The following is a 208,030-nucleotide window of genomic DNA, read 5'->3' as shown; positions in this document are numbered from 1 at the left end:
TCGGCAAACAACTCCGCATTCAATTCTCCCCCTTTAGTGAAAACTAATTCATCCGACCTACTTAGCCGCAGAAATTACCTGATTGACCGTAACGGGTGTGCCGCTTAGCGACAGCACCCCGGCACCGGACGCCGGAAGCGACTTAATGCGGTAGTTACTGATGGTGCGCCCTGCATCGGGGGTGCCAGTCAGGGGCAGCGACAACGCCGTCGCGCCAAACGAACTCAGCAGAATCTGCGACGTCTGGGAGCGGGCCACGAGGTTGCTGACGTTGATGGTGTAGGTAGCCGAATTCGACACTTCCCCCAGGTTATTTGTCAGCGTATAGGTGAAGGTGTACGTGCCAATAAAACCAGCCGCCGGCTGAAAAGCCAGGCCTGGATACGTCCCAAAATTCAGCGACGATGTTCCAACGGCAACCGCAGCCGAAATCGAATTATTGGCCGGGTTGTAGCCATACAGGGTACCGTTGGCACTGTTGGCAGCAGTCAGCGTGAAAGTAATGGTAGAGATGGGATTGCTCGACGTAAACTGCACACTGGGAATTACGGCGTTGCCTGCTCCCACCGCAACCACTGTAGTCACGTTGCTGGCCACGGCTGCTACCGTGGGCCGTTGTACTCGGCGGACCGACGCAACAGGTTTGGAGATGGGGGCATTGGAGGCACTATGACCGAATGGTGCCATGTTGGCCGGTAGTCCGTCCTGGCTCCAGCCGGGCAACGCCAGCAGCAAAAGCAGCACCAGCGTTTGTAAGAGTAATTTCATTAGGGCTGAATGAAGAAAAAATTAATAAGCTTGAGCAATGAAGGGGAGGTGAATACTACGAGCACGACCCGTGGAAAAGCAGCGAAACAAGCCAGCATGCCGGCTGGAATACCAGCTCCCGGCTCCCGGCTTCGGGATGTTTGCTTTTGATATGAATCCAGCTAAATGGCCGGACTAAACGCATTAAAACCGAAAGCTTCTGGGTTCAACTAACCCGCACTCTTGATAACTACTTATATACCTTGTATACAGTATCACAAAACTAGGATGGGTGTTTGCAGAAGAGACATAATTTTCGACAAACTCCCCCTTTCGCGCGGTCAAACAGCAATCGCTCACTTTGCCGCGCATGTAGTAGGCTGCCAACAACTTAAGCGGCCCTTGCTGAGCTTAGAGGCTACCTACGAAACCATAACTTATATGGATTGAGTGCTATCGACAAATTTTGGCCCTTGCTATAATCCAATAATTTCACCTCATCGATACAGCTACCATCCTAATAATCTACGCCCCACCCAATGCCTGCGCGTTGGCTGATGCTACTAGAAGAATAGTTATAGTTATGTGCTGATTGATAGCAACTTTACAGTAAGCCTGGGCGTAACGAGGCAGCGGGCGACGTTTGCCTCGCATGCCGTGCTCGAAAACGCAAAAGCCCCTTTCCTAGCGGAAAGGGGCTTTTGCGTTTTCGATAGGTAGGGTAAGAACCTAGCCGCGCCCGCTGGCTGCTACCAGTGCCCGCAACGGCTCGTTGAAACCAACGGCGTCCACCAACTCTTCCAACGGCAGGTGCACCCGGTACTTCCAGAAGTGCGTGGGGTTGCTGGGCACGTTGATTTGCTCTTCGTGCGGGTTGGCGCGGCGCAGGTGGCTGTCGATGGCCAGCAAATCCTGGAGCGGGAAAATGGCCCACATGGCCGGCGAGTGCAGGTGCTGCACCAAAATTTCGCGCGCCACCCAGGGCTCGCAGAAGAACGGGGCAATCTCGCGCCAGTGGCCCATTATGGTCTCAAAGAAGCGCTGGGTGCGTACCCGGTCTTCTTCCCACCAGCCGCGAACGGTGCTCATGTCGTGGCTGCTGGTTGTAACCACGCTTAGGTACGGAGCTGTATTGGGGTGGCCAAACTCGGTTTCGGGGTTCGAGGGCATGCGCTGGATGTGAAGGCCCAGCATGCCGAGCTCCTTCATCACGCCGGGCACCGAGGCGGGCACCATGCCCAGGTCTTCGCCGCAGATGAGCATGTCGGTGGCGTAGCGCACGGGCGGCAGCTTGGTGAGGCCCTGCTGGCGCCAGAACTCCTCGTGGCGACGGAAGAAGAAGTCGACGTAAATGTCGTCGTACAAGCGGCTGCGGTCCTGTTCCGATTCGAGCTCCCGGAAGGAATAGCTCTTGTTCAGGGTGATGCGCGGGTGGTAGAAGTCGTCGCCGGCGGGCACGAACAGCACCTCGTTCACTAGCCGGAAGAGGCCTTTTTGCAGCCAGGCAAAATAGTCGGCGTACTCGGGCTGGGCTGCCAGCTTCTGGGTGATGTAAGCTTCGATTTTGCGCTGGTTGTCGACGTGTGGCTTCAGATGAATGCGGCCGTAGCTGGCATCGTCCAGGTATTCATCGAACACGGCCTCGGCCTCGCCTTGGAAAATATCCTGCAGCATGTGCCAGCGGATGTAGGGCTCGCACAGGCGGGAGTAGTCGAACCAGCCCAGGCGGCGTTCAATTTCGTGGCGGTGCAGCGGCAGCGCCGGCGAGAAGTGGCCCAGCAGACCTTCCACCGACTCGATGGGCATTTCCCAGATGCGGAAGAAGCCCAGGATGTGGTCGATGCGCAAAGCATCGAAGTAGCGGGCCAGGTGACCCATGCGCTGCTTCCACCACTTGTAGCCGTCTTCGGCCATGCGCGGCCAGTTATAGGTTGGAAAGCGCCAGTTCTGGCCGGTGGTCGAGAAATCGTCGGGCGGGGCACCGGCCTGGGCGTTCATGTGATAGAGCTCGGGCTGCGTCCAGGCATCCACCGAGTGGCGGTAGATGCCGATGGGCAGGTCGCCCTTCAGCACCACGCCTTTGGAGCGGGCGTAGGCCACGGCCGCGCGCAGCTGCTTGTCGAGGTGGAACTGGGTGAAGAAAAACAGGCCGAAGTCGTCGTAGTCGGCGGCCGTTTCGGCGGTAAGCTCGGCCAGGTTCTGCGGGGTGCGGAACTCGGCGGGCCACTGCTGGAAATCGGCGGTACCGAACCGGTCGCGCAGGGCCGAGAAGGCGGCGTACGGCACCAGCCAGCTGCCCTGACCGTCCAGAAACTCGCGGTACTCGGCATCGGCCAGGAAAGCCTTCTTCTCCTGCTGATACAGCAGCTTCAGAAACTTCCACTTAGCGTTCATCACCGGCTCGTAATCCACGAAATCCTTGGCGTTGAACTGCTCTTTCAGCTGGGCCAGCTCCTTGGCGGCTTTCTTATCCTTGAGGGCGGCGATGCCTTCGAGGTGCACAAACTGCGGGTGCAGGGCAAACACCGAAATGGCGGCGTAGGGATAAGAGTCGACCCAAGTATGAGTAGCAGTAGTGTCGTTGATGGGCAGAATCTGCACCAGCTTCATCCCGGTTTGCACCGCCCAGTCGGTCAGCAGCTGCAAATCGCTGAATTCCCCTACCCCAAAGCCCTGGGCGCTGCGCATGGCAAACACGGGCAGGGCCACGCCGGCCCCGCGCCAGGCATCAGCGTAGCGGTAGCTTTCGTCGTTGAAAACGCGGGCGGCGGGGCGGCCCTGCGTCACGGGCACCACGCGGTTTTCGCCGCCTTCCATGTCGAGGGCGTGCCCGGCAGCCGCATCCCACATCGCGTACTTGTACAAGCATTCCTGGCCGGGCTGCTGCAGCTTCACGGTACCGGTCCAGGTGGGGTACTCGGCGTCCGACAGCACCAGGGCTTTGGTGTTGTCCCAGGCGCCCAGCGCCGGGTCGGAACCCAGAATGCACAGGCCCAGGTGCGAATCGACGCGCGGGGCCAGCAGGCGGAACATGGTTTCGCCGGTGGCGGGGGCGGTAGTAGGTGTTAGCTGGTTGTCGGTTGCCGGCGCGGCTGCGGCAGGAGCGGCCGTTTTGGCCGCTTTGGTTTTGGCGGCAGCTGCTTTTTTGGCTGCAGGAGCCGGCGCGGCGGCGCGGGCCGGGTTGTTCCCGGCTGGGCGGCGGAACAGGCCTTTGGTGAAAGCGGCAGTCAGCAGTTCGTTTTCGGGCTGGGCGGGGGCCCGCCAATAGTCGCTCAGGTGCAGGCGCGGCGTGCGGGCAGGATTGTAGGCGATGCAACGGTTGGGGCCGAACTCCCACTGCTGCGCACCGGTGTTGTCGTCGCGCAGCACATACTTATAGGTAAGCTCGCCGGGCGCATCGGGCAGGTCGACTTCGAGGCTCCAGCACGTCGTGGCTTCGTCGTAGAGCAAATCGACAGCCGCCGCGGGCTGCCAGTTGCCGAGGCTGGAGTGCGAGCCACAAACGGCCAGACGCTGGCCAAAGATGGTGCGGTAGGGCAGAGAGAAACGTAGTATCATGGGCAAGCTGGTGGGGGTTGGACGCGCAAGATAGGTACTTGTCGGAAGAGGATTTACGAAGCCAGAACCGAGGCCGGATGCTGAAACGGTTGCGCACCGGCAGGCCGCTTGGGCCCGGGCTTACGCACGCCGGGCAGGCGGTGTTTTGTCGGGCGGGGCGGCAGGGTAGTTTCTAACCCCCGATGCTCTTTTTGCGTTGGGAAGAATTGCCCTGTTTTGTGTTGTAGCTAATTCCTCCCTGCTTTGTCCACCTTTCTGCGTCGAACTCTTTACGGAATCCTGGGGCTTTTAGCCTTTATCCTGCTGCTGGTTATAGCGGTAGTTGTTGTGCTTCAATTCCCGGCCGGACAAGATTTTGTGGCGCGCCGGGCCGAAAGCTACCTGCGCGGCAAGCTGAAAACGGAGGTGCGAATCGGGAAATTCCGCACCGATTTCCGCCACGCCATCAACCTCGATGGGGTTTATCTGGAGGACCAGAAACGCGACACTTTGCTGTCCGTTGGTCACCTCGGCGTCGACCTCGACATCTGGGCGCTGCTCCACAGCCAAGTCAACGTTTCCAATATCGAGTTGAACGATGGCCGGGTACGCCTCACCCGCACCGAGCCCGACTCGGTGAACAACTATGACTTCATCATTGACGCCTTTGTCGACCCCAACGCGCCGGTCGACACCACTTCCTCGGCACTGAAGTACGACATTGGCAAGGCGCGCCTTACCAACATCAACTTCACGCAGCTCGACCAAGTGACGGGCTCCGACATTCGGGCGCGCATCGGCGAGTTCACGGCCAACATGGACGAGGTGGATGTGGACAAGTCTATCTATAAGGTGGATAACGCGGCGCTGCGGCGCTCGGCCATCAGCATCGTGCAAACCAAAACGGCTCCCGAGGTGGAAAACCCGGGCCCCACCGAGCCGCTCACGCTGCAACTGGGGCTGAACCACGCGACGCTCGACAGCGTGGCTTTTGTGTACAAGAACAGTCCGGCGGCGCAGTTTATCAGCACCAACATCGGGCTGGCCGACATCACCGCGAAGGACATTGACCTGCAAAAACAGCGCGTCACGCTGGGCAAGCTCACCCTCAAAAACACCGCTTTTGCTTACGCCCAGAACGAGGCCGTACCCGTGGAACAGCGCGTGGTGAACCCCGCCGAAGCCGTCCGCAAGCTGGATGAAGCCACCGACAAAGTGAAAGTCGCCACCGGCCAAGCGGCCGCATCGCCGGGCTGGCGCGTGCTGCTCGACGAGTCTGACATCAGCGGCCTGGCCGTGAAGTTCGACAACTTCAACCAGCCCAAGCAGCGCACCCGCCTGCCCGCGCTCGACTACAACCACCTCGACTTCACGAACCTTGTACTGAACACGCACAACCTACGCTACTCGGAAAACAGCACCACCGGCCGCGTCGACAACCTCGCCGGCCAGGAGAAAAGCGGCTTCAAAGTAGACTCGTGGAAAGCCAATGTGGTGTACGACTCCGTGCAGATTCGGCTCGACAGCCTTGATTTGGTGACGCCGCACACCCGCATCCGCCGCACGCTGGCTATTGGCTACAAGGATTTTGCCGCGCTGGGCGACGTGAAGCAATTGGCAAACCTGAAGATTGAAGGCGACCTCCGCAATGTGCGCCTCGGCTTCCGCGACATTCTGTACCTGGCCCCTGATTTGGCCGGCACCGCGCCCTTCAACACCGGCCCCAACCAGAGCGTGTTGCTGAACGGGCAGATTGCGGGCCGGGTGGGCGACTTCTCGGTGCGCAACTTTGAGTTTGTGGGGCTGCGCAATACCGCGCTCAAAGCCCGGCGCGGCCGCATTCAGGGCCTGCCCAATACGGATGCGCGCCTGTACGCTGACCTCGATATTCAGGATTTCCACACCACGCGGGCCGACATTCTCAGCCTCGCGCCCAAGGGCAGCATCCCGAACAACATCAGTATTCCGCCCACAGTGGCGGTGAGCGGCACGTTCAAAGGCCGGCCAACTACGCTGGCGTTCGACACCAACCTAAAGCTGCGCTCGACTTATGGCAACCTTGCGTTCAGCGGGCGGCTGGGAGCGAAGCAAGCCAACGGGCGGCAACCGGTGGTGGGCACCTTCGCGGTGGGCGGCTTCGACTTCGGTAAGCTACTAAAGGACCCGACCATTGGACGCGTAACGGCCACGGGCCGCATCAATGCCACCGGCAACCTGCAGGACCCCGGCACGCTGGTGGGCCAGGTGAAGGCCAACGTACAGAGCGCCCGCTACAACGGCTACACTTATAAAGGTGTGGCCGCGACGGTCGACCTCGACCGCAACCGCTACGTCATCAACGCGAGCAGCAAAAACGACCCCAACCTGAACCTCGACCTGAGCGCCGTGGTGAACCTGCGCGACCCGCGCAACCCCACCTACGAGGTAACCAAGCTAAACCTGCGCGGGGCCAACCTCACGGCGCTGGGCTTCTATACCGGTGGCGACCTGCGCGTGCAGGGCAACCTGGTAGCTAACCTGCGCGGCTCGAACCTGAATACGCTCAACGGCACGTTCAGCGGCACCAAGATTGTGATTGTGCGCGATAATCAGGCCTTCCCGCTCGACTCGCTCAACGGCCGCATTGTGCAGAACGACCGCCGCACGCTGGCCACCATCACCTCCGACATAGCCAACGTGAACCTCGATGGCAACGTGCACCTCGGCGACATCGCCACGGAGCTGCAGCAGCACCTCGACCGCTACTTCGACGTGCCCGGCGTGAAGTACGTGCCCAGCGGAGTTGACCGTCACTTCACCTACTCCCTTAAGCTGAAAGACCCCACGCTGGCCACCAAGCTGGTGAAGGGCCTGAAGAAAATTTCGCCCTTCACGCTGGCCGGCGACTACTCGCGGCAGGCGGCCCGCCTCACGGCTAACACCAGCATTCCCATCATCCGCTACGAGAACTACAAGCTCGATTCGCTTAAGCTGGATGTAAACTCCGACCCGCAGAAGCTGGACTACGGCCTGCGGCTGGCCCAGGCCGCCCAGGATACCACCCTGAAGCTGCGCCGACCCAGCCTCATCGGCAGCGTGGCCAATAATAAGCTGTCGGCCCGCGCGGCCATTCTGGGCGACTCGGCCAACCGCGAGCGGCTGGCGGTGGCCGGCACCCTGCAGGCGCTGGCGCAGAGCGGCGGCCGGGGCAGCAGCGTGGTATATGAGTTTGTGGCCGCGCCCGAGCAGGTGATTAACTATGAAAACTGGACGGCGGGGGCCAACAACTTCGTGCGCTACTACCCCACCGGCGAAGTAGTGGCCAACGGCCTCAACCTAACCAACGGCCGTAGCACGCTGGCCCTGCAAAGCCAGAACCCGCAGGTGCGCACCTCGCCGCTGGGCGTCACGTTCAGCAACTTCGAGTTGGCCGAGCTGGCTAAAATTGTGCAGCAGCAGGACTCGCTGGTGGCCGGGCAGCTGAACGGCACGGCCCGCATCGACAACCTGGGCAAGAAAACCCAGGCCTTCACGGCCGATGCCACCATCAAAAACCTGGTTTTCCAGAAGGCTCAGATTGGTGACATTGCCGTGAAGGCGACCAACCCCGCTCCCAGCCGCTACGATATTGATGCGCGCCTAACCGGTGGCGCAGCCGGTACGGTGGGCGGCGCGGGCAACGATGTACGCGTAACCGGCACCTACTTGGCCAACAGCGCCACCCCGCTCGACTTGGTAGTAGATGCCACTCGCCTCAACCTGAAACTCATCGAGCCCTTCTCCGTCGGCCAGGTGCGGCGGGCCAGCGGCTACGTGCGCGGCCAGCTTACGGTGAAGGGCGCCACCAGCGCGCCAGTGGTACGCGGCACGCTGAACACCTCCGACGATGCCGCTTTTGTAGTGCCGCAGCTGGGGTCACTCTACCGCCTGCCCAACCAAGCCATTGCGTTTGACGACCGGGGCCTGGCCTTCAACAACTTCACCATACTCGATTCGACGTCGAACAAGGCCGTTATCAACGGCTACCTGCTCACGAAGAACTTCGTCGACTACGCCTTCGATATGCGGGCCACGACCAACAACTTCATGGCCGTGAACAGCACCCGCAAGAACAACACGCTCTTCTACGGCAAACTGGTGGTGGACTCGGAAACCCGCCTGACAGGCCCGCTGGAACTGATTAAAGTGAACACCAACGTAACCGTCGTCACGCCCTCGGACCTCACGGTGGAGTCGCCGCTGGCCGACCCGAGCAAGGTCGACACCGAAGGCGTTGTGCAGTGGATTGACAAGAGCGTGCCCCTTGATACCATGCTGGCCCGCAAGCTGGCCGCGGCCGATACGCTGCGCATGACCGCCTCCGGCTACGACGTGACGGCCGTGGTAACGGTAACCGACAAAACTCCTTTCACCCTTGTCATCGACCCGGTGAGTGGCGACAACCTGCGCGTGCAGGCCAATGGCACGCTCAACACCAACATCGACCCCACGGGCAACATCACGCTCAGTGGCCGGCTCGAAGTGGCACGCGGGCAGTACCATTTGTCGCTCTACGACCTGGCATCGCGCGATTTTATGCTGCGGCGTGGCTCGAGCATCACCTGGAGCGGCGACCCGTTCAACGCCGACCTCGACCTGACAGCCATATATAAGGTACTAGCCGCCCCGGCCGACTTGCTGGCCGGCCAGGGCAGCAACGACCCCACGGCCAACACCATTTCGCGCAACCGCCTGCCTTTTGAGGTACTGCTGAATGTGACCGAGAACCTGACCAAGCCGCTTATTGGGTTCGACATTACCTTGCCCGAAAACCAGCGCGGAGCTCTTGGCGGCGAAGTGGAAGCCAAGCTAGCCCAACTGCGCCAGCCCACTCAGACTTCACAACTCAGCAAGCAGGTTTTCTCACTCTTGATTCTGGGCCGCTTCCTGCAGGAAAACCCGTTCCAGAGCAGCGCCAGCGAAGGCTTCGTGGCTACGCAGCTGCGCGGCTCGGTTAGCTCAGTGCTCACCGACCAGCTTCAGAACCTGACCGGCAAATACCTGGCCGGCCTGGGCGTTGACCTGGGCGTAACCAACCAGGCCGACTATAGCTCGGGCAACGCCAAAAGCCGCACCGACCTGAACGTGGCCGTGCGCCGCCAGTTCCTCAACAACCGCCTCTCGGTACGCCTCGGCACTGATGTGCCGCTGAGTGGCAACCAAGGCACCCAGGCCACGCAAGGAGCCAATGCCGCCAGCAACTTCGCCGGCGACGTAAGCATCGAGTACACGGTACTGCGCGACGGCCGCCTGCGCCTGCGGGCCTTCCGGCAGAATGCCTACGAGGACATCGACGGCCAGCTTGTCAAAACTGGTGCGGCCCTAGTGTTCCAGCGCGAATACCGCGACCTGAAGGAGCTGTTCTCAAAAGTACCGAAGGAGGTAAAAGCCGAGCGCAAGGAGCAGCGTAAGCAGGAAAAGGTCGAAAAGAAGGCCGAAAAAGACTCCACTCAAACCGCCCCCGTTGCCCGGGCCGATAGCAGCAAAACAAAATGAAAAAGCTGCTTCCCACTGTCCGCTCGTTCGGGCTGCGCCGATTGACGGCCGCAGCCACTACTGCCGAAACTCTTGTGTTGAATTCAATTAATAACCAACTCTGTTCTGTTCGGGCCGCTAAGCGCGCCACCGTGCCCTTCGCACTGCTTCTGCTGGCTTCGTGCTCCGGCTTGCAATACATTCCCAAGGGCGAAAAGCTGTACACGGGCAGCAAGGTCACCATTAAGGCCCCCGAGAAGCTGCCCAAGCAGTCGGCGTTGCAAACCGAGCTGGAATCGGTTATTCGGCCCAAACCCAATGCGTCCATTCTCGGGTTGCGGCCCAAGCTGTACTTCTGGCACCTGGGCGTGGGCAAGAAAAAGGGCATTGGCAAAACGCTGGCCGACAAATTTGGCGAAGCGCCGGTGCTGCTCTCGCAGGTGAAGGCCACCGCCACGCGCGACCTTATCAGCAACCGGCTGCACAACAACGGCTACTTCCGGGGCACGACCACGTCGGAAGTGAAGGAGCAGGAAAAAACGGCTCAGGTGAACTACACGGCCAATACTGGCCCGCTCTACCACTTCGCCGAGGTCAACTTCCCCAAGCGCGACACCCTGATTGACGACGCCATCCGCCGTACCCAGGGTGAAAGCCTGCTGAAGGTGGGCGACGCCTACAACCTGAACACGCTCACGGCTGAGCGCGTGCGCATCGATGCAGCGCTGAAAAACCAGGGGTATTATTACTTCTCGCCCGATTTGCTGATTTTCCAGGTCGACAGTACGCTGGACAAAAAGGCTACCATCGATTTGCGCGTGAAGCCCACCGCGCCCGACAAAACCCTGCAGCCTTACTGGCTCGACCAGGTGAAGCTCAACACGAATTATGTGCTGACGGATACCGTACGCCGCCAGCCCATTCGCTACAAGGGCTACAATTATTACCCCGATGAGAAGGTGTTCAAAGCGGTCGCCATCACCCGCGCCACCTTCCTGTATCCGGACAGCGTGTACCGCCGCCGCCGCCGCGACCAGACCCTGAGCCGCCTGATGAACCTGGGCACGTTCCGCTTCGTCGAAATTCGCTTTGCCCCCGCCGCGGCCGGCGATACCACTGTGCAGCTTCCCGGTGGCCGGCCTTACCAGCGCGCCCGCCTCGATGCGGAGGTGCTGATGACCCAGCTCAAGAAGAAAAGCCTGCGGGCCGAAGTGCAGCTGGCCACCAAAACCAACGGCTTCACCGGCCCGGCCCTAATCGTAGCCTTCCGCAACCGCTCGGCCCTGCGCGGCGGCGAGCAGCTGCTCGTGAACGCCACGGCCAGCACCGAAACCCAGACCAACAGCAGCAACACCAGCGTGGGCCTCACCAGCTACGAGCTGGGCCTGAACGCGCAGCTGCTCATTCCGCGGCTGGTGGTGCCGAATTTGCCGTTGCTCGATGTGCGTCTGACCAACTCGGACTTTCAGCCCCGCACTTCTATCGCGGCCGGCTACAAAACCGTGACGCGCGCCGGCTATTTCCGCGAAGACCTGCTGAACTTCAATTACGGGTATTCCTGGAAAACCAAAATCACCAACGAGCAGGAAATTCGGCCTATTGACATCACGTATGTGCGCCTGGGCAGCCAGGAAGAGGCTTTTACGAAGCTCTTAGAAAGCCGCGCCTACCTGCGCAGCGCCTTCCAGCAGCAGTTCATTCTGGCCAGCTCCTACCGCTACACCTACAACCAGCAGGTGCTGGAGCAGCGCCGTCAGCAGATTTACTTCAGCGGCCAGATTGAGGGCAGTGGCAACCTAGCCCAGGGCATTGCCAGCAGCTTCAGCTTCCCCAAAACCGACGGCAAGTACACCATTGGCAGCCAGCAGTACAGCCAGTACCTGAAGTTCGATTTGGAGGTGCGCGAATACTACCGCATCAACCCCAACCCCGCCTCCGGCAACCGCATCGTGGCCCGCCTGCAGGCCGGCATTGGCCAGCCCTACGGCAATTCCGACGTGCTGCCCTACCCCAAGCAGTACGGCATTGGGGGCCCCAACTCGGTGCGGGCCTTCCCGGCGCGCGGTGCGGGGCCGGGCACGTACAAGCCCGCCGCCGGCGACCAAACCCTCAACCAGTTTTACGACCAGGTAGGCGACATTCGCCTCGAAGGCAACGTGGAATACCGCCAGGACCTGTTTCCCTACGTGAAAGGGGCCGTGTTCCTCGATGCCGGCAACATCTGGCTGGCCAATCCCGACCTTGACCGCCCCGGCGTAAATGCCGACGGGCAGCCTGATGGCACGAACGGCCAGTTTAAGCTTAGTTCATTCGCCAAGCAGCTGGCGGTGGGTGGCGGCGTTGGCATTCGAATTGACGTAAACTTCTTCGTCATCCGCTTCGACTACGCCATGCCCCTGCGTGAGCCTTCTGGCAAAACCGGTGGTCCCGGCCGCCTCAATCTGGCCATTGGTTATCCTTTCTAAGCCGGCTCTCCTACCGCGAGGAAACACGTTTTTCGCCTAGCAAGCGGCGGCAATTCTTTCCCAATGCGTCGCCTCCCTTCAAAAGCAAAAGGCCCCGACACCGTGCTGTGTTGGGGCCTTTTGCGCTTAAACGGCACGCGCTGGCGGGCGAGGCCCGACGAGTTGAGCTGCGAGCAATTCCACTCCCCGCTCAAGCAGGACTTTGGCGTCAACCACTCCACCCCCGCCGGCCGCCTCTGCGTGGCCGACTGCATCGCGCGGCGCCCGTTGCTTCGAATTCAACGGCCCAACCATGCTGCGCGACGCGCGCCTGCAACCCTACCTAAAGCAGCGGCTGTTGCAGGGAAGCGCTTTTGGCTGTGGGAGCGGCACCCGGCGGCTGGCCAGCGGCAGGCTTTTAGAGCCGTTTCGAGATTTATCTACAGTCAAGAACGAGTAGGGGCGGGGTCGTTCCTGTGTACACCTAACACGAAATGGCTGTAATGACATCAATTGGTAGGGGAGTTGTATGCCTCCGACGCGCCGATGGGCCTACCCGACGTTCTGCCTGGTCATAGGTTTTTGGTTGTTGGGCCCAGCAAGGCGGGCGTTGGTCCAACTCGCGGGGGCGGTAGTTAGGATGTAATCGGGCAGTAGCTCAACTTGCTCCTACTTCCCACCAACTCTGCCCGGCAGTCCGGGCCCATTCCTTCACCTTCTAACTCCCTGTTGCTATGAACATTCGTTATGCCGTTGCTTTGCTCGGCTTTTCCCTGCCTGCGCTCGTAAGCTGCCAGAAAGAGCAGCCCGCTCCGGCCCAGTCCGTCGCCGTTACCGCCCTGGCCGATGCCACCACCTCAAGCGTCACCGTCAATTGCGCCTCGTCGTTCGTGGTGGGCCAAAGCAGCCCGTTCTCCGGCACAGCCGGCGCGGGCGTCACCAAGATTATTGCCTCCGTCGATGGCTACATCATTAAGGACATGCCCGTGACCAACGGGACGTATTCCTTTCGCTACGCCTTCAGCCAGGCGGGCACCAACCGCCGCCTCAACATCAACGCCTTCAGCAGCAACGGCACCTCGCTCGCGCAGGTGGCTAAGTTGGTAAATGTGACCACCGTAAGCACACCCTATGTGCAGAACGTGCCCTACTTTTACCAGTACTACAACGCGCTGAACCCGGAAGGCTCCTGCCAGAACACCTCCCTGGCAATGGCACTCAAATACTACGGGGCACCCGTAACGCCAGACCAGCTTTCTTACCGCTACGGTGTGGGCGCGGCGGCCGCGGGTGGGCTGACCACCATCCGGGACAACTTCAACAGCGAAGCCTCGCGCTATGGTATCCGGATGCGCGACCGTACCTATGCCAATGGCAGCGTTGCGCAGTTGCGGCAGTTGGCTGCCTCGGGCAAGCCGGTTATCGTGCAAGGTTACTTCACCAATTTTGGCCACGTCGTCGTCGTCATTGGCTACGATGGCACCAACTACTACGTGCATGACCCGGCCGGCCTCTGGAACCAGCAGTTGAGCCCCTATGCCAGCCACAGCAGCCGCACGCCCACCAACGGCATGACGGTGCGCTACGGCAAGGCAGTTTTCGAGGCGGCGGCTACTGGCAGCGACGGCTACATCTGGTTGCACGAGTTCTATTCCATTTAACCTGGGTTCCCGAGGCCCTGCGGCGGAGCACTTGGCCGCCCAGAGTCTGGCCACAAATGCCAGATTCCGGGCGGCTTTTCGTTTGAGGTCAACCCTTCGACGCCACCTGCTACCACGCCGTTTAGGAGAGCATCAAAAAGGTGGGGCAAACCGATTGATTGTTCGGTCCAAACGGAAACGGAGCAGATAGCCGCTTCACCCAGCGGTGGCTTGCCCCACCCTTTTTGATGCGCTCCTCACCTGTGAGCGCAACGCCGATGCCGACAAGCTCAGCCTGACGACCGTGGCCCCCTGCCAGCGACTACCTGCTGGTGAGCTTACCCCGCCCCAACCCTTACTCACTTCCATCTACTCCTTTCCTATGAAAACAAGCCTCCTCCTTCTACTGCTGCTGCTGGCCAATGTATTGTCCCCAGCGTGGGCCCAGACCACCGTCCAGCTCAGCAATACGGTAACCAATGCCAACCCGCTAGGCTTCGGCCTGAACTGGGCGGAAGGCAACGCGGCCCGCAACCTCAATGCGCTGAACAACCACACCGGCGACCCCGGCTTCGGGCGGCAAATTATTCGCATCAAGGGCACCTGCGACGGCGGCAGCACCACCTACGCCGAACACAGCCAGGGCACCACCTCCGACTACTACGAAACGCTCTATACCGGCATGTTTGACGGGGGGGAGATTCGCGTGTACCGCGAAACGCCCACCGGCATCTCGCTGGTGCGCACCAGCCCCATCCTGAAATTCTATGCCGACGGGCTGGCGCCCGACCACCACCGCATCACGTTTGCGGCGGGCCCGGCCGTGCAGGCCGGCGACATCTACGTGCTCACGCGCGAGGCCAACGCCGACCTCAACCAGTTCGCGCACCCGCGCCTGCCGTGGATTCGCAACGGCAGCAACACCTGGGACAAGAGAGTGGAAGACCAGAATGGCCTGGGCAACGCCGCCGACGTGACCAAGGAACTGGTAACCGACGTGCCCCCCAACGGCGGCACCACCAGCTGCCGCATTGCCAACACCAACCCCAACAACGTGGAGGTGGGCATTGGGCAGTATTTCAGCAACAGCCCCGAGAGCGGCGAATTTGCCTTTGAGCCCAGCAAAACCTACCGCGTGACGGTGTGGCTGAAGCAGACCGGCATTGCTGGCGGCACCGTGCGCCTGCACACCACCAGCACCAACATCACCCACGACTTTGTGGTGGGCAGCACCTGGCAGGCCTACACCTACGACATTGTGGGGCAGAACCCGATTACCGACGGCGCACCCGTCGATTTCCTGGAGCTGACCTTCAACGGCACGGGCACACTGTGGATTGACAACTTCACGATGCACGACGCCTCGTACCCGCTGTTCGCCCTGTCGCCAGCCATCGAGCAGCAGATGCAGACCTACCACCCCCAAAACATCCGGGTGTGGAGCGGGCAGACCAATCAAGAGCTGGGCACCACCATCAGCGACTGGACCGATACCGAGCTGCAAAGCGCGCGGCAATGGAACGTGAACCAGGGCCCGGTGACGGGCGGGGCCCTGAAGCTGCCCACCTTTCTGCCCTTGTGCGAAGCCAACGGCATCGCGCCCTACCTCATCTGCAACAACTCGTTCAGCGAGGCCGATTTTCTGGGGCTAATGGAGTACCTGGGCGGACCAGCCTCCTCGGGCTACGGGGCCAAGCGGGCGGCCCAGGGCCACGCCGCGCCCTACACGGCGAACATCGGCAAAATCTACATCGAGCTGGGCAACGAAACCTGGAACGACCTGTTCAGCCCCTGGACCTACGATTTCAATGGCGCGCGCTATGGCAAGTTCGCGCAGTATTTTTTCAACGTCATCAAATCGAGTCCCTACTACGATGCCAGCAAGTTTGAGCTGATGATTGGGGGTTTTCTGGTCACGTCTGACGAGAACGGCTACGGCCAGCAGGCCGTGCTCAAAGCCCCCGACGCGACCCACCTGATGGTAGCCAACTACGTGGGCGGCTTCGACGGCCTGCCCATCCCGGCTTCGCCCACCTTCACCGATTCGGTGCAGCAAACGGCCTTTTACGCCCGCTGGATTACCCGCGGCATCATCGACGAGCACATTGCCACCCGCAACCTGCTCGCCAGCCAAGGGCGGTCCTACCGCCTGGGCATCTACGAGGCTGGGCCCGGCTACGCCCTGCCTAACCCCGGCTCGCCCTTTAACCCCCAGGCCGAGCGCATCGGCAAGTCGCTGGGGTCGGCCCTGGCCAACCTCGACGCCTTTCTCTACCAGAGCCAGCAGGGCTTCGGGGTGCAGAACCTGTTTCTGTTTGCCCGGGGCTTCAACTGGAGCTCGCACACGGCCGAGTCGCAGGGCCTGCGCCCGCACAACCATTTCCTGGCGTTGCAGATGCGCAACCGCTTCGTCTCCGGGGCCATGGTGACGGCTGCCGTAACGGGCTCGCCCACCACGTTCCTGCCCGCAATCGACGGCAACGGCAACGGCACCTACGACGGCGGGTACGGCGAGGCGGCCGCGGGCGACTACGAAAACATTGCGGCCTACGCCTTCCGCGACGGCAACCGCTACTCCACCTTCGTGCTCAATCGCAGCGTGCGGGTCGCCACGCCGGTCACGCTTCAACTGCCCGCGGGGGCTAGCATGGACAGCCTGCGCCTCTACCAACTCAGCGGCGACCCCACGGGCAGCAACATCGCGGGGCTGAACTACCAGTTGGTACGCCAGCACTTACCGGTACCGGCGGGGGCCACCAGCTACTCGTTTACCATACCGGCGGGCAGCATTTACCTGCTGGTGAGCAGCAAAAAAGAAGCGCCCCTGCCCGTGTCGCTGCTCTCGCTGAATGTGACCTCTGCGGGCCGCGCCGGCCTGCGGGTGCAGTGGGCTACCGCCAGTGAAACCAACTGCCGACGCTTCGACGTGGAACGTTCCGCCACGGGCACCAACTTTGTAAAAATTGGCGCCGTACCGGGCCACGGCAACAGCAGCACCCGCCAGCACTACCAGCTGCTTGACTCTCACCCCTCGCTCGGCCTCAATTACTACCGCCTGCGGCAAGTAGATACCGACGGCACCGCAACGTACAGCTCGGTAGTGGTGGGCCTGTTCGACCCCGGCGCCGAGTCCGACGGCCTCCTGGTATCGCCCAACCCCGCCACCACCTACCTTACCCTGCACACGGCGCCCGGTCCCGGCGGCCCCCTCGAGGTGCTGAACAGCGCCGGCCAGCGAGTGCTTAGCCAAACGCTTTACCAGCCGGAGCAGCGCCTCTACGTGGGCGACCTACAGCCCGGCACATACTTCGTGCGCTTCAGCGGGGCAGTGGCCCGATTCGTGGTTCACTAATGACAGCTACGAGGCTACTACCCGGTTTATCATCCGATAGCCCATGGGGAGCTTTTTGTTTCGCGGCAATTACCGCGGATGTGTAAGGCAATAGCCCCAAGGCGTGGTGGTGTGATTTTCGGGCCGAAAGTTCGCCAGAAAATAGGGGGTTCTTCTTAATTAAACCCATAGTCGCAACAAACGACCGTGAGCAAATAAAATTTGCGGACTGGCTTTTCAGAGCTCAAGTACCCTACGGACGGCCCCAAAATTTCGCCTTGCCCGACTGCCTTTCTTCCGGTAGACATTCTTTGTTTTTTCGTCCTAACCCCGTTTCTTATGAATCCAATCTTATCGTTCCGCCCCCGCTCCGTACTGGCCCTCCCAACGGCCTTGCATCGGGCCTCCCGCGCGCTTGCCGCCCGCGCCGGGCGTTTCAGCCGCGCGCAACGTTGGCCGTTCGGGGCCGGCCTCGTGCTGGTGGCCAGCCTTTTTGTGGCCACGTTCCCCGCCCAGGCTCAAACCTTCAAGGCCATCCCGCTTGACTGCGGCGGCTGGTTCAGCGGCTTCGCCCAGGCCGACAACGGCCGCCTCTACGGCTACGGCGACGTGTTCGGGGCCTGGCGCAGCGATGACGGCGGCACGAGTTGGCGCTACCTGAACTGGGGCATCCCCGGCGGCGACATCTACGGCACGGGCATGGCCGTGCAGAAGGACAACCCCGACGTGGTGTACTACGGCGCCAGCAACGCCCTCTCCAAGTCCACCAACGGCGGCGACAGCTGGACAAGGGTGCTCGAAATGGGCGACGACGCCCCGCGCTTCCGCGGCAGCTCCCCCATCCTGATTCGGTCGAACAACCCCAACGAAATCTGGTTTGCCGGCTCCCGCAAGGGCCAGACGGGCTGGCTCTGGAAGTCGAGTAACGGCGGCACCGACTGGGTGAAAGCCGGCGGCAGTGCCTTCGACAACAACCGTACCCGCACCCTGCACAACGTGGCCGCCTTTCCCAACCAGATTTGGGTCGGCTCGGATAATGGCCTCTACGTCTCGACTGACGGGGGCACGAACTTTAGCCTAGTCGGCGGCTCGGGCCGCCTGACCAACGTGGGCATGATTGCGCGCTTCACCACCGGCTCCTTCGCCGGCGTGGGCCTGGTCACCCGCAGCGACGGGGGCTACGCTGGGGGCATTTCGCGCATCACGGCCACCAACTACAACGACGCCAGCACCTATTCGGTGAGCAACGCGGCCACCGGCAACTTCTTCCTGGGCTACCCCAGCGGCCTGCAAATCTTCTCCGACGGCTCGTCCAGCGCTTGGAACACCGCGGCCGACATCCACGCCTTCAGCCCCGCCGGCAACGGGGGGCAGACTTTCACCAAGCGTGCCACCACGGTCAACACCAGCGTCGTGCCCATCTGGGCCACGGCCGCAGGGCTGGCCGCCCGCAACACGCCCGACTACGGCACGGACCAAGTCATTGAAGCAGTGGGCAACCCCAACAAGTGGCTTATCACCGGCGGCGGGGCCCCGATGTACAGCTTGGATAAGGGCTTGTCCTGGCAGTACTTCCCCAACGGCAACGGCCTGGCCGCTGCCAAGACCTACTGGGCCAACCCCAGCCGCTTCGACGCCAACCGCGTCTACGTCCCCGCCGGCGACATCGGCTCGGTCACGATAACCGACGGCGGCAGCAGCGGCCAAGCCACTCAGAGCTCGTTCAAGAGCTACTACGGCCTGCACAGCACCTTCCGCGTGCTGGAAGGACCCGACACGCAAAACCTGGTGCTGGCCGGCGTTGACCAAAGCAACAGCGCGACCGTGATTCTGAAGACGGCCAACGGCGGTTCATCGTGGAACACGCTCAGCCAGACCGGCAACGGCCTGCCGCGCTCCCTCGACGGCATCACCAAGTCGGTCATGTCCCTGACCGACGCCAACGACTTTCTGGTGGTGTTGGCCTCCGGCACGGCCAACAGCGGGCCCATTCCCCCCGGCTCCATCAACCCCGGCGTGTGGCGCACCACCAACGGCGGCACCACCTTCAATCAGGTGGCCGATTTGCCCACCACCGGTTTGCAGACGGGCCACCGCTACGACCCGCAAAGCTGCTTTATTGAGCGCGACGCCGTGCAGGCCAACGTGCGCTACTTCGTCTCCCGCAGCACGCCTTTTTACCGCTCCACTAACGGCGGCACCAACTGGACGGCCCGCACGCACCCATACAACCAGCAAGCCTGGGCCTGGGACCTGCACGCCGACCCCGTCCGCGGGGAAAACATCTGGGCCGCCGGCGACTACGCCGGGGTAAAAGTCTCGCGTGACGGGGGGCAGAGCTGGACCCCAACGGCCAAGTACCTGAACGCCCGCGTCCTGGCCTCCTACGACGGCAAGATTGCCGTATTCGGCAAGGCCAGCGGCGACGCCGAGCCCCTGCTCTACTACTCGGAGGACGACGGGGCCACGTTCCGTGCCCTCACCACCCCGGCCCGCAACTTCCACGGCGTCCAAGGCCTGGCCGTGGACCGCAACGGCAAGGTGTGGGTGAGCTGGAACTCGGTCACTGTCGTGAATCCGAACCCGGTGACCAGCGTGGCGGTGACCCCTAACACGGCGACCCTGGCCGTTGGCGCCACGCGCACACTGAGCGCGAGCGTGGCCCCGTCCACGGCCAATCAGGCCGTGACCTGGACCAGCAGCGCCCCGGGCATCGCCACCGTGACCAGCGGCGGGCTCGTGACCGGCGTATCCGCCGGCTCGGCCACCATCACGGCCACCTCTGCGGCCGACAACACCACCACCCAAACGGCCACCATCACCGTGACCGGCGCCGCCACGGCGTACCCCATCATCACCAGCCGCGGCGAGAACCTGCCCAACGAGGGCAAAGCCCAAGCCTTCGACCTGAACAACGGCACGAAGTGGCTCGATTTTAACGCCACCAGCTACCTGCAGATTCAGTACCAGAACGCGGCGGCCTTCAACCAGTACGTGCTGGTGTCGGGCAACGACTCCCCCGAACGTGACCCGACCACCTGGACGGTGCAAGGGTCCAACGACGGCAGCAAATGGACCGTGCTCGACAGCCAAAGCGGCCAGTCGTGGCCCAGCCGCAACCTGCCCCGGTCCTTTGGCTTTGCCAACAGCACCGCCTACAGCTACTACAAGCTCGACATCACGGCCAACGGCGGCGGCAATATTATTCAACTGGCCGAGGTGACCTTTGGCACGCTGTCCCGCAGCGTAACCTTGGAAACGTGGTCGAACGTGGGTGGCACCACCCTGGCCGCCATCCCGACCACCGCGGCTACGTCCACGGCTACGTTAACCTCGCTGGAGAGCCCTACCAACAGCTCCGACAACTACGGGCTCCGCATGCGGGGCTACATCGTGCCGAGCACCACGGGCGCGTACACCTTCTACATCGCCAGCGACGACAACGGCGAGTTCTGCCTGAGCGCTGACAGCCAGCCCACCACTGCCCCCATCTGCAGCGTCGGCGACTGGACCAACTCCAAGCAATGGGACAAATACGGCAGCCAGCGGTCCGCACCCCAGACCCTGGTGGCCGGGCGTAAGTACTACTTCCGGGCCCTGATGAAAGAAGGCGGCGGCGGGGACAACCTGGCCATCGGCTGGACGGGCCCGGGCTTCCCGGCCATTACGGTCATCGGCGCGGCCAACCTGGACCAGTACGTGCCCACGGGTGCGGCCGGCCGGCCTGGCCTGGGCGAGGGCGCGGCCGCGGAGCAAAGCTCTGCGGTGCACGTGTACCCCAACCCGGCCGCGGGCAGCTTCCGCGTGAGCACAGGCAGCGCCGACGGGGCCAAGATTACGGTGACGACCATGGACGGGCGGGTGATACGGCGCGTGCAGGCGACGGGCCCGGTAACCAATATAGAGTCGGGCACCTGGCAGCCGGGCCTGTACCTGGTGCGGGTGCAGACGGGCGCGACCACCACTGTCAAGAAGCTGGTTATTGCCAACTAACGCAGCGCTCGCCACAAAAAAAGGGTCACCCAATCCGTTGGGTGACCCTTTTTTTGTGGCGAGCGCTACCTAGGTTTGACTTACCAGAGGGCCGTATACAGGGGCCAGGAGCGGAAAACAACGGGAGAACCATTGGCAGCTTGGGCAGCCCCTGGCGCCTGGCCGCGACGAGGCGGGACAAGCACAACCGTTGCTGGGGTTCTTGTTGCAAAAGGATACCGTTGGAGCGCATCAAAAAGGGTGGGGCAAGCCACCGCTGGGTGAAGCGGCTATCTGCTCCGTTTCCGTTTGGACCGAACAATCAATCGGTTTGCCCCACCTTTTTTGATGCGCTCCGTTTACTGTTTTTCAGGATTTCACCTATTTGAGTCTCCCACTTCCGAGCAGCCGGTTGCACGACCGCGGCCCTCAAGCGCCAGTTATGCCCCTACTTCGTTGCCCTGTGCACGCACTCCGAAACCGCGCTAAAAAACCAAGTGCCGTATTTGTCGTTTCTTTCACCACGCTTCCCAACGGTGCCCAACTAACCGATAAGCTGGTTTTTGCTTCGCATCTACCTACGCAAATCCATTCTCACCCCGAATTCTGCTGCGCATGGCAAAGGTTCTTATCGTTGAAGACGAATTTATCATCGCCGCGCATCTGCGGACCATAGTAGAGGGCCTGGGCCACGAAGTAATCGGCGTGGCCGACCGCGCCACCGAGGCCCTAGCGTTGCTGCGCGGCGCGGCCGAGCTACCTGCCCTGGCGCTACTCGATATTACGCTACGCGGCGAACTGGACGGCATCGATTTGGCTAGCCGGCTCCGGGCAGAGTTTGGCCTGCCTTTCGTCTTCGTCACGTCGCTGGCCGACGCGGTTACCGTGGCCCGCGCCAAGCAGGCCCGTCCGCTGGGCTACCTGGTGAAGCCCTTCGACGAACAAGAAGTATTCGTGGCCCTGGAAATGGCCCTGGCTGCCACCGAAACACCTTCGACCAATCCGGCCCCCACGCTCGACGCCACCCCCACTAGCCTGTTCGTACGCGACCGGAAGCAACTGGTTCGGGTAGATTTTGCCGACATCTGCTGGCTGGAGGCCGATGGTAACTACACCACGATGCATACGTGCTTGGGTTTTCGCTACACGGCGGTGGCTGCCCTCAAACAAGTGGAAGAGCGCCTACCCCCCGCCGATTTTCTGCGCATTCACAAGTCATACATCGTGGCGCTGAACAAGATTACGGCCCTCAGCGGTCAGACGGTGGTAGTGGAGGGACAGCACATTCCGGTGGGCCGGGCCTACCACCCGGCCCTGCTGAGCCGGCTCAATTTGCTCAGCAATTCGCCCAACTAGCCAGGGTTGATACCGACCGCAGTTTCCAGGTTGGTGCACCTGAACAAGTAGGGGCGGGGCTTGCCCCCGCCCGTCGTTCGCGCCAAACTAACGATGATTGTCCAACAACGGGCGGGGGCAAGCCCCGCCCCTACTCGTTCAAGGAATAAAGCAACAAGCCCCACCCTGGTTGGGGTGAGGCTTATTGGTCGTTTATTCTTTCGCAGAAAAAGGATTAAGGATTTACGTTGATGAGCTGGGCTACCTGGGCCAGCGAAGTGCCGTTGCTGCTGAAGGCGTTGATGTTGAGGCGCCTTCCCGTGCCGGCCTGGCTGAAGGTGTAGCTAAAGGAATACGCTCCGTTGGTCACGGGCATGTCCTTGATGACGTAGCCATCGACGGAGGCAATAACTTTGACCACCCCGGCGCTGGCCGTGCCGCTAAACGTAGCCGGCTGGCCCACCCGGATGTAGCTGGGGGCGCTCACCGTTACCGGAGCGCCGGTGCTGGGCGTGCCGCCCAGCGAAACCGTCCAATCGACGGCCTGCAGCGTGTTCCAGATGCTGAGCGGAGTGCCGCCGCCAGGGACGCGCCAGATGGAAGTTTCGGCACCCGAGGCCCGGATGGCCTCGTTGAGCTGGGCCGAGGTAATGATGTTTTTCTCGGCGCTGAGGATGTGGTTAATCGGCTTGCGGCAGCCCAGGCTGCGGTATTCCTGCGTGCCGGCAGTCACCCACTTCGTCGCCGCGCTCATGTATGACTGCCCCCACACTTCGAGGTAGGTCTGGGGCATGTGGGCATCCACGTACTGGTCGATGATGTCGACGCGCATTTTGTGGTCGCGCGGGTTGCCCCAAGTGGTGCAGTACAGCTTAAAGCCGGGCGTGGCCTGGGCCCGGGCATTGCTGAAGGCCTGAAACAGGGATTGCAGCTCCGTGGTCTTGCCATCGAATTCGATTTCGATATCGGATACAAAGCCCTGGTAGCCCGCAGCCGACGCGGCCGTTAGGGCTTGGGCCTGGGCGGCTTTGTTGCCCGGGTAGTTGTAAGCCCACGCCCACACTTCCAGGCCGGCATTCTTGTAGGCGGCCACCAGGCTGCGGTCGTTTACTTCGGGCCACGCCGTGGGGTTGTAGCCGCCATCGGCCACTTTCACATAGATGCGCTTCACGCCGGTGGCGGCCAGCTTCTGGGCCAGGGCAGTGTGCGAGCTGTAGCCCGTGCTGCCCAGGTACCACAGCCACATGCCCAGCGAGTTGTTGCCAGCCGGGCGGGCCACCGCGCCGGGTACTAGCGCTTTTGCCGATGATGCCAGGGCGGGCGGCGTCTGGTTTTCGAAGGCATTGCGAGTATGGTCTTTGGCCGCTACCGGGTTGCGGTCGGGGGTATTCTGCTGCGGAGCTTCGAGCTGGTCGTGGCAGCCCGGCAGCAGGGCCAAGGCCAGCAGCCCCGCCAATGCCGAATAAAGTTGCTTTTTCATAACTTTTGGGAAGGGAAGGAGAAAGAGGGAATTACAGGCGAACAAAGCAGTCAGGCCGTGGGAGCCACTTGCTGGCTTCCACGGCCTGACTGCCCGGCAAATCTTCGTGATTAGCTCAGCCCGTCCTAGCCCGCCTTGCGCCGACTATGACCAACGACAGCCGCCGTTGGCCCAACGACCTAAAACCTTGGCCACACCTTGCCCGATAGTGGCGTACTTGCCTCAAATTCGCCGAATCCCTTTCCATGAACTTTTGCCGCCAATTGTTGCGGGTAGGGGCTGCGGCACTGCTGCTGTGCCTCGCCCCAACTGCTCGGGCCCAGCCCTCGCCCCGGGTGCGGGTGCTGGCCCTGCTGGCCACTGGCCGCGCCACCGTCGACACCGACACAGCCGCTAGCCGCCGGGCAGCGCAGCAGGCCTATGCGCTGGCCCGCGCCGCCGGGCTCGATACGCTGGCCGTACGGGCGCAGGTCTGCATCGGCATGAGTGCCACCAAAGCCCCGGGACGCGAAGCCTGGGCCATGGTGCACCTGCAGGCCGCCCGCGTAGAGGCCCGCCGCCTGGGCCTGACCGACGAGCTGGCCCGCACCTACTACGGCCAGGGCTGCGTCGAAGGAAACCGGCACCAGTTCGCCGCATCGGAATCGGCCTTGCTAACCGGGCTGGGCCTGTGGCGCCAGCTGGGCAATGCGCAAGGAATGATAAACGTATACAACGAATTGGGGATGAGCAGCCGCAGCGCCGGCCGCTACCCCGAGGCCATGCGGGCCCACTTCAAAGCGTTGCGGCTAGCCGACAGCACGCACGACGAACGTAGCCAGATTATGGCGCTGCGCAACATGGGCTCCTTGAGCCAGATGCTTGACGACATGCCCAGCGCCGTGACTTACACCGACCGGGCCCTGAAGCTCCTGCTGGCCCAGCCCCGCCGCGATACGATAGCCCTGGTCGGCACGGAGGCGGCGCTGGGCCTGTTTCTGCAGGAGCAAAATCGCTACCCGCTGGCTCGCCAGCACTTGCTGGCCGGCATCCGGCTTGGTGAACATCTGCGTTCGCCGGCCGCCCGCGTCCAGCTGGGCTACTTGGTGTACGGCTTGGGAGAAATAGCATACGAGCAGCACGACTATCCCGCCTCCCTCACCTATTACCAACGGGCGGAGCGGCTGTTTGGGCAAACCGCCCAGCCAACCTCCCAGGTTTCGGCGCTAAATGGCCTGGCCCTGGCCCAGCAGCGTCTGGGGCAGTCGGGGGCGGCACTGCGCTCGGCCCGGCAGGCGCTGGCCATCAGCATCGGCCTCAAGTCACCTTACAACCTGGCGGGAACCTACGGCGATTTCGCCGCCCTGAGTGCCATGCAGCACGATTATGCGGCCGCCTACCGCTACCAGCTGCGCAACCAGGAGCTCAACGACTCCCTCCTAATGGCCGATAAAGCGCGGGAACTGACGGCGCTAAACGCCCGCTACCAAGCCGAGCAAAAGGAAACCCAGATTAAACTGCTGCGCGGCCAGGCCGCCTTGCAGCAGGCCGATGCACGCTGGCAGCACGGCACCCGCAACCTGTTTGGGCTGGCCCTGCTGCTGGCGCTGGCGGCTGGCGGCACCTTTTACCACCGCTACCGCCTGCAGCGGCGCACCAGCGAGCAGCTGACCCTGGCTCAGCAGCAGGCCCAGGCCCGCAACCAAGAGCTGGAGCTGGTGCAGCAGCAACTGCGCCGCAGCTTGGGCGACAAGGAAGTGTTGCTCAAAGAAGTCCATCACCGCGTTAAGAACAACCTGCAGATTGTGAGTAGCCTGCTGGCTTTGCAGGCCCATGCCCAGGCGAAGCTGCCCGATGTGGTCGGCGCGCTGCGCGAAGGGCAAAACTGGGTGAAGTCCATTGCCCTGGCCCACGAGTTACTGTACCAAGCGGAGGACCTGGCGCAAGTCGATTTCCAACAGTTTGCCGAGCAGCTGGCCAAGCACCTGCGCTCGGCCTTTGCCGTGCCTACCGCGCGCGTCGTGGTGCAAGCCACCGGCATCCGGCTGGGCACCGATACGGCCGTGCCGCTGGGCCTGATTGTAAATGAGCTGCTCAGCAATTCCTTTAAGTATGCCTGTGCTGGCGGCCGGGCCTGCACCGTAACCGTGACGCTGATTGAGGTTCCGGTTACGGGCTATTACCGCCTCACGATGGCCGACGACGGCCCCGGCCTGCCGACTGGCTTTGTGTTAGCTCAAGCCTCGTCGCTGGGGCTGCGGCTGGTGCAGAGCCTGGCCCAGCAGCTGGGAGGAGAAGCCTACTTGTCGGCGCCGGGCAGGTCAGGCACGGAAGTCGTCATTACGTTTCCGGTGCTGCAGTAGCCGCGGCTACCGGATAATAGGCATGCGTTCAAACGGCCGCTTCCGGTCGAACAAGTAGCGGTAGGTCGCGTGCGTTTTCACAATGCTGGCCCCGATGGAGCGAATGGTGACCAGCATGCGCGGGTTGAAGTCGCCAATCCAGTTCATTTCGATATCGGCGTAACCCGCGTCGACAAACTGCTGGCGCGCATACACGAGCATGGCCGCATCCACGCCTTTGCCCTGGTACTCGGGCACCACGCCGTAGATGATGCCGAACAGACGTTTGTCGGGCCGCCGCATAAAGCGCCAGCGCGCCAGCAGAAAGCGCAGCTTGCCCCACAAGTTCAGCCGCCGGCCCACGTGCCGGAAAATCTGGTTTAGCTCGGGCAGGCTGATGAAAAACGCCACCGGCTCGGAGCCGTGGTAAGCAAACCACAGCAGGCGCTCGTCCACTACCGGCTTCATTTCCTTCACAATGCTGCGGGCCTGGTCCAGCGTCATCGGTTTCACGCCACCGTGCTTGGCCCAAGCCAGGTTATACACGTGGTGGAAATCGTAGGCCAGTTTTTCGGCGTCGGCCTTGCGGGCGTGCTCAAAGCGAAACTCCCCGGCGTGCGTGGCGGCCTGCTGGGCAAAGCGGGCGTGCAGCGGGGCCGCCGTGGTGCGGTAGCAGGTGTATTGCTTGAAGTAGAGTTGGAAGCCGTACTGCTCGAACAGCGCCTGGTAGTACGGCGGGTGCCAGAACATGCCGTAGTTGGGCGGCCGCTCAAACCCGTCAATCAGCAGCCCCCAGAACCGGTCGCGCTCACCGAAGTTGATGGGCCCGTCCATGGCCTGCATGCCCCGCGCCGCCAGCCATTGCCGGCCCGCTTCGAAGAGCTGGGTGGCGGCTACCTGGTCATCAATGCACTCGAAAAAGCCCAGGCCGCCGGTGGGCAGGTCGGCATTCTGCACGTCGGGCGCGTCACGATTAATAAAAGCAGCCACGCGCCCAATGGTCAGGCCGGCCGCATTGGTCAGCACCCAGCGAATGGCCTCGCCATGGGCAAATTTCGGGTTTTTGTAGGGGTCGAACACCACCTCTACTTCGTTTTCGAGCGGGCCGATGTATTGGGGTACCCCCGCGTGCAGGCGGGCGGGCAGGGCAATGAATTCCCGCGCCAAGCGGGCAGTGGTTACTTCGAGCAGCGGCATACGTGCAACAGGAACAGCGGCCGCGCAAAACGGCAGCGGCCGGGCTGCAAAGAAAAGCCCTGGCGCCGGCCCGGCAGAGAAGCCTGCAATTTCAAGCCAACCCATTAGCTATATCGAAACATAGTAGTACTTTGGTGGGCTACTCGCCCGCGGTGCTTTCGCAGTGCCCGGCGGGCTCGTTCGTTACGCGTACCGGCCACGGGGCCTGGTTGTCGGCTGTTCTTTTTATCCTCTGCCCTCCCTGTATCCCGATGAAATCAGTTATTCTTCTGGTGCTACTGGGGCTGGCAATGCGCTGCTCGGCTGTTGCGCCCGCTTCCCCCATCGACAGTCTGCGCCACGAACTGGATACGGCCCCGGCCGATACCACCCGCGTGCTGCTGCTAAGCCAGCTGGCGGCCGAGCTCACGCACATCGACCCACTGGCTACCATTGCCTATTGCCGGCAGGCCCTGCAGCTGGCCCAGAAAATCGGTTTCCGCCGGGGCCAGGCGCTGGCGCTGATACGGCTGGGCTCGGGTTTTCGCGAAGCGGGCAACTACCCCGCAGCCCTGTACTTTGGCCTCAAAGGCCTGCACCTGGCCGAAGAAGTGAGCAATGCGCCACTTGTGGCGCGCGGCCTCAACGCGCTGGGCTACCTCAACTGGGAGCAGGGCAACAGCCGGGCGGCGCTGTTCTACCTACGCCGGGCCAAAGCCGTAGCCGAGCGCAGCCACGCCGATGCCGTGCTCACCCGCGTGCTGGGCAACATCGGCAACGTGTACCTGCAGCTGCACCAGCCCGATTCGGCCCTGTTCTACTCGCGCCAGGGCCTGGCCCTCGACCTCCGCAACCACGACCTGAGCAGCGAAGTGGGCGATGCCGCCATGCTGGGCAACATCTACGCCAGCCTCGGCGACGTCCGGCAGGCGCAGCACTACTACCGCTACAGCCTGCGCCGTTCTATGGGCGACGGCTTCACGTTTGCCCTTTGCCGGGCTTATCTGGGGCAGGCCCGCTTGTTTTACCCATCCACGGGCCCGCCCACCGACTCGGCCCTGTACTTTGCGCAGGAGGCCCTGAACACTGCCCAGCGTGGCAACTACCCGCGCGGCGAGTACGAAGCCGCCCAGTTTCTGGCCACGGCCCAGGCCGCGCGCCACGACACCGCCGCCGCTTTCCGCTTTCAGCAACTGGCCAATATTACCCGCGACACCCTTTTCAGTACCACCAAGCTTGCCCACATGCAAGCCCTCGACGTAGGCGAGCGGTTGCGTCTGGGCGAGCTCGATGTGCAGCGGGTGCAGGCGGCCACGCACCGGCGCCAAATCTGGCTGATGGTTACACTGGCCGCCACCTTGCCCGCGCTGCTGCTGCTGTGGCGCTACGGCCGCCTGCGCCAGCGGGCCAACCAGCAACTCAACGCCCAAAATGCCCAGCTCGAAGCCCAGCGCGACGAGTTGCGCGCTACCCTGGTCCGCCTCGAAGCAACCCAGGCCCAGTTGGTACAAAGCGAAAAAATGGCGTTTTTGGGTGAGCTCACCGCTGGCATTGCCCACGAATTGCAAAACCCCCTGGCCTTTGTAAAAAACTTTGCCGATGTCAGCACCCTGCTCGTTGATGACATGGCTGGCGAGCCTACCGCTGCCGGCGACGGGGGACAGGAGTTGCTGCTGGCCGGCCTGCGGCGCAACCTGCGCGAAATCAGTCAGCACGGCCAGCGCGCTACATCCATTATCTCCAGCATGCTGGCCCGCTCGCACGGCGGCCCGCCCCCGCCCCACCTGCCCACCAACCTTAATGCCCTGGCCCTCGAATACCTGCGCCTGGCCTACCAGGGCATGCGCGCCAAAAACAAAACCTTTGTGGCGGCCCGCAGCACTCATTTAGCGGCGCACTTGCCCCTGGTGCCCGTGGTAGCGCCCGACCTGGGCCGCGTTTTCCTTAACCTGTTCTGCAATGCTTTCTACGCCGTGCGCCAGCGCCAGCAGTGCGGTGAGGCCGGTTATGCACCCGCGGTACACCTCAGCTCCCGCCTGCTCCCTTCGGGCCACATCGAAATTTCGGTTCGTGACAATGGCCCGGGTATTCCAGCGGCCGTCCGCGCCTGCATCTTTCAACCTTTCTTCACCACCAAAGCAACTGGCGAAGGCACCGGCCTGGGCCTCGCGCTGGCGCACGACATTGTGGTGCGCGACCACGGCGGCACCCTCACCGTGGACTCGTGCGAAAATGAATTCACTGAATTCATCATCTGCCTGCCGGTTCCCGATGTGTTGCCTAACGGTGCAGCGATGGGGCACGCAATGGCCGCGACGTAGCATCAACACTACCTGAACTGATGTTTGGAGGAGGGTCGGCTGGCGAATGCCCGCGCAACCCGCGGTTGGCTTGAAACTGCGCCAGCAAAAAACAAAACGGGCACTCGCCCCGGCTCTCTCCGGTGCCCAGCACCCGGGCCTCTGCCGGTATTTGGTGTGCTACCCGGCAGCGTGGATGCGTGTGGTAAATGGCAGACCCAGCTTCATCGGGGGAGTTACTAAAAAAGGGGAAGACCGTTTCCATAACAATTCGAATTTTTTCTATAAATGTAATTGCTTTTACTACAATTTACAGCACTTTATCAAAAAATAAATCTGATTAATTCTTTATTTCTATTATCTATATTCAATGCAATATCGGATTTCCGCTACTACAGCGCTGGGCAGGGGCTGAATAACATGTACAGCACCAGATTTTTACGCTTGCGACAACCGCAGCTCAACCACAGCAATCAGCGGTGCCTTGCCGATATCGTGCAATCGTAGCTAGTCGTACTACTTCAAGCGACTAACGCGCGCAAATTGGTCAAAAAAGGCATCCGTCCGTTGTGTTACTGGCTCTGAGACGTCGCTTGCAATTTCATTCGCTGCGGTCTGAACAGCATTTTTGCGGCTCATGAGCAAAGAGTTTTGGGCTCGCAGTCACAGTACCGAAAATCGCAGCTTCTTGCGAACTTCTGATGCAAGTTGTGGCGCCTCTGCCAACACACTGGCAGGCTTGGCACAGCCGTATCAAACAATGCCCTGATATTGCCCAATCCGCGAGGAGCTATTGAAAGGCCCGAAAAGCCAAACAGCCGCTCCGCAGTGAAGCGAAGCGGCTGTTGTGGAGTGGTGGGAAGTAAAGGATTCGAACCTTCGACCTCTTGCGTGTGAAGCAAGCGCTCTAAACCAACTGAGCTAACCTCCCAGGCTACTTGTTTAAACCAAGGTTTAAACCAACATAAATACAGCCACTTAGTCTATAAGCTAAGTGGCTGTATTTCAGTGTGGGGGATACTGGGTTCGAACCAGTGACCCTCTGCTTGTAAGGCAGATGCTCTGAACCAGCTGAGCTAATCCCCCGTGTGGCGTTGCTGCCGTTTGGGATTGCAAAGATGGGAGGTGTTTTTGGAAATGCCAAACCCGGCAAACTCATTTCTGCTTCGGAAGCGGCAATTTCGGTGTTCAAAGGGGCCCAACAATTTCATTTTCAGGGATAGAAATTTTTCGAAAATAATTCTGATAACTGCCGCTAGTCAACACAAAGCCCGTGCAAGCAACGGAATTGGCAGGGAGCCGTTAACGAAATCCCAATCATTCTTCACCCCCTCTTGTTTTTCTTTTTATGAACACGCAACTGCTCCAGAACTACTCAGAAAACGAAAAAACAGCTTACCTGAGCGCCATTGCCAGCCTTGCAACGGCCGACCGCCAAGCTTCGACCGAAGAAGGTCAGTTTTTGCAGGCTTTGTGCCAACAGGCCGGCATGTCGGCCGAATCGACGCAGCAGGTATCGGCCGCCGCCAACGACCCAAGCAACGAAACCATTCAACAGCAGCTCGATGTGCTCAAGGGCAGCGACCTGCGCTACTCGCTCATCACCGACCTCATCAGCTTCTCCCGCGCCGATGGTGCTTATTCGAACGATGAGGAAGCCATGGTAAACAAAATGTCGCAGTACTTGGGCATCAACCCGCAGCAGCAGCAAACCCTGGAAACTGTAGTCGACGAGGCTGCCACGGTGAGCCATGACCCGCAGGACCCCGCCAAGGAAGGCTTCTTCAGCAGCATTGGCGACAAGCTTTCGAGCGTGGGCATTCCCAAAGGAGCCCTCATGGCTGGCTTGCTTGGGGTGGTAGCGCCCATGGTGCTGTCGAAAGTAATGAGCGGCGGAAGCTCGAACGCTAGCTACGGCAACCAAAGCAACTCGGGCGGCGGCTTGGGTGGCTTGCTTAGCGGCGGCATGGGCGGCCTGCTTGGTGGTGCGGCCCAAAGCGGCATGGGCGGCATGCTCGGTGGCCTGCTTGGCAACGTAATGGGCGGCGGTGCCGGGGCCGGCGTGCCGCAGCAGCAGTCGGCCATTGGCGGCGGCGGCTTGGGTTCTATCATGTCGGTACTGGGCGGCCTGGGCGGCCAGCCAAATCAGCGTTCGGCTAGTTCGGGCGGTGGCGGCCTGGGCGGCCTGCTTGGCGGCGGCATGGGCTCGTTGCTCGGCGGCATCTTTGGCGGCCGCTAGGCCGCTACATTATTCAAATTCCGACTAACAAAAAAGCCCCTCCGCATGCGGAGGGGCTTTTTTGTTAGTCGGAATTTGCCTTCGCACCCAGGCAACCGTGTCGTGTTCAACTTTTGGGAGCGGCAACCTGCGCCGGAGCGCCGGCCAGGCTGCCACCTTCGCGCTCAATTACCTCTACAATACGGTAGTTGAGTTCTTCTTTCACGTCGAGGTATTCGTCGTAGCTGGTTGTTTCGACGAAATACTGCACCGTAACTTCCTTGCCCGCAGATGTGAGGGCACTGAACTTCATCTGCACGTCCTGCGTGACGAGCGCATGTGTCTTGATGCCCGCCACCGCTCCGGCAATAATGGCGTGGAGTTGCACACTAGTGGTTTTCTGGTCGAAAACAAGCGTGAACCCTACCCGGCGCGAGGTGCGCAGCGAGAGGTTGTCGAGGGGCTTGTCTATCATGCTTTTGTTGGGTACCGTTACGTAGCTTTTTTCGGCCGTGCGCAGGCGGGTGCTGCGGAAACCGATTTTCTCAACGGTACCGCTCACGTCGCCGGCTGTCACGAGGTCGCCCACGCCAAAGGGCTGGTCGAGGAAGATGGTGAACGAGGCAATGAGGTTTTCGAGGCTTTCCTTGGCCGCGAACGCTACGGCCAGCCCACCAATGCCCAGGCCACCGATAAGGGCCGTTACGTTTACCCCAAATACCTGCCCCAATGCCACCAATATGGCAATAATGATGAATAATACCTTCAGCAAGTCTTTGGCGAAAGGCAGGAATTGATTGTCGAGCCGCGTAGGGCCGGTTACGGGGCGCAGAGCGGCCCGGCGATGCAGCACCAGCAGGGCAAAATCGACCAGCCGCAGGGCTACGTGCGCGGCGGCGACAATGAAGGCCAGTGCCAGCAACCGCCCCAGCAGCACCTCGTGCCACGGAATCTGGCCGGGCATGGCCAGGGGACTGTGCGGATAGGTGAGCGTGGCGCCGGCAATTGCCAGGGTGAGCAGCAGCAGCAGCGTCGAGAGGGGTTGGATGAGTAGGTTGTACAGTTCTTCCTCGCTTACCCCGGCCGCGTAGTGCTTGGTGAGCGAAAAGAACAACTTGCTAAGCAGCCGTGACAGTAGCCGGCGGAAAAGGCTGCCAACCAGAATAATTAAAGCAGCAATCAGGTATTGGCCCAGGGTGTTGCCCAGGATTGTATAGCTAAAGAAGGGAGGTAGCGTCATGCGGTAGCGCCGAGGTCAAAGAAAATGGAATTTGAAAAATAAGCGTTGTGCACAACGCAGCAGTGCACAACGTGCTTTTTACCCGGGCAGCGTCGGGTGCACCCGTTGCGCTACTTGGCCCGAATGGCAATTACGGGGTCGAGGTTGGCAGCCAGTACGGCGGGCACGATGCCGGCCACAATGCCAATTCCCACCGAGATAAGCAGCCCCAGCACCACCCGCGCCGCCGACATGGTGAGCGGCAGCGAGTCTTGCGGCACCAGCGTCACGAGCCACACCAGCAGCAGGCCGCCCAGCCCGCCAATGAGGCACAGGAACACGGCTTCGAACAGAAACTGGAAGAGAATGAAGAAATTTTTGGCCCCCAACGACTTCTGAATTCCAATGATGTTGGTGCGCTCGCGCACGCTCACAAACATGATGTTGGCAATGCCGAAACCGCCTACCAGAATAGCAAAGGAGCCGATGATGCCGCCCACCACGCCAATTACCCCAAAGAACTCGCCGATGGCCGAGGCAATCATTTCGGGGCGGTTCAGGGCGAAGTTGTCTTCCTGCCGAGGCTTCAGGCCCCGGATGTTGCGCATTGCGCCGCGCATTTCGTATTCCAAATCGAGCAGGCCCGGGTCCTCGTTGCGGCCCTTCACGGCGAGCGAAGCTGTGGGGCCGCCCCCGAAGCCGGTGATGCCCAAAGCAAAAAGCTTGGTGAACATTGGAAAGGGAATAAGGCAGTTGGCGTCGTTGCTGGAGATGGTAAGGAGCTTTTTGCCCTCCTTTTCGAGCACGGCAATGACGGTAAAGGTCTGGCCCTTCGCTTTGAACTGGCGCCCCAGCGCGCTGGCCCCCGGGAATAGGTTCTCGGCGATGGTGGCCCCGATGATGGCCACCGGGCGGGCACCGTCCATTTCCTGCTGCGTAAAGTAGCGGCCTTCTTTGATGGGCACGTTGCTCACGGCGCGGTAGTCGTAGCTCACCCCCTGCAACACGCAGTCGGCCACCGAGTTGGAACCTGCTTTGAATGTGTTCCCGCTTTTGGCTGCGAAAATGGCCACGCCCTTGTTGTTGGCGCCCAGTTGCCGGCGGAGCTGCTGGAATTCGCGCGGCGACGGGTTCGGGCGGTTAAAATATTTCCACCAGGCAAAATCGGCCCCGAAAGCAAAGGGCCACTTCTGCACGTAAATTACCTTATCGCCCACAAAGTCGAGGCTGCTCCGGATGTTGGCCTCCAGGGAGTCGACGATGGTGAAGACGGCAATGATGGAAAAGATGCCCACCGTGACGCCAAGCAGCGACAGCACCGTGCGCAAAATGTTGGATTTGAGGGCATCCCAGGCAAAGCGGAAGCTTTCGAAAGTAAGGCGAAGGGCGAGCATAGCAGCCGGATGCCGCGCGTAAGGGCTGCATCCAAAGGGTAAAAGACGGGATTCGGCCGCGAAGTTGCGGCTGGCTGGCAATGATTTGCTACTCGCCGGGCTGCTTGCCACCCGGCAACTCTTGGCCCAGACGCCGCTTTTTTCATTGTTTTACTGCCGTATAGCTTTGGAAGGAAACAATCTCAAATAAAAGCCGTACTTTTGCCTCCCCAAATTCTCGTATATTCCCTAAATACAGCCCTATGGCAATGAAATTGCACGAGTTCAAATTTGAACTCCCTGAAGAGCTGGTGGCCCTGCACCCCGCCCGCAACCGCGACGAAAGCCGCCTGATGGTGGTACACCGCGCGACCGGCCAGATTGAGCACCGCAACTTCAAGGATATCCTCGATTATTTTGCCGAGGGTGACGTGCTGGTGTTCAACGACACGAAGGTTTTTCCGGCCCGCCTGTACGGCAACAAGGAGAAAACCGGTGCTAAAATCGAAGTTTTCCTGCTGCGCGAGCTGAATAAGGAATTGCGCCTGTGGGACGTGCTGGTAGACCCCGCCCGCAAAATTCGCGTCGGCAACAAGCTCTATTTCGGCGAGTCGGACATGGTGGCCGAAGTAATTGACAACACGACTTCGCGCGGCCGAACCATCAAATTCCTGTTTGATGGCACCGACGAGGAGTTCCGCAAAGCCCTGTATGAGCTGGGCGAAACCCCGCTGCCGAAGGAAGTCATTAACCGCGAAACCGAGCCTGCTGATAAAGAGCGTTACCAGACCATTTACGCCGAGCACATTGGCGCAGTGGCGGCTCCCTCGGCGGGCCTGCACTTCACCCGCGAGGTAATGAAGCGCATGGAAATTAAAGGGGTGGAGCCAGCATTCGTGACGCTGCACGTGGGCCTGGGCACCTTCCGCACGGTAGACGTAGAAGACCTGACCAAGCACAAGATGGACTCGGAGAACTTCATTGTGACGGCGCCGGCCTGCGAAATAGTGAACAAGGCCCTTGATACCAAGAAGAAGGTGTGCGCCGTAGGCACCACCACCGTTCGCGCCATGGAGGCGTCGGTGTCGGCCAATGCCCGCATGAAGCCCACGCAGGGATGGATTGACCGGTTCATCTTCCCGCCCCACGATTTCAAAATCGCCAACTGCATGCTCACCAACTTCCACATGCCGGAGAGCACGCTCATCATGCTGGCCTCGGCCTTTGCCGGCTACCCGCTGATGATGGAAGCCTACAAGCAGGCCATCAAGGAGAAGTATAAGTTCTTCAGCTACGGCGACGCGATGCTGATTCTGTAAGCATTCGCAATGCCAACGGTGAGAATGCCGGAATTTCCTGACAGGGAATTCCGGCATTTTTTTTTAGCAGAACTTCGTGCCAATGAAAACCCCTCCCCTTCCACGTCAGGCACCCGGGCTTCCCAGCCTCAACGCCCCCAGATTAGCCATTCTGGTAGCTGGCGGTAGCGGCACGCGCATGGGTGCCGACCGTCCCAAGCAGTTTCTGCTGCTGCGCGGCGAACCAGTACTGCTGCATACGCTGCGCCGTTTTGCCGACCCGGCGCTGCGCGTGGCCGAGATGGTGGTGGTACTGCCCAAAGACCAGCTCACTACCTGGCAGGCACTGTGCGCCGAGTTTGCCGTGACGATTCCGCACCGGCTGGTGGCGGGCGGGGGCACGCGCTGGGCTTCGGTGAAAGCAGGGCTGGCGGCGCTGGTTGCATACCCCGAAGGGCTGGTGGCGGTGCACGACGGCGTGCGCCCGCTCGTAAGCCGTGCGGTAGTGGAGCGCACTTACGCCGCCGCCGCTACCCATGCCGCGGCGGCGGCGGCAGTGCTGCCGAAGGATTCGGTGCGGCTGGTATCGCCACACGGCTCGGCGGCCCAGAACCGCAGCCGCCTGCGCCTGATGCAAACGCCCCAAACCTTTGAAATAGACCTGCTGCGCCGCGCCTACGCCATGCCCGAACTGGCCAATTTCACCGACGACGCCACGGTAGTGGACGACCTGTGCCGCGTGCAGCTGGTGGAGGGCGACTACCGCAATTTAAAAATCACAACGCCGGAAGACCTACTGGTGGCCGAAGCCCTGCTGAGTAGCGGGTCGGCGGGTTAGTGCCTTGGGGAAATTATGCCCGGGCTACATTCGCCTGCGTTATTTGCACCTGCATACACTGCCCTCACCCGCCCAATAATTTACTAACCCGCCAATTCACCAGATGGAATATACCTGCCTGCTTTACGATGTACGCCCCGACGGCGTGGCCACCATTACCCTGAACCGCCCGGAGGTGTTCAACGCCTTCAACGACCCGCTGAGCTACGAGCTGCAGGACGCTTTGAAGCAGGTAGCGCGCGATGCCAGCGTGCGGGCAGTGGTGCTCACGGGAGCAGGCCGCGCGTTCTGCTCGGGCCAGGATTTGAAGGCGGCGCAGGGCGCCGAGAAACGCTCCTTTTACGACTCGCTGCACAAGCGCTACAACCCCATCATTCGGGCCATGCGGGCGCTCCCAAAACCCATCATCGGGCGCATTAATGGCGTGGCAGCGGGTGCGGGCTGCTCGCTGGCGCTGGCCTGCGACGCGCTGGTGGCCAGCACCGAGGCTTCATTGATTGAGGTGTTCATCAACATCGGCTTGGTGCCCGATTCGGGCTCGTCGTGGTTTCTGCCGCGGCTGGTGGGTACGCTCAAGGCATTCGAGCTGTGCAGCCTGGGCTCGAAGGTGCCCGCCGAGGAAGCGTTGCGTCTGGGCCTGGTGAACCAGGTAGTAGCGCCCGAGCAGCTCGACGAGGCTACTTATGCCCTGGCCGGCCGCTACGCCGCCGCGCCCACCAAGTCCATCGGCCTCATCAAGCAAATGCTGAACAAGGCCGGTGCCGCCACGCTCGACGAAATGCTCGACTACGAAGCCCACTGCCAGCAGATTGCCGGCGAGTCGGCCGATTATTTTGAAGGCGTGAAGGCCTTTAGCGAAAAGCGCAAGCCGGCTTTCAAGGGCGAATAAGCTTTTCTGTTTTGTTGTCGACCCCCACCCGGCAGCCGTTCATACTGGCATAAACAAAAAGAGCCGCCCCTGCCGGGGCGGCTCTTTTTGTTTTCTAAGCCGAAGCGGTTATCGCAGTGAAATCGTGCGCGTGCGGCCATTCACGGTAGCAGTGGCCACGTTGTCGCAGGTGCCGTTACCGTAGTCCAACGTCATGGCCTTGCTGTTGGTGTTGGTGATAGCCATCGTGCCCTGCACGAAGTATTTGGGGCAGTCGGCGCGCTTGATGAGCGGGCTCTGGATGGTGGAGGTGTAGCCCACACTCTTACGATTGGTGCCGGTAGCCGAACCGGTTACGCTGTACACGTCATCGGCAACCTGGGGGGTGCCGAAGCCGGCGGTGCGGTTAAAGGTCCAGTTGGCCGTCCAGGAATGGGTACCGCCGTTGTTGGCGCGGATGATGCTGGCGTTGGTAACGTCGACGGTGAACGAGCCGTTGCCGATGTCGGTGAAGGTGCGGGTCGCGGTGTGCTGGTTGTCGTTCACAAAGTAATCGACGCGGGTAACCACGGAGCCGGCACGGCGCGTCAGCACATCGGTGGTGAAACGCACAACGATTTTACCGCGGCGGTAGCGGCCATCGGCGCACAGGCAGTTAGTGGTGCCGAAATCGATGGTGAGGGTTTTGGTGCTGGCGTCGTAGCTACGGGTGGCGCAACCGCCAAAACGGGCACGGAATTCGGCGTCGGTGATGAGGTTGGGTGAGCCGGGGGTGTTGGGGTCAGCGGGGCCAGCCATCTGGGCAGCTTCCGAGCTCATGGCCGTTTCGGAGTTGTCGTCGGTGCGGTCTTCAGCCGTGGTGATGTCGTCGGTGGGCGTGGCGTCGTTGTTGCGGTTGCAGCCGGTGGTGAGCAGCGCGGCGCTGGCGAAGCATGCTAAAGCAAAGGAACGGAGAGTGGCGGTACGCATAACGGGATGTGAAAAATAAGTGGGAATGAAGTGAGAAATGAAATGAAGTACTGCGTTTGTGGCCGGTTGGAAGCGGAAGGTAGCCCCTGGTTTAATCAGCATAAAAAAATTTGCCCCGGTCTCGGCCAAACCCCGGTTTCTGCCGCCCGTATAGCGTGCACGCCCGGCCAAAGGAGTCGGGCGGTTACAGTTCGCTCATGCCTATTTCTCTGAATTCCACGCCCCTCCCCCGCCACCTGTTCTGGCGTTTGGTAGTGGCGCTGCCCCTGCTCGGTAGCTGCTCGGGCAATGGTTCCAACACAGATGCCGTGGACGCCGCTACGGCCCAGAACGAGAAGAAAATCGACACGGCCGACATTACCAAAAAGCAGGAAGCGGACGCCGAATTTCTGGTAAAAAGCACCAGCAATGCCCTGCTCGAAGTAGAACTGGGCAAGCTGGCTCAGGCCCGTGCCACCGCGCCCGATGTGCGCAGCTACGGTGCCCAGCTGGTTCCACAACGCCTCGAACTGTTGGCTACGCTACGGTCTCTGGCCGCCGCCAAAGGCCTGACCGTGCCTGCTGCCCTGGGCGGCGACGAACAGGAAGCCTACCACGAAGCCAGCACCCAAACCGGTGCGCAACTCGACAAGCGCCTGATGGCGCTGCTGGTCAAGACTCAAAAGCAGGACGAGGACGCCTTTGATGACATGAGCGGTGACGCCTACGACGGCGACATTCGCGGCTTCGCAGCCAAGTACCACGGCCCGGTAGAAGAGCAGCTTGATGCCGCCAAAGAAGCGGCCGATGCGGCGGATAAGCTCCCGTAGCCAAAGGAGCCCGGTGCTATTTCGCCTGGTGGCTTCGTCTTAATGCTTTGATTTCTGGAACTGGTAATGGACCAGAAATAGCCCCAGGAAATACTCGAGGACCACAAGGGAGGCATCCCGGCGCCTCTGCCAAAGCTTCAGCACTCTACATCAAAGCCTTTGCTGCCAAAACCGTTCTGGTGTTGAAAAAGCACCTCGACATATTCACCAAGATGGAACCGACCGTGGACACGGCGAAGTAGCCGGCGCTGGTGCACACAAAAAATCCCCGCTTCCCAGGCCATTACAGCCAATAGGGAAAGCGGGGATTTTTGCATCGGCCGCGGCCGGTAGTTGGTGTTAGCGCAGTTTCACCACGCGTTGCGTCAGACTCAGGCCAGCACTTTGCACGTGCACCAGGTAGAGGCCGGCCGGCAGGTCGGTTAGGTTCAATGCCTGCGGCTGGTCGGCCCGCAGCTGGGTTGTGCTCAGCACTTGGCCTGTGAGGCTAAGCACCTGCACGGCATACGTGCCGATGGGCAGCAACGCCAGGCTACACGTGACGTCGGTGGCTGTTGGGTTGGGGTAGAGCAGAATGGTGGCAGACGCTTCGCTACCGGCAAACCGAACCGTTCGTACAGGCGAGTAAGCGGTACTGCCATCTTGGTCGACTTGGCGCAAACGGTAGTAGAGCTGGCGGCCCAAGCGAGCAGCGCCGGCATCGCGGAACGAGTAAACGTGTTGTTGCGTGCTCGTACCCTGGCCGCTAACCTCGCCAACGGGCGCAAATCTTTCGCCATCGATGGAACGCTCAATTGCGAAATAGGCGCTGTTTTTTTCTGAAGCAGTTGTCCAGGTCAATACCGCATCGCCGTAGCTGACGCTGGCGTCAAAAGCCGAAAGCTCGACGGGCAGTGGTCCCGTGTAGTTAACGGTTGCCGTGCCCACTTGCTGGGTACAGCCGGTTGTCGAGTTGGTACCCTTCACGGCGTATGTAGTGCTGGTGGCCGTAGTATTCAGGCGGCCGGTGGGCAGGTTCAGGTTGCCGCCGTTGCCGGGCTGAGGCGAACCGACGTTGGCGTTGGTGCTGGCATTGGTGAGCTGATACGACACGCCAGATTCCGAACTCTGCACCACCACATTGGTGCCTTGCACAGCTGCCGTGTTGGTCGAAACCGTGCTGGCCTGCGGCGTAACGGTGCGCGTGAGCGGCAATGGGTTCACTGTTAGGCTCACCGAACCCGAAGTCTGCTGGCAGTTCACGGCCCCGACGCTGAACGTGTTCAATTGCAACGGGTAGGTGCCGGCAGTGCTGTAGACGGGAGTTGTGAGCACAAGGTCGGTCCCGGTTCCTACTTTCGACGCGCCCACGTTGGTGGTGTTGCTGGTGTTTTGCAAGGTGTAAATGATGCCCGCCTCGGCATTGGTCACCGTGAATGACGTGGCGTTGTTCTGGCAAATGGCAGTGGGCGCAATGGATTTAGCGGCCAGGGTGGCGCACCCTACCGGCACGGCGTTCGATAGGCCCCCTTCGGCCTGCCCTGCCAGCGTGGCCGTGGCCGTTAGCACACCGCCGGCGTACAGGTCGGGATACGCGGTGTTGGGCGCGACACCGCTGCCGCTGCTCAGGTTGCTCAACGTCCAAACGTTGCCGGCCTGCACGGTGGTGGTCACGGGGTTGCCGTTGGCATCGAGGAGCGGGTAGCCGTCTTCGTAAATAGTGATGACAGTCCCCACCGCTGTACCAGCCGGCACCGTACCCGTGACCGAGGTGCCACCCTGCACGTAGGTGCCCGTGATGGTAGGCACTATGGCGGTGCGGGTGAGCACGGGCACGACGTTCGAGAAGCCGCTGCTACCGTAGTCGGTAGGCGTTACCGTCGCTTTCACGCTGCTGTTGGCAACCAAAGCAGTCGTGGTGAGCGACCAGGTGCCGTCGGCCTGCACCGTGGTGGTGTAGGTGGCGGTAGCGGTGCCAGTGCCGTCGAGGCTGCTGTAGGTCGTGAGCGTAATGGTGGAGCCGGGAGCTTCCACCGACGTACCCTTCACGGTGGTGCCGCCGGTGTAGAGTGGGCCGGCCACAACGGGCGGCACTACGGTGCGGGCCGTTACCACGTTTAAGGTAACATTGGCCGAAACGCAGGTGGTAGAGTTGGCGGTAGCCGAGATGGTAAGCACGCGGCCGGTGGTGAGTGTGGGCAAAGTTGCCCCCGTAAAGTTGAAGGTGCCAGTTGTTGCTGTTATGTTGCTAAAGCGGTTGCCATCGATGGAAAGCGTTACAATGGCTCCGGTCACGGCCGTGCCGGCAATGCTGGTGGTGGTGGGGGTAATGGGCTTGGGCGTTGTCACGACCGGAGTGGCCGTAGCTACTGCGTTGATACACACAATGGCCGGCTTCGATTCGCAGGTGGTGCTGGGAGCTTGCTGCGATACCAAGTAAGTACCTTGCAGCGCGTCGGGCTGTCCGTTGGTGCAAGTTGAGTTGCCGCCCCCAGAGGTAAAGAAATAGACGCCTGCAGCATCTGCAATAACAGGGTTGGCGTTCAGGTTTTTGGTGCGGTCGGCAAGGCCCACTAGGCTACCATCGGGGTAGCGCAGGTATACCGTAGCCCCAGGGATTGCAGTTCCGTAAATGCCCCGGTCGCCGGAGCAAGTAATGCCGGGCGTTGCCGTGGCACACGCCGGAGCGCCGCCTACCTGCACTTCGTTGGAGAAGGTCGAAACCGACTTGCCCGGGGCCGTAGCCGTCGCTTTCACCAGATTGGTGGCTGCCAGCGGGCCAATGCCCGTCAGCGTCCAGGTGCCTCCGGCTTGCACCGTGGTGGTCGTGCCGAGCGCTGTGCCGTTCACGTACACGGTAATCACGGTACCCACGGCCTCGGTTGAGGTGCCCGATACCGAGGTGGCTCCCTGCTGAATGGGTGAGCTCACTACCGGCGGCGCGGTGCGGGCCGAAATGCTGCCTCCGGGCGGCAGCGAGCCCCCGGAAGTGGGCGTGAACCCGCCAATAAGTTCGAGAAAGCCGTTGTCGGTGTTGGGGGTAGCGGTATCGTTGATGCCCCCAATGTCGGAGATGTTCTGGGTGTGCGTCACACTATGCGGGGCGATGATGGTGTTGGCCACCATGCGTAGCGAAGTGCTCAGCGAAAACGGCACGGCCGTGCCGCCGGTGCTGTTGAAGAACGTGCGGCTGCCGAACTGCGCCTGAATGACGGACAGCGGCATGTAGAAATCGTAGAACACGTCGAGGGTGCCGTCGTTGGTGGTGGCGGCGATGGCTTTCTGCGCGTAGCTGGCGTAGGGTAGCTCAATCATGCTGCCGTCGGGCCCGGCCAGGTTGTCAAGGCCCTTATCGGTGGGGTTGGTGGTGCCGTCGATGTTGTAGAGGCGCACGCCAAAGTTCGAGGCCAGCAGAATTTCCATCTCAAAACCGGGGTTGCCCGCCACGGCATTAGGGTCGGCATTGGGCCCCGTAAATCCAAACTTGTTGTCGGTGTCGATGGCAATGCTGTAGCCCTTCGAGTTGGGCGCGGCTCCGCCCAGCCGGAAGCGAAACATGTAGTTGCTGTTGGCATCGACGTAGAAGCCCACCGTGCCGCCGCCGCCGGGCACATCGGCGAAATCGGTAAACTTGGTGCTCGGCCCCACCCGTAGGTCCGACATCGGCTCGTTGGTGATGCGCTGAGGCAGGTAGCGGTAGGGCAGCTCGCTGGCAGTACCAAGGTCGTTGGTGCCCGAAAAGCCGGCCGAGGTAGCCGACACATAGCCGTCGTTGTTGGGGTCGAGCACGGCCGCCCCGGGTGTACCAACGGTTGCCGCCTTAAAAATGAGGCCCGTGGTAGGAGTCTGGGCCCAGGTGGTAGTGGCTACCATTGCCAGCAATACCACCAGCCAATACGTGCCGTGTGGCATGCGGCAACCAGCAAAAAGGGGAGTAAAAATTCTTTTCATACAGGCAATTGGTTGAAAAAATGACATTAAGCAGAAAGCACAACTAGTTCTTTAATATTTACACAAACCACTGGTTATCTGGGTTTTCACTATCCGACAAATGTATAAATAATGTATGTTTATTGACAAGCTTACTTGTCGAAATATTGTTATTATTTCACGAGGCCCTAAGTGAGCAGCACCGCCCTGCGCTATCGGGCTCTTGCGCATTCTGATAGGGGTCCAGCGGTGTGTGCTAACCACTCTACTGCACTAATTGTTAAGCTGCTTGCTTAAACCCGCACCCCGCGCGGAAAAGGCTTTTCATTTGGTGCACTACCGCTCAGCTTATACATATTACCCCTGTCGGAATGTAACATATTCCCTAAACCATTGCGTACTACCACTAAAAACACGCCTTGCGCGCCTCTTTCCATCACTCCCATTCCAACCTTATGAAACGCACCCTCCTTCCCCTCCTGGCTTCAGGCTTGCTCGCCCTCACCTCCTGCGGCGACGGCAGCAAAACCGCAGAAAACGGCGCTGCGACCGACAGCAACATGGCGAATACTCCCGCTGCTGGGGCCGATACTGCCTCCACTTCTGATGCCATGTCTGGCAGCGGCACTGCCATGGGCGACGCCAACGGCCCCACCGGCCCCCACAAAGACGACAACGAATTCATGATGACGGCCGCCCACAGCGACCAGAACGAGATTCAGCAAAGCAAGATGGCGCTGGCCAAAGGCGTGACTGGCATGGCCAAGGAAATGGCTAACAAGATGATTGCCGACCACAGCAAATCGACGGCTGATTTGAAGAAAATTGCCGACAAGAAAGGCGTAAAGCTGCCCACTGACATGGACGCCGAGCACAAAGCCATGGCTCCTGCCATGGAAAAGCTCTCGGGCAAGGATTTCGAAGCCAAGTACCTGGCCCAGATGCAGGCCGACCACCAGAAAACGGCCAACACCATGATGGCCCACGAAAAGATGACTCAGGATGCCGACCTGAAAGCTTTCATCGGCAAAACACTACCCGTGGTGCAAATGCACCTGGGCATGGCCCAGAAAGGCAACGACATGAAGATGTAATCTTCGGTTGAGCAACGCAAAAGGCCGCTTCAGGAGACTGAAGCGGCCTTTTGCATTTTATTACCTGTTGTGTAATTACCCAGCCGCATACTTGCTCGTCCGCAGTTCCTCGGCCAGGAATCGGGCCGTGTGGCCCTTGCCCGATTTGGCCACCTGCTCGGGCGTGCCCTGGGCCACAATGAAACCGCCGCCCGCGCCGCCCTCGGGACCAATGTCGATGACGTAGTCGGCCACTTTAATCAGGTCGAGGTTGTGCTCGATGATAAGAACGGTGTTGCCTTTGTCGGCCAGCTTCTGGAGTACGTCGGCGAGGTGGTTGATATCCTCGAAGTGCAGGCCGGTGGTGGGCTCGTCGAGGATGTAGAAGGTCTTGCCGGTGTCCTTTTTGCTGAGTTCGGTGGCCAGCTTCACGCGCTGGGCCTCGCCGCCCGAAAGTGTGGTAGCCTGCTGGCCCAGCGTGAGGTAGCCAAGGCCGACCTCGTTCAGGGTCTTGATTTTGCGCAGGATGCGGGGCTGATACTCAAAGAACTCCACAGCCTTCTCCACCGTCATGTCGAGAATGTCGGTGATGGACTTGCCTTTGAAGCGTACTTCCAGCGTTTCGCGGTTGTAGCGGCGGCCTTTGCAGGTTTCGCAGGGCACGTGCACGTCGGGCAGGAAATTCATCTCGATGGTGCGGATGCCGGCACCCTCGCAGGTTTCACAACGCCCGCCCTTCACGTTGAAGGAGAAGCGCCCAGGGCCATAGCCGCGGATTTTGGCTTCCGCCATCTCCCCAAATAGCTGCCGGATTTCGGTGAACACGCCGGTGTACGTAGCCGGGTTCGAGCGCGGCGTGCGCCCAATCGGCGACTGGTCCACCTCAATCACCTTGTCTACCAAATCCAGCCCCTCAATGCTGCCATAAGCCAAGGGCTCGCGCTTGGCGTTGAAGAAATACTGGTTCAGAATCGGGTACAGCGTGTCGTGGATGAGCGTGCTCTTGCCCGAGCCCGACACACCCGTTACGGCCACGAGCTTGCCTAGCGGCACCTTCAGGGTCACGTTTTTGAGGTTGTTGCCCTTCGCGCCCTTCAGCACCAGCTCGGTGCCTTCGCCCTTGCGCTTCTTGCGCTGCATCTCGATGTGCTTCTGCCCGCTGAGGTATTGCGAGGTGAGCGAGCCGGAATTGAAAATCTCCTGCGGCGTGCCCGAGGCCACAATGTGGCCGCCGTGGATGCCCGCGCCGGGGCCAATGTCGAGCACGTGGTCGGCGTGCAGTATCATGTCCTTGTCGTGCTCCACCACAATCACCGAGTTGCCGATGTCGCGCAGGTGCTGCAGGGCCTTGATGAGCCGCTCGTTGTCGCGCTGGTGAAGGCCAATGCTGGGCTCGTCCATGATGTAGAGCACACCCACGAGCTGGGTGCCAATCTGGGTGGCGAGGCGGATGCGCTGGCTTTCGCCGCCGCTGAGCGTGCGCACCGGGCGGTGCAGGTTGAGGTAGTCCAACCCTACTTCGAGCAGGAAGCCGATGCGCTTGCGGATTTCCTTCAGCAACTCGCGGGCAATTACGTTCTGACGGTCGGTTAGGCGGCTTTCCAGGTCCTCAAACCAGGCTGCCAAGTCGTTCAAGTCCATCACCGACAGCTCGCCGATGTGCTTGCCGTCCATCTTGAAGTGCAGGCTTTCCTTCTTAAGGCGGTAGCCCTGGCACTCGGGGCAGGGCTGGGCCTGCGCGTACTGCGCAATCCACTCCCGAATGTTGTCCGACTCGGAATCCATCTGCCGCCGCAGGAAGGGGATAATGCCCTCGAACACCTCGTTGTACATGCCTTTGCCGCTATCGGCTTCGTCTTCCGAAATGCCGTGGAGCAGGCGCTTCAGCAGCTCCTCAGGCAGCTTGTCGAGGGGCGTATTCAGGGTGGCCTTGTTCTTCTTGAGGATGAGCGACAGTTGCTGGAAAATCCAGATGTCACGGTACTCGCCCAGTGGCGCGATGCCACCCCGGCTAATGCTCAGCTTGCGGTCGGGCAACACGGCTTCTTCCGTGATTTCCTGCACGTCGCCCAAGCCGTTGCAGGTGGGGCAGGCGCCGTAGGGCGAGTTAAACGAGAAGGTGTTCGGTGCCGGGTCATCGTAGGCGATGCCGGTGGCGGGGTCCATCAAAAAGCGCGAGAAGAACTGCGGCTGGCCTTTTTTGGCATCAGGGTCGAGCACCAGCATAGTGCCTTTGCCGTGCGTTAGCGCGTTCTGCACCGAGCCCGAGAGGCGAAACCGGTCTTCCTCCTTCACCAGCAGCCGGTCAATCACGATTTCGATATCGTGGATTTTGTAGCGGTCCACCTGCATCTTGGGCGTGATGTCGAGGATTTCGCCATCGACGCGCACCTTGGTGAAGCCCAGCTTGGCAATCTTCTGAAAATCCTCGCGGTAATGGCCTTTGCGGCCTTTTACCACCGGCGCCAGCACCACCAGCTTCTTGCCATCGAAGTGCTTAATGATGTAGTTGATAATCTGGTCGTCGCTCTGCCGAATCATCTTCTTGCCCGTGGCGTAGCTGAAAGCTTCGGCTGTACGCGCGTAGAGCAAGCGCAGGAAATCGTAGATTTCGGTGATGGTGCCCACCGTGGAGCGCGGGTTGCGCGAGGTGGTTTTCTGCTCGATGCTGATAACCGGCGACAGGCCCTCAATCTTGTCCACGTCGGGCCGCTCCAGCCCGCCCATGAAACTGCGAGCATAGGCCGAAAACGTCTCCATGTAGCGCCGCTGCCCCTCGGCGTAGATGGTATCGAAGGCCAGGCTCGACTTGCCCGAGCCCGAAATGCCCGTGAACACCACCAACCGGTTGCGCGGAATTTTCACCGACACGTTTTTCAGGTTGTGCTCGCGTGCGCCGTACACCTCGATGTACTGCGCCTCCAGATGCTTGGATGCGGGGCTATGGCCGTTGAGTTGGCCGTGCACGTGCCCGGTCGTGGGCCCGGCAGCCGGCATTTCGGCGAGGTCGCGCACGGCGGCAGCCGTTTCGGCAGCGGCCGAAGCACCGTTTTTAGCAGAAGTCTTCTTGACGGTTTTCGGAGCTTTGGCTTGCGCCATTGGGGCTTCGGTAACCGGAGTTGCGGTGGATTTTTTGGCCATTCAGGAACGCAGCGAATAAGTGCGTAAAGGTACGGAAGAAGGGAGCCCGAAGACTACGAAAACGAGCAAATTGCCAGCCGCGTTAGCCAACCCATTGGGCCGGGCGTTGGTGCATAACACGGCAGCCGGGTGGTTTGTGCCCGCAGTTGGCCCCGATGAGCAAGCTGCAAGCAAGCGGACTTCCATTTTAAGTAGTTAAAGCCTCGTACAACACCAACCCCAGCTCCGCATAACCATCACACCTTCAGCACAGATTCGTTTCTGTACCCTTCCTGTGATAGGTCTGGTAATAATATTCATCGTTCACTCCCATTCACCCGTCATCTTGGCACTTGCCTTGCACCTATAGCTGCGGCGGTAGCCTTGGTGCCGCGCCTCATTCCTTACCTCAATCGTCATGAAATCCCTCGCTACACTTATCGGCGCCGCTTTGGTGGGCGCGCTTGCCTTGTTTGCCGCTCCTACCGCTCAGGCGCAAGTGGGGGTAAACATCAACATTGGCGCACCGGCTTGGGGGCCGCAGGTTTCCTACGGCACGCAGTACTACTACATCCCCGAGATTGATGGCTACTACGACCTGTACTCGCAGCAATACATCGTGTTCGATGACGGCTACTGGGTGCCCCTGCCGGAGTTGTATGGCTACGACCCCTACCAATTCCACCCGGTGGTTATCCAGTACCGGGGCCGTGAGCCCTGGTGCCAGCGCGACTACTATCACCAGCGCTACGCCTACCAGCCTTACTGCAACTACAGCCGCGGCTATGGCAACGGCTACTACAGCAATGGCTATGGCCGCAGCAACTACCCCAGCGGCGGCTACTATGGCGGCGGCCGGGGCCACTACGGTGGCGGCCGATACAACAACGGTAGCGGGTACGGCAACGGCGGGTACGGTAACAGCCCACGTGGCGGCCAGGGCCAATACCCCAGTGGCGGCGGTAGCTACGGTGCCAACCCTCGTGGTGGGTACGGTAGCCAGCCACAACAGCCGCAGTCGGGCGGCAATGGTAGCTACGGTGGCGGCCATGCCCATGGCAGTACCGGCAATAGCCCTAGTAATAACGGGCAAGGCACCAGCGGCCACAGCCAAGGGAGCGGCCGCCATGGCCGTGACTAGCTCGGCAGTACTCAACTTGCCGCCCAGAAACTTAGTATAAAGCCTGTGCCCGGCCGGACACGCGTCCGACCGGGCTTTTTTATTCACCTCTTGAATTCCTGCTGATGAAACGTCTTCCCACCCTGCTTTGCGCGGCCCTGCTGGGTAGTGCAGCCCTTGTGGCGGCCCCGGCCGCCCACGCCCAGATTAACATCAGCATGGCCCCACCCAGCTGGGGGCCGGCCGTGCCCGCTGGTGCGCAGTACTACTACATCCCCGAGACCAACGGGTTCTACGATGTGGCGGCCCGCCAGTACGTAGTGCGCCGCGATGGCAACTGGATTCGCACTGCTACCCTAGCGGGTTATAATCCCACCAATTTCCACCCGGTAGTGGTCGACTACGTGGGCGCGCAGCCTTGGTCGCGCTACGACGAGTACCGTACCCGCTACCCCCGCGGCGGCAATCCCAGCAACGGCGCGTTGCCCCCCGGCCAGGCCAAAAAGCAAGGCTACCGCAGCAACCCCAGCAACGGGGGCCTGCCGCCCGGGCAAGCCAAAAAGCAATACCGCAACCGCGACGCCGATAACCGCGACCGGAACCACGACGGCGGAATTTATATTCCCCTCCCCGGCGTACGCCAGCCCGATGGCCGCCGCGACGACGACCGTGACGATGATGACCGCGGTAAAGGTCGTGGAAACGGCAAAAACAAAGGTAAAGGCCGCGACTAACGTCTCATTCCAACCAAAAAAGGCAGCCCTTCGCGGGGCTGCCTTTTTTGCTGCGCTTTGTCAACCCAGGCCAGCGAGCTAAAGGAAGCACATTAAAACCCGGTCCTGCGCTGGAGACTTAAAACGCTGCGTTTTTGGGGTAGCGCGGGAAGGGAATTACGTCGCGGATGTTGCTCATGCCGGTCACGAACAGCACGAGGCGCTCGAAGCCCAGGCCGAAGCCCGCGTGCGGCGCGCTGCCGAAACGGCGGGTATCGAGGTACCAGTCGAGGTCTTCGGTGGGCACGTGCATCTCGGCCATGCGGGTGGTGAGCTTGGTGTAGTCCTCCTCGCGCTGCGAGCTGCCGATGATTTCGCCGATGCCGGGAAATAGCGCGTCCATAGCGCGCACCTCGGCAGCAGTTTTCCGGCTCTGAACTTGGCCACTCACAGTAGTGTACACCCACCGTCCTGGCTTGGCACTGTCCTTGCCAAGGCCAGCTCACAGTTCATCTTCTCAACTAAATTTGTCCCATGAACACGCTTCAGAAAACGCTTTGCGTGGCCGTACTCGGCTTGCTGTCCCTTGCCATCGCGCCCACTGCCCAAGCCCAAACGGCGGTGGTCAACCCCACCCAACCCAACTGGGGCCCTCCTACGCCGTTGGGTGTGCAATATTATTACGTACCTGAGATTGCGGGCTACTACGAACTTGCTACCCGGCAGTACATAGTGCAGCGCAACGGCCAGTGGATACGCACGGAGACCTTGCCTGGCTACGACTCAGCGAACTTCCACCCTGTTATCCTTGACTACAACGGTACACAACCTTGGGTGCGTTATAATGAATACAGCAACAAGTACCCGAAGAAAGGGCACCCACACGGTATGCCTCCTGGCCAGGCTAAAAAGATGCAAGACGGCGGCAACGGCGGCTACAAACGCGATGAAGGCGACCGAGACGGTGGCAAGTACAAAAACAAGGGCAAGAACAAAGACAAAAACTAGTGGCTCACTAGACCTCTGAACTCACAAAAAAGGCGGCCCGATGGCCGCCTTTTTTATTTAAAACGCTGTTTTCTTCATTTAAAACGCTGCGTTTTTGGGGTAGCGCGGGAAGGGAATCACGTCGCGGATGTTGCTCATGCCGGTCACGAAGAGCACGAGGCGCTCGAAGCCCAGGCCGAAGCCCGCGTGTGGCGCGCTGCCGAAGCGGCGGGTGTCGAGGTACCAGTCGAGGTCTTCGGTGGGCACGTGCATTTCGGCCATGCGGGTGGTGAGCTTGGTGTAGTCCTCCTCGCGCTGCGAGCCGCCGATGATTTCGCCGATGCCGGGAAATAGCACGTCCATAGCGCGCACGGTGCGGCCGTCATCGTCCAGCTTCATGTAGAAGGCTTTGATTTCCTTCGGGTAGTTGGTGAGGATAACGGGCTTCTTGAAATGCTTCTCGACCAGGTACCGCTCGTGCTCCGACTGCAGGTCGGTGCCCCAATCCACGGGGAATTCAAACTTCTGCTTCGCCGATTTCAGGATATCGACGGCCTCGGTGTAGGTGAGGCGCTGGAAGGCGTTCTCGACCACAAAGTTGAGGCGGCCGAGCAGTTCCTTATCATACTGCTCATTGAGGAAAGCCAGGTCGTCGGCGCAGTGCTGCAGGGCATAGCGCACCAGGCTCTGGAGAAAGTCCTCCGCGAGGTCCATGTTTTCTTCGAGCTCGTTAAAGGCCACTTCGGGCTCAATCATCCAGAACTCGGCCAGGTGGCGGGCCGTGTTGGAGTTCTCGGCCCGGAAGGTGGGACCGAACGTGTAAATACTGCCCAGCGCCATGGCCGCCAATTCACCCTCGAGTTGGCCCGACACGGTGAGGTTGGTTTGCTTACCGAAGAAGTCCTGGGTGTAGTCGACCGAACCGTCCTCGGCCAGCGGTGGCTTGTCGGCCGATAGCGTGGTGACGCGGAACATCTGGCCCGCGCCCTCGGCATCGGAGCCGGTGATGATGGGCGTGTGGACGTAGAAAAAACCGTGGTCGTTGAAATACTGGTGCACGGCGAAGGCCAGCGCGTGCCGGATGCGCAGCACCGCGCCAAACGTGTTGGTGCGGGGGCGCAGGTGGGCGATGTCGCGCAGGTGCTCGAGCGAAGTGGCTTTCTTTTGCAGCGGGTAAGCTTCGGCATCGGCCGCGCCCAGCACCGTAATTTCAGTAGCCTGAATCTCGACCGCCTGGCCTTTGCCCTGCGACGCTACCAGCATGCCCCGAATGGCCACAGCCGCGCCATTGCCCACGTCTTTGAGGCTTTCCTCGGGGAAATTCTCGGCGGCGGCCACGGCCTGAATGGTGTGGATGGTGGAGCCGTCGTTCACGATGATGAACTGCACGTACTTGTTGCCGCGGCGGGAGCGAACCCAGCCTTTAACCAGGACTTCGCGGTCGAGGTCCTGGCTGGCCAGGAGTTCTTTGACGGTGGACCGTTTGAGGGACATAACTTGCGGGGAAGCGGATGAATGAGCAAAGGTAGGGCGCAGCCTTTGCTGCGCCATGCCCAGCCATGCAAGCGAACAACGCCGGCACCGACGCAGCAAAGGCTGCGCCTTGCGTCAACTTTTCAGGCTCAAGCGCAGTAAAATTGACCTCCGCCTCCTCCTTTCCGTACTTTCGTCATTATGCAACGCCTCGACCTCAAACAGCTCCTCTCCCAAAAGCTTAGTCCGCAGCAGATTCAGTTTATCAAGCTGCTGCAAATCCCGACGGCGGAGCTGGAGACGCGCATCAAGGAGGAAATGGAGGTGAACCCGGCGCTAGAAGAGGACGAGCCGGACGACACCGAGGAGCTGGAGCGCGACGAGGACGACTCGGACGACGATGACCCGGATGCCAGCCTCGACAACGACGAAAACACGCTGGATGAGGACTTTGAAGACCGCAGCAGCGGCAACGACGCGGAAACGGCCGACGAGATGCCGGAGCCCGAAATCCAGCCCAAGGACGAAGGCCCGGCCGACAGCGAAACCGCCGCAGACAACACCGACCTCGACCTGAGCGACTACCTCAACGACGACGAAATTGCGGGCTACAAGATGCAGGGCGACGGCCCCGGCGAGGAAGAAGAGCGCGACACCCCGCTGGCCGACACCAGCGGTTCGCTGCTCGATTCGCTGCTCGACCAGCTGCATTTCGCCAGCCTCGACGAGCGCCAGGAGGCCATCGGTCAGCAGCTCATCGGCTCGATTGACGGCGACGGCTACATCCGGCGCGACCTCTCGGCCATTGCCAACGACCTCGCTTTTTCGCAGAACCTGGAGGTAACCGTGGCCGAAATTGAGGCCGTGTTGCGCGTGGTGCAGCAGTTCGACCCGCCCGGCATTGCCGCCCGCGACCTGCCCGAGTGCCTGCTGCTGCAACTGGAGCGCCGGCCCCAGGACGAGAACACGGTGAACGCCGAGCGCATCCTCACCGAAACCTTCGACGAGTTCAGCAAGAAGCACTACCCGCGCATTCAGCAGAAGCTGGATTTGGAGGACGACGAGCTGAAAGAGGCCATTGGCGTGATTCTCAAGCTAAACCCCAAGCCCGGCGGCAGCGGCCCCAGCGGCCTGGGCAAAACGCAGTACCTGATGCCCGACTTCATTCTGACGAATGACAATGGCGTATTCAACCTCACCCTGAACGCCCGCAATGCCCCCGAGCTGCGCGTGAGCCCGGCCTACACCGAGATGTTCCGGACCTACGACAAGGCGGCCAAGAAGGACCAGAAAATGAAGGAGGCCGTGACCTTCGTGAAGCAAAAGCTGGACTCGGCCAAGTGGTTTATCGACGCCATTCGGCAGCGCCAGAACACGCTGCTGCGCACCATGAATGCCATTGTGGAGCTGCAGCGCGACTTCTTTGCCGAAGGCGACGAGGGCAAGCTGAAGCCCATGATTCTGAAGGACATTGCCCTGCGCATCAGCATGGACATTTCGACAGTGAGCCGGGTGGCCAACTCCAAATCCATCCAGACGGAATTCGGCATCTATCCCCTCAAATACTTTTTCTCGGAAGGCATCGCCACCGACTCGGGCGAAGATGCCAGCAGCCGCGAGGTGAAGAGCATTCTGAAGGAGCTCATCGGCAAGGAAAGCAAAGAGCGCCCCCTAAGTGACGACAAACTGGAGAAGATGCTCAATGCCCGCGGCTACAACATTGCCCGCCGCACCGTGGCCAAGTACCGCGAGCAGCTCAACATTCCGGTAGCCCGGCTGCGCAAGGAGCTGTAGGACTTTTTGAGTGCAATTGGCCGTCATGCAGAGCGCAGCGAAGCATCTTTACCGCCGAAGTAATTGATTTTACAATTGCGGTAAAGATGCTTCGCTGCGCTCTGCATGACGGGCTTTTATAACGTTCTTTATCCTTTCCCTGGCTATCCCCCTTCTCGTATCCCACCCGCTTTGATGCAACCTGACCACCTTCCTTCCGACCCGGCGGCGCTGCGCGACCTCTACCTGGCCGAGCGTGCCCGCCGTGTGCAGGCCGAAGAAGCAACGGCACAGCTGCAAGCCCGCGCCCAGGTACCCGAGTTGAACCCCAACCCCGTGCTGCGGCTCGATGCCAGCGGCACGCTACGCTACGCCAACGCCGCTGCCACGCCTATTGTGGCCGAATTGATGGCGGCCGGCCCCTCGCGGTTGCGCTCGCAGCTGTTGCAGGCGATGGGCCAGGCCCTGCGCCAGCAGCAACTCGAGCAGCAGAGCATCACGGCAAACGGCCTGTTTTACGTACTCTCGGCCGTACCGATTGCGGAGGACAACTCGGTACTGTTGTTCCTGACCGACGTGACCGCCCAGCGGCAGGCCGAGCAGGCCGTGGCCGACCAGCGCGAGTTCTACGAAACCATTATGGCCTACCTGCCAGCGGTGGTGACCGTGCTGGGCCCCGATGAGCACTACCGCTACGTGAACCCCTACGCCGAGCCCGACCCAGTAAGGCGGCGCGCGCGCATCGGCCGCACCTTTGCTGAACACTGCGCCGTGCGCGGCCTGCCCCCGGAAGTAGCCCTGCGCCGCCACCGCCTGTTCGAACGGGCCGTGAGCACCCGTGCGCTCGTGAGCTGGGAGGAGCGCTGGCCCGGCCCCGACGGTACGCCCATGCTGTACTGGCTGTGCTACTACCAGCCCGTGTTTGGGCCGGGTGGGGTGCTGCGCCAGGTAGTGTGCTACGGCTTCGATATTACGACCCGGCGGCTGGCCGAGGCGCGCACCCGCCAGAGCGAGGCCCAGGTGAAAGCCCAGCAAACCTTTACCGAGCAGGTGCTCGACCTGGCGCCCAACCTCATTTACGTGCGCGAGCAGTACCGTACGGGCCACCTGAGCCGCATCATCTTCCAGAACCGCACCATGGCCCTCATGCGCGAGCGCCTGCTGAATCTCACCGGTTCCGACTCGCTCGATGAGGCCCTGCGGCCCGACGACATCCAGGCCATTGCCAAAGCCGATGAAGAGGCCCTGCGCACGGGCTCGTCGGTAACCAGCGAAGACCGGGTGGTGCTGCCCAACGGCGACGAACACTGGTTTCAGAGCGTGCGCCGCCCCATTACCATGGCCGATGGCACCGTGTGCATACTGGGCGTGAGCACCAACGTTACCGACTTAAAAGCCGCGCAGCACGTAGCCGAGGCGGCCGCCGTGGCCCGCGAAAACTTCCTGGCCAACATGAGCCACGAAATACGTACGCCGCTAAACGGGGTGCTGGGCATGACCGGCCTATTGGCCAAAACCTCGCTCAGCGAGCAGCAGCGCAATTACACCGACATCATTCAGTACTCGGGGCGCCACCTGCTGAACGTGGTGAACGATGTGCTCGACATGGCCAAAATCACGTCAGGCAAGCTGGAGCTGGAGCAGCGCGTATTCAACCTGTGTGAAACGACGGCCCACGCCACCGAACCGCTGGTGCTGCAGGCCGCCGAAAAAGGCATTCGGGTGTTGAGCACCCGCCTGAGCGAGTCCTGCTCCCTGCCCTGGGTAGTCGGCGACTCGCACCGCATCAACCAGATTCTGCTCAACCTGCTGGCCAATGCCGTGAAGTTCACGCCCGCCGGCGGCACCATCACGGTAGGCAGTTACCTAGTGAGCGACTTGGATGAGACACTTACCGTCGAGTTTCGGGTGACCGATACGGGCATTGGCATTGCGCCCAACAAGCTCGAGACCATCTTCCAGGAGTTTGCCCAGGCCTATGCTGACACTACCCGGCAATTTGGCGGCACGGGACTGGGGCTGAGCATTAGCCGGGCGCTGGTAACGCGCATGGGCGGCCGCCTCACGGTGCAGAGCGAGTTGGGCCAGGGCAGCTCCTTTGCCTTCACCCTCACGCTGCCCAAGGCCTCGGCCCAGCAATTGGCTCCGTCGGCCCCCGCCCAGCCGCTGCCCGAAGCCGCCGTGCGCGGCCGCCGCGTGCTGCTGGTCGAGGACAATCCTGTGAACCGCGAAGTGGCCCTGTTGCTGCTCGAAAGCCACGGCGTGCTCGTGGACGAAGCTGGCAGCGGCCTGGAGGCCCTGGACTTGTTCGAGCTGCACCACTACGACGCCATCCTGATGGATATTCAGATGCCGGGCATTAATGGCCTGGACGCCACGGCCCGCATCCGGGCGCACGCCGACGCCCGGCGGGCGGCAACGCCCATCCTGGCCCTCACGGCCAACGCTTTTCCGGCCGATGCGGAAAAGTACCTGGCAGCCGGCCTGAACGACACCCTGCCTAAGCCCTTCGACGAGGCCGAGCTCCTGCTGAAACTGGCTGGCCTCATTGCCGGTACGCCGGCGCTGTTGTCGGCGCCGGCCGGACCGGTGGCACCGCCCCCGCGCCGCCGACGCAATGCGCGCACCGCCACGTTGCCCACAGCGGTGGCGGTGTCGGTGGCCCGTCCCCGTCCAGTCCTCCCCGTTCCAACCACCGGTCCGCTTCCGGTATTCGACCTCGGCTTGCTGCGCCAGACGGCTCACGGCAACACCACGTTCATGAACCGGGTGCTGACCTCCTTCCATACCAACACCCCCGCCAGCGTAGTCGAGTTGCGTGCTGCCGCTATCGCTGCCCAATGGCCAGCCGTGGCAGCGGTAGCGCACAAGCTGCGCCCCTCCCTGCGCCTACTGGGCGCCGCCAGCCTAACCCCGCTGCTCGACACCGTGGAAACCCTGGGCCTCCCCGCACCTGAACTCACCGCTGCCGCCGAAGCCTTGCAACAGGGCTTGGAAGAGCTACTGGCGGCGCTTCCGAGACAAGTAGAAGCATAAGCGCCGCTGACAAATTGCTCGTGGTAGCTCACGCAGTAGGCCGCCTTCAGCTCCAGCGTTTCGAGCACGCTGCCCCCGTCGCCGTCGCGGAAAAACACCTGAGCTGGCTGGCGCTTCTGCGCCTCGTTGGCCCAGCCAAACAGCGTGTCGCCCTCGGGCACCGACAGCACCAACTGCACCGGGCCGTAGCGCACTTTCGTGCTCACCCGCCCCCGCTGGTGTGTGGCTTGCGTATTTTGGTTGAGAAAAGCTTAGTCGAACTTCGCCACTCGGTTAGAAAGTGGCTTTATACCTCACTAACCACGAAAACGGGTTCCGTCCAGGGACCTACCGCTAGCAGTGATTGTTCGCTGGCCGGAAACGGGTCGATGTAATAAGCGGTACCAGATGAAGTACGAACGGAAGTAATAAAGTCTTCTGTATGCGGTGAAGCCAGGAAGTAACCCAATTCAAACACAAGCTTGCGCGACACAGGTTTTCCTGTTGACGGAGAGTAGTCGTACACAGTATAGGGCATTAGCGGTAACGACAAATCGAAAGTTTCCTCCCACTCCTCGCCGGGAAGTATGCGGCTGAGGCAAGGTATCTGGTGAGATTCCACAAACATCCACTCCGGTACATCCACTACTGTTTTACCCACTACCACATGCTCCGATTCCAAGCGCACATTCGCAAGGTTTGGCTGAACTGCATAGACCAGTTCACCCGTAGTGTGGTCGCGGGTAATTACCTTATAAAGCTGATTACACAGGTACAGTGGCAGGTCCGAATGGTTGTGTACCCAATAGTGTAGCCGCAGTACGTTAGGCACCGGGCAAGCTATGGCTACTTTTAGCGTACAGTCGCTTCCCATCACCGTCAGAGTTTTGTCTAACGACATGGCTTGTTCTAAGGTATTCATTGCGTTGATAATCGAAAAACAAAGAAAATAACCCGGATTAATACCTAGGTCGTATCGGTTGGGGGGCTGCCCATTCCGCACGTATTTTATTTTCAGTAACGTGGTAATCGTCATGAGGTGGCACGCCCACCGTTTCCAACTCAAGTATGGAAGTCAGGGTCGGTTTAGTTGCATCCATTTTGTTGACTACGCCCGGATTAACGGCCTGTCCTCTACGCATCCTGCCATAAGCTGCCTGCTCCGCGTGAATCAACTCGTGCGCGAGTCCAATTGCTGGTGGCCGGCTCTGCCATTCTTCTTGTCCGCCAAGAAATTCTCGGGCTGGGGAATAGTTCACCGTCAGTCCCTGTCCTGCACCCGGGGTAATGCCGTCTGCTTGGTAAAAGCAATTATTGATGCTGGTGGCGTCTTTGGGTATAAGAGCCCGGTTTAGGCCATCCTGCAATGGATATTGAATGGTCATCTGCTTACCGGATGCGTGTAACGACTCTAATAGCTTACGCCCCGTCGAAGTATTGTAAATCTCCTGAAGATGCGATTTTACGATTTCTTGAAATGCATCGGGGCCATCCTCTCCTCCAGCACGCTCAACCACAATCGACTGACCTAACATTGCTGCCAGTTCTGGACTCAAAGCCAAGTCAGTTACCCCTGATGAGGGAAGTAGGTTTCCCCCTAGTGGCGAAGCATCAGACTCATTTAAAGTCAAATGTGCTGCTAGTGTATTCACCACCGCCCCCGGTAGCCTATGATTCCGCGCGGCCGGGGCCACAAAGGCCGCGGCCGGGCCGCCCGCCGTCAGGGTCCAGCCGCCTGGGTCCGACAGGGTCAGCCGGCACTGGTAGGCCCGCTTCTATAGCAGGGTTTCACGCCTCTTTATTACTACAGCAAGACCTCAATACTTGGCAGTAAAGGGCCCGCACCAACGAGTAGTTGGTCCTCTGGCTCGGTAGCCCAGAAATATGCCGGTTCCTGCGAAGTGGCGACCTGCGTGATTATTGCCTCTCGCTCGGGGCTAACAACTAGGTAACCCAGTTCGAAATACAATGGACGAAGCGCTAACTGTTCTGTTCCGGCAGCTGGTATGTTCCAAGGGGCTTGGTACCATGTAAATGGCACCAGTGGGACAGGGATTTCCAACGTCTCTTCGTACGTATCATGAGGCCCCAACCTGCTCAAACATGGCGTATAGTGCTTTTCCACCTCCATATCCTCCGGTACTGCTACCACTGCCTTGCTTACGACAACGCGGGCAGAACTCGCTTGTACGTTTACCATATTGGGCTGTACTTGATACTCGCCATTGGCATTGATAGAAGTCCAGAAACGGTTAAACAAGAACAGGATTTGGTCCGTGTTATTCCGCACCCGGTAATGTAACTTCACGGAAGCTGGCGAGTTTAATAACGCGGTGACCTCTAGGGTGCAATGGTGAGATTGCTGTTCGATAGGGAAAGCCATGAGCGGAAAAAAGGAAGAAGGGATTAAGAATAACAACCTAATTAGCTACTTGCTAATACCAGTCGCGCGGTGGTTGCTTCGGGTCCCATTCAGCACGGATTTTATTTTCTGAAAACGGATATTTATCATGCGGTGGTACTCCCACTGCTTCAAGCTCTCGAATATCCGCTAATTTTTCAGCCTTTGAATCGGGGTGTTTTAGTAGCGGTCCATTGGGTGCTTTTCCGGTCGGCATACGGCCATAAGCCGCTTGCTCGGCATGTATTAACTCGTGTGCCAAACCAATAGCAGGAGGCCGCGTCTCCCAAACATCTTCTTTTCCTACACTCTCTACCGAGGGGTTGTAGGCAATATTGCTGTCGGTACCGATACCAGGACCATCAACTTGCAGAAAACGGCCTTCGGGCACCCGATAACCACCGATGGCATTACCATTTATTGAGTGATGAATGGTGACCTTCTTACCCGAATCAGCCAAAGACTCAAGCATCTTTTTGCCTGTGTGTGTTGCATAGATTTTCTCTAAATCTGTGATTACTTGATTGCGAAACAGATTAGGGTCAATTTCAGGGTCGAAAACCTGGGGTTGCTTGATACTTAAGCAACTTGCTAATACTACTGCCAGCCCTTGACTAGGCTCAACTAATGATGCAAAATGGGGAGTGGGTACAACACCCATTTCTTCATCGTTACTCGTTTCTCGCTCTAGTGCGTCTGCCGCTGCCCCCGGCAGGCCGTGGTTGCGGGCGGCCGGGGCCACGAAGGCCGAGGCCGGGCCACCGGCCGTCAGGGTCCAGCCGCCGGGGTCGGACAGGGTCAGGTAGCACTGGTAGGCCCCGCCCCGCGCGTCGCCGCTGACAAACTGCTCGTGGTAGCTCACGCAGTAGGCGGCTTTCAGCTCCAGCGTTTCGAGCACGCTGCCGCCGTCGCTGCCGCCGTCGCTGTCGCGGAAGAAGACCTGGGCCGGCTGCCGTTTTTGGGCGTCGTTGGCCCAACCGAACAGGGTGTCGTCCTCGGGCACGGAAAGCACGAGCTGCACCGGGCCGTAGCGCACTTTCGTGCTCACCCGCCCCCGCTGGTGCGTGGCTTGTTCGACTCCAAAAGCGCACTGCAACACCGGGAAGGACTGCCCGGATACGCGTAATTCAGCAGAAAATGAAGTCATCGGGGCTGGGTAAAGCCGTGGAAAGGAGGTGCGAATATAGGGGTTTGACCCTGAGAGACCGGGCAGGATTCCAAAGTCAGCAGTTGCCCGAGATGGAATTTTACGACTTCCCCGCTCCCACCGCTGGCCTACGCGTCACTCGGCCGCTACCTCGAAATACAGTAGCAACTGGCGCGTCTTGCAATTCAAATCGGCTACTGGATGACGGCTAACCTCGCCGCATGGGCAGGGAATGGGACGGTATGGCCACGGGGCATGGCTTTCGGCAAGGACCCAACAACCGTTTCTAGAGGCAGCCGTACTTTTCACGGATTGGCCCCGACGACTTGGTAAGTCCGTGGCCTCCTGTATCTCTCCTCCTCTTCCCCATCGCTATGAACTTCAATTTCGCGCCCCTTCATTTCAAACTTGCTTGTTCTGCGGCCCTGCTGAGTGCGGCCCTGGGCCTCGGCAGCTGCGCCGGCGTGAACCGCCAGAAAGAAGAAGGCCAGAACTTCCGCAACTGCACGTTTCGGCTGCAATCCATCGAGCAGGCCACCTTGGGCGGCATCGACGTAACCAATGTGCGCACGGCGGCCGACCTGAGCGGCACCGACCGCGCCCGCCTGCTAGCCGCCTACGCCACCGGCTCGCTGCCCCTGGCCATGCGCGTGAACCTGCAGGTAACCAACCCCAACAACGCCGTGGCGGCCCTCAACGCCCTCGACTATAAAATCCTGCTCGACGGCAACGAGGTAGCCAGCGGCGCCACTACCGAACGCATCGAGGTAGGCCCCAACAGCACGGCCGTGGCCTCGGTGCCCGTGACCGCCGACGTGCGCCGGGCCCTGACCAACGGCGGCGGCGAGGCCCTCGGCAACTTCGCGCTGGGCCTGGCCGACCGCAACCGCCAGCCCAGCCGCGTCAGCATTGCCATCCGGCCCAGCGTGCGGTTTTTGGGCAGCACCATCAAGAGCCCCGATTACATCACCATCGACAAAGACGTCAGCGCCCAGCAATTGCTAAACCGCCGCGATTCGCTGGCCGCCCCGCGGCCGTAACCGGCCCTCCCTCCTACCGCCGGCCCACGCGCCATTCGGCGGCCACCTCGAAATACGGCAGCACCCGGCGCGTCTCGCGGGCCAAATCGGCCGCCGCGTAGCTCGTGCCGTTGAAGCCGCCCTTGCCGGTTTGGTAGGCGTAATAGGTACGCAGCCACTGCAGCCACAGGCTGGCTGTGAGGGTAAGCCCCCCGGCGCGGCGCTCGATGCCCACCTCGGGCCCCTGCTGGCGGGTGATGTTGTGTAGGTAGATGAGCGAGGTAGCCGGGCCGGTGGGCTGGTCGAGCAGCAGGGCGGCGCGGCCGTAGTTGCGCTGCTCGAGCAGGCGGTACCCTAGGCGCAGGCTGGTGCTGCCGCGCGGCCCGGCCCAACTCTGCCGCGCCCCCACGCTCAGGTCGTGCGTCACGCTGGTGTCGAGCGGGCTCTCCCGAAACCGCGCCCAGTTGAGCTGGCCCACGCGGTTCTCGCGGCGCTGGTAGTCGGCCAGCAGCAGCAGGCGCGGCCGCAGCTGGTAGCTCAGGCTCTGGCTTTGCTCGAGCACACGACTGGCGCGGCTGCGGGCCTGCTCGGTGGCCTGGTCGCGCACCTGGTAGCTCACCCACAAGTGGTAGGTCGAGCGGATGCTCCAGCGCCCGGGGGCCCACGTGAAGCCCGGCTCCCAGTGTAGCAGGTGGTCGGCGTAGTTCTCGGCACTCAGCCCGGCCCTGATGAACACCGTCTGGCGGTACTCGCCCGCCACGGCCAGCGTGGTGCGGAAAGCCCCGGCCCAGCGCCCGGTCCAGGTCAGGCGCAGCAGGTGCTGGGCTTCGTCGCGGGTTTGCTGGTTGTCCTTGCTGGGGGCATCCACGCGCAGCAGCTGGGCCGTGCCTAATAAGGCCAGCGCGTGGCGAGGCGTGGGCAGCCAAGTCAGCGAGCCCTGCCAGAGCGTGGTTTGCTCGGTGATGTCCTTCACCTGCTCGCGGGCCAGCGCAGTGGCCAGCCGGGCCGCATTCAGGTAGCGCGAGTTGTCGAGGTAGTACCCCCGCTTGCGTTCGCGGTAGGCAAAGCTGAAGCTGGTTTGCAGCCGGGGCCGGGCAAAGCGCAGCTCCTGCCGGGTGTCGAGTTCTCGCTGGCGGTAGCCCACGTCCTGCAAGGTGTCGGCCTCCTCGCTCAGCCGCCGGTAGCGGAAGGCGCGGGTGGGCAGCAGCACACTGTTGTCGGAGCGCAGGGTGGTGTAGGAATTCAGCCGGTAGCTGGCCCCCGCCTGCGCCAGCACCGTGTCGGACTGAATGCGCTGCACCGAGCCCCCCAGGTAGTCCTCAGCGCGGTTGGTGCGGTAGCCCACCCGCCCCTGCACGGTCAGGGCCGCGTTTTCCAGAAAAGCCTGCTCGCCGGTGGCCTCGGCTACCAGCCGCTGCATGGTGCGCGGCCCCAGCGCGGCGCGGGTACCCAGCACGCGCGACACCAGCGGCGCGGCGGTGGCCCCGTTCAAGAAGTAGATAGCCGCCGCATCGAAGCCGTAGGCCAGGCCGGCATCCTGGCGGCTGTTGCGGCGGTCGGTGGCCAGGCCGCCCAGCACCGTGAGGCGCAGTTGGCTGAGCGAGTCGGTGGCCAGGCCGGGGCGCAGGCGGGCCTGGTAGCCCACGCGGCCCAGCCACAGGCCGGTGCGGGTGTTGTTGGCGCGGCTCTGGTCGTAGTGCAGCTGCTGGCCCACCTGCCAGTGTTGAGATGCCCCCAAACTGATGATGTGCGCCAGGTCGGCGCCGTAGTCTTCGCGCACAAAGGGTGGCAGCCCGCGCGAGTCGTACACCCACTCGGTGCCCACGCGGTAGCGCAGCTGCTGGCGCGGGCCCAGCAGCAGGTAGCCGCGGGCGCCGCTGGTTTGCACAAAGGTGCTCACGCCCACCCGGCGGGCCCGGGCCAGCAGCAGCAGCGAGGTATCGGCCCCGGCTGGCCGCAGCTTTCGAAACACCGGCCCGAACGGCGTGGCTCCTACCAGCACCTGCGCCCGCCCGGGGTGCGGCAGCCCGGCGGCCAGCAGCAGCAGCAGCCCCAGCAACAGGCGGGCTTTGGTGCGTGAGGCATCGGTTGCGCTTTGGCCAAACGGGTGCGCCCGCGCCGCCCGCCGCTGCGCCGCTGCCCGCCCACCCGCCAAAGGCCACCGAATATTCACATTGCTTGCCCGGGCGCGTTAGGCGGCCCGCGGGTTGTAGCGGGAAGGTACTACAGCGGAACCACTGGCTGGAAAAATACTTTTTCGTTAGGTTAGGTGTCTGTTAACCCATCGAAACAACCCGGCAATTTTGTACATTTGCTGGACAACGCCCGGCTAGTACTACTTTTTGCCATTTTAGCTATGAATAATCGTCGTTTGAATTATCTGCTGGCGACTGTGCCGGCGGTCCTGGGCCTGCTGGCGGCGGCCCCGGCCCAGGCCCAGCACGTGCAGTGGGCCGCTCGCCTGGTCGAAGCATCGTCGCAAAAAGCCGAGGGCAAAGAGGCCTTCTCTCCCTCGCAGGTGCTGGGTGCCCCCAACGCCCTGCCGCTGGGCGAAATCAGCAACAACGCTTGGATTCCGCGCAAGGAGGGAGCCGGCGAATTCATCGAAGTGAAGTTCCTCCGCTCGGTGGCTGCTCAGCAGGTGACGGTCGTCGAAAGCTTCAACCCCGGCTCCATCACCAAAATCGAGCTGATTGACACCAAAGGCGTGCACCACGAAGTGTATGCCAACGCCAACCCCGGCCCCCTGCCCGAGCCCTCGCGCTCGCTCGAAGTGAAGTTCCCGGCCGCCGAGTACCGCACCCTGGGCGTGAAAGTGTACATGAACACGGGCAAGGTCGAAGGCATCAATCAGATTGACGCCATTGGCATCGCCGACGTGGCCTCGACCATGGTGAAGCAGGCATTCGCCGGCGAGAAAGGCCCCGAGGCCGTGAAATCGACGCAATTCGACTCGTCGCTGGTGAACCTGGGCCCCACCGTGAACACGCGCTACGTAGACACCCACCCGGTTATCTCGCCCGACGGCCGCACCCTGTATTTTGCCCGTCAGAGTGCCCCTACCAACGTGGGCGGCGCCCGCGACCCGCAGGACATCTATGTTTCCAGGCTGGTGTCGGGTCGCAACAAAACCTGGGGCACTGCCAAGAACATGGGCGAGCCCAGCAACACCCCGGAAGACCCCAACGGCCTGGCCTCGGTATCGGCCGACGGCCGCACGGCACTGCTCATCGGCGTGTACGAAGACGGCCTGATGGAGCCCAAAGGCTTCAGCATGAGCAAGCGCGGTGCTGGCGGCTGGACCAAGCCGGTGAAGGTGGACATCGAAGACTACTACAACAAAGACCCGATGAACATCGATGCCTACTTGTCGACTTCGGGCAAAGCCCTGCTCATGGCAGTGGAGCGCAACGACGGCCTGGGCGGTCAGGACATTTTCGTGAGCTTCCCGAAGGACGACAACCTGCCCGGCGTAATGCACGACACCAAAAGTCAGAAGAAGTGGACCAAGCCCAAAAGCCTGGGCCCGAACGTGAACACGGCGGGTGCCGACTTCGCCCCCTTCCTGGCAGCCGATGAAAAGACCCTGTACTTTGCCAGCGACGGCCGGGGCGGCTACGGCAAGTCTGACATCTTTTACACCAAGCGCCTCGACGATACCTGGACCAACTGGAGCCCGCCGCGCAACCTGGGCCCGGTGGTAAACTCGCCCGACTTCGACGCCTACTACACCATTTCGGCCGCCGGCCAGGATGCTTACCTGGTATCGTCGCGCAACGGCACGGGCGGCTCGAAGGACATCTTCCGCATCTCGCTGGCCCCCGCCTTCCAGCCCGAAGTGGTGACGCTGGTAACCGGCAAGGTACTCGACCAGGCCACCGGCAAGCCCATCAAGGCCATTATTCACTACGAAAACCTGCTGACCGGCGAGGAAATCGGCTCGACGGAAACCGACCCCGCCACCGGCGAATACACCATTGTGCTGCCCAGCGGCGTGCAGTACGGCTACCGCGCCGAAGCCAAGGGCTACCTGGCCGAAAGCGCCAACCTCGATGTGACGGCCAAGGACAAGTATACCGAGCAGAAGCAGGACCTGTACCTCGTGCCCTTCAACGTGGGCCAGACGGTGAAGATGAACAACATCTTCTTCCAGCAGAGCCGCTACTACCTTACCACCAGTTCCTACCCCGAACTGCTGCGCCTCATCCGCATCATGAAGGATTACCCGACGGTGGAAATCAAGCTCTCGGGCCACACCGACAACCAGGGCGACCCCGCCCTGAACCTGAAGCTCAGCCTCGACCGCGTGAACGAGGTGAAGAAGTACCTCAGCAGCCACGGCATCAACGGTGGCCGCATCACCACGGAGGGCTTTGGCGATACCAAGCCACTTTCCAGCAACGACCAGGAAGAAACGCGCATGAAAAACCGCCGCGTCGAATTCACTATTACCAAGAAATAACCGCTTAGTTTTGCCAGCAAAAAGCCCCGGCTCAGTACTGAGTCGGGGCTTTTTGCTGGGCTGGCAGCCGTGCTAGTTAGAGGCCTTGAGCGGGGAGGCTGGCTGCCTGGCCGCGAATGCATCGAGCCGCCCATCGGAACTATCGATGCCAACAATATCCATCAGGTCGATGTAGAAGTTTGCTATTTCGCGGCGGTCGCCCGGCGTCATCATGAGGGCGTCGAGGCGTGCCAGGCCGCGGTCCATGGCGTCCAAGTAAGCCTCACGGCTGGGCGCGGTGCGCGTTATCTGCACGAAGTCGAAGGCTGCAATTACCAGCAGTCGGTTTAGCTCGGGCCGGGCTTCAACCTGGCTTTTGAGGGAAGCGTTGGGCTCGGCTACATGCTTGGTAGCTTCAATAAAATCTTCGAGTCGGCCCACGACCAGGCTCGAGCCCGGCCGGGTAGGGGCTTGCGCATGCGAAAGAAAAGCCAGGCAGCTCAAGAGCAAGCTGCAGCAAAAGCGCTTCATAAAGTATAAGTATAACTATCCGACTACTTTAAAGTGATTAATAGCTGGAAAAGCACAAAGGTGAAGACTATTTTACAAATATGGCAACAACAAGGCCAAGCATGGGATGTGCCGTCCCTATTATCCCAAGGGCCTACTTTGCATCAAGCTGATGCCCTTGGCGGGTACCCGGCGAATTCCAATTTCTTTCCAGACGCAAAAAAGCCCGGGCTCATGACGAGGCCGGGCTCTTTGCCTGTAAAGGAGCGGCTGGTTACCGACTTGCCTGCACCTGCGCCACAAACCCATTCAGTCGTCCCTCAGAAGTTTCGAGGCCAACAATATTCATCAGGTCCAGATAGAATTCGGCCACGACCTGGCGGTCTTGTGCCGTTCTGGTGTACGGTGATAGTCGGGCCAGGCCTTCATCAATGCAACGCAGGTAGGCTTCGCGCGTGGGCCGGCCGGCGGCTACCCAGGCAAATTCGTCGGCCGACTGCACCAGCAGCCGATTGATTTCGGGGCGCACCTCGCTATGGCTACGAGTAGCGCTGCCCGAGGCTGTCGCATCATGCTTGGTTAGGTCTTTGTAGCGCTCGAGCTGCGCTAATACTTTGGCCGGCGTTGCCAAGCGGTTGGCCGATTGTGCATTGCCCGCGAGTGCCGCGCAGCTTAAAAGGCCGAACAGTAAGATTTTTTTCATAGGTAAGCAAGAAGTGTATGTGGGAATTGGGAGAAAATGAAAAAGGAAGCGGGCAGTTATAGGCGGCGGGGTTCCGTCTCCAGCCGCAAGGGCCATTCAACCTAAGCAAGGCCCTTAGGGGCGGGGACTGTTTCCTTCTACGAAGGCGGTCAAGCGGCCTTCGGAGCTATCGAGCCCAACTATGTCGAGTATATCCTGGAAGTACTCGGCTACTTGCTGGCGCTCCTGTACCTCGGGCACCAGCGGTTTGAGACGAGCCAGCCCGGTATCCAGGCTTTTATAAAAGTCCTTGCGCGTGGGTTTGCGGCCAGCCAGTGTCATAAACTCCGATGCGGTTTGCACCAGCATCTTGTTGAGCATGGGCCGGGTTTCCGGTGGCAGGGCACTGCGGCGGCTCCCTATTATTACTTCCGCCTGCGTTTGGCGCACCAAGCGCTCCAGTTGCGAAATGGCCGTGGGAGGAATTGCCACCGGCGTTTGCGCATGGCTGGTGCCAATTGCTGCCACCAACAGGCCGGTCAAGAGAATGTGCCGCATAAAAAGCTAGTAAAGAACCATAACACGCTCCGTCTCTTCTGCACGACTTCCTACATTCCGCGATGCAAGATAATTATTAATGGGAATAATGATGATAAAAAAGAAAATTTTTTCTTCAATAAATAATGGCAGGTATCGTTCCCTTGCTTTTGGTTTATGGCCAGCAGCATAAAAAAAGGCCGGGCAGCAATGCTGCCCGGCCGGACCGGTGCGGGTTCAATGGCGGCGCAACGCAGCGAGTAGCCGGGCTGCGGTAAGCTATTCTAGTAGGCGCGGGCGAAATAGGCGCGGCGCGGACTCGGCTTGCCTGTTACCATGCAGATGCCTTCTTCATCGGCCTCGTTTAGGGGCAGGCAGCGCACGGTGGCTTTCGTTTCATCCTTGATGCGCTCTTCGGTTTCGGAAGTGCCGTCGTAGTGGGCCAGCAGGAAGCCGGGCTCCTCGTCCAGCATCCGCTTGAATTCGTCGTAGCTGTCGACGCGCGTAGTGTGGGCAGCACGGAAGCTTTTGGCACGCTCGTAAATATTGGTTTGGATATCGGTGAGGAGCTGGTCGACGCTGGCCACGATATCGGCCAGGGGCAGGCTCATCTTCTGCTTGGTGTCGCGGCGCACCACTTCCACCATGCCGGCGTCGAGGTCGCGCGCGCCAATGGCCAGGCGCACCGGCACACCTTTCAGTTCCCACTCGGCAAACTTGAAGCCGGGACGCTCGGTGTCGCGGGCGTCCAGCTTCACCGAAATACCGCGGGCAATCAGGCCCATCTGAATGGGTTTGATGCGTTCGAGCAGGGCATCGAGCTCGCCGGTTTTGTAAATGGGTATGATGACCACCTGAATGGGGGCCAGCTTGGGCGGCAGCACGAGGCCTTCGTCGTCGGAGTGGGCCATCACAAGGGCGCCCATCAGGCGGGTACTTACGCCCCAGCTGGTGCCCCACACATGTTCGCGCACGCCGTCTTTATTTGCAAACTGCACATCAAAGGCTTTGGCAAAGTTCTGGCCCAGAAAGTGGCTGGTGCCGGCCTGCAGGGCTTTGCCGTCCTGCATCAATGCTTCAATGCAATAGGTGTCTTCGGCTCCGGCAAACCGCTCGTTGGGGGTTTTCACGCCCTTCACCACGGGCAGGGCCATGTGCTCTTCGGCAAACTCGGCGTACACGTCGAGCATCTGGCGGGTTTCAGCTACGGCTTCTTCGGCGGTAGCATGGGCCGTGTGGCCTTCCTGCCACAGGAACTCAGCGGTGCGCAGAAACAAGCGGGTGCGCATTTCCCAGCGCACCACGTTGGCCCACTGGTTGATGAGCAGGGGCAGGTCGCGGTAGCTCTGCACCCAGTTTTTGTAGGTGCTCCAAATAATGGCTTCCGAGGTAGGACGCACCACCAGCTCTTCTTCGAGTTTGGCGTTGGGGTCGACGCGCAGCTTGCCGGGCCGGTCGGGGTCAGTCTGGAGGCGGTAGTGGGTAACCACGGCGCACTCTTTAGCGAAGCCTTCGGCGTTTTTTTCCTCGGCTTCGAACAGGCTTTTGGGTACGAAAAGCGGAAAGTAGGCGTTTTCGTGGCCGGTGCGCTTGAACATATCGTCCAGTTGGCGCTGCATTTTTTCCCAGATGGCGTAGCCGTAGGGTTTAATAACCATACAGCCGCGCACAGCGGAGTTTTCGGCCAGGCCGGCTCGTTTCACCAACTCGTTGTACCACAACGAGTAATCTTCCTGGCGGGTAGGCAACTTTTTGCTCATGGGAGGCATCTAAGAAGTAATTGAAAAAGTTCCTGAATCTGGTACAAGAATTGAGTAGATACCAGGGCACGGTTTCGGGCCCAAATTACGTTACTAAAGCCCGGACCACGCCACAAATTCCTAATTCGCCGAATGACTGCCGGGCCTACCTGCTTTCCAGTATTTTTAGCCATTATAGCCCTTATTAGTAGCTTCTTCACCTCGTTTCCAGCGTATAGGTCGTTACTTTACAACAAGCTACCCACCCTCATTTTTTTTCAGCCATGAGAAACCTACTCACCGCCTGTTTGCCCGCATTGGCCCTGTTTGCGCTGGGTGGTTGTGCCGGCACGTCGGCCCTGACGTCGTCGGAAGATGACGGCGTGTACTATTCGTCGAAAGACCGCACCACCGCCGTGGTACGGGCCGCGCCCACGCCAGCCAGCACCAACGAAGAGGCCAACCCCGACTACAACGGCAATACGTCCTCGTCGAGGGCCCAGCAGGGCAGTGGCGCTACGCAGTACTACGACAACACCTACTCCTACATGCAGGGCGTACCTGGCTACGGCGTCAGCGGTTATGCGCCTTACAGCCCGTACACCACGCTTAGCTACGCGCCCTTCGGCAGCGTTTGCACCGGTTTCGGCTACGGTTGGGGTGGTGGGGCCTGCGGGTATTCGCCCTATGCTTACGGCGGCTACGACCCGTTCTACAGCTCTTTCTATAGCCCCTATGGCTATGGCTACAGCCCTTATTACGGCTACGGTTCGGGGGTAAGTATCAGCTTCGGATTTGGTCGTCCTTATTACGGTGGGTATGGCTATAGCCCGTACGGTTATGGCTACGGCTATTCGCCTTACTACTATGGCAGCTCTTACTATGGGGGTTACTATGGCCGCGGTGGCTATTACGGCAACGGCTACGGGGGCAACAACGGCGGCTACTATGGCAGCAACAACGGCGACAGTCGCAACAACGGCCGCACCCGCGGCCACCGCACCGACCGCGCCTCGGAGAGCAGCTACAGCGCAACTCCCGGCGGTAGCGGAGGTGGCACCTCGACCGGAGGCCACGTACGCAGCGAGCGGGTGACTGGCAATGGCGGCCAAATGGTCGAGGTTGCGCCTGACGGTGCAGAACGCACCCGTCGTAATGGCGTAACGCCTATTGCAGGCTTCGACAACCAGCCCCGACCCATTGATGACGCCGTGCGCCCCCGCTACCGCAGTGCGGAAGCACCCATAGCGGCCGACCCCAACAACGGCCGGAACCGTGCCGATGACCTGCAGCCCCAGAGCCAGCCGGCTACCGCTCCGCAGGAAGGCCGCCGCCGGGGTGGCTTCATCCAGCACGTATTGGGTGAGCCCGTTGGCAATGGTGGCCAGGCAGCCGGACAACCCACCTACGAGCAGCCCCGTCAGCGTAGCTACGACCAACCTCGCCAGCAAACGTACGAGCAGCCCCGCCAGCAGACGTATGAGCAGCCGCAGCGCAGCAGCCAGCCGTCGTACTCATCTCCAGCTTCGGCCCCGTCGTACGGCGGTGGCGGCGGTAACAGTGGTGGCGAGGGCCGCCGGGGCCGTGATTAAGTAAATAGTGTTACTCTCTGCAAGAAATTACCCAGCGAGCCGGCCCAACGGCCGGCTCCTTTTCTTTCCTCCTTCCTATGAAAAAACGGATTTTATGGCTTAGCCTGGCCCTCGTTGCGGGGCAGGCCAGCCACGCCTATGCCCAGGGCGCCAACGATGCTTTGCGCTACTCGCGCCTGCAATTTGGCGGCCCGGCCCGCACCCAGGGCATTGCCGGGGCCAATGTGGCCCTCGGCGCCGATTTTGGTAACCTCACCAGTAATCCGGCCGGATTGGGCTTGTTTCAGAAATCGGAGCTGCACCTAGCGCCCGGCGTTGGCATTGGCCAGAGCGACAGCCGCATTGATGGCGGCACGGGTGCGGCGACCAATGAGAGCAAGAACAGCTTTCACATTGCCAGCGCGGGAGTGGTATTCGCCACGCGCAAGGCTGACACCGAAGAAGGCGACTGGCGCGGCGGGGCACTGGCCCTGGGCTTTACCCGGCAGGCCGACTTTAACATGAGCACAAACTACCAGGGTACCTTTGGCCTGGAAAAGGGTTCCTTTCTGGAGCGGCTGCAGCCGTATGCCGGCGTGCGCAATCAGAGTTATTACGATGCCCTCGACGCGCAGGCTGTTGCTAACCGTTACACTTCCGACCTCGGCCTGGCTTACGGCGCTTACCTAGCCAATATTTCTTCTTACCGCAGGGCGGGCACTCAATTCGGGAAAGATTCGGCCGTGGTGCTACGCAAGCAGGGCAGCCAGATAACCCAGGGCGAGCTGGTAACGAATTCTGGTTCGCTGTCGCAATTCGATATCGGCTACGGGGCTAGCTACCGCGACCGGCTGTACATCGGGGGAGCCATCGGGTTCGTTAGCTCGAACTTTAACCAGGACCGCACGCTCACCGAATCGGACAACGACCCGAACACCCACTTCCAGAGCCTAACCAGCAGCACGCAGCTGCGCACCAAAGGCAGTGGCTTTAATGCCCGTTTGGGGGTAATTGTGCGTGCTCTGGACAACCTGCGCCTCGGAGCGTCGGTGCAAACGCCAACCTATATGCACCTGAGCGACACGTACAGCGAGAGTCTGGTAGGCACCTTCAGCGCAAATGGTACTGACCGCGTGCCCAGGGACCTACCCGTGGGCACCGGCCCGAAGGTATCGATGCCAACCAACGACTACGACTATACCCTTACCACGCCCTTCCGGGCCAACGGAGGCGCGGCTCTCACGCTGGGCAAGCACGGATTTGTGACGGGCGATGCGGAGTACGTGGGCTACCGGCAGTCCCGCCTGCACAACGACCCCAACGCCGCCAACGGCGACGATTACACCTTCACCAACGAGAACGCCGACGTACAGCGCTTGTACCGGAACACCGTGAACCTGCGCTTCGGGGCTGAAGGCCGCTTCGACGTGTTCCGGGTGCGAGCTGGCTACGCCCGCTACGGCGACCCCTACCAGGCCGATACCAACAACGAGCGCGCCCAGAACTTCTACACGGCCGGCCTGGGCCTGCGCCAGGGCAACTTTTTCCTCGATGCGGCGGCTGTTTACACCACCTTTGGCCAGAGCTATAGCCCCTACCACGTCTACGATGCCAAAGGGACGGATATAGCGCCAGTTATCAAAAGCACTGCTACCCGCTACACCACCACCGTAACGGCAGGCATCACTTTTTAGGACTTGTCCAAGTGTATTGAAGTGCTGAGAACTGTTTTCGGTGCTCACTACGAAAACAAAGAAGGGCTTCCCAACTGGGAAGCCCTCCTTTGTTGTGTACTCTCAGGTTAATACTTCTGCAACTTGACCTGACAGGTGAGCAGAGGATTGGTGCCGCCGGTGAAAGCCGTTACCTGAAGCAGGCCGTAATATGGTTTGTCATTAACGTCGAATGCTTTGAAGGCGATAACCTGCCCTGCGGCCAGTGGGCCGGTGGTTTTGTCGCTGGTGGAGCCAGCAGGGGACTCGTAGGGTTTGCTAGCGTCGAAAGCGGCCTGGAAGCTAGCCGCGTTGGCAGCATTGGTAAACTGCGTAGGGGTGAGCCCAACGGCATGCACAACAGTAAGCTGGCGATTGGCGGTAGGCCAGTTGGCGCTATTGGCAGGGGTTGCCAAGCTCACGGCAGTACCGGCTTGGTTGGCTACCGCTACCAAATCAATCAGCTTCTGGTTGCCCTGCAGCGAATTTTGATTTGCCCCTACATTGGTTTTGTTAAGCAGCGCATACTTAGGCAGTAGCAAACCGTAGCGCAGATTCAGGAACACGCGGCGACTGTCGCGCACGCTGGCGGGCCGGGCGGCAAGGTTTGGCAACGGGCGCAGTATGAGTGGGTAGCTGTGAAAAACAGCTGCCGAATCGGACTTGTGTACCGTGAGGTGGTAGCCGCGCGCAGCCGTCTGGCCACTGGCATCGGTGGCAGTATAGGTCCAGGTTTCTTTGCCTGAAGTAGTGCGCGCCATCAGTCCGTTTGCGAACAGGGCCTCGGTTCCACGGCCGCTTCCGGTGCTGCTGGCGGGCAACAACGAATCGAGATAAGTAATGGTAAGAGGCTGGGGAGCCTTGTTCGCATCGAAACTGCTGGTGGGAATGGGGTAGAGAATTGGTGCAGGGCCGGGCTCGTAGGTAACCTCGATGCGCAGGTTTTTGAGGGGCTGGTCGTTGCCCACAGCATAGGCATGCGTAACAAGGGTGTCGCCGGCGCCCAACGTGCGATTGCCGGAGGTAAGGCCCGTGGCGCCCACGAAATCGATTCGTACGGGCGCATCGGTTTTGGAGCAGGCAGCCAATAGGGCCAACGCCGGCAGGCAAGCAAAAAGAGAGCGAATACGCATAGGGCAAAGATACTGGGACTGGCCGCGCAACGCTGCAGCGGCCAATAGTACCTTTAACGTCTTAATCCCGCCCAACTGTATTTTGAAGTCGTTTCTTTTTATTCCGCCTATGCGTTTTCGCTATTTTGCCCTGGCTGTGCTGCTGGCCGCCAACGGCCCAGCCCTGCTGCCGGGCTTCACCCCTACCGTGGCCCTGGCCCAGCAGAAGCAGGCGCTCACCTTGGAAGATATCTGGACCAAGCCCACCTTCCGCGCCGCCAGCGTGCCGGGCTTCAATTGGATGAATGACGGCCGCTACTACTCGGCCCTGGAAAACGGGAGCCTGGTGCAGCACGAGGTAACGACCGGCAAAGCGGTGCAAACCCTCGTTACGCCCGCCGAACTGCAACTGCCCGGCGAGGCCAAGCCCCTGGCCGTAGATGGCTACAGCTTCAACGCCAACGAGCAGAAAATCCTGTTCACGACCGGGACCGAGCCCATTTACCGACGCAGCGCCCGCGCCAGCTACTACGTGTTCGACCGCGGCAGCAAGAAGCTGACGCCGCTGAGCGCTGGCGGCAAGCAGGGCTATGGCACCTTCTCGCCCGATGGCCGCTACGTGGCTTTCACCCGCGACAACAACGTGTTTGTAACGGACTTGACCACGATGAAGGAAGCGACCGTGACAACCAACGGCCTTAAAAACAGCATCATCAACGGCTCGGCCGACTGGGTGTACGAGGAGGAGTTCAGCTTTGCTCAGGGCTTTTTCTGGTCGCCCGACAGCCGGCAGATTGCCTTTTACACCTTCGATGAAAGCCAGGTCCCCGAGTACGACATGCAGGAATGGGGCGGCCTTTACCCCAAGGAATACCGCTTCAAATACCCCAAGGCCGGCGAAAAAAACTCGGTGGTATCGGTGAGCAGCTACGACGTGGCCAGCGCCCGCACCACGAAGATGGACGTGGGCCCCAACCCCGACCAATACCTGCCGCGCCTGACGTGGACGCAGGCTCCCAACACACTCAGCATTCAGCGCCTGAACCGCCTGCAGAACAAGCTCGAAATTCTGCACGGCGACGTTACCACCGGCAAAACCCAGGTAGTGCTCACCGATGCCAGCCCGGCTTATGTCGACATCAGCGACGACCTGCGCTACCTGCCCGGCGGCACGCAATTTTTGTTCACCAGCGAGAAGGACGGCTACCAGCACCTCTACCTGTACGATATGAGCGGCAAGCAGCTACGCCAGCTCACAAAGGGCAGTTGGGAGATTACGGCCGTGAATGGCTTCGACCCCAAAACCGGCTTCGTGTACTTCACCAGCACCGAAGCCTCGCCTCTGCAGCGCCACCTCTACCGCGTGAACCTGAGCGGCAGCGGCAAGCAGCGCCTCAGCGCAGCCGGCTCCGGCACCGACGCCGTGAACATGAGCCCCGACACTCAGTATTTCCTGAACACGCACTCCTCGGTTGGGCAGCCGGCGGTGGTGAGCCTGCACGAGGGCAGCACCGGCAAGCTGGCGAAGACCCTGGAAGACAACGCCAAGCTGCGCGAAACACTGGGCCAATACGACCTGGGCAAGCTGGAGTTCTTCACCTTCAAAACCAGCGAAGGCAGCGAGTTGAATGCCTCGATGCTGAAACCCAGCAACTTCGACCCCAGCAAAAAATACCCCGTGCTGATGTACGTGTACGGCGGCCCCGGCTCACAGACGGTTGCCGACAACACCGGCGGCGGCATTTCGGCTACCAACTACCTCTGGCACCAGCTGCTGGCGCAGAAGGGCTACATTGTGGTGTCGGTAGATAACCGGGGCACCGGGGCGCGGGGCAGCAACTTCCGCAAGCTCACCTATGCCAACCTAGGTAAGCTCGAAACCATCGACCAGGGGGAGGGGGCCAAATACCTGGCCAAGTTGCCCTACGTTGACAAAAGCCGCATTGGCATTTGGGGCTGGAGCTTCGGCGGCTACATGACGGCCCTGGCCATGACCAAAAACGCCGACCTGTTCAAGATGGGTATTTCGGTGGCTCCGGTCACGAACTGGCGCTACTACGACACCGTGTACACCGAACGCTACCTAAAAACGCCCCAGGAGAACCCCGGCGGCTACGACGACAACTCGCCGGTGCAGTTCGCCCAGAACCTGCGCGGCAAGTTCCTGCTCGTGCACGGCACCGGCGACGACAACGTGCATTTCCAGAATTCCATTGCCTTCGTTGATGCCATGATTAAGGCCAACAAGGACTACCAGACGCTGTACTATCCCAACCGCAACCACGGCATCCGGGGCGGCAACACCTCGCTGCACCTCTACCGCCAGATGACCAACTTCGTGCTGCAAAACTTGTAAGTAAGGGGTTAGGGCGCATGGCGCATTTGGGCAAGAGCCCGTCCTGCTGGATACTTCGGCAAGACGGGCTTTTTGCGGCGACTTCATTCCAGTTCTTCGGCCCGATGCGTCGGTTCATCGGCAGGCTTCTACGCTTGGGCAACGTCGGTTTTCGCCTCGTGGCTCTCCTATGCAGGTTTGGGGCATGAAAACGCTCCTCCTTCTCCGTCAGGCCTTGCTGCCGCTTCTTGTTGTATTGCTGGCAGCCAGCACCTCTCCCGGCCGCTCCATCGCCAACGGCACACCCACCGTCACCACCTCCGATGGGGTGCGGCTGTACGTGCGGGTAGCGGGCCAGGGCCGCCCCTGCGTGTTTGTGCACGGCGGACCGGGCGCGGGCGCCGCCGTGCAGGAGGCCCTGGCTGGCCCCATGCTGGAGCAACAGTTCCAGATGATTTATCTCGACCAGCGCGGCAGCGGCCGCTCGGCCAGCGCGCCGGCCGGAGCGTATGGGCTTGCGCGCCTGGTGCAGGATTTGGAAGAGCTACGCCAGCAGCTGCACATCGATAAATGGGTGCTGCTTTCGCACTCCTTCGGCGGAATCATTGCCACAGCCTACGCCCGGCAGTATCCGCAGCACACGCTGGGGTTGGTGCTCAGCAACAGCATCCTGAATTTGCCGGCCTCGATGGAAAGCCTGGCCACCCACGGCTACGCCCTGCTGCCGGCTGCTACCCGCCCGCCCCTCGACCCGGCAGCTCCCCTACCCCAGCGCTTCGGCATGGTGATGGCGCTGCTCAACCAGCAGCGCCTCATGAACCAGATGATGTACACCCACGACTCGACGGCCGCGCGGGTAGCTCGGGTGCAGCGCGCTCAGACCGCAGGAAACCACGATTTTGCGGCCTCTCTGTACCAGCCCGGCGTTATCGGCGGCTACCTGGAGGATTTCAGCGCCGCAACTGCGAGCATGACGATGCCCGTGCTGGTGCTGCCCGGCCAGGCTGATGATGTCACCGGCCCTCAATACCAATCCTTACACTTTCCTCATCAGCAGGTGGTGATAATGCCCGGCAAACACAATGCCCTGCTTGAAAGCCCGCTGGAAATGCGCGGGGCCCTGGCTGCTTTCAGCCGCAAACTGCCGCGCTAAGGGTTACTAACATCCCTTTTCTTAGACCCGAGCCGCGCGTACCATGCGCGGCTTGCCAAACATGTCTTCGACCACCCGCACGTCGGCAAAGCCCTGGGCAGTGAACAGCGCAGCCGTTTCTGCACCCAGCGCCTCGTTTATTTCGAGGTAAGCCACGCCATCTGCCGCCAATAGCAGAGCGCCGATTTCGGCCAGCCGACGGTAGAACAGCAATGGGTCCTCGTCCGGCACGAACAAGGCCGTGGCAGGCTCCCAGGCCAATACGTTTTCGCGCATCTCGGCACGCTCACTTTCGCGTACGTAGGGCGGGTTGCTCACCAGCACATCGAGTTGACCGGGGGCCAGGCCAGCAGGAATTTCCTGCAAAATATCAACTTGCTGAAACGCTACTGTCGGCGCCCAAACCTTGGCGTTGCGACGGGCTACGGCCAGCGCTTCGGCCGAAATATCCACGGCCAGCACCTCGGCGCTAGGTAGCACGCGGGCCAGCGCCAGCGCCAGGCAGCCCGAACCGGTGCCCACGTCGAGCACGCGGCAGCCGGGCCGGTGGGCCTGCTCCTGCTCGATGAGGCGCACCAACTCCTCGGTTTCGGGGCGGGGAATGAGGGTGGCGGGAGTTACTTCGAGGTCCATACCCGCAAAGTGGGCCGTGCCCAGCACGTACTGCACCGGTTCGTGGGCCAGCAGCCGGGCTTGCAGGGGGGGTATTTGCGCCAACACCTCGGGGGCTACTGCTTCGCGGGCCCCCATTCGGAACGCCAGGCCCTCCAGCTGCAACAGCTGCTGAAACACGAGCGTAGCAATGGCCTCGGCTTCGCGTTCGGGATATTGGGTGGTTAGAGCAGCGGTAAGGGCCGCCGTCGCGTCGCGTAGAATCATCGAAAACAAAGGTAGGGCCGGGCTGTAGCTACGGGGTAGAACCTACCTTCGCCCCATGAAACCAGACGACGCCCTGTTCATGCGCCGCGCCCTCGATTTGGCGCAACTTGGCACGGGCTATGCCCGGCCCAACCCACTCGTCGGCTGCGTGGTTACGCACCAGGGCCGCATCATCGGGGAAGGCTGGCATAAGCAATACGGCGGCCCGCACGCCGAAGTAAATGCCCTGGCCGCCGTCGAAAACCAGGCCTTATTGAAGGAAAGCCGCGTATATGTGACCCTCGAGCCCTGCGCCCACCACGGCAAAACCCCGCCCTGCGCCGACCTGCTCATCGAAAAAGGCGTGCCCGAAGTCGTCATCTGCAACGACGACCCATTTGCCTTGGTGGCGGGCCGTGGCATCGAGAAACTGCGCGCCGCCGGCGTGCACGTCGAAACCGGCCTGCTGGCCGAAGAAGGTCGTTGGCTGAACCGCCGCTTCTTCACCTTCCACGAAAAAAAGCGGCCGTATCTGGTGCTGAAGTGGGCCGAAACAGCCGATGGCTTCCTGGCCGGTCGCTATTTTCAGCCGGTGCAAATTAGTGGGCCGCAAGCGGGGCTACTCACCCACCAGTGGCGCGCCGAGGAAGCCGGCATTCTGGTGGGCACGCGCACGGCCCTGCACGACAACCCCCGCCTGAACGTGCGCGACTGGCCCGGCCCCCAGCCCACCCGCCTCGTCATCGATAAAAACCTGAGTTTGCCGCCCACCCACCACCTGCTCGACGGCTCGCAGCCCACCCGCCTCTACACCTACCGCCAGCCCCACCACACCCCCAACCTCGACCTGGTGACGCTCTCCGAAGCCGACGACCTGCTGCCCCAGGTATTGGCCGACTTGCACGCGCAAAACATCCAGTCGGTACTGGTGGAAGGCGGCCCTACGGTGCTCAACGCCCTGCTTGCGGCGGGCCTGTGGGACGAAGTCCGCGTTTTCCGTTCGCCCATGCGGCTGGGGCAGGGCATTGCGGCCCCGCGCCTGGGCCACACCGGCCGCCGCTCGGTCGAGAATGTGGGGCCCGACGAGCTGTTGTGGTATGTAAATGCCTAACTTGGCAGCCACCACCCGCCCGGCAAGCTACCTCCTTCCCTTCTGCGTGCGTAATGGATGTTCAAGAGCTCCTTTCCAAGATACTCGCTTCCCGCCAGCCGGACGACATTTTTAGCCGCGCCAACTTCCGGAAAGAATACCTCGCCTACCTCAAGCTGCTGCACCCCGACGTGTGCCACCTGCCGCAGGCCAACGACGCCGTGGCCCGCCTCAACCAGTATGTAGAGCAGCTCGAAGCGGCCCTGCGCTTCACCGACGATGCCGGGCCGTTGCGCGTGCTGCCTAATCACCAGCTGCGCTTCGACGGCGACCGGGCCCTGCTGCGCCAGTCGCAAGCCAATTACGAGCGGTTGATGGCACTGCGCGACCCTTCGGCTCAGCATTTCCATCAATACCTGCCTTCGGTGCTGACCTGGAATGACCCTCACCTATTGGCGACCACTGCCGCCCGGGTGGTGCCGCTGGCCGGACTGGTGCTGCCCCAGCAGCACGTAGTTTGGGTGCTGAGCCGCCTACTGGAATTCGTGGCATGGCTGCATCAGAGCGGGTATTGCCACGCGGGTCTGCATCCCGAGTCGCTGGCGCTGGTGCCCGAAACGCACGGCTTGGTGTGCCTGTCGTTCTACCACATGGCCCGGCTGAACGGGACGCTAACCACCATTTCGGGCAAATACCGGCTGTGGTACCCCGATGCGGTATTTGCCGATAAGCGCGCCACCCCCGGCATCGACCTGGCCCTGGCCCAGCGCACCGCAGTGTGCCTGCTCGGCGATGCCTCGGGCAATGGCGTGCGCCTGCGCAACACTGTGGACGACCGGCTGGTCGACTTCCTGCTCACGCCCTGGCACAATGCCTACGCGGCCTTCAGCGACTACCGTAAGCTGGTGCAGCAACTGTACCCCAAACGCGAATTTCACCCTTTAAACCTCTAATCTCATGGGCTACTCAAAATGGTCGGACGATGCGTATGACTTCCTCAAAGACACCCGGGTGGGCGCCAGCGCGGACGACATTTTCACTAACAACCGCACCGGCCGCGCCAGCGACCAGATGCTACCCAAGGGCGTGAAATTCCGCGAAAGCCGCGACTCCGACATCCACCCCGACTCGCTGGCCATTGCCGTGTTTCTGGACGAGACCGGGAGCATGGGCCGCATTCCAGAGGTGCTGGTGCGTGAGAAGCTGGGCCCGCTGATGAACACCCTCATCGACCACGGCGTCCCGCATCCCCAGATTTTGTTTGGCGGTATCGGCGACCACCATTCCGATAGCTACCCGTTGCAAGTGGGCCAGTTTGAGAGCGGCACCGCTGAGCTCGACCAGTGGCTCACCGACCTGTACCTGGAGGGCAACGGCGGCGGCCAGAGCCGGGAGTCGTACACGCTGGCCTGGCTGTTTGCCGCTCGCCATACCTCGTGCGACTGCTTCGAAAAGCGCGGGCAGAAAGGCTTTCTGTTTACCATCGGCGACGAGGCCGCCTGGGATGTGCTACAGGGCACCGCCCTCAAGGCCCTCATGGGCTACCCCGAAGCCCAGGACCTCACCGACCAGCAGCTGCTCGAAGAAGCGCAACGCACCTACCACGTGTTCCACATCCACGTGAACGAGGGCAGCTACCGCGACGACCCCAAGGTGCTTGGCTACTGGAAGAAGATGCTGGCCGAGCGGCTCATCGTGCTCAACGATTACAACGCCATTGCCGAAACCATTGCCAGCGCCGTGGCTCTGGTGCATGGCGTGGACCTGCAGGACATCCTGGCTTCCTTCGATAAGCGTACAGCCGGGGCGGTACAGCACGCGTTGGTGCACGTTACCAAGGGCCTGGCCACGACCAAAAAGAGCAGCTGGCTGGGCGGCATCTTCAAGCTGTAGGCCGGGTGACGCAGGAGGCACACATTGTTGTCGGGCTGGGGTTTGGCGATGAGGGCAAGGGCGTAGCGACCGATTGGCTTTGCCGCCGGGCGCTGGCCCAGGGCCGCACGCCGCTGGTGGTGCGCTTCAACGGCGGCCACCAGGCCGGCCACACCGTAACCACCGCCACCGGCCTACGCCACGTGTTTTCCAACTTCGGGGCCGGCACGCTGCGCGACGTGCCCACGTATTGGTCGAGCTACTGCACCTTTTCGCCGGGCTCGATGCTGAAGGAATGCGAGGCCCTGCAAGCCGCTGGCGTGCAGCCCCGCCTGCTGGTCGACGCCCTCTGCCCCGTAACCACGCACTACGACGTGCTTTACAACCGCGCCCTGGAAATTGGCCGGGGCCCGGCGCGCCACGGCAGCTGTGGCCTGGGCTTTGGGGCAACCGTTGAGCGGCACGAGCAAACTCCCCTGCGCCTCTATGCCCAGGATTTGCGTTTCCCGGCCGTGTACGGCCACAAGCTGCGTCAGATTTGTGCCCACTACCGGGCCCGCATTCAGGCCGAAACCAGCTTCGACTTCGACCAGCTCAACCATGACGCCGAAGACCAGCGCTTTGCCGACCACGCCGAAGCACTGGGCCGCCTGCTCGCGGACAACACCGTGCAAATCGTAACCGAGGCCGCCGTTTTTGGCGCCGGTGCGCCCTGGGAAACCTACGTTTTTGAAGGGGCGCAGGGCATTTTGCTCGACATGGACTTCGGCCTGTTTCCGCACGTTACGCGCAGCCGCACCAGCTCGGCCAACGCGCTGGCGCTGCTCCAGCGGCACCAGCCGGCCCTTGCCGCCACGGCGCAAATACACTACGTCAGCCGCGCCTACCACACCCGCCACGGCGCCGGGCCTCTGCCCCACGAAGCGCCCGTTGCGCTCGTCAATACCGCCGCCGAAACCAATCAGCAGAACGATTATCAGGGGACTTTTCGCACCGGGCCGCTGGCCATCGAGCTACTCAACTACGCCCTGGCCTGCGATGCAACCCATGCCGCCGGCCTGCCCCGGCACCTGCTCGTCACCTGCCTCGACCAGTTGCCCGATGGCCGGTTGCCGTGTTGGCACCAGGGCAAGCTGCACCAGATTCAGCCGTCCGAATTACCCGGGCTGGTCGAAACTGAGTTTGCCAGCTGCCGGTTTAGCTACAGCAATGCCGGCGATGGGTTGGGTTGAGCCCCGTCAGAGTTGTTGCAGCGCCAGCAACATCTGCCCGTCCTTTGTGCAGCAACTGCCCTTGCTCATCCCCGAGCGCGCCGCTGCCTGTCTCTTTCTCTCTAAAATTATCATGTCCGAATCTCTCACTCTCGATACCACGCTTACCAAAGCCGAGCAGTACCGCCAGCTGCTGCCCCAGATTGAGGCCCTCACCACCGGCGAGCCCGACCTGACCGCCAACCTCGCCAACACGGCCGCCGCGCTGCGCCAGGCCTTCGGATTTTTCTGGGTGGGCTTTTACCTGGTGAAAGGTGATGAGCTGGTGCTCGGTCCTTTCCAGGGACCTATTGCCTGCACGCGCATCCGCCATGGCAAGGGCGTATGCGGCGCCAGCTGGGCGCGGGCCGAAACCTTGCTGGTGCCCGACGTAGAAGCTTTCCCCGGCCACATCGCCTGCAGCTCCGATTCAAAATCAGAAATCGTCGTACCAATCCTTAAAAACGGTCAGGTGGTAGCGGTGCTTGATGTCGACAGCGACCAGCTCAACGATTTCGACCACGACGACCAGGCCGCGCTGGAACAGCTGATGCAGCTGGCGGCGCAGTGGTTTTAAAGCAGCGCTATTCCCCTTTTATTTCATCTCCTTTCCTCTCCATGAAAAAGCACTTTCACTCCCTCGGCGACTGGCGCCGCAACGTGTTGCTGCTAGCCGCCGCCAGCAGCCTGGGCCTCGCGCTGCCCGCTTGTTCCTCCAACGACACGGTGGAAAGCCGCGCCGCCGAAAACGGGGCGGATGCCAGTTGGGGCGGCGAAACCTACAGCCAGGGCGTCATCACCGAAATGACCGAGGTGAAGCCCAACGAGTGGAAAGTAACCGCCGAACGTCCCGCCGGCAAGGAGGAGGTAGCCGCTATCCTGCACCATATCGACGGCAAAACCGATACCCTGCAAGGCCAGGCCCTGCAACGCCAGATGCAGGAGTACAGCCGCCAGAACCCCGAAAACCACGTCCAAAACAGCGGCATGATGAACGTGCTGATGTGGAGTGGTATTGGCTTCATGGCGGGCCGCTACATGACGCCCAACCCCGGCTACTACGCCAACCCCGGCGTGATGCAGCAAAACCAAGGCTGGCGCGCCAACGTGGCCCGCGAGCGCCAGAGCGGCCGGGGCTTCTTCGGCCGCGGGTTCGGCGGTGGCCGCACTTCGCCCACGGCGGGCATTCAGGAAAGCCGCTCTACGCTGCGGGCTTCCCCACGCCCCAGCTTCCGTAGCAGCGCGCCGGCGGGCCGCAGCAGCGGCTTTGGCAGCCGCGGCGGCTTCCGGGGCTTCGGGGGGTAGTGGGTAGTGCAAGCCCGTAAATCAACGTCATGCTGAGCGCCGCCGAAGCATCTCGCTCGGGGCAGTAATTCAATTGCAAGAAATTAGTAGTTGCACGCGAGATGCTTCGCTGCGCTCTGCATGACGTTCTGTTTCAACATTGATTTCATTCCAAGGATGATTAATCTCCTCCCCCTCACCGGTGATGTATCGCCCGCTGTGCGCGCGCTGGGCTGGGAATGGGCCATCGAAGATGCCTGCCAGAATTACGTGGCCCGCGAAGCCGTGCAGCTGCCCGAAAACGAAGCTGAAGCCCTACTGCAAGCTGCCGACATGCTCTACGACATGCTGGTGCAGGCCATTCCCGACGCTTTGCCCGATGAGTTCCTGCAACAGTTGGCCATTCCGCCCAACCTGTGGGAAGCCGTGCGGCTCTCCTGGCACGACGAGCGGCACTGGCATATCTACGGCCGTTTCGACCTGGCCCTGACGGCGGAAGGGCCCAAGCTCCTCGAGTTCAACGCCGACACTGCCACCAGCCTACCCGAAACCATGGTGGTGCAGTGGGCCAGCCTGGTAGCCGCCGGCCAAGCTCAGGATGACCGCCAAGCCAATGGCCTGTTCGAATGCCTGGAGGACCAGTTTCGCCACTGGCGCGGCCTCAACAACGACCGGCAAGCCACCCTCCTGCTGGTATACTTGCCCGACAGTGCCGAGGACGAAGCCAACTGCACCACGCTGGCCGAAGCTGCGCGCATTGCTGGATTCGCCGATGTGTACGTGTGCCCAGTTGATGCCATGCGTGTATCCGTGGATGCAGAAGACCGCGGCGTGTGGGCCGAAACGGTGCCGGGCCAGTGGCAGCGGTTCGACTTCCTGTTCAAGTTGGTGCCGTGGGAAATTCTGGCCGAAGAAGAGCCCGCTCTCACCGCCGACCTGGTCGATTTGCTAGCCACGCGCAACGTAGTAATAGCAAACCCAGCCTACAGCCTCCTGTTCCAGAGCAAAGCCTTACTGGCCCACCTCTGGACGATGTTTCCGCACCACCCGCTGCTGCTTGAAGCCAGCGTGCAGCCCCTGGCCAGCCACAGCGTGCGCAAGCCAGTCTTTGGGCGCGAAGGCCAGAACGTAGCCGAAATCCAGGCCGACGGCAGCCCCGGCTCCGAGGTTCCTGGCGAGTTCAGCCAACAGCCGCAGCTGTACCAGCAGTGGGCTGAATTACCCACCGACGCACAGGGTCGTCGCTACCAGGCCGGCGTGTTCTGGGCCGGCGAGGCCTGCGCCATCGGCTTTCGCCGCGACACGGGCCTGATTACCAACCTGTCGGAATTCGTGCCGCACATTCTTACCTAGAGCCATTTCGGAGTCAGTGGATGTAGGGGTAGGGCTTGCCCCCGCCCGGACGTTGACGCCCGTTGACCGGTTCCGTCCAACGACGGGCGGGGGCAAGCCCTACCGGGTACGACCCCGCCCCTACATCGTTCAACCTGTACACTGACCACGAAACCGCTCTAGATTTGCAGTGTTGGACGACCAGGCACGAGGCACCGCCCACTACCCTGGCAACCATTTGCGAGTCGCGAGCCTCCATTGGCAAGTTGTTCCGCTAACCGTATCCCCTCTGATACCTTGTCGCATTCTTTCTACTCTTGTTATCAGCTGCTTTGGTTGCTGGCATTACTGCCAGTCACAGCTCAAGCCCAGCAGGCAGCCCTCACCGGCAACATAGTTGATGCCGCTTCTGGCCATGCAGTGCCGTTTGCGATTGTGGAAATCCCGACCCGGCATATTGGGGTGCAAGCCACCGAGCAGGGCACTTTTGTGCTGGCATTGCCCGGGGCTCTGACCTCAGCCGACTCGCTACGGGTCACCTCACTGGGTTACTACGCACGGCCTTTTGCTGTACCAACTGCTTCACCGTGCCGGTTGCCACTCCGGGCCTCTGCAGTAGCCCTGCCCGAAGCTGTAGTGCGCCCGCCCGGCCCCCCGACCGTACTGGGTCCGACTGCTAACGGCGACCACTTCGGTTTTAGCGGCAGCGTTGTGAGTGCCATAAGTAGCAAAGGCTGGCAGGTTGCGCGCAAGTTCGAGCCGGGTTCCCAGGGCGTAATTCAGGCGGCGCGGTTTTTTATTAAACCCGGTTCTCACTGCGGAAAAACTTCCTTGCAGGCTCCGTTCCGGGTGCGGATTTATGCTGCCGATGGACCAAACGGTTCCCCCGGCACCGATTTGCTAACGACATCTGTGCTCACTGCGGCCAGCCGCAAAGGCTGGCACCAAGTCGATTTGCTGTTGTATCAGCTAGCGGTGCCAGCCGCGGGCTTCTACGTAGCGATGGAATGGGTATACACGGACGCAAAATTCGGGTGCGAATACATTTATAACACTTCTAGCGAGAAGGAAAAGAAAACCGGCCACTCCTACGGTCCCAGTTTGGGGGGCTACTACGATGCCTCTCCTTCCTCCACTTGGTACCTCACTACCGGCCACCCGTGGCAACCATCTCTGCACCGGCTCATACCAGGCATTCCCGACAAGGGCGAGATTTCCAACGCGGCCATTCAAGCGCTTATCCAGCCCGATTGAGTTATCTAAAGCCGTTTCGGAGTCAGTGGATGTAGGGACGGGGTCGTACCCGGTAGGGCTTGCCCCCGCCCGGACGTTGACGCCCGTTGACCGGCTCCGTCCAACGACGGGCGGGGGCGAGCCCTACCGGGTACGACCCCGCCCCTACATCGTTCAACCTGTACACTGACCACGAAACCGCCCTAAGCATCATATCCTTTGCGCAAATCCATTAAAAAAGGCCACCTGAAGAGGTGGCCTTTTGCTTTGTCAGGTAACGACTGAAGAGCCAATCTACGACACCTTGAGCTGGCAGATAACCGTGGTGCCACCTTTTACTTTCTGGCCCAGCTCTACTTTTACCTCCGTGTCCATGGGCACGAATACATCGACGCGGGAGCCGAATTTAATGAAGCCGAACTCCTCACCCTGGGTTACTTCGTCGCCCTCGTTCACATACCACACAATGCGGCGGGCCATAGCCCCGGCAATCTGCCGGAAGAGCACCATTGGGCCAGCATCGGACTCGACGACTACCGTGGTGCGCTCGTTCTGGGTGCTGCTTTTGGGGTGCCAGGCCACCAGGTAGTTGCCCGGGTGGTACTTGAAATACTTCACAATGCCCGAAATCGGGTTGCGCGTGACGTGCACGTTGATGGGCGACATGAAAATGCTGATTTGCTTGCGCTCGTCCTCAAAATACTCGGGCTCGAACACGTTTTCAATCACCACCACCTTGCCGTCGGCCGGGGCCAGCAGCAGGTCTTCGTGGGTGAACATGTGCCGGAACGGGCTGCGGAAAAACTGCAAAATCAGCAGGAAGATGATGACCGTGGCGCCGGCAAACAGCCGGTTCACCAGCACCTGCCCCCGGTTGAACTGAAACATGAGCAGGTTGAGGGTCAGCAGAATCAGCAGCGTGACGAACAGGATGCGTCTTCCTTCTTTGTGAATCTTCATAATCGCGAATTGAAACCGCGTACACGACGCAGCTTCGGTAAACAATTGGTCTTAAACGGGGCGCGGCAGCCAACGGCTGACTAACACCCAACCCCTAAACTACCGCAAAGGTCAGCAACGAACAGCAAAAAGGCACGAGCTGGCTGGCCCGTGCCTTTCAAACCTACCGCTGAAACCGGCCCCGGCAGCCAATTGGCCCCGGTTGCCGGCTCGGTTTTTAGAAGCCGCCGCGGTACTTATAAGTCTGGGCTACTTTGTCGATAGCCACTACGTAGGCCGCAATGCGCATCGGGATTTTATACTTCTGGCTGGTCTGGTACACTTTCTCGAAGGCGTCGGACATGATGCGGTCGGCGCGCTCGGTTACCATTTCCAGGGTCCACTTGAAGCCCTGCTTGTTCTGTACCCACTCGAAGTACGACACCGTAACGCCGCCCGAGTTGGCCAGAATATCCGGCACCACCATAATGCCCTTTTCGTTAATAATCGGGTCGGCCGAAGCCGAAGTGGGGCCGTTGGCACCTTCCACGATGAGCTTGGCTTTGATGTCGTGCGCGTTGTGCTCGGTAATCACGTCCTCCACGGCGGCAGGCACCAGCACATCCACATCGGACGTCAGCAGGTCGTCAGGGTTCATCGGCGTGGCGCCGGCGAAGCCTTCGAGGCGGCCGTTGTGGGCATTCTTGTAGGCAATGGCTTCGTCGATGTTGATGCCATCGGCGTTCCAGTACGCACCCGAAATGTCGGACACAGCCTTGATTTTTACGCCCTGCTCGTGCAACAGCACGGCGGCCCACGAACCCACGTTGCCAAAGCCCTGGATGGCGGCCGATACTTCGGTCGGCTTCAGGCCCAGCTTTTTGAGGGCGGCCAGGGCCGACACCATTACGCCGCGGCCCGTGGCCTCGGTGCGGCCCAGCGAGCCCCCCATTACCAGGGGCTTGCCGGTTACCACCGCCGGCGAAGTCATGCCGTTGGTTTTCGAGAATTCGTCCATCAGCCACGCCATTTCGCGGGGGCCGGTGCCCATGTCGGGCGCCGGAATGTCGCGGTCGGGGCCGAAAATGTCTTTCAGGGCCAGCGTGTAGCCGCGCGTCATGCGCTCGATTTCGCCGGCGCTCATCGTGGTCGGGTCGCAGATGATGCCACCCTTGGCACCGCCGTAGGGGATGTCCACCACGGCGCACTTCCAGGTCATCCAGGCCGCGAGAGCCTTCACCTCGTCGAGGTGCACATTTTTATCGTAGCGGATGCCGCCCTTGCTCGGGCCCAGAATAGTGTTGTGAATAACGCGGTAGCCTTCGAAAACGCGGATTTTACCGTTGTCCATCGTCACCGGAATGTGCACGATAACCTGCTTGTCGGGTGCTTTGAGCACGTTGTAGGTTTCTTCGTCGAGGCCGAGGATTTCGGCGGCGATGTTGAAACGCGACATCATCGACTCGAGCGGGTTTTCGCGGTCGACTTTGGGGGCCGGTTCTTTATACACGGTGTGGGCTGCCATAAAAGGGTGAGGGAGGGTTGGGTGGGACGTTGGATACGGTTTAGGGCCGCAAAGGTATTGCTTTTGGCTTGAAGCGGAAGGCAATGGCCGCAAACGCCCGGGCAGCCAGTACGCCCCTAGCGCCACCACGCGGCAGATAGCATACAGCCGGCTGCCGCGCAGCGCGGTAGTACTCAACCTAAAAAAACCAGGGCTCCCGCGCGGCGCGGGAGCCCTGGTTTTTTTATTTTCAGGCCGTCGCTGAGCGCGGGAGCCCTGGTTTTTTTATTTTCAGGCCGTCGCTGAGCGCGGGAGCCCTGGTTTTTTTATTTTCAGGATTGCCGCTGGGCGCGGCAGCCTGGTTTTTTTTTTACACCACACTCGCTGGGCGCGGCAGCCCTGGTTTTTCTTTGGAGTTCCTGCCCTTCGCCTAACCGGCCAGCAACTGCAGCAGCGCCAGCACGGGCAGCACCAGCAGAAACGCGTCGAACCTATCGAGCAGCCCGCCGTGGCCGGGCATGATGCTGCCCGAGTCCTTCACTCCCACGCTGCGCTTGAGCATGGACTCGGCCAAGTCGCCGAGCGGCGCGAACACTGCTACCACGCCGGCCGCCATTAGGCGGTGCGTGAGGGGCATGTCGGGCAGCATGAAGCCCAGGGCCCAGCCCACTACCAGGGTTAAGATAAAGCCGCCGGCCCAGCCCTCCCAGGTTTTGCCGGGCGAGATTTTGGGGGCCATTTTGTGCTTGCCGAAGGTTTTGCCAGCCGCGTACGCGCCGATGTCGGAAGCCCAAATGAGGAAGAGCAGAGCGAAGATGCGGCGGTAATCGTAGTGCAGGAGGTCAGTGGAATACCGCTGAGTGTAAGCAATGACCTGAAGCAAAGCAATGGGAACCCCGACGTAAAATATGCCTCCAAACGTCGTCGCAATATTCACGAATGGCGTAGTGGAATGGGGCCACAAAAAAATCTCGCGTAAAACGAGCACCAGAAATAAAATCAGTAAAATGGTCCCAATCGCAGAAAGCGCCCACCCCACAACAACCATTTGTTGCTCAGGCAACGCACCGCCACCTACTGGAACAGACGTTTTGCCTATCTGAACATAAGTATTGTTGGCTTGGGCATGCCAGTACTGAGTTAGTCCTTGCCACATGTGAATTATTGCAAAAAGCAACGTGCTTGCTCCAACTCCAATCCACGTAGCTGGCACGTAGCCGCCCGCCCGCATCATGCGGTAGAACTCCCACAGCATCACGGCCTGCACGGCGGCGAAGAACAGCCCAAACGTCCAGGGGCTGAACCAGACGCTACCCAGCAGCATGGCGGCTCCGATGAGGCCGTAGATGATGCGCAGGCGCAGGTTGCTGGGGCCGGCAGGAGCGGCAGCAGTTTCGGGAGTAACGGGAATAGTAGAATCGGCCAAGTTGGGCGGAATGTAGAGACGCGTATTCGCGTGTCGTCGTTGAACGGAATCGTTGTTGGTTGTGCGGTTACGGACGTTTCGGGAAAGTCGTTCGACCTGAGGCAGGCGGCGCGAACGCTGAGACGCAATTATGCGTCTCTACGCCGTTTGGCGCACGCCGTCGCTGCCGATAGTCAGCATTTGGGTTGGCGCGGCGGGGGCCGTCATGCTGCGATAGAGCACGTAGAGCAGGCCGGCCGTGAGCAGCGCCGAGGGAATTACCAGCGTCCAGGGCAGGGCGTCGGTCGAATCAGGGTCGAAGCCCCAGCCGAACTGGCCGCGCTGGGTGAGGTAGAGGATGAGCAGTTGCAAGAAATTCTGGGTGAAGTGCGCCGCCATGCTCACCAGAATATTTCCGCTCCAGAGGTAGAGGTAGCCCAGCACCAGCCCCAGCACGAAGCGCGGCACAAACCCAAAAAACTGGAAGTGAATAGCCGAGAAAATGGCGGCCCCCACCCACACGCCTATGTGCGGCGAAAACCAGCGCACCAGGTTTTTCTGAATCACGCCGCGAAACACCAGCTCCTCGGCAATGGCCGGCACCAGCGCAATCACGACCACGCCCACCGCAAACCGCGCCCCGGAGTTGAACTTGGTGAGAAACTTGGTGAGCACGGCGGCGCGGTCTTCGCTGGCGCGGGCCCACACCTCAAAATCGTGCAGCGCGGCCGGAAAGTGCGCGCCCGCGTTCCAGGCAATGATGACGGACATCAGCGGCAGAATTACTACGATGAGCAGCGCAGCGGCCAGTAGCCACCAACCCGCCCCCAGCCGGCGCGGGTTGAAGTACTCGGCCCAGCGGTAGCCCATTGCCGAGGCCAGCGCCAGCGCCCCGCCCCCAAACGCCGACAGCAGCAGCACGCCCTGAAACATCATCAGCAGCCCCCAGCCCTCAGGTGAGGCCGATGGGTTGGTCATTATCCCGAGTGCCTGCAGCATCGACACGCCGAAGCCTGCCTGCGCCCACAAAAACACAATAGCGTAGCCCACGCAGGCCCCCATAAACATCGTAGCCAGCAGCAGCAGAATCTGCAAGCCGGGGTGCAGCGTGCGGGGCAGGAAACCTTTCATCGTAGGGCGTAAGTTGGGAAGGGCGTAAATTTACCGGAGTTTTTAACTTAGGCCCGCCTGTCATCCTGAGCGGAGCGAAGGACCTTATCACCGCAGAACGGTTCGCAGTAAATCTAACGGCGCAAACGTGATAAGGTCCTTCGCTCCGCTCAGGATGACAGGCGGGACTGGACGAAGCATAACGTTCCAATAAATAAACTTATCCCCCGTGGTCAACATCGGTCCCAACATCCAGCTTCCCGACTTCCCGCTCCTGCTCGCGCCCATGGAGGACGTGAGCGACCCGCCCTTCCGCGCCGTGTGCAAAGCCAACGGGGCCGATTTGATGTACACCGAATTCATCTCGTCGGAAGGTCTAATTCGGGCCGCAGCCAAGAGCCGCAAAAAGCTCGACATCTTCGACTACGAGCGGCCCATTGGCATCCAGCTCTTCGGCTCCGACATTGAGACGATGGGCGAGTGCGCGGCCATCAGCACCGAAGCGGGGCCCGATTTGATTGACATCAACTACGGCTGCCCGGTGAAGCAGGTGGCCTGCCGGGGCGCGGGCGCGGCCCTGCTCCAGGACATCCCCAAAATGGTGGCCATGACGGCCGCTGTGATACGCCACACCCACCTGCCCGTGACCGTGAAAACCCGCCTGGGCTGGGACGAAGGCACCAAAAACGTGGAAGAAGTGGCTGAGCGCCTGCAGGACATCGGCATTGCTGCCTTTACGGTGCACGGCCGTACCCGCGCCCAGCTCTACAAGGGCGAGGCCGACTGGCGCCTCATCGCCAGCATCAAAAACAACCCGCGCATCAAAATCCCCATCTTCGGCAACGGCGACATCGACTCGCCCCAAAAGGCCGTGGAGTATAAAAACCGCTACGGCGTGGACGGCGTGATGATTGGCCGGGCCAGCATCGGCTACCCCTGGATTTTCCGGGAGGTGAAGCACTTTGTGGCCACCGGCGAGCTGCTGGCCCCGCCCACACTCGAAGAGCGCGTGGCTGCCTGCCAAATGCACTTCGACCGCAGCATTGAATGGAAAGGGCCCAAAGTGGGCATCTTCGAAATGCGCCGCCACTACGCGCACTACTTCCGCGGCCTGGAGGGCGCCAAAGCCTGGCGCACCAGCCTGGTGAATGCCGATACGCCCGCCGATGTAATGGAGATTCTGCAGGAGATTGCCGCCAGCGACGCCGTGCTGGTGGGGTAGGACGCAGCCTTTGCTGCGTCGCGTGGTTCGCATGCAACACGTGTTGCTGATACCACCTTTACCGCCTGCTCATATGGCGCGGGCCCGCGACGCAGCGAAGGCTGCGTCCTACTTTACACTTCATGATTCCGATTTACGAGAAGAAAACCCGCATAAAAATCCTGGTGGCGGTGCTGGCGCTGCTCATCGGAGCGGCCACCATCATCTACACCAACTGGCTGGTGCAGCGCGTGTCGGAGCGCGAGCAGCAGCAGATTCAGCTCTACGCCAAGGCGCAGGAGTACATCATCAACGCCGAATCGGAATCCAGCACCTTCGTCGTTAACGAGATTGTGAATGCCAATGCGACCATCCCGGTCATTCTCAGCAGCGATGGCCAAGATATAATCGCTGCCAAAAACGTACCCCTGCCCCTGCACGTGGCCGAGGCCGACTCGGTGGCGCTGCTCCAGCACGAGCTGCTGCTGATGAAGCAGCAGCACCCGCCCATCGTGGTGAGGTTTGGGGCGGGACAGGTGAACTACATTTTCTACCGCGACTCGCAGCTACTGCGGCAGCTGCGCACCTACCCATTGGTGCAGCTGGTCGTGATTGGCTGCCTGGGTGTTATCGCCTACTTTGCCTTCAGCTCGTCGCGCCGGGCCGAGCAAAACCGCGTGTGGGTGGGCCTGGCCAAGGAAACGGCTCATCAGTTGGGCACCCCACTCAGCAGCCTGGTGGGCTGGCAAAATTACCTGCGCGACTCCGACCGGTTCAAGGATGAGCCCATTGTAGAGGAGTTGGGCAAGGACATCCGCCGCCTGGAAATCATCACGGAACGGTTTTCTAACATTGGCTCGGTGCCGGTGCTTAGAGATGAAAACCTGTACCAGACTACCCGCAATGCCATTGAATACCTGCAAAGCCGGGTGTCGAAAAAGGTCATCTTCAAGATTGAATCGGACCTGCCAATGGATACGCCCGCCCGCATCAACGTGCCGCTGTTCGACTGGGTGGTGGAAAACATCTGCAAAAACGCGGTCGATGCCATGGACGGCCGCGGTTCCATCACGCTGCACCTACGGCGCGTGCGTACCCGCCGCTCCTGGTACCGCCGCGGCGACCCGCCCCGGCAGGTCGCCATCGACATCACCGACACCGGCAAGGGCATCCCCAAAAACAAGCTCGAAAGCGTGTTCATGCCTGGTTTCACCACCAAAAGGCGTGGCTGGGGCCTGGGCCTCGCTTTGGCCAAGCGCATTATCGAGAACTACCACGAGGGCCGGCTCTTCGTGAAATGGAGCGAGATGGGACGTGGCACTACCTTCCGAGTGGTGCTGAACCAGTAGCCGTAGCCTTTGCTGCGTTGGGCATTGAACGAGGGTAGGACGCAGCCTTTGCTGCGTTAGGCATTGAACGAGCATGGCACGCAGCCTTTGCCGGTTCGCTGTGAAAAACACTCGCTGTGCTCGTGGACGCAGCAAAGGCTGCGTTCTACCTGTTTGTAATCTCCACGTAGGCCTGGCCGGTTACGGGCTTGCCGTTACGCGTGCCTTTCACGCGGCACATGCCCTCCCAGTAATACATGGTGAAGGCGTGGAAAAACCGCAGCGCCAACTCTTGCTGCGGCACCAGCGGCTCCACGGTGAGGTCGTAGCCCTGGGCGGGTACCTGCACGCGCCAGGTGGCAGGGTACTTCCTCTTCGATTTCGGGCTCGTCCAGTACGTGAGGGGCGTGAGGGTGAAATCAGGACCGGACAGGTGCAGGTCGCCGCCAGTGGGGCGGCTCAGGGTGCCGTTGTTGAGCTGTAGGCCGGTGGCGGAGTTGCGCAGCGTGTTCAGCATGAACTCCTCGCGGGGCTCATCGAGTTGGATGCTGAGCCAATCCCAGCCCACGTTTTTGTCGACGATGCTGGTGCAGTTCCACTGCCGGTCGTACCACAGCTCGCCGGCTACCTGGCGGGTTTTGCCGCCGATGGTAAGCGTGCCGGTGGTAGCCAGTCGCGGGTAGGAGTAGTAGCCGGCCGTGATGCCATTGCCGTAGTTTTCGTAACCGGTGCCGCTGTGTAGCACCACGGGGCGCGTGGGCCGGGTGGTCAGGTCGAGGGCATAGCCGGCGTTGGCTTTGCCGGTAAGGGCAGCCTGGAGGTGATAGGCTCCCTCCTGCCCGTCGAACGTCCATACCTGCCCAGCCTTGCGCTCGCGCAGCCGCACAGGCAGCGAGTCGGTGAGCAGGCGCGGCAGTTTGCCCAGGTCGTAGTCGTAGTGAAACTGCTGGCCCTGCGGGTCGGTGAGGGCCACGTTCACCATTTGCCAGTCCTGCTTGCCGTCCTTCAGGTTGAAGTGGAAGAAGACGTACTCAACCCCGAAAGATTCGCCGGTGGCCTGGTCGCGCAGGTGGCCGGTGAGGTACCACCATTCAAGCGAGTTTTTTGGGTGCGGGGCTTCCTCGTGGGGCAGCTCGGCGCGCTGGGCGGTGGGGTTGAAACGGGTAGTGGGCCGTGGGGCCGCACAGGCCGCCAGCAGGCAAAGGAGGGCAAAACGCAGCACTTTCATACCCTGCCACAAGGCTTTTAGGGGGCGAAAGGTTTGATTGTTCAGCGAAGGCTTTTGCGCACTTTAGGCAGTGATACAGGCGCAGGTCTATCAAACAATGCCAATCCCCTGATTCGTCCTCGTGACGGGGTAGAGCTCAACCGAATCAGGAACGGAACAGAAATTTCATCTTGAAGATTGATTCTTAGCTTTTTTTCCTTGAATCCAAACCCAACCGCTGGCACTATTAAGTCCAGATACCCATCGCGTGCTGGTTCCCAGTCGGAAGCAAATCGGAGAGTGAATTCTCCTTTTTCATCCGTGGTAGCGCCGTATTTAGTGTCGTCGATATAAACCCGTATTCCCTGCTCAACTGGCACATTGAGTGAGTCATCTATCACCACAACACGAAGGGTGATAATAGTCTGCGGAGTCGTTTGCTTCAGCAGCGAAGCCCTAACTGGTGGCAGTTGGGGAGGCAGCCCAAGAGCTGAAACGTGCTGCTGTCCGCTCAGAAAAGCCGCTACCGCCAACACCCAACGCCATGGCCTGCTAATCCGCTTGGGATGGCGCGGCACCATCGGCGGGGCCAAGACAGAAGCGCAGACGTGCTGCCCCTGCCGCGCCGTCATAAATGCCATCACTTCTGCGTCGGTCATACGAGTGAAATCCACTACTTCGGTCTGGCAGCGGCTACAATAGCGGCCAGCAGTAGTAGGTGTCATCGCATCCCAGTTTTCGGAGCAGGGCTTGGGAATCGAAATCATAGCAGCGGAAAAGCTGAAGATTAGAAAAGTCTACCCCTTGGGCGGAGCTACCGGCGGCTCGGGCTGGCGAATCTTGCCCATAATCTGGCCCCGGCCCTCTACCGATTCCATGCGGACAACCAACTCGACCGGCGCGCCGGCTGCGGGCAGCTTCACCGCCACTTCCTGGGGCTTGAACACAAACGGGCTGCCCTGCACGCGCAGCGTGAGCGCACCAGCGCGGATGGGTTCCCAGCTGCGGGCCAGCACCAGCTCGAAGCGGCCGTTTTCGTCGGTTACCGCACCATACTGGGTATCGTTGATGAAGACGAACGCGCCAGCCACACCGGGCCCATTGGCCCCGTCGAGAACGACGCCGCGAATAACGACCGACTGCTGCTGTTCGGCAGTTGCCGGCATGGGCGCGGCCGCAGTAGTGGGTGGCTGCTGGGGTGGCTGCGTGGCGCACGAGGTGGCCGACTGCCAGCCCAGCAGCGCCAGGCCTGCCAGCGCCCAACGTCGCCAGCGCCCCACCGGCAAAGGGGCTGCTTGTGTAGCATAAGCATTGGCGCACACCGGCCGCCCGCCCTGCCGCGCCAGGAATGCCAGAATCTCCGCCTCGCTGAGGTTGGTGAAGTCGACGACTTCGGTAGCGCAGGCCGCGCAGAAACGGCCGGCCGCGGTGGGCGACATGGCAGCCCACGGCTGCGTGCAGGGCTGCGGAATAGAAAACGAGGAAGTGGCCATAAGGCTAAGGTATCGGTTTTTGAAAGAAGCCTCCGACCATTAAGGCAGCATTAGTCGCGGCGAAAAGGTCGGGTGAGCCAGTATTTACCCCAGGAGTATAAGGCACGGGGATGCCAGGATTGTGGGCTGACTACCATTAAGGCTCCCATTGTTTGCCCTTGCAAGCAAAAATCCTGCGGGCTTTCTGTAGCTTTTGTGGCAAGCACTCGCTCTTGCGTGATGAAACCTAGAGATGACACAGAAACAGTAACCTGAGAAGCCTCTACCATTTCCGCTGGCAGCGTTAATTCGTACGAGCCATCGGCTTGCGTACTCACTCCAATCGTAGAGCCTTTGAGCAGTACGGTAACTCCCGGAAGCTCTTGGCTGGTTGACCTATCAGTAACAACACCCCGCAGAACCAGGGGCGGCACTTTCATAGTATTTAGGTACTCCGGAAAGTTGTGAATAATGGGCATCCCTACAGAGACGGCTTCCTTAGAAATTATGTTATTTACCGAAGGGGCACTTGCAGTCGCAGCAGTATCGTCGGAACGTTGCGCTTTGCTTTCAACCGCCGGCACGGCGGGCACGGGGCCACCCCAATAGCGGGCGCGCCATTCGCTAGCAGCCTGCGCTTTAGCCTCATTGCCAATGCCTTCACGCAAGCCCCACATGGCCACGGCTGCTGCCAGCCAGGCCCGCCAGTGCCCGTTTGGGGCAACCGGCATGGCGCGCTGCAACGGCCGGTCCAGCTGCCCCGCCGCGAAACGGCCGCAGGTGCGGCCGCTAGCAGCCCCGGCCAGGTAGGCCAGGATTTCGGCATCGGTTTTCAGGGTAAAATCAACTACTGTGTGGGAGCAAGCAGCGCAGTGCCGACCGGTGTTGGCGGGCACCATGGCATCCCAGCTTTCATGGCAGGGCTGTGGGATTTGGAGAGAAGTTGAGCGCATTGAAAAAGGCATCAAAGGGTGCGTGCTGCATGACGGAAAGGGCGGCTGAGCCAGTCAAAAAAGCGGCGTGGGCTTCTGGGTGGCTTACAGCGGGTCGACATTTCAGCCCCAACAATTGTCGAAACACTTCCACTCATCTGGTGTCGATATGGAGTAGAACCGTACCCTACCACTTCCACTCCGGCGGCGGCATTATTGGCTTGTAAACCGATGAAAATAGCGCGGGCCGCCTGCGCAGAAACGGGCACAGCCACTATGTGCGAGTTGTAGCCAAACGAATGTAGCACCAACGAATGGTGCCGCTTAGCCAACTGCCCGGTTGGCACCCGCAGACTAAAGCGCCCAGCTGAATCGGTGATAGCACTCCGATTCTCGCCTTTCAGGAAAACCGCAACCCCTGGTAATGGTGCCTGGGTAGCTACATCGCGCACTATTCCTCGAATAATTAACGCCGCGCCTTTCCGGCCTGGTACTGCCCGGCCTGCTCTTTTCTGCGGACGATGGGTGGGTGGTACTGCCCGTGCAGCAACCGCCACTTGGCCCGAAGCTTCCCGCAAACTCCAGGCAATGGCGGTGGCCGCCAGCCAGGCCCTCCACCGGCTGGCCGGAGCCGGTAGTAGGGCCGCGCGCAGGGGGCGTGCCAATTGGTCGGCCCAGAACCGTCCGCACGTAGTCTGCCCTGGGTTGGCGAAGTACGCCAGGAGTTCAGCATCGGTCTTGAGGGTGAAATCAATGACGGTTTTGGCGCACGCAGCGCAGTGGCGCCCCGTGACGGCGGGCGACATAGCATCCCAGTTTTCGGAGCAGGGCTGCGGAATAACGAGCGAAGTGGAGGGGTGCATAGACAGACAGCTAACGTCTTTTGCTTTTCGATGCCCGAGCTCCCAGGAATGCACACGGCTGCTGCGGAAAAACTTGTATCTTGAGTGCCTATCCGGCTGCTACAGATTATCTGCATGAAAACCCTTACTCGCCTGGTGCCACTGGCGCTGGTTGCCTTACCCTTTTTCAGTCTGGCCCAAGCGCGCACCAGCAGTGCGGTGGGGCTGGAAATTCCAGCTTCGGCCGTACCAGCCAGTGGGCATTGGCTGGCCGGAGCTTACGTAACAGGCAGCTACTCGCCAGTGCTGGCGCCGGGCCTGGCTGGCTACGGGGTGCAGCCCTACCTGCGGTACACACTGGGCACCGGCGAGCGGGCGCGACCCTTCGTGCAGTACAGCTTGTCGCCGTACTGGGTGCAGCCCTATGGCAGCGCCGCGCCGTTTGCCAGCACCGATGGTGGCTTTGGTAACCCGGCGTTTTCGCCATTGGGGCTGCGCGGGCCAGTGCCCAATAGCTTCGGCTACAATGGCTACGGCGGGGGCCTGGGCAGCGTTTCGGTGGGCGTGCCGGTGCGGGTAGGCGGCGGCACCATGACGGTGCACGTGGCTGGCAGCATCGTGAGCGGCCTGCTGCGCTAGGGGCCTCGAACGGGGCCGGATGCACCGCAAGCCGCGCCGGGGCGCTATCTTTTCGCCCCCAAACCCGCCCACCGTTCTTTCATGAGCTCTGAAAAATCCTTGTTTCGTCGCAAAACCATTGCGGCCATTCTGCAAAATCCCCCGGCCGACCACGAAGGCCACACCGGCCCCGGCGGCCTCGAACGCCACCTCACCGTACGCGACCTCACGGCGCTGGGCATAGCCGCCATTATCGGGGCCGGCATTTTCAGCACCATTGGTAAAGCCAGCCTTGATGGTGGGCCCGCAGTGTCGCTGCTGTTCGTGTTCACGGCTATTGCCTGCGCTTTCTCGGCGCTGTGCTACGCGCAGTTCGCAGCTACCATTCCGGTTAGCGGGTCGGCTTACACCTACGCCTATGCCTCGTTTGGCGAGCTGGCGGCCTGGATTATTGGCTGGGCGTTGATAATGGAATACGCGGTGGGCAACATCGTGGTGGCCATTTCATGGTCCGACTATTTTACGGGCCTGATGGACGGCATTGGGCTGCACATTCCGCTCTGGCTCACGATGGGCACCCAAACGGGCCACGCCGGCTACGAAGCCGTGCAGACGCTGGTGCAATCGGGCAAGTCGCTGGCTGAGGCCACGGCGGCCGTGTCGCCGGCCCAGCTCGACGGCTACAAGGCCTGGATGCAGGCCCCAGCCCTCACCGACAGCCTGCACCTGGTTATCGACCTGCCCGCCTTCGCCATCACGGTGGCCATTACGGCGCTGGTGTACGTGGGCATCAAGGAGAGCAAAAACGCTTCGAACCTGCTGGTGCTGCTCAAGCTTATCATCGTCTTCATCGTGATTGTGGTGGGCGCGTTCTACGTGAACCCAGCCAACTGGACGCCCTTCGCCCCCAACGGCGTAGGCGGCGTGCTCAAGGGCGTGTCGGCGGTGTTCTTCGCTTATATCGGCTTCGATGCCATCTCGACCACGGCCGAGGAATGCAAGAACCCGCAGCGCGATTTGCCCAAGGCCATGATGTACGCGCTGGTGATTTGCACGGTGCTGTATGTAATTATTACGCTGGTACTCACGGGCATGGTGTCGTACAAGGAGCTCGGCGTGGGCGACCCGCTCTCCTTCGTATTTGCCCGAGTGGGGCTGTCGCGCCTCTCGGGCCTGGTGGCGGTGAGTGCGGTGTTTGCCATGGCCTCGGTGCTGCTGGTGTTCCAGCTGGGCCAGCCGCGCATCTGGCTCACCATGAGCCGTGATGGGTTGCTCCCATCGGTGTTCTCGAAGATTCACCCACGCTTCCATACGCCGTCGTTTGCTACCATCGTCACGGGCTTTTTCGTGGCGGTGCCGGCGCTCATTCTGAACATGGATTTGGTGGTCGACCTCACCAGCATCGGCACGCTGTTCGCGTTTGCGCTGGTGTGCGGCGGCATTCTCATCATCGACCCCTACGGCAAGTCGGAGGCTCGCTTCAAGGTGCCCTACATCAACGGGCAATGGCTGGTGCCCCTGATTCTAGCGGTGGGCGCCTTCTTCATCGTGCGCTACAACGCGGTCAGCAACCACGAATTCATGCTCGACATTACCGGCCAGCGCGGCTGGATTGAACACGACGCGCTGAGCGGCAAGGTGACGGGCGGCTTCGCCCACCAGATTCCGACGCTGGTGTTTTTCCTGTTCTGCGTGGGCCTGTCCATCCTCTCCTTCCGCAAGAAGCTCTCGTTGCTACCCACCCTGGGCCTGCTCATCAACCTGTATCTGATGACGGAACTGGGCATCAGCAACTGGACGCTGTTTTTCGTGTGGCTGCTCATTGGCCTGGCCGTGTACTTCACCTACGGCTACAAGCACTCGAAGCTGGGCCGCACGCCGGAGCTGGTGGCGTAAAGCGCAAGATTGGCAGGATTTTAAGCCATAAAACAGCTCTGTAATGCGGCAATAAGACTGCGTTCGTTTACAACAGAAGGCCCCCAGCACATTGCCATTATAGATGGCAACTGTACTGGGGGCTTTCTGTTGGCAAACTGGATTGCTGACAGTAAGAGTTACTTACTCATTATTCCAGTCGTAGCATCAAGCTTGTATCCTTTGCTCAGCAGGTATTGGTATTCAAAATTCGTGTAGCTCAACACCTTGCTGATATTTGCGCCATCCTTTACTGTATCGAATTTGGCCCCTTTGGGCTTTTCCGAATATTTATACTTGTCCAATCGCGGGTCAACAATCCACCTTATCTCGGCGTTTTGCGCCACCGCATTAGCAAGGAATGGCTTATTTGTTTCTTCCCAGTAGCGTTTGGTTTGCGCTTCATAGGAATTGCTTTTCCAGGCAGCGTCTTCCGGGAACGGAATATCCAGGACCAATACTCCGGAAATCTGCTGCTCATCGGCTGCTTTCTTCACGGATAACGTGTTGACCGGTGTGCCCACTTTTCCTAGAATACACAAAGCCACGTCCCGTTTCTTCATGATTTTCCCACCAAACTCAGCCATGGGTTTTACATAGATTTCTCTGGAAGCAGGTTCGCTGCTTAGGCTTCGGGGCTTGTTCGTATCCGTCGAAATTCCTTCAAAAGACCAGGACTTCGGTTCCTTTTCAGAGGTGCCGTTTGATGACCTTCCTGAAATCACAGCCGGACTTTCATACAGGCTCAAATGCACTCCCTTATCGCCATTGTTATCAGGGGAAGGCTCTTCACCCATAATGGTGGTGTTGCCATCTGAGGTAAGTGTGCTAATGGTGTAGGAGTCGCTTCCATAGGAGATTTTGATTTTATTCTCTCCAATTTTCGAAATTGATACCGTCCCTTTCGTCTTTTGGTATTCGCCTTTACCGTACTCCGCCGAGGTGATTTCGCATTTATAGCTTCCGCTAATTATTTGTGCCAAATCCGGTTTCTGCGAGTATGCAGCGTTTGATAATAATACCAGTGCCAAAAACAACACTACTTTCAAAGATTCCATTTTTCGACTTTAGAGGGGTTGAATTGCTTGCCCTTTTCTTGTTTTACAAGCTGGATTCAAGGGTAAAATATTAATAAAAATTAATATTTTTTATTGCAAATATAAGGCGCAAAATATTGCGCTATCAATGCTCTTATCGCTCGGGGCCGCCTCTTCGTGTTCGTGCACGGGCAAGCCATGTGGTCTGCACACGCGACTATTTTTAAGTGGCGCTATCGATTTGGCTATTCAACGCGAGTAATTTCAGTTTGCGTAACGCCGAGCAGGAAATATAACGAGCAGATTACGTTGCGCTTGTGCCCATTACACTGCCCTGCCCCTTGACCGACGCAACACCTTTCGCTGCCGCCCCTACCTTCGCCGCCCGCCTCGACGCCTCGCGCCGGGAGCTGCTCGACCTGGGCCTGCGCAACCCGCTGCTCAACTTCCGGCCCTCGGCCAGCCGGGGCGTAGGCGTGGTGCGCGAAGAAGCCGCCGCCGTATACGAGGTGCTCGTGCGCCAGGGCAAAACCATGTACTTCCAGGGCGTGCCGGAAGCCCAGCTTTCCAAACTGAAGTCATCGGCCAACTCCATTCGGTCTACCGCTGGTTTTACATCGCTGGAGGCCGTTCAGGCCGGGCTTACCGAAGCGGAGAAAGAGGCGCGGCGCACCGAATATCTGGAGCAACTGAATGCGGCCTACGACCCTACAGTGGCACAATCTACCCCCGCGGCCGAGCCCAACGAAACGGCCCGCCAGGCCCTGCTCACCGATAATAAGCTGCAAACCGACGAAGCCCTGGCCCGCCTCGAACGCCGCCTGCTGAACACCTACTACACCGCCCGCACCAGCCTGGAGGAGCAGGGCGTAAACGTCCTGTACCTCGCGCTGGGAATGCTGACCTGGTACGAGAGCGACAGCAGCCCCGAGCCCCGCCACGCCCCCCTGGTGCTGGTGCCCGTGCTGCTGGAGCGCGGCACGGCCGCCGAGCGTTTCCGGCTGCGGCACACCGGAGCCGAGCTGGAAGACAACCTCTCACTGCAAGCCCGGCTGAAGGCTGATTTCGGGATAACGCTGCCGCAGCTGGACGAAGACGGCACCCTGGCCGACTATTACGCGGCTGCGCAACAGGCCGTGGCTAGCCAACCGCGCTGGCAGGTGGCCCCGGACAACATCGTACTGGGCTTCTTCTCCTTTGGAAAGCTCCGGCTCTACCGCGACCTGGACCCAACCAACTGGCCGGCGGGCCACGGCCTGCTCGACCATCCCGCCATTCAGGCGCTATTGGGTTCGGAAGCTGGCTTTACCGACGCCCCGCCTACGGTGGGCGACGAGGCTTTCCTCGACACCGATAGCCCGGCCGCCGAGCTGCACCAGGTGCTCGACGCTGACTCGTCGCAGCTGCTGGCGCTGCTGGCAGTGCACGAAGGGCGCAACCTGGTTATTCAGGGCCCACCGGGCACGGGCAAGTCGCAAACCATTGCCAACCTGCTGGCCGAAGCCATTGGAGCGGGCAAGAAGGTGCTGTTTGTGGCCGAGAAAATGGCGGCGCTGGAAGTCGTGAAGCGCCGCCTCGATGCCCTGGGCCTGGGCGCCGCCTGCCTGGAGCTGCACAGCCACAAGGCCAACAAAAAGCTCGTGCTCGATGAGCTGCGCCACACCCTAAGCCTGGGCCGCCCCGCCCCTGCTACCGCCCTGGCCGACCAGCTGGCCCAGCTGCCGCGCTACCGCCAGGCCCTGAACGACTACGCCCTGGCCGTGAATGCGCCCCTGGGCCGCAGCCGCCGCACCGCGCAGCAGGTAGCCGGCGAGCTGCTGAAGCTGCACGAAGAGCGGGGCGCAGTGGAATTGCCCAGATTGGCTTTTGCCCGGTTAGCTGACTGGACCGATGCCGACGCCGCCCACACCGAAGCCCTGGCTTCGGGCCTGCAGGCCACCTTGCAAAAAACCGGCATTCCGAAGAACTTACTTTTCTGGGGCAGCGAGCTGACCATGCTGCTGCCCGCCGCGCAAGCCGCGCTGGCCGCCCAGTTGCGCGACGCGCCCGCCGCAGTGCTGGCTTTGCAGGCTGCCGCCGAAACGCTGGCCCACCAGCTGGGGCTCCCTGCTCCCGCCAACCGCGCCGCGGCCGAGGCGCTGCTGCCCGCTGCCCGCCACATCTTGCTGGCACCGCCGCTCGCCGGTGTGGCCGTGGCCGACGCAGCCTGGATGGGGCAGGCCAATTACGTCAGCGAAACGCTGCAAGCAGGCAGGGCTTACGCCACTCTTCATCAGCAGTATGAGGCCGTATTGCTACCCGATGCCTGGGAGCAACACCTGCTGCCTGAGCGTGCTGCTGTGCTGGCCGCTGGCAACAAATGGTGGAAATTTCTGAGCGGTGACTACCGCCGCGCCCGCCAGCGCCTGCAAGGCCTCTGGCGCGGCCCGCTGCCGGAAGAGGCGGGCACCCTACTTCTTGTTATTGAAGCCATTCATGGGGCCCGCGGCCATGCTCAAGCCCTCGCGGAAGCAGACCCGTTGATGCGGCAGTTGCTGGGCTTCGGCTGGCAGGGCCTACGCTCGAATTGGCTACCCTTGCGCCGCATAGCCGATTACGTGCTGCTGACCCACCAGCGCATTGCCCGCCGCGAGCTGCCGCCTGAACTACTGGAATACCTGGCTCCGGCAAATTTGGCTAATCTCTCCACTGATGAGAAATTAGCAATAAAGCTAAATGCCCTCGAAAATGCCCTCGCCCAGCACCGCGCCACCGTGCAGGCGCTGGCCGATGCGCTGCACCTAAACGAAGCCCGCCGCTTCGGTCCCGATGGCCGCCTGCAGTTTCAGCCCTTCGCGGCTCAACTGACCACACTCCACACCTGGGCCGCCAACCTGCCGGCTCTGCACCTCACCACCGAATGGAACAACGTGGCGGCCAGTGCACGCGCCGAGCAGCGGCCGGAGCTGCTGCTATTGGCCGAAAGCTGGCCCGAAGCAGCCCACTTTCTCGCGATGGCCGTGCGCCAGACCTGGCTCGAATTCCTGCAGAAAATGTCGCTTGAAGAGCACCCCGCCCTGCGACAGTTTGAGCGGGCGAGCCACGAAGAACTGGCCGCCCGCTTCCGGCAGGTCGACCGCGACTCACTTTATTACAACCGCATCCGGGCCATGTTGCGGCATTTTGAGGGGCTGCCCAACCCGCAGGCCGGCGGCCAGATGCAGGTGCTCGGCCGGGAATTTGCCAAGAAAAGCCGCCACCTGCCGCTGCGCCGCCTGATGCAGGATGCCGGCCGGGCCGTGCAGGCCATCAAGCCGGTGATGATGATGTCGCCGCTATCGATAGCCACCTACCTGCCGCCCGGCGCGGTAGCATTCGACCTGGTGGTGTTCGATGAAGCCAGCCAGGTGAAACCCATGGATGCGCTGGGCGCCATTGCCCGCGGCCGGCAGCTGGTGGTAGTCGGCGACTCGAAGCAACTGCCGCCCAGCAGCTTTTTCGAGTCGCTGAATGGCCCAGCCGACGAGGCCGATGAGGAAAGCGTCACCGCCGACATCCCCAGCATTCTGGAGCTCTGCAAAGCCTGCCAGATGCCCGAGCGCATGCTCCGCTGGCACTACCGCTCGCGCCACGAGTCACTGATTGCGCCTTCCAACCACCTGTTTTACAACGACCAGCTAGTGGTTTTTCCCAGCCCGGGCGGGTCCGAAAATTTGGGGTTGAGGTACCATCATTTGCCCGAAGCCTGGTACGAACGCGGCACTACCCGCACCAATCCGCAGGAAGCCGCCACCGTGGCCGAGGCCGTGCTGCACCATGCCCGCCACACTCCGGGGCTCACGCTGGGCGTGGTGGCCTTCAGCATGGCGCAGCGGCAGGCTTTGGAGGATGCGCTCGAAGCCAAGCGTCGGCAACAGCCCGAAACGGAGGCATTTTTCAACCAGCACCCGCACGAGCCTTTTTTCATCAAAAACCTCGAAAACGTGCAGGGCGACGAGCGCGACGTCATCTTCATCAGTGTTGGCTACGGCCGCACCCGCGAGGGCTACCTAGCCATGAGCTTCGGCCCGCTAAACGGAAACGGCGGCGAGCGGCGGCTCAACGTGCTCATCACCCGCGCCCGTCAGCGCTGCGAGGTCTTCACCAACCTCACCGCCGACGACCTCGACCTGAGCCGCACCAATGCCCGGGGGGTGGCAGCGCTCAAAACCTTCCTCCAAGTCGCTCAAACCGGCCGCCTGAACCAGAACGAAGAAACCGACCGCGCGCCAGAGTCGCCGTTTGAAGAAGTCGTGCACCGGGCTCTCACGGCGCGGGGCTACCAGCTGCGCCCACAGGTGGGCAGCCAAGGTTTTTATATTGATTTGGCGGTGGTCGACCCCGACCAGCCGGGCCGCTACGTGCTAGGCATTGAGTGCGACGGCGCCACGTACCACGCCGCCCGCTCGGCCCGCGACCGCGACCGCCTGCGCCAGCAGGTACTCGAAGCTGTGGGCTGGCGCCTGCACCGCATCTGGAGCACCGATTGGTTCCGCGACCCCAGCGGCGCCACCAACCGAGCCGTGGCGGCCATCGAAGCCGCCCGCCAGCCCGCCCACCTTACGGAGCTTGCTGATGCCGAGCCATCAGCAGGTACGCCAACGGCGGGGCTAACCCGCGAAGCGCCCGGTCGGCCGAATGGCCCGGCTGCTCCTCCCTATCAGCTGGCCCAGCTGCCTCCTGTTATTCGTCAAAAGGAAATTCACCAGCATCCGGCCGGCCGCCTGGCGGCCTGGGTGGCCGAAGTAGTAGCGGTGGAAAGCCCCGTGCACGTTGACGAAGTGACGCGCCGGCTGGCCCTGGCCGTCGGGGCTACCCAGGTGGGCTCGCGCATCCGGGCCAGCGTGGCAGCGGCCATCCGGGTCGCGGGACAAATGGGCAGCATCCGCCCGCAGGGCGACTTTTTATGGACGCCTAGCATGCGGTCCGTGGCAGTGGTAGTGCGCGACCGCAGCACCCTGCCGGCCGCTTCAAGAAAATTCAGCCTGATTGCACCCGAAGAGCTGGCTGCGGCCGTGGTTGCCGTAGTGGGCGACAGCTTCTCGCTGGGAAAGGTCGACGCGCCAGCTGCCGCCGCGCGCCGGCTGGGCTTCGCGCGCCCCAGCGAGGAGCAGCGGCAGGTGCTGGCCGCAGTAATAGAACAACTGCTCACCAACCAGCGCTTACACGATACCGACGGCAAGCTGACTGTGGTGTAGAGACGCATATTTGCGTCTCGGCGTTGAACAACTGGCATTTGCAAGACATCGCCATTGTGTTCAACAACCTTTAAATAACGCGGCGCTAAACAGGACCTGCTCCTCTCCTCCTCACATATGCTCAGCCTGCTCACCTTCCGCCTGCACGGCACCATTCCGGCCGCCATCGGCCGCGAGTTGAAGGCCAGCTTGCGCGGAGCACAGGAAGCAGGCACCGACCGCCGCCGCGCCCAAAAGCAGTTTTTTGCCCGGTTCGATGCCGTGCTCGACCGTGCACCCATCGGCCCGCGTTATTTCGAAAATGAGAAAATAGCCGAGGTGCTGGCCGGTGAAATCCTGATGCTGGAGGAAACCGGCTTCCGCGTGCACGGCTTCGCCATTTTGCCCAACCACGCCCACCTCGTGCTGGAGCTACCCGACGACAGCCCGCTCTCCTTCGCCAAAGCCATCGACTTGCTGCACTTGCGCACCAGCACCAACTGCCGCCGTCTGGTGCGCCCGAAACTCCCGCCCGAGGCCGAGTTCTGGCAGGTCGGCTGGCACGAGTTTGAGGTCCAGAAAGGGGCCGAGCTCATTCGGCTGCTGGCTTATGTGCGCGGCAATGCACGGCAGGCAGGCTTACCCGCCCGGTTTCAGGAGTGGCCGTATGTGAACGACTGACTGGGAAAAGGGCCGCCTTTCAATCCTCAATGTCCGCTAGCGCGTACCTCCGGCCACTTATGCGCCTGCTGCTTTTGCTGTTTCTATGGTCGATGCCCCGGCTGGTGCAAGCAGCGCCTGTGCCCGTCGATACGCTACGCCCTGTCAGCCCCATCCGGCTGTTGCGCTACACCTACGCCAACGACCTGTTTTTCCGTACCGATTACTACTTCACGCAAGGCATGACGCTCACGCTGGTGCATCCGGTCCTGGCTTGCCTGCCGGTGCGGCACCTGCTGGCGGCCGGGCCACGGGCTAGCACGCAACAACACGGCCTCACGCTGCGCTACGATGGCTTTACGCCCCTGCGCATTCAGGACGCCTTTGTTCGAGTGGGCGACCGACCTTATGCAGCGTACTTATACGCCTCGTTCTTCCGCGTCAGTAACTTGCCTGCCCAACACCAGCGCCTGACTACGGCGCTAGAACTTGGTTTTATTGGCCCGGCAGCGGGTGGCAAGGAGTTGCAAACCGCAATTCACCGCGTCATGGGCAACGCTGAACCTTGCGGCTGGGACTACCAGATTCGCAACGCGCCCATCGTTGGCTACCGCGTGGCCTTCGAAAAGCAATTAGCTACCAGCCGCCACACCGAGTTACTGGCCGAAACTGAAGCTTCGTTGGGCACGCTCTACACATATGCTGGCACGGGCCTGCACCTGCGCGCCGGGCAGTTCAATCCGTATTTCGCCAATCCAAGCCCATTCAGCTATTCGCCCAGTTGGCAGCTTTATGGCGAGGCTGCTTTGGCCGGCCGCTTCATCGGCTACGATGCCACCTTGCAGGGCAGCCCATTCACCAGCCGCGACCCGTACACGCTGGCCGCAGGCGACGTACGCCGGGCCGTGTTGCGCAGCTCCGGCGGGGTTGTAGTGGCGCACGGCTATATAAGCTTTGCGGCTACCGCCACCTGGGTTTCGCCTGAATTTGCGGGTGGCCGCTCGCACCGCTGGGGGCAATTGGGCCTGACAGTCGGGTTCTGACGTTTTGCTTAATAGAGGAATGAAGAAGTTCTGTCTGTTGAGTCATTTCGCCCGGTGAATAATGAGCACACCGCCCAGAATTACGACCATTCCCACGAAATGCCAGATGTTGAAGGCCTCGCCATCGAGTGCGCCCAAGGCCAGCGCCACAATGGGAATGAGGTAGGTGCTAGAGGAGGCAAACAGGGCTGTGGATTGCTGAATTAGCTTATTGAACAGCACCATGGCCACGGCCGTGCTCATGGTGGCCAGCAGCGCGATGTAGCCAAAGGCCGTCCAGGCGCCCGCGGCAGTGGTGAGCTTATGCACAAAGCCAGTGCCCAGCAGCAGAAACGCCAGTGCTGGTCCGCCGATGAGCATGAGCAGCATCGACGTCACGGCCACCGGAGTCATTCCGCCCAGCTTGTATTTTATAACATTCACACTCAGACCATAGCCGATAGTAGCTGCCAGAATGTAGAGACCATACCAGGCATTGCCCTCGCCGGCGGGCGTGGCATCGCCGCCGCTACCACCAAGCTGCAGCATGACCACCGTGCCTACTAGCCCCAGCGCAATGCCCAGCACCCGCAGCCCCGTGAGGCGCTGGCCAAACAGCAGCGCCCCCACCAGCAGCGTGAACACCGCCGTGAGGGCATTGAGCACGCCCGCCAGCCCCGAGGCCAGTTTCGTTTCGGCATAAGCAAACAGAAAGGCCGGAATCAGGGTACCGAATACCCCGCTTAATGCCAACCACTTGAACCGGCTGCGCTCGACGCTGCCCACGTGCCGCAGGGCAAACGGCAGCAGCAGCAGCGCCGCCACGCTCACCCGGATGGCGCCCAGTTCCACCGCCGAGAACACCACCAGGCCCTTCTTCATCAGAATAAACGAGGTGCCCCAGATGCAGGCCAGAATAATGAGTAGCGCCCACGCCATCGGGGTGGTGGCAGGGGGCGCGGCCGGCGCCAGGGCCTCGGTAGCCTCCAACGACGCGGTTGCCTCGGCGGCGCCCGGCCGCGGCATTTCGGCAGTGCCGGGCGCTACCGAGGCAACCTGGGTGGGCACCGGCCCGAGTGCAGAAGAAGTAGCGGGTGGGGGTTTCAGCGACATGGCGCAAAGGTACGAGGGCCCCACCTGGCCGACCTCCGGATTATTGCGCAATGTCCCGAACCGGAGACTTCCTCGGGCTGTTTCATACTTGCCGATTCCTGCCGTAATTTTGCAGCCCGGTTCCGTACCGAATTACTCTATGTCGCATCCGTTCAAGGCTGTCAGCCTCTCCTTTAAGAAAGCCCCGCTTGCCATTCGCGAGCTGCTTTCGCTGGACGAGGCCGCTTGCCGCCGCTTCCTGAATACGCTGCACAATGAGCTGGGCCTGACCGACCTGCTCGTGCTGAGCACCTGCAACCGCACCGAGGTGTACTACGCCGCCGAGGACGACCGCAGCCGCGAAATCATCCTCGCCCTGGGCCACCTCAAAGCCCGCGCCGACATCGGCCAGTTTCTGCCCTATTTCGACCTGTTGCCCGACGCCGAGGCGGCCGTGCAGCATCTTTTCGAAGTTGCCATGGGCCTCGACGCCCAGGTGGTGGGCGACCTGCAAATCAGCAACCAGGTAAAAATGGCCTACCAGTGGGCCGCCGATGCCGACGCCGCCGGCCCCTTCCTGCACCGCCTGCTCCACACGGTTTTCTTCACCAACAAGCGCGTGCAAACCGAAACCAGCTTCCGCGACGGAGCTGCTTCGGTGAGCTACGCCGCTCTGGAGCTGGTAGAAGAGCTGACCGCCGACGTGGCCAACCCCAAAGTATTGGTGGTGGGCCTGGGCGAAATCGGCGCCGATGTGTGCCGCCACTTGGCCGCCAGCAAGAGCTTTGGCGAAATCACCATCTGCAACCGCACCCGTGCCAAGGCCGAAGAGCTGACGGCCGAGTGTGGCATGCGCCTCGTCGATTTTGAAGACTTAGTGCCGGCCCTGAAAGAAGCCGACGTGGTTATTTCCTCCATCAACCGCGCCGAGCCATTCTTCACCAAAGAACTGGTGCGGCACCTCGACGTGCTCAGCTTCAAATTCCTGATTGACCTGAGCGTGCCCCGCAGCATCGCCGCCGATGTGGAACAGGTGCCCGGCGTGCTGGTGTACAACATCGACGCCATTCAGAGCAAAGCTTCGGCCGCGCTGCAAACCCGCCTGGCCGCCGTGCCGCAGGTACGCGCCATCATCGCCGAAAGCATTGCCGGCCTGAACGACTGGGCCAAGGAAATGCTGGTGTCCCCCCTTATTCAGAAGATGAAAGCCAGCTTGGAGCAGTTGCGCCAGGAAGAGCTCGACCGTTACCAGAAGAAAGCGACCCCCGCTGAAAGCAAGCTGCTCGACGAAGCCACCCGCTCGCTGATGCAGAAGATTCTCAAGCAGCACGTACTCCAGCTTAAAGCGGCCTGCAAGCGCGACGATGGCGGCCAGCTGGTGGAGTTGCTGGGCGAGCTGTTCGACTTGGAGAAGCAGAACGAGCCGGCATAGGTCACCTGTCATTGCGAGTGGAGCGCAGCGCAACGCGGCAATCTTTCCTTTCTGAGCGACCAGCCTTGAAATGTGACAAACTCTTATATACCAAAAGCCCCGACACTGAATAGTGCCGGGGCTTTTCACATTATTTAGGCTTGCTGCATTGGGAGGAAGGATTGCCGCGTTGCGCTGCGCTCCACTCGCAATTACATACGGGCCCTATGCCAGCATCTTCTCGCGCTGCTTGATGCGCTTGTCATTGTTCACGGCCGTGGGCACTACCGTTACCACCACGTATTTCGAGGTAGGCGTGTTGCTCACCTTGGCCACACTGGTGATGGGCACCAGCGGGTTGGCCTCGGGGAAGTAGGCCGACACGTTGCCCTTCGGAATGTCGTAGGGCACGGCCACGAACTTCTCTACGGTGCGCTCCTCGCCCTGGAAGTAGCTGGTGATGTCGATGAGGTCCTTGGCTTTGATGCCGCGGGCGGCCATGTCAGCCGGGTTCATGAACAGCACGCGGCGCTCGTTGTGGATGCCCCGGTACCGGTCGTTGTATTCATAAATCGTCGTGTTGAACTGGTCGTGCGAGCGCACGGTCATCAGAATCAGCTGGTCGGGGGCTACTTCGTACCGCTCCAGCGTGGTGGTGCTGAAGTGGGCCTTGCCGTCCTTGGTCGTGAACTTGCGCTCGCGGGGGCCGTTGGGCAGGTAGAAGCCGCCCGGCTGCCGCAGCTTCTTGTTGAAGTCCTCGAAGCCGGGGATGACGCGGGCAATGTGGTCGCGAATCACGTCGTAGTTCTCCGTCATAGCCACCCAGTCGGTGCGGGTTTTATCGCCGAGCGTGGCAATGGCCATGCCGCTGATGATGGCCACTTCGCTGAGCTGGTCGCCGGCCAGCGGCACCAGAATGCCCTTGTTCTGGCTTACCACGCCCATCGAGTTTTCACAGCTTGTCATCTGGTGGCCGCTCTTCTGCATGTCGATGTCGACGTGGGTGAAGGTGGGCAGCAGCAGGCTGGTTTCGCCGGTGGTGAGGTGGCCGCGGTTGAGCTTGGTGCCCACGAACACGGTCAGCTTCTGCTTGCGCATGGCTTCGGCAATGAACTCGGTGTCGGGGCCGGCGGCCAGCAGGTTGCCGCCCAGGCTGAAGTACACCCGGCTCTTGCCCGCGTGCATGGCCTTGAGACTTTCCACCACGTCGAGGCCATCCTCGCGCGGGGCGGTGAACTTGAACTCCTTCTCCAGCGCGTCGAGGAAGTCGCCCTTCACCCGCTCCCAGATGCCCATCGTGCGGTCGCCCTGCACGTTGGAGTGGCCGCGCACCGGGCAGGTGCCCGCGCCGGGCTTGCCGATGGCGCCCTTCATGAGGTGCAGGTTCACGATTTCCTGAATCGTCTGCACGCCCTGGCGCTGCTGCGTGACGCCCATGGCCCAGCAGGTGATGATTTTCTGCTTGTGGGCAATGATGTTGGCCGCTTCCAGCAGCTGAGCGCGGCTGATGCCGCTGATTTCCTCAATCTCGGCCCAGCTCGTGTTGCGGATGTTCTGCTCGAACGAGTCGAAACCTTCGGTGAATTCGGCCACAAAGCTGCGGTCGACCACCTGGCCGGGGTTCAGGTCCTCGGCCTCAAACAGGTGCTTCATGATGCCGCGCAGCAGGGCCATGTCGCCGTCCACGCGCACCTGCAGGAACACGTCGGTGAGTTGCGTGCCATCGCCCATGAGCGCGCCCAGCGCCCGCAGGGGGTTCATGAAATCCTGGGGGTTTTTGAAGGCGACGAGGCCGGCTTCAATCAGCGGGTTGATGCTGATGATTTTGGCTCCGTTGCGCTTGGCCGCTTGCAGGGCCGAGAGCATGCGCGGGTGGTTTGTGCCCGGGTTCTGGCCGATGACGAGGATGACTTCGGCCTCGTGAATGTCGTTGAGCGTAACCGAACCCTTGCCCAGGCCCAGCGTGGGGCTCAGGGCCGAGCCGCTGCTCTCGTGGCACATGTTGGAGCAGTCGGGCAGGTTGTTGGTGCCAAACTCGCGCACAAACAGCTGGAACAAAAAGGCCGGCTCGTTCGGAATCTTCCCCGAGGTGTAAAAGATGGCCTCGTCGGGTGTTTTACAGGCATTAAGCTCTTTGGCAATGAGGTCGAACGCATCGGGCCAGGCGATGGGCGAGTAGTGGTTGTCGCCGGGGCGCTTCACCATGGGGTGCGTGAGGCGGCCGGTGTTGTTCTGGTCGCGGTCGGTCAGGCGCGAGAGCTCGGCCAGGCTGTGCTTGGCGAAAAACTCGGGGCCGGCGGCCTTGTCGTCGGCATCGGAGGCGGTGGCCTTGGCCCCGTTCTCGCAGAACTCGGCCACCGAGCGGTGCTCGTCGGGGTCGGGCCAGGCGCAGCTCGAGCAGTCGAACCCGTTCTTCTGGTTCAGGCCCAGCAAGGCCTTGGTGCCGCGTCCCACGCCGCCCTCGCTCCAGCTGAACTGCATGGACTTGATAACGGCCGTGACGCCGGCCGCCACCTTCTCCCGGCCCTCCAGCCGCAGGCCGGTGAGGGCCTCGGGCGGCTGCGCCAGAATGGGGTGCAGGTACTTGGCCTCCATGGTGGGCGGGGCCGGGATGTGCTCCTCGGCGGGCGGGGCGCCGGCGCTGGCCTCGTGCATGGCTTTGGTGGGGTTGTCGGCGGTCGGGATTTCGTGGTCGGCTACCGGGGCGTGGCCCTGGTCGGGCCGCTCGCCGCTTTTGGGGGCGAGGCTGGCCTTTTGCTCTTCCGTTTTGCCGGCTTTGCCGGGGTCGGTTTGGGGGGAATCTTCCATAGGTTAGTGAACAGTTATCAGTGAGCAGTTATCAGATAACAATCATCAGTGCGCTTTTGAAACAAAATTGTTCGTTGCTCACTGTTAACGGTTAATTGGCTTCAGTGTCGGCAGTCCAGGTCTTTCTCAACCAGAATGCGGAGGTGCTGGTTATCAGCGAGCGGCAGGTTGTGCGTAAAGCCGGTCTGGTCGGTTTCTACCCAGGTTTTAGCCAACACAAACGGCACCAGCACCGTGAGTGCGCCGGGCTCGTAGTGAATTTGCACGGGCTCCTCGTTGGGCATGGTTTCGGGCCGTTCGGAACCGCGCTCCAGGGAGTAGGTCAGGCGTTGCTCCGGGTTGAGGCCGAAGTGCACGGCGCCTTCTACGCGGCCGTTTTGGGCAAATTCGTCCAGTTCGCCCTGCGAGAGGCGCAGGCGCAGGGTGTCGTCTTCGATGCGGAGTTTCATAGGGGTGAGATTGTACCTGAAAGTTAAACGGTTGGTATCGGAAGCCGTTGCCAAACTATAGCTATTGAGCAAGTTTGTTCCTTACCGCTCCACTTTGCCTTCTGCAGCCACGTCCGTTTGCAGCCGCCAGCCGTGGCTGTAGATATTGAACCGCTCGTTGCGCACGAAGCCCAGCACGGTCATCCCAAAGCTTTCGGCGGCCTGGATAGCTAAGCTACTCGGGGCCCCCACGGCTGCCAGCACGCCAATGCCCGCGGCAGCCGCTTTCTGCACCAACTCGAAACTGACCCGGCCACTCACCAGCAAAATATGCTGGTGCAATGGCAGCCAGCCGGCCAAAAGCGCAGCACCAATAACTTTGTCCAGGGCATTGTGGCGGCCCACGTCTTCGCGCAGCAGCAGCAACTCCCCCTCCGGCGAAAACAGGGCCGAAGCGTGCTGCCCGCCGGTTTGCTCGAAGCCAGCCTGGGCGGCGCGCAGCTTCTCGGGCAGCTGGTGCACCACTTCGGCTCGCAGGTGCGGGCCATTCGTGGGCAGCACGGGGCACGAGGCGGTGCGCACGGCGTCGATGCTGGTTTTGCCGCACACACCGCAGCTGGAGCTGGTGTAGAAATGCCGCTCCATGGCGGCAAAATCGACGGTTACGTGAGCCGCCAGCTCGGCGCGCACCACGTTGCCAGCTTCTTCGGCCTTCTGCACATCGGGGCAGGGAATGATGCCCAGCAGGTCGGCCTGGCTGTGAATGATGCCTTCGGTGAGCAGGAAGCCGGCGGCCAATTCCTCGTCGTGCCCGGGCGTGCGCATGGTTACGGACAGCGTACGGTGCTCGCGTTGGCCGTTCGCCTCGTAGCCGACGCGGATTTCGAGCGGCTCCTCGGCCGCGAGCTGGTCGGAGGCGGGCACGGCCGGGCCCGCACCACTCACTTTTTGGATGGTAGCGAATTCGTAGCTGGCAGCGGGGAGCAGGATGGATGGGTTCATCAAAATGAAAGCGCAAATGGGGAATGGACAGTGCCGCACGCCCGCCGAATCCTGGAATTCTGATACGGCAGTGAATGTCCAACTAAAACCATACATTGCATCGGGTGGTTTTTTCCTTGCAGTCCGGGGCGTCAATCAGTCCGGCCCACGTCCTCTCCGGTGTGCTTTTTCGCCCGGATTCCTCCTCTTTTATTTCCGCAATCAATTTTGTAGTTTCACGCTTCCGCAACGCTCTCCTACCTCCTTGGTTTCGATGAAAGTGCTTCCGTTATCGACCCGGCATTCGATGGCTTCGGTGGCGACCTGCGCGGACGCTGTGCTGCTACGTGCCCTGGCCCAAGACGACGAGCAGGCCTTTGCCGAAATCTACCAGCGGTATTGGGACGAGCTGCACGCCCACGCCTGCCGCAAGCTGGGCTGCCCCCACGAAGCCGATGAAGTGGTGCAGGACCTGTTCGTAGCCCTCTGGAACAAGCGCCATTCCGCTCCCGACATTCAGCAGCTCAACGCTTATTTGTTCACGGCCCTCAAGTACCGAGTCATTGACTACCTGCGGGCCCAAGCCGTGCGCCTGGCCCACGCGGCGGCCGCGCCCACCTCATCGGCCGACCGGGGCACCGAGGAATCCATGGCCGTGGCTGACCTCGCTGCCGCGCTGGCCGCCAGCCTGCGCCGCCTGCCAGCCCACGCCCGCGCCGTCTTTCAACTCAGCCGCCTGGAGCACCGCACCGTACCCGAAATTGCGGCGCAACTACAGGTATCGCCCAAAACCGTCGAGTACCACTTGGCGCGCTCGCTGCGGCTGCTGCGCATTAGCCTACGCGAGTTCATGGCCAGCGTGCTGCTGCTGGCCCTGCTGAATGCCTGATGGCGATGGCGACGGAGCGCTCAGCATGACCGGCCCTTCTGGTCATTGCTTTAAACTGCTTTTATCGCCGGGTCAGAAAATAAATTCAGCTTCCCCACTAGGGTAGCGGGGCCGTTAGCCGTCTTGTAAGCAGACCGCCTTTTTCGGCTTGCTCCGCATGAAGCCCTCTTACCTTGCCAACTTACTGAAGCGCTACCTCGACCACGACACCACCGACAGCGAAGCCTGGACCGTGGACCAGTGGTACGAGGCCCGCGACCTGCCCCGACCCGACCTCAGTCCGGCCGAGCAGGCAGTGGCCAAGGCGCGGAGCTGGGAGCAGATTCATCGGCGCACCCGGCCGCAAGCCTCGTCGCCGCTCCGTACCCGGCCCGCCGTGCGCTGGGCGGCGGCGGCCGCCGTGCTGCTGAGCCTGGGGCTGGGCGCCAAGCACCAAGGGCTGTTCACCCTGCCCACCGCTGATACGGCCGCTCAGCCGATGCCTGCGGTACCCAGCGCCGGCCAACTCCTGATATCCCTCGAAGCCGGAGGCAACCTGACGGCCCGCAACCTCGAGCACCACCCGCTGCCCCTGGCCTTGGCCGATGGCAGCACCGTAACCCTGCAGCCCGGCAGCCGGCTGCGCTACCCACCCCGGTTCGCCCCCGGTCGCGAGCGCTTGGTAGAGTTGCGCGGAGAAGCTTTCTTTGCGGTGTTTCACGATGCCAGCCGGCGCTTTCGGGTGCTCACGCCCCAACTCGAAACCACGGTGCTGGGCACTAGCTTTTGGGTGCGGGCCGCACCGGGGCATGCCGAAGCCACGGTGGAGGTGCGCACGGGGGCAGTGCGCGTAAGCCTGCGCACGGCCTCGGCGGTGGGAGCGGCCGTGGTGGTACGGCCCAATCAGCAAGTGGTATACTCCCCGGCTGTACCCGTGCTGCGGCCGGTACTGGTAGCGCAGCCGGCGCTGCTGCGGCCCCAGCCGCTGAGCTTCGAGGAGCGGCCGGTGGCGGAGGTGCTGGCCTCGCTTCAGGCCGGCTACGGCGTGCCCATTCGCTACGATGGGGCGGCGCTGGCAGGCTGCACCGTGACCCTGCGCTTCGGGCGCGAAACGCTGTTTGAAAAGCTTGATTTACTGAGCCGCGTGCTCGGGGCCAGCTACGAGCGCACCGACGAGGCCATTGTTTTCCGTAGTACTGGCTGCCAGAGCGAATAATTTCCTTTGCGTCTGCCCAAATTCTACTCCCACTTTTCACGCCAACGCTTACCATCAACACTTATCTCATGATGCATTATTCCCGCTTTTGCCGCGTGGCCGCGCGGCCCCTTCCCGTTGCTCTGCTGGCCGCGCTGCTGGCGACCGGCCCTGCCGGAGCCACGCCCGCCGCGCCCACCCCGGCCTATGCCCGGGCCGGCGACGTGCTGGCCCGCCACGTGACGCTGCAACTCGAAGCCCAGCCCGTGAAAACCGTGCTGGCCACCATCGAAAGCCAGGTGCACATCCGTTTTCTATACAGCCAGCAGCTCATTGGGGCCGAGCGCCGCGTGAGCGTGGCGGCCGTGGACGAGCCCCTGAGCGGCGTGCTGCAAACCCTGCTGGCGCCGCTGCGCATTGGCTACGAGGTGGTGAGCAGCGGCATTGTGCTGGCGCCATCGGCGGCAGTGGCCCCCATTCCGGTTTCGGGCCGGGTGGTAGATGAGCAGGGCGCGGGCATGCCCGGCGTAACGGTGCTGGAGCAGAACACGACCAACGGCACGGGCACCGACAACGAGGGCCGCTTCAGCCTGAATGTGCAGCCGGGCGCCACGCTGGTGATATCGGCGGTGGGATACAAGACCCAGCAGCTCGTGGTGGGCGAGCGCACCAGCTTCGACGTGCGCATGGCGCCCAGCGCCACCGACCTGGGCGACGTGACGGTGGTGGGCTCGCGCGGCCTGCCCCGCACCGACGTGGAGCGCCCCATGCCCGTCGATGTATTAAATGCCAAGGAATTGCAGCTCACGGGCCAAACCGACCTAGGCCAGCAGGTGCAGTTCAACTCGCCCTCGTTCAACTCGGCCAAAACCGGGGTGAACGGCGTGGCCAACTACGCCGACCCGGCTTCGCTGCGCGGCCTTTCGCCCGACCAGGTATTGGTGCTGGTAGATGGCAAGCGCCGCCACCAGTTCTCGGCCCTGAACCTGAACGTGACGGTAGGTGCCGGCACGGTGGTGACGGACTTGAACGCCATCCCGAGCTTGGCCATCGAGCGGATTGAGGTGCTGCGCGACGGCGCGGCGGCCCAGTATGGCTCCGACGCCATTGCCGGCGTAATTAACTTGGGCCTGAATAAAAGCACCGGCGTGGCCACGGCCAAGGTGCAGTACGGCATCACGAAGGAGGGCGACGGGGCCCAGTACCTGGCCGGCGCCAACTACGGCATCAAGCTGGGCAAGGAAAACCCCGGCTACCTCAACTTCACGCTGCAGTACCAGCACCAGGGCCAGACCAACCGCTCCGACGACTACCGCGGCGGCATCTACACGGCTTTCCCGGCCCTGAACTCGGCCAACCCTACCCCGACCGATGCCCAGATTACCGCCGAAAACAACGCCCGCGCCAAGGCCGGCAACGTGTACCCGGCGGTGGGCACGCCCTTTAAGGTGGGCGTGTACGGCAGCAACCGGGCCGACATCTACCAGGGCTTTTACAACCTGAGCGTGCCATTGGACGGAGCCGGCTGGTCGTTGTACAGCTTCGGTGGCTTTTCGCGCAAGGACATTCTGGCCTACGGCTTCTTCCGCAATGCCCAGCCCAACAACGTCAACTACAGCCCCATTCAGCCCAACGGCTACCTGCCCGAGCTGCCCGGCCGCTCCGACGACTACTCGACCGTGGTGGGCGTGCGGCGCAAGCTGACCAGCGGCTGGAATCTCGATTTCAGCTACGGGTATGGCTACAACTACCTCGACCTCTACGCCAACAAAACGGCCAACCCTTCGATGGGCGCGGCCTCGCTCACTGATTTTTACGTGGGCCGTAGCTCGTTTGGCCAAACCACCAACGAACTCAACATTTCGCGCAATTTCGGGGGGCTGTTCGGCACGAAATCTTTCAACGTGGCCTTGGGCACGCAGGTCCGGACCGACCAATTCATCTTGGAGAAGGGCAGCCCGGATTCGTACTTCGTGGGCCCGTTTGCGCTGGCGGCTCCGGCCACGCCCACCTCGCCGGCCCGCACGGCCAAGGCTCCTGGTTCGAGCGGCCGCCCCGGCATTGCGCCCGAAGACGAAACCAACGCCACCCGCAGCAACATCGGCGTGTACGTGGACCTCGAAAGCGACCTCACCGAGCGCCTGCTGCTGACCACGGCCCTGCGCTACGAAAACTACTCGGACTTCGGCAGCAACGTGTCGGGCAAGTTTGCTGGCCGCTATAAGGTGACGGAAGGCATCTCGCTGCGCGGCTCCGTGAACCGGGGCTTCCGCGCTCCGTCGTTGCAGCAAACTTTTAATAGCGTGTCGACTTCGACGGTGCAGGCCGGGGCCATTGTGCAAACCAAGCAGCTGCGCAACAACGACGCCCGCCTGCTGCCGCTGGGCGTGGCCGCGCCCAAGGCCGAAACCTCGTGGAACTACAGCGCCGGCGTGGCCGCCCAGCTGGGCGAACACCTGCTGCTGACGGTGGACGCCTACCAGATTGACATCCGGGACCGCATCATCGACAGCGAGCGCCTGATTAAATCCGACATCAAGGCCCTGCAAACGCCCGACTTCGCCAACATCAGCGAAATCCGCTTCTTCACCAACGCCATCGATACCCGCACCCGCGGCATCGACTTCGTGACGGCTTACAAGACCGATTTCAGCGAGCGCAGCCGCCTGAGCGCCAGCCTGGCCTTCACGCTGAACGCGACCGAAATCGTGCGCACCGGCGCCACGCCCGCGCTGCTGCAAGCCGGCACCGCCAACCGCATCCTGCTAATTGACACCGTGAGCATTGGCCTGATTGAGCGCGCCCAGCCCCGCCAGAAAGTGCTGGGCTCGGTGACGTACACGGTGGGCAAGTTCAGCATCACGCCCCGCGCTTCGTACTTCGGCCCGGTAACGGCCTACGAAAAGCCCGCCAACCGCACCACCACCAGCGGCGGCGTGACGACGACCACCTACGTGCCCCACATCAGCCAGGAGTTCCGCGGTAAAACCCTCGTTGACCTGGCCCTGGTGTACACGCCCGCCAAAGTGGTGTCGCTCACGGTGGGCGGCAACAACCTGTTCAACGTGTACCCCGACAAGGTGGACGCCACCCGCTTCGGCAGCTACTCGAACGGCGAGATTCCCTATACCCGCAACGCGGCGCAGTTCGGCTTCAACGGGGCCTACTACTACGCCAACGCGACGTTTACTTTTTAGGAAGTAATAGCGTGATGGAGAACGGTCATGCCGAGCGCAGCCGAGGCATCTCGCGTGGGGTAGTAACTCAATGGCTGAACGATGCGAGCGAGATGCCTCGGCTGCGCTCGGCATGACCGTTCCTTATCATCCCATTACCTCTAAGGCCCCATGACCAACCTCGTCCTGCTGCTGGTGTGCCTCGGGGCGGGAGCGGCGCTGCGACGCTGGCAGCTGGTGCCACCCGGCGCAGCCAGTGTGCTCAACCAGCTTATCATCATGCTGCTGCTGCCGGCGCTCACCTTCCTGCACCTAGTCGAGGCGCGGTTCGACCAGCGGTTTGTGCTGCCCGTGCTCATGCCCTGGCTAATTTTTGGGGCAGGCTGGGTGTTTTTTGCAGGACTGGGGCGGCGGCTGGGGTTGGCGCGCGGCACCGTGGGCGCCCTCATTCTCACCGGTGGCATCAGCAGCGTTTCGTTCGTGGGGTTTCCCATTTTTGAGGCGCTGTACGGCAAGCTGGGGCTGGAGCTGGGCCTGGTGATGAGCCTGGCCGGCTCCATTCTGGTGAGTGTGACGCTGGGCGTGGTGGTGGGCTCGTGGTACGGGGCCGCCGCGCCGTCGTGGCGGGCCGTGAGTGCCAATGCGCTGCGGTTTCCACCGTTTCTGGCCTTTGTGGCGGCTTTGGCGGCGCACGCGGTCGGCTACCGGCACCCAGCGCTGGTACGCGGCGTGCTCGAAAAGCTCAGCGCGCCGTTTCCGGTGCTGGCGTTGCTGTCGGTAGGCTTGCAGCTGCAGTTTGCCGTGCCGCATGGCCGAGGCCGGCTGCTGGCCTGGGGCCTGGGCTACAAGCTGCTGCTGGCCCCCTTGCTGGTGTGGGCCGTGTACGTAGGCCTGGCCCGGCAGCACGGCCCGGCCGTGGACCTCTGCCTGCTGGGCGCCGCCATCGGCCCCATGAACACCGCCGCCGTCATCGCCGACCGCTACGGCCTCGACCCACCCCTGGCCGCCCAAATGGTGGGCCTGGGCATTCCGCTTTCTTTGCCGCTGCTGGCCCTACTGGGCTGGTGGCTGCATTGATGGCAATGAGCAATAGGAACGTCATGCTGAGCGCAGTCGAAGCATCTCTACCGAGCAAGTAATTATTTACTCTTGCAGTAGAGATGCTTCGATAAGCTCAGCATGACGTTACACTGCCTTCGTTCTGACGTTTTGCCCTCTTTCCGCTACTATTCTTCTACCCGATATTCTGACGAATTACCTTGTCCGTCCCACTACGATGAAACTGAAGAAAATCACCCAAAACCTAACCCTGTGGGTGTTGCTGGCCATTGTGGCAGGGGCACTGCTGGGCCACTTCCAGTCCGCCACCGCCGTGAAGATGGAATTCCTCGGCAAGCGCTTCATCGAGGTGGTGAAGCTGTTCATCAACCCCATTATTTTCCTCACCATAACCCTCGGCATCAGCACGATGGGAGATTTGAAGAAAGTGGGGCGCATCGGAGGCAAGGCATTACTGTACTTCGAGATTGTAACCACGCTGGCGCTACTTATTGGCGTGGCAGTGGCGGCGGTGGTGCGGCCCGGCGACGGTGTAAGCACGGGCAAGCTTGATGCTGGCAAGGTGGGCGAATTCACGAAGCGGGCAGTCGAGTTTTCGTGGGGGCATTTCCTGGCCGACAACCTCACGCTGCAGGTGCTGCTGGTGGCCATCGTGCTGGGCGTGGTGCTCAGTAAGTACGCGGGCCGCAAGCCCATCATTCACTTCCTGAAGGAATGTTCGAAATACGTGTTTCGGGGGCTGCACCTGGTGATGCTGCTGGCTCCCATCGGCGCGTTTGGGGGCATGGCCTTCACCATCGGCAAGTTTGGCATTGCCACGCTGCTGCCGCTGGGCAAGCTCATGGTGACGGTGTACCTGACGATGGCCGTGTTCATTTTCCTCATCCTGGGGGGCATTTTGCGCTACTGCAGCATTGGCATGTGGTCGTTTCTCAAGTACATCAAGGCCGAATTGCTGATTGTGCTGGGCACTTCCTCGTCGGAAGCCGGCCTGCCGGGGCTTATGGAAAAGCTCGAGCGCATGGGCTGCGCCCAGCCGGTGGTGGGCCTAGTGGTGCCCACGGGCTACTCCTTTAACCTCGACGGCACCACCATCTACCTGTCGCTGGCCACGCTCTTTCTGGCCCAGGTGTTTCACGTCGATTTATCGACCGGGCAGATTATCACCATGATGGGCATCCTGATGGTGACGAGCAAGGGCGCGGCCGGCGTGGCGGGCAGCGGCTTCGTGGTACTGGCCAGCACCCTCACAGCCATGAAGGTGATTCCGGTGGAGGGCCTGGCTCTGCTGCTGGGCGTCGACCGTTTCATGTCGGAGGCCCGCTCCATCACCAACTTCATCGGCAACGGCGTGGCCACCATTTTCCTGGCCCACAACGAAGGCGCCCTCGACCACGAGCAGGCCGTGGAGGCGCTGGGCAAGCGCCTCAAGCCGCTGCGCTTCCGCAAAGGCTACACCAGCGGCGAGTACCTCGGCGAAGCCGCCGAGCAGGCCAGCGAAGTGGCGCGCCTGCTGAAAAACAAGAAGTAAGCAGTCACGCAGCAAGGCAAGGCATTATAATAACGTCATGCTGAGCGCAGTCGAAGCATCTCTACTGCGCAAGTAATAAGTTACTCTTTGCGGTAGAGATGCTTCGACTGCGCTCAGCATGACCGGCCTTCTTTGCTGCCTTCACTGTCAACTACTTCCCCTTCCCTCTCACCACAAATGAAAAACTACCACCTCGCCGTTTTCCCGGCCGACGGCATTGGGCCCGAAGTCATCGCGGCCAGTCAGCAGGTGTTGCGGCAACTGGAGCAGCTGCACGGCGGCCTGCGCTTCGAGACGCGGGAGTTTGGCTGGGGCTCGGCCCACTACGAGCACACCGGGGCCATGATGCCCGCCGACGGCTTGCAGCAGTTGGAGCGCGGCGGCTTCGATGGCTTGCTGATGGGGCCGGTGGGCAGCCCTGCCATTCCCGACCACGTCACGCTGTGGGGCCTGCTGCTGCCCATCCGCCAAGGCTTCGACCAGTACGTGAACCTGCGGCCCATGCGCCAGCTCGACGGCGTGGCCTCACCCCTGCGCAACGCCGGCCAGCACCCCATCGACATGGTGTGCGTGCGCGAAAACTCGGAGGGCGAGTACGCCGGCGTGGGCGGCCGGGTGCACCGCAGCCAGCCCCAGGAAGTGGCCGTGCAGTCTATCGTGTTCACGCGCACGGGCACGGAGCGCGTGATGCGCTTCGCCTTCGACTACGCCCGGCAACAGAGCCGGCGGCTGGTGACGAACGTGACGAAATCGAACAGCATGCAGCACAACATGGTGTTCTGGGACGATGTGTTCCGGGCCGTGGCGGCCGACTACCCCACCCAGGCCACCGACCAGCAGCTGGTGGATTCCATGACGGCCCGCATGGTGAGCCAGCCCGAAACCGTGGACGTGTTTGTGGCCTCCAACTTGTTCGGCGACATCCTCACCGACCTGGGGGCGGCCCTCACCGGCAGCCTGGGCCTGGCCCCCAGCGCCAACCTCAACCCCGAGCGGCGCTACCCCAGCCTGTTCCAGGCCATTCATGGCTCGGCTTTCGGTTTGGTGGGCCAGAACGTGGCCAACCCCATCGCCAGCATCTGGTCGGTGCAAATGATGCTAGAATTCCTGGGCGAAACCGAGTTGGCCGCCCGCCTCATGCAGGCCATTGAATCGGTGCTGCGCGAGCAGCGCGTGCGCACCCGCGACTTGGGCGGCAGCCACTCGACTACCGACATGACGGCCGCCGTGTGCCAGGCCCTGGCCGCCGGGAGCTGATGCGGTGGGGTTGGCCCCCGCGCCCGACCTTTGCCCCGATGGACTCCCCCACCCTTACCCCGCCGGCCCCTAGCCGCCCGCCCATCCGCTTCGACCGCAACGAGCTGGCCGGCGCATTTGGCGACCTCGGCACCGACTTGCCGCTGCTCATCGGCGTCATCGCCGCCTCGGGCATCGACAGCGCTTCGGTTTTAATTCTGTTCGGGCTGATGCAGGTGTTTACCGGGCTCTGGTACCGCATGCCCATGCCCGTGCAGCCGCTCAAGGCCTTCGCGGCACTGGTAATTGCGCAGAAGATTCCGGGCCGCGTCATCTTTGGCGGCGGACTGGCCATTGGCATCAGCATGTTTTTCCTTTCGATAACCGGGCTGATTGATGCGCTGGGGCGGCTGGTACCCAAGGCGGTGGTGCGCGGCATTCAGTTCGGGCTGGCGTTGCAGCTGGCCACGCTGGCCCTCAAGCAATACGTGGGCGCCGATGGCGCAGCCGGCTACGCATTGGCCGCGGCGGCCTTTGCCGTAACGGTGGTGCTGTTCGGCAACCGGCGCTGGCCGGCAGCCCTCATTGTTATTGGGTTGGGAGTGGCGTATGCGCTGGTATTCAAGCTCGATTTAGCCACGGCCCAAAAGGCAGTAGGCCTGCACCTGCCCACCTGGCACCTGCCGCAGTCAGCCGACATCCTCACCGGCGCCGTGCTGCTCGCGCTGCCCCAGATTCCGCTGTCGTTGGGCAATTCCATTCTGGCCACCAAGCAGGTAGCGCACGACTTATTCCCCGAGCGGGAGCCGCTTACCATTAAGAAAATCAGCTTCACCTATGCCTTGATGAACCTGGCCAACCCGTTTTTCGGGGGCTTCCCGGTGTGCCACGGCTCGGGCGGCATGGTGGGCCACTATGCGTTTGGGGCGCGCACGGGCGGTTCTGTCGTTATCTACGGTGGCATCTTCCTGGTGCTGGGGCTGTTTTTCAGCCAGGGCTTTGCTGATGTGGTGCAGATTTTTCCGTTGCCGGTGCTGGGGGTGCTGCTGCTGTTTGAGGCGCTCTCATTGGCCACGCTGCTGCGCGACGTGAGCAGCAACCGCAGCGACTTGCTGGTGGCGCTGTTGGTGGGCCTGCTTTGCGCCGGGCTGCCGTATGGCTACCTGGTGGGGCTGGTGGTGGGCACGGCCATTTACTACGCCATGCAGCGCGGCTGGGTGGGGCTGGGCAAGCAAACCCATATCTAAAACTAACTCACAGTGCATACCGCTCCAGCAGTACCGTGTTGGCGGCCCGCTGGTACCAGTCGTTGTACACCAACTCCAGCACATTCACCTCGAATGAGCCGAAGGGATGGTACTGGTATTGCTCGAGTTTTTTGAGCAGTGCCGGGCCGTTGCGCAGCTTGCTTCTGAAACGCAACACTGTGGTATGGGCTGTTTGAATGCTGTACCGCTGGTCGATGGACTGCTGGAAACCGGAGGCGCGGAAAAACAGGCGCAGCTCATCACGCAGGCCATTCAACGCGTTATCCGCTGCAAATCCCTGCACCATAATACCGCCCGGCGAGGCCGTGAGGCCAGTGAAGGTGATAGTGAATGGCCTAACATTATGCAGGATATTGCGCAAGGCTTCCACGTATTCAACAGAGCTAATATCAGTCAGCTTAAAGCCGCTGTAGCACGATATTATTGATAGAATAGTAAGGTGAATGTCCGAGGCTGGATAGTAGTACTGCTCCGGCTCGGTCAGCCGGAAATCGGCCAGCATAGCTTCGATGGCGGCGGTAATGGACGCGGCCGGCCGGGTGAGCAGCGTGATGCCCATGCGCAGATTTGCTTCGTAATCAATAAGTGGGTCCAGCTCGGCATCGCCCTGGGCCAGCCGCTGGATGGCGGCCTCGCGCATGGCATTGTAATGCGCTTGCAGGTTTGGATTCATGCGAAAAGGGAATGGCTGAGGGCGCCGAAAGATACTCGACGCCCCAGTCTGTGGCCCTGCTATTCGGCCTTAAGAATGCGCACGGGCCGCTTGTGCTCATCTACCGCCACGAAGGTGAACAGGCCCGTCACGGCTTTGTGGCGGTCGTCGGAATACATCTGCTCCACAAACAAATCGACGCGCACTTTCAGGCTGGTGCGGCCTACATGCTCGATGTTGGCCACCAGTTCTACCAGCGAGCCGCCGGGAATGGGGTGCGTGAAATCGACCCGCTCGGATGACACGGTTACCATTTTCAGGCGCGAAAAGCGGGTGGCGGCAATGAAGGCCACTTCGTCCATCAGCAGCAGGGTGGTGCCACCGAAAAGGGTATCGTAATGGTTGGTGGTATTGGGAAACACGGCTTTGAAAATGCGCGTTTCGGCACGGGCAATGCGGTCGGTTAGAAGCATGGGTAATGGGAAAGGAGGTGATAAACGGCCTCGGCCTGCTTTCAAGCCCATTCTCATAAAGCCAGCCACCGGCCGCACGCCATCCCGCCCGCGCCCATGGCGCGGCGGTACGGCACCGCCGATGCCAGCCCCAAAGCGCGAGGGCAGCATCACTCGGCGGCCGGCAGGTCTCCTGACTTGTTTCGGGTAGGCCCCGCCCTTCTCAGCCCGGTAATAGCGGGCCAATGGGCTTGCAATGGGGCCACCGGCTCCGGCCCATCGGGGCCGGGAAACTCACAGTAGCGCGTCTGTTCGGGAGTTGCACCCGATTCCCTTTTAATCTTTACCCAAGCCGAAGCCCAAGGAAAAAACCGTCCGCTGATTGAAGGAAATCAAACCGAGAACCAACGGCGCGAAGGTACACCATGTATGGCAGGGCGCTGGCCGAACAGAATAAACAGAACGTCATGCAGAGCGCAGCGAAGCATCTTGCCCGCCACCACTAACTCAATCGTGCGAACATCTTGGGTTAGCAACAGCACGCGAGATGCTTCGCTGCGCTCTGCATGACGTTCTGTTTGAAATACCTAACTACTCCGCTATCGTTGGCACTTTCTCGTTGGCTTTGCGCAGCGGCAGTTCTGGCACCAGCAGCGTGAGCAGCAAGCCTCCTACAACCAGTAGAATGTCAACCATGTAAACCCGGTGGATGGCCGTGGCGAAGGCTGCCCGCACTTGCGGGTTGGCGCGGGCTGTTGCGGCGGCTGAGGGCAGGGCCGGCCCTTCGGCCACCACCGTCTGGCTCGTGGCGGGGGCTTGCGCAGAGGTGGGCAGCTCGTGGGCCAGCGTGAAGCTGAGCACCGCACCCAGTGCCGAAGCTGCCAGCGCCCCGCCAATCTGCCGGAAAAACTGGCTGGCGGAAGTAGCCTGGCCCATGAGCGCAGGCTCCGTAGCATTTTGCACCGCCAGAGTGTAGAGCGGCATGGTGGGCCCGAGGCCCAGCCCGCATACAGCCAGATACATAAGTACCTGATAATACTGCACGGTGGGTGGCATGGTGGCCAGCAAGCTCAGCCCAACCAGCAGCAGCACAAGGCCGCCCAGCATCCAGCGCTTGTAGTGGCCGAAGCGCGACACCATCTGGCCGGCCAGCATCGAGCCCGTGACCACGCCCAACGACAGCGGCATGAGGCTGGCCCCGGCCCGCGTGGCCGACTCGCCCAGCACGTTCACCATGAACAGGGGCTCGAAGATGATGACGCCCAAAAAGGCCCCGCCCATGAAAAACAGCGCCGCGTTGGCCGACCGGAACACCGGGTTTTTGAACAGGCCGAAGTTGAGAATGGGGTTTTCGTGCCGCAGGCTGCGTACCACAAACAGCACCAGCGCCACCATCGCGCCGGCCAGCAGTCCCAGCGTAAGCGCCCCCGACCACGGGTGCTGCGCCCGGTTGAGTTGCAGAACGACAACCAACGACCCCAGCCCACCCATTAGCAGCGCCGCCGAGAGGTAATCGAAGGGCTTCGGCTCGGTGCGCGGGCGCAGCGGCGGCATTTGCGTGACGATGAACCAGAGGGCCAGCAGGCCCAGCGGCAGGTTTACGTAGAACACCAGCCGCCAGCCCGCTACCCCGGGAATAAGGCCGTTGCCCTTGTCGGTTAAAAAACCACCTAGCAGTGGCCCCAGCACCGACGACGTGCCGAATACGGCCCCCGTGAAGCCCTGGTAGCGCCCCCGCTCGGCTGGGGCAAACAAGTCGGCGATGATGATGAAGGCCATGGCAAACAGCCCGGCCCCGCCAAAGCCCTGGATGGCCCGAAACACCACCAGCTGCGTCATGCCATCGCCCAGCAGTGGCAATGTGCCGAACTCGCCCGCCAGCCCGCACAAGCCCGAACCCACCAGAAACACGCTCACGGCCACAATTTCGATGGTGCGCCGCGAGTACATGTCGGCCAGCTTGCCATAAATGGGCACCAGCGCCGTGCTGGCCACCAGGTAGGCCGTGGCTACCCACGTAAACCGGTCGAGTCCGTGCAAGTCAGCTACGATGCGCGGCAGGGCGGTACTTACGATGGTCTGGTCGAGCGCCCCCAAAAACATGGCCAGCAGAATGCCGGCGAAGGTGAGCATCTTCTGGCGATGAGTGAGGGCTTCGGTCAAGGCAGTAAGAAGAGGGAGTTTGGAGCAAAAAAGAACGTCATGCTGAGCTTGCCGAAGCATCTCTACCGCAGCAGTAATCAGGTTTACTATTGCGGTAGAGATGCTTCGGCAAGCTCAGCATGACGTTCGGCTATACGCTGCCGTCGGGAAATGTTACAGCAGTGAGCGAATCCAGCCGCCATCTACCGGTACCGACGTGCCAGTGATATAGCTGGCCCGCTCCGAGCACAGAAATGCCGCCAGCGCCGCAAACTCGCGCGGCTCGCCCAGCCGGCGCATGGGAATTTCATTCTCCCAGCGGGACGTAGCCTCTTCCGATGAAATCCCTTCGCGGGCAGCCGTGGCATTGGCCAGGCCCACCACACGCTCGGTGCGGGTGTAGCCGGGCAGAATGTTATTCACGGTGATGCCCTGGGCAGCAACTTCCGTGGCCAGCGTGCGGGCCATTCCCGTTACGGCCGCGCGCAGGCTGTTGGAGAGCATAAGGTTGGCTACGGGTTGCTTCACCGAAATGGAGGTGATGTTGAGGATACGACCCCAGCCATTCGCCTTCATGCTGGGCAGCACGGCGCGGGTCAGCTCTACCACGCTGGTGAGCAGCAGGCGGGTAGCAGCCTCCCACTGGGCAGCATTTAGCGTGTCGAAGGTGCCGGCGGGCGGGCCGCCGGCGTTGGTCACCAGAACATCGATGCGGCCGAAGCGGGCCAGGCCGGCTTCTACCAGGCGAGCCACGGCGGCGGGGTCGGCTACATCGGTGGTTAGGCCCAGTACAGGCGTGCCGTAGGCTTGTTCGATGGCGGCACAGGTTTCCTGCAGGGCCGCGTCGTGGCGGGCGCATAGGATGAGCGAGGCGCCTTCGGCAGCCAGCTCTTCGGCCACGGCGCGGCCCAGGCCCTGGCTGGCGGCGGCCACCAGGGCAACTTTTCCTTTCAGTCCGAGGTCCATAAGCGGGCTACTTCAGGCGCAGGTAATCGTCCGACTTGTCCAACCAATCCTGGCGGGGCGGGCTGAAAATATCCACGTCGAGCGTGTCTTCGATGGCCTCGGCCTTGTGCCACACATTGGACGGAATGTGCAGCACCTCGCCCACACCTACCACAATCGGCTCGGCATCTTCCGAGCCAATCCAGAAGCGCAACGCGCCTTCCAGAATGTAGGTAATCTGCTCGTTGTGGTGTTGGTGCAGGGGCACGATGGCGCCTTTTTTAAGGTAGACGTGGGCCAGCATCATCTTGTCGCCGGTGATGAGACGGCGCGAAAGCTGGTCGCTTACCTGTTCGACGGGCATAGCATCCCAGGTGTATTTGGTGGCGGTGGGGTTATCGGGCATTGAGAGGGCTTGGGGATTAGAAAAACGAGAACGTTATGCCGAGCGCAGCCGAGGCATCTCGCGTGCAAGTAGTAACTCAATCGCAACAAAAGGGTTGCTGCCGCACGTAAGAAGCCTCGGCTTCGCTCGGCATGACATGCTTTCTTGCTGTCCCTTCTCCCCTATTCCTAACCCTACACCCGCACCCGGCTCGCTACCGCCGATACGCACACGCCCATCACCGCAATCAGCGCAAACGACACGCGCAGGCTGCTGGCACCGGCCACAAAACCGATGACTGGCGGCCCCAGCAAAAACCCAAAGAAGCCGATAGTAGAAACCGCCGCCAGCGCCATTCCGGCCGACATTTTCGTCGACTTGCCCGCTGCCGAGTACACCAGCGGCACCACGGCCGACGTGCCAAAGCCCACCAGCAAAAAGCCCAGCAAGGCCGTGGGCAGCGTGGGCAGCGCCACGGCAATGCTCAGCCCCACAGCTGTGAGCAGGCCACTAAGCTGAATCACGCGCTTCGCCCCGAGCCGGTGCGCCAGCCAGTCGGCCCCGAAGCGGCCGGCGGCCATGGTGCACATAAAGGCCGTGTAGCCTGCTCCCACCCAATCCTTATCGGCATGAATGACCTTTTTGAAATACACCCCGCTCCAGTCGAACATGGCCCCCTCGCAGATGAGCGCACAGAAGGCAATTGCCCCCAGGCCCAATAGCTCTTTGTCAGGCTTCACGAAGATGGGCTGGTTGGGGTCGACGCCCGAATCTTCGCGCACGGTGTAGCCGGCACTCACCGCCAGCCCGACCAGAATGAAGGCGGTAATGAAAAGAAAATGCATACCCGGCGGCACCGCATGCCCAATCATCACCGAGCCAATGGCGGCCGCCACGAAGCCCGCTAAGCTCCACAGCCCGTGGAAGGAGGCCATGATGGGCTTGTGCTTATAGAGCCGTTCCACGCCCACAGCCTGGGTGTTCACCGAAATATTGGTGAGGTTGCCGCCGATGCCAAACACCACCAGGCAGGGCAGCAGCTGCCACAGGCTGGCAGCCCAGCCCAAGCCCGCCAGGGCCGCAGCATAGAGCACCACTCCCCACAGCACCACGCGCCGGCTGCCCTGCTTGGCCACCAGCCAGCCCGCCAGCGGCAACGACACGAGCTGGCCCATCGGAATGGCGAGCAGCACGCCGCCCAACGCGGCCTCCGAGATGCCCATGCGCTGCTGCACGCTCGGAATCCGCGATGCCCAGCTGGCGAAGCACAAGCCCAACAGGAAAAACAAAGCGCCCACCGCCACCCGATGAGCCTTGCGCGATAACCCGCGCGGCGAAACACTATCCAACGACATCATGCGCAAACGGCCGCTCGCCAACCTGGGAGCGGCCCTGTTCCTACGCAATTTCGGCACTAGCAGCCGGGCTACCGTAAGCTTCGGCGGCCAAATCGGTCACGATGCGGGAACTCACTTGCCCCAACAACTCAATGGCTTCGTCCACCACCGGCTGCACAGCAGCCAGTTCGAAGGGTTCAGGCCACTCATTCAGTAGCTCGACGCAGGGCAGGATGTGCAAGGCGCGCAGGTGCGTTAGGTTGGGGCGTAGGGTGTGGGCAGTTCCACGCAGCTGGCGCACATCAGCGGCCTCTACCGCTTGGCTAAAACCGGCAATGGCTTCGTGGCAGCTTTCCACGAAGGTTTCCAGCATAAAGCGCACAAACTCCACATCGCCCTGCCCCACGTGCAGCAGCTCATCGGTTTGGTAGAGCGGCGCGGCGGTATCCTTCTTTTCTGCTGTATTCACCGGTTCAGGCCCGGCAGCCGGCATGGCAGGTTGCTCAACCGGCCCGGTTGCGGGCGTGTTGTAAGCCTCCGCCTCCACATTTTCCAGCGCCTGGCACATCACCCAGCGGCTCACCTTGCGCAGCAGTTCGTCTTCCTTAAAGGGCTTGGTGAGGTAGTCATCCATGCCAGCAGCCAGGCATTTTTCGCGCTCGCCTTTGATGGCGTTGGCAGTGAGGGCTACGATGGGCACGGTGAGTCCCAGTTGCTGGCGCAGCAGCGCCGTGGCGGCGTAGCCGTCCATCACCGGCATCTGAATATCCATCAGCACCAAGTCGAAATCCTGCGTCTTAGACAGCTCCACCGCTACGGCTCCGTTCTCTGCCTCGGTCACTTCCACAAAGGCATGGTCGAGGAAGGTCTTGGCAATTTGCCGGTTGAAGCGGTTGTCTTCTACCAACAGCACGCGCTTGGCACGCAGGCTAGGCAGCATGCGGCTGCTGGGCGGCAGGGCGTCTTTGGGCACCAGGTCGGTGGGGGTACCCACGGGCAGCGGCAGCACAAAGCGCATCACGGTGCCTTTGCCCTTCACGCTTTCGGCTTCCACGTCGCAGCCCATCAGGCGCAGCAGGTTCCGGCTGATGCTCAGGCCCAAGCCCGTGCCGCCGTATTTGCGGGTCACGGACGAGTCTTCCTGGCTGAATTCCTGGAACAGGCTGTGCACAAACTCGGGCTCGATGCCGATGCCGGTATCAGCTACCCTGAATTCAATAGCCGCCCGGCCTTCGGGACCGGTCCCCACCAGGTCGCAGGTTACCGTCACACGCCCGGTTTCGGTGAATTTGATGGCGTTGCCGGCCAGGTTCAACAGCACCTGCCGAATGCGGTAGGGGTCGCCGATGAGCACGGGCGGTACTGTGGGGGCCACCCGGGTCACTAGGTTCAGCCCTTTTTCCACGGCTTTGTAGTGCAGCGTCTGCTCCACTTCGGCCAGTAGGTGCTGCGGGGTGAAGCCCATCTCCTCCAGCGTCATCTTGCCGGCTTCGAGTTTGCTCAAATCCAGGATGTCGTTGATGATAACCAGCAAATGCTCGGCCGAGGTGGTGATGGCCTGGCGGTAGCTGTCCTGCTCGGGGGCGAGCACCGTTTTGGCCAGCAGTTGGCTCATGCCCAGAATGGCGTTCATGGGCGTGCGAATTTCGTGGCTCATGTTGGCCAGAAACAGTTCGCGGGCCCGCACCGCCGACTCGGCTGCCAGCTTGGCGTGGCGCAGCTGCCGCTCGGTGTTCACCCGGTCGGTGATGTTGAGACCGTAGGCCACAATCATCTTGGGCGAGCCGTCGGGGTTGAACACGGGCTGCATGCAGCGCAGCTGGTGCACCATGCCCGTGGGCCGGTCAAACGCTTCTTCGAACGTCACCAGCTTGCGCGATTCGTACGCCTGGTTGATGTAGTGCTGACGCCCTTCGGCTATTGCCATGGGGTGGCCGTACTGCCGGCAATAGTCGAAGTTGTTTTTGCCAATAACCCAAGTCCGCTTTGCCGCATCATTAATGCCCGTTGCGTTCACGAACATGTAGCGGCCGGCCTCGTCGAATACGCCGATGTCGCAGGGAATGTGGTCGAGCACAAATTCGTAGAAAGCCCGCTGCTCCACCAGCTGTTGCTCGGCCAGCCGTCGCCGCGTGATGTTGGAGCCCGTGCCCACCATCATGCGCAGGGAGCCGTCGGGCCAGAACACCGGAATGAAATGCCGCCGCAGCTGCTGTGGCCCCTCGTTTGTGGTAAATGCTTCTTCCCAAATCACTTCGGCACGTGTCTGTACAGCTTCGGCAAACAGCTGCTGTCGGCGCTGCGCCAACTCGGCCGGGCGCCCCCGTCGCGCACTGAGGTCGTAATCATCCTTGCCAATTATCCACTCCAGCATGGCCTCCTCGTTGAAGCAACGGGCGTTGACAAACCGATAGCGGGCATCAGCGTCGAACACGGCCACTTCCACTTTCAACTGGTCGAGCAAGGTGGTGAACATCGCGCGCTGTTCAGCTAGCTCCTGCTCCAGCGCGGCCGCACGACGCGCAGCCGTTACGTCGCGAAACGAAAGCAGATGCCCCAGCATTTCATCGGCGGGCACGGCGTAGCGGCATTCGAGCACCCGGCCATCGGCCATCACAAAATCGTCGACGGCGGTGGCCGTGCGCGCCGCGCGCCAAGCCCGGGCGCGGCCAATAAAATCGGCGGGCTCACGGAAGCAGAGCTGCACGGCCGCCAACACATCGGGCTCCAGTCCGTGAAATCCGGGGTCGGCGGGAAGCCCGAACAGGTCGCGGCAGGCTTGGTTGGTGGCCAGCACGCGGCCTTGGGCAGTCGTAAGCAATATGGCTTCGCCCGTTGCCTGCATCAGCATGGCAAATCGCGCCTGATGCGCACGGTTTTCGGCCTGAGCTACGGCCAGGGCGCGTTGTAGGTCGGCTAGCTGTTCAGCAATGGTCTGTTCCTGATGACCAGCACGCAGTGATTCATTAGAGGTTGAATTAGAAGAATGATAATTATTGTAGAAAACAACCATATTTCAGATAATAATCGCCGGACTGAATTAACAAATATACAAGAATTGAACAAACCAACCTACTCATAATCTATCAATTAGCATAATGTACAGCACCATTATTTCACCATAAATTACAAAAATAGGTCGTCACAGAAATATGATTTAACGCATATAGCACACGTGCAAATTTGAACCCGGGGTAGCTTGATTTTAGACCTTCCTCGTACATAGCCATGTTATCATTTTGTTTTTCAATGCCTTACCAAACAACTCTGAGAGCTGTTCCTTAATTCGAGCAATATCGCTGCTGCGTGTAGACGATGGCTGGAGCAGGGCCGGCGGCCAGTATGCGGAGGGCTAGTGCAGCAGCCGCACCAGTGCCTGCTGATACTGTGGGTTGTTGGTCATGCCGTTGTGACGGGCCCCAGTCAACACGATAAGCGTATCGGTGGGCTTAAGTAGTGCCTTGAGTCGGAGGGTAGAATTGTAGTCAATCACCTCGTCGTGGTCGCCGTGAAACAATACGATGGACGCGCTCACTTGGCCAATTAACTCGTTGGTGGCCATGGGATAGCGCAGCAGAAAACCTGGCACGAAGGGGTAAAGCCGCGTCGCCATGTCGCGCATGCTGAAGTACGGGGCCTGCAAAATCAGCAGTTTGGGGTGGTGCCGGGCGGCCAGCCACGTAGCCGGCCCGGTGCCCAGGGAGTAGCCGAGAATAACCGTGCGGCTTTCGGGGTACTCGGGCAGCAGTTGCCGATAAACACTGTCTACATCGACCAGCATCTGGGCCTGGTTGCTAATGCGGCTACCGCTTTTGCCGTAGCCGCGGTAGTCCAGCATGAACACATCGTAGTGCAGTGCCGTGTAAGTGGCGGCGGCATCGCCCCAGCTGTCGAGCGCACCGCCATTGCCGTGCAGATAGAATACCAGCCCCTTGGAATCGGGCGCCTTGAAAAGCAGGCCGTGCAGGCGGGCACCGTCGGCAGCCGTTGTCCACCGCTCCTCAAACCGGCCCGGAAAGCGAAACTGATATTCTGCTGGCAAGTGCGTAGGCGCAAACAGCAGCTTTTCCTGCTTGAAATACAGCACACCGCAAAGCAGGACGTACACCACTGCCACCACGCTCAGTATGATTAGAACAGCTTTTAGCATGGGTACATCATCCTTAGTCAGCGCAGTCGCCCGGCAGGCGGCAATGTAGGCCCAACTTACTCAAAAGCAAGTACATCTGCGCCGGCGCCGGCCTTTACCCCCCAATGGTGGCCATGCTCTCGAAGCTGAGCTGGTGCAACGGCCGCTGCTGCTCGGCCTCGAAGCCATTGGTTGCCCGGTGGCGGAAGGCCGCCGAAAGCGCCGCTACAATTTCTTCGTCGGATTTGCCGCCGCGCAATAGAACCCGGGTATCGAGTACGCCCTGGTCGTAGAGGCAGGTTTTGATGCCGCCCTCGGCCGTAAGACGCAGGCGGTTGCAGGTGCCGCAGAAGGTGCGCGAGTAAGCCGCGATAATGCCCACCGAGCCCCGATGGCCGGCAATGGTGTACTCCGAAGCGGTGGCTCCAGCGGCCATTTGCACCGGCTGCAGCGCCCCGAAGTGCGCCTCCAGGTGCTGACGGATGCGAACGTGGTTCCAGGGCAACGAGGTGGGGCCAGCCGCGTGGCTGCCGCCATTGAAGGGCATTTCTTCGATGAAGCGCACATCTACGGGCAGGTCGCGGCTGAGAGTAGCCAGCGGAATGAGGTCGTCGATGTTCTGGCCGTCCATTACCACGGCATTTATTTTCACCTGAATGCCGGCCTCGAGTAGCGCGTGAAAGGTCTCCATCACCTTGGGCAGCTCGTCGCGCCGCGTGATTTGAAAGAACCGTTCGCGGTTCAGCGTATCGAGGCTGAGGTTCACGGCCTTCACCCCCAGGCGGGCCAGGGCTGGTACGTGCGGCGCGGTGAGCACTCCGTTGGTGGTCAAACTAATGTCATCGATACCAGGCAATTGGGCCAGCTGTTCCATGAAGGGCACCAAATCGCGGCGCACGAAGGGCTCGCCACCCGTGAGGCGCACTTTGCGCACCCCCAAGCCCGCCAGCAGGCCCGTGAGGCGCAGCATTTCCTCGTAGCTCAGCAGCTCGTGCTTGGGCATGTACTTGATGCCTTCTTCGGGCATGCAGTAGAAGCAGCGCAGGTTGCAGCGGTCCGTTACGGCCAGGCGCAGGTACTCCAATGGGCGGCCGTGCTGGTCGTAAAGGGGCGTTGTGGCCGGCGCAGCCGGAGTGAGCAGAGTTGGAAGCACGTTTATCACCAATTTTGCCCGGCTGTACGTAAGACCGCCGGCTTGTGGTAAACCCCGGACAGTGGAAAGGTGTTCAGGCCCTAGCCCAAAGCACCCGCAGCAGCTGGGTTTCGCCCCAAAATATACGTCGAAAGATATGTCATTAAAAGTCGCCCTCTTCGGCATCACCCGCGACATCGTGGGCACGTCCGTCATCGAGCTGCCTGCCCCCGCCCCGGCTACCGTGGGCGAGCTACTGGCCGAAATGCGCCGCCAGTACCCCGCCCTGGGCGAGCTGCGCAGCTGTGCCGTGGCCGTGAACAATGAATACGCCAGCCACGACCAGCCCCTGCACACGATGGACGAAATTGCCCTCATCCCGCCCGTAGCCGGCGGCTGATGTAGCGCGGACTTTTAGTCCGCGTGCGAATGATATCCACTCGGCTTTTTAGCGGCCCAGATTCGCGGACTAAAAGCCCGCGCCACAATATGACTCCTCACCTCTCCATTACCGACCAGCCCATTGACATTGCCGCAGCCCTCGCGGCGGTGCAAACCGACACTGCCGGGGCGGTCAACTCCTTTATTGGCACGGTGCGTAACCAGTCGGGCGGCCGGCCGGTGCGCCGGCTGCACTATGAATCCTACGACAGCATGGCCCTCACGCAGTTGGGCCACGTGGTAGCGCAGGCTTACGAGCAGTGGCCCATGCTGCAGGAAGTGGCCGTGGTGCACCGCAAAGGCACCCTGGAGCTCGGCGATGTGGCCGTGGTAGTGGCGGTGGCTACGCCGCACCGCGCCGAAAGCTTTGCCGCCTGCCAGTTCATCATCGACACCTTGAAGCAGGTAGTCACCATCTGGAAGCGTGAGGAGTATGAAGACGGCACCGAGTGGGTGGCGGCGCATCCCTGAGACTTTTCCTAACATAGCAAAAGCCCGGCTTCTGCGCAGAAGCCGGGCTTTTTTACTAGTCTACTATAGATTACTTGCTCGGAATCAGATAGCCCAGTGAGAGCTGGAAGGCCGAATGGCGGGCATTTTTCAGGTCGCCGTTGAAGTAGGTGTTGTTGTCGGATTTCACGAAGTCGCTGAAGGCGCCAGTGTAGCGCACGCTCAGGCTGAGGCCGTTTTCGGCTTCGTAGCCTACGCCGGCCAAGTAGCCCAGCTCGTTGCGGTTGAGGCCGCTCAGGTCGCTTTTGTTCTGCGTTTCGGCGGTGCTGGGCGTGCCTCCAAGGGCGGGCGTGGTCGTGGTTTTGGTCTGGTTGTTCGCGCTCAGCAGGTACGAATACTGCGGACCGGCTTCAAATACGAGGCCCGAAGCGCGGACTTTTAATAGCACGGGCACATCGAGGTAGCTGTAGTTCACCTGGCCCTCGCGCTTCTGCTTGGCCCCGAGCAAGCCGGTGTACTCGGTGGGCTTGTTTTCGAAGCCCTTTTGCGAATACAGAATTTCGGGCTGCAGCGACAGAAAGCCGTCCTGAATGATAGGCACATTGAGCATCACCCCGCCCAAAAAGCCAATTTTGTTGTTGTAAGTCGATTCGTTTTTGATGTCGCCTGCCAGATTGGAGTAGTTGGCACCGGCGCGCAGGCCGAAGCGGACATCCTGCGCCTGAGCCGACGAAGCAGCGGCCGTGGCCAGAAGCGCGGCAGCTACGATTGCAGTCTTTTTCATAATAAATAGGGTTGGTTGATAAGACGTGTTGCGGGCTCGTTATTCAAAAACGTGCCAACGCAAGCCTCTAACGCATGAGTCGCGAATAATATTCTGACTAATAGCCCAAAAAAATAACCGCCTGCTCAGCGGCTATTTTTGGACAGTTGCCAACGTGGCTGCTCGCAACGGCTTGCAACTACGGTTTCGCAATCAGCTCTACCGCCTTTTCCAGCACTTCATCGCGCCCGGCTCTTATGCCAGCAATGGTAGGCGTTACCACCACGTCGGGCACTATGCCAACGCGCTGGGTTTCGCCACCGTCGGGATAATACACGCCGAGGCCGGTAATCATGGTCGAGATGTTGCCGGGCAGGATGATGGTCGACACGTTGCCATCGGCTCCGGCGGTGGTGCTGCCCACCACTTTGGCGCCCGGCACTGCGCGCAGGGCCATGGCGGTGTACTCCGCCTGGCTCTGGCTCAGCTCGTTCACCAGAATAATAACCTTGCCGGCATAAGGAGCTTCTTTGGTACCCGGTACGTGCAGCACCGGCGTGCCCAGAAACATGCCTGGGTAAGTAGGCTGCGGCTCACTGAATCGCACAAAAGGCACAGGCTTTGCCGACAGGTATTTTGTGAGTGAGAACACCACAAATTCCGCCGGGTAATTGCGGATGTCAATCACCAGGCCCTTGGTGTTCTTCAGCTGCGCCATCGCGGCGGGCAGTTCGGCCTGCTTGATAGTGCCTAGCGAGAGGTAGCCGATGTTGTCGGGCAGCAGTTGGAAGAACGGCGCTTTGCGGTCGGGCGTGCCGTTGTTTAGGCCCAGGTTGAGCTGGGCGCCGGGCACGCGGGCAATGGTGATGGGCAGGTCCTGGCCGGCGCGGCGCACCAGCAGCGCGACTTTATCGGAATTGCCGCGCAGCAGGTCTCGGGCGATGTTGCGCAGTTGGGTGGGCTCGTTGGAAGCCGGGGTCAGCGCCTGGCGGGCCTTCACCATATCGTCCACTTTCACGCCATCTACTTGCAGCACTACGTCGCCTTTTTGCAGGCCCGTGGCCGGGCCCAGGGTTGCATGGAAGTAGTCCGTCACCACCGCCTGGCCTTCGACAAATCGCACCTGCACCGGCGCGTGGAGTGTGCCTTTGTAGGCGACCAGGATCTTATCGCTGCCGTAAATATTGGCGTGCGTGTCGTGGATGCGCGCAATGATGGCCAGCGCCGCCAGTCGGTACTGCTCGTCGGTGCGGGCAGCGGCAAACTGCGGGATGAACTCGGCCAGCACCGGTTGCCAGTCCTCCCCGATGGCGTAGCGGTAGGGGAAGAAATAGGCAATCATGTTCCAGTAGCGGTAGAGGGCCAGCAGGCGCAGGCCAGCATCGGGAGTGGCGGGGGTGGCATACGTTTCCTCGTGCAGAAATAACGGGTTGCCGATATTGGGGGCGCTGTCCACGTAATAGTGCGACTCCTGGTTGCGGTTCTGGCGCAGGTACACCAGCTGCTTGCTGAGGGCGGCGCTGAGTTGGTTTTTGTCCGTTAGCCAGGCTAGGTCGGCGGTCAGGCGCACGTTGGCGCGGGCCGGTTCGCGGCAGGAGGAGCAGGCCGGCACCGGGCCCAACCCCGTGAGCCAAGCCGCGAGCGCTACGCTGCGCTCGTCGCGGGTTTTAGCGTTGAGAACTTTGGGCAAAATGCGCAGCATTTCCGCGTCCCAGTTGTAATCACCGCGAGCTACGGCCGGGTGGTAGTATTTCACAAAGCCCCACACCCGGCCCAGCACAGCCAGGTTATCGATTTGCGGCTTAGTGAGGTCATCAAGCGCAATACCCGAGCCGTGGCGAAAGGCAGTGTCCTGCTCCGCTTTATACGTTTTGGAATTGAGTTGCCTGGGGTTCGAATTTGGCGCGGGGGCGGGGCTTTGGGCCACAGCACCTAAGTGCACAACCAGCAGCGCGAGGCAGATGAAAGGAATCTTCATGCCCCGAAGATGAAGAGCAATGGTCCAGGGTTGCTTGCACCCCGGTTTTATGCGTAACTAATTGCGCTATCGCGAAGGGTATCAAAACGATGTAGACACGCATCCTTGCTTCTACTTGTGAACGGTGATGCCTGTTAGCCCGGGCATCGCTTACCGACGGAAGCCAACAGCCGCCCACTACTTATGTATCGCCACAGCAAGAAGCCGCTACGGGCGCTGCTCCAGCTCCTGCGTGGCAGCGGCGCGCTCCTCGGGCGTGTTCACGTTGCGCAACTCGCCGGGCAAGGGGGGGGCCAGCAGTTCAATGTCGGAATTTATCAGCGCCTTGCGCGGACAAGCGTAGCCCAGGCTCAGAAACCGCAGCAGCTGTCCGTAGCTGCGCGGCTCCCAGATGCTGACCAACGGCTCCGGAAACTCGTCCCACGGGCTGCGGAACGAGGTAGCCATGCGCGCCGGCTGGCGGTTCGTTACCAGGTATTCCAGCGTATCGCGGGTAAGAAAGGGCAGGTCGCAGGCCAGCACCAGCCACGCCGCGTTGGGGTCGGCCTGCATAGCCGACAGGATGCCGCCCAGCGGTCCCAGATTCAGGAACGTATCGGGCAGCGCGACGAGACCTGGGGGCAAGTCGCTTGCCTGGTCGGGGCGCACCGATACGCGCACGTCGGGGCAAAACTCCGCCAGTAGGTCAGCCGTGTGCTGGCGCTGGTCGTGGCGGTGGTAGTGCAACGCGCCTTTGTCGGTGTGCATGCGCTCGCTGCGGCCACCGGCTAGCACAAGGCCCCGCAGCACCGGCACCGCCAGCTGGTACCACTGCTTAATGAAAGCAGCGATTTTGGCCGTGTCGGCCAGTGGCAGCACGGGCGGCAGCGGCGCAGCGCTGAGGTGCTCCAACAGCACGGCAGGCAGTTCGGTCTGGCCCTCGGCCAGCAGAATCAGGCGCACGTCGGTGAGGCGGTCGAGCTTCTTATCGAGCGGCTTGCGCGGGTCGACGATGACCACCTGCTGACGGGCGCGGAAGTGGTTGCCGTTCACCAGCACCACGCTTTCGTGGGCCAGCAATTCGGGCTGCGAGAACTTGTCAAGGGCCCGCGTCAGGTTGAGCTGACGATAGTTAATTTTATCGACCAGCTCGGCTGAAAGGCCATTTTCGGCCACGTAAGGCACTGACTTGGCCGGCGCAGCTGCCGACGCTTCCGAAGCACTGACCGCATCACCAGCGGCGTGGTCGGCATCGACGTAAGCCACGCGCAGGGCCGGGGCCAGCAAGGGCAGTAGCTGGGCCACCAGCGTCTGAATATCGCCGCAGGGCGCGCCCAGCACAGCCAGCTCGGCCCGGCCAAATTCGCCTATATCGGGGCGGGCCAGCGCGGCGTGCTTGGCCCGTTTTACGGTTGAGGTTGGTAGACTTTCCATATCGGAATTTACGAATTTTCGGCGCGATGAAAGTCCTTTTTACCGCCGGTTTTCTCGATAAGCTGCACGCCTTCAATAGAAATGTCGTGCGAAAACGCCTTGCACATGTCGTAGATGGTGAGCGCAGCCACGGTGGCGCCGGTCAGCGCTTCCATCTCCACGCCGGTGCGGCCAGTTACTATGGCGGTGCACACCACGCGCAAGGCATCAGTTCCGTCGGGCTCGATGGTAATGCTGCAATCATCCAGCCCCAGCGGGTGGCAGAGCGGGATAAGGTCGGCGGTTTTTTTAGCGCCCATGATGCCCGCCAGAATAGCCGTGTGAATAACCGGGCCTTTGTGCGAAGGCATTTCGCCGGCCTGCACGCGGCTCAACAACTCTTCGCCCAGCACTACGCGGCAGTGGGCCCGGGCCACGCGGCGGGTGGGCGCTTTGGCTCCAACATCCACCATCGTGGGCTGGTTGGCGGCATTAACGTGGGTGAAATTTTTGGTCAGCATAGGAAGTTTTAAGCGTTGGGCCGTAGCGCGAACTTTCTAGTTCGCGCTACGGCGCCGTTCGGGTACGCGAACTACAAAGTTCGCGCTACGGCCTATCTAGCCAATTCGGCCGCCAATTGTTTCGCCGCAAACTATTGAGCAAAATAGCCGTTTTTCATCAGCCGCCGGGCCACAACACCTAATTCCGTTCCGGCAAAACTGCCGCGTCAGCCTATTCCGGCTGCGCTTCCCCTCCCTCTATCATGACCAATACCGCATTAGTCGTTGGTGCCAGCGGCATCATTGGCAGCAACCTGGCCCAGGAGCTACTGGCTAATAACTGGACCACCTACGGCCTGGCCCGCCGGCCCGGCACCGATATTGCCGGCCTGCAACCCGTGCCTGCTGATTTGCTCGACACAGCCAGCCTTGAAACCGCGCTGGCCAATATTCGGCCCACGCATGTTTTCATTACCAGTTGGATGCGCAACGACACCGAGGCCGAGAACATCCGGGTGAACAGCGCCATGGTGCGCAACCTGCTGGCCGTGCTAGGGCCGAAGCATTCGGTGCAGCATGTGGCGCTGGTGACCGGCCTAAAGCATTACCTGGGGCCGTTTGAAGCCTATGTGAGCGGCGGTGTGGCCCCGCCTACGCCCTTGCGCGAGTCGCAGCCCCGGCTGGCGCTCGACAACTTTTACTACGCCCAGGAAGACGAGGTGTACGCCGCCGCTGAGCGCGACGGCTTCACCTGGAGCATCCACCGGCCGCACACCATCATTGGCAAAGCCGTGGGCAACCTCATGAACCTGGGCACCACCCTGGCCGTGTACGCCAGCATCTGCCAAGCCACGGGGCGGCCGTTTCGCTGGCCCGGCTCGCGGGCGCAATGGGAAGGCTTGTCGGACGTGACCGATGCCCGCGTTATTGCCAAGCAGCTGGGGTGGGCCGCTACCACCGACGCCGCCCGCAACGAGGCCTACAACGTGGTGAATGGCGACGTTTTCCGCTGGAGCCAACTATGGGGCCGCCTGGCCGAGTGGTTCGGCGTGGAGGCCGTGGGCTTCGATGGCAGCATTCACCCGCTGGAAGCCGAGATGGCCGGCGACGCCGACCTCTGGCGCGAAATCGCCACAAAAAATGGCCTCGTCGAGCCGGACATTAGCCGCCTGGCCTCGCCCTGGCACACCGACCTGGACCTCGGTCGCCCCATTGAGGTGATGACGGATATGGCCAATAGCCGGAAGCGAGGCTTCACCGTGTTCCAAAGCACGGAGGATTCGTTCTTTGATTTGTTTGCCAAGCTGCGCGAGGACCGGCTGATTCCGTAGGCTTGCAAAAAATCCCAGAACGTCATGCTGAGCGAAGTCGAAGCATGGCGTTCGGCTTAGTCCTGACAAGCAATTTAATCTTCCATCCCTCCCCATGCTCTCCCCCGCCGAAGCCACTGCCCACGTCCTCGCCACTGCCCGCCCGCTGCCGCCCGAAACCGTGGCCCTGCCCCGCGCCGCCGGCCGCATCCTGGCCGAAACCCTGACGGCCGACCGGGACTTTCCGCCCTTCAACCGCGTGGCGATGGACGGTATCGCGGTAAGCTTCGCTAGCTGGGCCGGGGGCCAATCGGAATTTGATATTGCGCACACCCAGTACGCCGGCGAACCCCTCCGGCCACTGACCAACCTGCAGCAGGCCGTGGAGGTGATGACCGGTGCGGTGCTGCCCACCGGTGCCGATGCGGTGATTCGCTACGAAGACCTTCTGCTGCACGACAACCGCGCCACCATCCAAATTCCGCCGCCCGCCGCGCCCGGCGTCAACATCCACCAGCAAGCGGCCGACCGCCGCGCCGGCGACGCCCTGTTAAACCCCGGCATCCGCCTCGGCCCAGCCGAGTTGGCCGTGGCTGCCACCGTGGGCGCCGCCGAAATAGCCGTAGTACGCGCCCCTCGCCTGGCCGTGGTAAGCACCGGCGATGAGTTGGTCGGAATCGAGGCGACACCGCTGGCCCACCAGATTCGGCGCTCCAACGTGTACGCTCTGCAAACACTGTTTACGCAGGCGGGGGCCGAAGTTTCGTTGTTTCACCTCTCCGATAACCGCGAGGAGCTGCGCGTGGGACTCACCAACATCCTCGCCGCCGGCTTCGATGCCGTGGTGCTGAGCGGGGCCGTGAGCAAGGGTCGCGCCGACCACCTGCCAGGCCTGTTGCGCGAGCTGCACGTGGAGGAAATTTTCCACGAAGTGCAACAGCGGCCCGGCAAGCCGCTTTGGTTCGGGGCGCGAGCCGGTGGGCCGGTGGTTTTCGGGCTACCCGGTAATCCGGTGTCCACGTTCATCACGGCTTGCCGCTACGTGCGGCCGTGGCTGCGCGCCGTGCAGCTGCCCGAGGGCATACCCGAAACGGCCGTCACTACCGAAGCACCCGCCCCGGCCGTGCTCACTGTCGACATCAATTTCAAGCCCCAGCTTACGCACTTTGTGCCCGTGCACCTGACCGTAGACGCCGAAGGCCGCCGCCTGGCAACGCCCCTACGCGTGGGCGGCTCCGGCGACATGATGGGGCTGGTGGGAGCCACGGCGTTTCTGGAGCTGCCGCCGGAGCCGTCCGTTTTTCCGGCTGGCAGCGTATGGCCGGCCTGGGCACTGTAACCAATGCACGGGCCGGGCACTGCTGGCCAAGCACGCAAGGCAGTGGGGCACGGTGCGGCAAACCAAAAAACGCCAATCCCTTCGCCAAAACAATTATACAATGCAGTAGCTTTTTGGCAGCATATTTTTATTTCCACCATCAGCTTATGCTTACAACCTATACCAGTACGACCGCGACGTCGGGCAATGCCACCTTGGTTGTACGGCCGCAGGCAGTTGCCAAAAAAATATTTCTGGTAATCGGCCTGCTGCTTGTGCTGGATTTGGTGAGCGTTTACCTGGTGCAGGTGCTGCATACGGACACGAGCGTGGTTCGGAAGCTTGTGCGTTACTTCGACTTGAACGAAGAAAACACCATACCAGCTTTTTTCTCCTCGCTGCTACTGCTGCTCGCCAGTGCCCTGCTCCTGGTAATTGCCCGGCAGGCGGCCAGCCGTAAAAAGGCCCTGCTCTGGCTACTACTGAGCGCCGTTTTCCTGTTTCTGGCTCTCGATGAATCAATTGCAATTCACGAGGAATTAACGTACAGTGTTAACAAAATGTATGCGCCCAGCACGGACACGAACGGGTTTCTGCGCTACAGCTGGGTGGTGCCTTACCTGCTGGCGCTCACTGTTCTGACGGCCTTTTATGCCCCTTTCCTGTGGCAACTGCCAACCTTCGTTCGCGCGCTGTTTGTGGCCTCGGGCTGCATATTCGTGACGGGTGCGGTGGGTATGGAGTCCATCGAAGGGCATTATGATTTGCTCTATGGCATGCACAACCTGTACTCGTCGCTTCTGTGCGCCCTGGAGGAAGTGATGGAGATGAGTGGAGTTGCGTTGTTCATTTTCGCGCTGCTGACTTACATAGCCCGGGAACAGGGAGAAATACGCTTCAGCGTCACTAGTTCGAAGGAAAGGGTGCTGGATGAACGCGAATTGCAGCCAAGGCTGTAGGTACCAAGTTATTTTTTGGCTGCCGCCGGGGCCAGCGTTTTTCCGGCGGGTAGCGTGTGGCCTGCGTGGGCGCGTTGCCCCCTTTCTTAAAAGGAGGAATGAGGACATTCTGACCTATTGAGCCATTTCCCAATTCTTCATTCCTCATTCTTCATTAAGCCGAAGGCGTTGTATCTTCGCCCTACGCTGCTATCCAGAAAGACCGAGGGACCGGGCCCGATGACGTCTTGGCAACCTACCGCGAGTAGGTGCCAACTCCCGTTTCACCGCCTTTTTTGGTGAAAGAAGATGACAGCCGGAACCGTGCGCTTGCGCTTGGGTTTCTTTCTGGATACGCGCTTTTACGCTGCTATACCGACTCCGAAAGAAATGTCCACCGCCACCCTCGCCGCCCCCTCTCCTCTTCCCGACCTGCTCCGCCAGCGCCTGCTGATTCTTGACGGCGCGATGGGCACCATGATTCAGCGCCACCCGCTGACGGAGGAGGATTTCCGGGGCACCCGCTTCGCCGACCACCCCAAGCCCCTGCGCGGCAACAACGACCTGTTGAGCCTCACGCGGCCCGACATCATCAAGGGCATCCACGCCGAGTACTTCGCCGCCGGGGCCGACATGGTGGAAACCAACACCTTCTCAGGCACCACCATTGCGCAGGCCGACTACGGCCTGGAGCACGTGGTGTACGAGTTGAACTACGAGTCGGCTCGCCTGGCCCGCGAGGCGGCCGATGAGTACTCGACGCCCGAGCGCCCGCGCTTCGTGGCCGGCGCCGTTGGCCCCACCAACCGCACCGCCTCGCTCTCGCCCGATGTAAACCGCCCCGGCTTTCGCGCCGTGACCTTTGATGAGTTGGCCACGGCTTACCTGGAGCAGGTGCGCGGCCTTGTGGACGGCGGCGTGGATACCCTGCTCATCGAAACCATTTTCGACACGCTGAACGCCAAAGCAGCCCTCTATGCCGTGCAGAAATTCTTTGACGAAGGCGGCCGCGTGGTGCCCGTTATGATTTCGGGCACGATTACCGACGCTTCGGGCCGCACCTTGAGCGGCCAGACGGTGGAAGCTTTCTGGAACAGCATTCGCCACCTGCCGCTGCTAAGCGTGGGCTTGAACTGCGCCCTCGGCGCCGACCAGCTCCGCCAGTACGTGCAGGAGCTGAGCCGCATTTCCGACGTGCACATCTCGGCCTACCCCAACGCCGGCCTACCCAACGCTTTCGGTGGCTACGATGAATCGGCGCAGGAATTTGCCGCGCTGGTGGAGGAGTATTTGAAGGAAGGCATCGTGACAGTGGTGGGCGGCTGTTGCGGCACCACGCCCCAGCACATTGCCGAGCTGAGCAAGCTGGCCGAGAAATACCAGCCCCGCCAACTCCCCACCGAACTCGCTCCCTCGACTCGCCTGAGCGGCCTAGAGCCGTTTACCATCAAAGAGGAAAGCCTGTTTGTGAACGTAGGCGAGCGCTGCAACGTGACCGGCTCCCGCGCTTTCGCCCGCCTCATTCGCACGGGTGCCTATGAGGAAGCCCTGGCCGTGGCCCGCTTGCAAGTGGAAGAAGGCGCGCAGGTACTCGACATCAACATGGACGAGGGCATGCTCGATTCGGAGCAGGTGATGACGACGTTCCTGCACCTCATTGCTTCGGAGCCCGACATTGCGCGGGTGCCGGTGATGATTGACTCCTCGAAGTGGAGCGTGCTCGAAGCCGGCCTGAAATGCGTGCAGGGCAAGAGCATCGTGAACTCGATTTCGCTGAAAGAAGGCGAAGCAGCTTTCCGTGACCGCGCCCACACGGTGCGCCAGTACGGCGCCGCCGTGGTGGTGATGGCCTTCGACGAAAACGGCCAGGCCGACTCGCTGGAACGCCGCAAGGAAATCTGCCAGCGCAGCTACGACATCCTGACCAAGGAAGTCGATTTCGACCCGTCCGACATCATCTTCGACCCCAACATCCTGACCGTAGGCACGGGCATGGACGAGCACCGCAACTACGCCATCGACTTCATCGAGGCCGTGCGCTGGATTAAGGGCAACCTGCCCGGCGCGCTCACCAGCGGCGGCATCAGCAACATTTCGTTTTCCTTCCGCGGCAACGACGTGGTGCGCGAGGCCATGCACACGGCCTTCCTCTACCACGCCATCCGCGCCGGCCTGGACATGGGCATTGTGAACCCCGGCCAGCTCGGCGTGTACGATGAAATTGAGCCCCACCTGCTCGAGTTGGCCGAAGATGTGCTGCTAAACCGCCGTGCCGACGCCACAGAACGCCTCGTGGAATTTGCCGACACCGTCAAGCAAAAAGATAAGGCCGAAGTAGTGGCCGACGAATGGCGCAGCCTACCTGTGTGGGACCGCCTGCAACACGCGCTGGTGAAGGGCATCACCGAGTTTATTGACGAGGATACCGAAGAAGTGCGCCAGCAGGTAACTCGGCCTTTGGAAGTAATCGAAGGTCCGCTGATGGCCGGCATGAACGTAGTGGGCGACCTGTTCGGGGCCGGCAAAATGTTCCTGCCGCAGGTGGTGAAATCGGCCCGCGTAATGAAGAAAGCCGTGGCTTACCTCGAGCCGTACCTGTTGGCCGACAAGCAGGGCTCGGACCGCCAGACGGCCGGCAAAATCCTGATGGCAACGGTGAAAGGCGATGTGCACGACATCGGCAAGAACATCGTGGGCGTGGTGCTGGCCTGCAACAATTTCGACATCGTGGACCTCGGCGTAATGGTGCCGCTGGAGAAGATTCTCGATGAAGCGCAGAAGCAAAACGTGGACGTTATAGGTCTTTCCGGCCTCATCACGCCCTCGCTCGATGAGATGGTGTACGTGGCCCAGGCCATGGAAAAGCGAGGCTTGAAAATTCCCCTGCTCATTGGCGGCGCCACGACTTCGCGCCTGCACACGGCGGTGAAAATCGCGCCGTCCTACAGCGGGGCGGTGGTGCACGTCAACGACGCCTCGCGCTCGGTAGGGGTAGCCGCGGGCCTGCTCGGCTCGGGTGAACGCGCCTACGCCCAGACCGTGGCCGACGACTACGCCGCCCTGCGCGCCGATTACGCCAGCCGCCAGCGTGACAAAAGCTACCTGACCATTGAAGGCGCCCGCGCCAACGGTTTCAAGTCGGACTGGAATACAGTAAGCATCACCAAACCCAGCTTCCTCGGCACCAAAGTGCTCGAAGACTACGACCTCGCCGAACTGGCCCGCTACATCGACTGGACGCCTTTCTTCCACACCTGGGAGCTGAAAGGCCGTTACCCGCGCATTCTGGAAGATGCTACGCTGGGTGAAGCGGCCACCAAGCTTTTCGAGGATGCCCAGGCCATGCTCACGAAAATCATCGACGGCAAGCTGCTCACGGCCCGCGCTGTGCTGGGCTTCTGGCCGGCCAATACCAAGGGGTACGATACCATCGAAATTTACGCCGACGACTCGCGTGAGGCCATTGCCACCGAGTTTTTCACGCTACGCCAACAAGGCGAGAAAGGCCCCAAAATCCCCAACATCGCCTTTTCCGATTTTCTGGCGCCGAAGGAAACCGGCCGGGCCGACTACATGGGCGGCTTCGCCGTGACGGCCGGTATCGGCATCGAAAAGCTGATTGAGCAGTTCGAGGCTGACCACGACGACTACTCCAGCATCATGGTGAAGGCCCTGGCCGACCGCCTGGCCGAGGCCTTCGCCGAGCGCCTGCACGAGCGGGTGCGCCGCGAGTTCTGGGGCTACGCGCCCGACGAGCACCTGACCAACGAAGACCTTGTGCAGGAGAAATACCGCGGCGTGCGCCCCGCCCCCGGCTACCCCGGCTGCCCCGACCACACCGAGAAAATCACCCTCTTCCAACTGCTCGACGCCGAGGGCAAAACCGGCATCACGCTCACCGAAAATCTGGCCATGTACCCGGCCTCGTCGGTGAGCGGCATGTACTACGCCCACCCAGACTCGCGCTATTTTGGCCTGGGCCGCATTGGCGTGGACCAGGTGGCCGACATTGCGCAGCGCAAACAAATGCCCCTGAAGGAGCTGGAACGCTGGCTGATGCCCAACCTGAACTACGAGCCGAAATAACCCCACCCCAACCCCTCCCCAATGGGGAGGGGCGTTGATTCACTTAATCCAAAGCCCTCACGTGTCGCCCGGCACCCCCTCCCCACCGGGGAGGGGGCCGGGGGGTGGGGTTCGCATATGAAAGTTACCGACCACCTCGCCCAGGCCAAAGGCAAAACCCTCTTCTCGTTTGAGGTGCTGCCGCCCAAAAAGGGCGAAAACATCCACACGCTGTTCTCGAACATCGAGCCACTGATGGAGTTCAAGCCGCCGTTCATCGACGTGACGTACCACCGCGAAGAGTACGTGTACCGCCACCACCCCAACGGGCTGCTGGAGAAGAAAACTGTGCGCCGCAGGCCCGGCACGGTGGGCATTTGCGCGGCCATCAAAAACCGCTTCGACGTGGATACCGTGCCTCACCTCATCTGTGGGGGCTTTACGAAAGAGGAAACCGAGAACGCGCTGATTGACCTGCACTTCCTGGGCATCGACTCCGTACTGGCCCTGCGCGGCGACCCCATCAAATCGGAAGGCCACTTCAAGCCCGAGCCCGACGGGCATGCCTACGCCTGCGACCTCATCGGCCAGGTAGCCAACCTCAACAAGGGGGAGTACCTGGACGAGGAGCAGGACGATACCTGGGCCACCAGCTTCTGCATTGGCACCGCTGGCTACCCCGAGAAGCACTTCGAAGCGCCCAACTACGCTTCGGACGTTAAATTCCTCAAGCACAAAGTAGACCGGGGCGCGGACTACATCGTGACCCAAATGTTCTTCGACAACGAAGAGTTTTTCAAGTTCGAGAAGAAGTGCCGCGACGCGGGCATCAACGTGCCCATCATTCCGGGCCTGAAGCCGCTAACTACCAAAAGCCAACTTACCATGCTGCCCCGGGCCTTCTATCTCAACCTGCCCGAGGCCCTGGCCGAGGCCATCAGCCAGTGCCGCGACAACGAGGCGGCCCGCGCCATCGGCATCGAATGGTGCCTCAACCAAAGCCGCGAATTGATGGCCCACGGCGTGCCTTGCCTGCACTACTACTCCATGGGCAAGTCGGAAAGCATCCGGCGCGTGGCGGCCGAATTGTTTTAGCATCGGCAGCTGCTGCAGGCAGCTGACCAACAAAGCGGGAGCGAATTGGGCGGGTGGCTTACAAGCTACCCGCCTTTTTTGTGCGAACGGGCCACAAGATGTAAAACACCTTATTGGTGCCCGATGGACGGGCCTGTGAATAGAGCCCAGTGCAAACCAGTACCGGTGCCGCAAGTCAACTGAATTTTGCACCCTTTGCCTCTTTCAGGCACAACACCGCTGGTGTATAGCTATTCCTGATATCACTTTTTAATTCAATCTACTCGTCAAAATCAGGCTATTTTCAAAGAGAGCAAACGTATGCTCAACGGGCATTTTCACTCGGTGAATGATTGTTCAGGGCTGTACGCTATAAATTTTAACTCTAACAAAAAATATAAATATCCCTACACCGACCTTTGCTTCACGAACTAGAAGCAATCAGCGCTGCTACATACTCGCCACTTAAGCTCATCACCTAGTAGCTACCTATAGCCTGCACTTTCAATTACTTAATAGGCATAGATGCCATAAAGCGCGTGGTGATAGCAGAGCAATAGGCAAGTAAAAATCGAAGAAAAAGATGCGTAGCCTTTTTCTTAAATAGAACTTTTTACTATCTTTCGAACCCGCAAACGTTTCCAAGTTGCCGTTGCGTACTCTTCATCCCTCAAACCCACCCGTTTACTATGAAAAATTATATTTACTCTCTATTTATTTTACTCCTCTTGTGTATAGCTGCTCCGGCACATGCGCAAAAGATGCGCACAACCAAATGGGAAAGTGGCATGCTTGATAAGCGCACGAAAGTTGGCGTGTGGGAATACTACGGCATCACTGCGTCGAAAGAAATGGTAGTGGTGCAGCGCTACGACCACACCGCCAAGCAGTTGGTTTTCTACCGCCCTTCCGGCGACCTCACTTTCAACACCGAGCTGGCCCCTGGCCAGTGGAAGCGCCGCATGGTGGACCGCCCGCCGCTGTTCATCGGGGGCGATGCCGCGCTGGCGACCTACACCACGCAGCTGCAGTATCCCCAGCAGGCGCAGGACCGCAACGTGCAGGGCCAGGTCACCATTGGCTTTTCGGTGGATACCGAAGGCAAGGCCACCAACCACCGCGTGCTGCGCGGCATTGGCGCGGGCTGCGACCAGGAAGCCCTACGCGTGGTAAAAACCATTCCCGACCAATGGGTACCCGCCCAGGTGGGCGGCCAGGATATTGTGGCGGAGTATGAGTTGACGCTAACCTTTCGGCTGGCGCAGCAGTAGAGGGCAGGTGCGGCCGTAGTAGCCGTTCTTTGCGCCTCAACTACTGTGTCTGTGCTATGAAAGGTGAATTGCGTATTCTAACAACGAGCTTAAAATCTTTTAGCGGCGTGCTGCTCGCCGCGCTATTGCTCACAGGCTGCGACTCGACGCCGAATGAGCGCCGGGAAGTGGCCCGCACTGCTGGCCGCGAGTTGGACAGCGCCGCCCGTACGGCCGCCCACAAGCTTTCTCGGGTGGGTAAAGCCACGGCAACCTATACCAAGTCTAACCGAGAGCGCCGCGCCCGGCCCCTCGACCCGCGCCAGCAGCTGGCCATGGAAGCCAAGCTACTCGGCCCCTACAACGGGCAGATTAACGCCCTCACGCCCCAGGACCTGCCCGCAGCCTATGGCCAGCTGGTGCGCGAAACCCGTGCCCAGCGCGCTACCTGGACCGACCGCGACTGGGACTATGCCCGCGCTGTGTACCAACGCCTGAACGACCAGTTGAAACAGGTGCGTATGGACATGCCCGCCCGCGACGAAGTCCGGGTACGCGCTCGCCAGGCCGAGTTTGTGAGCCTGCAGGCGGGGCATGCCGTGAAAGGCATCGACGCGGCCACCCGGCAACAGCCGAAGTAGGGTTAGTGGTTAGCAGCCTAGGGGGTGACTATTGCTTAAGGACAAAGCGGTTAATCAACACTTCGCGCCTAACTTTCAGCGCTTAACTTTTTTTCGTGTCCAGCCCCGACTCCGTCGTTTTTCTCGAATCGTTCTACGAGCCGATGGCGGCCAACCTGGCCCGCACCCGCCTGGAGGCAGCGGGCATTCCCTGCTTTCTGAGCAACGAAAATCTGGTGGGGCTGCTGCCGCTGTACAGCCCGATTACCGGCGGCGTGCGGCTGCACGTGCGGCTCGCCGACGCGGAAGCAGCCCTGGAAATACTGCATGCTGAGCCCGTGCCCCGGGCCACCGGGCCCGATATCGCCTCGTTTGCCGCTGATGCGCCCGACCCGGTAACGCCGCGCTGCCCGCGCTGTGGGTCGTCGGATGTAGCCTATGGGGCAGCCACGCGCAACACCTACGGGTTCTGGTCGGGGCTTTTGTCGGTGCTGCTGCGGTTTCCGGTGCGGGGCAAGCGGTTTCACTGCTTTCATTGCGGCCACGAGTTCAAGTAGTGGCAACCTGCTACCCAGGCCCGCCGGCTCATGGCCAGTATTAAGGTAGAATTTGCGGGGTTGCGGCAATAATAAGGTGGCCATGTCTCCGTTGTAACTGCATGGCGGCAGCAACGAACCGGTGGCTAACCCTGCTTGTGCTTGGACTGATGATGGCAAAGCCAGCTGCCCCGGTGTGGGCACAGGCTCCGGCCAGCAACGGCATTCTTGGCGAATACTACGAAGGGGTTGCTTTTGAGCGTCTGGTGGCGCGCCGCCACGAGGCTACCCTAGCCTTCGACTGGGGCCACGCTCCGCCGGTGCCGGGCGTGGCGGCCGAGTATTTCTCGGTGCGTTGGACGGGTTGGCTCGTGCCTCCGGCGAGCGGACGCTATGTGCTGCACGCTACCGTAGACGACGGCATTCGCATGTGGCTCAACGACCAACTCGTGCTGAACGAGTGGCGGCCCCAACCCGTGCGCACGTTCACGACCAGCATCGAGCTGAAAGCCGGCCAGCCCTACAAGCTCCGGGTCGACTACTACCAGGACATCCTCGACACCCGCATGTACATTACCTGGGAGCGGCCCGACGTGCCGCTGACGCCGCCACCCTCGTCGTGGCGCAACCTGTGGGGCCTCACCGCTGAAACCCCGAAGCCCGAGCCAATACCGACGCAGTTCCTGTACAGTCGCAACCCCAAGCCAGGACTGGTAGCTGCTCCCGCGCCAAAACTGCTACTACCTGCGGCCCGGCCGCCGCTGCCGAAGCCTGCTCCGGCGGTGGCCAGGGCCAGCCTGCCGGTGCTTGGTTCCCGGCCACTACCTCGACGGCGGGCGGCCCCGACCGTGCTCACGCTGGTACCGGTTTCGCCGGCTACGCCGCTACGCCCGGCAATTTCGCCAGCTAGTCCAACCGATACTGCCCGGCTGGCCTGGCTGGCCGTGGGCGAAACGGTGACTTTGCCGGACCTGTTTTTCGAACAGGGCCGGGCCACCCTGCTGCCCGGTACCCGCGCCGCGCTCGATAAAGTGGCTGGCGTACTTAGCACGCGGCTGGGCCTGCGCCTCGAAGTGCAGGGCCATACCGACAACGTGGGCAATGCCGAGCTGAACCGCCAGCTTTCGCAGCAGCGCGCCGAGGCCGTATGTCTCTACCTCACGGCTCACGGCGCGAACACAGCCCAGCTTCGGCCAATAGGCTACGGAGGCACCCAGCCAGTAGCCGACAATGCCGACTCCGCTCAGCGGCCTCGCAACCGCCGGGTAGTGCTGCGCCGACTGTGAGCGGCAGGCAGCACTACCCCTAACCTGCTGCGCATTTCTACGTTGCATGGGGGCATCAACGCTTTTCGCCCGCATGGCTTTTGCTGCCCATCTGTACCAGGCCCTGCGCCGCAACTGGCGCCATTATGTGGTTGAAGCCGCCGGCATCATGGCTTTCATGACGGTGTCGAGTCTGGCCGCGGTGCTGTTTCTGCATTCCGACTCGGCGGTGGCGCGGGCCTTTGGGCCTAAAGCCTGGGTACAGCGCAGCGGGGTAGCCGTGGCGGTGGCACTGTTGATAACAGGCATGGCCAACTCACCCTGGGGCAAACGCTCGGGGGCGCTGTTCAACCCGGCTGTAACGCTGGGCTTCTGGCAGCTGGGCTACATAGCCACAGCCGATGCGCTGTGGTATGCCCTGGCGCAGTTCTCGGGGGCCTGTGTGGCCGGCGTTAGCCTGAGCTGGCTGCTGAAACCCTGGTTCAGCCATCCTACCATTCACTACAATACCACCGTTCCCATCGAGGGCAAACACGGCTGGGCACTGGCGCTAGGCGCCGAAACACTGATTTCGGCAGCTCTGATGCTGGTGCTGCTGTGGGCACTGCATTCGCCCACCCGCAAACGCTGGGCGGGGGCGCTGGCGGGCCTTGCGCTGGCGTTATTCATTGTGGTGGAAGCGCCGCTTTCCGGCATGAGCCTGAACCCGGCGCGCACCCTAGGGGCAGCCATAGGAGCTGGGAAAGCGCATGGGCTGTGGCTGTATTTTCTGGGGCCGCTGGCGGGCGCATGGGCCACGGCTGCGCTCTACCAACGCTACCACCGCCGCCAGCCGACGGGTGAGGCGGCGCCTCCGCACTTTCCGGACCCCAAGGCCTAAGCTGACCCACCAACGCCAGAACGATGGCCAGGGTAATGCGGTGATGCGTTCTGAATAGCCATTGCACGGCATCTCGCGTAAGCAAGAGCCCAAATCCTCTCTGCTAGCTTATGACTACGAAAAAACCTGCTCCCGCCAAGCCTGCTTCGAAAAAGCCGGCTTCTGCTGCCAAAGCTGCTCCCGCCAAAGCCGAGCGCCGCCCTATGGCCACCGATATGAAAGCCGCGGCTCAGAAACTCCCCTATCCGGCCAAACAAGCCGATATGAAGCTGCAGCCCGACTCGGACCTGGCCAACTACAAAGCCGCGGGCAAGCTGAAGGATAAAGTCGCCCTCATCACCGGAGCCGACTCGGGCATTGGCCGGGCCGTGGCCATTGCCTTCGCCAAGGAGGGTGCGCACGTGGCCGTGGTCTTCAATGAGAACGTGGAGGATGCCGAAAAAACCAAGCAACTGGTCGAAAAGGAGAAGCGCAAGTGCCTGCTGCTGCAACTCGATGTGCGCGACCCCGAGCAGTGCAAACAGGCCGTGCGCCGCACGCTGGCCGAGCTGGGTGGGCTGAACATACTCGTGAACAACGCGGCTTTCCAGATGAGCCAGGAGAAGTTTGAGGACATTTCCGAAGAGCAGATTCGCCGCACCTTCGACACCAACATTCTGGGCTACATCTGGATGGCGCAGGCCGTAATTCCCCACCTTAAAAAGGACGACTGCATTATCAATACAGGCAGCATTGTGGGCATCACCGGCATCCCGATTCTGGTGGATTATGCTGCCTCGAAAGCCGGCATTCATGCCCTCACGAAGTCGCTGGCGCTGTACCTGGGCGAACGCGGCATTCGGGTGAACTGCGTGGTGCCCGGCCCGGTCTGGACGCCCAACATCCCCGCCACCATGCCGCGCGAGGAAATTGCCAAGTTTGGCCACGAGGTCGCCCTCAAGCGCCCCGGCCAGCCCGAGGAGCTGGCCCCGGCTTACGTGCTGCTGGCCTCGCAGGATGGCTCGTTTATGACCGGCAGCCTGGTGCACGTAACGGGTGGCAAGCTCAGCAGCGACGAGTAACGTTGTGCTTAATGATGAATGAAGAATGATGAATTGAGCCGCCCGCAAATTCTCATTCTTCATTCCTCATTAAGCATAGCGTCAAGCCGCCTATACCTATTTAGCAAAGTTTTCGCATCCCGAAGAATCAACCAGCGAAGCAGCCGGTTACCTTGACGCTTGTTGCCTGCTTTCAAGGCGTTAGGCATGGCACAAGCTGCATATTCCATTCTCTTCTCTCACTTCAATTCCCACTTTTTTCATGGCCGAAAACTCCTCTTCTCTGCTCGACCGCAGCCGCACGGTGGCGGGGCCGGGCTACAACCGCTGGCTGGTGCCGCCGGCAGCACTGGCTATTCACCTGGCTATTGGGCAGGCGTACGCCTTCAGCGTATTCAAGAAACCCATGGGCGCCCTCATCAGCGGCAACGTGGACAAGCCCGACGCACTGGACTGGACACCGGGCCAGCTGGCCGTTATTTTCTCCATTGCCATCGTCCTGCTGGGCCTTTCGGCGGCCGTATTTGGCAAGTGGCTGGAGCGCGTGGGGCCGCGCAAGGCCATGCTGGCCTCGGCGCTGTGCTTCGGGGGCGGTTTCCTCATTGCCTCGCTAGGCGTGCACCTGCACAGCCTGGCGCTGGTGTATTTCGGCTACGGCTTCGTGGGCGGCATCGGGCTGGGCATTGGCTACATCTCGCCGGTAAGCACCCTGATTAAGTGGTTCCCGGACCGGCCGGGTGTCGCCACGGGCATGGCCATCATGGGCTTTGGCGGCGGCGCCATGATTGGCTCGCCGTTGGCAGTGGCTCTCATGGCCCACTTCAAAGGTCCTGGCGCGCCGATGGGCGTAGCCCCTACCTTCATCGTAATGGGCCTTATTTACCTGGTTTTCATGATGTTCGGGGTATTCACCATCCGGGTACCCGCCGACGGCTGGAAGCCCGAAGGCTACGTGCCCAACGCTACCCACAGCGCCCTCATCACCAGCTCGAACGTGGACGCCGATAACGCCATCAAAACGCCCCAGTTCTGGATGCTGTGGGTGGTGCTGCTCTGCAACGTAACGGCCGGCATCGGCGTGCTCGAAACGGCTTCGCCGCTGATTCAGGAAACCTTTTCGGATGCGAACATGGGTGCGGGCCGGGGCGTAACCGCGGCAGCGGCGGCCGGCTTCGTGGGCCTGCTCAGCTTGTTCAACCTACTGGGCCGGTTCTTCTGGTCGTCGGCTTCGGATAAGCTGGGCCGCAAGCCCACGTACATGATTTATTTTGGATTGGGTGTGTTGCTCTACGCCCTAGCGCCCACGCTTATGGCCGGGGCCTCGCTCACGCTGTTTGTAGTGGTGTGCTGCGTGATTCTGAGCATGTACGGCGGCGGCTTCGCCACCATTCCGGCGTACTTGCGCGACTTGTTTGGCACCATGCAGGTGGGCGCCATCCACGGCCGACTGCTCACGGCCTGGTCCACGGCCGGCGTGCTGGGGCCGCTGTTGGTGAACTACCTCCACGACCAGCAGAAGGCCAAGGGCCTGACCGGCGCGGCCGCTTACCAAACCGTGTTCTACACCATGGCCGGCTTGCTGGTGGTCGGCTTCATCGCCAACCTATTGGTGACGGCCGTGAACGAGCGGTACGCTTTTAAGGGCGAAGTGACCACGGCTTCGGCGGGCCACTAGCCTTCTTTTCACCTCTAATTCATTCATCGGATATGACTCCTCAATCGAACTCCCCCACCAACGCCAACGCCGCTGACACCGGCTCGGGTGGCTCGGCCGTGCTGGCCTGGCTGATAGTGGGCCTGCCCCTGGCCTGGGGCGTGTCGCAAACGTTCATCAAGGCCCTGGCGCTGTTCAAGTAAGCGCAGCATTTACTGGTTTTCCAGCAAAAAGCAGCCGGCCCTGGGTCGGCTGCTTTTTTCATTTCCAGCCAACCCGGCAATCACCATTACCTTGCTGCCATGAAAAACCTGCTTTCCCTGGCCTTCCTGACACTGGTTGCCGCTGCCTCGGCCGATACGCCCATGCAACGGGTGCGCCAGTTCCGGCAAACCCACGAGGCCGCTTTGCTGGCCGAATTCGAGCAGCTGGTGGCCATTCCCAACGTGGCAGCCGATACGGCAGGGCTGCGGCGCACGGCGCAGTTTATACAGGGCATGATGCGGCGGCGCGGCATTGCCGCTGAGCTGTTGGCGGCGCCCACGCCGGGCGTGCCGCCGGTGGTGTTTGGCGAGGTGCGCGTGCCGGGCGCCACCCGCACCGTCATCTTCTACGCGCACTACGACGGCCAACCCGTGAACCCAGCGCAGTGGCGCGAGGGCTTGCAGCCCTTCCGGCCCCAACTGGCCAGTGGGCCTCTCGACCGGGGCGGGCAGCTGGTTGCCGCACCCGTTGCGGGCCAGCCGCTCAGCCCCGACTGGCGGTTGTACGCCCGCAGCGCTTCCGACGACAAGGCCGGGGTAATGGCTATTCTGAGCGGCTACGAGGCGTTGACGGCCAGCAAGCTGCGGCCGAAGGTCAACGTGAAGTTCTTTTTTGAAGGCGAAGAAGAGCGGGGCTCGCCGCACCTGGCCGAGATTCTGGCTCGGCACAAAGCCAGGCTAGCATCCGATGTGTGGGTGATTTGCGACGGGCCGGTGCATCAGTCGGGCCGCAAGCAGGTGGTATTTGGTGCCCGCGGCGACGTGAACATGCGCCTGCATGTGTACGGCCCGCGCCGCCCCCTGCACAGCGGCCACTACGGCAACTGGGCCCCCAACCCCGCCCTGGCGCTCACCCGCCTGCTGGCCTCTATGGAAGACAGCACCGGCCGGGTGCGCGTGGCTGGTTTCTACGACGACGTGACGCCGCTGAGTTCGGCCGAAAAAGCCGCCCTGGCCCAGGTGCCCAACCTCGACGAAACCATCCGGCAGGAGCTGGGCTTTGCCCGCGCCTACGGCCCCGGCCAGTCGCTGGTGGAGCTGCTCAACCAGCCTTCGCTCAACATCAACGGCATGCAAAGCGCCAACGTGGGTGCCCAGGCCGCCAACGTGATTCCGACCACCGCGTCGGCTGTGCTGGACCTGCGCCTGGTGCCCGGCAACGACGCCCAGCGCCAGGTGCAGAAGGTGGTGCGCCACATCGAAGCGCAGGGCTTTCATGTCCTGAGCGCTGAACCCACCGACGCCGAGCGCGCCCGCTACCCCCTGCTGGTGCGCGTGCAGGCCGAGCCCGGCTACAATGCCCAGCGCACCCGCCTCGACCTGCCCATTGCCCGCCAGATTATTGCCGCCGTGCAAACCACCGTGGCCGAGCCCGTGGTGGTGCTGCCCACCATGGGCGGCAGCCTGCCGCTGTATGTATTCGAGCAGCAGTTGCAGGCCCAGACCATTACGGTGCCCGTGGCGAACTACGACAACAACCAGCACGCCGAAAACGAGAACATCCGCCTGGGCAACCTCTGGGAGGGCCTGGAAACCATGGCCGCAATTATGCTCTTGAAGTAGCACAGGTGGCGAGTCGCTCATAAAATTACGGGCTTTAAGCCCGACCATTGGGAGGATTCTGCTCGTAAGGAGTTGTTAGCTGAGCCGTCTTGCACGGCACCCTTTAAGCCAAAGCCCCTTCTTTCTGATGTCCGTTCCTGTTTACCCCAACGGCACCGTGCGCGCGCTGCTCGACACACCGCACGTGTCGGAAGCCACCCGTGCATCCCTGCAGGCCCGCCTCGATGCACCCGTGGCCTACGTGCCCCAGTTTCTGGCGCCCGAAACCTACGCCCTGCTCGAAGCCGTGGCCGCCCGCCTGTTTCCGCAGCCCGACCGGCCGGAGCAGCCCATTCCGCTGGCCCCGGCCGTAGACCAACGCCTGGCCGAGGGCCGCGCCGACGGCTGGCGCTACGATGCCTTGCCGCCCGACCGCGAAGCCTACCGGTTGGGCCTGGGCGGCATCCAGGAAATCGCGCAGGGCTTATTCCAAACTGATTTCACTGCCTTGCATGCCGGGCAGCAGGATGCAGTGCTGCAGGCCCTGGCCAGTTCCACGCCGCCCGGTGCTATCTGGGCTACGCTGGATGCCGGCCGCTTTTTCGAGGAGATGCTGGCGGAGCTAACCGAGACTTACTACGCCCACCCGCTGGCGCAGGAGGAAATTGGCTACGTGGGCATGGCCGACCTGCCCGCCTGGACGAAAATCGGGCTCAACGAAAAAGAAGACCGGGAGCCGATGGCAAATGAGTAACTGTGTAAATAAGTAAAGTGGCTTTCGTGAGGAATTGATATTCAATTCGGAAGCATGCCTTTACGCATCTACTGTCTCCTCCGCTGCCCATTTACTCAATTACTCATTTACTCATTTACTGCCCGTCATGTCCGACGAAGAAGTTCTCGAAGAAGGCGTCCTCAGCCCCATCCAAACCGAAATCCAGGACCCGCTGCTGCGGGCACTACTCGCCGACGAGCCTGCCCCGGTTCCTGTAGCCATCGATACGCCCCAGGAGCAGCCCCAGGCCATCGAGCCCGAAGCCGACGAAGTCGACTGCGTGGTGATAGGACTGGGTGCGGGCGGCGCGCCACTGCTGGCCCGCTTGGCAATGGCTGGCCTGAAAGTGGTGGCCCTGGAAGCCGGCCCCTGGCACACCCCGGAGCAGGACTTTGCCACCGACGAAAAAGCGCAGGAATTCCTGTTCTGGAACGACGAGCGGCTGGCGGCGGGCCGCGACCCGCTGGCCATGGGCAAAAACAACTCGGGCACCGGCGTGGGCGGCTCTACGCTGCACTACACGGCCTATACCCCCCGCCCACTGCCCGACGATTTGCACATCCGGCGCGACTTTGGGCAGGGCGAAGACTGGCCGGTAAGCTACGAGGAGCTGGCCCCGTATTACGAAGAGATAGAACAGTTTATTGGGATATCGGGCCCTACGCCCTACCCCTGGGGACCCAGCCGCACCAAAGGCTACCCCCTGGCCCCGCTGCCGCTGAACAGCGCCGCCCAGCTGATGGTACGGGGCGCGGCGAAAATGGGCATTAAGACCTCGCCAGCGGCCAATGCGGCGCTTTCGGCTCGCTACTACCAACCCGGCGTGGGCTGGCGCGAGGCCTGCACCAACCGGGGCTTCTGCCAGGCGGGCTGCTCCAACGGAGCGAAGTCGAGCATGGACGTCACCTACATTCCGCTGGCGGTGAAGCACGGCGCGGATATTCGCCCCAACAGCTTCGTAACCGAGATTGAGCGCGATGCCCGGGGCTACATCACGGGCGTGGTGTACACCCAGAACGGCGAGCAGAAGCGCCAACGCTGCCGCCACCTTTTCCTGTGTGGCGGCTCGGTAGAAACCCCGCGCCTGCTACTACTGAATGAGCTGGCCCTGACCAGTGGGCAGGTAGGCCGCAACCTGATGGCCCACCCCGGCCTGCAGGTGTGGGGCACGTTTGCCGACGAGGTGCGGCCCAACAAAGGCATTCCCGGCGGCCTGATTTCGCAGGATACCCACCGGCCAGCCGGGGCCGATTTCATTGGCGGTTACCTGCTGCAAAGCATCGGCGTGATGCCCGTGACGTTTGCCGGGCAGGTAGCGCGGGGCCGCAAATACTGGGGCCAGCAGCTGCGCGATTACATGCGGAACTACAACCACATTGCCGGCATCAACATTCTGGGCGACTGCCTGCCGCACGCCGACAACTTTATGGAGTTGGCCGAAGAAAAAGACGCGCGTGGCTTACCCAAACCCCGCTTGCACTTCACCGCCCAGGAAAACGAGCTGCGCATGAATGCCCACGCCGAAAAGGTGATGCGCGGCATTTGGGAAGCGGCCGGCGCCACCGATATTTGGTCATTTCAGCGCTATGCGCACGTCATCGGCACGGCACGCATGGGCAAAAGCGGCGACGACGCGGTGGTGGACGCCAACGGCCGCGCTTTCGATGTGCCCAATCTGTACATCTCCGACAACTCCACCTTCCCCAGCGCGCTCAGCGTGAACCCTGCCCTCACGATTATGGCCCTGAGCCTGCGCACGGCAGACAAGTTTTTGGAGAGCCTGAAGTAGTGGCGGAATGTTTGACCGTCATGCTGAGCGCAGCCGAAGCATTTCGCGTGCCGAAGTAATCCAGCTGAATGAGTTAGTGGATGCACGCGAGATGCTTCGGCTGCGCTCAGCATGACGCTTTTTATAAAACCAACCCATGAAGTCCTTTCTCACAGAAATCAAAGAGCATTTCGGCGACGGTAACTACGAGGGCGACCAGTTTGGCGGCGCCAACGGACACAACGGCAACGGCATGCCCACAGGTTTGCCCAATAATTTCATGTTCGCCACCGGCATCGAGTGTAGCTACCCGACCATCGATAACGGCAAAACCCGCCGCGACCTACTGGCCGAGTGCGACCATTACAATCGGTACAAGGAGGACCTCGCGCTGGTGAAGGAAATGGGACTGAAAGTACTGCGCTACGGCCTGCCCTACTACAATATCCAGCTCAGCCCCACGAAATACGACTGGGAGTTTGCCGACCTAGCGATGGCCGAAATGCAGCGCCTGGAAATCACGCCCATTCTGGATTTGATGCACTTCGGCGTACCCGATTTCATTGGCAATTTTCAGAACCCGGAGCTACCAGTACATTTCGCCGCTTATTGCGAGGAAGTTGCCAAGCGCTACCCCTGGGTGCGCTACTACACGCCGGTGAACGAGATTTACGTGACGGCCAAGATGAGTGCCAAGGATGGCGTCTGGAACGAGCAGCTGAAATCGGACAAAGCCTTTGTAACCGCGCTGAAGCACCTGGTGGCGGCCAGCATCATGGGCACGCAGCAAATTGCCAAGCACCGGCCCGACTGCATTATCGTGCAAAGCGAGTCGGCCGAGTTCACCCACGAGCTGCGTGCCGAGCACACGTTTGCGGTGCAGATGCAGAACAAGCTGCGCTTTGCTTCCCTCGACTTGCTCTACGGGCACCACCCCGAAGGCGACGTACTCAACTACCTGTACGACAACGGAATGACACGGCGCGAGTACGAGTGGTTTATGGCTGGCGAGCCGCCCGGCTACCAGGTGATGGGGAACGACTACTACGGCCGCAACGAGAAAATTATGCTGCCGAATGGGGAAGTCTGCACCAGCATGGACGTGCTGGGCTGGTACAACATCACCCACGACTACTACCAACGCTACAAAAAGCCGGTGATGCACACCGAAACCAACGTGCTCGAAGCCAAAGAGGCGCCCACCTGGCTCTGGAAGCAGTGGGTGAACATCCTCCGCATGCGGAAAGAAGGCGTGCCCGTGCTGGGCTTTACCTGGTACTCGCTCATCGACCAGCTCGACTGGGACAAGGGCTTGGAGCGCAAAGTAGGCACCGTGAACCCCTGTGGCCTGTTCGACCTCGACCGCAAGCCTCGGCCGGTGGCAGCGGCCTACAAAATGCTGCTGCAGGAATACGGCCAGATAACCATCGTGCCCCACGGCGAGTTGTTTGAGGTGACGAAAGCGCCGGCCACGCTGAAGGTGGAGGTATAGCGTAGGTTCCTGAACTTCACGCAGAAATCACGGATTTTTAGCGTGTGAGCCTGTCTTTACCAAGCCATCTACTGTCAACTGCTGTCTTGTTAGCTGGTACGTTGCGCTGTGGGCTGGCATTCGTATGACGCCGGCGTGCACTTCGTTAGCTTAAATGACCACCTGGATACTACCACGTCCCAGGGCCGACTCATGTTTAACCTATTCGCTTCCCTGGCTGAGTTTGAGCGCGACATTAGCCGCGAACGTACCAAAGCCGGCCTGACGGCGGCGCGGGCCCGAGGGCGCCAGGGCGGCCCAAAGGCCTCTCCAAGAAGGCCCTTTCCAAAGCCCAGGCCGCGAAAACCCTTTACCCGCAGCCGGACAAGACCGCGACCGAAATCGGCCAACTCCTCGGTGTCGGCTGGGCCACCATTTACCGGTACCTAACGCTTTTAGCTGTCCCTATCGGTGGCAGTATGGAAGCAGCCCCTGACACTTAGAGCGGTTCTCAGGTCAGTGTACGTGGTAGCCACAATGGTCAAACCAGCTTTTCGCGTCCTGTTCGGTTATCCAGTCGGTGGCGGCTTGGATGACGGCCTCCAGGGCCTCGCGGGTGCGGGCCTGGACCGTGCGCAGCCACGTTTTGAGCTTGCTGAAGGCGAGTTCGATGGGGTTGAAATCGGGCGAGTAGGGCGGCAGGTACAGCAGGCGGGCCACGTGGGCTTCGACGCGTTGGGCTAGGCCGGCCACTTTGTGGGCCGGCAGGTTGTCGAGCACCACGACGTCGCCGGGCACGAGCGTGGGGCCGAGCACCTGCTCGAGGTAAGCGGCAAACACGTCGCCGTTGACGGCCCCGCTCACGGTCATGGCCGCTTGCAGGCCGGTTGGGGTCAGGGCCGCCACCAGCATCACGTTCGGCCCGCCGTGCAGCGGCGTGGCCTGGCGGGCGCGCTGCCCGCCGGGGGCGCGGGCGTAGCGCCGGCAGTACGTCAGGTTGGTGCTCGTCTCGTCCACGAACTTGAAGCAACTGAAATCTTCGCTTTGCACGGCTTCGACAAAGGCCGCCCGCAGGGCTACGACCCGCTCGGAGTCGCGTTCGGCGGCGTGGACGCTCTTTTTTTTCGCCGCCAGTCCAGCGCCTGCACGGCCCGTCCCATCGTGGCCGGGCTCGCGGCCGGCCCGCCCAGCGCGGCCACCCACACGCGCAACTCGTCTAGCGTGGCGTCGGGCTGCTAGCGCAGGCAGGCCCCCAACTCGGCGCGGGCCACCACGTCCAGTAACGGGTCCGGCCCGCCGCGCAAGGGCAAGGACGCCAGCGAACCGCTCGTGCGCTGGCGGTGCAAGAGCTTCTCAACAAAGGAAACCGAGACGCTGAACCGGGCCGCCACTTGGCTCACGGTCTGTCCCGCCTCGCCACAGGCTGCTGCCACCCGCTCGCGTAAATCCAACGAATACGCTTTCATGCCAAGAAGATAATAAAAAAACCGTAAACCGTCCTGAGAACCGCTCTAACAGAGAATTTGTCCATTTTCCTGGAAAGGAGCCGAGGGGGAAAACCACAGCTGAAACGCACTGCCGGCTCCCTCTACAGACTGGACCTGAATGCTGCCCTGGTGCAGCTGCATGATTTGCTTGGCCAGGCTCAGCCCAATCCCAGAACCGTTGGGACGGGTGGTGAAAAAGGGGATAAAGATGCTATCCAGCACGTCGGCGGTAATACCGGTCCCGTTGTCTTTCACCTCAATCACCACGCGTTCCTGTTCATCGGCCCAGGCCCGCAGGCTAATGCACGGGTTGGGGGTTTGGGTGACTGCCTGCGCCGCATTGAGCAACAGATTGATGAGCACTTGCTCCAGCAGGTGGCCGTCGGCGTGCAGGGTGAGGTGCGCGGGCCGGACGCTGAGGGCGACCTCGATGCCTTGCACCGCCAGCTGTTCCGCCAGTAGCTGCCGGGTGGCCTGTAGCAATTCCTGCACGTAAAGGGTGGTGCGCTGCGGCGAGGCCAGGGTGCTGAAGTCCCGGTACACTTGGGCGAAACGCAGCAGCCCTTCGCTGCGCTGCTGGATGATGCGAATGCCCGTGCCCACGTCGTCGAGCAATTCGGCGGAGGCTTCCTGCTGCCGGGCGTGCTGCACGTGACGGCCCAACGAATCCGCCAGTGAAGCAATGGGGGCGACCGAGTTCATGATTTCGTGCGTCATGACCCGTAGCAGTTGCTGCCAGGCAGCCGTTTCGGTATCCGCCAGGGCCTGGCTCACGTTTTTAAAGGCCAGGAGGGTAAACGCTTCGCCCTGTAGCTTAAACTGGGTGGCTGACACGAGCAGCTGCACCGTTTGGAGACCCACCGTCAGTTTCACCACCACAGGTTGGCCGGGAAGTGCCCGGCAGATGGCCTCGTACAGGACCGGCTGCCGGGATTGCAGCGCCTGGATGTTTTTCAGGTACGGCAGGTGCAGCGTCTGTTTAAACGCTTCGTTTACCCAGGCCACATTGCCCGCCGCGTCGTAGGACACGATGCCGGTATCGAGCAGCGCCAGAATGGTTTGCAGGTACTGAAACTGCCCTTCCTGCTCGGCCCGCAACTCCCGAAACGTGTCGTTGACCTGGTTGAAGGCCGCGTGCAAGGGCCGCAGCGATGCCGGGGCGGACTGCGCCGGGTACTGCCGCGAAAAATCCCGGTACTTCAGGGCCAGGGTAAAGTCGGCCAGGGCCTGCTGGCCGCGCGTCAGGTAGCGGGCCAGGTCCAGCACCAGGACTAGCAGCAGCACCAGTGCTCCCAGGGCCAGCCCGTAGGCGTGGTGCTGCGTGGCGTACCCGCCCGCGGCTAACGCGGCCACCAGCAGTACCAACCGCCCCAGCAGGCGCACGTCCAAGCGATTAAATATCATGCTTGTCGAGCCGACGGTAGAGGGCGGTGCGGGTGAGGCCCAGCTCCTTGGCCGCTTTGGTGAGGTTGCCCTGGTGGCGCTCGATGGCCTGCTGGATGGTGTTTTTTTCTACTTCCAGCAACGGCAGCGGCTGCTCAGCCACGGTCGCCGCCGCTGCGGAAGCAGCCGCTGATTCGGGGTTCCGAAACGAGAAATCGGCCGGAAGCAGCACGGGGCCAACTGCCAGGATAACGGCCCGCTCCACGGCGTGTTGCAATTCCCGCACGTTGCCGGGCCAGGGATGCTCCCGGAGCTTGCGCAGCGCAGCGGCACTGAATTCCGGCACGAGTTGCCGGTTGCGGGCGGCGTACACCTGCGCGAAGTGCTGAGCTAACAGCTGCACGTCGTCGGCCCGTTCGCGCAGGGGCGGCAGCGTGATTTCAACCGTGTTGAGGCGGTACATCAAGTCCTGGCGAAACGTGCCGCGGGCTACCAGGGCGTGCAACGGGGCGTTGGTGGCCGACAGCAGCCGGATGTCCACCGGTACGGGTACGTTGCTCCCAACGGGCACCACCTGGCGGTTTTGCAGGGCCGTGAGCAGCTTGGCCTGCTGCGGCAGGCCAATGTTGCCAATCTCATCCAGAAACAAGGTTCCTCCGGTGGCCGCCTCAAACCGGCCCACGCGGCTGGCCTGGGCATCCGTGAACGCGCCCTTGGTATGCCCGAACAGCTCGCTTTCAAACAACCCCTCGCTGAGCGCGGCCACATCGGCGGCCACGAAGGGCCGGGCGGCACGGCGCGACTGCTCGTGCAGGGACCGGGCGACCAATTCCTTACCGGTGCCGTTCTCGCCCAGTAGCAGCACGTTGGCTTCGGTCGGGGCGACTTTTTCGATGATGGCCCGCACGTCCTGCATGGCGGCTGACTCTCCCAGTAGCGTAGTAACGGCCGGCCCGGCTTGTTTTTTGGGGCTGCTACCGGTTTTAGGTTGGAGGGCGGCGGCCAGCGTTTGCAACAGCTGGTCGTTGTGCCAGGGCTTGAGCAGGAAATCGGTAGCGCCGGCTTTGAGGGCGCGCACCGCCGTGCGTACATCTCCATAGGCCGTTAGCAGAATAACGGCCGTCGTGGGGTCGTGCTCCCGGATGCGGCCCAACCAATAGAAGCCCTCATTGCCCGTCGCCTGGCCGCTGCGGTAATTCATGTCGAGCAGCACGGCATCAAAGTGCTGCTGGCGAAGCAGGGAGAGCAGCAGCTCCGGGTTTTTCTCCGTTACGACTTCCCGCACCTCGGTTTTGAGCAGCAGCTTGAGGGCGAACAGCACGTCGGGCTCGTCGTCCACTACCAGTATGCGGGCGTGCTTAAGAATCATGAAAAGTGGCTTGGTAAAACGTAAAAGTCGGGTCTGGCAGGTACCCTTCCCAACCCAGGCCACATAAACCGTGCAGACCTCGGAAAATACTGGATTTCAGTCGGCCAGGCCGTTTTCTGCCCGTCAATAGATTCGAACTGTATCAGAACCGGACGGTCGACTGCATCAGAACCGGACGCTCGGCAGCATATGACAACCAGGAGTTGAAAATATATTGCTGATTAGCAAGTATTTGTGAGCAAGGCACCGTTCTTGGCACCTCCGGTCAATAGTTTTTTGCTACTATTTCCTGCGCCGAACCGAATGGATATCCCGATACCGAAGAAAAGATGGTCAGTTGTCGCCCGCTGGTGGTGGCTGGGGGCCCTGGTGCTGGCGGGTACGGGAGTGGCCAGCATCTATTGGCCCCGGCCGGGCCAACGGTTGCACGTCGCGGCCAGCCGGCTGACCATCAGTCACGTTACGCGGGGTAATTTTCAGGAATTTACGGCCATCGACGGGGTGGTGCAGCCGCTGCGCACCGTGTACCTGGACGCGGCGGAAGCCGGCACGGTGCAGCAAGTGCTGGTGGAAGAAGGCGCGACCCTGACGGTGGGCCAACCCCTGCTGCGGCTGGCCAATCCCGACCTGCAGCTGGAAATGGTGAACCGCGAAACGGCTGTCTATGACCTGATGAACAACCTGCGCAACACCCGCAACCAATTGCTGCAAAACCGCATCCTGCGCCAAAATCAGCTGGCAGACATTGACTTCCAGCTGGTCGAGGCCCGGCGGGTGTTTGATACCAACCAGGTGCTGTACGACCAGCAGGTGATTGCGCGGCAAGACTACTTGAAGACCCAGAACGCCTACCGCTACCAGCTGCGCCGGCGGCAGCTCACGCAGCAAACCCTGCGGCAGGATTCGGTGGCCATGCAGCAGCAGCTGGGCACCATGCAGGAATCGGTGCGGCGCATGACCAGCAACCTGGCCCTGATGCGGCGCAAGCTGGACGACCTGCTGTTGCGGGCCCCGGTCGGCGGGCGGCTCAGCTCGCTGGCCGCGGAAGTGGGCGAGGCCAAAACGCGGGGCCAGCGCCTGGGGCAGATTGATGCGCTGGCAGGCGTGAAACTACACGCCGCAGTGGACGAGTTTTACATTGCCCGCATCGGAGCCGGTCAGGTGGGCGAAGTGGTGGTGGAGGGCCAGGCGTATGCCTTGCGCGTGACCAAAATCTTCACCCAAGTGGCCAAAGGCCTGCAAATCGACCTGGCCTTTACCGGTGCCTCGCCACCGGGCCTGCGGCGGGGCCAGACCCTGCCCATCCGCCTGGCGCTGAGCGCAAAGGCCCCGGCGGTGCTGCTGCCAAAAGGCGGCTTTTACCAGCAAACCGTGGGCAACTGGGCATTCAAGCTGGGGGCCGACGGCACCCGTGCCCAACGGGTAGCCATCCGGCTGGGGCGGCAGAACCCCGACTATTACGAAGTGCTGGCCGGCCTGCAACCCGGCGACCGGGTCGTAACGTCCAGCTACGAAGGCTACGCCGACCAACAGGAACTGGTGCTGGATAACCGCCAGCCATAGGTAGCCCAGTAACTACGTGAACATAAAAAGATAAACCTCATGATTAAGACCGAAAACCTGGAAAAGGTGTACCGCACCGAGGAGGTGCAAACCAAAGCCCTGAACCACGTCTCGCTGACGGTGGAGCAGGGGGAATTTGTGGCCATCATGGGCCCCTCGGGCTGCGGCAAATCGACGCTGCTCAACCTGCTGGGCCTGCTCGACCAGCCCGACGGCGGCAGCCTGCAACTGCTGGGCACCGAAACCAGCCGCTACTCGGAGCGGCAGCGGGCCGAGTTGCGCAAGCGCAGCCTGGGCTTCGTGTTTCAGAGCTTCAACCTGATTGACGAGCTGACGGTGTTTGAAAACGTGGAGCTGCCCCTGCGCTATCTCGGCGTGGGGGCCACCGAACGGCGGCAGCGGGTGGAACAGGTGCTGGAAAAAATGCAGCTGCTGCACCGGCGCAACCACTTTCCCCTGCAACTCTCGGGCGGGCAGCAGCAGCGCGTGGCCGTGGCCCGCGCCGTGGTGAACGCCCCACCGCTGTTGCTGGCCGACGAGCCCACCGGCAACCTCGACTCGGCCAGTGGTCACGACGTGCTGGGGCTACTCACCGAGCTGAATGAGGCGGGCACCACTGTGCTCATGGTCACGCACTCCGAGCACGACGCCCGGTACGCCCGGCGCGTCATCCGCCTGCTCGACGGGCAGGTGGTGCTGGAAAACAGCCGCAGCCAATTCTAACCGCCTGCCCCTTTTTTGCCCATGCTTCCCTATCCCTTGCTGCTCCTCTACCGCAACTTTAAGCGGTTCAAAAGCACGTTCTTCATCAACCTGATTGGCCTCTCAACCGGCCTGGCCTGCGCGTTGCTCATCTACTTGTGGATAAGCGACGAGCGCAGCTTCGACCGCTACCACGCCCTGGACGGCCGGCTGTATCAGGTACTGGAAAACCGCCGCACGGCCGCCGGCATCGAGACCCAAACCGGCACCGTGCCGCTGCTGGCCGAGGCCTTACGGCGGGAAATGCCGGAGATTGAATTCGTGGCCACCACCACGCCGGTCCCGTTTTTCCCCGCGTTCACGCTGGCGGTGGGCGGCCAGCACCTGAATGCCGTCGCCAAATACGCGGACCCAGCCTTCTTTCAGCTGTTTTCCTACCCCCTGCTGGTAGGCACCCCCGCCACGGTGCTGCACGATAAAGATGCCATTGTCCTCTCCGAGGCCCTGGCCACCAAGCTCTTCCAGACGCCGCAGAACAGCCTGGGAAAAGCCGTGGAATGGCAAATGGCCGACCGAAAGCAGACCTGCCTGGTGGCCGGGGTGTTTGCCGGGGTGCCCCGCAACTCGTCCGAGCAATTTGACTGTGTGCTGCCATTTGCCTCGTTCAAAGACCAGATGCAGATGAGCGAAACCATCAAGTGGGACGACGACGGCCCCTTCAACACCTACCTGGCCTTGAAGGAGGGGGCCGACCCCGCGCAGTTTCAAGCCAAGCTGGCGGGGTTGCTGAAAACCAAAAGCGCGCAGGCCCCGGCCCGGGGGCGCACGCTGTTTGTGCGGCCGTTCTCGGCGGGGTACCTGCACGGCACCTACGAAAACGGCGTCGCCACCGGGGGGCGCATTGCCTACGTACGGCTATTCGCCCTGATTGCCGGGCTCATTCTGGTGATTGCCAGCATCAATTTCATGAACCTGTTCACCGCCAAGGCCTCGCGGCGGGTCAAGGAAGTGGGCATTCGCAAGGCCCTGGGGGCGAGCCGCGCCGCGCTGGTGGGGCAGTACCTGACCGAATCCGTGGTGATGGCCTTGCTGGCCCTGGTCGTGGCCGTGGGGCTGGTGCAGCTCGTGCTCCCACAGTTCAGCGCGCTGACGGGCAAACCCCTGGCCTTGCGGTGGGAGCCGCAGCTGGTGGGAGCCGGCTTGGCTCTGGCGCTGGGTACGGGGCTGCTGGCGGGCAGTTACCCCGCGTTCTACCTGTCGGGGTTCCAGCCGGCGGCCGTGCTGAAAGGCAAGCTGCCGACCCGGGCCGGCGACGTGTGGACGCGGCAGGGACTGGTCGTGGTGCAGTTCACGCTCTCGGTGCTGTTCATCGTGGCCGTGGTGGTCGTCAACGCGCAGCTGGCGTTTCTGCAGCGCCAACCGCTGGGCTACGACAAAGCGCACGTGCTCCGCTTTGATACGGGCGGCAAGGCGGCGCGTCAGCAGACAGCCTTTCTGAGTGAGGTGAAGAAATTGCCCGGCGTTGTGCAGGCATCCAGCGTCTTGGGCGGCTTCCTGGGGGGGCGCTACGTCACCGAGATGAGCTGGCAGGGGAAGCGCCTGCCAGTAGCGACGATGCTGGTCAACTACGACCTGGTGGAAACAATGGGCCTGCACCTGGTAGCCGGCCGCAGCTTTGCGCCGCAGTTCCGCGCCGACAGCGCTGCCATCCTCGTCAACCAGGTCCTGGTGGCCGGCCTGGGGATGCCGGACCCCGTGGGCCAACGGCTCGACGGGTCCCGCATCGTGGGCGTGGTCCGCGACTTCCACTACGAGTCGCTACACGAAAAAATCAAACCCCTACTCCTCAAGCTCGACCCCCAGATTAACACGGTGTTAGTGAAACTCCAGCCCAATGCGGAGCAGGCCACGATTGCGCGGCTTCAGCAACTGTACGCCGCCTACAACCCCGGCTTTACGCTCGACTACACGTTTCTGAATACCGACTACCAGGCGCAATACGTGGCCGAGCGGCGGGTGGCAGTGCTCGCCCGCTACTTCGCCGGGCTGGCCATTCTCATTTCCGCCCTGGGCCTGCTGGGGTTAGCTGCCTTCACGGCCGAGCGGCGGCGCAAGGAAATCGGCATCCGCAAGGCCTTGGGCGCGAGTGAGCTGGGTATCGTCTGGTTGTTGACCAGCAGCCTGACCCGGCTGGTCGTCGTGGCCATCGTACTGGCGCTGCCCCTCAGCTACCTGCTACTGCAGCGGTGGCTGGAAGGCTTTGCCTACCGCGTGGCGTGGCAGTGGTGGTACTTTGCGGCGGCCGGCATGGGGGCGTTGCTCATTGCCTGGCTCACGGTAAGCGTGCAGGCCTGGCGCGCGGCCCGCCGCAGCCCCGTGCTGAGCCTGCGGGCCGAGTGATAGGCAAGTAGGTTGGCCGCTCTGAATTGCCAAAAGGAAGGCGACCAACCTCACTGCCGTTGTACACAGGCGCAGGCATGCGCTAAGACCTCTTGTTCCGCACTGCTGACTTTCCACAACAACCACAAGTCCTCCGATGCCAGTAGCGTTTCTGAGTGACGAGCAAGCCGCCCGCTATGGGCGCTACCACGCCGCCCCCAGCCCGGAGCAAATGACCCGTTTCTTCTACCTCAGCCCACAGGACATCCGGCTCCTGGCCAATTATCGCCGTTGCGACACCCAACTCGGGTGCGCCGTACAGCTGTGCCCCTGCAGTTTTTGAGATGAACACGTCAACATGCTGGGCCGCTACGATTGCACACTGCATGAGGCCATTGCGGCAGGTCAATTACGCCCGCTACGCACCGTAACAAATCGGGAAACGTCGCTCGGCGAATCGGCCTAGCGATAATTTCTGTTGCTACTCTAGCGCTACCCCTAAAAGTGTGCCTACCCGACGGCACCCGGCTGGCCGGCTCTGCTATTGTAGAAGAAATAATCCACTTCACTGATAGCATGAGCGCGGCGCGCGGGCTGTTGCTCGACCTGGGCCCCGCCCGCGCACTAGTAATGGCCACGGCCATCTGGTTGAATACACTAATTTCAGCCGTTTGGTGAGTCCTCCCTCACCAAGTCCTGGATAGCCTGCACCGCCCTTCACCGAGCAATTAGCGTCACTCGGCCAGGCACGACAATTAAGGCGGACAAGGGTTTAAAATTACCATTGTTATTTTTAAAAAAAACGGCACGGAACTAGTTAAAGCGGGTTGGGCTTTGCGTAATTTGCCGGACCTTCCCTACTTATTCTCGGCATTTGGTTCTTTTATACACCATATGAAATTTCTTGCTCCGCTGCTCTTGCTGTGCCTTGTCGTACTGCCAGCTGCTGCTCAGCGTATCGTTATCAGCGGCCAGGTAGTGGAAGCGACAAATGGCGAGCCGGTGCCATTTGCGTCCATCTTCGTGCCGCGCACCAGCTTCGGCGTCACGGCCGATGCCGATGGCAAGTTCAAGCTGGCTGTGACGGGTACGCCCGACTCGCTCGCGGTTTCCGCCATTGGCTTTGCCACCCAGCGCCGCAAGCTCAGCGACGCGGCCGTGCAATCGGTGCTGTTCCGGATGAAAACCGGTGGCGTTACCCTGGGCGAAGTCTTCGTGAGCTCGCGCCAGCCCGAGAACCCGGCCTTTCGCATTCTGCGCGAAGTGCAGCGCCACAAACCCCAAAACGAGCGCCTTTCCCTGAAAGCGGCGGAGTATGATTCGTATAACCGCATCGAAATCAGCCTGATTGACCTGCCGGCCGCGCTCAACAAGCGCAAGGCGATACGCGACATCCGGGCTTTGGCCGTGCGCCAGGGGGCTTCGGCCGTGGGCGATGCCGACGCGCCGCTGCCCATATTCGCCTCCGAGGTAGGCTCGCGGGTGTACCAGCGCAACAGCCCCTTGCGCCGCCGCGAAGACCTGCTGCACAAGCAAATGCGCGGCGTGGGCCCGCGCGAGGGTTCGGTGCTATCGCAGATGCTGGGCTCGAATTTCCAGAACTTCGACTTCTACCCCAATTGGCAGAACGTGTTGGGCAAAGACTTCATCTCGCCCATTGCCGAAGGCGGACGCGGTACTTACGACTACGACCTGCAGGACTCGGTATTTGTGGGCAAGGATTTTTGCTACAAGATTGCCGTGACGCCCAAACGAAGCCACGACCTGGCCTTTAAAGGCACCATCTGGATTACCCAAGAAGGCTACGCCCTGCGCCGCGCCGACCTGGTGGCCAGCCCCGAAGCCAACATCAACTTCGTGAACGACCTGCGCGTGACCCAGGAGCTAAGCTCACCCGCCGACGGTCCCGGCCTGCCGGTGCGCACCAAGCTGCTCATCAGCGTGCGGCCTTCGGAGAAGCAGGCGGCCATGCTGGTCCGCTACACAACGGTGAGCAGCAACTTATTGCGCAATAAGCTGCACGACGAATCCGGCTTTTACGACCAGCCCATTGTATCGTCGCTGATGGAGCCCACCACCGAAAGCCCCGCCGCCGGGCTGCCGCAGGGCGGCGGCGGCGGCTATTTCGATACGCACCGGCCCGACACTCTGAGCCTGAGCGAGCGGCAGACTTTTGCCGTGCTCGATTCGGCCAAATCGCTGCCCTCAGTGCGCAATTTGCTTGACTGGGTCGACTTGCTAGTGAACGGCTATAAGCGCGTAGGAAAGCTCGATTTCGGACCAATTTCAGCCATTTACGCGCACAACGATTTCGAGGGCGACCGCATCCGTTTCGGCTTCCGCACCACGCCGCTTATCAGCCGCGATTGGCTGACGCAGGCTTACGTGGCCTATGGCACGAAGGATGGCCGGTTCAAGTACGGGGTGCGCGAGAGCTACATTGCTGAGCGGCGGCACTGGACAGTGTTTTCGGCGGAATTCAAGCACGATGTGGAGCAAGTTGCGCTGCTCGACAACGATTTTCTCGATAACAACAACAACAACCTTTTTGTGGTTGCCTCGCGCTGGGGCCGCTTCCAGCGCCCGGTGGTGCGCAACCTGGCATCGTTGAGTGTACAGCGCGATTTGTTCCACGGCTTCACCCAGACCCTGACGGCACGCTACCAGTACATCGACCCGCTATTTCCGCTTGGAGTGCCACCCTCTAGTGGTCCAACCGATACGCCGCCCTCCGAAATTCTTCGTTTGAATGAAGTAGTCTCGGAGTCGCGCTACGCGCCCGACGAGACCCTGGTGCAAAGCGAAAACCGCCGGCGCGCCGTGGGCCTGAAGCGTTGGCCGGTGTTCAACTTCCGCTACACGCTGGGCTCCGTCAACTGGTTCCGGGGCCAGAACACGTATCATAAGTTCAACCTATCTGTGACCCACAGCGTATCGGTGGGCTATTTTGGCCGGCTCGGCTACCGCGTCGAGGCCAACTACATTCCGTCGGCCTTGCCCTACATCATCCTACGGGCTCCATTGGGCAATCAAACGCTCTTCTATAACGCCAACGCCTTTAACCTGATGAATTACTTCGAGTTTGTGACCGACCGCTCGGCGTCGTTGCGCCTCGACCAGCACTTTGAAGGCTTGCTGTTGAATGCCATTCCCGGGATTCGTGCGCTGAACTGGCGGCTGGTCGGCACCGCCAACATCCTCTACGGCAATCTTTCTGACCGGGCCCGGCGCGCCAATGGCAATTCCAGCTACCTGCCCCCCACCATCCGGCAACCCTACATTGAGGTGGGCTACGGCATTGAGAACATCTTCAAGTTTATCCGGGTCGATTTCCTGCACCGGCTTACTTACCGCGACCAGCCGCCCATTATTGATGACCGTCACCTCGAGCATCAAAACTTTGGGATAAAACTCAGCGCCCAGTTCCGTCTCTAGCAGCGGTTATGCTCCGTCAACAGTCCGCCAGGCTATTTGCTGGGCGGACTGTTGTATTTTAGGGGCCGTATGTGGTTACTCACTCAATTGCAAAAGCGCGGGATACAGTCTGTTGTGACCACCCGGCCCCTGGTGGGTTATTCCAGCACGTTTGCGCGCCAGTGGCTGCTTGGCTGGCTGCTGGTGCTACTGGCCTTGCCCGCCCGCGCCGTCCTGCCCGAAGACACGCTGGCCGTGTATCCGAGCCAGGCCGAAATCTACCTCGACGACAATTATTACAGCATTCTGGAAGACCCGACCGGCCGCCTCACGCTGGCCGATATCCGCAGTCCGGCCTGGACCACCCGGTTTCGGCGGCTGCGCGGCTCGGGGCAGCCAGCCAACATCCAACACCCGGGCAGCACCTACTGGCTGCGCCTAACGGTACGCCACGCCCCCATCGAGTCCGATGCCTGGTACCTCGAACTCTACGACTCGCACATTGGGCAGGCCATGTTCTACCGGCCCCGGCCCGGCAGTGCTACCCTGTACGACAGTGTGGCCACCGGGGCCAACCGCTCGTTTGCCACCCGGCCGCACCCCTACAAAAACTTTCTGTTCGACCTGCCGCCCCGGCCCAGCCAGACGGTGACCTACTACCTGCGCTTGCATTCCGACACGCGCACCAGCTTCCGGGCCATGGTGCACAGCGGGGCGGGCCTTATTCCGGAACTTTCGTTGCAGTACTGGCTGCTTGGCATCTTCTATGGCATCCTGCTCATCATGGTGCTCTACAACCTCATCCTCTACTTCTTTTTGAAGGAAAGCACCTACATCTTGTACGTGCTTTACGTGCTGAGCGGGGCGTTGCTGTTTTTGTCGGAGGATGGCCTGGGCTTCCAGTATTTGTGGCCGAACGCGCCGGGCTTTAACCACTTTATTGGGGCGGCGGCGCCGGTGCTGCTGCTGCTCACGTTTGGCACCTACGCCAGCCGGTTTCTCGACACGGCCTCGCGCCTGCCACACCTGCACCGCTTGGGGCGTTGGGTGCTGGGGGGCAGCGCGGCGCTGCTGGTGCTCGATGTGGGCATGGTGCATTCGGGCTTTAGCTTCTGGCTGTACCTGCTGCCGTATGGGCTGCTGTACTACGCCGGCTGGCAGGCGTACCGCACGGGGCTGCGGCCGGCCCGCTACCTGTTGCTGGCGCAGGCGTTGGTAGCCATCAGCCTCACCTTCCTCATCTCCCGCAAGCTGGGCATCGACTTCTATAACAACGCCTACACAGTGTATAGCCTGAACGCCGCCTTCGTGCTCGAAGTCGTGATTCTGAGCTACGCGCTGGGCGAGAAGCTGAAGGGCCTGATGGACCTGACCCTGCTCTCGCAGCAGCGGCTGCTGAAGCAGATGCGCAAGAAACACCAGGCCCAGAACCGGCTGGTAGAGCAGTTGCACGAGAACCAGCTGCTGAAAGACCAACTCAACACCGAGCTCGAAGCCCAGGTAGCCGAGCGCACGGCCGAGCTACGCCGCCAGCACGAAACCGTGGCAACCCAGAACCGGGAGCTGCTCGAAGCCAACGGCCTGCTGGCGTTGCAGTCCGACGCCATCGCCAACCTTAACCGGGAGCTGAGCCGCGACCTGCACGCCGAAAAGGCAGCCCGCATCGAGGCCCGGGAAGTCGACTTTGGCGAGTTCAGCCAGATATACCCCGACAAGGATGCCTGCCTACGCTACCTGGCCGACCTGAAGTGGGCGCAACACCCCTACCGCTGCCGCAAATGCGGCCACGAGAAAAGCTGTGAGGCCCGCGAGCCTTACGCCCGCCGCTGCACCCGTTGCCGCTACGTAGAGTCGGCCACCACGGGCACCCTCTTGCAAAAGTGTAAGTTCTCGATTGTGAAGGCCCTCTATGCGGTGTTCCTGCTGCACGCCCACCGCGGCAACTACCCACCGGCCGAGCTGGCCCGCGTGCTGGAGCTGCGCCCGGCTACCAGCTGGGCCTTTGCGCAGAAGGTGCTGGGGGCCCTACAGCGCCGCCGCCAGGCCCCCGACTACGAAGAGGGCGAACCCTGGACGCATGTGCTGCTCGATGCCACGGCCGAGGTTGAAACAGCCGACCTGGAAACGACCGAGGCCCAGGATGAAGTGGCCGCAAATCCCCGGTAACGTTTGTGGAATACCCGATGGAGTTGTTCGGGCTGAACAGTAGGGACATCCCATAATAGCGTCGGCTAACAGGGAAGGCCTGCGGTTTTAGATTTTATTTTGCTAAAACAATGCTTTTTTTTCATTGTTTTTTAGCCTGATACTACAAAACCTAAAAACCGTCTGCCAGAACTACAGGGCTATTTACCGCCCTACCGCACGTGTGCAGCAAGCGTAAAGCCCACAGGTGCACAAACCACAAAAACGCCTTTTACGGGCTATAGAGCGCATTTTATTGCTTGCTTTTGCCAAACACACGCTTCTACATTTGGGCCACAACTCCCATTCTGTACGCTGTGTCTGGTTCTATTCTTTCTTCTTTTCTTGGCTTTCGCGCTTCGAATCGGCTGGCCCCAATTCGCCTGGCTACTGCTTGCTACTCCTTACTAGTAGCGGGCCTTGGGCTGGCCGCCTGCCAGCGGGCATCCGTACCTGGGAGTGGCCCCACCGCAACGGCCACTGCTGCCCCCGCAGCCAACCTTGCCGCCACCGCTACAACCGATTTGCCAGCAGCCACCTTTAGCCCGCGGGTGCAGCAGCTGCTGGCCCAGATGACGCTGGAAGAGAAAATCGGGCAGATGACCCAGCTGGCCAATACGGCCATCAATGCTTCGGGGGTGCAAAAGGACGTGATGCTGGACTCGGCAAAAGCCGCCCAGCTGGTCCGGAATTTTCATATTGGCTCGTTTCTGAACGGGGAGGCGGTGCCAGCCGCCCAGTGGGTGCGCTACTCCGCCGCTTTGCAGCGCATCAGCATGCGCGAGTCGCGGCTGCACATCCCCATCATCTACGGCATCGACCACATGCACGGAGCCAGCTACGTGAGTGGCACGGCTATTTTCCCGCACAACATCAACCTCGGGGCCACCTTCAACCCCGAGCTGGCCCGCCAAACGGCCCGCGCTACCGTCCTGGAGTCGGCCGACCTGGGCCACCATTGGGTGTTTGCCCCGGTGCTCGACTTAGGTGTAAACGTGTACTGGCCACGCTTCTACGAAACCTACGGTGAGGACCCATTGGTGGCGGCCACGCTGGGCGCCGCTTTCGTGAAGGAGCTGCAAACCAACACCGAGATTGCCCCTTACAAAGTAGCGGGCTGCGGCAAGCACTTTTTGGGCTACTCCGACCCGCGCAATGGCTGGGACCGCACCAATGCCCTCATTCCCGACCAGCGGCTGCAGGAGTTCTTCCGGCCTTCGTTTCAGTCCGCAATCGATTCCGGCCTGAAATCCATCATGATTAACTCGGGCGAAATCAATGGCGAGCCCGTGCACGCCTCCAAAGCCATTCTGACCGACCTGCTGCGGCGGCAGATGGGCTTTAAAGGAGTGGCTGTGACCGACTGGGAGGATATCATTCGCCTGGTGAGGATTCAGAAAGTAGCCGCCAACGAAAAGGAAGCTACCTGGATGGCCATTGATGCGGGCGTGGACATGGCCATGACGCCTTACACCACCACCTTTTGCCGCATTGTGAAGGAATTGGTGCAGGAAGGCCGCCTTACGCAGGCCCGCATCGACCTCTCGGCCGGTCGGGTACTGCAGATGAAGGACGACATCGGCCTGTTTGACAACCCCATGCCCCGCGCCGACCGCCTGAACCGCATCGGCGACCCGGCCCTCCGCCTGCAGGCCACGGCCGCCGCCCGCGAAGCAGTGGTGCTGCTGAAAAACGACAAGAACATGCTGCCTCTGGCCCCGGCCCGCGTGAAGCGCCTGCTGGTAGTAGGCCCCTCGGCCGAGTCGCGCGCCAACCTGTGCGGCGGCTGGACGCTGGCCTGGCAGGGCCGCCCCGAAGCGGCTTACCCGAAAGACGTACCAACCTTGGTAGAAGCCCTGCGCCGCGAGTACCCGCAGGCCACCGTGGAAACGATTCCGTACCGCGACGCGGCGGGCAAGTCGCTACTAGCCAGCATCTCGGCCGCTGCGCGCCGGGCCGACGCTGTAGTGCTGGCCCTGGGCGAGCGCCCCTACACCGAGGGCATGGGCAACACCTCGGACCTCACCCTGCCCGACGACCAGCTAGCCTTGGCCCGGGCCGCGCAGGCCAGCGGCAAGCCCACCGTGCTGGTGCTCATTGGGGGCCGGCCCAGCATCATCCGGCAGGTGGCGGAGGGCACTTCGGCCATCATTTGGGCGGGGCTGCCGGGCTACGGCGGCGGCACGGCCCTGGCCGAAATCATCAGCGGGAAAACCAACCCCAGTGGCAAGCTGCCTTTTACCTACCCGCAGTTCGCCGGCCACACCACGAACTACCACCACGACAACAACGAAAACAGCCTCGACCTGAGCGACTTCGGCGCCGGATTTGAGCAGCGCGGAGCCAAGTACAAGAGCTCCATGCTGACCGAGTTTGGCGAGGGCCTGAGCTACACTACCTACGCCTACTCGGGCCTCGCCTTGAGCGACTCGCTACTGACCGGCCCAACCTCCCGCCTGCGGGCAACGGTGCGCGTAGCCAACACGGGTGCCCGCGCCGGCCAGGAGGCGGTGCTCTGGTTCTTGACCGACGAAGTAGGCCGCATTGCCCGGCCGGTGCGCCAGTTGCGCCACTTTGAGAAGCAAGCCCTGGCCGCCGGCCAGAGCCGCGAATTCACCTTCGACATCGACCCGCGCCGCGACCTGAGCTACCCCGATGGCCAGGGCCGCCCCCAGCTCGAAGCGGGCTGGTACACGTTGCGCGTGGGTTCGCAAACCGTGCGCTTCCGCTATGCGGGCGGGCCGCTGGCCCAGGCCAGCACCGCTGCTCCGGGTAGCACTGGTGCCCTCACCCCTGCCCGTTAGGTCTCACCAGCCAACCACTTGATTTTCTGCAATTCATCATTTGTCACCACCACTCTTTCAGCCCACCATGAAAAGAACTGAGTACATAATCAACCTTGTGCGCCCGGCCGCTGTGCTGCTGGCGTGCAGCCTGCCCTCGCTGGCAGGGGCAGCGGCCGCTCCGGTGGCCATTCATGCCCTGGCCCGCCCTGCGGCCGATGTGCCCGTGAGCGGGCGCGTAACCGGGGCCGACGGTACCGGCCTACCCGGCGTGACCGTACTGGTGCGTGGCACCACCGTGGGCACCACCACCAATTCCGACGGCATGTTCAGCCTGAGTGCGCCCGAGGGCAGTACTCTGGTGTTCAGCTTTGTGGGGTACGCCAGCCAAACGGCGACGGTAACGACTGGGGCACCTGCCTACGCCATCTCGCTGCGCGAAGACGCCAAGCAGCTCACCGAAGTTGTGGTGGTGGGTTACGGTACGCAGCAGCGCGGCAGCGTGACGGGGGCTATTTCTTCGGTTGGCGCGGCCGAGATTGTGCGGCAGCCCGTGCCCGATGCTACCCAGGCCATTCAGGGCAAGGTGGCGGGTGTAACCATTACGTCGGGCGGCGGTGCCCCGGGCGGCGCCGCCGGCACGGCGGTGCGGGTGCGCGGCATCACGTCGGCGGGCTTTAACGCGCCGCTGTACGTGGTCGATGGCTTTCCGCTGCCGGCTTCTACCGATGGCAACGGCAACGCGACCAACACCGAGCTTACCTCCATCAGCCCCAACGACATTGAGACGATTGATGTGCTGAAGGATGCTTCGGCCACCGCTATCTACGGGGTACGGGCCGCCAACGGCGTAGTCATCATCACCACTAAGCGCGGCAAGGCCGGTAAATCGACCATCAATCTGGACGCCTACCGCGGCGTACAGACGGTGGCCCGCCGGCTGAACATGCTCAACGCCAAGGAGTATGCTACCATCAACAACGAGTCGTTGATTGCGGCCGGCAAGCCCATTGCGCTGGACAAGCTGCGCGACCCCAATTCGCTGGGCGAAGGCACCGACTGGCAGGACCTGTTGTTCCGCCGGGCAGCTATTCAGAACTACTCGCTCTCGGCTACGGGTGGCAGCGAAAAGGCCCGCTATGCCCTGTCGGGTACCTATTTTCAGCAGGATGGTGTGATTGTGGGCACCAACTTCGAGCGTTTCACGCTGCGGGCCAACGGCGACGTGCAGATTGGCAAGATGCTGAAAGTGGGCAACAGCATTGCGCTGACTCACATAAGCGACCGTCAGGTATCGACCAACAACGGCGAATATGGCGCGGTGCAGCAGCTGCTGCGCATTCCGCCCACCGTGCAGGCGTACCGGCCCGATGGCTACTGGTACCAGCCCAACAGCGCGTCGGATAACTTCACCGAGGAAAACCCGCTGGCCACGGCGCTGCGCACGAACCAGAAGTTTACCCGCAACCGCGCCATCACCACGTTCTACGCCGAGCTGGAGCCACTCAAAGGCCTCCGCTTCCGCACCAACGTGGGCGCTGACCTCATCTTCGACAACAACAACAGCTTTGCGCCCAAGGGCCCCGAGCTGGCCGGCTACACGCAGCGCTACATCACGGCGGGCGGCGGCGCCAGCTCCAGCTACGCCCCCACTTACCTGATTGAGAACACGGCGACCTACGACCGGCTGTTCGGCGACAAGCACCAGGTAACGCTGCTGGTGGGCCAGTCGGCGCAGGAGTTCAACTTCAGCAACGTCTCGGCCAACCGGTCGCTGTATCTGCGCAACGACCTGCAAACCGTCAACTCCGGCCCCATCAACACGCTGCTCTCCAACGGCGGCACCGTGGATGAGCCCCGGCGCCTGGCCAGCTACTTTAGCCGCCTGAACTACGAGTACGGTGGCAAGTATATTTTCCAGGCCACGGTGCGCCGCGATGGTTCGTCGCGCTTCCAGCCCGGTTCGAAATTTGGCATCTTCCCCGGTGCATCGGTGGGCTGGCGCATTTCGGAAGAAGACTTCCTGAAAGGCAACAACACCATCAGCAACCTGAAGCTGCGCGCTGGCTACGGCCGCGTGGGCAACGAACTGAACGCCGGGCGCTACGCCTACCTCTACTCCATCAACTTCGGTGCTACGTACCCCTTCGGCATTGATGGGGCCATCAACCCGGGCGGCGCACCAACCCGCCTGAAGAACACCGAGTTGCGCTGGGAGTACAACGACCAGACCAACCTGGGCCTGGACATGGGCTTCTTCGGCAACCGCCTCGAAGCCAGCATTGACCTCTACAACCGCAACTCGCCCAACCTGATTGCCGGGGTGCCGCCAACGCTGGTATCGGGCACTTACGAGTCGGTGAACCGCAACGCCGCCTCCGCTTACAACCGGGGCGTCGACGTCGCGCTGACGTCGCACAACTACGTGGGGTCCGAAGGCAGCTTCAACTGGTCGACCATCCTGAACGTGTCGGCGTACAAAACCCGCCTGGAGTCGCTGGGCGCTGGCATTCCCTACAATGGCCAGGGCTCGCTGAGCGGCACCATTGTGCGCTACGACATCAACCAGGCGTTTGGCTCGTTCTACGGCTACGTGGCCGACGGCCTGATTCAGACGCAGGAAGAGCTGGCGAGCCTGAATGCCCGGGCCAAGTCGGGCTCGGCCAAGGCCGACTACTACCAGGCTGCTGGCACGGCTCCCGGCGACATCAAGTTCCGCGACCTGAACGGCGACGGCGTCATCACCGATGCGGACCGTCAGTTTATTGGCAATCCGAACCCGAACTTCTCGTTTGGTGTCACCAACACCTTCAACTACAAGGGCTTCGACCTGAGCTTCTTCGTGCAGGGTGTGCAGGGCAACGATGTGTACAACCTCAACCGCTACATCACCGAAAGCGCACTGTACAGCACCACCAACGGCACTACCCGCATTCTGGGTCGCTGGACGGGCCCAGGCACCAGCAACGACGTGCCCCGCGCCATCAACGGCGACCCCAACAACAACCTGCGGGTATCGACGCACTACATGGAGGATGGCTCCTACGTGCGCCTCAAGAACCTGACGTTTGGCTATACGCTCCCACGCAGCATCCTGAGCCGCGTTTCGGCCAGCCAAATCCGGCTGTACGTGACGGGCCAGAACCTGCTGACCCTGACCAAATACACCGGCTACGACCCGGAGGTGAGCGCCAGTGGCGTCGACCTCGGCATCTACCCGCAAACACGGGTGTTCATGGGCGGCATCAACGTCGGGTTCTAATTCCTTCAACTTCCCACCTCTAGTATCATGACTATCTCAAAATTCACCTGCGCCGCTTTTCTGCTTTCCCTGGGGTTGCTGACTGGCTGCGGCGAGAAGTTTTTGGAAGAAGCCCCCGTTGACCAGATAACGGATGCGAACTTTTACCAAACGCAGCAGGATGCCATTCAGGCCACCAATGCAGCCTACAGCGAGCTGACCAAGGAAGGCCAGTACAACTCCGCCATGTGGGCCTTCGACATCATGGCCGATAACTCGGTGACGGGCGGTGACGATGGCAACGACGGCATCGAATACAAGCAGATGGAGGCGTTCAGCATTCCGAGCACCAACTTCGTCGTCAACCGCCTGTGGGGCGGCTCGTTCATCGGCGTGCAGCGCGCCAACCTGGTGCTGCAAAAGGTGCCGGGCATTGCCAACATGGACCCCGCCATTAAGAGCCGCTGCCTGGGCGAGGCGCAGTTTCTGCGGGCCAAGTTCTACTTCGACCTGGTGCGGGTGTACGGCGACGTGCCCCTGTTCACGACGCCGCCCGCCACTCCGGCCGAGGTGAACATTCCCCGCACGCCGGTGGCGCAGGTGTACGCTCAGATTGAAAAGGACCTGATTGCGGCCATCGGCAACCTGCCGGGCTCGTATGCCGGCGCCGATTTGGGCCGCGCTACCAAGTGGGCCGCCACCGGCCTGCTCGCCAAAGTGTACATCACCGAAGGCAAAAAGGCCGAAGCTGCGGTACAAGCGCGGTCGGTGATAACGGGCTCGGGCAAAACGATGTGGGCCAATTACGCCGACAACTTCAAGCCCGCCAACGAAAACCAGAACGCCAAGGAATCCCTGTTCGAGATTCAGTTCGTAAACGGCCGCAACGAGTACGACCGCAACAACGTGGGCTCGTCAATGAACGAATTCTTCGGCCCACGCGGTGCCAACCAGACCCCCGGCAGCGGCTACGGCTTCAACATTCCGGAACCCGACTTCGTGAACGGCTACGAAGCCGGCGACACGCGCAAAGCGGCCTCCGTCTGGGTGCCCGGCGACGTATTCCCGGACGGCAAAACGCAGTCGGCCAAGGCCACGGGCTCGCCCTATGGCTACAACGTGCGGAAGTGGTTTGTGGGCAAGGTGAATACCAACATCTGGGATTCGCCCCTGAACGTGCCCGTGCTGCGCCTGGCCGAAATGTACCTGATTCTGGCCGAAGCCGTGGGCTCCAATGCCGAAGGCCTGGAAGCCATCAACAAAGTGCGCCGCCGGGCCTTTGGCCTGCCCATTGATGCCGCCTCGGCGAAGGACCTGATGGCCAACGTGCCCGACTTCACGGCGGCCGTGCTGCGCGAGCGCAAGTACGAGCTGGCCTTTGAGTTCGACCGCTGGTTCGACCTGAAGCGCTACAACGGCACTCAATACGGCCTGATACCGGTGATGACGGCCCAGGCCAACTACCTGAAAACGCTGGGCATTACGCGGGGCATCCCCACCGAGAAAAACCTGGTGCTGCCCATTCCGCAATCGGAGCTGGACGCCAACCCCGGCCTGAAGCAAAACCCTGGCTACTAACCGGGCCGTGGGCCCGCCCCGCCCGGGCTGCAACCCGGTTGGAGGCGGGCCCCAGGGGTTCTCTTTTTCACTTTCCCACCGCATCACTTTCCTCATGAAAAACATCATACGCGCGGCAGCCTTCGCCCTATTGTCGGCCCCGCTGCTGCTGGCTTCCTGCAAAAAAATCGGCGAAGATGCCGAGCTCGAAGGCGCTATTCCAGCGGTTGGCTTCACCTACACCGTCAACACCACCCAATTCCCAACGGTAGTTACGTTCAAGAACACGACTCAGAACGGCTTCCTGTACCAGTGGGATTTTGGCGACGGCACGGGCGTGTCGTCCGCTACCGACGTTACCCACACCTACCAGCGCGGCGGCACCTACAAGGTGCAGCTCACCTCGGCCGGAGCCGGCGGCTCGTCGACTAGTTCGCAGAGCGTGGTGGTGCCTTCGCCCTGCACCAACGCGGGCTTCGCGGGCCTCACGGCCTGCAGCGGCAGCGGCGCCACCTCCTGGACCATCTCGAACCAGCCCGGGGCCATTGTGCGCCTGGCAGCCAACGGTACCACCGTTCTCAGCTCGACGAGCGGCGCAACCCTGAACGCCTGCCAGCTCGACGACGAGTTTAGCTTCGCCAGCAACTACAACTACAGCTACGACGCGGGTGGGGCCACCGGCCAAACCTTCTCGAACGGCACCTGCGGCAAGGCGCGCACGCCCAACTCCACCTTCATCTACAAGCCCAACGCGGGCCTGGGCCAGATTGTCCTGCAGGCCAAGGGCTCGTTTATTGGCCTCACGGACTCGGTGGCCAACAAAACCTACGACATTCTGGAGGTATCGGCCACCACGCTGCGCCTGCGCGGCACCAACCCCGATGGCACCTTCACGGTCGTCACCTACGTACCCCAGCTCTCGGCCATCGACCGCGTGAAGCAGCTGCTGACCGGCGGCTCGTCGCGCACCTGGAAGCTGGATAACAGCGTAGCGGCCACCATTGTGGTAGGCCCCAGCGATGCCGACCCCACGGGCTACTACGCCGGCGGTGCTGCGGGCAGCCTGCCCGCCTGCCAGGCCGACGATGAGTTCACCTTCACCTCCGGCAACGTCTTACAATACAACGCCTTTGCCGAGACCTTCGTGGCGGGCGGCGGCGGCTGCCAGGCCCCGCGCACCAACAACACCACCTTCACCTTCGGCGCGGCCACGGGCGCGGGCAAGGCGCAGTTCGAGCTGGCCCCGGCCACGCCCATGCCGGTCATCGGCGTGACAGACGCGCCCGACCGCATTTACCGCATCCTGGAAATCGACAACCAGCACATGCTGCTGCGCGCTGGCAGCTCCACGGGCTCGCTGGTGTTCACTATGAAGTTTGTAGTTAAGTAATTGAATCATTAGCTTATTGCGCTTGCCCCAACCAAACGGGCACCTATCTACTTGCTGTTAGTATGAAAAATCCCCTCGCATCTGTATCCGTTCTGCGGGGCTTCGCCCAGGCCAGCTTTGTGCTGGCCCTGGGTTTGGCCTCCTGCACCGAAAAGAAGGCTACCCCCACGCCCGACCCCATCCCGGTGGCGGCGGAAACCAACTCTGAGGCGCGTGACTACTCCTCGTATACCGAAATGGTGTGGAATGATGAGTTCGCGGGCAATGCCATCGACCCGGCCAAGTGGGGCTACGACACCGGCGGCGGCGGCTGGGGCAACAACGAACTGGAGTACTACACCACTTCGGCCGAAAATTCCTACATCAACAACGGCAACCTCGTGATTGAGGCCAAGCGCCAGGCCCAGGGCGGGCGCGACTACACGTCGGCGCGCATGCTCACCAAGGGCAAGCAGAACTTCAAGTACGGCCGCATTGATGTGCGCGCCAAGCTGCCGCAGGGCCAGGGCATCTGGCCCGCCATCTGGCTGTTGGGTTCGGACATCGACCAGAACAACTGGCCCAAGTGCGGTGAGATTGACATCATGGAATTGCGTGGCCAGGAGCCCAACAAAATGCTGACCACCATGCACTTTGCTAATACCTCGGGCACTCGCTCCATGAAAGGCAGCCCTGACCAGGTGCTGCCCAGCGGCAACTTCTCCGATTCATTCCACACGTTCAGTGTGGTGCGCAGCAAGGACCAGATGCGGTTTTTCCTGGACGGCAACCCCTACTTCACCTTCACGCCCAGCGACGTGAATGGGGGTTCCTACCCGTTCAACAACCCGTTTTTCATGATTCTGAATGTGGCCGTGGGCGGCGACTTCCTGGGCCCGCCCAGTACTTCGACGTCCTTTCCGCAGCGAATGGAAGTGGACTACGTGCGCTACCTCCAGTACAAGTAATCCCCACTGCTTACAGTATTTATGAATTGATTACCTGTTATTCCGGCAGGAAGCTTGGTGGGAACAAAACAACCTGCTGGATAGGGTGGTGGCTGCGTCTGGCACGGTGAGACCAGACGCGGCTACCCCCGATGGGAATTGGGCCGACGCTTTTTGGCCGGCCCGGCTTTTCACGTTCAATCCGTCTATGATTTCAACCTTACTCCCGGGCATCCTGCTGCTGAGCCGTCTCTTTGGGGGGGCTGCGCCGCACCCGCCGGCTCCTGCGCAGTACACCTTCAAAAAACTGGCCTGGAGCGACGAGTTTAACTACACCGGCCTGCCCGATTCGACCAAATGGGGCTACGACGTAGGGGGCAGCGGCTGGGGAAACAAGGAAGAGCAGTACTACACCAAAGCCCGCCGCGAAAACGCCCGCGTCGAAGGCGGCAACCTCGTCATCGAAGCCCGCAAGGAAGCCTTGGTCGCCGGCAACCCCTACACGTCGGCGCGGCTGTTGTCGCGCGGCAAGGGCGGCAGCCAGCTCTACGGGCGCTTCGAGATTCGGGCCAAAATACCCGCCGCACGTGGCACCTGGCCCGCCATCTGGATGCTGCCCGATAAAAACCCCTACGGCAACCACAGCTGGCCCGACAACGGTGAAATCGACATTATGGAGCATGTCGGCTACGACCCGAACGTGATTCATGCCACCACGCACTGCAAGGCGTACTATTTCCGCATCAACACCCAAAAAACTGGCATCACCAAGCTGCCCGATGCCACCACGGCTTTCCACGTGTACTCGGTGGAATGGACGCCGGAAACCATCACGGCCCAGATTGACGGCCAGCTCTACTTCGCCCACCGCAACGAGGGCACCGGCTGGGAAACCTGGCCCTGGGACCAGCCCTTTCATCTGCTGCTCAACATTGCCGTGGGCGGCGAATGGGGCGGCCTGAAGGGCATCGACGAAGCCCCCTTTCCCCAGCAGATGCTGGTCGACTACGTGCGCTTCTACCGCATGAGCAAATCCTGAGCATGGAGTAAGCTTTTTCTTTCCCCATTTCGCCCACAAGCCCCCGCCGGATTCGGCGGGGGTTTTGTTTGTGGCAGGGGACGGGGCAAACGAGGGTCAACCTCGCCCCAGCGTCCGTCGCCAACACCGGTTTGCCCTGTAGCTTTGCGGGCTCCAACTTCCCTCATCCCCCGAACCACCTGACTATGCGCCAGAAACTTGTTGCCGGCAACTGGAAAATGAACCTGACTTACGCCGAGGGCCAGGCCCTGGTAACCGAAATTGCTGCCCAGGCCGGGCCGGCTGTGGCCGCGCCCGGCGCGCCCGTAGTGGTGCTGTGCGTGCCCTTCCCCTACCTGGCAGGCGTGAAGCAGCAGCTGCCTGAAAGCGGCTTTTACCTCGGGGCCCAGAACTGCCACCAGAAGGAAAGCGGTGCGTTCACCGGCGAAGTATCAGCGCGCATGCTGGTTTCGGTGGGCTGCGACTACGTGATACTGGGCCACTCGGAGCGCCGCCAGTACTTCCACGAAACCGACGACCTGCTGGCCCAGAAGCTGAAAGCGGCCCTGGCCGCCGGCCTCAAGCCCATTTTCTGCGTGGGCGAGTCGCTGGAAACCCGCGAGGCCGACAAAACCTTCGACTACATCGGCAAGCAGCTCACCGATGGCCTGTTCCACCTCAGCAACGAGGATTTTGCGCAGGTGGTGGTGGCTTACGAGCCCATCTGGGCCATTGGTACGGGCCGCACCGCCACCAGCGCCCAGGCGCAGGAGGTGCACGCCTTCATCCGCGAGCGCATTGCCCGCGCCTACACCGCCGAAGCCGCCCTGAACACCACCATCCTCTACGGCGGCTCGGCCAATGCCCAGAACGCCAAGGAGCTGTTTGCCCAGCCCGACGTGGACGGGGGCCTCATCGGCGGTGCGGCCCTGAAAGCAGCCGACTTCACGACCATTATTCAGTCGTTTTAGAGGCTGCGCAAAATGTAGCGCGAACTTTGCAGTTCGTGCCCCGGCGCCATTCCTGCGATTGTCGTTTGGGACACGAACTGTAAAGTTCGTGCTACTGTCTACGGTGCTTTAGCCTGCTGCTTATGCTCTCCTTCCTCCTCGCTTTCCTGTTGGCGTTCGCGCCCGCCAAAGCCCCTGTAGCCGGCCCGCTGGAGCCCTGCAAAATCTTCGGCTCGGTGTACCTCGAAACCGACCCGGCGCGGCGCGGCTACTGCTTCGGCACGGTGTACGTGGAGCCGGAAGAGGCCTTTGCTGACGTGCTGGTGTTCAAGGAAAACAACAAGCTGTTTGCCGACAAACCCGGCCTGTGGGCCGATGCCCCCGCCCGCGACTTCGCCGACTACGTGCTGCTGGTGGTCACGGACCGCAGCCGGGCCGATTTCAGCATTCACTATACCACGGTGCGCTCATTTGCCGGCTGCAAGCAGTAATTGGTTTTCTGGGGTGTTGGGTGCGGGGCTCGCCCCCGCCCGTTGTTGAACGATTCAATTACGAACCGTTCAACGACGGGCGGGGGCGAGCCCCGCACCCAACTTGTGTAATGATTTCGTTGTAGCCACGATTAAATTGTCACAGCACGCGTGAGGCACATAGTCTCACTCTGACGTTCTGTTTTTACCCCTCTTCGGCCTTTCCATGGAGTTAACCTTACAAAACATTACCAAGTCATTCGGGCCGAAAACGGTGCTGCGCGACCTGAGCCTGACGGCCGGCCCGGGCATGTGCGTGGGCGTGCTGGGCCGCAACGGCGCGGGCAAAAGCACGCTTTTCAACCTGCTCACCAACGTGCTGCTGCCCTCTCAGGGCCAGATTATCATCGACGGCGAAGCGCTGGGCGAAACCTTCCCGGTGGCCGTGAAGCGTCGCATGGGCGCGCTCGTGAACCAGGGCTACCTGATAGAGGAGCTCACCGCCGAGGAGTACCTGCAGTTTGTGGCCCGCATCTACGAGCTGCCCGATGCCCAGGCGCGCATTGGCAGCCTGCTGGCCCACCTGCTCGAGGACTACGACACCGTGTGCCGCAAGCGCCTGAGCACCTTCTCGACCGGCATGAAGCAGCGCGTGGCCATTGCCTCCTGCCTGCTGCACCGCCCCGAGCTGCTGATTCTGGACGAGCCCTTCAACGGCCTCGACGTGTTTGCCGCCGACCGCGTGCTGAGTTTGCTGCGCAGCTACCAGCCCCAGGCTCTCACCTTTATTTCGTCGCACAACCTGGGCCACATCGAACAGCTGGCCACGCATTTGCTCGTGATTGACGACAGCGAGGTGAAGTTCTGGGGCACCATGGACGAGTTCTCGCACGGCGAGCGCGCCGCCCTCGGCGATGCCCTGCTCCAGCTGCTGCACCCTGCCACCAACCAAGCCCAGGACCTGACATGGCTGACCTCGCAACGCTAGCGCCCGCCCCCGCCGGCCAGCTGAGCCGCCTGCTGCCCTTCCTGCTGCGCCGCCGCCTGCTGGATGTGCTGTGGCCCACCGACGCTGGCGAGCGCACCACGGCCTTGGTGCTGCTGGCTACGATGATAGCCTACGGCGCAGGTTTTGGCACTCTGCTCAATCACTCCGATTCCCTGCACGAAACGGCCGATTTCCTGCCCAAATTGCTGGTGGGCCTGAATGCCGCCTGGCTGGCCTCGGCCCTGCTCGTCGATTTCATGCCTTCGCTCCGGCCGGTGGCGCGGGTAGTGCCCGAGCATTTCCCGTTATCGGCCCGCTGGAATGTGAGCGCGGCCTTTTTGCTCGATTTGATAACGCTGCGCCGCATGCTGGTGGTAGCCACGCTGCTGGTGGCCATGGCCATCGCCCCGCGCCACGCGCTGGTGCCGGGCTTCAGCCTGCTGCTGGTGCTGGGAGCCACCGTGTTTAGCTTCAACCTGCGGCTGCTGGTGGCCCTACGGCGCTGGCGGCACCCGCTCATGCTGGCCCACCTGGCCAGCTTGGGCCTGATGCTGTGGTGGCTGGCCCACCCCGAAGCCAGCTACAATACGGCGCTGGGCGTGGGCATGGCCGGGCTGCCCTGGCTGCTGGGCGTGGTGCAGCTGTACTGGCTGGGGCCGTACTTCAGCGCCCGCTACCTGCCCGACGAGGCTGTACCCGCTGCTACGCCAACCGCTTCGAGCCAGCTGCTGGCGCGGCTTTCGCCCGAGCACCGCGCCTATTTCCGGAAAGTGTGGGTGCTGCTGCTGATGGGGGTAATCATCAAAGTGGTGATACTGGGCCTCACGCGGCTGGGTTTGGAAGATAATGGAAAGCTGAAGACCCAATCGTTTTTCTACCTGGCGCTGGCGCCTATGGTGGGCTTCACTTACACCAATAACAACCTGTTTGGCTTTATGCGCACGCTGGCCGCCAACGAAGTGCAGCGCCTGGGCCTCACCCGCCGGGTGCTGGTGCTGTACCTGCGGCTGGTGCTGCCGGTGGTGGTGCTCGACTGCCTACTGACGGCGGTGTTCCTGGCGTTTTTCCCTCGCACGTTCTGGCCGTTGCTGGGGCTGCTGCCGCTCAGCGCGTGCGCGCTCACCAGCCTGGGGCTATGGGGCAGCCTCTACCAAGCCAAGCCCGTGCTGAAGGTGGTGAACTTTGGCAACAAAAAAAATGCCAGCACGCTCATGAGCTTTGCCACCATCGCCACGGCGGCAGCGCTGTATTTCCTGCCGTGGTGGTGGGCGCGCATCACGTTGGCGACTATCGTCACCGCCTCGGCTTACTGGCCCATCCAGGCGGTGCTACGCAACGACGGCGACTTGCGCCGCCGATTGTGGCGCGGCATCGGCGCCTGACAAAGCGGGGGCAAAATCACTTTAAAGACTGTTTGGGTTAGTTGGAAACCGCTTTAGCTTTGCCACATTGCAGCGGCACCGCACGGCGCCGCTTTCTCCTCTCTTCACTACCTATTTGAGTATGCAAGACGCTATTCTGGACCTCGTTCGGCAAGCGCATAGCCTGACGGAAGCCGCGGCGGTGACGACCAGCGACCTCAACCAGCGCAAGCAATTCGTGCTGGCCGATTTGTCTCTGCACCTCGTGCAGGCCGCGCTGCGTCCAGGCCAGCCGGAGCCCGCCGAGCTGAAGCGCTATTTGTTCAGTATTCTCACCGTGTGTGACGGCTTTGTGCCGGACCTGGACCTCAAGGCGCTGGCGAATGTGGTGCTGCCGCTACCCGCCGAACCGGCCACGGTGCCGGTGCTGCAAGCCGCGTCCGTCATGAGCAACGGGTGAGGGCTGAACCGCACCAGAGCGGTCGAACAAAAGCAACCGTAGCAAACCGGTCGTCATGCTGAGCGAAGTCGAAGCATTCATTTCCTGTGGATTACGAGGACAAAGGCATCGGCACGATACTACCAGCCAGGGCCATCCATCGGACATTCTGAGCCACGGTATTTCGTCCCGGGAAAGCAAAGCGGGCGCTACGCCAACCCGTCGGTAGCGGTCAACCAGCCAGCTGGGCAAAGACTCCTTCCCCCAACCGACCCACCCGGACCTGTGGCACCGCCCGCTCCGCCATCCCAGCGACCTAATCGGGTAGCGGGTAAAACCGTTTTGAAGCAGCAGAGCCCCAAGGCCGGTTTGGGTTTGCGCTCCTTTCACTAGTTGGAGAGCGTTTACCTTCGGACGTTTTTTGTGAACTAGAAGCCGAGGAGCCGGAGACTTGCTAGTGCTTCTATTGGGCGCCTCTAGGTGGCAAGAAGTGACGGCTTACGATACCGGAGAACCAGGAAAATGTCTGTGGCCATTTTTACCAACGTGACGCAGACTAGTGCCGTGGAGAAGTACCGTTGGGCATAGCCGGAGGCATACAGCAGGTCGAGCGCAACGACAAGACCAACCACGATGTAGGCGTCAAGCCGAAGGGGCACATTGTCCTTCAGCTTGGAATAGGCAAACAAGATGGCCGTAAAGAGAAGAGTCCAAAACAGCGGAAAAACAGCCACCAGCAGCAGCCCATAGGCTAGCTGTAGAATGGAAACGACAGGTCCCTTCAGAATGAGCAGGAAAAACAAGGCGTAGTAATATGCCGCGTTGGATACAAATAGCCAGAGGAAGCGCATAGAATAGATGGTATCAAACGTTTCCGCAAGGTAGAGCATCAAAAAGACGTTCTATTGCATGAACTGCCAGCAGCGGCCCGATACCGAATGCCCCGCAAGCTACTGCAGTACCGAGCGAGTGCATGTAACCCGTCTACGAGCCAAAGTTTACGAAATGGCCAAGGGAGCTGAGCTTCGTAAGCAACGCGGTTATCACCTACCGTCTATGCGCCTAATTTGCGGCCCCTATCACCGATACCCCTTAACCAGTGTTTGCGTTTGCCCGGGCCCGATTTAGTTTCTTCTTCGCCTTACTGCTGGTAGTGAGTGTGCCTGGGACCGGGCAGACGGCTTCGCCGCCCGGGCCGCTCGTCCCGGTTGTTGGCGATACGGTGCCGCGGCCGATAGCCTATCACTTCGTTCTCACCAGTTTGCCGACCAATACCCCCGGCGATGCGGCGCTGTACCTGGTGGGGTCCTTCAACAACTGGCAGCCCGCCGATGCCCGCTACCGGTTTCGGCGGCAGGCCAATGGTCTGTTTGGCCTCACGCTGCGCACGGGGCAGGCCCGGCTCGAATACAAAGTGTCGCGGGGCAGCTGGGCGGCCATTGAGGGCAGCGGGCACGGGCAGGTGCGGGCCAACCGCGTGGCGACGCGCCAGCAGGCGCAGGCCGGCGACGTGGAAGTGCGCGTGCAAAGCTGGGAAGACCTGACCGGCACCTTCCAGCTCTATTCGCTCTACGACCTGCTCCTGCTGTTCTCGTGCTTCCAGGGGGTGTTGCTGCTGATTGCCATTCCCAGCATTCAGCAGGCTAACCGGGCGGCCAACCGCTGGCTGCTCTGGCTGCTGGGCCTAGGGGCTGGCTGCACGCTGCTCACGGTAGTCAGCAGCGACCGCGCGGTGGCCAATGCCTACCCGCAGCTGATGCTGGTGCCGGACTGCATCTGGTTTCTCTACGGGCCGCTGTTCTACGGCTATATCCGCCGGCTGCTGTTCAACGAGGCACCGCGGCCGCGGCAGTGGTTGCAGTTGGTGCCCGCGGCGTTGCAGCTGCTGGTGTACCTGCCGTACTTTCTGCTCGACAGCTACGAGTTTCAGCTGCGGCTGGTGAGCCACGAAACCGGGCTGCGGGCCGTGTTGCTGGCCACCGGATTGGTGGCACTGCTCACCAACGCGGCCTACTGGCTGGCGTGCCGCCGGGTTATCCGGGCCTACACCCGGCAGTACGAGGCCAGCGTGTCGTACGCCCAGAACCTGCGTTACCTCTCTACGGTGCTGGGCATTCAGGCGGTGTGCCTGGTGTTGTGGGGTTTCCTGTTTGGCGGGGTGCTGGCCAGCCACTGGGCCGCGTTCGACGTGTACACCTTGGCGGCCCGTACCGAAGGGCTGCTTTGGCTAGCGTTTTCCACCTTGCCCTATTTCCTGGGCTACGTGGTGCTGCATCAGCCCGAAATTTTCCGGCTGGTACCGGCCTCGGCTACCTCGGCCCCGGGCGCACTGCCGGCTAGGGCCGAGGTAGCCGGGGCACCCACTCCGGGGCCGCTGCCTGTCGTGGCCGAAATAGCCGGGGCGGGCGCGGCACCGCTGCCAGCAGTGCCGCGCCCGCCCCGTGCGCCGGGCTCGCTCAACCTGCCCGCTACCCAGGCGACCGTAGCCGGCTACATGCGGCAGCACAAGCCCTACCTCAACCCGAGTCTGACCATTCACGAGCTGGCCACGGGGCTGCAGCTGCCGCCGCACGTGCTGTCCAAAGTCATCAACGAGGGCTTCGGCCAAAACTTCTTTGACTTCGTCAACGCCTACCGGGTCGACGAGTTTAAGCAGGTGATGGCAGCCCCGCAGGCCCGGCAGTACACGCTGCTGGCCCTAGCCCTGGAGGTGGGCTTCAACTCGAAAACCGCTTTCAACCGGGCGTTCAAAAAGCAAACCGACCAAACGCCGCGCGAGTATTTCAGCGGCATCCGCGAGGAGTAGGCGCTCAGTTGGGGCTGGGGCAAACCACCCGGATTGGGCCGGCCAGCAGGTGGGCGGCCGGGAGCAAGGGCGGTACCCCCCGGCCGCTGTTCGGGCGGACGCCCCAGCCGCCGAAGCACCACTTTCGGATAGAGGCACCACATTCGTGAATCGATAAATTTCTAACCAATAGGGGTTTGCATGGTATCGCCAGGGCTAATGCGCGGGCTTTGAAAAGTGGGGCGCTTCGCGAGAAGCAGGGAGCGAGGTTTGGCAACCTGATTCGATGAGGCTCCGGCCGGTCGAGGCGGGACGCCTTTTTTCTCCCACCCGGCGGCCACTGGTGCCGCACTGTTTTTCCGCTTTATGTCCTTTGCCAAACTGCTCCTCGTGCTGCTGCTGCTTGCTGGCAGCTGCCTCCCTGCCTCGGCGGCCCCGCTCGTTGCCGGCCCCGGCGTTCCCCCCATCAGCCGCATCGACCCCACGTTTTGGTGGGTGGGCATGAAAAACCCGAAGTTGCAACTGCTGGTGCACGGGCCGGGCCTGGCCGCCAGCCAAGTGGCTCTGGCCAGCTACCCCGGCGTCACGCTAGACGGCTTTCAGCGACTGGAAAGCCCCAACTACTTGGTCGTCAACCTAACCATTAGCCCCAGCGCCCAGCCGGGCAAGCTGCAGCTCACCTTCAAGGGCCAGCGGAAAACGACCTACGCTTACGAGCTGCGGGCCCGCACCACGCCCGGCGACAAGAGCAAGGTGCAGGGCATCAGCAGCGCCGACTTCATTTACCTGCTCATGCCCGACCGGTTTGCCAACGGCGACCCAACCAACGACATGGTGAAGGGCAACCGGGCTCCTGGCCTGGCCCGCGACTCGATGTACGCCCGCCACGGCGGCGATTTGAAGGGCATTGAAGACCATTTCGACTACCTGAAAGAGCTGGGCGTAACGGCTATCTGGCCCACTCCGGTGGTCGATAATAACATGCCCAAGGCCGGCTACCACGGCTACGCCCTCACCGATTACTACGCCGTGGACCCGCACTACGGCCGCAACGAGGACTACGTGCGCTTCGTGCAGCACGCCCACGAGCAGGGCCTGAAGGTGATTCACGACGTGGTGCTCAACCACATGGGCAGCTTCAACTACCTCTGGCTCGACCAGCCGGCGAAGGACTGGTTTCACCAGTGGCCCACCTTCACGCGGGGCAACTACCGCAACGGGACGGTGAACGACCCGCACGTGTCGGCGCTGGACCGCAAAATATTCAGCACCACCATGTTTGATACCACCATGCCCGACCCGGCCCAGGAAAACCCGCTGGTGGCCACCTACCTCATCCAGAATTTCCTGTGGTGGGTGGAGTACACCGGCGTGGATGGCTACCGCGTGGACACGTACACCTACTCCGACCCCACGTTTCTGATGAACTGGGGCAAGGCCATTCTCGACGAGTATCCGCAGCTGGGCATGTTTGGCGAAACCTGGATGCAGGAAGCCGAGGGCGTGGCCCAGCAGGCGTTCTGGACCCGCAACGTGTTTCCGCCCGTCAACGGCTTCAAGAGCAACCTGCCCGGCGCCATCGATTTTACCCTGCGCTATGCGCTGCTGGAGGGACTGACCAAGCCGCAGGGTTTCTCCGAGGGCATTGCCAAGCTCTACTACGCCGTGCAGGGCGACTGGATGTACGAGGACGCCAGCCGCAACGTGATTTTTCTGGACAACCACGACGTGGACCGGGTGTTTTCGGAGCTGGGCGAGGACGTGCGCAAGCAGAAAATGGCCCTGGCCTGGCTGCTGACCGAGCGCGGCATTCCGCAGCTGTACTACGGCACCGAGGTGCTGATGAAGAACTTCAGCCGCCCCGACGGCTTGTTGCGGGAAGACTTCCCCGGCGGCTGGCCCACCGACCCGAAAAACGCCTTCACGGCCGCTGGCCGCACCCCGGCCCAGCACGACATGCACGAGTACGTGCGCAAGCTGGCCACCTACCGCAAAACCCACCCGGTGCTGCAAACCGGCCAGCTGACCCACTTCGTGCCCGAAGACGGGGTGTATACCTATTGCCGCCACGACCAGCAGGGCCACACCGTGCTGGTGATGCTGAACTGCAACCCGACTGCGAAAACGGTGCCGCTGAACCGCTTTGCCGAGCGCCTGAAGGGCTACACCGCCGCCCGCGACGTGCTCACGGAGGCCGTGGTATCAGACTTGCAAACGGCCACCGTGCCGGCGTACACCGCCCTGGTGTGGGAGCTGCGCTGAGCGCCTATCCAATATAGGCGGTCATGCAGAGCGCAGCGAAGCATCTCGCGTGTGGTAGTAATTAGTTAGTTGAGCACGCGAGATGCTTCGCTGCGCTCTGCATGACCGATTGTTTTAAGCCTATTCGGATAGGCTCTAAGTCGGGGCGTCCGCTCACGTTTCGTTTTTACCCCCTTTTTCACCCCGTTCTATGTTGCGCACGCTCATCCTGGGAGGTACCACCTTCGACCACATCGTGACCCTGCCCGAGCTGCCGGCCCCGCGGCCGCAGACCATTCACCGGGCTCCTTTTCACGAAGGCACGGGCTCTACCGGCGCGGGCAAAGCGCTGGCCCTGACGAAGCTGGGCATGCCCGCAACGCTGTATTCGGCCGTGGGCGACGACGCGTATGGCCGCCACATCGTGGCCGATTTGCGGGCGCAGGGCGTGGCGGCCCACTACGTGCTGGACCCCGCCGGCACCGAGCGCCACATCAACCTGATGGATGCCCGGGGCCAGCGCATTTCGCTGTTTATCACGCAGTCCTCGCCAACGCTGGCGTTCGACCACGCCGAGGTAACGGGGCTTATCCAGAACAGCGAGTGCCTGGTGCTGAATATCATCGGTTACTGCCAGGCGATGATTCCGCTGCTGCGCGGCTATCCGCATCCCATCTGGACCGACCTGCACGACTACGACGGCCACAACCCCTACCACCAGCCCTTCATCGCGGCCGCCCAGTACATCCACCTCAGCTCCGATAACCTGCCCGACTACCGGCCCGTGATGCAGCACTTGCGGGCAGCGGGCAAGCGCCTCGTGGTGTGTACCCACGGCGCGGCGGGCGCCACCCTGCTCACCGCCCAGGGCCAGTGGCTGGAACAAGCGGCCGTGCCGGCGCCCGCCGTGGTGGATAGCAACGGGGCTGGTGACAACTTTTTCGCCGGCTTCCTCTACGGCTTTCTCTACCAGCAGCCCCTGCAAAGATGTCTGCAATACGGGGCCTTGTGCGGCAGCGGGTGCGTGGGCGCCTTAGGCCTGGTGAACCCGCAGCTGAGCAGCACTTGGCTGGAGGAAGCCTGGCAGCAGCACTTCGGCCCCGGCAAGGCCGGGTAGCTGCCCGAGGCTGGCGTGTAAACCTGTTTTCCGGCACGACCAGCAAAGCCACCGCGTGCTGGCGATGCTGAAACATTGCGCTGGGTCCGGCAGCAGGCTCACCAGTTGCTTTTAGCGCAGACCACGACCGCCTGAGTACCAACTGTTATTAACTCATTCCTTTTGCAGCCACCGCTGCCCCACTCGAATTCCAAACCCACCCATGAAACACCTCTTTCTGCTTACCTTCCTGGGCGCGGCACTGGCCGGACAAGCCACTCCCCTCACCTTCCGCGTCGACATGACCGGCCAAGCTGTGGGCACCGGCGGCTTGCACGTAGCCGGCAATTTCCAGGCCACGGCAGGCTTCCCCGGCGACTGGAACCCGGCCACGACGGTCCTCACCGACCCCGACGGCGACCGGGTTTACGAAGCGACGGTGAACGTGCCCGCAGGCGTGTACCTCTACAAATTCGTGAACGGCAATAGCTGGGGCGGGGCCGAGCAGCCCGGCCCGGCCTGCGGCCTGGACGATGGCGGGGGCAACCTGAACCGCCAACTGAGCCTGGGGGCCACGGCCCTGCGCCTGCCCAGCGTGGGCTTTGGCAGTTGCAACCCGCAAGTGAAGCTGCAAGTCGACATGCGGGGCCGCACCGTACCCAGCAGCGGGGTGCACGTCGTGGGCAACTTTCAGGCCTTGGCCGGCTACGGGGCCAACGGCGACGCCACCGCCATCCGGCTGCGCGACCTCAACGGCGACGGCATCTACGACGTGCAGTTTTCGCTACCCGCTCCCACGCGGTTTCAGTACCGGTTTGTGAACGGCAACGTGCTGAGCGCGGCCGAAACCGTGCCCGCGGCCTGCGGCACCGACGACGGCACCGGCACGCTGCACCGCGAGCTGAACGCCACTGCCGCCGTGAACACCGCGCCCGCCCTGGCCTTTGGCACCTGCCAGAACAACACGCTCTCGCCCACTAGCTATAGCACGTACTGGTGGAACGATGCCGTATTTTATGAGGTGTTCGTGCGCAGCTTCTACGACAGCAACGGCGATGGGCGCGGCGACTTTGCGGGCCTGACCGCCAAGCTGGATTACCTGAACGACGGCAACCCCGCCACCACCACCGACCTGGGCATAACCGGCCTGTGGCTGATGCCGATGATGGAGTCGCCGAGCTCCCACGGCTACGACGTCACCAACTTCAAGGCCACCGAGCCCGACTACGGCACGATGGCCGAGTTTGAGGCGTTTCTGGCGGCGGCCCACGCCCGCGGCATCAAGGTAATTATTGACCTGGTGCTGAACCACGCGTCGAGCCAGCACCCGTGGTTTACGCAAGCCGCCAGCAACCCGGCTAGTCCCTACCGCGACTGGTTTCGGTGGTCGGCCACCAACCCCGACTACCTGGGGCCCTGGGGCCAGAACGTGTGGCACCCACGCAACGGCAGCTATTACTACGGCATCTACTGGGACGGCATGCCCGACCTGAACTGGCGCAACCCACAGCTGAAAGCCGCCATGTGGGACGCCTCCCGCTTCTGGCTAGCCAAGGGTGTGGACGGCTACCGCCTCGACGCGGTGAAGTACCTGGTGGAAAACGGCCCGACGCTGGAAGACACCCCCGAAACCCTGGACCTTCTGGAGGAATTCCACGACTCGGTGCGCGCCGTTAACCCCAACGCCTTCACGGTAGGCGAAGCGTGGTCGACGACGTCGCGGGTGGCCCCGTATGTCACCAACGACCGGCTGGATGCCTGCTTCGAGTTTGATTTGGCCACGGCTATCCTCAACAGCATTGCCTCGGGCAACCCGAATTCCCTGCGCAGCCAGCTCGCGGTGGTAGATGCCACCTACCCCAAGCTGCAATACGCCACCTTCCTAACCAACCACGACCAAAACCGGGCGCTGGGCGCCCTGGGTGGCAAACAGGACCTGATGAAGCAGGCCGCCGCCCTGTACCTGACCCTGCCCGGCGTGCCCTTCCTGTACTACGGCGAAGAAGTGGGCCTGCTGGGCAGTGGCCCCGACGAAGACAAGCGCAAGCCCATGCAGTGGACGTCGGGTACCAACGCGGGCTTCACCACGGGCACCCCCTGGCGCTCGGTTAACGCCAACTACGGGCAGTTCAACGTGGCCACCATGCAGGCCGACCCGGCCTCGCTGCTCAACCACTACAAGAAACTAATTGGCCTGCGCAAAGCCCAGTCCACCCTGCGCAAAGGCTACCTGCTGCCTCTCACGGCGTCGGCCAGCAGCCTGCTCGCCTTCGGCCGGGTGTTCAACCAGGAGGCAGTGCTGGTGGTGTCGAACTTCAGCAACGCGGCGGTGAGTGCTCCCACTCTTTCCATGGCCCTGTCGACGCTGGCCCCGGGCCAGTACCAGGTTACCGACCTGTACTCGGGCCAGGCCGCCGGCTCGGTTGCGCTGAGCGCGCAAGGTGGCTTTAGCAGCTGGGCCGTCGCCCTGCCCGCCTTGGCGGCCCGTCAAACCTGGATGCTGCGACTCACGTCGACTACCGCCTCGGCCACCAGCCCGGCGAAAGCCACCTTCGCGCCGCAGCTGTTCCCCAACCCTACCAGCAACCTGGTGCGCGTGCAGCTGCCCGCCAACGGCCCCGCTCACGCCCAGATTACGGTGTACGACCTGCAGGGCCGCCAACTCAGCAGCGCTACGACAACAGGCCACAGCCACGCGCTCGATACCAGCAGCTGGGCCAACGGCACGTACTTCGTGAAAGTGCAGGCCGGCAAGGCAGTTTCCACGCAGCGCTTAGTGGTGGCACACTAGTATTCAGCGGGTTCGCACTTGTCATCGACGCGGTGCCGATGCGTTGGCAGGTGGAGAAGTTTCACCGCAGCTTCAAGCAACTCACCGGCTCAGAGAAATGCCCATGCTGCAAGGCCCAAGCCCAGCGCAACCACCGCCCTTGTTGTTACCTGGCGCAGTTATCGCGGCGGCGGTTTGCCCGTCACACGGCCCAAACCATCTGGCAGGCCCACCAGCAGCAATAGGCGCCGTACCTGCGCCAACTCCTGCAAAATCCGCTTATCGCCGCGCTCATGCCAACCAGTGCGTAAGTCCTATCAAAATGGCTCGAGCGGACCAAATAACCAACTCGGGGTACGCCGCCGACGATTCCAGCTAACCCAAACAGCTCCTGATTCCCGCCAGCTTGCTTCAGCAATTACACTCGATTGCTCCGTCCGCGCCGACCACTTGCCCGGCCGCGTGGGTGCCTTCGGTGGCGTAGCCGTCGCGCTTCCACCAGTCGAGGCCGCCTATCAGCTCTTTCACCTGGAAACCGAGCTAGCTGAGCTTGGGGGCGCCTTTGGTGGAACCGTTGCACCCGATGCCGTCGCAGTACGTGACGTATACTTTGCTGCGGTCGAGGCGGCACGTCGATTCTTCGTTCATCAAGCGGCGCCCAAAGCTCACGCCCCCGGTATATGCTCGGCCGCATAAGCGGTTTCTTTGCGTGCATCAATGACGACAATAACGGCCTCCTGTTGCAGGGCTTCGTAGAGGTCGGCCGAGTCCATCTCGTAGGCCAATTTGTGCTGATAGTGTTCGACTTGTGGGTTTACAGTGACTAAAAAATGAGGTATGGCGCAAAGGTCGGGCGCGTCGCATGGCCAGAAAAGCGAAAAGTTTGGGGCATGTTCCTGAACTCGATTGGTGTTCAGGTGGTTGCCTGTGCCCCCGGCCCCAGAACTGTTGAGTTCTGGCGATGTAGGGGCGGGGTCGTACCCGGTAGGGCTTACCCCCGCCCGGCCACCTGAACCGCTTGAAAAGGCGTTGGCGGCAGTTGTTCACCGACGGGCGGGGGCAAGCCCTACCGGGTACGACCCCGCCCCTACATCGCGAAGTTTAACAGCGCTTGCGCCGTTCACCTGCCCCCGCACCCCCACCTTAAAATCAGCGCTTCACCAACTCGACGCGACGGTTTTTGGCGCGGCCTTCGTCGGTAGCGTTGTCGGCCAGCGGGTGGCTTTGGCCGAAGCCGGCAGCTTGCAGGCGGTCGGCGGCAATGCCCTGGGTGGTGATAGTTCGCACTACTTCCCGGGCCCGCGCCTCCGACAGTGCTTGGTTATGGGCGGGCTTGCCGGCATTGTCGGTGTGGCCTTCCACGCTCAACCGCAGGGCGGGGCTGGCTTGCAGCAGCTTCACGATTTCGGCCACGGCCGGCTCCGATTCAGCTTTGATGTGTGCCTGGTCGGTGTCAAAATTGATGTAAAGCGTCGCCCGGCCTTCCGTATCTAGTTTTTTTTTAACTCGTCGGCTTTCATAATGGTGGCCTGCTGGGGCATGGCGGCGCGCTCCGTTACGTTGATGGCGTAGTTGCCGTCGCTGCCCAGAGGCGTCACCTGCGTCCATACCTCCTTGTTTTTCTGGCGGATGACGTAGGTATCCGTCACGTAGTCGGTGCTGAGCACCCACTTGCCGTGCTTGTAGGCTTCGTCCGAGCCGATTTTGTCGATGGCAGCCTGCGCCACCTTGCTCGAGCTCACTTTCACGGCCCCTAGGCCCTTCAGCAGGTCCTCGTAGTTACGCTGAATCATCAGTTGCGAGGCCTTTTTCTCGCCACTATCCTCGTCAATAAGCCGCTGCGAAACCTTGCCTTCCACGGGCACCAGGTTTTTTCCGTCGTACACGTAGGAGCGTTCGAAGTCGTACTCCTCGCTGTTGCTCGTGTTCACACTGTAGCCTTTCAGCGGGCTGAGGTAGGGAAAGGTGCCCAGCTCGGCGCTGGTAACCGGCACCGTGTTGATGTCGAACGTAGCGGCTTTAGCTGTATCGGCCGTAGCGGTGGTTTCGCTGGCCGCGGGTGCGGCGGCCGGCGTCTCCGAAACCGTAGCCGTGGTTTCGGTGGTTTGCTCGACGGTTTTGTCTTTGTTGCCGCAGGCGGTGAGGCCGCTGGCCAGGGTTAAGGCAATCAGGAAAGGACGAAAAGTTTGCAGCATGAGCAGTAAAGAGTGAGGCAATGAATGGACAAAGTAAAGTCTGAATAATTATATGTACTGATTTCACAGAAGCTGCTTTTCCGTTCGTTGCAGCATTTCTTGCGACTTTTGTGGTTTACAACCCGTTATTTTTCCCTCGATGGATTTTATTGAACTGACTGTGGAAGCCCCGCGCGAGCTGGCCGACATTCTGGTGGCCGAGCTGGCCGAAGTGGGCTTCGACACCTTTGAGGACACCGACGAGGGCTTTCAGGCCTACACCACCGAAGACGTGTTCAACCCCGACGCGGTGGCCGAAATCATGAGCCGTTACGAGGGCCAGGGCGAGCTCAGCCACTCGCACCGCACCATCACCCGCCAGAACTGGAACGCCGAGTGGGAGAAGAACTTCCAGCCCCTCATCATCGCCGAGCGGGTGTCGGTGCGGGCCCCCTTCCACCCCGAGCCGGCCGGCGTCGATTATGACATCGTGATTATGCCGCGCATGTCGTTTGGCACCGGCCACCACGAAACCACCGCGCTGATGATTGAAAACCAGCTCGACGTCAGCCACCAGGGCCTGCGCGTGCTGGACATGGGCACCGGCACCGGCATTCTGGCCATCATGGCTGAGATGCTGGGCGCCCGCCAGGTGCTGGCCGTCGACACCGAGCCCTGGACCGTGGAAAACGCCCGCGACAACGCCGCCGAAAACCAGTGCCACGGCATCGAGTGCCGCCTGGGCGGCGTCGAGACCCTCGCCAACGAAGAGCCCTTTGACCTCATTCTGGCCAACATCAACCGCAACGTGCTGCTCGAAGACATGCACGAGTACGCCCGCCTGCTGCCCACCGGCCGCCCCATCCTGTTCAGCGGCTTTTACGAGGAGGACCTCCCGAAAATTCAGGCCGAGGCCAGCAAGCACGGCCTGCGCTACCAGCGCCACCGCACCCTGCGCAGCTGGGTGTCGGCGTTGTTTGAGAAGGAGTAGAAAGGATATTAGAGCCGGAGGAACGTTTACCCAGCACGTCATGCAGAGCGCAGCGAAGCATCTTGCCCGCAGTCACTAACTCAATCAGCCGGATTAGTGGTGGCGGGCAAGATGCTTCGCTGCGCTCTGCATGACCGTTCTTTTTCATTAGCCCGACTGGCTTCCTTTCACACGGTTTTCAAGCCGTAAAACGGCATCGTTCCCGGCAACGATTGCGCGAATAAAAGCCGCTTTCCGGGCCCAGCCCAGCCCCGACGGCCCGTAATATTATCCAGGGATTTGCCGGGCTGCCGCCGGTGGTGAGTGAGGCGGCCCGGCTTATTTCTTTCCTGTTTACGGCCAACATACCCACCGGCGCCATCGCCGAGCCGCTGGGCCTGTTCCCCAACCCCAGCGCCGGCCAGCGGACGGTAGAGCCCCCCGTTCGGGCACCGAAGCCCACCTGGCATTGTACAACCTGCTGGGCCAGCGCGTGGCCACCGCCCAGCCCACCACCGGCGGCACAGCCACACCGCTCAGCCTGGGAGCGCTGGCCCGCGGCAGCTACCTGGTAGTGTACACCGATGCCCGCCTGAGCCTCACGGCCCGCTGCACCCGTGAGTAGCTACCAGGGCAACATTGTTGCGTTCTAACGCATGTCGCCCTCCACGAACGCCTCACCCCTAGCCCCTCTCCAAAAAGGAGAGGGGGACTAATTTTTAGCAGTAGGCTATGCTAAAGGTTAGGCTAGCACTAGCTCCCCCTCTCTTTTCGGAGAGGGGGCCGGGGGGTGAGGCGTTCGTGGAGGGCGACTAGCGCCAGAATGTAGCAGCGAGTAGCAACTGGAAAAATCGTCACCGCAACCGGCCAGGAATGCAACTCAGCCCGGCCGCAGTCCTCGCAAGCAGGCCCACCCAGATGCGCCCTGGCTCCCCAGCTTCTGCTGCAACCAAGCGCCCCAGACCCGGAGCGTCTTCCAGAAGTCGGTGCTGCGATTCGACAAGACCGCCTGCTTTTTGGTGCTCAGGTGGTGCTTGAGTTCGGTCTCTGTCGCACTTTGCAGCTCTACTCTATGTAGTCTTTCTTTGATGATGGCAGATTATTTATCATCGTCCATTATTGTATAAATACAATGAATTATATCAGGTAATACAAGAACCATTATATTTTATCATTAATAGTCCTAGCATAAATTGTCAGTAACCCATTTTATTATATCAGTGACTGATTAAAAGCCATTGTCAGAACGGTAGTAAAGGACCATTTCTAACTATTGCAATTATTCTTTTGAAAATCGAAAGCCATATAGATACTTGCTTTTAGGCGAAGCATTAGGGTCTATTATGAAGGTAAAATCCGTATTTTTTCCTTCCCGTATCAATACTCCAGCTAGCTGAATTAACTGATGAGGCCCTTTGGCAAAATTATGCTGAACCATCTTAAACCCTTGTAAACTGAATGCCTTGACAGGACCGTATTGTTGGTCGATGGCTGCTAGATTTTGTTTAAATTTTCCGATTGCCTGCTTAGTAAAGACGCGTGGGTTACCTAGGTTTAAAAAATCATCATACTTCTTAGTGTGCAGGTCTTCGACAGCGAATGTCACTAACGACATCGCTCGTTCTGCCAGTGCAAGGTCTTGGGAGGCAAATGCGTAGGTAGGGCCTCCTCCTTCCGCTTCAATCCTGACACGAATATAGGCGTAGGTTTTCTTCTCGGTGGGTGATAAGGCGTGAAAGAACAAATATGCACAGTTGGAAGCTGGTAGCTGAAAGGTTGAAAAGTGGTTCGACAGTTTGTTGGCAACGCCGCTAAGTTTAAGCTCGTAGTATTGACCTTGCAGTTTGCCCTCTGTTGATGACGACATGCCTCTCGCGTACACTACTTTACCCCCGTAGAAAGCCAGTACATCATTCACTCCTTTTGATTCTGTTGCCGAAGTGCAGCCCCCAGAAGTAAATGCGATGACGAGAGCCAATAGAATTAAAACACTTCTCATACATATATAATGTTAAGTGAACTGCTGGTTCAAAATCAGTTGCTTTCTCTCCCTTCTATGCGCATTAATCCTCTTACATAGTTTGAGTAGCCTTGACTATCTTTTATAAAAGATTTCCAAACACCTTTTAGGCTTGGATAAAAGTAATATTTAGTGCCGTCTTCAAAAACAATCCTATAATAAAAATAGGAAGTTTCAATTCCTTTGAAGAGCGAAAATTCTTTCACAACTATTCTCTTAAATGCATGCTCTATTATAAAATTTTTGTCACAAATAAACACATTCACAGTGTTGATTGTCCTGAAATATGTATACAAGAACAGGGTTGCATCAATTATTAGTCCAATCCAATAACCGGTTTTGTTCGAAATTACAAAGCCTATTGCTACTGTTAGGCACACTATAAATACAAAAATAAATGAAGAGCGTTTTACAGCTATCGGCTGTACTGTGCCGATACTGATTTTGTTATTTGCATTACTCTTCTGGTTCATTTCTCCTAACTCCGACTTCTACTGAAATCTCAGGCACAACAACAGCACCAAATTTCACTTCTCGCTTAATGCCTATAGTTTGACTGCCATCAGACTTACTGATGTTACGCAGTATTTTTCCGATTTAAATACGCTTTTCGATGGCCTGCACGCTGGATTTAT

The 208,030-nt window shown here is 61.4% G+C and carries 147 protein-coding genes, 2 tRNA genes, 5 pseudogenes and 2 riboswitches; of the genes and pseudogenes, 93 read left to right on the top strand and 61 right to left on the bottom strand.

The window, feature by feature from the left end:
• Positions 1-57: 57 nt before the first annotated feature.
• Both ABD837_RS21715 and ABD837_RS21710 read right to left on the bottom strand, forming a co-directional pair.
• Positions 58-768, bottom strand: coding sequence for a hypothetical protein (locus ABD837_RS21715; RefSeq protein ID WP_345058790.1), 711 nt, complete (start codon positions 766-768; stop codon positions 58-60).
• 708 nt (positions 769-1,476) lie between these two features.
• Entirely contained in the window at positions 1,477-4,305 is a 2,829-nt protein-coding gene (locus ABD837_RS21710; protein WP_345058788.1) for a 4-alpha-glucanotransferase, read from the bottom strand.
• Between the two features lie 243 nt (positions 4,306-4,548).
• Between ABD837_RS21710 and ABD837_RS21705 the strand changes: the two genes are divergently transcribed.
• The 6 genes from ABD837_RS21705 (at position 4,549) to ABD837_RS21680 (ending at position 22,520) form a co-directional block, all read left to right on the top strand.
• Positions 4,549-9,798, top strand: a complete 5,250-nt coding sequence (locus ABD837_RS21705) for a translocation/assembly module TamB domain-containing protein (RefSeq protein WP_345058786.1) — start codon at positions 4,549-4,551, stop codon at positions 9,796-9,798.
• Entirely contained in the window at positions 9,795-12,242 is a 2,448-nt protein-coding gene (gene tamL / locus ABD837_RS21700; protein ID WP_345058784.1) for a translocation and assembly module lipoprotein TamL, read from the top strand. The genes ABD837_RS21705 and tamL overlap by 4 nt, the downstream gene beginning before the upstream one ends.
• 713 nt (positions 12,243-12,955) lie before the next feature.
• Positions 12,956-13,882 (top strand): C39 family peptidase, encoded by a 927-nt coding sequence (locus ABD837_RS21695; RefSeq protein WP_345058782.1) that lies wholly within the window; start codon positions 12,956-12,958, stop codon positions 13,880-13,882.
• A gap of 361 nt (positions 13,883-14,243) precedes the next feature.
• A complete protein-coding gene (locus ABD837_RS21690) occupies positions 14,244-17,213 on the top strand; it encodes a T9SS type A sorting domain-containing protein (RefSeq protein ID WP_345058780.1) in 2,970 nt (989 codons plus the stop codon).
• Between the two features lie 318 nt (positions 17,214-17,531).
• Positions 17,532-21,185 (top strand): Ig-like domain-containing protein, encoded by a 3,654-nt coding sequence (locus ABD837_RS21685; protein ID WP_345058778.1) that lies wholly within the window; start codon positions 17,532-17,534, stop codon positions 21,183-21,185.
• A 594-nt stretch (positions 21,186-21,779) separates the two neighbouring features.
• The gene (locus tag ABD837_RS21680; RefSeq protein WP_345058776.1) at positions 21,780-22,520 is read left to right on the top strand and encodes a LytR/AlgR family response regulator transcription factor; all 741 of its coding nucleotides are present in this window, start codon (positions 21,780-21,782) and stop codon (positions 22,518-22,520) included.
• 214 nt (positions 22,521-22,734) lie between these two features.
• On the opposite strand, the gene ABD837_RS21675 is transcribed toward ABD837_RS21680, so the two are convergent.
• Positions 22,735-23,979: a hypothetical protein gene (locus ABD837_RS21675; RefSeq protein ID WP_345058774.1), complete on the bottom strand. Its 1,245-nt coding sequence runs from the start codon at positions 23,977-23,979 to the stop codon at positions 22,735-22,737.
• A gap of 245 nt (positions 23,980-24,224) precedes the next feature.
• Here ABD837_RS21675 and ABD837_RS21670 point away from each other — a divergent pair, with 245 nt between their 5' ends.
• On the top strand, positions 24,225-26,321 hold the full coding sequence (locus tag ABD837_RS21670) for a histidine kinase dimerization/phosphoacceptor domain -containing protein (RefSeq protein ID WP_345058772.1): 2,097 nt from the start codon (positions 24,225-24,227) through the stop codon (positions 26,319-26,321).
• Between the two features lie 6 nt (positions 26,322-26,327).
• Here the strand turns inward: ABD837_RS21670 and ABD837_RS21665 are convergent, their stop codons facing one another.
• Positions 26,328-27,497: a hypothetical protein gene (locus ABD837_RS21665; RefSeq protein ID WP_345058770.1), complete on the bottom strand. Its 1,170-nt coding sequence runs from the start codon at positions 27,495-27,497 to the stop codon at positions 26,328-26,330.
• Positions 27,498-27,748: 251 nt separating this feature from the next.
• On the opposite strand from ABD837_RS21665, the gene ABD837_RS21660 reads away from it, so the two are divergent.
• Entirely contained in the window at positions 27,749-29,797 is a 2,049-nt protein-coding gene (locus ABD837_RS21660; RefSeq protein ID WP_345058768.1) for a tetratricopeptide repeat-containing sensor histidine kinase, read from the top strand.
• A gap of 832 nt (positions 29,798-30,629) precedes the next feature.
• Here the strand turns inward: ABD837_RS21660 and ABD837_RS21655 are convergent.
• Positions 30,630-30,707: transfer RNA gene (locus tag ABD837_RS21655), tRNA-Val, on the bottom strand.
• A gap of 80 nt (positions 30,708-30,787) precedes the next feature.
• Positions 30,788-30,862 (bottom strand) — tRNA-Val (locus ABD837_RS21650).
• 262 nt (positions 30,863-31,124) lie between these two features.
• On the opposite strand from ABD837_RS21650, the gene ABD837_RS21645 reads away from it, so the two are divergent.
• A complete protein-coding gene (locus tag ABD837_RS21645; protein ID WP_345058766.1) occupies positions 31,125-32,015 on the top strand; it encodes a TerB family tellurite resistance protein in 891 nt (296 codons plus the stop codon).
• 106 nt (positions 32,016-32,121) lie between these two features.
• Here the strand turns inward: ABD837_RS21645 and ABD837_RS21640 are convergent, their stop codons facing one another.
• Entirely contained in the window at positions 32,122-33,234 is a 1,113-nt protein-coding gene (locus tag ABD837_RS21640; RefSeq protein ID WP_345058764.1) for a mechanosensitive ion channel family protein, read from the bottom strand.
• A gap of 110 nt (positions 33,235-33,344) precedes the next feature.
• Positions 33,345-34,607 carry an ABC transporter permease gene (locus ABD837_RS21635; protein ID WP_345058762.1) on the bottom strand — a complete coding sequence of 421 codons (1,263 nt, stop codon included), beginning with the start codon at positions 34,605-34,607 and terminating at the stop codon, positions 33,345-33,347.
• A gap of 248 nt (positions 34,608-34,855) precedes the next feature.
• Between ABD837_RS21635 and queA the strand changes: the two genes are divergently transcribed.
• The 3 genes from queA to ABD837_RS21620 all read left to right on the top strand — a co-directional run bounded on the left by queA (position 34,856) and on the right by ABD837_RS21620 (position 37,611).
• The gene (gene queA, locus ABD837_RS21630) at positions 34,856-35,905 is read left to right on the top strand and encodes a tRNA preQ1(34) S-adenosylmethionine ribosyltransferase-isomerase QueA (protein ID WP_345058798.1); all 1,050 of its coding nucleotides are present in this window, start codon (positions 34,856-34,858) and stop codon (positions 35,903-35,905) included.
• 82 nt (positions 35,906-35,987) lie between these two features.
• Positions 35,988-36,722: a 2-C-methyl-D-erythritol 4-phosphate cytidylyltransferase gene (locus tag ABD837_RS21625; RefSeq protein ID WP_345058760.1), complete on the top strand. Its 735-nt coding sequence runs from the start codon at positions 35,988-35,990 to the stop codon at positions 36,720-36,722.
• A gap of 103 nt (positions 36,723-36,825) precedes the next feature.
• Positions 36,826-37,611, top strand: a complete 786-nt coding sequence (locus ABD837_RS21620; RefSeq protein WP_345058759.1) for an enoyl-CoA hydratase-related protein — start codon at positions 36,826-36,828, stop codon at positions 37,609-37,611.
• Between the two features lie 108 nt (positions 37,612-37,719).
• Here the strand turns inward: ABD837_RS21620 and ABD837_RS21615 are convergent, their stop codons facing one another.
• A complete protein-coding gene (locus ABD837_RS21615) occupies positions 37,720-38,559 on the bottom strand; it encodes a hypothetical protein (protein ID WP_345058757.1) in 840 nt (279 codons plus the stop codon).
• 197 nt (positions 38,560-38,756) lie between these two features.
• Here ABD837_RS21615 and ABD837_RS21610 point away from each other — a divergent pair, with 197 nt between their 5' ends.
• A complete protein-coding gene (locus tag ABD837_RS21610) occupies positions 38,757-39,368 on the top strand; it encodes a DUF4142 domain-containing protein (RefSeq protein WP_345058755.1) in 612 nt (203 codons plus the stop codon).
• 339 nt (positions 39,369-39,707) lie between these two features.
• Here ABD837_RS21610 and ABD837_RS21605 read toward each other — a convergent pair whose 3' ends face one another.
• On the bottom strand, positions 39,708-43,298 hold the full coding sequence (locus tag ABD837_RS21605) for a T9SS type A sorting domain-containing protein (RefSeq protein WP_345058753.1): 3,591 nt from the start codon (positions 43,296-43,298) through the stop codon (positions 39,708-39,710).
• Between the two features lie 434 nt (positions 43,299-43,732).
• On the opposite strand from ABD837_RS21605, the gene ABD837_RS21600 reads away from it, so the two are divergent.
• Positions 43,733-44,371: a DUF4142 domain-containing protein gene (locus tag ABD837_RS21600; RefSeq protein ID WP_345058751.1), complete on the top strand. Its 639-nt coding sequence runs from the start codon at positions 43,733-43,735 to the stop codon at positions 44,369-44,371.
• A gap of 75 nt (positions 44,372-44,446) precedes the next feature.
• Here ABD837_RS21600 and uvrA read toward each other — a convergent pair whose 3' ends face one another.
• Positions 44,447-47,491, bottom strand: a complete 3,045-nt coding sequence (gene uvrA, locus ABD837_RS21595) for an excinuclease ABC subunit UvrA (protein WP_345058749.1) — start codon at positions 47,489-47,491, stop codon at positions 44,447-44,449.
• A gap of 397 nt (positions 47,492-47,888) precedes the next feature.
• Between uvrA and ABD837_RS21590 the strand changes: the two genes are divergently transcribed.
• Both ABD837_RS21590 and ABD837_RS21585 read left to right on the top strand, forming a co-directional pair.
• Positions 47,889-48,611, top strand: coding sequence for a hypothetical protein (locus ABD837_RS21590; protein ID WP_345058747.1), 723 nt, complete (start codon positions 47,889-47,891; stop codon positions 48,609-48,611).
• A gap of 104 nt (positions 48,612-48,715) precedes the next feature.
• Positions 48,716-49,324 carry a hypothetical protein gene (locus ABD837_RS21585; protein WP_345058745.1) on the top strand — a complete coding sequence of 203 codons (609 nt, stop codon included), beginning with the start codon at positions 48,716-48,718 and terminating at the stop codon, positions 49,322-49,324.
• Between the two features lie 118 nt (positions 49,325-49,442).
• Here the strand turns inward: ABD837_RS21585 and ABD837_RS21580 are convergent.
• Positions 49,443-49,721: pseudogene (locus tag ABD837_RS21580) on the bottom strand (amino acid--tRNA ligase-related protein); the annotation flags it as partial.
• A 116-nt stretch (positions 49,722-49,837) separates the two neighbouring features.
• Between ABD837_RS21580 and ABD837_RS21575 the strand changes: the two are divergent.
• The gene (locus ABD837_RS21575) at positions 49,838-50,311 is read left to right on the top strand and encodes a hypothetical protein (RefSeq protein ID WP_345058744.1); all 474 of its coding nucleotides are present in this window, start codon (positions 49,838-49,840) and stop codon (positions 50,309-50,311) included.
• A gap of 78 nt (positions 50,312-50,389) precedes the next feature.
• Here ABD837_RS21575 and asnS read toward each other — a convergent pair whose 3' ends face one another.
• Positions 50,390-51,784, bottom strand: a complete 1,395-nt coding sequence (gene asnS / locus ABD837_RS21570; protein WP_345058742.1) for an asparagine--tRNA ligase — start codon at positions 51,782-51,784, stop codon at positions 50,390-50,392.
• Positions 51,785-51,964: 180 nt separating this feature from the next.
• On the opposite strand from asnS, the gene rpoN reads away from it, so the two are divergent.
• Complete coding sequence (rpoN, locus tag ABD837_RS21565; RefSeq protein ID WP_345058740.1) at positions 51,965-53,557, top strand: RNA polymerase factor sigma-54; 1,593 nt, start codon at positions 51,965-51,967, stop codon at positions 53,555-53,557.
• 174 nt (positions 53,558-53,731) lie between these two features.
• Positions 53,732-56,572, top strand: a complete 2,841-nt coding sequence (locus ABD837_RS21560; protein ID WP_345058796.1) for an ATP-binding protein — start codon at positions 53,732-53,734, stop codon at positions 56,570-56,572.
• Positions 56,573-56,589: 17 nt separating this feature from the next.
• On the opposite strand, the pseudogene tssD (ABD837_RS25080) reads toward ABD837_RS21560, so the two are convergent.
• From tssD (ABD837_RS25080) to tssD (ABD837_RS21540), 5 genes and pseudogenes are all read right to left on the bottom strand, one after another.
• Positions 56,590-56,793 (bottom strand): annotated as a pseudogene (gene tssD / locus ABD837_RS25080) (type VI secretion system tube protein TssD); the annotation flags it as partial.
• A gap of 65 nt (positions 56,794-56,858) precedes the next feature.
• The gene (locus ABD837_RS21555; protein ID WP_345058738.1) at positions 56,859-57,473 is read right to left on the bottom strand and encodes a hypothetical protein; all 615 of its coding nucleotides are present in this window, start codon (positions 57,471-57,473) and stop codon (positions 56,859-56,861) included.
• A gap of 37 nt (positions 57,474-57,510) precedes the next feature.
• Positions 57,511-58,107 carry a M91 family zinc metallopeptidase gene (locus ABD837_RS21550; RefSeq protein WP_345058736.1) on the bottom strand — a complete coding sequence of 199 codons (597 nt, stop codon included), beginning with the start codon at positions 58,105-58,107 and terminating at the stop codon, positions 57,511-57,513.
• A 248-nt stretch (positions 58,108-58,355) separates the two neighbouring features.
• Entirely contained in the window at positions 58,356-58,934 is a 579-nt protein-coding gene (locus tag ABD837_RS21545) for a hypothetical protein (RefSeq protein WP_345058734.1), read from the bottom strand.
• A 52-nt stretch (positions 58,935-58,986) separates the two neighbouring features.
• Positions 58,987-60,099 carry a type VI secretion system tube protein TssD gene (tssD, locus tag ABD837_RS21540; protein ID WP_345058732.1) on the bottom strand — a complete coding sequence of 371 codons (1,113 nt, stop codon included), beginning with the start codon at positions 60,097-60,099 and terminating at the stop codon, positions 58,987-58,989.
• A 374-nt stretch (positions 60,100-60,473) separates the two neighbouring features.
• Between tssD (ABD837_RS21540) and ABD837_RS21535 the strand changes: the two genes are divergently transcribed.
• Positions 60,474-61,139 (top strand): LEA type 2 family protein, encoded by a 666-nt coding sequence (locus tag ABD837_RS21535; RefSeq protein WP_345058730.1) that lies wholly within the window; start codon positions 60,474-60,476, stop codon positions 61,137-61,139.
• 13 nt (positions 61,140-61,152) lie between these two features.
• On the opposite strand, the gene ABD837_RS21530 is transcribed toward ABD837_RS21535, so the two are convergent.
• Positions 61,153-63,291 (bottom strand): hypothetical protein, encoded by a 2,139-nt coding sequence (locus ABD837_RS21530; RefSeq protein ID WP_345058728.1) that lies wholly within the window; start codon positions 63,289-63,291, stop codon positions 61,153-61,155.
• Positions 63,292-63,474: 183 nt separating this feature from the next.
• On the opposite strand from ABD837_RS21530, the gene ABD837_RS21525 reads away from it, so the two are divergent.
• Positions 63,475-65,580 (top strand): OmpA family protein, encoded by a 2,106-nt coding sequence (locus ABD837_RS21525; RefSeq protein ID WP_345058726.1) that lies wholly within the window; start codon positions 63,475-63,477, stop codon positions 65,578-65,580.
• 72 nt (positions 65,581-65,652) lie between these two features.
• Here ABD837_RS21525 and ABD837_RS21520 read toward each other — a convergent pair whose 3' ends face one another.
• The 4 genes from ABD837_RS21520 to proS form a co-directional block, all read right to left on the bottom strand.
• Complete coding sequence (locus ABD837_RS21520) at positions 65,653-66,090, bottom strand: DUF4844 domain-containing protein (protein WP_345058724.1); 438 nt, start codon at positions 66,088-66,090, stop codon at positions 65,653-65,655.
• A gap of 253 nt (positions 66,091-66,343) precedes the next feature.
• Entirely contained in the window at positions 66,344-66,772 is a 429-nt protein-coding gene (locus ABD837_RS21515; protein ID WP_345058722.1) for a hypothetical protein, read from the bottom strand.
• 114 nt (positions 66,773-66,886) lie between these two features.
• Entirely contained in the window at positions 66,887-67,309 is a 423-nt protein-coding gene (locus ABD837_RS21510) for a DUF4844 domain-containing protein (protein ID WP_345058720.1), read from the bottom strand.
• 263 nt (positions 67,310-67,572) lie between these two features.
• Complete coding sequence (proS, locus tag ABD837_RS21505; protein WP_345058718.1) at positions 67,573-69,048, bottom strand: proline--tRNA ligase; 1,476 nt, start codon at positions 69,046-69,048, stop codon at positions 67,573-67,575.
• A gap of 263 nt (positions 69,049-69,311) precedes the next feature.
• Between proS and ABD837_RS21500 the strand changes: the two genes are divergently transcribed.
• Both ABD837_RS21500 and ABD837_RS21495 read left to right on the top strand, forming a co-directional pair.
• On the top strand, positions 69,312-70,619 hold the full coding sequence (locus ABD837_RS21500; RefSeq protein ID WP_345058716.1) for a hypothetical protein: 1,308 nt from the start codon (positions 69,312-69,314) through the stop codon (positions 70,617-70,619).
• Between the two features lie 77 nt (positions 70,620-70,696).
• Positions 70,697-72,292, top strand: a complete 1,596-nt coding sequence (locus ABD837_RS21495; protein WP_345058714.1) for an OmpP1/FadL family transporter — start codon at positions 70,697-70,699, stop codon at positions 72,290-72,292.
• Positions 72,293-72,399: 107 nt separating this feature from the next.
• On the opposite strand, the gene ABD837_RS21490 is transcribed toward ABD837_RS21495, so the two are convergent.
• Positions 72,400-73,443 (bottom strand): hypothetical protein, encoded by a 1,044-nt coding sequence (locus ABD837_RS21490; protein WP_345058712.1) that lies wholly within the window; start codon positions 73,441-73,443, stop codon positions 72,400-72,402.
• A gap of 109 nt (positions 73,444-73,552) precedes the next feature.
• Between ABD837_RS21490 and ABD837_RS21485 the strand changes: the two genes are divergently transcribed.
• Complete coding sequence (locus ABD837_RS21485; protein WP_345058710.1) at positions 73,553-75,778, top strand: S9 family peptidase; 2,226 nt, start codon at positions 73,553-73,555, stop codon at positions 75,776-75,778.
• 184 nt (positions 75,779-75,962) lie between these two features.
• Positions 75,963-76,910 carry an alpha/beta fold hydrolase gene (locus tag ABD837_RS21480; protein WP_345058708.1) on the top strand — a complete coding sequence of 316 codons (948 nt, stop codon included), beginning with the start codon at positions 75,963-75,965 and terminating at the stop codon, positions 76,908-76,910.
• A gap of 21 nt (positions 76,911-76,931) precedes the next feature.
• On the opposite strand, the gene prmC is transcribed toward ABD837_RS21480, so the two are convergent.
• On the bottom strand, positions 76,932-77,789 hold the full coding sequence (prmC, locus tag ABD837_RS21475; protein WP_345058706.1) for a peptide chain release factor N(5)-glutamine methyltransferase: 858 nt from the start codon (positions 77,787-77,789) through the stop codon (positions 76,932-76,934).
• 55 nt (positions 77,790-77,844) lie between these two features.
• Between prmC and ribD the strand changes: the two genes are divergently transcribed.
• From ribD to ABD837_RS21435, 8 genes are all read left to right on the top strand, one after another.
• Positions 77,845-78,879, top strand: a complete 1,035-nt coding sequence (gene ribD / locus ABD837_RS21470) for a bifunctional diaminohydroxyphosphoribosylaminopyrimidine deaminase/5-amino-6-(5-phosphoribosylamino)uracil reductase RibD (RefSeq protein WP_345058704.1) — start codon at positions 77,845-77,847, stop codon at positions 78,877-78,879.
• A gap of 53 nt (positions 78,880-78,932) precedes the next feature.
• Positions 78,933-79,811 (top strand): hypothetical protein, encoded by an 879-nt coding sequence (locus ABD837_RS21465; protein WP_345058702.1) that lies wholly within the window; start codon positions 78,933-78,935, stop codon positions 79,809-79,811.
• Between the two features lie 4 nt (positions 79,812-79,815).
• The gene (locus ABD837_RS21460) at positions 79,816-80,751 is read left to right on the top strand and encodes a hypothetical protein (RefSeq protein WP_345058701.1); all 936 of its coding nucleotides are present in this window, start codon (positions 79,816-79,818) and stop codon (positions 80,749-80,751) included.
• Positions 80,752-80,756: 5 nt separating this feature from the next.
• Positions 80,757-81,962 (top strand): adenylosuccinate synthetase, encoded by a 1,206-nt coding sequence (locus ABD837_RS21455; RefSeq protein WP_345058699.1) that lies wholly within the window; start codon positions 80,757-80,759, stop codon positions 81,960-81,962.
• Between the two features lie 112 nt (positions 81,963-82,074).
• Positions 82,075-82,557: a GAF domain-containing protein gene (locus ABD837_RS21450; RefSeq protein WP_345058697.1), complete on the top strand. Its 483-nt coding sequence runs from the start codon at positions 82,075-82,077 to the stop codon at positions 82,555-82,557.
• 41 nt (positions 82,558-82,598) lie between these two features.
• Positions 82,599-83,285: a Cj0371 family chemotaxis-regulating polar lipoprotein gene (locus ABD837_RS21445; RefSeq protein WP_345058695.1), complete on the top strand. Its 687-nt coding sequence runs from the start codon at positions 82,599-82,601 to the stop codon at positions 83,283-83,285.
• Between the two features lie 156 nt (positions 83,286-83,441).
• On the top strand, positions 83,442-84,617 hold the full coding sequence (locus tag ABD837_RS21440) for a glutathionylspermidine synthase family protein (RefSeq protein WP_345058693.1): 1,176 nt from the start codon (positions 83,442-83,444) through the stop codon (positions 84,615-84,617).
• A gap of 810 nt (positions 84,618-85,427) precedes the next feature.
• Positions 85,428-85,850, top strand: coding sequence for a hypothetical protein (locus tag ABD837_RS21435; protein ID WP_345058691.1), 423 nt, complete (start codon positions 85,428-85,430; stop codon positions 85,848-85,850).
• A gap of 273 nt (positions 85,851-86,123) precedes the next feature.
• On the opposite strand, the gene ABD837_RS21430 is transcribed toward ABD837_RS21435, so the two are convergent.
• The 4 genes from ABD837_RS21430 to ABD837_RS21415 form a co-directional block, all read right to left on the bottom strand.
• Entirely contained in the window at positions 86,124-86,789 is a 666-nt protein-coding gene (locus ABD837_RS21430; RefSeq protein WP_345058689.1) for a phosphatidylserine decarboxylase family protein, read from the bottom strand.
• 217 nt (positions 86,790-87,006) lie between these two features.
• Entirely contained in the window at positions 87,007-88,293 is a 1,287-nt protein-coding gene (locus ABD837_RS21425) for a Glu/Leu/Phe/Val family dehydrogenase (protein ID WP_345058687.1), read from the bottom strand.
• A 409-nt stretch (positions 88,294-88,702) separates the two neighbouring features.
• The gene (locus ABD837_RS21420; protein ID WP_345058685.1) at positions 88,703-89,698 is read right to left on the bottom strand and encodes a phosphatidate cytidylyltransferase; all 996 of its coding nucleotides are present in this window, start codon (positions 89,696-89,698) and stop codon (positions 88,703-88,705) included.
• 138 nt (positions 89,699-89,836) lie between these two features.
• On the bottom strand, positions 89,837-90,808 hold the full coding sequence (locus tag ABD837_RS21415; protein ID WP_345058683.1) for a CPBP family intramembrane glutamic endopeptidase: 972 nt from the start codon (positions 90,806-90,808) through the stop codon (positions 89,837-89,839).
• Between the two features lie 208 nt (positions 90,809-91,016).
• Here ABD837_RS21415 and dusB point away from each other — a divergent pair, with 208 nt between their 5' ends.
• On the top strand, positions 91,017-92,009 hold the full coding sequence (gene dusB, locus ABD837_RS21410) for a tRNA dihydrouridine synthase DusB (protein WP_345058681.1): 993 nt from the start codon (positions 91,017-91,019) through the stop codon (positions 92,007-92,009).
• Between the two features lie 122 nt (positions 92,010-92,131).
• Entirely contained in the window at positions 92,132-93,337 is a 1,206-nt protein-coding gene (locus tag ABD837_RS21405) for an ATP-binding protein (RefSeq protein ID WP_345058679.1), read from the top strand.
• A 145-nt stretch (positions 93,338-93,482) separates the two neighbouring features.
• On the opposite strand, the gene ABD837_RS21400 is transcribed toward ABD837_RS21405, so the two are convergent.
• The 5 genes from ABD837_RS21400 to ABD837_RS25075 are packed head-to-tail and all read right to left on the bottom strand — an operon-like array spanning position 93,483 to position 97,733.
• A complete protein-coding gene (locus ABD837_RS21400) occupies positions 93,483-94,544 on the bottom strand; it encodes a lipocalin family protein (RefSeq protein ID WP_345058677.1) in 1,062 nt (353 codons plus the stop codon).
• 41 nt (positions 94,545-94,585) lie between these two features.
• Positions 94,586-95,290, bottom strand: coding sequence for a peptidase associated/transthyretin-like domain-containing protein (locus ABD837_RS21395; RefSeq protein ID WP_345058675.1), 705 nt, complete (start codon positions 95,288-95,290; stop codon positions 94,586-94,588).
• Positions 95,291-95,320: 30 nt separating this feature from the next.
• Positions 95,321-96,016, bottom strand: coding sequence for a peptidase associated/transthyretin-like domain-containing protein (locus ABD837_RS21390; protein ID WP_345058673.1), 696 nt, complete (start codon positions 96,014-96,016; stop codon positions 95,321-95,323).
• A 50-nt stretch (positions 96,017-96,066) separates the two neighbouring features.
• Positions 96,067-96,948, bottom strand: coding sequence for a carboxypeptidase-like regulatory domain-containing protein (locus tag ABD837_RS21385; protein ID WP_345058671.1), 882 nt, complete (start codon positions 96,946-96,948; stop codon positions 96,067-96,069).
• An 11-nt stretch (positions 96,949-96,959) separates the two neighbouring features.
• Positions 96,960-97,733, bottom strand: coding sequence for a carboxypeptidase-like regulatory domain-containing protein (locus ABD837_RS25075; RefSeq protein WP_425554371.1), 774 nt, complete (start codon positions 97,731-97,733; stop codon positions 96,960-96,962).
• A gap of 171 nt (positions 97,734-97,904) precedes the next feature.
• Here ABD837_RS25075 and ABD837_RS21380 point away from each other — a divergent pair, with 171 nt between their 5' ends.
• On the top strand, positions 97,905-98,408 hold the full coding sequence (locus ABD837_RS21380; RefSeq protein ID WP_345058669.1) for a hypothetical protein: 504 nt from the start codon (positions 97,905-97,907) through the stop codon (positions 98,406-98,408).
• 81 nt (positions 98,409-98,489) lie between these two features.
• Positions 98,490-100,283, top strand: a complete 1,794-nt coding sequence (locus ABD837_RS21375) for an amino acid permease (RefSeq protein WP_345058667.1) — start codon at positions 98,490-98,492, stop codon at positions 100,281-100,283.
• 158 nt (positions 100,284-100,441) lie between these two features.
• Here the strand turns inward: ABD837_RS21375 and ABD837_RS21370 are convergent, their stop codons facing one another.
• Positions 100,442-101,359: a hypothetical protein gene (locus ABD837_RS21370; RefSeq protein ID WP_345058665.1), complete on the bottom strand. Its 918-nt coding sequence runs from the start codon at positions 101,357-101,359 to the stop codon at positions 100,442-100,444.
• A gap of 320 nt (positions 101,360-101,679) precedes the next feature.
• Here ABD837_RS21370 and ABD837_RS21365 point away from each other — a divergent pair, with 320 nt between their 5' ends.
• From ABD837_RS21365 to ABD837_RS21355, 3 genes are all read left to right on the top strand, one after another.
• Complete coding sequence (locus ABD837_RS21365; RefSeq protein ID WP_345058663.1) at positions 101,680-106,554, top strand: anti-phage protein ProA; 4,875 nt, start codon at positions 101,680-101,682, stop codon at positions 106,552-106,554.
• 117 nt (positions 106,555-106,671) lie between these two features.
• Positions 106,672-107,214: a hypothetical protein gene (locus ABD837_RS21360; RefSeq protein WP_345058661.1), complete on the top strand. Its 543-nt coding sequence runs from the start codon at positions 106,672-106,674 to the stop codon at positions 107,212-107,214.
• Positions 107,215-107,273: 59 nt separating this feature from the next.
• The gene (locus ABD837_RS21355) at positions 107,274-108,236 is read left to right on the top strand and encodes a lipid A deacylase LpxR family protein (protein ID WP_345058659.1); all 963 of its coding nucleotides are present in this window, start codon (positions 107,274-107,276) and stop codon (positions 108,234-108,236) included.
• Positions 108,237-108,278: 42 nt separating this feature from the next.
• Here ABD837_RS21355 and ABD837_RS21350 read toward each other — a convergent pair whose 3' ends face one another.
• On the bottom strand, positions 108,279-109,328 hold the full coding sequence (locus ABD837_RS21350) for a DMT family transporter (protein WP_345058657.1): 1,050 nt from the start codon (positions 109,326-109,328) through the stop codon (positions 108,279-108,281).
• A 139-nt stretch (positions 109,329-109,467) separates the two neighbouring features.
• On the opposite strand from ABD837_RS21350, the gene hemA reads away from it, so the two are divergent.
• On the top strand, positions 109,468-110,739 hold the full coding sequence (gene hemA / locus ABD837_RS21345; RefSeq protein ID WP_345058656.1) for a glutamyl-tRNA reductase: 1,272 nt from the start codon (positions 109,468-109,470) through the stop codon (positions 110,737-110,739).
• Positions 110,740-110,943: 204 nt separating this feature from the next.
• Here the strand turns inward: hemA and ABD837_RS21340 are convergent, their stop codons facing one another.
• The 3 genes from ABD837_RS21340 to fdhD form a co-directional block, all read right to left on the bottom strand.
• On the bottom strand, positions 110,944-113,526 hold the full coding sequence (locus tag ABD837_RS21340; RefSeq protein WP_345058654.1) for an FdhF/YdeP family oxidoreductase: 2,583 nt from the start codon (positions 113,524-113,526) through the stop codon (positions 110,944-110,946).
• A gap of 101 nt (positions 113,527-113,627) precedes the next feature.
• The gene (locus ABD837_RS21335; protein ID WP_345058652.1) at positions 113,628-113,975 is read right to left on the bottom strand and encodes a DUF7009 family protein; all 348 of its coding nucleotides are present in this window, start codon (positions 113,973-113,975) and stop codon (positions 113,628-113,630) included.
• 81 nt (positions 113,976-114,056) lie between these two features.
• Positions 114,057-114,956, bottom strand: a complete 900-nt coding sequence (gene fdhD / locus ABD837_RS21330; protein WP_345058650.1) for a formate dehydrogenase accessory sulfurtransferase FdhD — start codon at positions 114,954-114,956, stop codon at positions 114,057-114,059.
• Between the two features lie 253 nt (positions 114,957-115,209).
• Here fdhD and ABD837_RS21325 point away from each other — a divergent pair, with 253 nt between their 5' ends.
• The 7 genes from ABD837_RS21325 (at position 115,210) to ABD837_RS21295 (ending at position 125,247) form a co-directional block, all read left to right on the top strand.
• On the top strand, positions 115,210-115,824 hold the full coding sequence (locus ABD837_RS21325; protein WP_345058648.1) for an RNA polymerase sigma factor: 615 nt from the start codon (positions 115,210-115,212) through the stop codon (positions 115,822-115,824).
• 157 nt (positions 115,825-115,981) lie between these two features.
• Positions 115,982-117,019, top strand: coding sequence for a FecR family protein (locus ABD837_RS21320; RefSeq protein ID WP_345058646.1), 1,038 nt, complete (start codon positions 115,982-115,984; stop codon positions 117,017-117,019).
• A gap of 68 nt (positions 117,020-117,087) precedes the next feature.
• Entirely contained in the window at positions 117,088-120,195 is a 3,108-nt protein-coding gene (locus tag ABD837_RS21315) for a TonB-dependent receptor domain-containing protein (protein WP_345058644.1), read from the top strand.
• A 150-nt stretch (positions 120,196-120,345) separates the two neighbouring features.
• On the top strand, positions 120,346-121,251 hold the full coding sequence (locus tag ABD837_RS21310; RefSeq protein WP_345058642.1) for an AEC family transporter: 906 nt from the start codon (positions 120,346-120,348) through the stop codon (positions 121,249-121,251).
• A 205-nt stretch (positions 121,252-121,456) separates the two neighbouring features.
• Positions 121,457-122,764 carry a cation:dicarboxylate symporter family transporter gene (locus tag ABD837_RS21305; RefSeq protein ID WP_345058794.1) on the top strand — a complete coding sequence of 436 codons (1,308 nt, stop codon included), beginning with the start codon at positions 121,457-121,459 and terminating at the stop codon, positions 122,762-122,764.
• Positions 122,765-122,941: 177 nt separating this feature from the next.
• Positions 122,942-124,021, top strand: a complete 1,080-nt coding sequence (locus ABD837_RS21300) for a tartrate dehydrogenase (RefSeq protein ID WP_345058640.1) — start codon at positions 122,942-122,944, stop codon at positions 124,019-124,021.
• 38 nt (positions 124,022-124,059) lie between these two features.
• Positions 124,060-125,247: a putative sulfate/molybdate transporter gene (locus ABD837_RS21295; protein ID WP_345058638.1), complete on the top strand. Its 1,188-nt coding sequence runs from the start codon at positions 124,060-124,062 to the stop codon at positions 125,245-125,247.
• 7 nt (positions 125,248-125,254) lie between these two features.
• Here ABD837_RS21295 and ABD837_RS21290 read toward each other — a convergent pair whose 3' ends face one another.
• From ABD837_RS21290 to moaA, 9 genes are all read right to left on the bottom strand, one after another.
• Complete coding sequence (locus ABD837_RS21290; RefSeq protein ID WP_345058636.1) at positions 125,255-125,941, bottom strand: 2'-5' RNA ligase family protein; 687 nt, start codon at positions 125,939-125,941, stop codon at positions 125,255-125,257.
• Positions 125,942-126,000: 59 nt separating this feature from the next.
• Positions 126,001-126,393, bottom strand: a complete 393-nt coding sequence (locus tag ABD837_RS21285; protein WP_345058634.1) for an acyl-CoA thioesterase — start codon at positions 126,391-126,393, stop codon at positions 126,001-126,003.
• A 145-nt stretch (positions 126,394-126,538) separates the two neighbouring features.
• Positions 126,539-126,763, bottom strand: a riboswitch (cobalamin riboswitch).
• A gap of 200 nt (positions 126,764-126,963) precedes the next feature.
• Positions 126,964-128,535, bottom strand: a complete 1,572-nt coding sequence (locus tag ABD837_RS21280) for an MDR family MFS transporter (RefSeq protein ID WP_345058632.1) — start codon at positions 128,533-128,535, stop codon at positions 126,964-126,966.
• A 153-nt stretch (positions 128,536-128,688) separates the two neighbouring features.
• Positions 128,689-129,480, bottom strand: a complete 792-nt coding sequence (locus tag ABD837_RS21275; RefSeq protein WP_345058630.1) for an SDR family oxidoreductase — start codon at positions 129,478-129,480, stop codon at positions 128,689-128,691.
• A gap of 7 nt (positions 129,481-129,487) precedes the next feature.
• A complete protein-coding gene (locus tag ABD837_RS21270; protein WP_345058628.1) occupies positions 129,488-129,865 on the bottom strand; it encodes a cupin domain-containing protein in 378 nt (125 codons plus the stop codon).
• 173 nt (positions 129,866-130,038) lie between these two features.
• Positions 130,039-131,202 carry an MFS transporter gene (locus tag ABD837_RS21265; RefSeq protein ID WP_345058626.1) on the bottom strand — a complete coding sequence of 388 codons (1,164 nt, stop codon included), beginning with the start codon at positions 131,200-131,202 and terminating at the stop codon, positions 130,039-130,041.
• Positions 131,203-131,242: 40 nt separating this feature from the next.
• Positions 131,243-134,194 (bottom strand): response regulator, encoded by a 2,952-nt coding sequence (locus ABD837_RS21260; RefSeq protein ID WP_345058624.1) that lies wholly within the window; start codon positions 134,192-134,194, stop codon positions 131,243-131,245.
• A 339-nt stretch (positions 134,195-134,533) separates the two neighbouring features.
• A complete protein-coding gene (locus ABD837_RS21255; protein ID WP_345058622.1) occupies positions 134,534-135,331 on the bottom strand; it encodes an alpha/beta hydrolase in 798 nt (265 codons plus the stop codon).
• A 94-nt stretch (positions 135,332-135,425) separates the two neighbouring features.
• The gene (gene moaA / locus ABD837_RS21250; protein ID WP_345058621.1) at positions 135,426-136,463 is read right to left on the bottom strand and encodes a GTP 3',8-cyclase MoaA; all 1,038 of its coding nucleotides are present in this window, start codon (positions 136,461-136,463) and stop codon (positions 135,426-135,428) included.
• 136 nt (positions 136,464-136,599) lie between these two features.
• On the opposite strand from moaA, the gene ABD837_RS21245 reads away from it, so the two are divergent.
• Complete coding sequence (locus ABD837_RS21245; protein ID WP_345058619.1) at positions 136,600-136,842, top strand: MoaD/ThiS family protein; 243 nt, start codon at positions 136,600-136,602, stop codon at positions 136,840-136,842.
• A gap of 89 nt (positions 136,843-136,931) precedes the next feature.
• Positions 136,932-137,354 (top strand): molybdenum cofactor biosynthesis protein MoaE, encoded by a 423-nt coding sequence (locus tag ABD837_RS21240; protein ID WP_345058617.1) that lies wholly within the window; start codon positions 136,932-136,934, stop codon positions 137,352-137,354.
• A gap of 70 nt (positions 137,355-137,424) precedes the next feature.
• Here the strand turns inward: ABD837_RS21240 and ABD837_RS21235 are convergent, their stop codons facing one another.
• The 4 genes from ABD837_RS21235 to moaC form a co-directional block, all read right to left on the bottom strand.
• Positions 137,425-138,117: a porin family protein gene (locus tag ABD837_RS21235; RefSeq protein WP_345058615.1), complete on the bottom strand. Its 693-nt coding sequence runs from the start codon at positions 138,115-138,117 to the stop codon at positions 137,425-137,427.
• Positions 138,118-138,295: 178 nt separating this feature from the next.
• Positions 138,296-140,074 carry a S41 family peptidase gene (locus tag ABD837_RS21230; protein ID WP_345058613.1) on the bottom strand — a complete coding sequence of 593 codons (1,779 nt, stop codon included), beginning with the start codon at positions 140,072-140,074 and terminating at the stop codon, positions 138,296-138,298.
• A gap of 207 nt (positions 140,075-140,281) precedes the next feature.
• The gene (locus tag ABD837_RS21225) at positions 140,282-141,487 is read right to left on the bottom strand and encodes an NTP transferase domain-containing protein (RefSeq protein ID WP_345058611.1); all 1,206 of its coding nucleotides are present in this window, start codon (positions 141,485-141,487) and stop codon (positions 140,282-140,284) included.
• A gap of 8 nt (positions 141,488-141,495) precedes the next feature.
• Positions 141,496-141,987, bottom strand: a complete 492-nt coding sequence (gene moaC / locus ABD837_RS21220; RefSeq protein WP_345058609.1) for a cyclic pyranopterin monophosphate synthase MoaC — start codon at positions 141,985-141,987, stop codon at positions 141,496-141,498.
• 242 nt (positions 141,988-142,229) lie between these two features.
• Here moaC and ABD837_RS21215 point away from each other — a divergent pair, with 242 nt between their 5' ends.
• The 19 genes and pseudogenes from ABD837_RS21215 to ABD837_RS21125 form a co-directional block, all read left to right on the top strand.
• Positions 142,230-143,297, top strand: coding sequence for an SDR family oxidoreductase (locus tag ABD837_RS21215; protein ID WP_345058607.1), 1,068 nt, complete (start codon positions 142,230-142,232; stop codon positions 143,295-143,297).
• 94 nt (positions 143,298-143,391) lie between these two features.
• Entirely contained in the window at positions 143,392-144,615 is a 1,224-nt protein-coding gene (locus ABD837_RS21210; RefSeq protein ID WP_345058605.1) for a molybdopterin molybdotransferase MoeA, read from the top strand.
• Positions 144,594-145,553 (top strand): hypothetical protein, encoded by a 960-nt coding sequence (locus ABD837_RS21205; protein ID WP_345058603.1) that lies wholly within the window; start codon positions 144,594-144,596, stop codon positions 145,551-145,553. The genes ABD837_RS21210 and ABD837_RS21205 overlap by 22 nt, the downstream gene beginning before the upstream one ends.
• Before the next feature lie 186 nt (positions 145,554-145,739).
• A riboswitch (SAM riboswitch) is annotated at positions 145,740-145,848 on the top strand.
• A 74-nt stretch (positions 145,849-145,922) separates the two neighbouring features.
• Positions 145,923-149,618, top strand: a complete 3,696-nt coding sequence (metH, locus tag ABD837_RS21200; RefSeq protein WP_345058601.1) for a methionine synthase — start codon at positions 145,923-145,925, stop codon at positions 149,616-149,618.
• A 117-nt stretch (positions 149,619-149,735) separates the two neighbouring features.
• Positions 149,736-150,692, top strand: coding sequence for a methylenetetrahydrofolate reductase [NAD(P)H] (gene metF, locus ABD837_RS21195; RefSeq protein ID WP_345058599.1), 957 nt, complete (start codon positions 149,736-149,738; stop codon positions 150,690-150,692).
• A gap of 740 nt (positions 150,693-151,432) precedes the next feature.
• On the top strand, positions 151,433-151,942 hold the full coding sequence (locus ABD837_RS21190; RefSeq protein ID WP_345058597.1) for an energy transducer TonB: 510 nt from the start codon (positions 151,433-151,435) through the stop codon (positions 151,940-151,942).
• 56 nt (positions 151,943-151,998) lie between these two features.
• Positions 151,999-152,562 carry a hypothetical protein gene (locus ABD837_RS21185; RefSeq protein WP_345058596.1) on the top strand — a complete coding sequence of 188 codons (564 nt, stop codon included), beginning with the start codon at positions 151,999-152,001 and terminating at the stop codon, positions 152,560-152,562.
• Positions 152,563-152,657: 95 nt separating this feature from the next.
• Positions 152,658-153,098, top strand: coding sequence for a putative signal transducing protein (locus tag ABD837_RS21180; protein ID WP_345058594.1), 441 nt, complete (start codon positions 152,658-152,660; stop codon positions 153,096-153,098).
• 149 nt (positions 153,099-153,247) lie between these two features.
• Entirely contained in the window at positions 153,248-154,363 is a 1,116-nt protein-coding gene (locus tag ABD837_RS21175) for a PA14 domain-containing protein (RefSeq protein WP_345058592.1), read from the top strand.
• 73 nt (positions 154,364-154,436) lie between these two features.
• Entirely contained in the window at positions 154,437-155,222 is a 786-nt protein-coding gene (locus ABD837_RS21170) for an aquaporin (RefSeq protein WP_345058590.1), read from the top strand.
• Between the two features lie 203 nt (positions 155,223-155,425).
• A complete protein-coding gene (locus tag ABD837_RS21165) occupies positions 155,426-156,283 on the top strand; it encodes an SDR family oxidoreductase (RefSeq protein WP_345058792.1) in 858 nt (285 codons plus the stop codon).
• A gap of 241 nt (positions 156,284-156,524) precedes the next feature.
• Complete coding sequence (locus ABD837_RS21160) at positions 156,525-157,937, top strand: L-lactate MFS transporter (protein WP_345058588.1); 1,413 nt, start codon at positions 156,525-156,527, stop codon at positions 157,935-157,937.
• A gap of 32 nt (positions 157,938-157,969) precedes the next feature.
• Entirely contained in the window at positions 157,970-158,119 is a 150-nt protein-coding gene (locus ABD837_RS21155) for an MFS transporter small subunit (RefSeq protein WP_345058586.1), read from the top strand.
• A 99-nt stretch (positions 158,120-158,218) separates the two neighbouring features.
• Positions 158,219-159,742, top strand: a complete 1,524-nt coding sequence (locus tag ABD837_RS21150) for a M20/M25/M40 family metallo-hydrolase (protein WP_345058584.1) — start codon at positions 158,219-158,221, stop codon at positions 159,740-159,742.
• 127 nt (positions 159,743-159,869) lie between these two features.
• Complete coding sequence (locus ABD837_RS21145) at positions 159,870-160,475, top strand: gluconate 2-dehydrogenase subunit 3 family protein (protein WP_345058582.1); 606 nt, start codon at positions 159,870-159,872, stop codon at positions 160,473-160,475.
• Positions 160,476-160,602: 127 nt separating this feature from the next.
• Entirely contained in the window at positions 160,603-162,285 is a 1,683-nt protein-coding gene (locus tag ABD837_RS21140) for a GMC family oxidoreductase (RefSeq protein WP_345058580.1), read from the top strand.
• A gap of 136 nt (positions 162,286-162,421) precedes the next feature.
• Complete coding sequence (locus tag ABD837_RS21135; RefSeq protein WP_345058578.1) at positions 162,422-163,756, top strand: family 1 glycosylhydrolase; 1,335 nt, start codon at positions 162,422-162,424, stop codon at positions 163,754-163,756.
• Positions 163,757-163,864: 108 nt separating this feature from the next.
• Positions 163,865-163,984, top strand: a pseudogene (locus tag ABD837_RS21130) (recombinase family protein); the annotation flags it as partial.
• 122 nt (positions 163,985-164,106) lie between these two features.
• A pseudogene (locus ABD837_RS21125) lies at positions 164,107-164,238 on the top strand (hypothetical protein); the annotation flags it as partial.
• Between the two features lie 13 nt (positions 164,239-164,251).
• Here the strand turns inward: ABD837_RS21125 and ABD837_RS21120 are convergent.
• From ABD837_RS21120 to ABD837_RS21105, 4 genes are read right to left on the bottom strand one after another with little or no spacing between them, the layout of a single operon-like run.
• Positions 164,252-164,938 (bottom strand): IS630 family transposase, encoded by a 687-nt coding sequence (locus tag ABD837_RS21120; RefSeq protein ID WP_345058576.1) that lies wholly within the window; start codon positions 164,936-164,938, stop codon positions 164,252-164,254.
• A gap of 32 nt (positions 164,939-164,970) precedes the next feature.
• Positions 164,971-165,201: a hypothetical protein gene (locus tag ABD837_RS21115; RefSeq protein ID WP_345058574.1), complete on the bottom strand. Its 231-nt coding sequence runs from the start codon at positions 165,199-165,201 to the stop codon at positions 164,971-164,973.
• Between the two features lie 45 nt (positions 165,202-165,246).
• Complete coding sequence (locus ABD837_RS21110; RefSeq protein ID WP_345058572.1) at positions 165,247-166,626, bottom strand: sensor histidine kinase; 1,380 nt, start codon at positions 166,624-166,626, stop codon at positions 165,247-165,249.
• On the bottom strand, positions 166,616-167,974 hold the full coding sequence (locus ABD837_RS21105; RefSeq protein ID WP_345058570.1) for a sigma-54-dependent transcriptional regulator: 1,359 nt from the start codon (positions 167,972-167,974) through the stop codon (positions 166,616-166,618). The genes ABD837_RS21110 and ABD837_RS21105 overlap by 11 nt, the downstream gene beginning before the upstream one ends.
• Positions 167,975-168,277: 303 nt before the next feature.
• Here ABD837_RS21105 and ABD837_RS21100 point away from each other — a divergent pair, with 303 nt between their 5' ends.
• The 17 genes from ABD837_RS21100 to ABD837_RS21020 all read left to right on the top strand — a co-directional run bounded on the left by ABD837_RS21100 (position 168,278) and on the right by ABD837_RS21020 (position 193,360).
• Entirely contained in the window at positions 168,278-169,537 is a 1,260-nt protein-coding gene (locus tag ABD837_RS21100; RefSeq protein WP_345058568.1) for an efflux RND transporter periplasmic adaptor subunit, read from the top strand.
• Between the two features lie 39 nt (positions 169,538-169,576).
• The gene (locus ABD837_RS21095; protein ID WP_345058566.1) at positions 169,577-170,260 is read left to right on the top strand and encodes an ABC transporter ATP-binding protein; all 684 of its coding nucleotides are present in this window, start codon (positions 169,577-169,579) and stop codon (positions 170,258-170,260) included.
• A 21-nt stretch (positions 170,261-170,281) separates the two neighbouring features.
• Positions 170,282-172,639, top strand: a complete 2,358-nt coding sequence (locus tag ABD837_RS21090) for an ABC transporter permease (protein WP_345058564.1) — start codon at positions 170,282-170,284, stop codon at positions 172,637-172,639.
• A 136-nt stretch (positions 172,640-172,775) separates the two neighbouring features.
• Positions 172,776-172,961, top strand: coding sequence for a DUF4158 domain-containing protein (locus ABD837_RS21085; RefSeq protein ID WP_345058562.1), 186 nt, complete (start codon positions 172,776-172,778; stop codon positions 172,959-172,961).
• Between the two features lie 551 nt (positions 172,962-173,512).
• Positions 173,513-176,053, top strand: coding sequence for a DUF5686 and carboxypeptidase-like regulatory domain-containing protein (locus ABD837_RS21080; protein WP_345058560.1), 2,541 nt, complete (start codon positions 173,513-173,515; stop codon positions 176,051-176,053).
• Positions 176,054-176,122: 69 nt separating this feature from the next.
• The gene (locus tag ABD837_RS21075) at positions 176,123-178,198 is read left to right on the top strand and encodes a 7TM diverse intracellular signaling domain-containing protein (RefSeq protein ID WP_345058558.1); all 2,076 of its coding nucleotides are present in this window, start codon (positions 176,123-176,125) and stop codon (positions 178,196-178,198) included.
• Between the two features lie 335 nt (positions 178,199-178,533).
• On the top strand, positions 178,534-181,020 hold the full coding sequence (locus tag ABD837_RS21070) for a beta-glucosidase family protein (RefSeq protein WP_345058556.1): 2,487 nt from the start codon (positions 178,534-178,536) through the stop codon (positions 181,018-181,020).
• Positions 181,021-181,087: 67 nt separating this feature from the next.
• Positions 181,088-184,261, top strand: a complete 3,174-nt coding sequence (locus ABD837_RS21065; protein WP_345058554.1) for a SusC/RagA family TonB-linked outer membrane protein — start codon at positions 181,088-181,090, stop codon at positions 184,259-184,261.
• A gap of 27 nt (positions 184,262-184,288) precedes the next feature.
• Entirely contained in the window at positions 184,289-185,818 is a 1,530-nt protein-coding gene (locus tag ABD837_RS21060) for a RagB/SusD family nutrient uptake outer membrane protein (protein ID WP_345058552.1), read from the top strand.
• A 94-nt stretch (positions 185,819-185,912) separates the two neighbouring features.
• Positions 185,913-187,187, top strand: coding sequence for a PKD domain-containing protein (locus tag ABD837_RS21055; RefSeq protein ID WP_345058550.1), 1,275 nt, complete (start codon positions 185,913-185,915; stop codon positions 187,185-187,187).
• Positions 187,188-187,249: 62 nt separating this feature from the next.
• Entirely contained in the window at positions 187,250-188,134 is an 885-nt protein-coding gene (locus tag ABD837_RS21050; RefSeq protein ID WP_345058548.1) for a glycoside hydrolase family 16 protein, read from the top strand.
• Between the two features lie 187 nt (positions 188,135-188,321).
• Positions 188,322-189,152: a glycoside hydrolase family 16 protein gene (locus ABD837_RS21045; protein WP_345058547.1), complete on the top strand. Its 831-nt coding sequence runs from the start codon at positions 188,322-188,324 to the stop codon at positions 189,150-189,152.
• 185 nt (positions 189,153-189,337) lie between these two features.
• Positions 189,338-190,102 (top strand): triose-phosphate isomerase, encoded by a 765-nt coding sequence (gene tpiA, locus ABD837_RS21040; RefSeq protein WP_345058546.1) that lies wholly within the window; start codon positions 189,338-189,340, stop codon positions 190,100-190,102.
• A gap of 122 nt (positions 190,103-190,224) precedes the next feature.
• Complete coding sequence (locus ABD837_RS21035; protein WP_345058544.1) at positions 190,225-190,572, top strand: 7(1) septoil knot domain-containing protein; 348 nt, start codon at positions 190,225-190,227, stop codon at positions 190,570-190,572.
• 205 nt (positions 190,573-190,777) lie between these two features.
• The gene (locus tag ABD837_RS21030) at positions 190,778-191,539 is read left to right on the top strand and encodes an ABC transporter ATP-binding protein (RefSeq protein WP_345058542.1); all 762 of its coding nucleotides are present in this window, start codon (positions 190,778-190,780) and stop codon (positions 191,537-191,539) included.
• Positions 191,518-192,921, top strand: a complete 1,404-nt coding sequence (locus ABD837_RS21025; protein WP_345058541.1) for a hypothetical protein — start codon at positions 191,518-191,520, stop codon at positions 192,919-192,921. The genes ABD837_RS21030 and ABD837_RS21025 overlap by 22 nt, the downstream gene beginning before the upstream one ends.
• Positions 192,922-193,042: 121 nt before the next feature.
• Positions 193,043-193,360 carry a hypothetical protein gene (locus ABD837_RS21020; RefSeq protein WP_345058539.1) on the top strand — a complete coding sequence of 106 codons (318 nt, stop codon included), beginning with the start codon at positions 193,043-193,045 and terminating at the stop codon, positions 193,358-193,360.
• A 455-nt stretch (positions 193,361-193,815) separates the two neighbouring features.
• On the opposite strand, the gene ABD837_RS21015 is transcribed toward ABD837_RS21020, so the two are convergent.
• Positions 193,816-194,232 (bottom strand): hypothetical protein, encoded by a 417-nt coding sequence (locus ABD837_RS21015; RefSeq protein ID WP_345058537.1) that lies wholly within the window; start codon positions 194,230-194,232, stop codon positions 193,816-193,818.
• A gap of 368 nt (positions 194,233-194,600) precedes the next feature.
• On the opposite strand from ABD837_RS21015, the gene ABD837_RS21010 reads away from it, so the two are divergent.
• The 5 genes and pseudogenes from ABD837_RS21010 to ABD837_RS25070 all read left to right on the top strand — a co-directional run.
• The gene (locus ABD837_RS21010) at positions 194,601-196,145 is read left to right on the top strand and encodes a helix-turn-helix domain-containing protein (protein ID WP_345058535.1); all 1,545 of its coding nucleotides are present in this window, start codon (positions 194,601-194,603) and stop codon (positions 196,143-196,145) included.
• A 345-nt stretch (positions 196,146-196,490) separates the two neighbouring features.
• A complete protein-coding gene (locus tag ABD837_RS21005) occupies positions 196,491-198,386 on the top strand; it encodes a glycoside hydrolase family 13 protein (protein ID WP_345058533.1) in 1,896 nt (631 codons plus the stop codon).
• Between the two features lie 190 nt (positions 198,387-198,576).
• Entirely contained in the window at positions 198,577-199,482 is a 906-nt protein-coding gene (locus ABD837_RS21000; protein ID WP_345058531.1) for a carbohydrate kinase family protein, read from the top strand.
• Positions 199,483-199,684: 202 nt separating this feature from the next.
• The gene (locus tag ABD837_RS20995; protein ID WP_345058529.1) at positions 199,685-202,252 is read left to right on the top strand and encodes an alpha-amylase family glycosyl hydrolase; all 2,568 of its coding nucleotides are present in this window, start codon (positions 199,685-199,687) and stop codon (positions 202,250-202,252) included.
• A 41-nt stretch (positions 202,253-202,293) separates the two neighbouring features.
• Positions 202,294-202,476 (top strand): annotated as a pseudogene (locus ABD837_RS25070) (IS701 family transposase); the annotation flags it as partial.
• A gap of 904 nt (positions 202,477-203,380) precedes the next feature.
• Here the strand turns inward: ABD837_RS25070 and ABD837_RS20990 are convergent.
• Both ABD837_RS20990 and ABD837_RS20985 read right to left on the bottom strand, forming a co-directional pair.
• The gene (locus tag ABD837_RS20990) at positions 203,381-203,839 is read right to left on the bottom strand and encodes an OmpA family protein (protein ID WP_345058527.1); all 459 of its coding nucleotides are present in this window, start codon (positions 203,837-203,839) and stop codon (positions 203,381-203,383) included.
• Positions 203,722-204,426 (bottom strand): hypothetical protein, encoded by a 705-nt coding sequence (locus tag ABD837_RS20985; RefSeq protein ID WP_345058525.1) that lies wholly within the window; start codon positions 204,424-204,426, stop codon positions 203,722-203,724. Before ABD837_RS20985 ends, ABD837_RS20990 begins: the two co-directional genes overlap by 118 nt.
• Before the next feature lie 139 nt (positions 204,427-204,565).
• On the opposite strand from ABD837_RS20985, the gene prmA reads away from it, so the two are divergent.
• A complete protein-coding gene (prmA, locus tag ABD837_RS20980) occupies positions 204,566-205,396 on the top strand; it encodes a 50S ribosomal protein L11 methyltransferase (protein ID WP_345058523.1) in 831 nt (276 codons plus the stop codon).
• A gap of 448 nt (positions 205,397-205,844) precedes the next feature.
• A complete protein-coding gene (locus tag ABD837_RS20975) occupies positions 205,845-206,000 on the top strand; it encodes a hypothetical protein (protein WP_345058521.1) in 156 nt (51 codons plus the stop codon).
• A gap of 654 nt (positions 206,001-206,654) precedes the next feature.
• On the opposite strand, the gene ABD837_RS20970 is transcribed toward ABD837_RS20975, so the two are convergent.
• Positions 206,655-207,374 (bottom strand): hypothetical protein, encoded by a 720-nt coding sequence (locus ABD837_RS20970; RefSeq protein ID WP_345058520.1) that lies wholly within the window; start codon positions 207,372-207,374, stop codon positions 206,655-206,657.
• 35 nt (positions 207,375-207,409) lie between these two features.
• Positions 207,410-207,868 carry a hypothetical protein gene (locus ABD837_RS20965; protein WP_345058518.1) on the bottom strand — a complete coding sequence of 153 codons (459 nt, stop codon included), beginning with the start codon at positions 207,866-207,868 and terminating at the stop codon, positions 207,410-207,412.
• Positions 207,869-208,030: the final 162 nt, after the last annotated feature.

Source organism: Hymenobacter glaciei (genome assembly GCF_039539585.1).
GTDB lineage: Bacteria > Bacteroidota > Bacteroidia > Cytophagales > Hymenobacteraceae > Hymenobacter > Hymenobacter glaciei.
Note: the sequence above shows the minus strand (reverse complement) of the source record. Positions and strands in the feature narration are given on the sequence as shown.

Coding starts and splice junctions, on each gene's coding strand:
- ABD837_RS21715 (WP_345058790.1), bottom strand. CDS start 768: ATGAAATTACTCTTACAAACGCTGGTGCTGCTTTTGCTGCTGGCGTTG.
- ABD837_RS21710 (WP_345058788.1), bottom strand. CDS start 4,305: ATGATACTACGTTTCTCTCTGCCCTACCGCACCATCTTTGGCCAGCGT.
- tamL (WP_345058784.1), top strand. CDS start 9,795: ATGAAAAAGCTGCTTCCCACTGTCCGCTCGTTCGGGCTGCGCCGATTG.
- ABD837_RS21695 (WP_345058782.1), top strand. CDS start 12,956: ATGAACATTCGTTATGCCGTTGCTTTGCTCGGCTTTTCCCTGCCTGCG.
- ABD837_RS21690 (WP_345058780.1), top strand. CDS start 14,244: ATGAAAACAAGCCTCCTCCTTCTACTGCTGCTGCTGGCCAATGTATTG.
- ABD837_RS21685 (WP_345058778.1), top strand. CDS start 17,532: ATGAATCCAATCTTATCGTTCCGCCCCCGCTCCGTACTGGCCCTCCCA.
- ABD837_RS21680 (WP_345058776.1), top strand. CDS start 21,780: ATGGCAAAGGTTCTTATCGTTGAAGACGAATTTATCATCGCCGCGCAT.
- ABD837_RS21675 (WP_345058774.1), bottom strand. CDS start 23,979: ATGAAAAAGCAACTTTATTCGGCATTGGCGGGGCTGCTGGCCTTGGCC.
- ABD837_RS21670 (WP_345058772.1), top strand. CDS start 24,225: ATGAACTTTTGCCGCCAATTGTTGCGGGTAGGGGCTGCGGCACTGCTG.
- ABD837_RS21665 (WP_345058770.1), bottom strand. CDS start 27,497: ATGCCGCTGCTCGAAGTAACCACTGCCCGCTTGGCGCGGGAATTCATT.
- ABD837_RS21660 (WP_345058768.1), top strand. CDS start 27,749: ATGAAATCAGTTATTCTTCTGGTGCTACTGGGGCTGGCAATGCGCTGC.
- ABD837_RS21645 (WP_345058766.1), top strand. CDS start 31,125: ATGAACACGCAACTGCTCCAGAACTACTCAGAAAACGAAAAAACAGCT.
- ABD837_RS21640 (WP_345058764.1), bottom strand. CDS start 33,234: ATGACGCTACCTCCCTTCTTTAGCTATACAATCCTGGGCAACACCCTG.
- ABD837_RS21635 (WP_345058762.1), bottom strand. CDS start 34,607: ATGCTCGCCCTTCGCCTTACTTTCGAAAGCTTCCGCTTTGCCTGGGAT.
- queA (WP_345058798.1), top strand. CDS start 34,856: ATGAAATTGCACGAGTTCAAATTTGAACTCCCTGAAGAGCTGGTGGCC.
- ABD837_RS21625 (WP_345058760.1), top strand. CDS start 35,988: ATGAAAACCCCTCCCCTTCCACGTCAGGCACCCGGGCTTCCCAGCCTC.
- ABD837_RS21620 (WP_345058759.1), top strand. CDS start 36,826: ATGGAATATACCTGCCTGCTTTACGATGTACGCCCCGACGGCGTGGCC.
- ABD837_RS21615 (WP_345058757.1), bottom strand. CDS start 38,559: ATGCGTACCGCCACTCTCCGTTCCTTTGCTTTAGCATGCTTCGCCAGC.
- ABD837_RS21610 (WP_345058755.1), top strand. CDS start 38,757: ATGCCTATTTCTCTGAATTCCACGCCCCTCCCCCGCCACCTGTTCTGG.
- ABD837_RS21605 (WP_345058753.1), bottom strand. CDS start 43,298: ATGAAAAGAATTTTTACTCCCCTTTTTGCTGGTTGCCGCATGCCACAC.
- ABD837_RS21600 (WP_345058751.1), top strand. CDS start 43,733: ATGAAACGCACCCTCCTTCCCCTCCTGGCTTCAGGCTTGCTCGCCCTC.
- uvrA (WP_345058749.1), bottom strand. CDS start 47,491: ATGGCCAAAAAATCCACCGCAACTCCGGTTACCGAAGCCCCAATGGCG.
- ABD837_RS21590 (WP_345058747.1), top strand. CDS start 47,889: ATGAAATCCCTCGCTACACTTATCGGCGCCGCTTTGGTGGGCGCGCTT.
- ABD837_RS21585 (WP_345058745.1), top strand. CDS start 48,716: ATGAAACGTCTTCCCACCCTGCTTTGCGCGGCCCTGCTGGGTAGTGCA.
- ABD837_RS21575 (WP_345058744.1), top strand. CDS start 49,838: ATGAACACGCTTCAGAAAACGCTTTGCGTGGCCGTACTCGGCTTGCTG.
- asnS (WP_345058742.1), bottom strand. CDS start 51,784: ATGTCCCTCAAACGGTCCACCGTCAAAGAACTCCTGGCCAGCCAGGAC.
- rpoN (WP_345058740.1), top strand. CDS start 51,965: ATGCAACGCCTCGACCTCAAACAGCTCCTCTCCCAAAAGCTTAGTCCG.
- ABD837_RS21560 (WP_345058796.1), top strand. CDS start 53,732: ATGCAACCTGACCACCTTCCTTCCGACCCGGCGGCGCTGCGCGACCTC.
- ABD837_RS21555 (WP_345058738.1), bottom strand. CDS start 57,473: ATGAATACCTTAGAACAAGCCATGTCGTTAGACAAAACTCTGACGGTG.
- ABD837_RS21545 (WP_345058734.1), bottom strand. CDS start 58,934: ATGGCTTTCCCTATCGAACAGCAATCTCACCATTGCACCCTAGAGGTC.
- tssD (WP_345058732.1), bottom strand. CDS start 60,099: ATGACTTCATTTTCTGCTGAATTACGCGTATCCGGGCAGTCCTTCCCG.
- ABD837_RS21535 (WP_345058730.1), top strand. CDS start 60,474: ATGAACTTCAATTTCGCGCCCCTTCATTTCAAACTTGCTTGTTCTGCG.
- ABD837_RS21525 (WP_345058726.1), top strand. CDS start 63,475: ATGAATAATCGTCGTTTGAATTATCTGCTGGCGACTGTGCCGGCGGTC.
- ABD837_RS21520 (WP_345058724.1), bottom strand. CDS start 66,090: ATGAAGCGCTTTTGCTGCAGCTTGCTCTTGAGCTGCCTGGCTTTTCTT.
- ABD837_RS21515 (WP_345058722.1), bottom strand. CDS start 66,772: ATGAAAAAAATCTTACTGTTCGGCCTTTTAAGCTGCGCGGCACTCGCG.
- ABD837_RS21510 (WP_345058720.1), bottom strand. CDS start 67,309: ATGCGGCACATTCTCTTGACCGGCCTGTTGGTGGCAGCAATTGGCACC.
- proS (WP_345058718.1), bottom strand. CDS start 69,048: ATGAGCAAAAAGTTGCCTACCCGCCAGGAAGATTACTCGTTGTGGTAC.
- ABD837_RS21500 (WP_345058716.1), top strand. CDS start 69,312: ATGAGAAACCTACTCACCGCCTGTTTGCCCGCATTGGCCCTGTTTGCG.
- ABD837_RS21495 (WP_345058714.1), top strand. CDS start 70,697: ATGAAAAAACGGATTTTATGGCTTAGCCTGGCCCTCGTTGCGGGGCAG.
- ABD837_RS21490 (WP_345058712.1), bottom strand. CDS start 73,443: ATGCGTATTCGCTCTCTTTTTGCTTGCCTGCCGGCGTTGGCCCTATTG.
- ABD837_RS21485 (WP_345058710.1), top strand. CDS start 73,553: ATGCGTTTTCGCTATTTTGCCCTGGCTGTGCTGCTGGCCGCCAACGGC.
- ABD837_RS21480 (WP_345058708.1), top strand. CDS start 75,963: ATGAAAACGCTCCTCCTTCTCCGTCAGGCCTTGCTGCCGCTTCTTGTT.
- prmC (WP_345058706.1), bottom strand. CDS start 77,789: ATGATTCTACGCGACGCGACGGCGGCCCTTACCGCTGCTCTAACCACC.
- ribD (WP_345058704.1), top strand. CDS start 77,845: ATGAAACCAGACGACGCCCTGTTCATGCGCCGCGCCCTCGATTTGGCG.
- ABD837_RS21465 (WP_345058702.1), top strand. CDS start 78,933: ATGGATGTTCAAGAGCTCCTTTCCAAGATACTCGCTTCCCGCCAGCCG.
- ABD837_RS21460 (WP_345058701.1), top strand. CDS start 79,816: ATGGGCTACTCAAAATGGTCGGACGATGCGTATGACTTCCTCAAAGAC.
- ABD837_RS21450 (WP_345058697.1), top strand. CDS start 82,075: ATGTCCGAATCTCTCACTCTCGATACCACGCTTACCAAAGCCGAGCAG.
- ABD837_RS21445 (WP_345058695.1), top strand. CDS start 82,599: ATGAAAAAGCACTTTCACTCCCTCGGCGACTGGCGCCGCAACGTGTTG.
- ABD837_RS21440 (WP_345058693.1), top strand. CDS start 83,442: ATGATTAATCTCCTCCCCCTCACCGGTGATGTATCGCCCGCTGTGCGC.
- ABD837_RS21430 (WP_345058689.1), bottom strand. CDS start 86,789: ATGAAGATTCACAAAGAAGGAAGACGCATCCTGTTCGTCACGCTGCTG.
- ABD837_RS21425 (WP_345058687.1), bottom strand. CDS start 88,293: ATGGCAGCCCACACCGTGTATAAAGAACCGGCCCCCAAAGTCGACCGC.
- ABD837_RS21415 (WP_345058683.1), bottom strand. CDS start 90,808: ATGAAAGGTTTCCTGCCCCGCACGCTGCACCCCGGCTTGCAGATTCTG.
- ABD837_RS21405 (WP_345058679.1), top strand. CDS start 92,132: ATGATTCCGATTTACGAGAAGAAAACCCGCATAAAAATCCTGGTGGCG.
- ABD837_RS21400 (WP_345058677.1), bottom strand. CDS start 94,544: ATGAAAGTGCTGCGTTTTGCCCTCCTTTGCCTGCTGGCGGCCTGTGCG.
- ABD837_RS21395 (WP_345058675.1), bottom strand. CDS start 95,290: ATGATTTCGATTCCCAAGCCCTGCTCCGAAAACTGGGATGCGATGACA.
- ABD837_RS21390 (WP_345058673.1), bottom strand. CDS start 96,016: ATGGCCACTTCCTCGTTTTCTATTCCGCAGCCCTGCACGCAGCCGTGG.
- ABD837_RS21385 (WP_345058671.1), bottom strand. CDS start 96,948: ATGCGCTCAACTTCTCTCCAAATCCCACAGCCCTGCCATGAAAGCTGG.
- ABD837_RS25075 (WP_425554371.1), bottom strand. CDS start 97,733: ATGTCGCCCGCCGTCACGGGGCGCCACTGCGCTGCGTGCGCCAAAACC.
- ABD837_RS21380 (WP_345058669.1), top strand. CDS start 97,905: ATGAAAACCCTTACTCGCCTGGTGCCACTGGCGCTGGTTGCCTTACCC.
- ABD837_RS21375 (WP_345058667.1), top strand. CDS start 98,490: ATGAGCTCTGAAAAATCCTTGTTTCGTCGCAAAACCATTGCGGCCATT.
- ABD837_RS21370 (WP_345058665.1), bottom strand. CDS start 101,359: ATGGAATCTTTGAAAGTAGTGTTGTTTTTGGCACTGGTATTATTATCA.
- ABD837_RS21360 (WP_345058661.1), top strand. CDS start 106,672: ATGCTCAGCCTGCTCACCTTCCGCCTGCACGGCACCATTCCGGCCGCC.
- ABD837_RS21355 (WP_345058659.1), top strand. CDS start 107,274: ATGCGCCTGCTGCTTTTGCTGTTTCTATGGTCGATGCCCCGGCTGGTG.
- ABD837_RS21350 (WP_345058657.1), bottom strand. CDS start 109,328: ATGTCGCTGAAACCCCCACCCGCTACTTCTTCTGCACTCGGGCCGGTG.
- hemA (WP_345058656.1), top strand. CDS start 109,468: ATGTCGCATCCGTTCAAGGCTGTCAGCCTCTCCTTTAAGAAAGCCCCG.
- ABD837_RS21340 (WP_345058654.1), bottom strand. CDS start 113,526: ATGGAAGATTCCCCCCAAACCGACCCCGGCAAAGCCGGCAAAACGGAA.
- ABD837_RS21335 (WP_345058652.1), bottom strand. CDS start 113,975: ATGAAACTCCGCATCGAAGACGACACCCTGCGCCTGCGCCTCTCGCAG.
- fdhD (WP_345058650.1), bottom strand. CDS start 114,956: ATGAACCCATCCATCCTGCTCCCCGCTGCCAGCTACGAATTCGCTACC.
- ABD837_RS21325 (WP_345058648.1), top strand. CDS start 115,210: ATGAAAGTGCTTCCGTTATCGACCCGGCATTCGATGGCTTCGGTGGCG.
- ABD837_RS21320 (WP_345058646.1), top strand. CDS start 115,982: ATGAAGCCCTCTTACCTTGCCAACTTACTGAAGCGCTACCTCGACCAC.
- ABD837_RS21315 (WP_345058644.1), top strand. CDS start 117,088: ATGATGCATTATTCCCGCTTTTGCCGCGTGGCCGCGCGGCCCCTTCCC.
- ABD837_RS21310 (WP_345058642.1), top strand. CDS start 120,346: ATGACCAACCTCGTCCTGCTGCTGGTGTGCCTCGGGGCGGGAGCGGCG.
- ABD837_RS21300 (WP_345058640.1), top strand. CDS start 122,942: ATGAAAAACTACCACCTCGCCGTTTTCCCGGCCGACGGCATTGGGCCC.
- ABD837_RS21295 (WP_345058638.1), top strand. CDS start 124,060: ATGGACTCCCCCACCCTTACCCCGCCGGCCCCTAGCCGCCCGCCCATC.
- ABD837_RS21290 (WP_345058636.1), bottom strand. CDS start 125,941: ATGAATCCAAACCTGCAAGCGCATTACAATGCCATGCGCGAGGCCGCC.
- ABD837_RS21285 (WP_345058634.1), bottom strand. CDS start 126,393: ATGCTTCTAACCGACCGCATTGCCCGTGCCGAAACGCGCATTTTCAAA.
- ABD837_RS21275 (WP_345058630.1), bottom strand. CDS start 129,480: ATGGACCTCGGACTGAAAGGAAAAGTTGCCCTGGTGGCCGCCGCCAGC.
- ABD837_RS21270 (WP_345058628.1), bottom strand. CDS start 129,865: ATGCCCGATAACCCCACCGCCACCAAATACACCTGGGATGCTATGCCC.
- ABD837_RS21265 (WP_345058626.1), bottom strand. CDS start 131,202: ATGATGTCGTTGGATAGTGTTTCGCCGCGCGGGTTATCGCGCAAGGCT.
- ABD837_RS21260 (WP_345058624.1), bottom strand. CDS start 134,194: ATGGTTGTTTTCTACAATAATTATCATTCTTCTAATTCAACCTCTAAT.
- ABD837_RS21255 (WP_345058622.1), bottom strand. CDS start 135,331: ATGCTAAAAGCTGTTCTAATCATACTGAGCGTGGTGGCAGTGGTGTAC.
- ABD837_RS21245 (WP_345058619.1), top strand. CDS start 136,600: ATGTCATTAAAAGTCGCCCTCTTCGGCATCACCCGCGACATCGTGGGC.
- ABD837_RS21240 (WP_345058617.1), top strand. CDS start 136,932: ATGACTCCTCACCTCTCCATTACCGACCAGCCCATTGACATTGCCGCA.
- ABD837_RS21235 (WP_345058615.1), bottom strand. CDS start 138,117: ATGAAAAAGACTGCAATCGTAGCTGCCGCGCTTCTGGCCACGGCCGCT.
- ABD837_RS21230 (WP_345058613.1), bottom strand. CDS start 140,074: ATGAAGATTCCTTTCATCTGCCTCGCGCTGCTGGTTGTGCACTTAGGT.
- ABD837_RS21225 (WP_345058611.1), bottom strand. CDS start 141,487: ATGGAAAGTCTACCAACCTCAACCGTAAAACGGGCCAAGCACGCCGCG.
- moaC (WP_345058609.1), bottom strand. CDS start 141,987: ATGCTGACCAAAAATTTCACCCACGTTAATGCCGCCAACCAGCCCACG.
- ABD837_RS21215 (WP_345058607.1), top strand. CDS start 142,230: ATGACCAATACCGCATTAGTCGTTGGTGCCAGCGGCATCATTGGCAGC.
- ABD837_RS21210 (WP_345058605.1), top strand. CDS start 143,392: ATGCTCTCCCCCGCCGAAGCCACTGCCCACGTCCTCGCCACTGCCCGC.
- ABD837_RS21205 (WP_345058603.1), top strand. CDS start 144,594: ATGGCCGGCCTGGGCACTGTAACCAATGCACGGGCCGGGCACTGCTGG.
- metH (WP_345058601.1), top strand. CDS start 145,923: ATGTCCACCGCCACCCTCGCCGCCCCCTCTCCTCTTCCCGACCTGCTC.
- metF (WP_345058599.1), top strand. CDS start 149,736: ATGAAAGTTACCGACCACCTCGCCCAGGCCAAAGGCAAAACCCTCTTC.
- ABD837_RS21190 (WP_345058597.1), top strand. CDS start 151,433: ATGCGCACAACCAAATGGGAAAGTGGCATGCTTGATAAGCGCACGAAA.
- ABD837_RS21185 (WP_345058596.1), top strand. CDS start 151,999: ATGAAAGGTGAATTGCGTATTCTAACAACGAGCTTAAAATCTTTTAGC.
- ABD837_RS21175 (WP_345058592.1), top strand. CDS start 153,248: ATGATGGCAAAGCCAGCTGCCCCGGTGTGGGCACAGGCTCCGGCCAGC.
- ABD837_RS21170 (WP_345058590.1), top strand. CDS start 154,437: ATGGCTTTTGCTGCCCATCTGTACCAGGCCCTGCGCCGCAACTGGCGC.
- ABD837_RS21165 (WP_345058792.1), top strand. CDS start 155,426: ATGGCCACCGATATGAAAGCCGCGGCTCAGAAACTCCCCTATCCGGCC.
- ABD837_RS21160 (WP_345058588.1), top strand. CDS start 156,525: ATGGCCGAAAACTCCTCTTCTCTGCTCGACCGCAGCCGCACGGTGGCG.
- ABD837_RS21155 (WP_345058586.1), top strand. CDS start 157,970: ATGACTCCTCAATCGAACTCCCCCACCAACGCCAACGCCGCTGACACC.
- ABD837_RS21150 (WP_345058584.1), top strand. CDS start 158,219: ATGAAAAACCTGCTTTCCCTGGCCTTCCTGACACTGGTTGCCGCTGCC.
- ABD837_RS21145 (WP_345058582.1), top strand. CDS start 159,870: ATGTCCGTTCCTGTTTACCCCAACGGCACCGTGCGCGCGCTGCTCGAC.
- ABD837_RS21140 (WP_345058580.1), top strand. CDS start 160,603: ATGTCCGACGAAGAAGTTCTCGAAGAAGGCGTCCTCAGCCCCATCCAA.
- ABD837_RS21135 (WP_345058578.1), top strand. CDS start 162,422: ATGAAGTCCTTTCTCACAGAAATCAAAGAGCATTTCGGCGACGGTAAC.
- ABD837_RS21115 (WP_345058574.1), bottom strand. CDS start 165,201: ATGAAAGCGTATTCGTTGGATTTACGCGAGCGGGTGGCAGCAGCCTGT.
- ABD837_RS21110 (WP_345058572.1), bottom strand. CDS start 166,626: ATGATATTTAATCGCTTGGACGTGCGCCTGCTGGGGCGGTTGGTACTG.
- ABD837_RS21105 (WP_345058570.1), bottom strand. CDS start 167,974: ATGATTCTTAAGCACGCCCGCATACTGGTAGTGGACGACGAGCCCGAC.
- ABD837_RS21100 (WP_345058568.1), top strand. CDS start 168,278: ATGGATATCCCGATACCGAAGAAAAGATGGTCAGTTGTCGCCCGCTGG.
- ABD837_RS21095 (WP_345058566.1), top strand. CDS start 169,577: ATGATTAAGACCGAAAACCTGGAAAAGGTGTACCGCACCGAGGAGGTG.
- ABD837_RS21090 (WP_345058564.1), top strand. CDS start 170,282: ATGCTTCCCTATCCCTTGCTGCTCCTCTACCGCAACTTTAAGCGGTTC.
- ABD837_RS21085 (WP_345058562.1), top strand. CDS start 172,776: ATGCCAGTAGCGTTTCTGAGTGACGAGCAAGCCGCCCGCTATGGGCGC.
- ABD837_RS21080 (WP_345058560.1), top strand. CDS start 173,513: ATGAAATTTCTTGCTCCGCTGCTCTTGCTGTGCCTTGTCGTACTGCCA.
- ABD837_RS21075 (WP_345058558.1), top strand. CDS start 176,123: ATGTGGTTACTCACTCAATTGCAAAAGCGCGGGATACAGTCTGTTGTG.
- ABD837_RS21065 (WP_345058554.1), top strand. CDS start 181,088: ATGAAAAGAACTGAGTACATAATCAACCTTGTGCGCCCGGCCGCTGTG.
- ABD837_RS21060 (WP_345058552.1), top strand. CDS start 184,289: ATGACTATCTCAAAATTCACCTGCGCCGCTTTTCTGCTTTCCCTGGGG.
- ABD837_RS21055 (WP_345058550.1), top strand. CDS start 185,913: ATGAAAAACATCATACGCGCGGCAGCCTTCGCCCTATTGTCGGCCCCG.
- ABD837_RS21050 (WP_345058548.1), top strand. CDS start 187,250: ATGAAAAATCCCCTCGCATCTGTATCCGTTCTGCGGGGCTTCGCCCAG.
- ABD837_RS21045 (WP_345058547.1), top strand. CDS start 188,322: ATGATTTCAACCTTACTCCCGGGCATCCTGCTGCTGAGCCGTCTCTTT.
- tpiA (WP_345058546.1), top strand. CDS start 189,338: ATGCGCCAGAAACTTGTTGCCGGCAACTGGAAAATGAACCTGACTTAC.
- ABD837_RS21035 (WP_345058544.1), top strand. CDS start 190,225: ATGCTCTCCTTCCTCCTCGCTTTCCTGTTGGCGTTCGCGCCCGCCAAA.
- ABD837_RS21030 (WP_345058542.1), top strand. CDS start 190,778: ATGGAGTTAACCTTACAAAACATTACCAAGTCATTCGGGCCGAAAACG.
- ABD837_RS21025 (WP_345058541.1), top strand. CDS start 191,518: ATGGCTGACCTCGCAACGCTAGCGCCCGCCCCCGCCGGCCAGCTGAGC.
- ABD837_RS21020 (WP_345058539.1), top strand. CDS start 193,043: ATGCAAGACGCTATTCTGGACCTCGTTCGGCAAGCGCATAGCCTGACG.
- ABD837_RS21005 (WP_345058533.1), top strand. CDS start 196,491: ATGTCCTTTGCCAAACTGCTCCTCGTGCTGCTGCTGCTTGCTGGCAGC.
- ABD837_RS21000 (WP_345058531.1), top strand. CDS start 198,577: ATGTTGCGCACGCTCATCCTGGGAGGTACCACCTTCGACCACATCGTG.
- ABD837_RS20995 (WP_345058529.1), top strand. CDS start 199,685: ATGAAACACCTCTTTCTGCTTACCTTCCTGGGCGCGGCACTGGCCGGA.
- ABD837_RS20990 (WP_345058527.1), bottom strand. CDS start 203,839: ATGGACGCAGGTGACGCCTCTGGGCAGCGACGGCAACTACGCCATCAA.
- ABD837_RS20985 (WP_345058525.1), bottom strand. CDS start 204,426: ATGCTGCAAACTTTTCGTCCTTTCCTGATTGCCTTAACCCTGGCCAGC.
- prmA (WP_345058523.1), top strand. CDS start 204,566: ATGGATTTTATTGAACTGACTGTGGAAGCCCCGCGCGAGCTGGCCGAC.
- ABD837_RS20970 (WP_345058520.1), bottom strand. CDS start 207,374: ATGAGAAGTGTTTTAATTCTATTGGCTCTCGTCATCGCATTTACTTCT.
- ABD837_RS20965 (WP_345058518.1), bottom strand. CDS start 207,868: ATGAACCAGAAGAGTAATGCAAATAACAAAATCAGTATCGGCACAGTA.